Origin of the sequence: Exiguobacterium sp. s101, from assembly GCF_018617835.1 — a bacterium.
Lineage (GTDB): Bacteria > Bacillota > Bacilli > Exiguobacteriales > Exiguobacteriaceae > Exiguobacterium > Exiguobacterium marinum.
Genome location: NZ_JACSKX010000001.1, coordinates 1 through 230686, shown reverse-complemented (window position 1 = coordinate 230686; position 230686 = coordinate 1). Strand labels below are relative to the sequence as shown.

The following is a 230686-nucleotide window of genomic DNA, read 5'->3' as shown; positions in this document are numbered from 1 at the left end:
GCTCGTCAAAGAAGGGAAAGCGGATGCCCTCGTGTCTGCCGGAAATACTGGGGCATTGATGGCGGCATCTCTTTTCATCATCGGACGAATCCCGGGAATCGAGCGTCCGGCATTATCTCCGACGTTCCCTACATATACAGGTAGTGGTGTCGTCGTACTGGATGTCGGAGCGAATCCGGATGCGAAGGCCGAACACCTTGTAGATTATGCGATCATGGGTTCACTCTATGCGGAACACGTTCGTGGCATTAAAACGCCACGTGTCGCCCTTCTCAATATTGGGACAGAAGCCGGGAAAGGAAATGCGCTCACAAAAGATGCGTTCCCCCTCCTTGAAGAGGCCCCTGTCCACTTCGTTGGAAATGTCGAGGCACGTGAAGCGATGTCTGGTGACGTGGACGTCATCGTGACAGAAGGATTTGCTGGAAACATCTTATTAAAAGGTGTAGAAGGCTCGTCGGCGATGCTCATGAAAATGATGAAAGAACAATTCACGAGCAATCTTGTATCAAAACTCGCCGCTCTCATCTTAAAACCAAAATTAAGACGATTGAAAGAAACGCTTGATTATCGCGAACATGGTGGAGCTGGATTATTTGGGATCAATGCGCCTGTCATCAAAGCTCATGGGTCGAGTGATGCACTCGCGATCATGAGTGCATTGAAACAGGCAAAAATCATGGTAGACCACGATGTCGTCGATAAAATCAAGCGTGCCAAAGCGATAGACTAAGCGAAAGCAGGTGAGGACATGGGGAAAGTAGCATGGGTGTTCCCAGGACAAGGCTCTCAAGCCGTAGGAATGGGACAGACATTTTTAGATCATCCGGAGACACTTCAAGCAATCGGGCGTCGACTCGGGTTTGACCTTCTTGAAGTCATGTCATCGGGATCGAAAGAAGACCTTCAAGCAACTGAAGTCGCACAGCCGGCCATCGTGGCGCATGCCTCGTTGCTCGCAAAAGCCTATGCGGATAAAGGGGCGGCACCAGATGTCGTGATTGGGCATAGCGTAGGTGAATACGCAGCGCTCGTCAGTGCGGGTGTCATCGATTTAGAAGAGGCGACCGTGCTCGTCCGTGAACGTGGTCATTTGATGTCTGAAGTGAAGGACGGAACGATGGCGGCTGTCGTCGGGATGACCGATTTGACAGAAGCGCATCACATCACAGAAAAAATCAGTGCGAGCGGGGATTTGGTTCAAATCGCTAACTTGAATTGTCCTGGTCAATTTGTGATTTCAGGGCATGTCGACGCTGTCGAACAGGCGAGCGTTGAATTGAAAACCGCTGGTGCGAAACGGGTATTGCCATTGAATGTATCTGGAGCGTTTCATAGTTCCTACATGATGCCGGCAGCGACACGATTCCAAGATGTCCTCGCCTCGTCACCGTTTGAAGCGGCTTCAGTCGACTTTATCTCGAACGTGGATGCTGCTGTACATCGTGACCCTGAACAATTGAAGGTGCTATTGACGAAACAACTTTATTCGTCAGTCCGCTTCGAGGATTGTGTTCGAAAAGCGATTGCAGATGGTGTGGACACATTCATTGAATTCGGTCCGTCTTCACCACTTTCTGGATTGATTAAACGAATCGATTCGAGCGTTTCGATTCAAAAGGCGACCACGCTCGAAGAAGTCGCCTCGTTAGGGGGAGAAGTTCGTGCATGATCAAGTAGCGATTGTGACTGGCGCGTCCCGTGGAATCGGTGCGGCCATCGCGAAACGTTTAGGGGAAGACGGTTTTCGAGTCGTCGTGAACTACTCGGGTAGTGAACAGAAGGCAAATGACGTTGTGACAGCGATTGTGGAGGCAGGCGGAGAAGCCATTGCCGTGAAGGCAGACGTCTCAAACGCAGATGATGTTAAAGCGCTCGTCAAGACGACAGTCGATTCATTTGGACGAATCGATTGCCTCGTCAACAATGCGGGGATTACACGTGACGGGTTACTCATGCGAATGAAAGAAGCCGACTTCGAAGACGTGCTATCGACGAACTTGAAAGGGGCCTTTCTGACATCGCAAGCCGTCACGCGACCTTTGCTCAAATCGAATGCAGGTCGAATCATCAATATCGCCTCGGTTGTCGGGATTACTGGAAATGCGGGACAGGCGAATTATGCGGCTGCGAAAGCAGGGTTAATCGGATTGACAAAATCGGTGGCTCGCGAACTCGCGGGACGTCATGTGACAGTCAATGCCGTATGTCCTGGTTTCATTCAAACCGACATGACCGATGCCTTGACAGATGCACAACGAGAGGCTACACTCGAGCAGATTCCGTTCAACCGTTTTGGTCAAGTCGAAGAGGTGGCGAATCTCGTCTCGTTCCTAGCATCAGAACAAGCCGCATATGTGACCGGACAGACAATTGCCGTCGACGGTGGCATGACAATGGCGTAAAAGAGAACTTTACCAATAGACTGACATTTAATATACTTACCTTTGGAGGGATTTTATCATGACAAAAGAACAAATTTTAGTAGACGTACAAGAAGCAGTGGCAGAGAAGCTCGGGAAAGATGTATCTGAGATCACAGCGGACAAATCATTCAAGGATGACCTTGGCGCTGACTCGCTCGAAGTGATGGAAATGGTGATGGACCTCGAAGATAAATTCGACATCACAATCGAAGACGAGGACGCTGAAAAACTTTCGACTGTCGGCGACGTAGTGGCTTATATCGAAACAAAAGTGTAATCAAGCCATCCCACCGCCCGGAACCGAGCGGTGGGCTTGTGCTTATTCATGGAGGGAACTATGACAAAAGACAAAAGACGGTTTGACCGTCAAGGGTCGGCGCAGCGACGTCGGCGACAGGAGATGGAACGAGCACGCATCTTAGAATTATTCAAATCATTAGAAGAACGTTTAGACGTTCAATTTTCAGATCGCGACTTACTCATGCAGGCCTTCACCCATTCTTCTTATGTGAATGAGCAACGAGGGTTACGGAAAGATAATGAACGTTTAGAATTTTTAGGGGATGCTGTTCTAGAGTTAACTGTATCTCGCTTCTTATATGAGACTTATCCGGAGCGCTCCGAGGGGGAATTAACGAAATTACGAGCGGCGATCGTTTGCGAACCGTCACTCGTGAATTTTGCGGAAGCCTATGCTTTTTCTGACTTCACCTTGCTTGGAAAAGGTGAAGAGTTGACCGGTGGGCGAAAACGTCCGGCACTACTTGCCGATGTATTCGAATCCTATATCGGTGCTCTTTATTTGGACCAAGGAATTGAGGCAGTCGAACGATTCCTCGCCGAAGCGGTTTTTCCGAAAGTCTTAGCGGGTGTATTTGAAGAACAGACTGATTTTAAAAGTCAGTTGCAGGAAAGTGTGCAACGTGAAGGGCTCGGTCCTGTATCGTATGAGATTATCGAAGAGCGTGGTCCGGCGCATAGCCGTGAATTCGTGGCGCATGCCCGTCTCAGTGACGATATCGTCGGTGAAGGGATTGGACGCTCTAAAAAAGAAGCCGAGCAATTGGCGGCGAAAGAAGCGCTCATCGCCTTTAACAGGCGTTACGCAGATTTATAAACGAAAGGAGTGGACCCGATTAGGTCCACTCCTTTTTCATGTCAATTGACCGAGCTCTTCGACAATCCCGTCAACTTCCGATATAGAAAGGGAAGAACGTGTCATTACATACTCGTAAATCTCTTTCACCGCTGATGGGTCGGCTGCATTATATTCTTCCGCTTTGATCGCACCGCGGTTAATAATATTCATTTTATCCAAAATAGCTTCAACCATCTGTTCATTCGTCATCTGTATTCCCCTTTCTACAGTTCTTTTAAGAATAGCATGATTCGGGCATTTTGACGAACTGTTAACTGTGGTAAAATATACAGATGAATGCTTACTGCGGATAGGATGGTCACGATGCACTTAAAACGAATCGAACTCGCTGGCTTTAAATCATTTGCCAAGCGAATTGAATTAGATTTCCGTCCCGGCGTCACGGCTGTAGTTGGGCCGAACGGGAGCGGGAAATCAAATATATCGGACGCTGTTCGCTGGGTACTCGGAGAACAGTCGGCCAAATCACTTCGTGGTGCCAAGATGGAAGATGTCATCTTTGCCGGAAGTGAGGGTGAGAATCACCGTAACGTCGCTGAGGTCACGCTCGTCCTTGATAATCGCGACGAACAGTTACGTTTGCCTTATGAAGAAGTGAGTGTGACCCGTCGCGTGACCCGAAGTGGGGACAGCGACTATTTTATGAATAAAAAACCTTGTCGATTAAAAGACGTGATTGATTTGTTTCTCGATACAGGTCTTTCCCGGGATGCGTTTGCCATCATCGGACAAGGTCGGGTCGAACAAGTCATTTCCGGGAAACCAGAAGACCGCCGAGCCGTCATCGAAGAGGCAGCGGGAGTCCTCAAATATCGTCAGCGTAAAAAACAGGCTGAGCGTAAATTACAGGACACCGAGTTAAATTTGTCCCGAGTCGATGATATTTTATTTGAATTGGCTGATCGTGTCGAACCGCTACGTGAACAGGCAGCACTTGCAAGAGAGTATAAAGTCGCGAAAGCAAGACACGATGAACTTGAAACAGGCATTATGGGTGCCGAAATTCAGTTGCTTCAACGTGAGATTGAACAAGTGACGGTCCGTCATGCAGAATCTGTTCAACAGTTATCCGATTGCGACCGTTTGGTACGTGACCTCACGGAGGAACGTAGCGGGCTCGAAGCAACACTTGCTGAGTTGCGCGAAGAATTGACAGAGCTCAACCAAAACGAACGGGAGCACTCGACCTATGTCGAGCGCTTGACGGGTGATATCAAGCTCGCAAAAGCACAAGAAGAACATGGTGCCGAAATGAAAGAACGACTCATCCGTCAACGTGAAGAAGTACGTGCGGAGATGACCGAGCTTGAAGCGCGGTTGAAGGTCGTTCGTGAAGAACTTGACCAAAAAGGAAACACATTGAAACAAACGACTGCGACGAGAGAGACGCTTCAACAACAGTTGACAGCCGCCTCTCGTGATTTCAATTCCGAAATTGAAGCGTTACAAAGTGAGGCGTTTGAACTCGCGACAACGAAAGCGACAATCGGTAATCAACAAAAGCGGGAACAACGAGATATCGATGTCGCCGTCGAGTCGAAAGAACGCCTTCTTCGCGAGAACAAACATCGTCTCGAGAATCGTTCCTCGCAGGAAGCGACGCTTTTGACGACTCGAGAACAGTATGAAGTGGTACAAAGTCGCTTTGAACAACTGAGTAAAAAAGAAACGGAACTTCGGGACGAAGAGACGTCAATTAGTGAAAAACGTACCCGAGCCGAATCGTCTTATTACGATCTCGAACGCCGCCGTCAGAAGACGGAAGACCGAATCGAGATGCTCGAACGGATGAAGCAATCGTATGAGGGCTATTTCCATGCGGTCAAATTCGTCTTGAAAGACCGTTCGCCAGGTGTCCTTGGTGCCGTCGCTGAATTGATTCGTGTCCGTCCTTCTTATGAGGCGGCTATCGAAACGGCACTTGGTCAGACGCAGCAGCATGTGGTCGTACAAGATGAATCAGTGGGTCGCCGTGAAATTGACAAATTACGAAAAGCCAACGCAGGACGGGCGACATTCTTGCCGATGACGACGATCAAACCGAGATTCGTACCGAGTGACGTGTTAGATCGACTCGATTCGATGAACGGATTTGTCGGGGTGGCGTCGGAACTCGTTGAAACAGATGCATCATACGAGACGTTGAAAAAGTCGTTGCTCGGTTCGGTGCTCGTCGCTGAGACACTTGAAGTCGCGAATCGCATCGCCCAATCGACGGGATATCGTTTCCGTGTCGTCACGTTAGAAGGGGACATCGTCAACGTTGGTGGTTCGATGACGGGTGGTAGTCGCAAGCAGGGTGTGGCCCTGTTCACGCAGTCGCGCGAATTGGATGACTTGAAACAAGGTCTCACCCAAGGGCTCGCCATGTTACATGAACAAAAAACACGTCTTCAAGAGTATACAGAACAGTTGACGGACATTACGCGACAATTATCTGAACTTCGGGATGAGAAACGTTCCGTTGAAACGAATCTCCGTGAAGTCGAGTCGTCCTATCGTACTGCGGAACGTGCCTCGCTCGATGCCAAGTCACAACTGGAACTGTTCGATCATGAAATGATGCGCTACGAGCGGACGATTGAGACAGCGACTGCCGAATTAGAGCGACTGACGATTGAATTGGCCGACACAGACCGCGCACAAGCTGACATTCGTTCTCGTCTCGAATCGCTTCGGGCAGAGCAGGCGAAAAGTGCTGAGAGCACGGGCCAACTGGAATCGATGCTTCGTCAAAACGAGCTCGATCTACAGCGTCACACGCTCGAAGAAGAGCGGGTCCGATATGAATTGGACCGTTTGACGACCGAACAAAATCGTCTGCAGGAACGAAGCAATCAAATGGAGCGTGAACTGAAGCGGATCGAGAGTGGAGAAGTCGTGTCGTCTATGGAACTTGAGGCAACGCTTGCCACTGCCAAACTGGATTTCACAGAAATTCAAGAGCGGCTTCAAGAAGTGACGGCAGCACTCAAGACGAACGAAGAGGCGTATCGAATCTTACGTCAACGGGTCGACCAGGCAACGGAGGCAAGACGGCAAGCTGAAGTTGTCGTCCGAAAACTCGAAACGGCAAAACAAGAGTTCGAGCTGAAACGACAATGGAAGCTCGATGCATTAGAAGAGCATGGACTCGTTGCAGAACTATTGCCGGCACTCGAAATCCCACTTGAAGAGGCGAAAGAGGAATTCAAGTTGCTCGTTCGTCAAATTGAGGAGATCGGACCGGTCAATCTAAATGCGATCGAAGAGTTTGATAGTGTCCACGAACGGTTCACGTTCCTGTCTGAGCAACGGGATGACCTCGTCAGTGCAAAAGAGGATTTATATGAGATCATCGCCGAGATGGACCGCGAAGTGACACGCCTCTTCAAAGAGACGTATACGAGCGTCCGGGCGCACTTCAAACAGACGTTCATCGAACTCTTCGGTGGCGGGGAAGCGGATTTGAAATTAATAGATGAGTCGGATCTACTGAATACGGGAATCGATATTGTGGCCAAACCACCTGGCAAAAAGTTACAGACGCTCAGTCTATTGTCCGGGGGGGAACGTGCGTTGACGGCCATCGCTTTGTTGTTTGCGATTTTGAAGACGCGTCCGGTACCGTTTTGTGTCCTCGATGAAGTCGAGGCGGCTCTTGACGAGGCGAACGTACATCGATTTGGAGAATATATTCGTACGCTGTCGATTGACACGCAATTCATCATCATCACGCACCGAAAAGGTACGATGGAAGCTGCAGATACGCTATACGGCGTCACGATGCAACAGAATGGGGTGTCCGAGGTGCTCTCGGTTGAACTGTCTGAAGCAAAACGTGTCGTCGAAATGGATGAAGAGATGGAGGAATCACGTTGAGTTTTTTTAAAAAGTTAAAAGATAAATTAACGACATCTACTCAAGAGGTGTCACAGAAGTTTACAGATGGGTTGACGAAGACACGTGACGGATTTGCGAGTGCGGTCAATGACCTCGTCTATCGTTTCCGTGAGGTGGATGAGGATTTCTTCGATGAACTCGAAGATTTGCTCATCCAAGCGGATGTAGGTGTCACGACGACGATGGACCTCGTCGAAGACTTGAAGGAAGAAGTGAAACGACGCAATTTGAAAGACCCGGTCCTTGTCCGTGACGCACTCGTTGAGGTCGTAGCGAACCGGCTTCAAGAAGGTGAATCGGATCGTGAACTCAATATGCAGGATGGACTCACTGTCATTTTGTTTGTCGGCGTCAACGGCGTCGGAAAGACGACGACGATTGGGAAACTGGCGCACCAATTGAAGTCAGAAGGTCGCTCCGTCATGCTCGCGGCAGGTGATACGTTCCGTGCCGGTGCTATAGAGCAACTTGAAGTGTGGGGAGAACGTGTCGGGGTGCCGGTCATTCGTCAAACGGAAGGATCGGACCCAGCGGCAGTCGTATACGATGCCGTTCAGTCTGCGAAGTCACGTAACATGGATGTACTCATCTGTGATACGGCAGGACGTCTCCAAAATAAGGTCAATTTAATGAAAGAGCTCGAGAAAGTGAAACGTGTCATCGAACGAGAAATTCCGAACGGACCACACGAAGTCTTGCTCGCGCTCGATGCAACGACGGGGCAAAACGCCATGATTCAAGCGAAAGCGTTCAAAGAGGCAACGAACGTAAGTGGGATCGTCTTGACTAAACTCGATGGGACGGCAAAGGGCGGAATTGTCCTTGCAATCCGTAATGAACTCGACATTCCGGTTAAATATGTCGGTCTCGGAGAGAAGATGGATGATTTACAGGTGTTCAATCCGGAACAGTTCGTCCTTGGATTGTTCGGTGATGTTTTTGAAGACAAGATACAGGATGACTCGACTGAAAAAGACGACACAAACAAAGACCTCGCCTAAGTTTTACTGTTAAGAAAAAAACTTGACAAGTACTTGGGACGGCTGTACTATTGGTAGTTGTAAAGGGATTTCACTTAACATGTGGAGGTGAAAGGTTTGACGCTCGAAAAAACGAATCGTATGAACTATCTCATCGATTTTTATCAAGCGCTCCTCACACCGAAACAGCGCAACTATATGTCTCTTTATTACCTAGATGACTACTCGCTCGGAGAGATTGCGGAAGAGTTTGAAGTCAGCCGTCAAGCGGTCTACGATAACATAAAGCGTACAGAAACGATGCTTGAACAGTACGAGGAAAAGCTAGCTCTATTCGAAAAATTCATAGAGCGCCAGCAACTTCTTCAGACCCTCAAACGTCAAGTCGAACTCACAGATGATGTGAGTGCTACGATATCTGCGCTTGAGAATTTAGAGTAGGGGGCTGAAGCATGGCATTTGAAGGATTATCAGAACGATTGCAATCGACACTTTCCAAAATGCGCGGTAAAGGAAAAATCTCGGAGGCCGATGTCAAAGAGATGATGCGTGAGGTTCGCCTCGCCCTTCTAGAAGCCGACGTCAACTTTAAAGTGGTCAAACAATTCGTCAATGATGTGAAAGAACGTGCGATTGGTCAGGATGTCATGAGATCATTGACGCCAGGACAACAAGTCGTCAAGATTGTTCACGAAGAGTTGACAAATTTGATGGGAAGCGACGTCGTCCCGATTTCATTTAGTCAGAAACCACCGACAGTCGTCATGATGGTCGGTCTGCAAGGTGCGGGTAAAACGACGACGACCGGGAAGCTAGCGAACTTGATTCGTAAAAAGCATAACCGCAGTCCACTTCTCGTCGCGGCGGATATTTATCGTCCGGCGGCAATCAAGCAACTTGAGACAATCGGAAAACAACTCGATTTACCGGTCTTTTCACTTGGTGATCAAGTGAAGCCGGAAGAGATTGTGACGAAAGCGCTCGAGTACGCAAAAACAAATCATCACGATTTCGTGTTGATCGATACGGCCGGTCGCCTTCATATCGATGAGACGCTCATGGGCGAGCTCGAAAATGTGAAGATGATTGCCAAACCAAATGAGATCTTCCTCGTCGTCGATTCGATGACGGGTCAAGATGCGGTCAATGTGGCCGACAGTTTCAATGAGAAACTCGGAATCACCGGGGTCGTGCTGACAAAGCTCGACGGAGATACACGAGGCGGGGCAGCCCTTTCGATTAAGGCAGTCACGGGAGCGCCGATTAAGTTCGTCGGTCTCGGAGAAAAGTTGGATGCCCTCGAACCGTTCCATCCAGAGCGCATGGCGTCACGCATTCTTGGAATGGGGGACGTGCTCTCACTCATTGAAAAAGCCGAGACACAGATGGACCAAGACGCAGCGAAAGAGCTAGAAAGCAAAATTCGTGATGCGTCGTTCACGTTCGATGATTTCATTGAACAGTTGGCTCAAGTGAAAAACATGGGACCAATTGATGAATTACTTTCGATGTTACCTGGTGCAGGTAAAATGAAAGGGTTGAAGAACGTCCAAATAGACGAGAAACAACTCGATCACGTCGAAGCGATCATTCGCTCGATGACGAAACATGAACGCTCCAACCCGGAAGTTCTCAATGCGAGTCGTCGTAAGCGAATCGCAAAAGGGAGCGGTCGCTCGATTCAAGAAGTGAACCGTCTCATCAAACAGTTCGATGACATGAAGAAGATGATGAAACAAATGTCAGGACAAATGAAAGGGAAGAAAAAAGGCCTCGGTCTTCCATTCTTCTAACAAAAACTTTTGTCAGTCGAACGAAAAAGCTGTATACTATAAAAGTTGTCAATTCTTAAACACATGATGGAGGTATATTACCATGGCAGTTAAAATTCGTCTTAAGCGCATGGGCGCAAAAAAATCACCTTTCTACCGTATCGTTGTAGCAGACTCACGTTCACCACGTGACGGTCGCTTCATCGAGCAAGTTGGTCACTACAACCCGGTTGCAAAACCAGAAGCAGAAGTTCGCATCAACGAAGAACTCGCGCTCAAATGGTTGGCAGACGGCGCGAAGCCATCTGACACAGTACGTAACTTGTTCTCTAAAGCAGGGATCATGGAGAAATTCCACAACGCGAAAAACGCGAAGTAATGATGTGGCCGACCTTTTCTGAGGTCGGCCTATTTTGTTGAGGAGGGAAATGAGATGGATTGGTTATATGTTGGAAAAATCGCCAATACGCATGGACTTAAAGGCGAAGTGAAGATTTTGGCAGCAACAGACTTTCCGGAAGAACGTTTTAAAAAAGGAAACACGCTGTTTCTTGATGTGAACGGAACGAAACAAGAAATGACAATCACGACATATCGTCCGCATAAGCAGTTTCATCTTGTCACGTTCAAAGGACTTGAGAATATCAACCTCGTAGAAAAATATAAAGGATTGAAGCTATATGTTCATGCCGAACACGTCCACGAGTTAGATGAACATGAATTTTATTATCATGAAATCATTGGTTGTGAGGCCATCGTGGACGGGATTGTCATCGGTGTCGTCGATGACATCTTTGAAACGAACGGTGCGAACGATGTGTGGGTGATTAAGCGCCCAGGTAAGTCGGATGCTCTCATCCCCTATATCGAATCGGTCGTTAAAGAAATCGACTTGGAAACGAAGCGAGTTGTCATCACACCGATTCCTGGAATGATTGACGATGAAGATTGATGTGTTGACGTTGTTCCCGGACATGTTTCAGGCGCTCGATCATTCCATCGTTGGCCGGGCGAAAGCGCTCGGGCAGGTGGACATGACCTTCGTCAACTTTCGGGACTTTTCAACGAACAAGCATCATAAAGTCGATGATTATCCGTATGGCGGCGGGGCGGGCATGTTACTCACGCCACAACCAATCTTTGATGCGTTTGACTCTCTCGAGGCACGAAAGCCTCGAATCATCCTCACGACCCCAACTGGAAAACCGTTCAATCAACAGATGGCAGAGGAATGGGCAAAGGAAGAACATCTGATCTTTTTATGCGGGCATTATGAAGGGTTTGACCAGCGCATCCATGATGAACTGGCGACCGATGAGGTGTCGATTGGGGACTTTGTTCTGACTGGTGGAGAGCTTGCGACGATGGTGATGATCGATGCGACCGTGCGACTACTTCCGGACGTCCTCGGCGATCAGGCGAGCCATGAAGATGATTCTTTCTCGACCGGACTTCTTGAGTATCCGCACTATACACGACCGGCTGAATTTCGTGGGTTGAAAGTACCGGACGTCCTCCTATCGGGGAACCATGCCCGAATCGAGGAATGGCGGCGGGAACAATCGCTTGAGCGGACCTATCGAAAACGGCCGGATTTGCTCGAACATGCCGAGTTGACGGAACATGATAAAAAGTTTCTGCAATCGTTGCGCGATTGAGAAATATATGCTATGTTTGAGCATGTGGGTTAAACCACCGATTACCGATGTTCCGCTGTTGGATGCTTGGGCATATGAAGATATGAACATTGAAGAAAAAGGAGATATGATTCATGAACACACAAAAACTGTTCCGTGAAATCACAGAAGAACAATTCAAATCGGACGTACCTGCTTTCCGTCCTGGTGACACAGTACGTGTCCACGTTAAAGTTGTAGAGGGAACGCGCGAGCGTATCCAGATCTTCGAAGGCGTAGTCATTAAGCGTAAAGGTGGCGGCATCAGCGAAACATTCACAGTCCGTAAGATTTCTTACGGTGTAGGTGTTGAGCGTGCATTCCCGCTTCACTCACCACGCGTTGCGCAAATCGAAGTTGTACGCTACGGTAAAGTTCGCCGTGCGAAACTTTACTACCTCCGTAACCTTCGCGGTAAAGCAGCACGTATTAAAGAAATCCGTCGTTAAGATGGGAATTGAGCTTGTCGCTTGCGACAAGCTTATTTTTTTCTAGTACAATAAGTTCAAATGGATAGAGGAGTGAGTGAAGTTGAAAGAAGTGTTTAGTTGGCTAAAAGCCATCGTCGTCGCTCTTGTCATCGCGTTCGTTATCCGGACGTTCATCTTCGTTCCTGTCATCGTTGAAGGAGAGTCGATGATGCCGACGCTCCACAATGCGGATCGAATGATCGTCAGTAAAATTTCGAACTATGTTGGAGAGCTAGACCGAGGCGATATCGTCGTATTCCATGCGACAGAGTCAAAAGATTATATTAAACGTGTCATCGCTATTCCAGGCGACACGCTCGAATATCGAGATGACGTGCTCTATATTAATGATGAAGCGGTTGAAGAGCCGTATTTAGATGAGTTCCGTGCACAGATGAACGGATTTCCGCTGACGGAGAACTTTACACTTGAACAAGTGACGGGTGAGTCGGTCGTTCCTGAGGATTCGTATTTCGTCATGGGAGACAATCGTCAAAATTCGAAAGACAGCCGTGAGATTGGGTTTGTGTCGAAAGAGGAGATTGTCGGCAAGACAAACTTCATCTTCTGGCCGCTCGATGATGTTGGCACGATAGAAGATTAAGGTGGTGCTTTTTTGGCAATTCAATGGTTTCCTGGCCACATGGCCAAAGCAAGAAGACAAGTTACTGAAAAGTTAAAACTGATTGATGTCGTCATCGAGCTCGTAGATGCGCGTGTGCCGCAATCGAGCCGTAACCCGATGGTCGATGAGATTACGGCGGGCAAACCCCGTCTTATCGTCTTGAACAAGTCAGACATGGCGGATCCCGTCGTCACCGACGCTTGGCTCCGCGCATTGAAGCGCGATGACGTCGAGGTCGTCGCCGTCGATGCAAAGCATAGTAAAGGCTTGAAACAACTCATCACGGGTGCTCAAAAGTTGATGAAAGAAAAACATGACCGCATGCGTGAAAAGGGGCGTAACCCTGGACCGATTCGTGCACTCATTATCGGTATCCCAAACGTCGGGAAGTCAACACTCATCAACCGTCTCGCAGGACGAAACATCGCCATCACGGGCGACCGTCCGGGTGTGACGAAGCGTCAACAGTGGATCAAGATGAAAGGCGGCGAGATGGAACTCTTGGACACGCCAGGTATTCTCTGGCCGAAATTTGAGGACCAACAAGTTGGTTATCGCTTGGCCGCAACAGGCGCCATCAAAGATGAGATTCTCAACTTGGACGACATCGCCCTGTACACCGTCCGAGAATTGCAGGCGCGTTACCCGGAGCAATTAAAGGAACGATTCAAAATCGAGACGTTACCTGATGATGCGGTGGAACTTCTCGAGACGATTGGGAAGAAACGCGGTTTACTCAGTGGTGGATACGTCGATTTTGAAAAAACGAGCGAACTACTTTTGAATGAACTTCGACATGAAAAAATCGGACGGGTCTCTCTCGAGACACCGGCCGACCATGAAATGATTTGAAGCTCTGTGAAAACAGGGCTTTTTTGAGTAGGAGGAGAAAGATTGTGACGATTCAACAGATTAAACAACAGCTTCAAGACATCCGATATGAAGAGTGGATACAAATGAAGTCAACTTTATCACAAGACCCACGGGTGGGTGTGCAGACGTTGATTCGGCAGAAGGAGCTGCAATTTGAACGGGAGCGGATGTTACGGTCCGATTTCGAACGACGCTTGACATATGAGCGCGAGTTAACACGTGCAGGATATGAACGGATTGTCGGCGTGGATGAGGTCGGTCGCGGTCCACTCGCAGGACCAGTCGTGGCGGCTGCCGTCTTATTACCTGAAGGATTTTACGTTGCGGGGTTGAATGATTCTAAAAAAATGACGAAAACGGCACGAGATGCGGCTTACAATCAAATCATGGAAGTTGCAGAAGTTGGTGTCGGAATCGTCGAGTCGGGGACAATTGATGATATCAACATATATGAAGCGACAAAACTTGCAATGATGGTGGCCATCCGTCAAGTCGGAGACGCCGATGCCTTATTGATTGACGCGATGAAGCTTGACCTCGATATTACACAACAATCTCTAATCAAAGGGGACTCGCTCAGTGTCTCGATTGCCGCGGCAAGTGTCGTCGCCAAAGTCGTTCGGGACCGGATGATGGAAGAATACGACCTTACATATCCTGGATACGGATTTGACAAGAACGCAGGATACGGGACCGAGGCACATATAGAAGGGTTGAGGCGCCTCGGGGTGACGCCAATTCATCGTCGTACGTTTGCCCCTATCAAGCATATGTGAAAGGAGTGATCGCGTTGCGTATCGATCACCAAGGAGTATTACCGTTCAAAGTGACCGAACAGACATCGCGACCGCTTTTGCTAGGCAATACAGTGGTCGGAAAGGTGTTGCAATTGTTACCCGGCAACGAGGCGGTTATGCAACTACCGCAAGGCATGTTCCGAGTCGGAGTCAATGCGAACGTCAAGGAGAATGTGACGTATAAGATGGTCGTCACGGACGTCGAACCAAAGCTTGTCTTGAAAGTGGTTACCCAAGCGACAGAGTCACTCATGACTGCTAAGTCCCCGCTACAAGTGCTAGGGGAGCAACTGGCGCGATTCATGCGGGAGCCGATGCAGACGCCGGAATCACTCAAAAACGCGGGAAAAACAATGCTAGAGAGCGGATCCGGCAATGATGTGAAGACACTCGTCGGAGAACTGTTCAAAGCGAAAGGCGAGCCAAAGTTTGAGCAGTTCGTGAGAGCACAGGAGGTGTTCAACGCAGCCCAACATCCACCATTCGTCGCTCAAGCATTTCACATACCGCAATTAGGTCCGTTTGAAAACGTCCAATTTCGGTTAGAGGCACCGAAGCGGGATGTAATTGACTCTGATCATGCAAGGATCGTGTTGTTTCTTGAGACGCCAAAGTTTGGCGAAACGGGAATCGATGTGTTGATTCAAAAGCGATACGTGTCTGTTCGAGTGTTCAATGAGCGACACGATTTAAGTCAATATGTTAGCGCATATGAACCGCTCTTGAAAGAGAGCTTGAATCGCGTTTCGTTCGAACTATCTTCTTTTTCGTATGAAGCGAAACGAGAACATGTTCCTGCTACGTTCGCGCCGCTTGGAAAGGTGGACCTCCAAGTATGAAAGACCAGAAGAAAGCGATGGCGCTCACCTATGAGCAGTCGATGGATGCGCCACATGTCGTCGCCAAAGGAACGGGAATTGTAGCCGAACGCATGCTTGAGATTGCACTCGAAAACGGAATACCTGTTCATGAAGACCCAGCACTGCTATCCTTACTCTCTGCTTTGAATATCGAAGATCAGATTCCGGAGGACGTCTATCAAGTCATTGCCGAACTTTTTGTGTTTCTCTATCAGATGGAACAGGATAAAATTTGATTTGTCTAGGGATATATGTGAAAAAAAGATGAAAACTTAAAGTAAGAACGATAGACAGCGCTTTCAGTTTTTCGTTACAATAGACGTGCCGATATTAAAGGGGACTAAGGGGGAAAACATATGAATATCCATGAGTATCAGGCAAAAGAATTGCTAAAAGAGTTTGGGGTAGCCGTTCCGACGGGTTATCCAGCCTTTACGGTTGAAGAAGCTGTAGCAGCAGCTGCGAAGCTTGATGGTGAAGTGAAAGTTGTAAAAGCACAAATTCACGCAGGTGGCCGCGGTAAAGCTGGCGGCGTCAAACTTGCGAAGACAGATGAGGAAGTGAAGCAATACGCTTCAGAGATTCTCGGGAAAACGCTCGTGACACACCAAACTGGTCCGGAAGGAAAAGTTGTCCAGCGTCTCTATATCGAAGAAGGTTCTGCGATTGACCAAGAATTTTACTTAGGACTCGTGCTTGACCGTTCGATCGGCCGAATTGTCATCATGGGTTCATCTGAAGGTGGTATGGACATCGAAGAAGTCGCTGAACATACACCGGAGAAGATTCATAAAGAGATCGTCGACCCAGTCGTGGGCTTACGTCCATTCCAAGCTCGTCGTCTCGCATTCAAGATGGAAGTCCCGACGAAACTCGTCAACAAGTTCAGTGACATGGTCATGAAGTTGTACAAAGTGTACGTCGAGACAGATTGCACGATTGCAGAAATTAACCCGCTCGTTACGACGAAAGACGGCAACGTCATCGCGCTCGATGCAAAATTGAACTTCGATAGCAACGCACTCTATCGTCACTCGGAGATCCTTTCGCTCCGTGACACGACAGAAGAAGACCCGCGTGAAGTGGAAGCGTCTAAACATGACCTCAGCTATATCGCACTTGACGGGAACATCGGCTGTCTTGTCAACGGTGCTGGCCTTGCGATGGCAACGATGGATATCATCAAACATTACGGCGCCGAACCCGCTAACTTCCTCGATGTAGGCGGCGGCGCGACGAAAGAAAAGGTAACAGAAGCATTCAAATTGATTTTGTCAGACGACCAGGTCAAAGGAATCTTCGTGAACATTTTTGGTGGAATCATGAAGTGTGACATCATCGCAGAGGGGATTGTCGCAGCGACGAAAGAAATCGGACTCGACTTGCCACTCGTCGTTCGCTTAGAAGGAACGAACGTTGATGCCGGGAAACGCATTCTCGATGAATCTGGACTTGCGATCACGACAGCCAACTCGATGGCTGATGGTGCGGAAAAAATCGCAGCACTTGTTCGATAAGGGGGAAACGACATGAGTATTTGGGCGAATAAAGATACGAAAGTAATCATTCAAGGGATTACAGGGAAACAAGGTCTGTTCCACGGCGAACAGATGCTTGCATATAACACGAAATTAGTCGGTGGTGTCACACCTGGTAAAGGTGGCACGACGGTGCTCGACAACGTGCCAGTCTTCAACACGGTGTCTGAAGCGGTAGAAGCGACAGGTGCCAATGCATCCATCATCTATGTTCCACCAGCTTTCGCAGCGGACTCGATTATGGAAGCTGCAGACAGCGGCATCGAATTGATCATCTGTATCACAGAGGGAATCCCTGTTGTAGACATGATTCAAGTGAAACGCTATCTCGAGGACAAACCGGCGCGCTTGATTGGACCGAACTGTCCTGGAATCATCACACCAGGAGAAGCAAAACTTGGCATCATGCCTGGCTATATTCATACGAAAGGGCATGTCGGAATCGTCTCACGTTCTGGGACGCTCACGTATGAGGCGGTACATCAGTTGACGACTGCGGGAATCGGTCAATCAACGGCTGTTGGAATCGGGGGAGACCCAGTCAACGGAACGAACTTCATTGATACGCTCAAAGCGTTCAACGAAGATGAAGACACGAAAGCTGTCATTATGATCGGGGAGATCGGTGGAACAGCTGAAGAAGAGGCTGCTGAATGGGTGAAAGCGAACATGACGAAACCAGTCATCGGGTTCATCGGTGGCCAAACGGCACCTGAAGGCAAGCGCATGGGACATGCCGGCGCGATTATCTCAGGCGGCAAAGGGACGGCTGCAGAGAAAATTAAGACATTGAACGCAAATGGGATCGAAGTAGCTGAAACGCCAGCTGTCATCGGTGAAACATTGATTCGTGTCTTGAAAAATGAAGGTTTATACGAAGCGTGTGTCACGGGTCAACCGACGACATAAGAGTCTTGAGGGATGCTTGCATCCCTCATTTTTTTAAAGGAGAGTTTGTGATGAATCAAACAATAGCTCGGTTTGCCGCTGCACGAATTCCGGTTGAATTTGTGCATCATTATTTGAACGGGACGCTAGAAGCACATCGCACTCAAATCTCTACACACGTTTGGAAGCGGGCTGAACGGGCGTTGCACGCGTCTGAGTCCTATACTCAGTTCGTCACGTGGGAAGATGAGCTGTTTCCAAAACGGTTACTCGACATCCCCAACCCACCATATTGCTTGTTTTACGATGGAGATTTAGAGGTACTACAAGAAAGAACGACTGCGATGGTCGGAAGTCGTGAGTTGAATCGAATCAGTCAATCGCTCGTGAATCATTATCACTCTTTAATAGAAGAAACTGTTTCGGTTTCAGGCGGAGCGCTTGGCATTGATGGCCTTGTCCACGAGCTTGCCTTAAATAAAAATCGTCCGACCGTGGCGGTGCTCGGAGCGGGGTTAAAAAACCTCTATCCAGCAGCGAACCGGAACATGCTTCTACGACTTCCTCTGAATGGAATTTTGTTGAGTGAGTACACGCCCGACACCCCGATTCAAAAATTTCAATTTTTGGAAAGAAATCGATTGGTGAGTGGTCTCGGTGATACACTCGTCGTCTTACAAGCAAGGAGAAAGAGCGGAACCATGAATACGGTCGGACACGCTTTAGAGCAAGGAAAGACGGTATTCGCGGTACCAGGTTCACCACTCGATCCACTTGCTGAAGGACCGAATCGATTGATTGAAGAAGGTGCGATTCCATTGACGAATTCTGATCAAATTATTCAAGATCTCAAGATTGTACGTTGACAAACCGGTGAGAACATGAATATTATGGTAGGGATTTAAATGACCTCTAAAAGGGGAGCAGATGTATGGCAAAATATTTGGTGATCGTCGAATCACCTGCGAAAGCAAAAACGATTAAACGTTATTTAGGTCCGAATTATATGGTCAAAGCTTCGATGGGACACGTCATCGATTTACCGAAAAGTCAACTCGGTGTAGATGTGGAACACGACTTTGAACCGAAGTATATTACCATCCGTGGTAAAGGGCCGGTATTGAAAGAATTGAAGACAGCGGCTAAAAAAGCCACGAAAATCTTTCTCGCGGCCGACCCCGATAGAGAAGGGGAAGCGATTGCCTGGCATTTGGCTCGCGCGCTCGGTGTCGATGAGACGACTGAATGTCGCGTCGTCTTTAACGAGATCACAAAAGATGCGATTAAAGAATCGTTTAAACACCCACGTAAAATTAATCATGACCTCGTCGATGCGCAGCAAGCCCGGCGTATTCTAGACCGTCTCGTCGGTTATGGGATGAGTCCTTTATTATGGAAGAAAGTAAAAAAAGGACTATCTGCTGGACGAGTCCAATCGGTTGCTGTAAAGATGATCATCGACCGTGAACGCGAAATCAATGCGTTCGACCCGGAAGAGTATTGGACAATCAAGCTTGAATTGAATCATGATGGGGAAATGTTCGAGACTTCATTTTACGGAAAAGATGGGAAGAAGATGGAATTGAAGTCGGAAGAGGACGCTCAATCAGTTCTTGATACCATCGATGACACGTTTAAAGTCATTGACGTAACGAAGAAAGAACGAAAGCGAAACGCTTCGCTACCGTTCACGACGAGTTCGTTGCAACAGGATGCGGCGCGTAAATTGAATTTCCGTGCGAAGAAAACGATGATGCTCGCCCAACAATTATATGAAGGAATCGATCTTGGTAAGAAAGAGGGCACGGTCGGTCTGATCACGTACATGCGTACAGATTCGACACGGATCTCTGATTTGGCGAAGACAGAGGCAAAAGAATACATTGAATCGACATTCGGCGAGGAATATGTAGCTCTGCAGAAACAAAAGGAAAAGAAAGCAGCAAACGCACAAGATGCCCACGAAGCCATTCGTCCGACTTCAGCGCTACGTGACCCAGCTTCCTTGAAGCCTTATCTGTCACGCGACCAGTTGAGACTATATAAATTGATTTGGGAGCGTTTAATTGCAAGCCAAATGGCACCAGCAGTATTAGACACAGTTAAAATCGATGTCGAGTCGAACGGCATGATTTTCCGTGCCAATGGATCGACCGTTAAATTCCCAGGTTTCATGAAAGTGTATATTGAGTCGAAAGATGATGATATCGTGGATACGAATCAAGAGAAGGAAGGGCTACTACCTCCTCTTGAAGTGGAGGATACGGTTAGTTTCGAAACGATCGAACCGAAGCAACACTTCACGCAACCGCCACCACGTTATACAGAGGCGCGCCTCGTTCGGGCGATGGAAGAACTCGGTATCGGTCGACCGTCGACTTATGCACCGACACTCGACACGATTCAACGACGAGGTTACGTCGTTTTAGAAGAGAAGAAGTTTGTTCCGACTGAACTTGGAGAACTCGTGATTGAAATGATTGATGAGTATTTCAATGACTTTATTACTGTTCAGTTCACGGCCGATATGGAGACACTCCTTGACTCAATCGAGCATAAGGAAGTCGAGTGGACCGAGGTCGTCGCACCGATTTATCGATCATTCGAGAAGCGCTTGAAGCGCGCCGAAGAAGAAATTGAAAAAATCGAAGTGAAAGATGAGCCTGCGGGAATCGACTGTGAAGTCTGTGGTTCGCCGATGGTCATCAAAATGGGACGATACGGTAAATTTATGGCTTGTTCGAATTTCCCGAACTGCACAAACACGAAACCGGTACAAGTCGAAATCGGGGTTCCTTGTCCAAATTGTAAGGATGGGCAAATCGTGGAACGACGCAGTAAAAAAGGTCGTCTTTTCTATGGATGCTCGAATTATCCGGAATGTGAGTTCGTTTCATGGGACAAACCGGTTGCGAAACCGTGTCCAGTGTGCGACAGCTTGATGGTCGAGAAGAAAATTAAAGACGGTCTGAAATATCAATGTACGAACTGTACCCATACCGAGGTACATCAGCAAGAGGAGGATTAATGTTGCAACAACGTGTAACTGTAATCGGGGCTGGGTTGGCCGGTTCCGAAGCGGTATGGCAACTCGCCAAACGCGGCATTCAAGTCGATTTGTATGAAATGAGACCGGTACGCCAAACACCGGCTCACCACACAGATCAATTCGCAGAGCTCGTTTGTTCGAACTCGCTCCGTGCGAACGGTCTTCAAAACGCGGTCGGTGTCTTGAAAGAAGAGATGCGGACGCTTGATTCGCTCATCTTGAAAGCGGCAGACACGGCAAGCGTGCCGGCTGGTGGCGCCCTCGCTGTCGATCGTCATGAGTTTGCCGGATTCATCACCGAGAAACTAAAAAATCATGAGAACGTCACAGTGCATACTGAAGAGTTAAAAGAAATTCCAGAAGGCATTGTCATTGTAGCGACAGGCCCATTGACGTCTCCTGATCTTTCTGCGTCACTCAAAGCGTTTACAGGTGAAGATTATCTATACTTCTATGATGCGGCTGCCCCAATTTTAGATGGCGATACAATCGATCGCGAAAAAGTATATTTGAAGTCGCGTTACGACAAAGGTGAAGCTGCTTACTTGAACTGTCCGATGACAGAAGAAGAGTTTGATGTGTTTTATGAAGAACTGGTCAAAGCGGAAGTCGTCCCGCTCAAAGAGTTCGAAAAAGAAATTTACTTCGAAGGATGTATGCCGTTTGAAGTCATGGCGGAGCGTGGGAAGAAGACACTTCTATTCGGACCGATGAAGCCGGTCGGATTAGAAGATCCGAAGACGGGCAAACGTCCGTATGCGGTCGTGCAACTTCGCCAAGACAACTCAGCAGGAACGCTTTATAATCTAGTTGGCTTCCAGACGCATTTGAAATGGGGCGAACAAAAGCGAATCATTCGACTGATCCCTGGGCTTGAAAATGCAGATATCGTCCGTTACGGTGTCATGCACCGAAATACATTCATCAATTCACCGAGCCTGCTCAAGCCGACGTATCAGGCACGCACGCGTGATACACTCTTCTTTGCCGGTCAGATGACGGGTGTTGAAGGATACGTAGAATCAGCGGCATCTGGACTTTTAGCTGGAATTAATGCAGCGAAGATGATTGCGGGTGAAGAACTTGTCGTTTTACCAAGAGAGACGATGCTTGGTTCGATGGCGCATTATATCACCACAGCTGACGGGAAACACTTCCAACCGATGAATGCGAATTTCGGATTAGTCCCTTCACTCGAAGACACTACGAAGAAAATGAAAAAGCAAGAACGGTACGAACGTTATGCCAATCGAGCTTTAGATACGATTCAACAATTTAAAAACCTTTGAAAAAGAGAGCCAATTTTTGGCTCTTTTGTTTTGAAGTAAAATTTCAATTGTGTATTTTGTTTCATACTTTGAAAATTTTCAGATTATTGAACGACTATCTATTGTCACCGTACATTCTGTATGCTATGCTAATTTCGATTTGACGAGAACATGCGTTTTTACGTGTCATCGAGGAGGCGATAAAATGGGATTCTTAGAGGATCGACAATCATTTTTACGCTATTGCCAAATTGAACGTCGACTGTCTCCTCATACGAAACGCTCTTACGAGCAAACGCTCGAACAGTACGCCGCATATTGCCAATCAGCGCATCAAGACCCTTATGATGCACAGACGGCGCGGCGTTATTTATATGTCCTTTACGAGAAACAATTGGCCGCGTCCACGGTGTCCCAAAAAGTGTCTTGCCTCAAGCAATTCGGGAAGTATATGGCAAGGGAGTATGGGGGAGAACCGCTGTTTCACGATCTCACTTCACCGAAAAAAAGACAGTCATTACCGACCTTCGCTGTCCCGACTGAAGTCGAGCTACTGCTAGAGGCTGCGTTAAAGCAGGACGATCCGTTTTTAAAAGCGAGAGACGTAGCCATTCTCGAAGTTCTATATGGGACGGGGATTCGTGTTGCTGAGCTTTGTGGGATGAACCTCTCGTCCTTTGATGAAGTATTGTCATTCGTACATGTGTTAGGAAAAGGGAAAAAAGAACGGTATGTCCCGGTCGGACAATATGCTGTAGAAGCGTTACGACATTACATCGAAATACGCGTAGAAGTCGTTCCTCCTTCGGAAAATGCATTATTTTTGAGTCAAAGAGGGAATCGAATGACAACAGACCAAATTCGGTATGTTATGAAGCGTTTGAGAAAAGAGAGTGGGGTACATAAGCCGCTCACCCCGCATTCGTTGCGTCATAGTTTCGCAACGGACTTGTTAGAGCGTGGAGCGGACTTGCGCGCTGTGCAAGAGTTGCTCGGACATGAGTCACTGTCAACGACCGGGCGCTATACCCACGTATCGACTGAACGTCTACGTTCGATTTATCAAGCGACACATCCAAGAAAGTAGGAGGTTACGATATGTTTCATGCAACGACAATTTTTGCAGTTCGACACAATGGGCAATGTGCGATGAGTGGAGATGGCCAAGTTACGTTTGGGAATGCCGTCATCATGAAAACCAAGGCGAAGAAAGTGAGACGCCTGTACGGCGGGAAAGTAGTTGCCGGTTTTGCAGGTAGCGTAGCCGATGCTTTCACATTGTTTGAAAAGTTTGAATCGAAACTTGAAATGTATAACGGTAACTTGCCGCGTGCCGCGGTCGAACTTGCGAAAGAATGGCGCGGAGATAAAATGTTACGTCAGCTTGAAGCGTTATTGATTGTCATGGACGCCGAACATCTATTATTAGTCTCTGGGAATGGAGAAGTCATCGAGCCGGATGATGGGATCCTCGCGATCGGGTCAGGCGGAAATTATGCGCTCGCGGCAGGTCGCGCGCTCGTCCGTCATTCTCCTGACAAATCCGCAGAAGAAATTGCGCGAGCCGCTCTTGAAATTGCTGGTGAGCTTTGTGTGTATACAAATGATCAAGTCATTGTAGAAACGATCGGAGGCGCTGCTGAATGAATCGAGAGTTGACACCTAGACAAATCGTATCGGAATTAGACCGCTTCGTAATCGGTCAAAAGAATGCCAAACGGGCCGTAGCGATTGCATTACGCAATCGTTATCGCCGTCAAAAGTTAAGTTCAGACCTTCGAGATGAAGTCACCCCTAAAAATATCTTGATGATCGGACCGACAGGGGTCGGGAAAACTGAGATTGCCCGCCGTTTAGCTAAACTAGTCGGAGCTCCGTTCGTCAAAGTAGAAGCGACAAAATTTACAGAAGTCGGCTACGTCGGTCGGGATGTCGAATCGATGGTGCGTGACCTTGTGGAGGCATCTGTACGTCTCGTCAAAGAAGAGAAGAAAGAAGATGTTAAAGAACCTGCTGAACGTGCGGCGACTGAACGATTGTTAGATGCCCTTCAAGGGAAAGCGAAAGCTGCACCGAGCGCATCAAACCCGTTTGAAGCATTGTTCGGCGGTCAGACACAACAACCTGAGTCATCGAATGACACGACTAAAACAGACCGGGCCCAACTCCGTCGTCTGCTCGAGCTCGGTGAACTTGAAGATCGAGTCATTGAAGTCGAACTTGAAGAAAAACAGACTGTCGACTTGTTCCAAGGGCAAGGAATGGAAGGCTTGTCTAATCTACAGGATATGCTTGGACAAATCGTTCCGAAGAAACGGAAGCAACGTAAGCTGACAGTTCGCGAGGCACGCCCCCTTGTCGTAGCAGAAGAAGCAGAAAACCTTCTTGATTTGAACGAAGTCCACGATGAAGCGGTACAGCGAAGCGAGCAAATGGGGATCATCTTCGTTGATGAAGTCGATAAAATCGCAACAAAGTCACAAGATCACGCCGGTGTTTCTCGAGAAGGTGTACAGCGAGATATTCTTCCGATCGTCGAAGGATCTACGGTCGTCACGAAGTACGGACCGGTCAAAACGGACCATGTGCTCTTCATCGCAGCCGGTGCTTTCCATATGGCGAAGCCATCTGACTTGATTCCAGAATTACAAGGTCGTTTCCCGATTCGCGTCGAATTGAACAGTTTGACAGAGGAAGACTTCGTCAAAATTTTGACTGAGCCATCACAAGCGCTGATTAAACAATATACAGCACTGTTAGAATCTGAAGAAATCACGGTCGATTTTACACATGAAGCGATTGAAGAAATCGCAAAAATTGCGACACATGTCAACCGCGAGACCGATGATATCGGAGCACGCCGTCTATATACAATCATGGAGCGTGTCTTGGAAGATTTATCATTTGAAGCTGCGGATATGCCACAAACAAGCGTGGAAATCACACCAGCTTACGTACAAGAAAAAGTGGGCTCGATCGCAGATGATCGAGACTTGAGTCAATATATTTTATAAGATTCTGTATGCACATACAGGGAGGAAATAGACATTATGAATTTACTAGACAAAACTCGCCAATTAAACACGATGCTTCAACAAGAAGCAAGTGCGCACGTTGATTTTAAAGAAATGGCGGACAAAATGCGTGAAGTACTTGAATCAAACACGTTTATCGTGAGCCGTCGTGGACGTTTACTCGGCTTTGCAATCAAACAACAAATTGAAAATGAACGCATGAAGGCATTCTTGGTGGACCGACAGTTCCCAGAACCTTATGCCTCAAACTTGTTCAATGTCAAGGAAACGACAGCGAACATCGATATCGACAGCGAATATACGGCATTCCCTGTCGAGAACCACGATCTCTTCCTAAACTCGATGACGACGATTGTTCCGATCATCGGCGGTGGTGAGCGTCTAGGTACACTCGTCTTAGGGCGCTTGGCGAATGAATTCACAGAAGACGACCTCGTCCTCGCTGAATATAGCGCGACCGTTGTTGGGATGGAAATCCTTCGGGAAAAAGCTGCGGAAGCAGAGACATCAGCCCGTAAGAAGGCTGTCGTTCAAATGGCGATCAATTCATTATCGTATTCAGAACTTGAAGCAATCGAGCATATTTTTGAGGAGCTCGGTGGTAACGAAGGACTGCTAGTTGCTTCCAAAATTGCCGACCGAGTGGGAATCACACGCTCAGTAATCGTAAACGCACTTCGAAAATTGGAAAGTGCGGGGGTTATTGAATCACGTTCTTTAGGAATGAAAGGAACGTATATTAAAATATTAAATGACAACTTCTTGTTTGAATTACAAAAACTAAAATCAAACTAGAACGCCACTTTTGATGTATAATTAACATTGAAAACCCTTTAAAAAGGAACTTTATTCCTAAAAAACCGCTTTCTCTTGGCAGAGGGCGGTTTTTTTTAGTGCAAAAGTAATTTTTTTCAGAATTTGTCGGCAATTCGACAAAAATACATTAAGCCATTTACCTATGTTTTAAAAAATATCTTTCAGAACTGTTACAGATTTGTTTCAATGAAATAGTGGAATTTCCAAATCAGGTATATTCAGTAGTTATCACACGAAAGCGAGTGAACGCCGTGAATTGGATTGGTAGTGACTATCAATTACTCAAGCAAGCCGTTAATCATGCAGTTCTCAATCAGAAGGTTATCAGTCATAACCTTTCAAACATTGACACACCAAATTTTAAAGCGAAACAAGCGATATTTGAGCAGACACTTCAAAGTGAGATGCGTCTCAAACTACAAGATGGTCGACCGAGTGACTCGACTCAATCAAAAGTAGTCGATCGAGCAGGTGGAGCGATGAGAAGTGATGGCAACAATGTCGACTTAGATTATGAAATGAGTGAACTGGCACGAAACCAACTCCAGTACGAGGCGACGATGGAACAATTAAATCGCAGGCTCGGAGGATTAAAATCAGTTATTCGGGGAGGGCGTTAATCGATGGGAATGTTTGATAGTTTTCATATTTCAGCATCAGCGTTAACGTCTCAACGTTTACGAATGGATACCGTCTCGGCCAACATTGCCAATGCCCAAACGACACGAGGGAAACTCGTAGATGGCGAGTGGCAACCTTATACGAGAAAGATGACTGTGTTGCAGGAAGCACCTTTCCGAAAACAAATGGATACTGTTAATGGTGGGGTGCAAGTGTCTCAAATCATCGAAGACGATGCACCTTTCAAGTTGGCCTACAATCCGAGCCATCCCGATGCGGACGAGCGTGGGTACGTACAAATGCCAAACGTTGATTTGTTAAAAGAGATGGTCGACCTAATGGGTGCAACTCGCTCTTACGAAGCGAACATTGCTGCAATGAACGCATCGAAGGCGATGCTCGTCAAAGCGATGGAGATTGGAAAAGGATAAGGAGTGATCAGGGATGCAAATTAATCCGATTCAATTGATGAGCCCGGAAGTCATGCCATCAATGAACAAAACGAACCCATCTCAGTTTGGGTCGTATTTGAATGAAGCGATGAACGCGCTGAATGAGACACAACAAGCGACAAGTCAGGCCCGTAAAGATTTGGCCGTCGGAAAAGCTGACCTTCATCAAGTGATGATCCAAAGCGAAGAGTCGTCGATTGCGATGCAACTTGCCATCGAGGTGAGGAACAAGGCTGTTGAAGCCTATCAAGAAATGATGCGAATGCAAGTTTAATTGTAGAGGATGACAAGTTGCGATGAATGAACAATTAAAAGAACGATTCAAATCCATGACCGACTCATTGAAGGCGATTTCAACGAAGCAAAAACTCGTATGGGGCATCTCGATTGCGGTCATTCTAATCGCGGCCTTCGTACTTACATTCTTCCTTTCGAGACCAAACATGTCACCTCTCTATACGAACTTGTCTGCTCAAGAAGCAGGTGAAGTGACGGAGAAGTTGACGGCGGACGGAGTGAAGTCAGAAATCAAGGCGACTTCGAACGGTGTGAGCGTATATGTACCAAATGAAATGGTCGATCAGTTAAAAGTGAGCCTTGCCGCGGCCGGGATTCCAAAATCCGGATCGATTGACTATAGCTTCTTCAGTGAAAACGCAGGTTTTGGAACGACAGACCGTGAAATGGCTGTCATCGAGCGAAGTGCAATGCAGACGGAGTTAGAGCGTCTCATCACTCAAATAGAAGGTATCAATCAAGCGAAAGTCATCATCTCCCTTCCTGAAAAGTCTGTCTTTTTAGCAGAAGATCAAGGAGAACCGACAGCTTCAATTGTATTAAACGTCGGTGCAGGAACGAGCTTGGAACCGAATACAGTGAAAGGCCTCTATCATTTAATCAGTAAGAGTGTTCCTAACTTAAAACCTGAAAATATTTCAATTATGGATCAATACTTTACGTATTATGATCTCGATCAAACGGTAGTTGCAGGGGGCTCTTCATCTGACCCATTGGCATTAAAACGTCAAGTCGAAAAAGACGTCCGTCAACAAATCCAACAGATGTTATCTGTCTTACTAGGTGAACGGAGCGTACTCGTTTCTGTCACAGCTGATATCGATACGACACAGACAGCCGAAGAACAGAATTTAGTGACGCCAGTTGATGAAGAAAATATGGAAGGTATTGTGACTTCAGCTGAACGAATCGCAGAAGCTTACACAGGCGCAACTGGGACGGCGACAGAAGCAACTGGGACTGGTGAAAATGACACAATCAACTTCCCGGCAGCTACAGGGGACGGAACGGATGAAAGTGAAAAGAATCATGAAATCATCAATTATGAAGTGAATCGCATCACCAAACAGATTCAAGATGCACCGTATACGATTCGCGACCTAGGTGTGCAACTCATTGTTGAGCCGCCAGATGGTGCAACGAGTATCGATCCACAACTCGAAGGTGATCTCGAAACGATGATGTATTCCATCATTCGAACTTCATTAGCGAAGACGGATGTGGCCATCACAGATGCCGAACTCGAACAGAAGGTCGTCGTTGTGTCGAGACCGTTCGCCGAAGTAGAAGAAATCGCGGCAACGGAACTACCTACACCATGGTGGATGTATGCGACAGCAGCCGGAGCGGTCATTCTTCTTGCGCTCATCTTCTTCGCGATGCGTAGACGCAAGCAAGAAGTCGTGGAAGAGACGAACGAATGGGAAGTCCCATATGAAGATGAAGTTCCAGACCTGGACCTCGAGGAGCGAGGTGAAGGGGCAGTGAAGAAGAAACAGTTAGAAAAATTAGCTGAAAGTAATCCAGAAGAGTTTGCTAAACTGCTTCGTACTTGGATGTCTGAGGAGTGAGTAACGTGAATTATGCAAAACAATCGAATCGCGAAAAAGCAGCGATGCTCATGATTTCCCTGGGACCGGAAGTGGCGGCGAACGTCTATAAGCATCTTTCTGAAGAAGAGATGGAACAACTGACGCTTCAAATTTCAGCGTTAAAAAAAGTGTCCCCGGAAGAAAAAGATAGCATTCTCGGTGAGTTCCATGAGCTCGCCATGGCACAAAGCTACATCACTCAAGGTGGGATCGGATTTGCGAAAACGGTCCTTGAGAAGGCCGTTGGTGAAGATAAAGCGATGGCATTGATTCATCGTCTAACATCGACCTTACAAGTACGACCGTTCGAGTTTGCACGAAAAGCAGACCCGAAACAGTTACTGAACTTTATACAAAATGAACATCCACAGACGATTGCATTGATATTAGCCCATTTAGAACCGGTCAAGTCAGGCCAGATATTATCGGAGCTACCGCCTGAGATTCAATCGGAAGTAGCAAAACGGATTGCGACGATGGATCGACTCAATCCTGACGTTATTCATGAAGTGGAACAAATTCTTGAAAAGAACCTCTCGCAAACGGATATGCAAGATTATGCCCAGTCGGGTGGTATTGAGGCGGTTGTCGAAGTGTTGAATGGTGTCGACCGGACGACGGAACGCACGATTCTCGATGCGCTCGAAATCGAAGACCCAGAGCTCGCAGAAGAAATCAAGAAACGCATGTTCGTATTCGAAGATATCGTCACACTCGACTCTCGTGCGATTCAACGAATCATCCGTGAAGTGGCGAACGATGATTTGTTGTTAGCACTCAAAGTGTCTTCAGAAGAAGTAAAACAAATCATCTTCAAAAACATGTCACAGCGGATGGTCGAAACGTTCAAAGAAGACATGGAATTTATGGGGCCAGTGCGATTGCGTGACGTGGAAGAGGCGCAGAGCCGCATCGTCGGAATCATTCGCCGCCTAGAGGATGTCGGCGAGATTGTAATCAGCCGAGGTGGAGGAGATGACATCGTTGTCTAATGTAATCAAACGTCAACGTGCAATGTCGAACATTCCGCAACGGATTGAATCCAAACGATTAGAAACACCCGTTATTGAACCGACCGATCACATCGACCATCATCAAGTCATCGAGTCGCGCTACGAGAAGCTGAAACAGGATGAAGAAGCATTTCAACAGTTTCAGTTGACCGAAGTCGAACAGTTGGAGCGGTTGAAACAACAGGTGTTCGAGGAGGCGCGTTCAGAAGGGTATCAGCAAGGTCTCCTTCAAGGTAGGCAGGACGGATTGGCTGAGTTCGAGACCATCACCACACGATTAAATTCCGTTTCGACCGAACTTGAACTCATATTTGAAGAAAAATGGAGACAAGCGGAAGAACAACTCATCGAGCTGGCAATCTCGGTCAGTGCTCATGTGACAACGGATCTTGTTCGAAAAGATGAAGAGTTGTTTGCGACGATGATTCGTGAACAGATGTCACACCTAATTGACGCCGAATCACTCACAATCTTTGTACATCCGACCCGACTCGCATCGATTCAGCAATTCGAATCGATGTGGCGGACAGACGAGACACCGCCTCTTAAGTATCGTGGAGATGGATCGCTTGACGAAACAGCTATTCGAATTGAATCGCCACATCGTGGAAATGAAGTCGATTTATCGTACAGCTTCGAACGCATCCAAGCCAAAATCGAGGAGGTTTTAGCGGATGGCGCTTATTGAACAGGTCATCGAATCAATCAAGCAGTCCGCAGATGGCGAGTATATGCGTAAAATCGGCAGAGTCTGTCGGGTCGTCGGATTGATGATTGAATCAAATGGACCGAGCGCGTTTGTCGGGGAACGATGTTTGATTGTCCTTCCTTCAAATGAAACGGTTGAAGCAGAAGTGGTTGGCTTCAATGAAGAGCGTGTTCTTCTCATGCCATACGGTGAAACTATCCAAATCGCACCAGGTTGTCTTGTAAAAGGGACAGGGAAGATGCTTCAAGTTCCTGTAGGCGCAGAACTGATTGGACAGGTACTCGACGGTTTAGGGCGTCCCTTATCCGGTGAGCAACTCGTGACCGGAAAACGTTACGACGTTCAACGCAAACCGCCGAACCCATTGAATCGACCGAGGATTTTAGAAGCTCTATCGACCGGTGTCCGCATGATTGATGGTCTTTTGACCGTCGGGAAAGGTCAACGTGTCGGATTATTTGCCGGGTCTGGCGTAGGAAAGTCGACGTTGCTCGGGATGATTGCCAAACGTTCTTCTGCTGACATTAATGTCATTGCACTCATTGGAGAACGTGGGCGAGAAGTGAAAGAGTTCATCGAAAAAGAGCTTGGACCGGAAGGAATGGCTCGATCCGTCGTGATTGTAGCGACGAGTGATCAGCCACCGCTTGTCCGCTTGAAGGGTGCATACACGGCTACCGCGATTGCAGAGTATTTCCGCGACCAAGGAAAAGAAGTGGTTCTCATGATGGACTCGGTGACACGTTTTGCGATGGCGCAGCGTGAAATTGGACTCGCAACCGGTGAACCACCGACATCTAAAGGGTATACACCGTCTGTATTCGCCATGTTGCCACAACTGCTAGAACGGAGTGGTACCGCAGCCAGCGGATCAATCACGGCGTTTTATACGGTGCTTGTCGATGGGGATGATATGAATGAACCGATCGCTGATGCGGTGCGAGGGATATTAGATGGACACTTTGTCATGGACCGTTCGCTTGCGAACCGTGGACAGTTTCCTGCGATCCATGTCTTAAAGTCGATTAGCCGGGTCATGAATCAAATCGCGTCTCCTGTACATCGGGAAGCGGCTCAAACATTCCGTAGCTGGTTAGCAACTTATATCGATGCAGAAGATTTGATTAATATCGGTGCATATAAAAAAGGGACCAATCCAGCAATCGATACGGCAATTGAGAAGTATCCATTCTTATTGACGTTCTTGAAGCAATCGATTGAGGAAGACGCCGCATTTGAACAGACGATGGGCCACTTGTCACATATCGCGCGAGGTGAATCATGAATAGACTCATATTAGAACGAATCATACCTATAGCTGAACATGAGAAAGAAGATGCTGCCTTAGAAGTAAGAGGGTTGAAATCGAAACTCGAAACGGAGATGGAGAAGTTATATGATCTCCTCTTAATGTATGAAGCATTGATTAAACATCAAGATGAACAATCTGGAAGAATCGATCTCCTCATGTCGCAATATCGTGAAAAAACACGAGAACAAGTGAAACGTCAAATCGAGACGCAACAGCTCGTCGTTCAACAAGCGCGCAATCGCTATCATGTATCGCAAGAGCGATTGCTCGGCAAAGTGGTGGAAGAAAAGAAATATGTGACACTACATGAAAAAGCCAGCCTGCATGAGATGACAGTGGCAAAACTTACAGAGCAACAAATGATGGACGAACTTGCTGTGATTCATCATGGGAAAGGGAAGTAGCATGGCAAACGAGAACAATAAACGAGGCAAGCAAATGATTGTGGCGTTGGTCCTCATTCCAGCGATTTTCATTTTAGTTGGCGGAATCGTCGTCATGAACTATGCGATGGACCGTCCACTGTTATCTGTTCCCTTACTAGAAGTAAAGAATGACGAAAAGACGGGGGAAACTAAAACGTCTGAGACTCAAGTCAATGTGACGGGAATCGATTCAGAAACAACGAATCGCTTGAAAGCGGCGAACAGTGAGATTGAAAAATTACGGAATGAGAATATTGAATTGACGAACGAAGTAAAAGCGAGACAAGAAGAAATTACCGATTTGATTCGCGAACGAGATCGTCTCACCTCTGAGCTTGAAGCAGCGACTAAAGAAGATGAAACCTCATCCGATGTTGCCAGTGTCTATGAAGAAATGTCTGCCAAACAGGCTGCAGCAATCATGGGCGAGCTAGAGAGCCCGCAGGTAGCTGATCTGTTAAAGGAATTATCTCCTAAACAGCAGGCGGATATTTTAGGGCGTATGAACGCACAGCAAGCTGCGGTTGTGACGCAGCTTCTCCAATGAACATGAAAAGGGAGGGCCAACATTGAATATCGCTTTATTGACACAAGCCATTCAAGGATCAACGGCTCGAGCCGGAGTTGCGGAAGGTGAGTCGCAGAGTGCAGGCGGCTTTCTAGACCTCCTGTCGGCGATGCTCGGTTCGGCGCAAGGCTCTGGAGAGCAAACAGCACTTCCTCATCTTGAAGAAGGTGCGCTTCCTGAAGCAGCGGTCGACCTTGAAAAGATGGCTAAGGAACTCGAGTCATGGTTTCAAAAACCTGACACGTTGGATTGGCTTAAATCATTACCGCAAGATGCGTATCGTACGTTTATGGATGCGTATGTAGGATTACTCGGGCAATTGTCCAATTCTTCACAAGAAGCTGAGACGCTCTCGTCTTCGGTTTTACCGGTGATTATGCAGGCTAGCTCATCAATCAATGTAATGAACCAAAAAGAAGCAGCTGGTCAAACGCCACATGTTCCAGTCACTCAACCTGTTCCGAATCAAGAACTTGCAAAGCATGTTCAAACGATTCAGCGGATTATCACGCAACATAAAGGTCCAGGCGAGGGCACAATGAAAGAAGTTCCCGTAATGACGAATGTTGAAACCGTAAAAATAGCAAAACCTGCACTTCAATCAAGTAATGTCGACTGGATGCCGAAAGGAATGAACTGGTCGAGACCACAAATTGATGTGGATACCGTCATGTATGCTTCAAAAGGGTCACTTCCTGAAAACTTACAAGCTCGGATTGAAGCGGCTCTTCAAAAGGCACCGTTCAAAAGTGGGGCAGATGGTTCAAAAGTGTTCACCGTGAGGCTATATCCGGAGCAACTTGGAGAACTTGTCGTCAAGATGGAACGGAAGAACGGGGAGCTTGTCGTCAAAATGTTTGCCAGTAGCCAAGAGGCGAAGCAACTGATTCAGTCGCAAGTCCAACAGTTGCAGCAAACATTGGCACCTCATTCTCAAAACGTTCGGGTTGAGGTCAACTTGACACAACAAGCTCTTGATTCGAAGTCGGGCACGTCAGAAGGTTCTGAGCAACCGGACCAGGAACAACCTAACGAACAGCCGAAAGGAGGATCTGAAGATGACGAGCATCCAGCCGAAGACGAATGATTATACATTGCCAGACCAGTCGCTTCCAAAAGCGACGAATCAATACGACAAAGACATGTTCATGAAATTGTTACTCGCTCAAATCGCGAACCAGGACCCGATGTCGCCGATGGAAGACCGTGAATTCATCGCACAGATGGCGCAATTCTCTTCACTCGAACAGATGCAAACGATTTCGAAACAACTTGACTCTGTCCTCGTTGACCGCCATATGTCATCGATTTCTGAATACAGTAGCATGATTGGTAAAACAATTGACTTCACATCAGAAACGAGCGAAGAGACGACAAAAGGGTCAGGTCGCGTTGTCTCAATCTCTCGAAATGATTTAACAGGGTATATGGCCGATCTTGAAGACGGCACGTCAGTCAGCGTATACGATATCACTTCCATCAAATAAGCGTAGGGGGAAATATAATGTTAAGAGCAATGTACTCAGGAATCAGTGGATTGAAGAACTTTCAATCAAAGCTAGACGTCGTCGGGAACAACATCGCCAACGTCAACACGTTCGGATATAAAAAAGGTCGCGTCACATTCAAAGACCTCGTCAGTCAACAAGTCGGTAGTGCATCGGGTGGTAACGGAACGACTGCAGGGGGGATTAACCCGAAAGAAATCGGACTAGGTGGTACGATGGCAACGGTCGATAACGTGTACAACCAAGGGGCCATGCAAAATACAGGGCGTGCCCTTGATGTTGGAATTTCAGGTGAAGGTTTTTATGTAACACGAACTGAAAATGGATTCCAATATACTCGTGCAGGTAACTTTTATACTGACAATGATGGAAATCTTGTCACTGGGGACGGGACGTTCTTACTAGCTTCTCGTACAGCGACACCACCAGCTGGAACTCCACCACTTAATTCTGTTGAAACCGCAATTGCACCATACGATCCAACGGTAACTCCTGGTCCAGCAGATGGATATGGCCGTATTCAGATTCCTCCAACTGCCAAAGCGATTTCGGTTGCAAAAGACGGTAAAGTCAGCTTTGTAGATGATGCAGGTAAATTACAAGTTGCGGGTTATATTGTCACAGCAAACTTTGCGAACAATGCAGGTCTTTCAAAGACTGGGGCAAACAACTTTTCTGAATCACAAAACTCAGGTGTACCGCAGATTGGAGTCCCGGGGGCAGAAGGTAGAGGAACACTCGTCTCCGGTGCGCTTGAAATGTCAAACGTTGACCTCTCTGAAGAGTTCACGGAAATGATTGTGGCACAACGTGGTTTCCAGGCGAATACACGTATTATTACCACTTCAGACGAGATTCTTCAAGAGCTCGTTAACTTGAAACGCTGATGATTCGCGTCACGGCATTTCGAGGTGAGGAATTCGTGCTCAACGCCCTGCTCATCGAAACGGTGAAAGCAGAGCCCGACACGATTATCCAATTGTTTAATGGCAAAACGTATCTCGTGAAAGAAACGAAAGACCAAATCATTGAACGAACCGAAGTCTTTTACCGCTCAATTGGTTTAGTCGGAACGATGTTCACAAGAGGTGAAGAAGATGAGTGAAGAAGAAAAGAAAAAAGGTGGCGGACTGAAGGTCGTGATTATCTTGCTAGTCGTCCTGATCGTCATGGGCGGAGCCGGGTTCATGACCTACAAATACGTCTTCGGTGATAACGTCACTGCTAAAACGAAACCGGTCACGGCTGAAGAGTTGGCGGAACGTAGTTTCATGACAGATGATATGACGACAAACATTCAAGACGAGCGTTTCATCAACGTTCAATTTACGATTGTCACTGATGCAGCTGAAACAAAAGAGAATTTAGAACTGCGCAAGTTCCAAGTTCATAACGTTATTCTTGGCGATTTGGCTGGCATGACCAAAGCACAGTTGACGACGAAAGAAGATATGCAAAAGTTCGAACAAACATTACGAGAACAACTTAACGGACTGCTTGAAGAAGGTGAAGTCCAACGCGTCTATATGACGAAGAAAATTATTCAGTGAGGTGGCATCATGGGAGAAGTACTGTCTCAACAAGAAATTGATGCCTTACTATCTGCTCTAAGCAGTGGGGATGTCGAAGCGGATTCCTTTCTCGCACAAGAGGAAGAGAAAAAAGTTCGACAATACGACTTCAAGCGAGCCGTTCGATTTTCTAAAGATCAAATTCGTAGTTTAACTCGGATTCACGAGCATTTCACTCGCATGTTAACGACATTTTTCTCGGCCCAGCTTCGCACATATGTTCAATTTTCGGTCAACTCGGTCGAACAATTACCGTACGATGAATTCATTCATTCTATTCCGAGTATGACGATGATCAACTTGATTGAAGCGCCACCGCTCAACGGTCGGTTCATCATCGAGGTCAACCCGAACATTTCGTATGCGATGTTAGACCGCTTACTTGGTGGCCCGGGTGTCGAGGTGGATAAAATCGAATCGTTCACTGAAATCGAGATGCGGATTTTGACGCAATTGTACAAGCGTGCCTTTTCAAGTTATGGGGATGCATGGGAATCGATTGCAGAGATTAAAGCAGAAATGTCTGCTGTTGAAGTGAATCCGCAGTTCTTACAACTCGTTTCACCAAACGAGACGGTCGTGTTGATCTCGATTGGAGTGACGATTGGGGAAGTGAGTGGGACAATCAACGTCTGTCTCCCATTCGTGACAATCGAACCTGTTTTATCCAAACTCTCGAGTCATTATTGGATGCAGGAAGCGAATCGTCGGAATGCGAGCGAATCGAGTAAAGAACCGCTCAAAGCCCAGTTGATGAACTCGGCGGTCGAGGTTGTCTCTTTACTCGGTGAGACGACAATTACGTTTGGAGATTTACTGCATCTAGAAGTTGGAGATTGTTTGGCACTTGATCAATTAGCGAAAGAACCTCTATCCGTCATGGTGGGAGAAAATAAAGTATTTAAAGGGCAAGTCGGTGTGAGCGGGAAGCGAATGGCTGTGCAAGTGCTTCACCGTGTGAAGGAGGAAGAGCAATGAGTGAGATGCTGTCACAAGATGAAATTGACGCGTTATTACGTGGAACAAGCGACAATACGCCGACGTCGGAAGTCAAAGTGGAAGAAGAACATTTAGATTCGATGGAGAGCGACGCACTTGGGGAAATTGGTAACATTTCGTTCGGCAACTCGGCAACGGCCTTGTCGACACTACTACAACAAAAAGTTGAAATCACGACACCGATTGTTAGTGAAGTGACAATTGATGCCTTGCGTGAGCGTTACCCGACTCCTCACGTGGCCTTACGTGTTGGTTACACAGAAGGAATTAAAGGGGAGAACGTCCTCGTGTTGACTCGCGAAGATGCGGCCATCATTTCTGATCTTATGCTAGGTGGAACGGGTGAGAATGTAGATCCTGATAGTCTCGATGAGATTCGTTTATCGGCTGTTCAAGAAGCGATGAACCAGATGATGGGTGCGGCAGCAACGTCACTGTCGACGGTGTTTTCAAAAAAAATCGACATTTCCCCACCACTTGTTGAAGTATTTGATACAACGAAGAATCAGACAATTATCGATCGGCTTGAACTTTGGGAAACAATGGTACTCATTGAATTCAATCTCAAAGTGGGCACATTGATTGACTCTAAAATCGTCCAGATTGCACCAATTCAGTTTGGAAAGCAATTGGTCGATGAGTTGATGAAAGCAACCGGGAAAGTAAAACAATCGGTAAAAGAGCAACCGAAAGTGGAAGCACCAAAACCGCAACCGCAAGCACAATCACAATCTGTTGCCCCGCAACTGGATAAGCAAAAGTCCATGCCTGAAGTGGCAGTGAGTCAGGCAGAATTTATGCCGCTCCAATCATCGGCCTCACAAGATGCAGCCCCTGCAAACCTTGGTCTATTGTATGACGTTCCGTTGAACGTGACAGTAGAGTTAGGAAGAACGAAAAAATCGGTTCGGGAAGTGCTTGAGTTATCGCAAGGCTCCATCATCGAACTCGACAAGCTAGCAGGTGAACCGGTCGATATTTATGTCAATCAACAACGAATGGCTAGAGGAGAAGTTGTGGTCATTGAAGAAAACTTTGGGGTACGTGTAACAGAAATTATTCAACCGCATGAGCGGATCGGAATCGTCTAAGGAGGAAATTAGAATGAGTGCAAAAGTATTAGTAGTGGATGACGCAGCGTTCATGCGCATGATGATCAAAGATATTTTGACAAAGAACGGATATGACGTAGTAGGTGAGGCGGAGAACGGAGCGGACGCAATTGCAAAATACCGTGAACTCACACCGGATCTCGTCACACTCGATATTACGATGCCTGAGATGGACGGTTTGGCAGCTTTGAAAGAAATTCGCAGTTTTGACTCAAACGCTAAAATTATTATGTGTTCGGCGATGGGGCAACAAGCGCTGGTCATTGATGCGATTCAAGCCGGTGCGAAAGATTTCATCGTCAAGCCGTTCAACGCAGAACGCGTCATCGAAGCAGTTTCTAAAACGGTCGCACAATGAAGCAATGGTGGTTGATTATTCTTCTCGTGGTCGGGCTCTTTGTTCCGGCCACGGTTGAGGCCGCCACCGTAGACCAACAATTCGAGCAACAACAGACAGATGAAGTGGAAAGTAAAGTTCCAACGACAGCGTCAACGATTGGCAATGGCGTGAAAGTCGTGTTAAGTCTCGTTATCGTGGTCGGCGGTTTCATCGTCTTGATGCGTTGGCTCAGTTCAAAAACACAAGGCGTGAAAGCGACTCAACATATGAAACATCTCGGAGGTGTCCCTCTCGGAAAAGATCGCTCTGTCCAGCTCGTGAAGCTCGGGGACCAAGTGTACGTCCTTGGTGTAGGTGACTCGATTCAACTGATTGATCGACTCGATGCGGAAGCGGTGGATGACGAGCAAACAGAATCCTTGTCACTCCGAACGTCAAATTCGAATGCATTTTTAGACACCTTTAAGAAACAACTTGCTCAGCTAGAAGAAGTGAGGAAGAAATCATGACAACGTTTGAGCAATTAATCAATTTAGAAACACCGGACAGTACCTCGACATCCATCAAGTTATTGATTTTGTTGACGTTACTGACGCTTGCACCATCCTTTTTAATCTTGATGACCTGTTTCACCCGGGTCGTGGTCGTCCTGTCATTCATTCGACCAGCGCTCGGTACACAGCAAACCCCGCCAAACCAATTGATTGTCGGATTGGCATTGTTTATCACACTGTTCGTCATGTCGCCGGTTCTCTCTGACTTAAACGAGAACGCTTTGAAGCCTTACCTCGATGACAAGATCTCACAAGATGAGGCGTTCGATGAGGCGAGTGGGACGATGAAGGCATTCATGTCGAAATATACGAGACAAGAGGATTTGCAATTGTTTTTGAAGTATGGGAATTACGACCAGCCTGAAACACTTGATGATGTACCGCTTCTCGCTTTGGTACCTGCTTACGCGATCAGTGAGTTGAAGACCGCATTCCAAATCGGCTTCATGATCTTCTTACCGTTTTTAATCATTGATATGGTCGTCGCAAGTGTCCTCATGTCGATGGGGATGATGATGCTTCCACCGGTTATGATCGCACTACCGTTTAAATTATTACTGTTTGTATTGGTCGATGGTTGGCACTTGATTGTGGAATCATTGCTTAGAAGTATGTAGGGGGAACGGACATGACACAAGAAATGGTCATCTATTTGGCAACAGAGAGTGTGTGGACATTATTAAAAATTGCAATGCCACTTTTACTCATCTCACTGATTGTCGGTCTCGTGATCTCGATTTTACAGGCCACGACTCAAATTCAAGAACAGACATTATCGTTCGTCCCAAAAATTATCTCGGTCTTTATTGGTCTGGTCATCTTCGGACCGTGGATGCTTCAACAGATTGAAGGGTTCACCCGATTGATCTTCGAGCTAATGGTTGAGGTTGCGTCGAAATGAATGCAGTCGATTTCATCAGTATGTATGGGTTAACGTTCGCGCGACTGTCTGGCTTTTTTGTCAGTGTCCCGTTGTTCTCGACGAAGCAGTTACCGGTCATGCATCGCGTGGGGTTCAGTGCGTTTTTAGCGTATTACGCGATGTTCACATTGACCGAGCCGATACAAATGACCAATGGGTTTGTGTTGCAAGTGGTATATGAGGTCGTAATCGGACTATTGCTCGGATTATTAATCAATATTCTCTTCTTTGCTCCGCAAATTGCCGGTGGGGTGATCGATTTACAACTCGGTTTGGCAATGGCTTCCGCGTATGATCCGATGTTTGGAGGGCAATCGCCATTGATCGGACGATTTTATTATATTTTTACGCTATTCATTTTATTGACGAGTAACTTGCATCTTCTGCTGATTGATGGTATTTACTATAGTTTTCAAATCTACCCACCCGGTCAACCAATGATCAACTTTACCGAAGCCTCACTCATGATGGCCGTAAAAGTCGTCACGATGACGATGATGGTCGCATTACAGTTAGCGTTACCGATGATGGCGTCTTTATTACTTGTTGATTTAGCACTTGGTTTTTTGGCGAAGTCGGCACCGCAGTTCAATATCTTTGCTATCGGTTTTTCATTCAAACTCATTGCCGGGTTCTCCGTCATGGTCTTGTTGTTAGGGCTGACACTGACATCAATTAGCCAGTTCATTCCGTTGCTTCAAGAAGTGATGCACGATTTTATGCTTATACTAGGAGACGCGTCATGAAGAAGCCTCTATACCCTTTATCGGTCAATCTACAGTTTTTTGCAGGTGAAAAAACAGAAAAAGCGACACCGCGTAAACGAGAGGATTCTCGTAAGAAAGGGCAAGTCGCTAAGTCTGCGGATTTGACTGGAGCGTTTGCGCTCTTTGTAATGTTCCTCATGTTATCATTTTTTGGGCCATTTATCGGTCAACAATTAATTTCGTTGATTGGAGATTTACTCAGTCCGGAATATTTATTGTTCAATGTGACTGGAGGAATGTCGGATATGGTGGTCGATTTGATGCTGCGCGTTGGATTGATTTTAGCACCATTCTTTATCGTTGCCGTCGTGTTTGGGATTTTGATCAACTACCTCCAAATTGGAGCGCTATTTTCGTTAGAGGCCATTCAGCCGAAGCTCGAGCGGATTGACCCGATTAAAGGGGTGAAACGCATCGTCAGTATGAAAGCGGTCGTCGAATTTTTAAAGTCCTTATTCAAATTTTTAATCATCCTGACAACCGCAGTTGCTGTCCTTTGGCAAAATCAAAAAGAATTGTCTCGCATGGCCGTCGAACAGATTCGAGAATCGATTATCGCACTCGCGAGTATTACGATTCAGCTTGGACTTTGGGTGAGTGTCGCTTTACTCGCACTTGCGTTACTTGACTTTTTCTATCAACGTTTTGATTTCGAAAAATCGATTCGAATGTCAAAGCAAGATATTAAAGATGAGTACAAAAATTCCGAAGGTGATCCACTCATTAAATCAAAGATCAAACAGCAGCAACGAGAAATGGCGATGCGACGTATGATGCAAGAAATTCCAAATGCAGACGTCGTCATCACGAACCCGACCCATTACGCGGTCGTTATTCGATATGACGATACGAAAGACTTTGCACCACTCGTTGTCGCAAAAGGTGTCGACCGAGTCGCCTTTCATATTCGAGATGTAGCAAAAGAACATGACGTGGCGATTGTAGAGAATAAGCTGCTCGCACGAGCACTCTATGCGCAAATCGATATCGGTGAGGTGGTAGATGAGTCGTTTTATCAAGCGATTGCGGAAGTTCTCGCATTCGTCTATCAAATGAAGCAACCGTCTTGAGGAGGAGTATGTGTTGGCAGTAAAAGCGAAAGACTTTGCAATTTTGATTGGCGTCTTGATGATTGTCATTATGCTAATCATCCCGTTACCGGGCTTTTTATTAGATTTTTTAATCATCGTAAATATATTAATCGCGATCATGATTTTACTTGTAGCGATGAATGCCAGAGAAGCACTCGACTTCTCCGTATTCCCTTCTCTCTTATTGATTGTGACGTTGTTTCGTCTCGGGTTGAACGTATCGACGACTCGTTCGATTCTTTCGAACGGGTACGGTGGGGAAGTCATCGCGACATTCGGTGACTTTGTAATCGGCGGGAACGTCCTTGTCGGGTTCGTCGTCTTCCTGATTCTCGTCATCATTCAATTCGTCGTCATCACGAAGGGTGCGGAACGTGTGTCTGAAGTATCTGCACGTTTTACGCTCGATGCGATGCCAGGGAAACAGATGGCCATTGATGCCGACTTGAACTCTGGGTTGATTGATGACAAAGAGGCTCAGATTCGTCGCCGTAAAATTCAAAGTGAAGCCGACTTTTATGGGTCGATGGATGGTGCCTCGAAGTTCGTTAAAGGGGATGCCATCGCTGGGATTATTATTGTAACGATCAACTTGATTTTTGGAATTATCATTGGTGTCGCTCAAATGGGTTTACCGGTTGGACAAGCGTTTCAAACGTTCTCACTCATGACGATTGGGGACGGGCTAGTCAGTCAAATCCCGGCTCTCTTAATTTCAACAGCGACTGGGATTATCGTGACCCGTGCCGTCTCGGACGGGAACTTAGGAGAAGATGTGATTGACCAGCTCGGGCAAAACCCGGCGCTGCTCTATATCGCAGGCTCGATCGTCTTCATGCTTGGATTCGTGTCACCACCACTTCTTCCGGTAACGATGATTATCGCTGGTACCGCGTTCTTCGGTGCCTATACGATGCGACGTAACATCCGTCAGGCAACGGAAGAACCGATGATCGAGGAAGAACCTTCAACAGCACCGACTGAGTCGGTTGTCTCGTTGTTGCAAATTGACTCGATTGAATTTGAATTCGGATATGGCTTGATTCCGCTTGCGGACGAGTCGCAAGGTGGTGACCTGTTAGATCGGGTCGTCATGATTCGTCGTCAACTCGCACTCGAACTCGGGTTTATCTTACCGACTGTCCGGATTCGTGACCACTTGCAACTTTCACCGAACGCCTACCGAATTAAAGTGAAAGGGAATGTCGTCGCGGAAGGTGAGTTGCTGCTTGACCATTACTTGGCGATGAGTCCGGGGATTGAAGACCCTGAAGTATATGGGATTGAAACGACAGAACCGGCATTCGGGCTTCCTGCTCTTTGGATTGATGAGGAGACTCGGACGAGGGCAGAGATGAGCGGGTATACCGTTGTCGACCCCCCATCCGTTGTCGCGACACATTTAACAGAGACGCTGAAGAAACATGCCGCTGACTTACTCGGACGAGAAGAAACGAAGCAACTCGTCGAACATTTGAAGGAAACTCATCCGGTTCTAGTAGAAGATGTCACGCCATCGGTTCTCTCAATCGGCGAGATTCAAAAGGTGTTACGCCACTTGTTACAGGAAAATGTATCGATTCGAAACTTGCCTCTTTTGTTCGAGACGATGGCAGACTACGGAAAAGTGACGAAAGATGCAGAGATTCTTGGAGAGTATTGCCGTCAAGGCTTGTCACGTCAGTTGACCGATCAAGTGAAGCCTCCTGAGGGGCCGCTTTACGTGGTCACGCTCGGCGGTCAGACAGAACAAACCGTTCAAGAAGCGGTTCAGAAAACGGAGTTTGGGAACTATTTAGCCCTCGACCCGGAGCAAGCTCGGGAAATTATCGAACGTACGGGCGAGCAACTGTCCATGTTTGAACGGTATGGGGCATCGGCTGTGATTTTATGTTCACCGACAATTCGTCTATTCGTTCGACAATTGCTCGAACGGTATTATCCCGATGTTCCAGTGTTGGCATATAATGAATTACTCAGTTCCGTCGAAGTGAAAAGTATTGGGGTGATTTAAGATGCAGATTAAAAAGTTTACGGCTAAGACGATGGCAGAAGCGATGGCGAAAGTAAAACAAGAGCTCGGTGATGAAGCGGTCATCCTCAATTCACGACAAGTGAAGACCGGATGGTTCGGGCTCTTCGCCTCAAAGCAAGTGGAAGTCATTGCAGCGCTTGAAAAAGAACAAACGACCATACAGCCGCGGCAATCTGTCCCGGTACGGACGGAATCAACGAAACCTGTAACACCTCAAACGCCACCCACTCGCGTAGTTGGTGCACCGGCACCGAGGCTTCACTCTTCACTGCGACACGTTGAATCGTTACTCTCGACAGGGTCATTTGAAGATGAATCATGGGAAGAGACACTGAACGAGTTGTACTATACGACAAAATCCATAGAAGAGGTCGAACGATATGTGTACGAACAAGTCAAATCGTCCTTCATTGAACCACCGGATGCCAAACGATATGTAATGGTCGTTGGACCAACAGGGGTTGGGAAGACAACAACGCTTGCTAAACTTGCAGCGCACTTCAAGTTGAAGGAAGGCAAGACGGTCGGCTTGATCACGACCGATACGTATCGAATTGCAGCGATTGAACAGTTGAAAACGTATGCTGAAATCATGAGTATTCCGGTCGAGGTGGCGTATGACTTTCATGATTTTAAACGGGCGAAGCAATTATTTGCCCGTAAAGATATCGTATTGATTGACACGGCGGGACGAAATTTCCGTGATCCTGCATATGTGGAACAATTTCATGAGCATCATGACTTTACAGAAACGAGTCTTTCACTCGTGTTGAGTTTGACTTCAAAAATGAAAGACATGGACATGATCTATTCCCAGTTTGAATCGTTGCCCCTCAGCTCGCTCATCTTTACGAAAGCGGACGAAACGAGTGATATCCATGCGATGTACCGCATGGTGAAAAAGAGTGGTCTGCCGGTCGCATGGATGACGGATGGTCAAGAAGTGCCAGATGACTTGATTCGAGGACATGCGGACGCATTGACGAAACGACTGTTCGAGAAAGAAGGGTGGGCAAGATGGACCAAGCAAGGCGTTTAAGAGCAATTAATGGTGCCCATCCGACTACGATTGCCTTTGCGAGTGGAAAAGGCGGAGTCGGAAAAACGAACGTATGCGTCAACACAGCGATCGCCTTAGCCGAGCTCGGGAAACGGGTGTTGATTGTCGACTTTGACATTGGTATGGCCAACGTTCATATTCTTATGAATGCAATGAAGTCCAGAACGATGATTGAGTCTGTCAAAGCTCGTATTCCGTTGGCTTCAGCTGTTCAGAAAAATGTGTATGGTGTCGATATATTACATGGAGGGAGTGGGCAGGACCAACTCGTCCATCTCTCAGATGAGGACATGCAATTTCTCATGCGAGAACTCGAAGTACTGACCGAATATGATTACGTCCTTTTCGATATGGGGGCTGGAGCGACGGACACTTCGCTCCAATTTATTGCCGGGTGTGATGAGATGTTTTTAATCTTGACTCCTGAACCTACCTCGTTAATGGATGGTTATGCATATACGAAACTGGTGCATCATCAATATCCTGACTTACCGCTAGGCGTCATCGTCAACCGAGCTCAGTCTGGTGAGGAAGCACTTCAATGTTTCGAACGGATGGAAGTCGCATGCAAACAGTTTTTAAATAAAACGATTCGATTCCTCGGCTTTCTACCAGATGACGCATCTGTCAGAAAGGCAGTCATCGCACAAGTCCCGTTTTATCAATACAATCGAAAAAGTGATATTAGCTGGCGGCTCGAACGAATTTTGACAACGCTTACGGGGACGCCGCCGAAACCACGTCACTTGATGAATCGTTTGATGGGGAATTTAAGGAAACAGTGGAACCGAGTATAACGACAGGGAGGTAATAGAGATGGACGTGAACGAATACTTAGGGTTGTTTTTAGATGAGTCCCAAGAACATATCCAATCAATCAACACGCAATTACTTAAATTGGAGCAAACAGGCGGTGCAGATGTCGTACAAGAGATTTTCCGGTCTGCACATACCTTAAAAGGTATGTCTTCGACGATGGGATATGAACGAGTCGCAAATTTGACACACGAGATGGAAAGTGCGCTCGACCTCGTGCGGGGCGGTAAAAAAGAAAGTAACCAATTATTGTTGGATACGATGTTCATCGCTATGGAACAGATGGAGGACATGATTGCAGACATCGAAAGCGGAGGAAAGGGAGCGAATGTGGATGTTTCTGAAACGGTCGCCGGATTCCAATCATTCATCGGTGGTAAAGAGGCTGTAGTCGAACAAACGTCAGAGACAAATACGTTCGAAGTCGATCTGTATACGAATTCGGTCATCGATCAAGCGAAACAATCTGGATTTGAAGCATATCAAATCACTGTCAAATTATCAGAAGCTGTTGTGTTGAAAGCGGCACGGGCGTATATGGTATTTGATCGCCTCCAAGAGTTGGGTGAAGTCGTACGTACGTACCCTGAGACAGAAGAGATTGAACAAGAACAATTCGATTTGTCGTTTGACGTCTTATTCCTATCGCAGGAGACGACAGAAGTGATTGAACACGCCATCGCCCAAGTATCAGAAGTAGAACGCGTTGAAGTTAGTACGTTCACAGAAAAGTCCGACAGTGAACCAGAAGTCGCTGTGACGACTGAGACGATTGCCCTCGAACCAATCGTACAAAGTGTTCCGGATAAGGAAGAATCGAAAGACGCGAAGGACGGAAAAGAGCAAGCGGCAGCACAGGCTCAAGCAAAAACGATTCGCGTCAACTTAGAACGCATCGACCGACTCATGAACTTGTTCGAAGAATTCATCATCGATCGCGGACGATTAGAACGCTTAGCTGATGAAGTTGGTCAACCTGAATTAAATGAAACGGTCGAAAAAATCAAACGTGGAACGAACGAATTGCAATCACTCGTCTTGACTCTCCGTATGATGCCGATTGAGCAAGTGTTCAATCGCTTTCCACGTATGGTTCGCTCGGTCGCAAAAGAAATCCACAAGAAAGTACAGCTGGATATCTCTGGTGCAGAAACAGAACTTGATCGCACGGTCATTGATGAGATTGGCGACCCACTCGTTCACTTGATTCGGAATGCGATTGACCATGGAATCGAACGTCCAGAAGCGCGTCTTCAAGCCGGTAAACCAGAGCAAGGTATGCTATCTTTACGCGCTTATCATGGCGGAAACCGCGTCTTTATAGAGATTGAGGATGACGGCGCAGGTATTAACGTCGACAAGGTTCGTTCGAAAGCGTTGGAACGTGGTGTCATCACGGATGATGAAGCGACGGCGATGTCTGAGAACGAATTGGCGATGCTCATCTTTGCTCCAGGCTTCTCGACGGCAGACGTGGTGACTGACCTGTCAGGACGTGGGGTTGGACTCGATGTTGTCAAAAATAAAATTGAGTCACTCGGTGGTGTCGTTTCCTTAGAGACGGTCACAGGGCAAGGTACGAAATTCCAAGTTAGTTTACCGCTCACTCTCTCGATCATCTCGGCGATGCTCGTACAAGTTGGCGAGGAATCTTACGCAATTCCGTTGACATCAATTCTTGAGACGACATTACTCGATGAAGCAGATATTTTAACGGCACATCGTGAGCGGGTCTTTGACTTCCGAGGTCAATTGGTCCCACTCGTTTACTTGAAAGAAATGTTTGAGATTGAATCGGAAACGAAATCGCAATTCCCGGTTGTCGTTGTTCGTAAAGGCAATAAACTCGTCGGAGTCGTCGTCAATGATTTGATTGGTCAACAAGAAATTGTCATGAAACCGCTCGGTACGTATCTTGAAGGGATTCCGGCTATCTCTGGGGCGACCATTCTCGGTGACGGTCGCGTCGCCCTTATCGTAGATAGTAACGATCTCTTTTAAGGAGGAATATTGATGGAACAGAAATGGGTAGTCTTTTCACTTGAAGAAAATACGTATGGGATCGACGTGCAATCGGTACGTTCAATTGAGCGTCTTCAGCCAATCACACGGGTCCCGAACGCACCATCACATGTCAAAGGGGTCATCAACCTTCGAGGTGTCGTCACACCGGTCATCGACCTTCGTTTACGCTTAGGTTATGAAGAAATTGAGCCAACAGACGAAACACGAATCTTAATCGCCTCTTTGAATCAGGGAGACGCAGGGTTCATCGTCGACCGTGCGAACGAAGTTGTCGAAAGCGATGAAGTACGGATTGAGCCGATTCCAGAATCGAGCCGCGATATGATTTCAGCACATTTGACAGCGATTGCCAAAGGAGAAGACAAACTCTTCTCTCTGATCGATGCGAATGCATTGTTCGAGGAACAGTATGCTGAGTGAGTTTGAACAAGACCTGTTAAAGGAACTGGGAAATATAGGGTCTGGACATGCAGCCACTGCCTTGTCCGCCATGTTAGCGAAGCCGGTGAACATTACCGTGTCCTCTGCCGAGATGGAACCGATTATGTATTTACCTGATCGAGTGGGTGGTCCGGAGCGGCATGTCGCCTCCGTATTATTGGAATTAGATGGTGAGATTCGCGGAATGATCCTCATCTTGTTCGCAGTTGAAGACGCTGAACAGATGGTATCCACGTTAATCGGAATGCCCTATTCATTTGATTATGGTGATGTACTCGGTCAATCGGCATGGGAAGAAGTTGGGAATATCATGAGCGGTGCATACGCCCGGGCACTTGGCGATTGGTTACAGACACCGATTATGATTCAAGTACCGGCAACGGCAATCGATATGGCAGGGTCCATCGTCGAATTTGTCGTCACATCGGTCCAACCCGAAGAGGATGCAGCGCTCTATATTGATACGACATTTATGATCGATCAAAAAGTAAGTGCAGGACATGTGTTGTTCCTACCGACACATGGGTCGCTCAAACGGATTCAAGAACGGTTGCTTAGAAATGGCTGATGTATTAAAAATTGGCATTGCCGAATGGAAACAGACAACTGCGCCGAATCGGTTACGTACAGCCGGTCTCGGATCGTGTGTGGGTATCATCTTGTATGATACCCGCCTCCAATTGGCGGCAATGGCCCATGTGATGTTACCGGACTCGGCGATTGCTCGAAAGAATCAAACGATTGAAGTAGGAAAATATGCAGACACCGCCATTGATACGCTCGTACAGTCTTTAAAACGAGAAGGTGCGACAAGACTTCAAGCCAAAATGGCAGGCGGCGCACAGATGTTTCAATTTAAATATGAGAACGAAGCGATGCGAATCGGTGAGCGAAACGCCGAAGCGATTCGCCAAGCATTAAAAGTTCATCGCATCCCGCTCGTGGCGGAAGATTGTGGTGGACATAACGGACGAACGATTGAATTTGACGTTGCCACATCAATTTTATCGATTCGGACGGTGAGCGTGGGTACGAAAGAACTATAAGGGGGGATCGACATGACGACTCATCTTACACAGTTGTGGGATCGCTGGAATACGGACCGTGATATGGATACAGCAAACGAACTACTAGCACATTACGAGTTTCTAATCCACTACCACGTACAACGGATGATCGTGACGCTTCCAAAGAGCGTCGAACGCGACGAATTGAAAAGTTTGGGTTACATGGGATTGTACGATGCCCTTATGAAATATGATCCAGAGCATAATAATAAATTTGATACGTATGCCGCTTTTCGGATTCGGGGAGCCATTATCGACGGGTTACGAAAAATTGATTGGTTGCCTCGTTCAGTCCGGGAAAAAGTAAAAAAAATCGACCACGTGGCAGAACAGCTTGAACAATCGTTGCATCGTGCTCCTACAAAAAGTGAATTAGCGAGTGCTTGTGGCCTTTCGGTTTCAGAGATTGAACGGACGATGGCAGAAGGGTATTTTGCGAATATGTTATCAATTGACGAAGCTGTGACATTGCAGGAAGAAGGGAAAGTCATGTCTGTCACATACTTTGACCCTGATTCCGAAAAACCGGAAGATACGCTGTTGCAGCGAGAGTTGATTGACGTGCTTGCGACAGAAATCGATCTTTTGTCTGAAAAAGAACGGCTTGTTGTTTCATTGTTTTATTTTGATGAATTGACATTGACCGAGATTGGTGAGGTGCTAGAACTTTCGACATCCCGTATCTCGCAAATTCACTCGAAAGCTCTGAAGACGTTAAAAAATGCGCTTGGGCGGTCCTATCTTGAAGAAAAAACATCGTGAGGAGATGAACAAGTGTATATTGTATATGTGATGACTGCTTGTTTGGTTGCTTACGGTTTTTTGTTCGGTTACCGCCAAGTTCAAATATTACAAGAGCGGGTAGAACGGCTCGAAAGAGAGAAGCAGGAGACAGAAACATTGCTTCTTTCTTTCATGGAGTCGATGAACGATCTCGTCGCTTCGGAGCCACCTGAACGCGAACTAAAGGTTCAAGAAGAAAGTTTACCTTTAACATCTGTTGAAGAGTCCAATGAGTCATTGAAAACAACGACAGATGAAACAAAATCGTCTACGTCGGTTGACGTAGACGATGTCTTGTTACGGCATTCGGTCAGAGATGCTGCTCGAATCCTTGGAAAGGGCGAAGGAGAACTGGCTCTATATGCGAAACTTCGTAAAAAGTGAGAGTTGCCGGAATTCAAGACATATGCTATAGTAGTTCTCGGTGTTAAACACATCACACACGTCTCGGGATCATATTCCTCGGTGCCGAAAGGTCGGAATATAACAATGAACGAGGCGGAGGACTTTTTTAAACCACAAGGAGGAAATTTATCATGGCAGTAATTTCAATGAAACAATTGCTTGAAGCTGGTGTACACTTCGGTCACCAAACACGCCGTTGGAACCCAAAAATGGCGAAATACATCTTTACAGAGCGTAACGGGATCTACATCATCGACCTTCAAAAAACGGTCAAAAAAGTAGACGAAGCTTACAACTTTGTTCGTGAACTCGCGGCAGAAGGCGGAAACGTCCTCTTCGTTGGTACGAAGAAACAAGCTCAAGATACAATCAAAGAAGAAGCAATCCGTTCAGGAATGTTCTTCATTAACGAGCGTTGGTTGGGTGGAACACTCACTAACTTCTCAACAATCAAAAAGCGTATCAACCGCTTGAAGCAACTCGAAAAAATGGAAGAAGACGGCACGTTCGAAGTACTTCCTAAGAAAGAAGTCATCATCTTGAAAAAAGAAATGACTCGTCTTGAGAAGTTCCTCGGCGGAATCAAGGACATGCCTGGTGTGCCTGACGCTCTCTTCATCGTTGACCCACGTAAAGAGCGTATCGCAATCGCGGAAGCTCACAAATTGAACATCCCAATCGTTGCGATTGTCGACACAAACTGTGACCCAGATGAAATCGACTACGTAATCCCAGCGAACGACGATGCAATTCGTGCTGTTAAATTGCTCACTTCGAAGATGGCTGATGCAATCATCGAAGCGAAGCAAGGTGAAGAAGAAGTTGCTGAAGAAGCTGTAGCGACAGAAGCTGAAGCTACAGAAGCTGAGTAATCAGTGAGACAATAGGTGATAAAGGGAAAGCCTTTTATCACCTTTTTTTAGGAAATGTATACAAGAAGCCCCGTGCTTTTTCTTAAAATTTGTAGTTTTACAAGGAGGAATTTCCGATGGCAGTTACAGCAGCAATGGTAAAAGAACTTCGTGAAAAAACAGGAGCAGGAATGCTCGATTGCAAAAAAGCACTCGTCGAAACAGACGGTGACATGCAAGCAGCAATCGACTTCCTTCGTGAAAAAGGGATTGCAAAAGCAGCAGCAAAAGGTGATCGTATCGCCGCTGAAGGTTTGACAGCAGTAGCAGTTGAAGGCAACAAAGCTGTGCTCGTCGAAATCAACTCAGAAACAGACTTCGTTGCGAAAAACGAGAAGTTCCAAACACTCGTTAACAACGTAGCGAAAGCAGTTCTCGCATCGGGCGCAACAACTGCAGAAGCTGCACTTGCAGCTGAGTACGAAGCAGATAAAACGCTTGAAACGTATATCCAAGAAGAGGCGTCTACAATCGGAGAGAAAATTTCACTCCGCCGTGTAGCAGTTCTTGAAAAAGCTGACGATGCAGTATTTGGCACGTACCTCCACATGGGTGGTCGCATCGGTTCAGTCGTTGTGATCGACGGAACATCTGACGAAACAGTTGCAAAAGACGTAGCGATGCACGTTGCTGCAGCACGTCCACTTTACGCTACACGCGATGAAGTATCAGCTGAAGAAATCGACCGTGAGAAGAAGGTCTTGACTGAGCAAGCGCTTAACGAAGGGAAGCCTGCTAACATTGTTGAGAAAATGATTGCTGGTCGTATGAACAAGTACTTCGAGGAGATTTGCCTCGTAGACCAAACGTTCGTAAAAGACAGCGACTTCAAAGTTGGTAAATACGTAGAATCAAAAGGCGGAAAAATCAACTCGTTCGTACGCTTCGAAGTAGGGGAAGGTATGGAGAAACGTGAAGAGAACTTTGCTGAAGAAGTTATGAACCAAATTAAAAAATAATCTGCGTCATGACATGTGATGCAACTAAAATTGGGAACACGTCTTTATAACCTTGAGTTAGTTCGTTAAGGGAGCGTGTTCCCTTTTTTCAAGCAAGAGGAGGCAAAGTTATGGAACCGAAATATAAACGAATTGTGTTAAAATTGAGTGGAGAAGCGCTCGCTGGAGATCAAGGTTATGGAATCAATCCTAACATTGTAAACTCAATCTCAAGTCAAATTAAAGAATTGATTGAGATGGGTGTAGAAGTCGCCGTTGTTGTAGGTGCCGGAAACATTTGGCGTGGAAAGACAGGCAGTGAACTGGGGATGGACCGGGCAAATGCAGACTATATGGGTATGCTCGCGACTGTCTTGAACTCGCTCGCTCTTCAAGATAGCCTTGAAACGTACGGTGTCCAAACGCGCGTCCAAACATCAATTGAAATGCGACAAGTTGCTGAACCATACATTCGTCGACGTGCTATGCGTCATCTTGAAAAAGGACGCGTCGTCATCTTTGCAGCCGGCACAGGGAACCCATATTTCTCAACGGACACGACAGCCGCTCTACGTGCTGCTGAAATCGAAGCTGACGTCATTTTAATGGGTAAAAATAACGTGGATGGCGTCTATTCTGCCGACCCGAAATTGGATACGACTGCAGTGAAGTATGACACGTTGTCTTATCTTGATGTCTTAAAAGACGGACTTCAAGTCATGGATTCGACAGCAACATCGCTTTGTATGGACAACCACATTCCATTGATTGTATTCTCATTGCTTGAAGAAGGTAATATTAAACGTGTCGTACTCGGAGAACATATCGGGACGGTAGTAGGAGGAGTCAATTCATGAGTGTCAAAGAAGTATTGAAAATAGCTGAAGAAAAGATGGAAAAAGCACATTCTTCACTAAAACGTGATTTCGGAACGCTTCGCACTGGCCGTGCCAGCGCATCGATTTTGGACCCTGTCCAAGTTGATTATTATGGTGTCCCGACACCACTCAATCAAGTGGCGAACATCAATACACCGGAAGCGCGCTTGCTTTTGATTCAACCATGGGATAAATCAATGGTTTCGGATGTTGAGAAAGCGATTCAAAAGGCAGACCTCGGCTTGTCTCCATCTTCTGACGGAACAGTCATCCGTTTGGCAATCCCTGCCTTGACAGAAGAGCGTCGTAAAGAATTAGTTAAAATCACGAAAAAATATGCGGAAGAAGCGAAAGTCGCTGTCCGTAACGTTCGTCGTGACGCAAACGAAAACTTAAAGAAACTCGAAAAAGATGGCGAATTAACTGAAGACGATCTCCGCGGATATGCAGATGACGTTCAAACGTTGACGGATTCGTATATTAAAAAGATTGATGAATCTGCAGCAACGAAAGAAAAAGAAATCATGGAAGTGTAATCACGGAAGTGGTATACCAAAAAGCTGTGTGGGGACCCTTTTTCTGAGAGGGTCCTTCTTTCATACAATCAGGAGGATAACAGAATGTTTAAATGGGTGAATCCTAAAACGAAAATCGAGGCAGAGTTGAGTGTTCCTGAGCACGTGGCCATCATCATGGATGGAAATGGACGCTGGGCCAAAAAACGTGGTCTCCCTCGCATCATGGGTCACCGAGAAGGGATGAAGTCAATCCGTGAGGCGGTTCGAACAGCGCAGGAACTCGGGATTCAATCTCTGACACTTTATGCCTTCTCTACGGAGAACTGGACTCGTCCGGAAGAGGAAGTCTCGTTTTTAATGAAACTGCCAAAACAGTTCTTAGAGACGGATTTAAAAGAACTCCATGAACAGAATGTGCGGGTGCTCGTCGCAGGAGATACAACCAAACTTCCTCGAGAGACGCGTGAGGCCGTCGACGAGGCGAGAGAGCGGACCGTTATGAATACCGGATTGAAGCTTGTGTTTGCGCTTAACTATGGCGGACGCGATGAGCTCGTTCAAGCGATGCGCAGTATCGCCGAAGATGTACAGTCGGGATTAATTCAATCGAATGCCATCGACGATCACTTAATCGGTGAACGACTCATGACGCACGTTCAAGATGTGGATCTCGTTATTCGAACGAGCGGTGAACAACGACTATCTAACTTTTTATTATGGCAAAGCGCATATGCGGAACTTCATTTCACAGAAGTATTGTGGCCGGAATTTAAGCGTGAGCATTTTGTAGAAGCGATTGAATCTTATAACGCGCGCACGCGTCGTTTTGGTGGGGTGTAATATGAAGACAAGAATCATTACAGGGCTTTGGGCCGGAGCCATCTTTATTACGGTGATTGCGCTTGGAGGCAACGCATTTGTTTCATTGATGGGCATTCTTGCGCTCATTGGATTAAGTGAATTCACATTGATGCGACAGCATAAACTATTGGCATTCCCATTTTTAGTGACGTCACTCCTCGTGGCGTTCCCGTTCATTTTGTTGTTACTTGAAACGCAAATCGTTACGGACGAGATGCCGTTCACGATCGAACAATGGCTCGTGTTAGGACTTGTGTTATTACTATTTTGGACGGTCGTCACTAAAAATCGATTCACCTATGAAGATGTCGGATTCTATTTCGTCTCGGCTGTCTACTTGGTTGTCGGGTTCTCTAGTTTCGCTCTAGTACGTCTGTCTGACGATGGTTTGTCGAAAGTGTTGCTCATCTTGTTCATGATTTGGGCGACGGATTCTGGAGCCTATTTCAGTGGGAAGGCGTTCGGAAAAGCAAAACTATGGCCATCAATCAGTCCGAACAAGACGATTGAAGGAGCAATCGGCGGTATTGTATCTTCCGTTGTACTCGGCGTCATCTTCGTCTGGATCGATTCGATCTTACCAGTATTCGAAGTGATCATTTTAGCTATCGTCGTAGCCGTCGTCGGACAGCTCGGTGATTTGGTACAATCCGCTTATAAACGTCAGTTCGGAGTAAAAGACTCGGGTCATCTCTTACCTGGTCATGGAGGAATCTTAGACCGATTCGATAGTATGATTGCGGTCTTCACAGTCATTTGGGTGTTTAATCTGCTATAAAAGGAGTGTCGAGATGAAGCGAATTAGCTTAATTGGAGCGACTGGTTCGATTGGTGTGCAAACGTGTGACGTCATTGAACAGCACCCCGACCTGTTTGAACTTGAGGCGTATGCATTCGGAACGAACGTCGATGTCGCCACAGAATGGATCAATCGACTTAGACCAAAATATGTGTCAGCGACAAGTATCGAGGTACTCGAACAATTAAAACCGCGCCTTACATATGAACCACTGTATTTTATTGGTCCAGAAGGCCTGAAAGAATGCGCGACGGCAGAAAGAGCCGATATCGTCGTGACAGCGGTGGTAGGAGCGGTTGGTCTTGAACCGACACTTGCAGCGATTCAAGCAGGAAAAGATATCGCGCTCGCCAACAAAGAAACACTCGTCACCGCTGGACATCTCGTCAAAGCTGCCGTGAAAGAATATGGGGTCAATTTGTTACCTGTCGATAGTGAACACTCTGCAATCTTTCAATGTTTAAACGGGGAACGTAGAGAAGATGTCTCGAAAATCATTTTAACGGCATCGGGTGGAAGTTTCCGTGACCGTTCACGGGAAGAATTAGTCGATGTGACGGTTGAAGATGCATTGAATCATCCGAACTGGTCGATGGGAGCGAAAATAACCATCGACTCGGCGACAATGTTCAACAAAGGACTAGAAGTCATCGAGGCACACTGGTTGTTCGATATCGACTATAATGATATTGAAGTCATCTTGCATCGAGAATCAATCATTCATTCGATGGTCGAATTTAAAGATGCAGCCGTAATGGCTCAGCTCGGAAACCCGGATATGCGGGGACCGATTCTCTATGCGCTTTCGGAACCGAAGCGGCTTGAAATTGAGGGGAATAAGCGGTTAAACTTGAATGAAATCGGAAAGCTTCATTTTGAAGAGGCTGATTTCGAGCGTTATCCGGCACTCCGGTTAGCGTTCGAAGCAGGAATAATCGGAGGATCAATGCCGACTGTTCTGAATGCAGCCAATGAAATGGCAGTGGACCTATTCTTGAACGGTCACATCACTTTCTTAGAAATTGAACGACTCGTTGAAGAGGCGATGGCTCAACATGAGGTGATCGCCGAACCGACGCTCGCGCAAATTCTAGAAGTTGACCGAGTAGTACGTCAACAGATTCAGCAAGGAATTGAAGGTGGGGAATAAATCATGACGACTTTTATCGCCATCGTTTTGATGTTTGGCGTTCTCATTTCGGTACACGAATGGGGACACCTCGTCATGGCGAAACGGGCAGGCATTCTCTGTCACGAGTTTGCAATCGGATTCGGTCCAAAAATTGTTTCGTTTCGTAAAAATGAAACGCTCTATACCATTCGTCTTTTACCAATCGGTGGCTATGTCAAAATGGCCGGAGAAGACTTTGAACCGGTTGAAGTACGTGCGGGTCAGCATGTCGGACTCCGTTTAACCGAGCAAGGGACGGTAGATCGCGTCTACTTCCAACCGGACACGGCAACAGATGTTCAAGTCGTTGGAACTGTCGATAAGTTTGACTCGACACATGAATTGAAAGTACAACTCCTCATCGATGAGGAAGTACGCATCTATTCACTAGAACGAGACACACTCCTTGTCGATCAAGGGATGGAAATTCAAATCGCACCGTACGATCGAACGTTTGGAGCTCAGTCGGTTTGGAAACGTGTTTTGGCAATCGCAGCCGGTCCGGCGATGAATTTCGTGTTGGCGTTCATCTTGCTCATTATTGTCGGCCTTGTTCAAGGGACTCCGACGAACGATGGGCAAATCGGTACGGTTCAACCCGATTCAGCCGCTGATGAGGCAGGTTTGATGAGCGGGGATGAGATCGTATCGATTGAAGGCGAATCGATTTCAGATTGGCTCGATTTACGTTCGGCTCTGTCTGACCGGGCTGACACCCCTACGGAAGTCACGTATGTTCGTGATGGTGAGGAAGCGACAGTCACACTCACCCCTCAAGCGGTCGAACAAAATGGAGAAACTGTCGGCATTCTCGGTGTCACGAACGCGCTTGAACGTTCACCAGTTAAAGCCGTGACGACAGGTGCTGAGACGACGTGGACGATGTCTACCCTTATCTTTTCTGCGGTCGGAGATTTAGTGACGGGTCAAGTTGGGGTTGATCAACTCGCAGGTCCGGTTGGAATCGTACGCATGACAGATGAAGTAGCGGCGAGCGGTTTGATTATGTTGCTGAACTGGACTGCGCTTCTTTCGGTCAACCTCGCCATCTTCAACTTGCTTCCCCTTCCTGCGTTAGACGGGGGACGATTGATTTTCCTCCTGTTCGAAGCGGTAAGAGGACGTCCGATTGATCCGAAAAAAGAAGGGTTCGTCCACTTTATCGGGTTCGCACTATTGATGCTCCTAATGTTAATTGTCACTTGGAACGACATTCAATCATTCTTTAAATAATTTTTTTGTAGAGAAGGGAAACGTTGAACTGTATGAAACAATCTAGATTGCTCATGCCTACATTAAGAGAAGTACCGGCTGACGCGGAAGCGGTCAGCCATCAACTTCTCGTCCGTGGAGGCTTCATTCGCCAAAATGCGGCTGGAATCTATTCTTATCTTCCACTCGGACATCGCGTGTTACACAACATTCAAACGATTATTCGTGAAGAGATGAACCGGGCAGGTGCACAAGAACTATTGATGCCTGCCATTCAACCATCAGAACTTTGGGAGGAGACGGGACGCTGGGACATTTATGGCCCTGAATTGATGCGATTGACAGACCGTCATGACCGTCGCTTCGCACTCGGAGCGACACATGAAGAATTGATTACGTCCATCGTTCGCGATGAACTCAATTCTTATAAGAAACTTCCGATGAACCTATACCAAATTCAAACAAAATATCGTGATGAGCGTCGGCCACGCTTCGGTTTGCTTCGCGGACGCGAGTTCTTGATGAAAGACGCGTATTCATTCCACGCGACACAAGAAGGTTTAAATGAAGAATATACAAATATGTATAACGCGTATTCACGAATCTTCGACCGCACTGGCCTCAAATACCGTCCAGTCGTTGCGGACTCTGGGGCAATCGGTGGGAAAGACACGCATGAATTTCAAGCACTTGCAGCTATCGGTGAAGATACAATCGTCTATACAGACACATCGAACTATGCGGCGAACATTGAGATGGCAGAAACGTTAGACCGCTATGAGATGCAACAGGCGGAAGTTCGTCCGCTTGAGAAGGTGGATACTGAAGAAAATCGTACGATTGAAGACGTGGCAAAATTCTTGAATATCGATTCGAAGACGACAATCAAGTCCGTCTTGTTCAATGTCGACGGAGAGACAGTCATGGCGATTGTTCGTGGAGACCACGAAGCGAACGAAGTCAAAGTGAAGAACGCACTCGGTGGACTAGACATTCAACTTGAAGAAGAAGCAAAAATCGTTGCGTTGTTCAACTGTGCGCCAGGTACACTCGGACCGATTAACGCTCCGGTCAAAGTGGTCGCTGATTATGCGGTTAAATATTTAGTAAATGCTGTATGTGGAGCGAACGAAGCGAATACGCACTTCACAGGCGTGAATGCAGAGCGTGATCTCTCAGAGTTGACGTATCACGATTTACGTTTTGTGGTTGAGGGCGACTTAGCGCCTGACGAGTCAGGTCCGGTTCGTTTTGCACGCGGAATTGAAGTGGGCCAAGTATTTAAACTCGGAACACGATATTCAGAAGCGATGGGTGCGACATTCCTCAATGAAGAGGGTCGTGCCGAACCACTCATCATGGGTTGTTACGGCATCGGGGTGTCACGCACACTTTCAGCTATCGTGGAACAACATCATGATGACCGTGGAATCGTTTGGCCACGTAACGTTGCACCGTTTGATCTTCATTTAATTGCGATCAACGCGAAAGACGAGACGCAACTTGAACTTGCAAACCGTCTACATGATGAACTTAGTCAAACGTATGATGTTTTGTTTGATGATCGCAAAGAGCGAGCTGGCGTCAAGTTTGCGGATGCGGACTTGATTGGACTTCCAATTCGTGTAAACGTCGGTAAAAAGGCGGCCGAAGGCATCGTCGAAGTGAAAGTACGTGCGACTGGTGAAGTGGTTGAAACATCAATCGATGAGTTGGAACAAGTCATCGCTACAAAGTTTAGCGAGGCTCATTAATGGATGAAGGTGACAGCGGAAGCGGTCACCTTCATTTGTCGAATTGGCATGAAGGGGGAAAGATGAACCCGTGGAAGCGAATCAAAAAATGCAATTATTGTTAGGTGACCTTGGGATTACAACAGAGTCAAACGACTTGTTCGACGAGGCAGAACTCTCACGACTCGTCGTCAATAAAAAACGACGTACGTGGACTTTTTATTTTTCATTTCCAGCAGTTTTACCGTACGAGGTGCACCAGTTGTTTATGAGTCGATTAGAAAACCGGTATGCGACGTTCGCGGACGAAGTGTACGCCCGATTCTCAACGACAAAAGGTGGGAGCGAGCAAGACTATATCGATTATTGGCCTAGAATCGTCAGTGAATTGAGTCAAGTGTCTGGTGCGATGCGCGGTTATTTCGGTTCTGTATCTCCTCGTTTTGAGCAGAATAAACTATTGATTCCCGTGCGTTCCGCACCTGAAGCCAGTTACGTGGACAAAGAACTCTGCCAAGAAATCCAAGCGCTTTATAGTGCCTATGGGTTCACGAAAAAACCGTGTCAGGCCCATTTCTCAGAAGATGCCGAGGCAAGTCAGGCCCTTCGCGAACAGGTCGTTCAAGAAGATATCGAACAAGCGAAAATGGCGCTTGCTGCCCAATTCGCCAAAGCGACGGAAACAAACGACGAACCGATTACGGAAATTCGGATGGGTGCGCTCATCAAAGATGAGATTGTACCAATCAAGACGATTATCGAAGAAGAACGACGTGTCGCGATTCGTGGTCTCGTCTTCTCTGCGGAGCGGAAAGAGCTGAAGAGTGGCAAGAAATTGTTCACTTTCAAAATGACCGACTACACCGATTCGTTGATTGTGAAAGTATTTGCGCGCGATGACGATGATGACCGGATGCTCAGTGCTGTCAAAAAAGGGATGTGGATTCAAACGGCTGGTCGGGTCGAAGATGACTCCTTCATGCGTGAATTGTGTATGATGGCATCGCAACTCCAGGAAGTGAAAGTCGAACCGCCGCGTGATGAGTGGGAAGGCGAGAAACGTGTAGAACTTCATGCGCATACACAAATGAGTCAAATGGATGCTGTCACAAATGTGTCTGCTCTTATCGCGCGTGCAGCGCAATGGGGTCATCGAGCAATCGCGATCACGGATCATGCTGGTGTCCAGGCGTTCCCAGAAGCGTATTATGCTGGAAAAAAGAATGATATCAAAGTGTTATACGGGGTCGAGGCGAATGTCGTCAACGATGGTGTCCCTGTCGCTTATCATGCGACCGATGTAGCGTTAGACGATGCGACTTACGTCGTATTCGACGTCGAGACGACAGGTCTTTCTGCTGTCTATAACAAAATCATCGAACTCGCTGGTGTCAAAATCAAAGATGGAGAGATTATCGACCGGTTTGAGGCGTTCGCTGACCCGAAACATCCCTTATCAGCGACAACAATTGAGTTGACTGGAATCACCGATGATATGGTTCAAGGACAGCCTGACCCGGAAGTCATCACAAAGCAGTTCGTCAACTGGTCTAGAGATAGTATTCTCGTTGCCCACAATGCTTCATTCGATATGGGTTTCCTTGAAGCGACACTTCGAAGTGGTGGTCATGAGCCGGACGACTATCCGGTCATCGATACACTTGAACTAGCCCGTATGTTGATGCCGACATTAAAGAACCATCGGCTGAACACTCTTGCGAAACGATTCGATATCGAATTGACTCAGCATCACCGTGCCATCTATGACGCGGAGGCGACGGCATATTTATTGCTGAAGTTACTAGACCTTGCCAAACAGATGTTCGAAATGACGACGCATCGTTCATTAAATGCGAAAGTCGGGAGTGACGTGTCGAAAATCCGTCCATTCCATGCGACCATCTATGCGAAGAACAAAAAACCTGGACTCCGTCATCTATATGAACTCATTTCGTTATCCCATATTGATTATTTACATCGGATGGCACGGATGCCGCGGTCAGAACTTGTGAAACGCCGAGAAGGGTTACTGATTGGCTCAGCTTGTGACAACGGTGAGATCTTTGATGCCGCCTTGAACAAATCAGACGATGAACTCGAGAAGATGATGTCGTTTTATGACTTTATCGAAATTCATCCGCCGGCGCTCTATCATCACTTGATTGATAAAGAAATCGTTGCAAACGAATTGGAGCTCCGTGAGATTATCAAACGAATCATCCGTGTCGCTGATAAGGCTGGATTACCGGTTTGTGCGACAGGGAATGTGCATTATTTAGATCGCCAGGACCGATCATATCGGGAAATTTTAATTCGTACCCAAGGTGGGGCAAACTTCATTAACACACGAAAAGAATTACCGCACGCCCACTTCCGGACGACAAAAGAAATGATGGAAGAGTTCAAATTTTTGGGAGATGAGTTGGCGCGTGAGATTATCATCACAAACCCGAACGTGATTGCCGACCAAATCGAATCAATTCAGATTATTCCGGATGATCTGTACACGCCAAAAATTGAAGGGGCGGACGATGAGGTTCGAAACATGAGTTATGACATGGCTCGATCGATTTATGGTGACGAGCTACCGGAAATCGTTGAGGCACGTCTCGAGAAAGAATTGAAGTCGATTATCGGACACGGATTTGCAGTCATTTATTTGATTTCACATAAACTCGTTAAAAAATCGTTGGATGATGGATATTTGGTCGGTTCACGTGGGTCGGTCGGATCAAGTCTCGTCGCCACGATGACGGAAATCACCGAAGTCAACCCGTTACCGCCACACTACGTCTGTCCTAACTGTCAACATTCTCACTTCTTCAATGACGGTTCTGTCGGTTCAGGATACGATTTACCGGACAAAGAATGTCCGGAATGTGGGACATGGTATAAAAAAGATGGGCACGACATCCCGTTCGAGACGTTCCTTGGTTTCAAAGGGGACAAAGTACCGGATATTGACTTGAATTTCTCAGGTGAGTATCAGCCGCATGCCCACGCCTATACGAAAGTATTGTTCGGAGAAGAATATGTATATCGTGCAGGAACGATTGGAACGATTGCGGATAAGACGGCTTATGGGTATGTAAAAGGATATGCGACTGAGAACGATAAAATCTACCGTAACGCCGAAGTCGATCGTCTTGTGTCTGGTGTCACCGGTGTGAAACGGACGACGGGTCAGCACCCGGGGGGGATTATCGTCGTACCTGATTATATGGACATCGCCGAAATTTCACCAATTCAATATCCGGCCGATGATAAGTCGTCCGAATGGAAGACAACCCACTTCGACTTCCACTCGATTCACGACAACTTGCTCAAATTAGATATTCTCGGGCACGATGACCCGACCGCCATCCGGATGTTGCAAGATTTGTCCGGCATCGATCCGAAGACAATCCCGACAGATGACCCAACCGTCATGAAAATTTTCTCGTCCCCGGACGTGCTCGGTGTTACACCGGAGCAAATCGAATCGAAAACGGGAACACTCGGGATTCCAGAGTTCGGGACGAAGTTCGTGCGCCAAATGCTCGAAGAGACGAAACCGTCAACGTTCTCAGAACTCGTTCAAATCTCGGGACTGTCCCACGGAACCGACGTTTGGATAGGTAATGCAAACGAGCTAATCTACAACGGCACGTGCGAACTGAAAGACGTGATTGGATGTCGTGACGACATCATGGTTTACTTGATTTATGCGGGTCTTGAACCATCATTCGCATTTAAAATCATGGAGTCTGTCCGTAAAGGGAAAGGACTCACGGACGAGATGGAGTCCGAGATGCGGGCGAATAATGTGCCGGAATGGTATATCTCGTCTTGTAAGAAAATCAAGTACATGTTCCCTAAAGCGCACGCGACGGCGTACGTGTTGATGGCGGTCCGAATCGCCTACTTCAAAGTGCATCACCCGATCCTTTACTATGCGACATATTTTACCGTTCGAGCAGGGGACTTTGACTTGTCCGCCATGATCAAAGGTCCCCAAGCTGTAAAGAAAGCGATGTCGGATATTCGTGAAAAAGGGTTTGATGCGACCGCGAAAGATAAAGGACTTCATACCGTCCTCGAACTCGCGTTAGAGATGCTAGAGCGAGGAATGAAATTTCAAAACATCGACTTGTACCGATCGAGTGCAACCGAGTTTTTGATTGAAGACAATACGCTGATCCCACCGTTTAATGCAGTCGACGGACTTGGCACGAATGCTGCGAAAGCGATTGTCGAGGTGAGGGAAGAAGGGCAGTTCCTGTCAAAAGAAGATTTACGGAAACGAGCGAAACTGTCAAAAACGGTCATTGAGACACTCGATACGATGAAATGTCTCGAAGGCTTGCCTGATGAGAACCAACTCTCATTCTTTGATTTTGGGGTGTAAGTTGCGAATTATCGGGAAAATATGATATATTAGTATCGAACAAAGTTGGATACTACGACGGAAAGGAGTAGGGAACCCTACTCCTTTCTTGTATGTAAAAGCCAGAAGGAGGGATGAGAGTGTCCAAAATAACAGAAGTCGTTGAATCGATTGCGTCGCCAATCGTCGAACGAGAAAACATGGAATTGGTCGATGTGGAATTCGTAAAAGAGGGTCCTGACTGGTTCTTGCGTGTCTATATCGATAAACCAGGGGGCGTCGATTTAGACGATTGCATCAATATCAATGAACAACTCTCGGAAAAACTGAACGAATCCGATCCGATTGAACAGGCTTATTATCTTGATGTCTCGAGTCCTGGTGCGGAGCGTCCGCTGAAAAAGCCGAGCGATTTTGAACGTGCGGTAGGCAAAAACGTCTACATGAAAACGTTCGCTCCGATCGATGGTGCCAAAGAGTTTGAAGGAATTTTGACGGCATATGATGGGGAAACGGTCGTGATCGAGACGCGCATCAAGACAAGAAAAAAAGCGGTATCGCTACCGGTAGACAAAATTGCACAAGCCCGCCTAGCGGTCACGTTTAGTTAAGGAGAGGGAAGAAGATGGGTCCACAATTACTCACTACAATCGATCAGATAGCCAAAGAAAAAGGAATCGACAAAAATATTATTATCGAAGCACTCGAACAAGCGCTCATTTCTGCATATCGTCGCAACGTGGCGAATCCGAATGAGCACGTGAAAGTCGAGTTCGACCAGGTTACGGGAGATATCCGTGTCTACGCACTACTAGAAGTCGTAGAGCGACTCACACAACCAGATCAACAGCTCTCACTCGAAGAGGCACACGAAATCGATCCGAACTATGAGCTTGGTGATTTTCATAAAGAAGAAGTCACACCAAGTGATTTCGGACGTGTCGCAGCGATGACAGCAAAACAAGTGGTTACACAAAAAATGCGTGAAGCCGAACGCGAACGCATCTACAACCACTTCGCGGACAAAGAAGACGAAATCATGACTGGAATCGTGGAACGTTTTGACCCGCGCAACTTGTATATCGGTTTAGAAAACAACATTGAAGCGGTCCTTACACCGAATGAACAGATGCCAAATGAGTCATACCAGATTCATGACCGAATTAAAGTATACGTTACAAAAGTTGATTCGACGACAAAAGGATCTGGTGCAGCGATTCAAGTATCACGTACGCATCCTGGACTTTTGCGCCGTCTATTTGAACTTGAAGTGCCTGAGATTTCAAACGGGACAGTCGACGTCATGTCTGTATCGCGTGAAGCAGGTGACCGTTCGAAAATCGCTGTTCATTCGGAAATCGTCGATCCGGTCGGGGCGTGTGTTGGACCGAAAGGACAGCGTGTCCAAACGATTGTCGATGAGTTGAACGGTGAGAAAATTGATATCGTTCGCTGGTCTGAAGACCCAAAAGAGTTTGTCCGTAATGCACTTAGCCCGGCTCAAGTCGTTGCCGTATATGTCAATGAACCGGCGAAATCAACAACGGTCGTCGTACCAGATTATCAATTGTCTCTCGCAATCGGGAAACGTGGGCAGAACGCACGCCTTGCTGCGAAATTGACAGGATGGAAAATCGACATTAAGAGTGAAACGGATGCGGAAGCACTCGACTTGTTCGATACGTTCGCTGAAAAAGTTGAATCCGAATCAGAAATTGTTCAAAATGAAGTTGAACAAGACTTATCAAATGCTACAGTTGAAACGACTGCGGTGAAAGAAGAGGAATGACCATGAAGCAAAAGAAACTTCCTTTGCGTAAGTGTGTGGTCACACAAGAAATGCTCCCGAAAAAAGAATTGATTCGTGTCGTTCGAACGCCTGAAGGTGACGTAGTCATCGATCAGACGGGCAAAGTGAACGGTCGTGGGGCTTACTTATCAAAAGATATCGATGTTGTTCGTCAAGCAGAGAAAAAACGGACGCTCGACCATCACTTGAAAGTAAAGACGAACGATGACTTGTATGAACAGTTGAAAACTGTCGCAGGTGACGAATCATGAGTCAGTGGGAATCATTGTTAGGCCTTGCTGCTCGAGCGAGGAAAGTAACGATGGGAGAAGAGTTTGTATTGAAGGATGTCCGAGCGGGCCGTGCCAAGCTCGTCATTCTAGCCGGAGATGCAGGGGACTCGACGAAAAAACGAGTCTCTGACAAGTGTGCGTCTTATCAAGTGCCATTGATTGAAGTGAGCGATCGCTACACAATCGGCGCTGCACTTGGTAAAGATATGCGTGTCGTCGTATCGGTCACGGAATCCGGATTTGCGAACAAGCTTAAGCAACTTCTCTCTTAACTATTAATGGAGGTGGATGCTTTGGGAAAACGCGTCTATGAATTTGCAAAAGAACAGAATGTAACGAGTAAACAAGTCATTACTCAATTAGAAAAATTGAACAAATCGGTGAAAAATCACATGGCCGTCCTCGATGAGGAAACGGTAAAACAGTTAGACCGAGTGTTCAATCCTGAGAAATATCGTGCCGAGAAACAAGCTGAATCAAAACCGGCTTCAACTTCGAACGAACCGAAGCAAGAGAAAAAAGAAGCTCCAAAAGCACGTCCTCAAGCGGGGCAACAAAACCGTGGCGGTCAAAACAATCGTGGTGGTCAAAACCGTTACAACGACCCACGCAATAAAAAACGTGGAAAAGGGAAAGGCAAAGGCAAGCCAGTAAAAGCTGCCATCCCACAAGAAGCCGATCCAAACTCGAAGACGAGCCAACGGAAAGCGGCTCGACTCGCGCAAGAGGCCGAGATGGGTAACGTCATCAAATATGAAGATGTACTCAGCGTTTCAGATCTTGCAGAAAAAATGAACAAAAAGCCGAACGAAATCATCATGAAATTGATGGGGCTTGGTGTGATGGCTACGATTAACCAAACGCTCGATGACGAGACAATTGAGTTACTCGCAACGGAGTTCGGTTATGAAGTCGAAAAAGAAGTTGTCGTAGATGAGACAGACTTTGAAACAGTTGAGGTTGACTTCTCGCAATATGCTCTTGAAGAGCGCCCGGCTGTCGTTACAATCATGGGTCACGTTGACCACGGGAAAACAACGCTTCTTGACTCGATTCGCAACACGAAAGTCGTAGCAGGAGAAGCTGGTGGAATCACGCAACATATCGGGGCGTATCAGGTTTCTGTTAACGATAAGAAAATCACATTCCTTGATACACCAGGTCACGCGGCGTTCACAACGATGCGTGCCCGCGGTGCGGAAGTGACAGATATCGCCATCATCGTCGTAGCTGCTGACGATGGCGTCATGCCACAGACAGAAGAAGCAATCTCACACGCGAAAGCGGCGAACGTTCCAATCATCGTTGCGGTGAACAAAATGGATAAAGAAGGCGCAAACCCTGACCGTGTCAAACAAGAATTGACAGAGTTCGGTCTCATTCCCGAAGAGTGGGGTGGCGAAACGATCTTCGTTCCAATTTCTGCGATTAAAGGCGAAGGAATTGACGAGTTGCTCGAGATGATTCTCCTCGTATCTGAAGTTGAAGAGTACAAGTCAACACCTGAAATGCCAGCTCGTGGTTCAGTCATCGAAGCAAAACTCGATAAAGGACGCGGACCGGTCGCTACACTGCTCGTTCAACACGGTACGCTTCGCATCGGAGATCCAATCGTCGTCGGTAGCACGTTCGGTCGAGTACGGGCAATGGTCAACGATATTGGCCGACGTGTGAAACAAGTCGGTCCATCAACGCCGATTGAAATCACAGGTTTGAACGATGTTCCACAAGCCGGTGACCAGTTCATCGTCTTTGAAGATGAGAAAAAAGCACGTGCAATCGGAGAGAAACGTTACCAACGTTACCTCGAGTCACAGCGCCGTGAATCAGCGAAAGTAAGTCTTGATGACTTGTTCAACCGCATTCAAGAAGGTGAAGTGAAAGATTTGAACGTGATCATCAAAGCGGACGTTCAAGGTTCAGCAGAAGCATTGGCTGGGTCACTCCGCAAAATTGATGTAGAAGGTGTCAAAGTCAATATCGTCCACCAAGGTGTCGGTGCAATCACAGAAGGTGACGTGATCCTCGCATCAGCGGCAAACGCCGTGATTATCGGATTCAACGTCCGTCCTGACGGAAACGCCCGTTCAATGGCTGAACAGGAAAATGTTGAAATGCGTCTTCACCGCATCATTTACAACGCGATTGAAGAAATTGAGAGCGCGATGAAAGGTATGCTTGATCCAGAATTCATCGAAGAAATCACTGGTCAAGTTGAAGTCCGTGATGTCTTCAAAGTATCGAAAGTCGGTACGATTGCAGGTTGTTATGTGACAGAAGGTAAAATCACACGTGACGCAGGTGTCCGTGTCATTCGTAACGGAATCGTCGTGTACGAAGGTAAACTCGATACACTTCGCCGCTACAAAGATGACGTGAAAGAAGTTGCGACAGGGTATGAGTGTGGGATTAAAGTAGAGAAGTTTGATGACATCAAAGTAGAGGATGTCATCGAAGCGTTCGTCATGAAAGAAATCGAACGTAAATAATGTGAGGAGGGATCACGTATGAATATTCGTGCCCAACGTGTCGCCGAGCAAATGCGTAAAGAAATTACAGACGTCTTGTTACGGGAAGTCAGTGACCCGCGCACTAAAAACGCTACAATCACGAGCGTTGACGTGACGGGGGACTTACAGCAAGCAACGGTCTATTATACGGTGCTCGGTGATGAGGAAGATGTGAAAGCAGAAACGCAAGCAGGTCTCGACAAAGCGAAAGGATTTATCCGTCGCGAAATCGGGAACCGCATCCGTCTTCGGAAAACACCAGAAATCTCGTTTGAATACGACTCATCAGTCGCATATGGTACGCATATCGATTCATTGATTCGTGATTTGAACAAAGATCAATAAGTAGAAGGGGAGACGTCGTTCTCCCTTTTTTTATATGGAGGGATGAAATTGGAACCGAACGGAGTGCTCGTACTCGATAAGGATCGTGGCATGACAAGTCATGACTGCGTATTTAAATTACGAAAATTGTTTCATACGAAAAAAGTGGGTCATACGGGTACGCTTGACCCGGAAGTGACGGGCGTATTACCCATCTGTTTAGGACGAGCGACAAAACTCTCCCGTTTTTTGACGGATGAAGGAAAACGTTATGTGGCCGAAGTGACGATTGGGGCCGCGACGATGACTGAGGACGCTCATGGTGAGGTCGTTGAACAGAAGTTGATTGCAGAAAACGAATTGGATGAAGACCAAATCGATGAAGTGATGAGTCGACTGATCGGGACCATTGAACAGGTTCCACCGTACTACTCGGCGGTCAAAGTGAATGGGAAGAAACTGTATGAGTACGCGCGAAAAGGACAAACGGTCGAACGTCCCCGTCGCATGGTCGAGATACATCGTTTGGAGCGCACAAGTGCGCTGACGTTTGAAGACGGTGTGTGCCGATTCCGAATGGAAATCGATTGTGGGAAAGGGACGTATATTCGAACGCTCGCTGTACAAATCGGGGAGAAGCTCGGTTACCCTGCCCACATGAGTGAACTTCGTCGCACGAGCTCTGGGTCGTTCGAGGAAAGCGGTGCGGTATCGCTCGATGCCTTACAAGCATTCGACACAGTCGAGGAGCGAATGACACATGTCGTGCCGCTTGAGGACGTGATCAAGCGTTGGCCGGCCATTACAATTCCAAAGAATAGAGAACATTATATTCGGAACGGTGGGAAACTGAACGGCATTTCGCTCGAATTTGATTTATTTACTGTCTATAATGAAGAAGGAATCCCTCTTGCTTTATATCGAAGACAAGATGGAACGACAGACGCTACAGTCGAGGTCATGCTGGCCATCGACTAAGGGGGAATTTTGACAGTATGGAAACAAGACATCTCACTTATCCAGATACACCAGACGCGTATCCATCCGTCATGGTACTCGGCTTTTTTGATGGTGTCCATAAAGGGCATCAAGCTGTGATTTCACATGCCAAACGTGTGGCAGCTGAACATAACCTTCCGGTGACGGTCGTCACGTTCGACCCACATCCGAAGCAAGTGCTCTCAAATAAACCGGATGCAGTGCGCTATATCACGCCGTTATCCCGAAAATTGAAACGCATTGAAGCGCTCGGGGTGGAACGTTGTCTCGTCTTAACGTTTACTAAAGAATTGGCTGGACTTTCTCCACAACAGTTTGTTGATGACTATTTAATCGGCGCGGGGGCTGTACATGTGACGGCAGGATTTGACTATTCGTATGGCAAATTCGGAGAAGGGACGATGGAGACACTGCCTTATCATGCGCGTGATCAATTCACAACGTCTGTCGTCACAGAACAGACGAGGCATGGAGAAAAAGTGTCTTCAACCCGAATCCGTAAGTTATTGGCAGAGGGGCAAGTCGAAGCGGCCCACGAACTACTTGGTGCTCCCTATGTCATCTGTGGTGAAGTTATACATGGAGATGCTAGAGGACGTACAATTGGATTTCCAACAGCGAACGTCTTGATGGATGCTTCTTATGTCATGCCACGTCTAGGTGTTTATGCGACACGAGTCAAGCTTCAAGATGGTCGGACGTTCTATGCTATGACAAATGTTGGACGTCGCCCGACGTTTTACGAGACGGGAGCGGTCTCCGTCGAAAGTCATCTGTTTGATTTTTCAGAGGATTTATATGGGCAAGTCATTGAAATCGAATGGATTCAATTTATTCGTAACGAACGCGCGTTTGATGGCTTGGATGCATTGGTCGCACAGCTCAAACAAGATGAGGTGTCGGCCCGTTCAATCCTATCTTGACTTTATATGGCGGGTACGCTATCCTTGTCAAGTACGCAAAGTACACCGTTTCGCTTGGCTGGACGATTCACCAACGCCGGCTCGGCAACGCGGCAATTTTTTATTAAATGGAGGTGGAGAGGCAATGGCACTCTCAAAAGAACGTAAAAACGAAATTATCGCGGATTTCGCGACAAAACAAGGTGACACTGGTTCACCGGAAGTACAAGTGGCAGTGTTGACTGAACAAATCAACACATTGAACGACCACCTTCGTACACACAAGAAAGACCACCACTCACGTCGCGGTCTCTTGAAAATGGTTGGACGTCGTCGTAACTTGCTTACGTACCTTCGTAACAAGGACGTTACGCGCTACCGTGAATTGATTCAACGCCTCGGTCTCCGTCGTTAATCGATCGAGACTGTTCAACGGGCTGGGACAACGTCCTAGTCCGTTTCTTCTTTTTAAAGAAAATGATTAGACATTCGTAGGAATGAGTTACATAATAAACTAGATAAGGTTTGAGAGGAGAATGTACATGTTAGGTACGAAACAAGTATTCTCTACAGAATGGGGCGGACGCCCATTGTCTGTAGAGGTCGGTCAACTTGCGAAGCAAGCAAACGGCTCAGCGCTCGTTCGCTATGGTGACACGGTCGTCCTTGCGACAGTAACAGCTTCAAAAGCACCAAAAGATTTAGACTTTTTCCCATTGACGGTCAACTATGAGGAGAAACTTTACTCGGTCGGTAAAATTCCAGGTGGATTCCTCCGCCGTGAAGGTCGTCCAGGTGAAAACGCGATTTTGACATCGCGTCTCATCGATCGTCCAATTCGTCCACTCTTCCCAGATGGATTCCGTCATGATATTCAAGTCATGATTTATGTCATGTCGAACGACCCGGATTGTTCAGCTGAAATGGCGGGAATGCTCGGTACGTCGATCGCACTCTCGATTTCAGACATCCCGTTCGATGGCCCGATTGCTGGAGCGACGGTCGGACGTGTTGACGGTGAGTTCGTCGTTAACCCGACGACAGCTCAGCTCGAACAGACGGACCTCGAACTCCAAGTCGCCGGAACGGCAGATGCGATCAACATGGTTGAAGCAGGCGCGAACGAAGTACCGGAAGACGTCATGCTCGAGTCAATTCTGTTCGGTCATGAAGAAATCAAGAAACTAGTTGCGTTCCAATCAGAGATCGTAGAGGCTGTTGGGAAACCGAAGTTCGAATACACGGTATCGAAATTTGATGACGCCTTAACAGAAGAACTCGAGGCGGCTCGTCCAGAAATCAACGCCGCGGTCCAAGTCGAAGAAAAACATGCACGTGACGAAGCAATCAATGAAGTGATCGCTAAATACGTAGCTGCCTATGGAGAGACGCTCGCCGATGAACCAGCCAAGTTGAAAGAAGTGTCTGGCATTTTGAACAAATTCGTTAAAGACGAAGTCCGCCGTTTGATTACGGTCGACAAAGTTCGTCCGGACGGTCGTCGCCCGGAAGTCATCCGCCCGCTCGCATCAGAAACTGGCTTATTGCCACGTGCACATGGTGTGGGTCTCTTCACACGCGGTCAAACGCAAGTCATGTCGGTGGCAACGCTTGGCGTGATTGGTGACGCACAAATCATCGACGGAATCGGTTTGGAAGAGAATAAGCGCTTTATGCACCACTATAACTTCCCGCCGTTCTCAGTCGGAGAAGCACGTCCGGTCCGCGCACCAGGTCGTCGTGAAATTGGTCACGGGGCACTCGGTGAACGAGCACTTCTGCCGATTATTCCGAAAGAAGCAGACTTCCCGTACACGATTCGTCTCGTTTCGGAAGTACTCGAATCAAATGGCTCGAGTTCACAGGCGTCAATCTGTGGATCGACGCTCGCTTTGATGGATGCAGGTGTGCCGATCAAAGCGCCGGTCGCTGGAATCGCCATGGGTCTCATCATGGAAGGTGAACACTACACGGTCTTGACAGATATTCAAGGACTTGAAGATCACCTCGGCGATATGGACTTCAAAGTTGCTGGAACGAAAGACGGAATCACGGCTCTTCAAATGGACATTAAGATTGCGGGAATCACGCGCGAAATCTTAGAGGAAGCCCTTGAGCAGGCACGTGCTGGTCGTCTACACATTCTTGATCATATGCTTGAAACGTTAGATGCACCACGTACGCAACTATCGAAATATGCACCGAAGATTGTGACGATGACAATCAATCCGGATAAAATCCGCGATGTCATTGGACCGGGTGGTAAAATGATCAACAGCATCATCGATCAAACTGGTGTCAAAATTGACATTGAACAAGATGGTACAGTATTCATCGCCTCGACCGACCAGGAAGGGATCGATCTTGCCATGTCATTGATTGGGGATATCGTTCGCGAAGTCGTCGTTGGGGAAGTATTCGACGCAACGGTTCGCCGCATCGAGAAGTTTGGCGCATTCGTCGAGCTCTTCAAAGGAAAAGATGCACTCGTACACGTTTCAGAGTTCAGCCTTGAGCGTGTTGCGAACGTCGAGGATGTGGTGAAACTCGGTGATACGATTCAAGTCAAAGTCACAGAAATCGATGATAAAGGTCGTGTCAACGCATCACATAAAGCGCTCATCTTAGAAGGATTGTCTCCTGAAGAGCGTGAGGCTTACGAAGCGAAACGGAAGGCTGCACGTGAAAGCCGTCCGCCTCGCGAAGGCCGTCCGCCACGTCGTGACGGGGACCGTCGTCCACCGCGCTCGACAAATTAATTATTCTGGCCATCGTCTTGGTGCGATGGCCTTTTTCATAGGAGTGAGAACATGGAATGGATGACACTAGAGAACGGTGTACGCATCATCATCGAACCAATCGAGGGTTCGCACAGCACTTCAACCGGTGTGTTTATTAAAGCCGGGACACGCACGGAATCGTTTGAAAATATCGGCATCAGCCATTTGATTGAGCATATGTTGTTCAAAGGAACGAAAACGAAAAACGCAAAAGAGATTGCTTCTTTTTTCGATGAACTTGGTGGAAGTGTCAACGCCTTCACCTCGAAAGACCATACGTGTTTCTATGTGAAGACGCTCGATGAACATGCGGTCATGGCACTTGATGTGTTGACGGATATGTTGTTCGAGTCGGTGCTTGACGAAAACGAACTCGAAAAAGAAAAACGTGTCGTCGTGGAAGAAATTAAAATGTACGAAGACACGCCAGAAGATCTCGTGCACGAATTACTGGCTATCGCGGCATATCGGGATGACCTACTCGCCCAACCAATTCTTGGAACGGAGGAGAGTGTCAATCGATTGACACGAGACCAACTCGTTGACTATTTGCAAGAACGCTATACAGCAGAAGAAATTGTCGTCTCGATTGCAGGGAATATATCCAATGAGTTGATTGATGCCGTGAAGGGTAGGTTTGCCAACATCCCTTCTAGGGAATCTTCGAAACAACTCAATCAACCGGAGCTATTCCATGATACCGTGACAAAACAGAAGGAAACAGAACAGGCGCACCTATGTTGGAACTATGGAGCAATTTCAGCGACGGATGAACGGTTACCACACTTGGCACTGATGAATAACGCAATCGGCGCGACGATGTCCTCGAGACTGTTTCAGTCGATTCGTGAAGAGGAAGGCTTGGCCTATTCAATCTACTCTTACTACACGACATTCGCTGATCATGGCACCTTTACCATCTATGTCGGAACATCATCCGATACGTTAAAGCAAGTCGAAGTCATTCTCGAAAGAGAGTTAACCCGACTCGTCGAAGAAGGATTGACGGATGAAGAGGTGGATAAAGGTAAGCGGCAATTGAAAGGTTCTCTCGTGCTTGGAAACGAAAGCTCGAGCGCACGTATGAATCGCAATGGACGAAACTTGCTCTTACTTGACGAAGTTGAACCGATTGAACACGTGATTCAAAAAGTGGAACGCATCGAAGGCGAAGAGGTCAATGCATTGATTCGTGAAGTGCTTCAACAGCAACCAGCGAAATCATATGTCCTCCCAAACGAAGGGTGACTTGAAACCGAATTGTAAGTTCTCTACACTGATTAAGAGGTATTCTTTAGTGTGGATAGGATACAGGTGAAAGAAGGGAAAGACTTGAACTTAACGGATTTAGTGAAGACGATACAACTAATTAATCAACCAAATCTTGAAGGCATCATAGTGACGCATGTGACGACCGATTCGCGAGAAGTGGTTCCGGGAACGTTGTTTGTCGCCATCAAAGGTTATACGGTCGATGGCCATGAATACGCGGCGCAAGCGGTGAAACGAGGAGCGGTAGCGGTTGTCAGTGAACGCCCACTCGAGCTAACGGTTCCAAACTTAATTGTACGTGATAGCTCACGTTCAGTCGGACTACTGGCTTCAGCTTTTTATCAGTATCCCTCTGAACAGATGCGACTGTTCGGGATTACGGGAACTAATGGGAAAACAACGACGACGACGATCTTACGTGATGTTCTTGACGTCCTTGGGCACTCGACCGGATTGATTGGAACTGTCGAAGTACGTATTAATGACAACATTGTTCCAAGTAAAAATACAACGCCTCAAAGTTCAGAGCTTCAACAGTTGCTTGCACAAATGCGTGACGAAGGCGTGACTGATGTCATGATGGAAGTATCATCACACGGCCTTGAGCTCGGTCGTGTCATCGGAACGGATTTTGACATCGTAGGATTCACAAATTTGACGCATGACCACTTGGATTTTCATGGTACGTTCGAAAACTATGCGCGTGCGAAAGGATTGCTTTTCGCACAACTCGGTCAAATGGCTTCACGGGGAAAAGTAGCCGTCTTGAACGCAGACGATGCCCAAAGTGCGCTCTACGAAACGATGACCGGTGCTAAAGTATTGACATATGGAATCGATACGCTAGCGGACTTGATGGCATCGGACATTGAACAGACGCTCTCTCAGACGAGTTTTGTGTTGAACTACCAAGGCATACGTCTCCCGGTGACCGTACAGTTTATCGGTCGGTTCAACGTATACAATCTGTTGCTTGCGACAGGTTGTCTTCTCGCTGCCGGATATTCGCTTGAGAGAATCGCTGAAGCACTTGAAACGATTCATCCTGCCAAAGGACGAATGCAACGCCTAGACGTCCCGGGTTATAATGTATACGCAGACTATGCGCATACACCAGATGGAATCGAACAGTGTTTGAAGTCCCTTGTTGGCGTACCAAAAGAGAAGATTGTCTTTTTAATTGGGACCGGTGGAAATCGTGATGTCACGAAACGCCCGGCGATGGGTGAGATGGCATCGACCTACGCTGGAACCGTCATCATCACGACAGATGATCCACGCTTCGAAGCTTACGAATCCATCACGAACGGCATCGCGGCTGGAATGACTCATGACAGTTATGTCGAGATTGGTGATCGTGAAGAGGCAGTTCGTTATGCGGCAAGTTTAGCCAAAGCGGATAATATCATCGTATTAGCAGGAAAAGGGCATGAAAAGTATCAGATTATCGGAAATGAAAAGTTGCCGCTCGATGAAGAGGCGATTGTCCGAGCAACCATTTTGAATACGGAGGAATCGTGATTTATGGCAGTACAATCAATTACGTTGACAGAAAAAGAACATGACGACTTCGTCAAAACGCATGACCGTGGTGATTTATTGCAACTGTCGAGTTGGGGAGATGTGAAGCGCCAAAATGGATGGACATCAGAGCGCATCGCTGTAGCGCGTGATGGAGCGACGACCGGTGCCGCACTTCTTTTATTTAAACGTGTTCCAAAATTACCATTTACTTTATGTTATGCACCTCGTGGTTTTGTCGTGGACTATGACGACTTGGCATCTCTTCAAGCACTTGTGAATGAAGCAAAACGTGTTGCGACGGCACATAAAGCCATCGTGATTAAAATTGACCCAAATATTGATCGTGACGAGATGCCTGGTCTATTGACGGAAATGGATGCGATTGGATTTAAACATAAAGGCTATGGTGGCGGATTTGACTACGCACAGCCCCGTTTCACGATGGAAACAGATTTACGTCCAAGCGAGAAAGATATTTTTGCGAAATTCCACCACAAGTTCAGATATAATGTTCGGTTAGCTGAAAAGAAAGGCATTGTCTGTACAGAAGTCGATCGTGATGGACTCAAGACGTTCGCTAATCTGATGAAAGTGACAGGAGAGCGTGATGGTTTCGCCACTCGAGGTCTCGATTATTTTGAAAACCTATATGATTGTCTCCAACCGAATGATGCCCGTCTATTTTTAACCAAACTTGAGCCGAAAATTGCGCTTGAACAGCAACAAGCAACACTCGAAAAAGCGAAAAAAGAGTTGAGTAAAATCGAACGGGGGTTAGAGAAGGAGACGCTCGAAAAGAAACGAACGAGCCTTCTTAATCGCAAAGAGCAGACAGAAGCGCAAATTCAAAAAGCCGAACAAGCGTTACCTGAGCTCGTTGAACTAGACCAGACATATCCGAATGGAATCGTCTTGTCGGGTGGGTTATTGACACTTGCAGGACGTCGCTCGTATTACTTATACGGTGCCTCATCCAATGAATTCCGTGAATTCATGCCAAACCACTTGATGCAGTGGACAATGATGAAGGCAGCTAAGGAGAGCGGTGCAGAGCGATATGACTTCGGTGGGGTATCGGGAAGTACTGACCCAAATGATGAATATGCAGGTCTATATGCCTTCAAGTCTGGATGGGGAAGTGACATGATTGAGAAGGTCGGGGAATTTGATCTCGTCTTAAATCGTCCTTTCTATATGGCACTCGAAAAAGGTTTGCCAATCCTTAAAGGATTACGTAAACGGTTAAGAAGATGAGATGGACAGGTGTGTTATCACTTGCGATGGTCGCCTTCTTGATTGGAATTACGCTAGCTTATTTTTATATGCAACCTGAACCGGTACCATGGGTGGACGAACCTACGTTTGAGGCGGATATGTGTGTGCGGAACAAAGAGGCGGAGGACGCCGTGTTAGCGAGGACAAAGATTGAATTTGATCGTTTACATCCACAAGTCGTGAATCGAGGAGTCTCGTTCATACGATTAGCACAATCTTGTCTAGACCTTGAAGTACGACTCACATCAGGATATCGCTCGGCGAAGGAACAAAATACTTTGTATGCACAAGGTCGGTCTGAACCAGGACAAGTTGTGACGAATGCCAAAGCGGGTCAAAGTTATCATAACTATGGACTTGCGATTGATTTCGTCATTATCCATAACAACAAGGCGGACTATGATTTGAACACTGACCGCAATCGAAATGATGTACCGGATTGGCAAGAACTCGGGGAATTAGGGAAGGCGCTTGGCTTCGAATGGGGCGGTGACTGGAACTCATTTCCGGACTATCCTCACCTCCAAATGGACTTTGGCTTGTCAATCCGACAACTTATCGCAGGGAAACGACCTGACAAAGAAGCGGTTGTACCGATTGCCGATGCACTAAAGCCTCTATTAGATTGAACGGAAATGTTGGCAATGAAGCCGTTTTCCGCTACAATATTCAGTAGCGATAAGGGGACGAAACAGAATATGAATCAATTAGGAGGTTTTTGTTAGTGTCTAAAAAGAAGACAGAGAATATTAGCGTCTTTGCGCTTGGAGGCGTAGGCGAAATCGGGAAGAACATGTACGTCGTGGAGCTAGACGACGACATCTTCGTCATCGATGCCGGACTCATGTTTCCAGGCGATGAGATGCTTGGGATTGACATTGTCATCCCAGACATCACCTATTTAAAAGAAAACAAAGATCGCGTACGAGCAATTTTCATCACACACGGTCACGAAGACCATATCGGTGGACTCAGCTACGTGCTACGCGATTTGAAGCACGTTCCGGTATACGGAACGAAATTAACTCTTGGGTTGATTGAATTGAAATTAAAAGAGGCTGGTTTGTTAAAAGAAGTCGACCTTCGCATGATTGACGCCAAAACGAAATTGACTATCGCTGATCATTTCATCACATTCTTCCGCGTCAATCACTCGATTCCCGACTGTGTCGGTGTTTGTATTCAAACATCTCAAGGTGCAATCGTCCATACCGGAGATTTTAAGTTTGATTATACACCGGTCGACGGTAAGCAATCCGACTTTAACAAGTTAGCGGCGATTGGACAACGTGGGGTTCTCGCTCTACTTTCAGATTCGACAAATGCAGAGCGACCGGGACAAACTGGTTCTGAATCGCTCGTCGGTGCTGAATTGAACGACGTCATCTATCAAGCCGAAGGCCGTGTCATCGTGGCATCGTTCGCATCGAACGTCCATCGCTTGCAACAAGTATTCGCGGCAGCGGAAGCAAATGACCGTAAAGTGGCGGTTGTAGGTCGTAGTATGGTCAATATCGTCGAAGTTGCTCAAAAATTAAACTACCTTCGTTTCAAGGCGAAGACACTCGTCGAATTGTCGCAAGTGAATCGACTGCCGGATAATAAAGTCGTCATTTTAACAACGGGATCTCAAGGAGAGCCAATGGCAGCATTGACTCGTATGGCACGTAATGCGCACAAACAAGTCAACATTCGTTTGAACGATACGGTTGTCATTGCCGCTACTCCGATTCCCGGGAATGAGAAGTCAGTTTCGAAGACGATTGATTTATTATTCCGCTCTGGTGCGAACGTCATTTACAACCAACGTAAAGTTCACGTATCAGGGCACGGTTCGGCAGAAGAGTTGAAGTTGATGCTCAACCTCGTCAAACCGAAATACTTCTTACCGATTCACGGTGAATATCGTATGCAAATGGCGCACTCAAAACTTGCTGAACAAGTAGGCGTAAAATCAAACAATATCTTCATCGTTGAAAAAGGTGATGTCGTTGAGTTTACAGGTCGAAAAGCCCGGATGAGCCGAAAAGTTCCTGCTGGTAATGTCTTGATTGACGGAATCGGCGTCGGCGATGTCGGAAACATCGTTCTTCGTGATCGTCGATTATTGTCACAAGATGGAGTTGTCCTTTGTGTCGTCACATTGAATCGAAAACAGAAGAAATTGATTTCAGGACCTGAACTCATCTCACGTGGATTCGTGTATATGCGAGAGTCGGAAGAGATGATTTCAGAGGCAAACCGTATTGTCACGAAACAGATTGAAAAGAGTCTGCAAGCTGGCAGTGACTGGACCGAATTGAAATCAAATATCCGCGAGCGACTAAGCGTCTTCTTGTTTGAACAGACGAAACGTCGTCCGATGATCTTGCCGATCATCATGGAGATTTAATGGAATGTGAGTGAGGCAAAAGTCATCCGACTTTTGCCTTCTTTTTTTAGGAGGGACTATAGTGGCACAAAAAACAAGAAAGACTCCCGTGAAGCGTAAACGACCTGCGCCACGAAATACGAGAAAACGAAAAAAACATCCGATTGCGCCACGTACATACGGATGGGGAATTATTGTTCTTTCCATCGTTGCATTCGTATTTGCCTTCTTTAATTTAGGCTGGATTGGACAACAGTTGTCCGAGCTGTCCGAATATATTTTTGGTGGTTGGGGTGCGCTTACTTATTTGATGGTAGCCGTCATCTTATGGGTCGTGCTCAATTCAATGAGACTGATGGAACGAGCAGGTTTACTCAATATGACCGTCTCACTCTTGTTGTTCGGTGACTTATTGTGGGGAGAAGAGCGTGGTAGAGTCAATGGTGCTTTATATGATTTAAATCAATATTTGTTTTCTGATTTTGGTCTCGTCTTTTTAGGCGTCGTGTTCTTCGTTGTCGGAGTATCTCTGTATGTGCCGACAGTTTGGGGCAAGCTGTACCATCGAATGAGTGAATCCGTTGTAGCTGTGAAGAAAGAATGGCAAGCACGACCAAAAACTGAGAAGAAGCAAGCTTCGAATCGAACACGTACTGCACAACAAAATCAAAAGGTGTTACATACGGAAAGAGAGTTAGCATCTGAATCAGAGTCAGACACGGTCACGATGAATGACATCCCGATTGTTGGGTTTAGCGAGAAAGTTGTGGCAGAAAAGAAAGATGCTGAAATGGAAACACCCCAATCTACGGAAACTGATGCATCCAGCACGACAGAAGAGATGATGATGACTGCAGCTCAAGATGTCTCAGATACTTATGAACTCCCTCCTTTTTCAAACTTAAAGGAGCCGGTAATCACTGATTTATCGGGAGAAAATGCGCGCTTGAAAGAGAATGCGGCAAAACTCGTGAAAACACTAAAGTCATTTGGTGTCGGAGTCAAAGTGTTAAAGATTCATCTCGGACCAACCGTTACGAAATATGAGTTACAACCAGATATTGGTGTGAAAGTAAGTCGAATCACCTCGTTAAGTGATGATTTAGCACTTGCACTTGCTGCTAAAGATATCCGAATTGAGGCACCGATCCCAGGGAAGGCGGCCATCGGTATTGAAGTACCGAACCAGGAAGTCGCTCCGGTGTGCTTACGAGAAGTGCTTGAAGCAGATCCAATCAAACAAGACGATTCAAAATTGCTCGTCGCTCTTGGTCGTAGTATCAGTGGGGAGACCGTCGGAATCTCACTTAACAAAATGCCGCATTTGCTCGTCGCGGGATCAACAGGTTCAGGAAAATCAGTTTGTATCAACGGCATGATCGTATCCTTGTTGATGCGTTCTCGACCTGATGAGGTCCGACTCATGATGATTGACCCGAAAATGGTCGAATTGAATGTATATAACGGTGTTCCTCACTTATTGACTCCGGTTGTCACAGACCCGAAGAAAGCCGCTCAGGCACTAAAACAGGTAGTTGCCGAGATGGAACGACGTTATGAACTATTCAGTCGATACGGGGTACGCAACATTGAAGGGTATAATGAACTCGTCAATCAATCAGACGATGAAGATGCGAAACGTCTACCGTTCATCGTCGTTATCGTCGATGAACTAGCAGACCTGATGATGGTCGCATCAAATGATGTCGAAGATGCGATTATGCGACTTGCGCAAATGGCTAGGGCTGCAGGTATTCATATGGTTCTCGCTACTCAGCGCCCATCGGTTGACGTAATCACTGGGGTCATCAAGGCGAATATCCCATCACGGATTGCATTTGCGGTCTCTTCTCAAACCGATTCGCGAACTATTCTTGACGGAGGGGGAGCAGAGAAATTGCTCGGACGTGGGGATATGCTGATGCTTGCGAACGGTATGAACAAACCTGTCCGTATTCAGGGAGCGTTCGTCTCCGACCAAGAAGTCGAGATGGTCGTCAATCATGTCATCGCACAGCAACGAGCGCAGTATGTGGAAGCGATGATGCCGAAAGAGGAAGAAGTGACGACAATCGACTCGGATGATTCATTGTTCGGAGAAGTCGTTCAATTCATTGTCACTCAGGAAACGGCATCGACATCGATGATTCAGCGAAGATTTCGAATCGGGTATAATCGGGCTGCCCGATTGATCGATTCGCTTGAAGAAGCCGGTTACGTGGGGCCGTCAGAAGGTTCGAAACCTCGAAAAGTGTTCATTCAAGAACGAGAAGAATAATAAAAACGAACGATTATATATACTAATATATAATCGTTCGTTTTTTAATGGTATACATAGAATACGGAAATATTAGCGATAATTAAAGAAGTTCGTTATAATAGAAATGTAATATAGCACATATGACCTATATTATTTAATAATGCATACTTTAAAAAAACCTTGAAGCGCTTACATATTTTAATAACGTTTTCATTTTACAAAGTTTTTTCAAACATGAAAGAAAAGAGTAAAATGGACTCAGTGGTACGGTTCAACACGATTAAAAAAAATATTTCCCTGATTCCGAACAAAAACTATTGCGTTCTAATTCTCGAATCCCTATACTTAATATTGGCAAGGACATTCATACGTCAGATGTCTGAGCACTGGTAAGTAAATTAAAGGTGGTGAGGCCAATGTCGATTAAGCTCGATCATCGATTGCTCTATCTTCGAGTAATTGAAAAAATTAAGCAAGATATCGACGCTGGTGTCTATCGGGAAGGCGAAAAGTTACCTTCGGAATTCGAACTTTCGAAACAACTTGGAGTCAGTCGAGCAACACTTCGTGAGGCGCTCCGAATTCTCGAAGATGAGAAATTCGTGGTGCGAAAGCATGGGGTAGGGACATTTATCAGTTCCAAGCCGCCGTTTACATCAGGAATTGAAGAGTTATTCAGTGTCACTGATATGATTACGCGTGCGAAGATGACACCAGGAACGAAAGTATTGGTGGCCGAGAAGGTGTTGGCAACAGAGAGAGAAGCCGATCGTCTCAAGATTGAGCCGAACTCACCGATTTATCGAATTGTTCGAATTCGATATGCGGATGACACACCGGTCGTATATTGTGTCGATAAAGTGCCGGCCCATCTCGTCTCAAATCCTGAAACATTGACTGAAGGGAAGTCATTGTTTGATGCTCTTGAAAAAGAGGTAGGACGTCGAGTCGCGTATGCGATTACGCATATTGAGCCGAGCGTCAGCTCTGACATATCGTCACAACTTCAGACGGACCAACCGTTACTCGCTTTAAAGCAATTGCATTACGATGAGAGTGATTTACCATTGCTCGATTCGGCCAACTTTTTCCGAGCAGATCGATTCGATTTCCATGTCGTACGTAAACGAGTGTAAAACGACCAATTTTTTTGACGGAAAGGGTTATTTTTGGGGAATAGCGTGAAAGCGCTTTCTTATACCGGTGTAAAGACTACTGATGACATGACAACAAAATTTGTTATGAACCGAAAGGGGAAACACGACGATGATGAACAAAAAGAAAACGATTCTCTCAGCTTTAGCAGCAGGACTCACACTCTCTACAGTACTCGCGGCTTGCGGTGGCGATGACAACAAAGGTGGCTCATCTACAAACGGTGAAGGCGGAGAAGGTAGCGACTTCAAAGTAGCGATGGTTACTGATACCGGCGGTGTAGATGACAAATCGTTCAACCAATCTGCATGGGAAGGGTTGAAAAAATTCGGTGAAGAAAACGACTTGACTGAAAACGAAGGATATAAATATCTTCAGTCAGCAAAACAAGCAGACTATCAGCCGAACTTACAGCAATTGGCACGTGATAACTTTAACTTGATCTATGGAATCGGCTTCTTGATGGCAGAAGATATTGGTAAAGTTGCAGAACAATTCCCTGACAACAACTTTGCAATCGTCGATATGGTTGTTGATGCTCCGAACGTTGCTTCAATCACTTTTAAAGAACAAGAAGGTTCGTTCCTCGTAGGTGTTGTTGCTGGTCTTACGACTACAACTGACAAAGTTGGATTTATCGGTGGGGTAGAGTCAGATTTGATCAAGAAGTTTGAAAATGGATTTAAAGCTGGTGTAATGGCTGTAAACCCTGATGCGACAATCGATGTGAAATATGCTGAAGACTTCAACTCAGCTGAAAAAGGAACAGCAATCGCTTCAGGTATGTACGGTTCTGGTTCTGACATCATTTATCACGCAGCTGGTGGTACGGGTGTAGGGGTATTCACAGAAGCGAAAAACCGTAAGAAGAACGGCGAAGATGTTTGGGTTATCGGGGTTGACCGTGACCAGTATGAAGAAGGACTTCCAGAAAACGTCACACTTACATCAATGGTTAAACGTGTAGATACAGCTACACTTAAAGTTTCGAAAATGGCAATGGACGGGGAGTTCCCAGCTGGTGAAATCGTTGAGTTCTCTCTTAAAGACGAAGGTGTAGGAATCGCGCCAACTTCTGAAGAAAACGTTGCTGCTGACGTTCTTACGAAAGTTGACGAGTATCGTCAACAAATCATCGACGGCGAGGTAGTTGCACCAGCAACTGACGCTGAGTTCGAAGAGTTCATGAAAACAGTAAAATAATTCATTTGAGTATAGGGGGGACCCATGTGGTCTCCCTTTACTTAAAGTTAGGGGTGAACTTCCTTGGAATATGTAATTGAAATGCTAAATATTCGCAAAGAGTTCGGTACGTTCGTTGCGAACGATAATATCACGCTCCAATTGCGTAAAGGAGAAATCCATGCGCTTCTAGGAGAAAACGGGGCCGGGAAGTCGACGCTCATGAACGTGTTATTTGGTCTATATCAGCCTGAAGGTGGAGAGATTCGCGTACACGGGAAGAAAGTTGATATTGAGAATCCGAACATCGCCAATGATCTTGGGATCGGGATGGTCCACCAACACTTTATGTTGGTTGAAAAGTTTACCGTCACGGAGAACATCATCCTTGGACTTGAGCCGAAGAGCGGTGTGACAATCGATCGCGCGTCAGCTCGTCAAAAGGTAATGGATATTTCAGAACAGTACGGACTTAAAATTGATCCAGATGCGAAGATTGAAGATATTTCGGTCGGTATGCAGCAACGAGTAGAAATCTTGAAAACGCTCTATCGTGGAGCGGATATTTTGATTTTCGACGAACCGACGGCAGTGTTGACGCCGCAAGAGATTCAAGAACTTATCCAAATTATGAAACGTTTGATTGCTGAAGGTAAGTCGATCATCTTGATTACGCACAAGCTGAAGGAAATCATGCAAGTGGCGGACCGTTGTACGGTCATTCGTCGTGGTCGCTACATTGGAACGGTTGAAGTGGATGAAACGGTTAATGAAGATAGTCTGGCTGAAATGATGGTCGGGCGTGAAGTCAACTTCGCTGCTGAGTATTCAAAAGCAGAACCGCAACAAGTTGTTCTCGATGTTCAAGGGCTCGTCGTTAAAGACAGCCGTGGATTGAAGGTCGTTGAAGGATTAGACTTACAAATTCGGGCTGGGGAAGTGCTCGGAATTGCTGGAATCGATGGTAACGGTCAAACCGAGTTAATTGAAGCGATTACGGGTCTTAAAAAACCGGAATCAGGAAAAGTTCAGCTCAATGGGAAAGATGTGACTGGTCAAACACCGCGTAAGATGACAGAATCCGGCATCGGACATATTCCGCAAGACCGTCATAAACACGGACTCGTCCTCGACTACTCGATTCGGGACAACATGGTTTTACAAACGTATTACAAAGAACCTTTCTCTAAGCGAGGGCTAATGAATTACAAAGCTGTTGCAGAGAAGGCGAAGACGTTAATTGAGAAGTTTGACGTCCGAACTCCATCTATCGATGTGCCGGCGCGTGCGCTCTCGGGAGGGAACCAGCAGAAGGCAATCATCGCCCGGGAAGTCGACCGTTCACCAGATTTACTCATCGCTGCACAACCGACACGTGGTCTTGACGTCGGTGCGATTGAATTTATTCATGAACAGCTCATTAAAGAGCGTGAAAAAGGACGCGCCGTCTTGCTCATCTCATTCGAACTTGATGAAATTTTACACGTATCCGACCGTATTGCAGTTCTTTACGAAGGGAAAATCGTGGGGATTCGTGATCCGAAAGAGACGACTGAACAAGAACTTGGCTTCTTGATGGCCGGCGGTCAGAGAGGGGACGAAACAGAATGAAAAAATTAAGTTTAAACCAGCTCCTCATTCCATTCCTATCGATTATTTTAGGTCTTCTCGTCGGTGCCATCGTCATGTTGATCGGTGGTTACGACCCGGTTCAAGGGTTCATCTCATTATTCGAAGGAATGTTTGGTAGTCCGTATGCCATCGGCGAAACGCTGCGAGCGGCTGCACCGCTCATCTTCTCGGGTCTTGCCGTTGCGTTCGCCTTCCGTACAGGGCTTTTCAATATCGGGGTAGAAGGTCAAGTATTGATTGGGTGGGTCGCGGCCGTATATGTAGGAATCAACTTCGATGGTTTGCCGATGTTCATCCACTTGCCGCTCGCGCTTCTCGCAGCAATGATCGCAGCAGCAATTTGGGCTTTCGTACCAGGATTCTTGAAAGCGAAGTTTTACGTCCATGAAGTCATCACGTCCATTATGATGAACTATATCGCACTTTATACGACAAATGCGATTTTGCGTAATGTCATCGGTGTGACGAACGAACGGACAGAATCAATAAATGAGTCTGCATCTCTCGCATCACCTTGGCTACAAGAGTTGACGACATATTCTCGACTTCACTGGGGTGTTCTCGTCGCTGTCCTTGCAGCAATTGTGTACTACTATATTCTTCAGCGTACGACGCTTGGTTATGAGTTACGTGCAGTTGGGTTCAACAAAAATGCATCTCAATATGCAGGAATGAGCGTAAACAGAAATATCGTCCTGTCGTTCGTCATTTCAGGTATGTTCGCTGGACTTGCTGGAGCTATGGAAGGTCTTGGAACATTCGGAAGTATGACTTTATCGGCATCGTTCACAGGTGTCGGATTTGATGGGATTGCCGTGGCCCTTTTAGGAGCTAATACAGCGATCGGTGTCGTTCTCGCCGCGATTCTCTTTGCAGGATTGAATATTGGTGGTTTGGCGATGCAACTTGGTGCGAACGTACCGTCAGAACTCGTCAAAGTCATCATTGCAGCAATCGTCATCTTTGTGGCATCTGGTTACGCCATCAACTATGTCGTAGAAAAACTAAAAGGAAATCGTAAGAAAGGAGTGGAGAAAAAATGAGCTTCTTAGAAGTCCTCTATATCGTCGTACCGGTTGCACTTGCCTATGCGACTCCACTCATTATCGCAGCACTCGGTGGGATTTTCAGCGAACGTTCTGGTGTCGTCAACATTGCTCTCGAAGGAATTATGATCATCGGTGCCGCGACTGGGATTATCACAACGCTTACTTTAACTGATTTAGGTGCTGGCGTCTTCAGTCCATGGATTGCCTTGCTTGTAGCAATGGTAGTCGGTGCATTATTCTCTCTCTTTTTGGCCGTACCTGCGATTCTGTGGCGCGCGGACCAAACTGTTCTTGGGGTAGCAATCAATATGCTCGCGATTGGTCTTGCCATCTTTGTTGTACGTGTGCTCTACAATAAAGGTCAAACTGACTTTATTGAATATCGGATTGCGAAAGAGAACGTACCGTTTTTATCAGATATTCCTGTACTCAAAATGTTCTTCATTAACGTTCAATATACATCATTTGTGGCGATTGCCTTGGCGTTTGTCGTATGGTTCGTCATCTTTAAGACGCCGTTTGGACTTCGCCTTCGCTCAGTCGGTGAGCATCCGATGGCAGCTGATACGATGGGGATCAACGTAACGAAAATGCGCTTCATGGGTGTCATGCTCTCTGGTGCGTTTGGTGGTCTTGCCGGTGCAGTATATGCTGTAACCGTTACGACGAACTTCAGTGGAACGACAATTGTTGGTCAAGGCTTCTTGGCGATTGCCGCAATGATCTTCGGGAAGTGGAATCCACTCGGTGCGCTAGGCGCCGGACTGTTCTTTGGATTTGCGCAGGCGCTCTCGATTATCGGAAGTAATTTGCCGATTATCAATAATGTGCCACAACTTCTCCTGTTGATTGCGCCATATGCGCTCACGATTCTTGCACTCGCTGGTCTTGTCGGGCGTGCGGATGCACCGAAGTCGGTCGGTATCCCATATATTAAAGGGAAACGCTGATTAGAAATAGGACATATGTCCACTATGATAAGGTTGTTTGGTACTTAAGCCAAACAACCTTTTTTGTTATACTTGGCTAGAGCTGTCATGATTAGAAGAGAGTGAATCGAAAAGACATGAAAAAAGACATATCAGTCAAATGACCGATACGTCCTTCGTAAATTATTCGAATTTTAGAGCATCGCCGTCGAATGATTCGTCCGCCACTTTGATTGAATCAGTTGGACAACCTTCGAATGCATCCATCATGTCTTCGTGTAATTCATCAGGGATTTCAACAGTACCTGTGTTGTCATCCATCAAGTTGAACGCGAGACCTTCATCATCATAATCGTAAATATCTGGTGCCGCTGCGCCGCAAGCTCCGCATGCGATACATGTATCTTTATCGACGATAGTAAATTTTGCCATGATAATAACCCTCCAAACGGTTTGTTTCTCTTAGAAATCATTCTACTGACTATGAGTAATTGTAGTCTACATACCCAATTATTTCAATGAGGAAACGAGTGTCTTTTTGGTACGATAATGTTTTTTTAAGGAAGTGACGATTTGGTTCATTTAGCGGATGGGATTTTACTGCTGGCCATTAAACGATTAAATGGAGAACGGAGTGAACGTAGTCTATTTCATGTTCTGAACGGGAAACGTTCGGCCACAACGTTACAAGATGCGTTCTTCTATGAGTTAGAGTCTATTTTTGGACAGTTTCCGCAAGCGACATACTCATATGAGTCCATGTTGAAAGGATTTGAAAAACGGGGGTGGTTGGACCGAAAACAATTCAAATTGACGAAAGCAGGCGAAATGATCTCATCACCTGAGGCTGTTGAGCGTTTATTCAATCGGTTAGGTGGAGAACGACGCGACTATAATGCGACAACGTGGAAAAGGTTGAGTTTATTCGTGCAAACCTTCATGTCTAAAGAGCATGCGCGAACATTTTATCCGGTTCAAGCTGACCGTCCTGCAGAGCAATGGGTAAAACAGTTATTGCAACTCGATCGTGATTGGAAAGCGCTCATGCGGACGTTCCATCTAGAGATTGAAAAAGCGCTTGATCACGTTGGGGATCCGTATGCGACTGCGGTCGTCTACCGGTTTACTGGAGCGTTCGAAACAGGATTGACGTATGAACAAATTGCTAGTTTGCTTGATGTCGATGCCGAAACGGCCCGCCTCTATTTTTTGGCAGGATGGAACGAGTTGCTGAAAGTGTTACCGGAAGATGCGAAAATCCGAGGGTTCACGTATGGGTTATCGACAGACCGGATGACGTATTCTGCGCATGAATCGTATGACCTCTTTCTGAAGGGATACACATTCGATCAAGTTCAGGCAAGGCGTCGATTGCGGACGAGTACGATTGAAGACCATGTGGTGGAGATGGCGATGTATTTAGCTGTCTTCCCGCTCGAACAATTTGTGCCGATGCAGGACATTGTCGCCATCGAAAAATTACGAGATCCGGTCAGTTGGGCTTTGAAGCCTCTCTTTGAAGAAATGGGTAACGTCAGCTATTTTCAAATACGTCTTGTGTTCGCAAGGCTGAAACGAGGTGAGACATTTGTATGAATCGACATTGAAACGAGTCTTTGGATATGATTCGTTCCGACCTGGTCAACACGACATCATTCAAGCAGTGGTGAAAGGACAGGATGTCTTGGCCGTCATGCCGACCGGTGCGGGAAAATCGTTGACGTTTCAACTCCCCTCCTACATAAAGAATGGAGGTTTGACGGTCATCGTCTCGCCGCTACTCTCTCTGATTGAGGATCAAATGCTTCATATCCGGGAACGTGGTGAGCGTGGCGTAGCCCGATTGACATCTATGGAGTCGATTGAAGAAAAGCAGGACATCATCAATCATTTGAAGCGTTATCGTTTTTTATATCTCTCACCCGAACAATTGGCTGTTCCTTATGTCACGCGTGCGTTGGCGAATGTGAAAATTCAAATGCTTGTAATTGATGAAGCGCATTGTATCTCCCAATGGGGCCATGAATTTAGACCAGAATATGCCCGGTTAGGCGAGTTGCGAAAGCAAATCGGCAGCCCGCAATGTATGGCGGTCACGGCGACGGCTCCTGAGAGCGTAAAGCAGGATATCGTTGAGAAGTTAGCACTCTTCTCACCCGAACAATTCGTTCATTCAGCCAATCGACCCGAGATTCGATTAATGGTCGAGCGACTGGAGAAAGAGAAGAAACTCGAGAGACTGAAGGAATTAGTTCGAGAGATTCCGAAACCGATCGTCGTTTACACGGCAACACGTCGGGAGGCAGAGGCGCTAGCGTTTGAGCTAGAAGACGCATTGTTTTATCACGGTGGAATGTCTACAGAAGACCGACGACTCGTGCAATCTCAATTCTTACGAAACGAGGTGTCGGTCATGGTCTGTACAAGCGCGTTCGGAATGGGGGTCAATAAAGATAACGTTCGTTCGGTCATCCACTTCCAATTACCTGCGACGGTCGAAGCGTATATGCAGGAAATCGGCCGGGCCGGACGCGATGGACAGCCTGCGTTTGCTGTGCTCCTATATGCAGATGGGGACGAGCGAATCCAACAGTTTTTGATTGACGGTCAATATCCAAAAGACGAGGATGTTCGTTTGGCGTATTTTGAGCGTGAGAACGGCACATCTCTAGCGCAGTTACCGCGTTTACTAAAAATGAATGAAGAAGATTCAAAATTCTTGTTGTTAAAGCAGTTGTTGTCCGAACGTTCTCTTCAAGAAGCACTGGATTGGGTAAAAGAAAGAAGGCGCGACCGATACCGTCAGCTTGGACAGATGATGGATTATGCACTCATTCGCACGTGTCGGCGCGATTATTTACTACGCTACTTTTCGGAACCAACGATTGAACAAAACGAATGTTGCGATATATGTGGCCCCATCGTGTTCCCAGACACACCTAAAATCGTTCGGGAAAATGTGACGGAATGGAAAATACGGTTGACGCAAATCTTTTCCTTTGAATAATATCATAGTAAAATGATAAAAAAGGTAAAGGAGGGCATATGTTGCGACATCGGAATCAAGCGGATTCTTTACGCGAGCAGTTGGCGGACACATTGCCGTCTCGATCTGAGAGACAAGAGCACGAACGAAAGAGAAAGTTAAATGATAACTGGATGAAGCGCCCGTTGGCGATGACATTAACTTTCGCCATGTTAGCGATTATTCTCATTTTCATATATATCGGGCGACATGCCATATTTTGAAGTAGGGTGCGAGCAAGGTTCGCACCCTTTTTTAATTGACGAATTATAAAAACACACGATTGCACAATAAAAGGGGTAAACCTTTTAGAATGAGGATATACTAAAATCATAGAACGAGTATGAGAGGAGGGCGGAGATGCCGAAATACTCTATAAAAACGGTCGCGACGTTAACGGGCGTTAATCCTACGACGATTCGCGCTTGGGAGCGTCGCTATCAATTTATTGTACCGAGCAGAACGGAATCTGGTCACCGCCTATATTCAGATCAAGATGTGGAAAAAATTAAATGGGTGGTCGATAAACAAAAAGAAGGTCTGAGTGTCTCGCAAGCGATTCAACAGCTACATCAAGCGCCGGAAATAGAGCCAGAGCCATCATCTACCAAGTTATATGACGAAGAATTGAAGGATGGACTGCTTCATGCGTTGCTCTCTTTTGATGAGCGGTCAGCGCACGACTTAATCAATCGCGCATTTAATACATTTAGTTTTGAAAAAGTGACAAAGGACATCATTGGACCGCTCCTGATGGATATAGGTTCACGTTGGGAAGAAGGATCGATTACCATCGCTCATGAGCATTTTGCGACGGCATTTTTACGAGCAAGGCTCTCCACTTTGTCTCTTCAAATGCCGATGAATCCATTCCTTCCACGCATTACATGTGTATGTGCGCCCGGTGAAATGCATGAGATTGGTTTGTTGTTCGTTACACTTTACTTACGTCAACATGGATACGATGTCGTCTTTTTGGGAGCAGGGTTCCCGAAAGAAGACTTGAGTAAGGCATTGCATGATATTGATACGACTTGCCTCATTTTTGCATGCACACTGACAGAACATATCCCCGACCTATTAGATGCCATCGATTATATTCAAGAAGAGCATTCTGATTTGAAAATCGGGGCAGGTGGATATGCGGTCAGTCTCGAGCGGGATCGATTCAATGGAGCATTTCTTGGGGACTCACCGGAAGAATGGACCAAATGGTTATCAACTATTTGACACGGGATTAAAACGGGAGTAGCTTATTAGTAGGATTGATTATTCACTGGAGGTTTTCGATTGAGATTTGAAAAACAAACAAAAGAACATCTTCGTGTATATGTGACTGCAAATGAACTCTCGTTACGTGGAATCGCCATCGATACGATTGTAGGAGAAAATGGTCAACAGCTGTGGAAAGAGTTGCTTGAAACAGCAGAGAGTGAGTATGGCTTTTCTCCACAAGGCGCGGTTGATTTAAACGTGACGATGTTTCCTCGTGATGGACTCGTCATCGATGTTCAAAAAGGTGAAGCAATTGCCGAGCTTGATATCGAGCAGGTCGAGATTCGACTGACAATTGACGTGATTCACCACTTGATTTATCAGTTCGAGGAGCTTGAAGATGTAATCAACGCTTCGATTCGTCTCTTTCCACATATACATGAAACCGAACAGGGTGGGGCGCTTTATCACTATGAAGGTCGTTATTATCTCCACTTTGTGGAGGTGCTTCCTGCACAAGTGGAAGAAAGGCTTGCTGCCATCTTGTCCGAGTATGGAAAAACGACTACGGTAAGTCCATACGTCATGATGGAGTACGGAAACACAATTCAAACGAAACAAGCCGTGAAAGAGCTGTACGATGCGTTCGCATGAGTACGGCTTTTTTTACTTTTCTGTTCCTATTGTTTTTAAGGTGTCCGTGTTATGATTAGACTTGAATTTTTAGTAGTTAGTTGAAGGAGAGATTGGAATGAAAGTCGCTGTTTTATATGGTGGAGTGTCAGGAGAACGAGAGGTTTCCCTCACAAGCGGACGAGGGATGATTGAAGCACTGAAGGAACGTGGTCACGAGGTCACGGCCATCGACTTTCATCCTGAACGAGCGAACGAGTTGTTGACATTAGATGTCGATGTTGTCGTCAGTGCGTTGCACGGAAAGTATGGAGAGGATGGTCGAGTCCAGTCTTTACTAGAGATGGCGGGTATCCCGTACACAGGATCAGGTGTGTTGGCGTCGGCCCTCGCGATGGACAAGGCGAGAGCGAAGATTATTTTTGCTGCATTTGGCATTCGTGTTGCACGGGATGTTTTGATTGAATCCCCAAAGTCTATTGATGCGAAAGTAAGGGAGTGGGGAAATGGGTTCCCATGTGTTGTCAAACCTGCCCAAGAAGGGTCTTCGAACGGCTTGACGATCGCGTTTGATGAGGGGATGTTGCGCACTGGGATTGAGAAGGCGTTCGCATGTGATTCAGCGGTTCTCGTAGAACAGTATATCAAAGGAAAAGAATTGACTGTGCCGGTGATTGGGAGCTTTGGGCAAGAAGAAGCGTTACCCGTAATCGAAATCATTCCAAAAAATGAGTTTTACGATTATGAATCGAAGTATACAGAAGGTGGTTCGATTCATGTTTGTCCGGCTGAAATTCCAGTAGAACTAACGGAAGAAGTTCAGCAGGCTGCTATACTCGCACACCGCGCGCTAGGTTGTTCAGGGTACTCGCGTTCAGATTTTTTGGTCTCTGACATAGGAGAAGCCTATATTTTAGAAACGAACACATTACCTGGTATGACACCGCTTAGCCTGTTCCCGGATAGCGCAAGAACAGTTGGTATCTCTTATGGGGAACTCTTAGATCGTTTCATCGATTTAGCATTAAATCGTGAAACGAAGTAAGGGAACGATTATTCTAGCCTTAAAGAAAACGCTTTCATTATTTTTGTAAAACCCTTTCAAATTGAACGCGTATCGGCTATACTTTTAAACGAATACGAGGTTAATTCTTGGGGGAGAATTGACAATTTAGGGGAGGAAACCTTCATGATAACGGATCAAGAAAAAGGTCATCAAAAACGAAAAAACATCTTGGAATCGACACAAGAGGTGATTCACGAAGCTTTAGATAAACTAGGCTATCCAGATGAGATGTACGAGTTGTTGAAAGAACCGCTTCGCATGCTGACCGTTCGGATCCCAGTTCGCATGGACGATGGCTCGACGAAAATATTTACAGGATATCGTGCCCAACATAACGATGCGGTCGGACCTACAAAAGGAGGCATTCGGTTCCATCCGAACGTAACTGAAGTAGAGGTCAAAGCATTGTCTGTTTGGATGAGCTTGAAAGCAGGAATTGTCGACTTGCCGTACGGTGGAGGAAAAGGCGGAATTGTCTGCGACCCACGTGAAATGAGCTTCCGTGAGATTGAGCGTTTAAGTCGCGGTTATGTTCGCGCAATCAGCCAATTTGTTGGACCGACGAAAGATATCCCAGCACCAGATGTGTTTACGAACTCACAAATCATGGCTTGGATGATGGATGAGTATAGCCGAATCGATGAGTTCAACTCACCTGGATTTATCACTGGTAAACCACTCGTCCTTGGTGGTTCGCATGGACGTGAGACAGCAACTGCGAAGGGTGTGGCCATCATGATTCGGGAAGCGGCACTCCGTCGTGGCATCGAACTCAAAGGAGCACGCGTCGTCGTTCAAGGGTTTGGGAACGCTGGTAGCTTCCTCTCGAAGTTCATGTACGATGCTGGAGCGAAAGTAATCGCGGTCAGCGACGCTTACGGTGCCATCCATGACGAGAACGGTCTCGATATCCCATATTTGTTAGATCGTCGCGATTCATTCGGTACAATCACGACATTGTTCAAAAATACAATCTCGAATCAAGACATGTTAGAACTTGATTGTGACATTCTCGTACCGGCAGCAATCGAGAACCAAATCACAGAAGAGAATGCGGACGCCATCAAAGCTTCAATCGTTGTCGAAGCAGCGAATGGTCCAACGACAAACGAAGCGACGAAAATTTTGACAGAGCGTGGCATTCTTCTTGTGCCGGATGTCTTGGCATCAAGTGGTGGTGTCACGGTTTCTTACTTCGAATGGGTACAAAACAATCAAGGTTATTATTGGACGGAAGAAGAAGTTGAAGAAAAACTTGAAAAAGTGCTCGTCCATTCGTTTAATACAGTCTACAATACATCTTCAGCCCGTAAAGTCGATATGCGTCTGGCTGCCTATATGGTCGGTGTACGGAAGATGGCGGAAGCGTCACGTTTTCGCGGTTGGGTCTAATCAAAAAAAGTTCGGTCAACTCAAGTTGACCGAACTTTTTTATCTATACTTTGCGGTTTATCGATGTAGGCGCGGGAGCTAAACTTGGATTCGATTCGCAATTGTAGCTGCGATCGCCTTGCCGTGGAATCGACCATTTTCGATAAAAATCTTGTTCGCATCGTTCCCAGCTGCCACAACACCAGCGATGAACAAGTGTTCGACGTTTGTTTCAAACGTCTCTTCGTCGTATGTCGGGACCCCACTCTCTTCATCGATGATAATCCCTGAGCTTTCGAATAAATGATGGTCTGGTTGATAACCGGTCATTGCGAGAACGTAATCCGCATCAACATGTTTTTCTTCGCCAGATTGATGATAATAGACACCGTCCTCAGTGATTCGATCAATTGTCGCGCCAAATTCCATTCGGACTTTCTCATGACGGACGAGCGAATCAAAGTTTGGGAGGACCCATGGCTTGACGGAAGGACTATACGAGTCGCCTCGATAGAGTACTATGACATATGCCCCGGCTTTTTCGAGCTCAATCGCAGCATCGACAGCGGAGTTCTTCCCGCCGATAATCGTAACGTGTTGACGGTAATAGGGATGTGCCTCGTTGAAATAATGATGGACGTGTGGCAACGATTCACCTGGTACATCGAGCATACGTGGACGTCCGTAATACCCTGTGGCTAAAATCACATAGTCCGCTTCACGAACTGTGACGCCGCGTCGGTCATGTCTTGAAGTCACGACGAAGCGGTCATTGGTTTTTTCGACAGATTCAACCGTTTCAAACGGGTGAACGTTTAGTCCGGTGCGCGTGACGACTTCCCGATAATAGACGAGTGCGTCTTGTCTTCGTGGTTTTAAGTCTTTACATATAAACGGGATGTCTCCGATTTCTAACAGGGTTGCAGATGAGAAGAACGTCTGATGTGTCGGATATCGATAGATTGCATCGACGATATTTCCCCGTTCTATCACACTACAAGAAACCCCGATCTTCTCTAACTCGATGGCCGCCGAAAGACCGCATGGTCCAGCGCCGACAATAATCGCTTGTTTATTCACTGAAAATCACCTCTTTGCTCATTGTAGGGAAGGAGACGCTTGTGCGCAAGGTTATTGTTGGAAACTGAAACTGTGTTCCATGACTGACTGTGAGGAACCGGACTCGAGTTCCACGAGCAGCCGGAGTCGGGCTTTTTGTGAATTTAATCCGTTTGAGAATATGAGGCCCATTTCTTTCAATTGTTTGCCACCACCATCATATCCATATACATCTTGCACGATGCCATTGAAGCAACGACTAACAATCACGACTGGAATTTCCTCGACCAAATGTTCGAGTGCTGACAGAAGAGACGGTGGGACGTTCCCTTGGCCTAACACTTCGAGGACGAGTCCGTCGTATCCGAGAGTGATCACAGATTCGAGTAAATCAGGTTCCATCCCGGCAACAACTTTCAAGACCGCGACGCGTTTTGTGATGGATGGAATCATTTTCGGCTGTCTAGTCATCGGTTGACTATAGATGAGTACGTGGTCCTTTGTGACCATACCCACATTTCCGAAGTGGACGGATTTGAACGTATCGACCGAAGAAGTGTGGGTTTTTGTGACGTTGAAAGCCGAGTGGATTTCGCCGTTAAATACGACGAGTACCCCTTTTCCACGGGAGGCTTCACTTTTTGCGACACGAAGGGCAGTAATTAAATTGAATTCTCCATCCGAACCGACTTCATTCGAGGAACGCATTGCACCCGTCAAGACGATTGGGACTGGTGCGCTGAGCGTGATCTGCAGAAAGTAAGCAGTCTCTTCAAGCGTATCGGTACCGTGTGTGATCACAACCCCATCATACGTATCTTGCGTCAATTCTCGTTGAATAAAATGCGCCAACTCAAGCATTTTTTCTGGTGTCATGTGTGGTGACGGGATATTCGAAAAATGTTTCGTTGTAATATGAGCGATATCTGTCGCTTTCGGAAGTGTGGCATCAATCGGATTGACGTCGCTTGGTTCTACGTGACCAGTGCCAGATTGAGACATGGCGATCGTACCGCCGGTGTGGATGAGTAATAAATGATTCATAGATGTCCTCCTAATTATTTTTACGAAGATTTCCATTTTCTAGGCGTTCTATACTTTTTCTTTCAAGCAATTCAGTGTATGCTAAAGAAAGAAAGGGGAGATGTATGATGATCGCAATCGCTTTGTCTGCGGTTGCACCTGGGCTCGCCCTTCTATCCTACTTCTATCTTCGCCATGAACTAGAAGCAGAACCGCTCGGATATGTGATTCGTTCTTTCGTGGCCGGGGCCGTTCTCGTGTTTCCGATCATGTTTATCCAATATGCGTTCGTTGAAGAAGGAGTGCTTACTGGACCGTTTTGGCAGGCGTATATCACTACTGCCTTACTTGAAGAGTTTTTTAAATGGTTTATGATTTATTATACAATATATATACATAAAGTCTTTGATGATTACTACGACGGGATTCTCTATGCGGTCGCCTGCTCATTAGGCTTTGCGACATTGGAGAATTTTTTATACTTATGGGTGTATGATTCATTAGAAATCGCGATTTGGCGAGCCGTTCTGCCGGTAAGTGGACATGCTCTGTTCGCAGTCGTGATGGGTTATTGTTTAGGACGGGCAAAGCACTCGACACGTGAACGTCTGTGGCTATTCATGGCGGTCCTTTCCGCAACGGTCATTCACGGAACGTTCGATTTGATTTTGATTCTTGAACCGAACCACAAACTGCCTGCCGTGCTCTATATCGTCATTTTATGGATGGTGGCACTTTTGCTCGTACGAGCTGCCAATCTGTCTAATCGTCGTCAATTTAAATAAAGGGGAAGAATAAGTATGTTAAAAGAAGGTCAAGAGTTGAGAATTGAATTGGAAGGGCGCGCTGAGGGGAAAACGAAGATTGCCGCCATTACTGATCAAGTCGTATGGATTGAATCCCCGAGCGACATGACGACGTTAAAAACGTTTTTTTTACATGAAGAGGAACAGCTGCGAGTCTATTTCTTTCAAGGAGAAAATCAATTGTATGCATTCGATACAAAAGTCGTGAAACGAATCAGCGATGCACAGATGACGCTTCGCTACGCCTTCAATATGCCGGACGAGAAAAAAATCAAACGGATCCAGCGTCGTGAATACTTACGAGTCCCTGAAATGATTGACGTGAAAGTGCTCGCGACCGACGGAGATAGTTTTGAATCATTCGAGACGATGTCGCTCGACGTTTCCGCTGGTGGGATGAAAATCATCGCCAACCGTGCGCCGGTCGATGTCGATGATTCGCTCATCGTCGTCTTTCGAATTGAAGACGAACATGGTACACCTCAGCTCTTCCGTGTAAAGAGCCGCCTTGTGCGGATACATAAGCAAGAAGTGAAACAGGAACTTTCCTTAGCCTTTGAAGATTTGACATCACGTGACCAGGAAACGATTTTACGATACTGTTTCCGCATTCAGCTTGAAGCACGAAAACGGACAGGGTCTGTATTTTCTTCACGATAAAAAACTGTTATGATGTTCTCGGGATTATTGACCGAGAGGAGGAGGGTATCGGGATCACTCGATACCCGTTTTGTATGAAAAAATCATTACAAATTGCTTTAGACGGACCGGCGGGTGCCGGAAAAAGTACAATCGCCAAGTCATTGGCGAAACAATTGGGATATGTCTATATCGATACAGGTGCCATCTATCGGGCAGTCACGTTTCGTGCGCTGAGCGAAGGGATTGCGCTCGAAGATGGACCTGCACTTGCTCGGATGATTGAGAAGATGACGCTTCGACTCGTTCCTTCTGAAGAAGGACAGCGTGTATTTGATGGAGAGGAGGAAGTGACGAAAGTCATTCGCTCGAGTGAAGTGACGAATAACGTCAGTTTTGTAGCACGCCAACCGGAAGTGCGAGATGCCTTGATGGATTTACAACGCGATTTGGCGAAACATGGTGGGGTCGTTATGGACGGTCGCGATATCGGGACGCATGTTCTCCCGAATGCCGATTTGAAAGTGTTCATGACGGCATCGGTCGAAGAGCGAGCTCGTCGCCGTCACGAAGAAAACCTGTCAAAAGGGATTGCGAGTGATTACGAACTATTGAAACAAGAAATAGCGCTTCGTGATAAACGGGATTCAGAACGTGAAGTCGCTCCTCTCCGCCAAGCTGACGATGCACACTTCCTTGACACGACGACGTTGGCGATTGATGGCGTTGTTCAAGCAATCGAACGATTAATTGAAGAGGTGAAAGCATGAGTAAACCATTAAACAATGGACCGTTCGGTATGTATCGGCTGGCAACAGCCGTCGTGAACGTCATTCAACGGGCATTATTCCGAGTCGAATTTATCGGACGAGAGAATGTCCCTATGGACGGGTCGATTCTCGTCTGCTCGAATCACCAATCGAATTGGGATCCCGTGCTTCTCGCGTGCGCCATTCCAAAGCAGCGTCCGCTCCGATTTTTTGCCAAGAAAGAACTTTTTAGTGTCCCGGTACTGAAGCACATCTTAAATCGGGCGGGTCAAATTCCGGTGTCACGTGGGGAAGGTGACCGTCAAGCGCTTCGTGTCGTGCTTCAAAAGTTGAAAGAGGATGAAGTCATCTCTATCTTTCCGGAAGGAACGCGATCAAAAGACGGTACGCTCGGGAAGGCACAAGCGGGTGTCGGATTCTTTGCGATGCGTTCGGAAGCGCACATCTTACCGATTGCCATCATTGGGAAATACAAGTTTCGTGCGAAACTCCGCGTCATCATCGGAAAGCCGATTGACTTGTCAGAACTGAAAGCACGTAAGGCAAGTGCGCAAGAAGCGTCCGATTTGATCATGGATACAATTGCTGACCTCTATTTAAAGCATTCACTCACGAATTAAAGCATTCACTCACGAAGTGAGGGAAGGATTACGGAATTGAGGTTTAAACTTCTTTCAATAGAGGTACAATCTTCATAACGCCTTGACAAATTCTCGGAATTATAAGAGATTTATACTAGGTGTAAGCGCCTTATGGCGCTCCTTTTTGTACTCATCGTGAGGGGGTAGTGTTGGAATGGTCGAAGAAATGAAAGATATGCCTGATTTTGAAATTAATCGTGGTCAGATTGTGACCGGGACAGTCGTCAAAATCGAGGATAAGCAAGCGCTGATCGATATCGGTTATAAAACCGAAGCGATTTTGCCAATTAGCGAAGTATCAAGCATGCATCTAGACGATTTAAACGAATCACTCCAAGTGAACGACGAGATTCGTGTCAAAGTAAAAAAAGTCACGGACGAAGAAGTGGTCGTTTCGAAAAAGGACGTCGATGCCGAAACAGCTTGGGATCGAATCGTCGAAAAATTCGAATCGGGTGAAGTGTTTGAAGTGATGGTAAAAGATAAGGTCAAAGGTGGCCTTGTCGTCGATATCGGAATTCGTGGGTTTATCCCTGCATCCCTTGTCGAAAGTCACTTCGTTGAAGACTTCTCGTCATACTTGAACAACCCAATTACCGTAAAAGTCGTCGAGATTGACCGCGAAAAAAATCGCGTCATCTTGTCACATAAAGCAGTTGTCGAAGCAGAAATGAGCGCGAAGAAATCGGAAACGCTCGAATCGCTTGAAGTTGGTCAAGTAATCGAAGGAACGGTTCAACGATTGACAGATTTCGGTGCGTTCGTCGATATCGGTGGCGTGGATGGTCTCGTTCACATCTCTGAAATGGCTCATAGCCGTGTCGAGAAGCCGAGCGATGTCGTAACAGAAGGCGATCGTGTCAAAGTGAAAGTTCTCGGACTCGATTTAGATAATGAAAAAGTGAAACTTTCGATTAAAGAAACGCAACCAGGCCCGTGGGAAACCATCGAAGGGAAAATCCAACCAGGGGACGTGATTGAAGGAACGGTCAAACGTCTCGTAACGTTCGGTGCGTTCGTCGAAGTCGCGCCGCAAGTGGAAGGACTCCTTCATATCTCACAAATTGCGAATCGTCACATCGCAACGCCATCTGAAGTATTGTCAGAAGGCCAGGAAGTGAAAGTGAAAGTGTTGGACGTTCATCTTGATGATAAGAAAATCTCATTGTCGATGCGTGCACTCGAATCATCTGAACCGACTCGTCAAGATGATGACCAAGCGTTGCTCGATGAATATAGCGACCAAGGAGGATTCTCTGTTTCTGAATTGACAGGGGATGACTCTTCGGACGACTCAAAATAAGATGATCGTTCAAGCGGGAGTCATACTCCCGCTTCTTTTTGTATGGTCACTTAATTTTGCCTGTGATATGATAGGTAAGTTGCGTTTCGAAATGATGAAATGATGAAATTTTGATAGAAAGTTAGTGAGGTGTTGTTATGGGAATTCCAGCAGTGGCCATCGTTGGCCGACCGAATATCGGGAAATCCACAATTTTTAACCGCATCATCGGAGATCGTGTCTCGATCGTTGATGATAAGCCGGGCGTCACACGTGACCGTATTTACGGTACAGGAGAGTGGCTAAATCGTAAGTTCCATTTAATCGATACAGGTGGTATCGAAATAGGGGATGAGCCGTTGCTCGTTCAAATGCGTCATCAAGCAGAACTTGCAATCGATGAAGCAGATGTTATCATCTTTATGGTGAATGGTCGTGAAGGAATCACAGCAGCCGATGAAGAAGTGGCGAACTTGTTGTTCCGCTCGAACAAACCGATTGTTCTTGCCGTGAACAAAGTGGACAACTTTGAAATGCGAGATCTTATGTATGAGTTCTATTCACTTGGATTCGGGGACCCGTTCCCGATTTCTGGGACACACGGTCTCGGTCTTGGAGATTTACTCGACCAAGTATTTGAACTCGCTCCAGAAAAAGACGACTATGAATATAACGATGATGTCATTCAGTTTTCGTTGATTGGTCGTCCGAACGTCGGGAAGTCTAGTTTGACAAACTCGATTCTTGGTGAAGATCGTGTCATCGTCTCAAATATTGCCGGTACGACACGCGACGCAATCGACACGCCATTCACACGTGATGGACAAGAGTATGTCATCATCGATACGGCGGGTATGCGTAAACGCGGGAAAGTATACGAATCGACAGAGCGTTACAGTGTTATGCGTGCGCAGAAAGCAATTGAGCGCTCGAACGTTGTCCTCGTCGTCCTCGACGGTGAAGAAGGCATCATTGAACAGGACAAACGCGTTGCAGGTCTCGCGCATGAAGCTGGGAAAGCGATTGTCATCGTCGTCAACAAATGGGATGCCGTCGAAAAAGATGACAAGACGATGAAGAAGATGGAAGAAAAGATTCGTCAAGAATTCTTGTTCCTTGATTATGCACCGATCGTATTCTTATCAGCGCTCACGTCAAAACGCTTACAGACATTGTTGCCTGTCATCAAACAAGTGGCAGAAACACATCGTCGTCGTATCTCGACGAGCGTGTTGAACGATGTCATCGTCGACGCGGTCGCGATGAATCCGACACCGACGGATAAAGGACAGCGATTGAAGATTAACTATGCGACTCAAGTTGCTATCGAACCACCGACATTCGTCTTGTTCGTCAACGACCCTGAATTGTTACATTTCTCTTATAAACGTTATTTAGATAATCAAATTCGTAAAGCATTTGACTTCACCGGGACACCGATTCATATCGTGGCTCGTCAGAAAAACTAATAACGGGGGTGCCACTTATGGCAAACGTAGCTGTCATAGGAGCGGGAAGCTGGGGAACGGCCATCTCGCTCGTCTTAGCTGATAATGGACACGATGTCCTGCTCTATGGACGTGAACAGGAACATGTCGATGAAATCAACTCGTCGCACACCAACTCGTTCTATTTGAAAGATGCGCCATTACCGGAATCGATTCGTGCGACGACGGATATGAAAGAAGCTCTCGACGGTCGTAGCATCGTCTTTCTTGTCGTCCCGAGTTCGGCAATTCGTCCGGTCTCAAAAGAGCTGAACTCGCTGTTGACGAAGCCTGTCACGATTGTCCATGCCGCGAAGGGGATTGAACCGAAGACGCATAAGCGTCTCTCAGAAATCATCGCAGAAGAAATCGAACCATCGAAACGCCGGGCAATCGGCGTATTGACAGGTCCGACACATGCGGAGGAGGTCGCGGTTCGAAAACCGACGACCATCACGATCGCCTGTGAGGACCTCGATGTCGCGGACGAAGTGCAGGAGTTGCTCACAAACGATCAGTTCCGTGTGTACTTGAACTCAGACGTCGTTGGTGCTGAATATGGCGGAGCGCTCAAAAATATCATCGCCCTCGCTGCCGGAATGACAGACGGACTTGGCTATGGGGATAATGCGAAAGCAGCCCTCATGACCCGTGGGATTGTTGAAATTGCAAGGCTAGGCGTGAAACTCGGTGCGAACCCTGCTTCCTTCTCGGGCCTCACTGGAATCGGAGACTTGATTGTGACAGCAACGTCACAACATAGCCGAAACTGGCGAGCGGGAAATGCGATTGGACGCGGTGAGCAGCTTGAAGACGTTCTAGGCAATATGGGAATGGTCGTCGAAGGTGTTCGGGCTTGTGAGGCGGCTCACTTTCTTGCGAAAGATGCAGGTGTCGAGATACCGATCACGGAAGCACTTTATAATGTGTTGTTCGGAGGCAAGAGCCCTCATGATGAAGTGAAAAAACTAATGAGACGACCACAAAAGCACGAGATGGAACAAGTCTTTCATTTCGAAGAATAAGAATGGTTTGAAGAGGGGCTGACGTTTTCGTTCAGTTCCTCGCTTTTTTTTGCTAAACTTGAAGTCTGGAGAACATAGAGAAAGTAGGGGGATATACGTGACACCGTCACTCATCAAAATGTGGATTTCATTTGCAGGGATCGGTGCTTTTGCCGTTGCTGCATTAATGGTCGCCATCAGTCATACGAAACTGACCGGTTGGTTTGCGACTCTTGTAAGAATAATCGCGTTCATCATTTTCTTGTTTGGGACTGTTATTATGATTTTTGTCGTCGTCTCAGGACCGACGGGAGGATAAACGTTATGAAAAAGATGATCATCGCTGTCAGTTTGGTACTGACGACTCTGTTGGCAGGTTGTATGTTTCCTGAATCGGAACGGACGAATAATGTTCCGTATGAAAATCAATTAACTACCGTACAAAGTGCGGTCGATGCGTATCGTGAACAATCCGGCGTGTTGCCGATTAAGACGAAACCGGCGGAAACGCCTCTTATGGAGCGTTACCCAATCGAATTTTCACGTCTCGTCCCTGGGTACGTGTCTGACCCGCCGGCGAACAGTTTCGAGGGTGGTGGATTATTCCAATATATTCTCGTTGACGTCGAGACTGAACCCACTGTGAAATTAATTGATTTACGTGTCTCGGAGCGGTTACAGCAACTTCAAACAAACATCAATGCTTTCCGAGCAAAAGAGGGGAAATTTCCGTTCGATGGATCACTCGGCAAGAATCAGTTCACACTAGACTACGATAAAATCTTTATCACGGAGGAACCGGTCATTCCAAGCCCTTATTCTGATCGGGAGCTTCCAATCTATGTAGATGGCACGGGACAACTTTTTGTAGACTATCGAAAAGACGTGGAAGAAGCGCTTCAAAAGACGGATGAGTCGCCAAAAATCGGTGATGATATTCGTTATTTGCTCTATAAAGATGCTCCATTTGCCCCAGCTTATTCTCAAGGTTATACAATAGATGAACAAGGAGAAGTCGTTTTTTTAAACAATTGAGCTTGTTTTGATAGTGAATGTCATGAAATCATGCAAAAAATGTTGTCATATCAACGTTTGTACGATATGATTAATCCCGTAAACTCCCTGTGAGAGGAGGTGAATCGTGATGAACAAAACTGAATTGATCCAAGCTGTTACTGAGAAAGCCGATGTTTCTAAAAAAGAAGCAACGAAAATCGTAGAAGCTACGTTTGAATCAATCACTGAAGCACTCCAAAACGGTGAGAAAATTCAATTGATCGGTTTTGGTACTTTTGAAGTTCGTGAGCGTGCTGCCCGTAAAGGTCGTAACCCACGTACAAAAGAAGATATCGAAATCCCAGCGAGTAAAGTTCCTGCATTTAAAGCAGGTAAAGCGCTCAAAGATGCGGTCAAGTAATCTGCAATACATAAGTCGCCGATAGGCGGCTTTTTTGTTGTGTTTGCGAGTTCGAATGACGTGAATGTGACAAAAATGTGCTATACTATGTCAGAATGACAATGAAATGGGCGAGGGGGGATAGCATGGAAAAGTTGACAAATGAATTTGTTGTCACAGACCTTGCTCGTCAAATCGAAACACGTATGAATCATCCCTATTTGACGAAACACGAGGTGGTACCAGCCATCGACATGCTGTTGCTTCGTTGGATGGTCGAGATGATTGATTTGGAATCGATTGAGCATCGACAACTCGTGATGGCAACCTATTTTGCACATCAAGCGCTCGAATTACACGATCAAGTGAACAGTAGTCCGAGAGGGTCTCTAGCCCGCCAATTAAAAGTGCTCGCTGGCGACTTTGCTTCGGCTCAGTTTTATAAAATCTTGACAGACTTTCCATCGTCATATGGTGACCAGTTTGGGCAGTCCGTACAGCGCGTCAATGCGGCGAAGTGTACCTTGTTGCTCGAGAAGAACGCCTCGATGACTGTTTGGCTTGAAGCAAACATCGGATTGATTCAAACACTTTCCGAATTGATTAAACAACCTTATTTAACAACGAGTGGGAAACAAATGATTGAAAAGAAAGCGACAACCCTCAGGCAAGACCAAAAAGAGCAACTGACGACGTTGCTCGCATATGCGGTCGCTTAGAACGGAAAGGATGTTACACGTTGCAACCGATAGAAAAAGAGCAAAAAGTATACGAAGTATTTCAGTCCATTTCTCCTAGCTACGATGCGATGAACTCGATTATCAGCTTCCGACTTCATAAATGGTGGCGACGGACAACGATGAAAAAAATGAACGTCTTTCCAGGGGCTAAATGTCTAGATGTTTGTTGCGGGACAGCCGACTGGACAATTCAATTGTCGAACGCTGCCGGAAATACGGGTGTCGTCAAAGGTCTCGATTTTTCAGAAAACATGCTAAAAGTTGGAGAAGAAAAGGTGAAATCATGGTCGAACATCGAGTTACTTCACGGCAATGCGATGGCGCTGCCATTTGGAGATCACTCATTTGATTACGTCACGATCGGATTTGGACTGCGGAACGTTCCGGATTACATGACGGTATTGCATGAAATGCATCGGGTCCTGAAACCGGGAGGGACGGTCGTCTGTCTCGAGACAAGTCAACCGACAGCACCGGTCTTTAAAGAATTGTATCGATTTTATTTTGGGACGGTCATGCCGCTATTCGGTAAAATGTTTGCCGGGTCATATGATCAGTATAAGTGGCTCCAAGAATCGACCGACCAATTTCCGGATCGTTTGAAGCTCAAACGCATGTTCGAAGAGGCCGGGTTTGAACAAGTCGAAGTGAAGACATTCTCCGGAGGTGCATGTGCCATGCATCTAGGAAAGAAGTGGTGAAACATGTCTTTGAAGCGACTTTATCGTCATATGAACCGAGAGATTGATCAAATCGATCAATTTTTATCTACTCGAGTCAGGACGGACCACCCCGTCATTGAATCAGCATCGCGCCAACTCCTCGATGCGGGTGGCAAACGCATCCGACCAGCCTTCGTCCTATTGAGCGCAGGGTTCGGTGAGACGAAAGATATCCGTTTGACGAAAGTTGCCTCAAGTCTTGAATTGATTCATATGGCATCACTCGTCCATGACGACGTTATCGATGATGCGATGCTCCGTCGCGGAAAACCGACCGTAATGGAGCGATATGATGAAACAGTGGCGATGTATACGGGAAATACGTTATTTGGAGAGGCGATTCGTCTCGTATCCGAAATTGAGTCACCGCAAGTGATGCGAATTATGGCAGATACGATGGAACGTATTTGTGTAGGTGAAATCAATCAAATCCAAGATCAATACGAATGGGCACAATCACCAAAGCGATATTTAGATCGAATTGCACGAAAGACTGCTCTTTTGATTGAAACGAGTTGTGCGGCTGGCGCCGTCATTTCAGGAGCATCTCCTCAAGTGGTGAAACAGTTGAGCCTGTTCGGATATGATATCGGCATGGCGTTTCAAATGACGGACGACTTGTTGGATTTTACGGCGAAAAGCTTTCAACTCGGCAAACCAGTCGGTGAAGATTTAAAACACGGTCATAAGACTTTGCCACTCCTTTATTCTTGTGAAGACCCAGGTTTTTATGATCGTCTTTGCCGGGTGAACGCGTCAACGGATTCGGAAGTGACGAAGTCTCTCGTTCGGGAAGTGCAACAAAATGGAACGCTAGAACGAAGTCAACACACGATTGACCGATATGTAAATCGTGCCATCAGCCGGTTAGAAGGGTTGCCAGATGTCCCTGATAAGCGATCGTTGATTGAAATTGCACAATATATTGGAAAGCGTAAATGGTAAACTCCCATGGAACCCCTTTCAAAAATGTGAAAGACCATGTACACTAAAAACGTACATCGTACACACTTATTGACTTAGGGGGATTTGGGGAATGGAAAAGACATTTTTAATGGTTAAACCGGATGGGGTAAAACGTGGATTGATTGGGGAAATCGTCTCACGCTTTGAAAACAAAGGATATACATTGAACCGTCTCAAAATGGTGACACCGTCAGTTGAGGTCGCGGAGGCACACTACGCAGAGCATAAAGAAAAACCATTCTTCGGTGAATTGGTAGAGTTTTTGACTTCTGGTCCGGTCGTTGCGATGGAATGGGAAGGTGAAGACATCGTAGCGGTCTCTCGTCTTATGATTGGAAAGACGAAGCCACTTGATGCGCAACCAGGAACAATTCGCGGCGATTTTGCATCAACGATGTCACAAAACGTGATTCATGGTTCTGATAGTGTGGCAAGCGCAGAGCGCGAACTTGCACTTTGGTTCGCTGAAATCGCCTCACACGTTTCATGACTTTTCGAGGGACGGGGAAACCTGTCCCTTTTTGATTCCCTTGAAATGCCTATGTTCAGAAGAATGAGGAAATGAGAAAGAATTGAGGTTGAAATTGGTGATGAATGATTATGCCATCTTCGTAAAAAAGTTTTATATCAAGTCTGGTATTGACTTGAATTTATATAAAGAGGCGCAGATGAAGCGTCGAATGGTCGCCTTGCGTGAAAAGAAAGGGTATGCATCGTTCCTTGAATATTTGAAGGCGATGGATAGGGATCGTCAGTTATACGAGGAATTTCTTGACCGGATGACGATCAATGTGAGTGAATTTTACCGTAACCCGATTCGGTGGCAACAGCTAGAAGAGGATATTCTGCCTTATTTGATCCGTTCGAGTAAAGGGAAGCTTCGCGTGTGGAGTGCTGCCTGTTCGACAGGAGAAGAGCCCTACTCGCTCGCCATGTTACTGTCAAAACATTTGGCTCCATCTCAATTTTCAATCATGGCTACAGATTTAGATGATGTCGTCATCGAAAAGGCGAAACAAGGAAAGTATCATGAACGGGCACTGATTGACTTACCCGTTGAGTTTCAAAAGCGTTACTTTACGCGTCGTGGGGAGGACTATTTCATCTCAGACGAAATTAAGCAACTGGTTACGTTCAAAAAACATAACCTATTAGCGGATGTATATGAACGAAACTTCGACTTGATCGTCTGTCGAAATGTATTGATTTACTTCACAGAAGATGCGAAAGGAAAAGTATATTCGTCGTTTCAACGGGCGTTACGTCCTGGTGGGATGTTATTTGTCGGTGGAACCGAACAAATTTTCCAGCCAAAGCGTTATGGCTATGCGATGAAACAAAGTTTCTTTTACGAAAAAATAGATGGATGAGGTGAACGGATGCGTTATTTGACAGCTGGTGAATCACATGGTCCGGGACTGACGGTCATCGTAGAAGGTGCACCTGCAGGACTTGTCGTAGACATTGATCAGATGAATCTTGAATTGAAAAAGCGGCAGTCCGGATATGGGCGAGGACGTCGCATGCAAATCGAGTCTGATCAAGTGGAGGTTCGTTCTGGTATTCGACATGGGAAGACAACCGGTGCCCCAATCACTTTTTGGATTGAAAATAAAGATCATACGCACTGGAAACATGTGATGCAAGCAGAATCGATTGAAGGCGACATCGAGGTGAAGCGTCGCGTCTCACGACCGAGACCTGGACATGCGGACCTAGTCGGTGGATTAAAGTATGACCATCGAGACTTGAGAGATGTTTTAGAACGCTCGAGTGCGCGAGAAACGGCAGCCCGTGTCGCAGTCGGGGCTTTTTGTAAGCAACTGCTTCAACAAGTTGGGATGTCACTCTTTAGCTATGTAAAAGTGATTGGTGGGGAGAAGGCAGATATGCAGACGTTCGATTCGTTAGAAGAAACTTTGGAGATTATCGACGCATCACCTGTACGTACATTTGATACGAAAGCTGCAGAAAGAATGATGCAACGAATCGATGAGGCGAAAGCGAATGGGGACTCGATTGGCGGAATCGTCTGTACCGAAGTGCATGGTGTCGTTCCTGGTCTAGGCTCTTACGTACAATACGATCGAAAACTGGATGCGAAAATCGCGCAAGCTGTCATGAGTGTCAATGCTTTCAAAGGTGTCGAATTTGGGGACGGATTCGAGATGGCGTATCGGCCTGGTTCGGAAGTAATGGACCCGGTTGCTTATGGAGATGAGGGGTATACCCGACTCAGTAATCACCTCGGCGGATTCGAAGGCGGGATGACAACGGGTATGCCGATTGTCTGTTCAGCGGTCATGAAACCGATTCCGACGCTCTACAAACCGCTTCAATCCGTCGATATTGATACAAAAGAGGCATTCCTTGCTCAAATTGAACGGAGTGACTCGTGTGCTGTACCTGCAGCATCCCTCGTCGTCGAGGCGGTCATCGCGTTTGAAATCGCGAAGGAAGTGTGTGAGACGTTCGGACATGATACGATGGAACGAATCAGTCGCCGTGTCGAGGATTACCGGGAGGAGATACGCATATGGTGACGATTCCAATTGCGGCATCGACCCCGTATGATGTCGTCGTCGATGATCAAGACCGGTGGATTAAAACGATTGAGTTATCAGGTTATCCGATACTTTGGGTCGTCACGGACGAACATGTCGATTCTCTATACGGGAACTCATTTCGTACACAGTTGGAACAAGTGCATTCACACGTCGTCTGGTCCGTCGTTGAGGCGGGTGATGCGTCAAAGTCGTTAACCCATCTAGAACATCTTGTCGCGGAAGGGTTAAGTCACGGATGCGATCGTCACTCACTGATTGTCGCCTTCGGCGGTGGGATGATTGGTGACTTGGCTGGCTTTTTAGCAAGCGTCTACATGCGTGGTGTTCCTTACATACAAGTTCCGACGACGATTTTAGCCCATGATTCCGCTGTTGGTGGCAAAGTTGCGGTCAACCATCCACTTGCGAAAAATGCGATTGGGGCGTTTTATCAACCGATTGGAGTCAATTATAATGTGTCTCGACTCAAATCCTTACCGGTTCAAGAAGTGCGGAGTGGTCTCGGTGAACTGTTGAAACATGCGTATTTGTCACGTTACGTCCTCGAAACCTCTTTCGAGGACGACTTGTTTTTAGCTTTGACGGATGTTGAACAAATCGATTGGGTTTGTTGGCTTGCCCGTGGAATTGAAGTGAAACGAGTGATAGTCGAAACAGATGAGCGAGAACAAGGGATTCGAGCTTGGCTTAATTTCGGACACACATTCGGACATGCCCTTGAATCAGTCGAAACTTATCGCATCCCACATGGTGAAGCAGTATTGCATGGTATGGTGTTCGCCTTTTTACTGTCCGGAAATGAAGTCCGGGCCAAGCGTTTGTTCGATTGGATGCGTTTGAATGATGTCACGCCGATCGACTGGAAACCGTTCTCTTATTATGTGGACAAAATGGTTCGGGATAAAAAGAATCGTAATGGGTCGATTCGTTTTGTATTACTTCGTGAATCAATTACTGTTGAACCGGTGGCGCTAGAGCTCCTTCAACGTACGTTTGAGCAGATGAAAGGATGGTGGGAACGATGAGTTTAAACGGTTCAATCCGTGTCCCGAGTGATAAATCAATCACGCACCGGGCGCTGTTATTTGGAATGATGGCGAGCGGGACGACGCGTGTGCAACATCCTCTTCTCGGTGCCGATTGTCGTTCGACGCTCGAGATGATTCGGTTACTCGGAGCCGACGTGGAGGAACAGCGAGAAGAGCTGATCATCACAGGAATCGAGTCACCGCAATCGGCACGTCTTGACTGTGGAAACTCGGGAACGACCATGCGCTTATTGATCGGTCTCTTGTCCGGCTATAACGGGTCATTTGAACTTGTGGGTGATGACTCGCTATCGAAACGTCCGATGCGACGGGTTACCGCGCCGTTACGTGAGATGGGAGCACACGTCAAAGGAGATCAGGCACCGCTCTTCATCGAAGGGGCGATGCTTCAATCCATTGACTATACGTTACCTGTGGCGAGCGCCCAGGTAAAGTCAGCCATTCTACTCGCCGGATTACGCGCCTCGGGAACGACGATTGTTCGCGAACCGATGTTGTCACGAGACCATACAGAGCGTATGTTACCACTATTCGGAGCGAAACTATCTGTCGAAGTGGAAAAAGGGGAGCGCGTCATTCGCGTCGACCCATCTCGGTTGATTGGAGCGACGGTGAACGTGCCGGCGGATCCGTCTTCGGCCGCCTTTTTCTGGGCCGGGGCATCCATCGTATCTGGAAGCTCGGTGACGACAACAGATGTTTGTTTGAATGAGACACGAATCGGCTTTTTACGGACGCTTGAGCGGATGGGGGCGAACGTCGTCATTTCCAATGAACGACTGGTCGGAGAAGAGATTGTCGGTGACGTCACGGTCAAGACGAGCGCACTATCCGGTACAGTTGTTGAAAAGGACATGATTCCCTCACAGATTGATGAATTGCCATTATTTGCACTCGTCGCCTCACAGGCGAACTCACCGTCAGTCGTGAAAGACGCTGCGGAACTTCGGGTGAAAGAGACAGACCGTATTGATTCGGTCGTCTCACAACTCAGAAAACTTGGTGTGGACATCGTCGGTACCGAGGACGGATTCATCGTTAATCCGAGTCGACTTCACGGAGGAAGTGTCACGACGTATGGAGATCACCGCTTATCCATGATGTTACAAATCGCCGCACTCATGACAGATGAATTCGTTCACATTGAAGAAATAGAAGCATCCGATGTCAGCTATCCGCGATTCCGTCAAGATTTACAACGGGTTCAACGTAAGATAGAATAACGACAAACCGAAGGCCAGGAGGACGAAACATGCTAGATGAATCAGCATTAACACATATAATCGAGATGCTTGAGTCTGGTGAGACTGAACATGCGCTCATGCATATTGAACAACTTGAGAAAGAAGGGTCAGATGATGATCGCTTAGCGGTTGCTGACCTGTATTTAGAACTAGGTCTTGCCGACCGTGCTACCGAAGTACTTTCTAAACTGTACGTCGATTACGAAGGGGACCCAAACGTTGCCCTATCACTCGCGGAAGCATATTTAGATAGCGACCGGGAAGAAGAAGCGATTGCTGTTCTTGAGAAAATCAAGTCGAATGACGCGGAAACACAAGTGAGAAGCCTCGTCTTGTTAGCTGACTTATATCAATCTCAAGGGTTGGATGAAGTGGCTGTGAAAAAACTGGTGGAAGCACTTGAAAAGAACCCAGACGAACCGTTATTGATTTATGGCTTGGCCGAACTTTACGCATCGACCGGTTCATTTGAACAAGCGATCCCGCTCTATGCGCGACTTCCAAAAATGAAACTACCTTCAGAAATTGATTATCAGGCGGATTACGCAGAGGCCCTCACGATGGTCGGCTCGTTCGAAGAGGCGCTTGAAGAGTACGAATCAGCAACCCATCGTGATTTGAATACCGTCTTCGGTCATGCGATGACGGCACATCGAATTGGACGAGAGGAAATTGCGATTAAGCAGTTTAAAGAACTTCAGGCGATGGACCCGGACTTTACTTCGCTTTACCTTCCTTATACCGAGTCGCTCGATGCAATCGGACAAACGGAAGAAGCATTAGAAATCATCGGCCAGGGTATCACACGTGATGATTACAATGATGAGCTTCGTCATGTCAAAGCAAAACTGCTTCTCAAACTTGGAAATCGAGAAGGTGCCATTAAGGAACTCCGTGAAGCGCTCGTGCTAAATCCGGAATCGATTCAAGCGACAGAACTCCTCTTATCAATTTTGTTCGAGACAGGAGAATTCGATGATGTTCTCGAAACAATAGACGCACTCGAAGACCACACGACGTCACCGCTCATGACATGGTATAAGGCGAAATCGAAATATGAGCTCGAAGAGTACGAAGAAGCGGTCAGTCTGTATGCATCAATCGAACCGATTTTGAAAGAGGACGTGTCATTTGTGACGGAATGGGCTACACTGTTGATAGAGGAAGGTCGTAGACAAGAAGCGCGACGTGTGGTCGAGCAATCGCTTGCATTGATGGTCGATCTCGAAGATCGTCAAGTACTCGAAGATCAGCTCGAACAATTGTCTGATGACGTAGAATGATAAAGGGAAGGGAATGAGGTCAAATGGTCGAGCGGAAACGGAAATTTTTGAAGCGATTCGTCGCTCATCATACACTTCGCAAGCGCGAAGCAAAGTGGATTCTTGACTATTGGTTGAGACATCCTGATAAGCTGGGAAACGTTCATTTCGTGACAAACGCCTCAGTCTCGCCACGAAGTCTTGTGATGACGGCTTACGGCTTTGACGGCGAACCGTTTCGATACCGACGGGGAGACCTTGTGACCATGAATCCTGAGAAAGCCTATCATGATATTCGTCTACACGATGGGCCAATCTATGTGGAGTTAAATTTTCAAGGCATGATGATTGATGAGAATTGGGTGGACATCGTGGAACAGAATCCCTTTGAGCCTGTGGCGGAAGTGAAAGATGAAGTATCCTCCTCAGCCCAAACGGTCATACAAGCCTCTGTTGCTCAATTTGAAGAAGAGCGATTATTGATTGAAATCGATAAGGCGCTTGATCGCAGAGACGAGAATTTATTCCGTAACTTGACGAGTCAACTCCATCAAGTGCGGGCATCGAAATTATTTTGAAAAAAACAAGCGATTCCGTTCCGGTAGTCGCTTGTTTTTTGGTATATTAATAACGTAGGAATACACAATTATTTCACAGTTCGTTCATAAGTTTGGAATGTGAGCGATGTCATGTACGCTACAATAGACATGATGAGATAAGTTGGAGAGGAGGGAAAAGATGAGGTTCGATAGTCAAGGGGCACTGCGCTCGATTGCCGAACGACAATATGTCGATACGCTCATCGTTCCGCTCGCAGAATTGGCGTTTGGTGAAGACATGGTTCGTAAAGCCGAAAGCTATGAAGTGATTCATGCCGTCACGGTTGAAACAGAACGTCAGTTATCTGGTCGAACGATGCTCAGCCCGCCAATTAGTTACACCGATGTCGAAGCCGGAGTGGAATTGGCAAAAGATGTGGTGACAAAAGCGGATTCATCCGGATTTTCTCACGTATTGTTTATTGCGTCAGACATCCGTTTCAAATCGTATGATTTGCCGATTATGTTTGTACCGCCGCTTGCGTTAGGAGCGATGTCGAGCGATCAAGCGCACACGATGGTTCAAAATTTTGCGACACAAGTTATCACAGAGCTTTCGAGCCGTTGGATGGCGACATGAAGCGGTTGACGTAGAGGTTTTATTGATATACTATTTTGTTGAGTGAGAAATTTTTGTGAAGAATGCATAAAGAATTATGGGGTTATGCACACGAATGAGGGGGGAACGAAATGGCTCAAAATGGGTCAAAAGTCACACGCCGTCAGTTCTTAACGTACACACTGACTGGAGTAGGTGGCTTTATGGCGGCAACATTGATCAGTCCGATGGTCAACTTTGCGATCGATCCGGTCTTGAAAAAAACTGGAGCAGGCGACAAAGTAAAAGTTATGAGTCTTGATGACATCACGACTGAGCCGCAACGTGTCGACTTTAAGAAACAAACACAAGATGCTTGGTACGAATTTGAAGAAACACTTTCAGCATGGGTTTACAAAACAGAAAGTGGCGAGATAGTCGCACTTTCTCCGATTTGTACACACCTCGGCTGTCAAGTAGCTTACGCGGGTGATCCAACTCGTCCAACTGAATTCTTCTGCCCATGTCACTTAGGACGGTATGAAAAAGATGGGACGAACATCCCAGGTACACCACCAACAGCACCACTTGCTCGTTATGAAAAAGAAGAAAAAGATGGGTTCCTATATCTAGGTAGCCCAATTTCACAGAAGTGAGAGGGGGACTAGTCGATGTTACAAAAAATTTATGATTGGGTCGATGAACGCGTAGACATCACACCACTTTGGCGCGATATCGCAGACCACGAAGTACCGGAACACGTCAACCCTGCTCATCACTTCTCTGCATTTGTCTATTGTTTTGGTGGTTTGACGTTCTTTACAATCGTCATTCAAATCCTTTCGGGGATGTTCTTGACGATGTATTACGTACCAGACATCATTAACGCTCACGCGTCAGTGTACTACTTACAAAATGAAATCGCACACGGACAAATTGTACGTGGGATGCACCACTGGGGCGCATCAGTCGCCATCGTCATGTTATTCTTACATACGCTCCGCGTGTTCTTCACGGGATCGTATAAGAAGCCACGTGAACTTAACTGGGTTGTTGGTGTTCTCTTGTTCTTCGTCGTCTTGGCGCTTGGACTTACAGGATACTTGCTTCCTTGGGACATGAAAGCATTGTTCGCAACGAAAGTTACGCTTCAAATCGCTGAAAGTGTACCGATCATCGGTGGTATTGCGAAGACACTTCTCGCCGGTGGTGAGATTGTCGGGGCGAGCACACTCGCACGATTCTTCGCGATCCACGTCTTCTTCTTGCCGGCGGCATTGTTTGGATTGTTGGGAGCCCACTTCTTGATGATTCGTAAACAAGGTATTTCTGGACCGCTATAAACCGATTCGAGGAGAAAAAGGAGGAGAAACGATATGCATCGCGGTAAAGGGATGAAATTTGTAACCGACTCTCGAGTAGGAATCTCGAATCGGAAACAAAACATTGCAAAAGACTATTCAGAATATCCAGGACGCACAGAAGCGTTTTGGCCAAACTTCTTGCTTAAAGAGTGGATGGTAGGGTCGGTCTTCTTGATCGGCTTCATCGCTTTGACAATCGTCGAGGCAGCACCGCTTCAAAATATCGCCGATCCAACGAACACGTCATACATTCCGTTACCGGACTGGTATTTCTTGTTCTTGTATCAGTTGTTAAAATATCAATTCGCTGCTGGAGACTGGATTTTGCTCGGTACGGTCATTATTCCAGGTTTGGCGTTTACGGCACTTCTCATCGCACCTTGGCTTGACCAAGGTCTAGAGCGTCGACCTGCTAAGCGACCAGTCGCCATCAGTTTCATGTTGCTCGGTATTCTCTCGGTCTTTTACTTGACTTGGGAATCTGTTCAAACGACACACTGGGATCAAGTCCACGCTCAAGGTGAACTTCAAGTTCCAGGTGAAGGTCCAGAAATTGATACAGCGGCACCGGGATATGAGATTTATTCGGCTCAATCATGTGTGAACTGTCACGGTCAAAACCTAGAAGGTGGAGCAGCGGCTCCTGGCTTGGTCGGTACGACGTACACGGCTGACGAGATTGCGGATATCGCTGTAAATGGAATTGGGACGATGCCTGCTGGACAGTGGGACGGCTCACCTGAAGATTTACAAGTATTATCTGAATTCATCGCTTCATATGGTGAAGGCGGCGAAAATAACGAGTAAGCCATAAAGTGTAGCCTGAATACCGGGCTACACTTTTTTACTTTAATTACGATAAACTGAAAGAAAAAAGGATTGAGACAATGAACCCGATGTTTTTAAAACCTTTCTTGACGCATCGAATCGTACTAACCATTCTTTTCATGATTAACTTAGGGGGTACGATTTACGGCTATATCTGGTATGAACCGCAACTACGAGACACTCCATATATTTATTGGCCATTCGTCCCGGACAGTCCGACGGCATCTCTCTTCTTTACGATTGTGCTCGGATTATGGATGATGAAAAAAAGCTCCCCGTTATTCGAGACACTTGCGTTTATTACGTTGATTAAATATGGAGTCTGGGCAGTCATAATGAATATTATGTATTTAGGAAAGCTACCGGCGGATGCACCGACCATTACCATCTTGATGGCAGTCATGTTGATGGTTTCGCACGGTGCGATGGCTTTGCAAGCACTCATCTATGCTCCGTTTATGAAATGGACGGTTGCATCGTTTGTCTGTTCTCTAATTTGGGTGATTCATAACGACGTAGTAGATTATGTGCTCGGTCAATGGCCACGTTATCCGTCACTCGCAGAAGAGATTATGTGGATCGGCTACGGCTCGTTCTGGTTGACGGGATTATGTTTTTTTATGGGATATGCGTTCGTCCTGCGTCCATCGCTTGAAAATAAGTTCATAAGAATGTAAAATCAAATTATCAAATACATTCAGAGGTGAAATAGAAAATGTCATTAGGTGGCTATATTTTCTATCTTGCACTGATTATGCTCATTCCATTATGGGCCCAGATGCGAGTGAAAAGTACGTATAAACAGTTTCTACAAAAACCGCTCCAAAGCGGTGTCACAGGTGCACAAGTAGCTGATTTCATCATGAAACAAAACGGTGTTCATAATGTTCGAATCGAGATGGTCGATGGATTGATGAGCGACCACTACGACCCGGTCAATAAAGTTGTACGGTTGTCGCGTGAAGTGTATCAAGGATCGACAATTTCATCGGCTGCAATTGCGGCGCACGAAATCGGTCACGTGATTCAAGATGCAACGGACTATAAGATGATGCGTGTTCGTCATAGTCTTGTTCCTGTCGTCAACATCACATCAAACTTGTCATTCCCATTATTACTTGGTGGTTTCTTGTTCGGCGCACTCGGACTTGCACAACTCGGTGTCATCATGATGCTCGGGGCGGTCATATTCCAACTCATCACGTTACCGGTCGAGTTCGATGCTTCGAAGCGTGCGATGACTCAGTTGACGTCGCACGGAATCGTGACGGCGACGGAAGAGACAGGTGCACGAAAAGTGTTGAATGCTGCCGCATGGACATACGTGGCTGCAACACTCGTTGCGGTTGCCGAACTCATTCGCTTGGCACTCATCGTCTTTATGCCACATGATGAATAGAAGTGAATCCCGTCGAATGACGGGATTTTTATTATTGTCTGAAAGGAATGTTTGATGATGAAACCAAAACTGACGGTAGACGGTCACAATCAACTGCAGACTAGACTTTCGAAGTTGAGAGACGAAAAGACGGATGCACGTGAACGCCTTCGCACTGCCCGTAAGTTTTGCGATTTCCGAGAGGATGTCACATACGCCGAGGCAGTCGATCATTATGAACAGATTGAGACCGATATTTTAGAAATTGAACGGGTACTTGATGATGCGGTCATCATCGAGTCGGAACAATCGAAAATTGTCACGTTCGGTAACAAGGTCGTCATTCGAGAAGTGGGAGAGGATGAGACCGAAAATTATCGGATTGTCGGTGAAGCCGAGGCAAACATAGAAAATGGGACCATTTCAATCACATCGCCACTCGGTCGTGAGTTGATTGGTGCAGAGGCCGGCCAAATTGTTCAAATTAAATCACCAGGTGGTGCACTTCAATTTGAAGTTCTCCAAATCGAGGCATAAAACATCGCTCCGTTCATTAAGTGAACGGAGCGATGTTTGTATGACCTTATTTCAGCGGCATACGGTTCTCGTCGAACGTGAATCCTTCTCCACCGACTTCATAAACATGGTGGAACGTGACGAACGCGTGCGGATCGATTTGTTTAACGATTGTTTTCAATCGATTCACTTCGTTTCGACCGACGACGACGTAGAGGACCTCGAGTTCTCGGTTCGAGTAGCCACCTTTTGCGAGCAATCTTGTCGTTCCACGATTCATCGTCGCATGGATCCCGTCCGCAATGGCGGTCCGATGGTCGCTGATGATCATCGCCGCCTTACCAGCATATGTCCCTTCCTGCATCGAGTCGATGACACGAGCCCCGATATAGACGGCGAGAAGTGTATACATCGCTTCGCGGATATCGAGATAAGTCAAACTGAGGACGATGACAAAGAAGTCAAAGATGAGAAACGTCTTGCCAATTGACCAACCAAAATATCGTTGTACGAGACGAGCGATAATATCCACTCCTCCAGTCGTGCCACCGTTATTGAAGATGATACCAAGCCCGACCCCGATAAAGAGACCAGCGAAGAGACTCGCAAGCACCATGTCGTCTGTCAAGTCGATGACGAGCGTCGAGTATTTAGCGATAAGCGCATACCAAAGTGAAAATGAGAACGTCCCGATGAGCGTATAGATGAAGGTCGTTCGACCTAACAGTTTATAACTCATGAAAAAGAGTGGGATGTTTAGAGCCAAGTTGGTGACAGATGGCGAAATATCGAATAGACCACGAAGGATCAATGTGATTCCGGTGAATCCACCTTCAGCCAAATTATTTTGGACGTTGAAGTGATAAACGCCGAATGCAAAAATAAACGAACCTATTAGTATAAAAATAATATTCCGAACGCGAATCGGTAATTGTACCGTCATCAGGTTCACCTCCCCTTAGATAGAGTACTCGAAAAACAGTTCAGTTGACTAGCCTGAACATATGACATTCAGAAACGAGTCGGCTATACTTTTCAAAGAAGAGGTGATGTAAATGAAAGTAGTAGCCATCGGGGCACATCCAGACGATATTGAAATCGGGATCGCCGGCATGACCGCCCAATGGACGAAAGAGAAGATTGAAGTCGTTTATGTCGATTTGACGAGAGCGGAGTTGTCTTCTAATGGAGATGTCGAAATGAGACAACAAGAAGCGAGGGAAGCAAATTCGGTGTTAGGTGTACGCCGTGTAAATTTAGGGTTCAAAGACCGAGGAATCGACGGAAGTGAGGAACAACTAAAAGCCATCGTTTCTTTGATTCGCAATGAGCGCCCGACTCATTTGCTGTATCCCTATGAGGTTGATCGTCATCCGGATCATGCGGCCTGCGCACACCTCGTGACCGAGGCGCTGTTTAATGCAGGCATCCGCAAATACTTACCTGATCTCGACGCATACCGTCCGGAAAGTGTATATCAGTACATGATTAATGCATACGCAGAGCCGGATGTGTGTGTGGATATTAGTGACATGATTGAAGTGAAAAAACAGGCGTTACAGTGTTATGCGAGTCAATTCACACCCGTGGATGGGGTACAGACACCTTTGACTGACGCGTACGTAGAACGAGTCGTCGCCCGCGAACGACATTTTGGTAGTTTGATCGGTGTGGCATACGCGGAAGGATTAAAACGTGTTCGACCATATGTCGTGAAACAAGCAGGTGATCTTGCATGAAGTATTCAATCGGGATTCTTTGTTATCCGTCAGTCGGTGGTTCGGGGATTTTGGCGACAGAACTCGGGATGAAGCTCGCAGATCGGGGACATGACGTCCATTTCATCACGAGTAGCATGCCGTTTCGTCTGAACGCCTACCATCCGAATATTACGTTCCATCAAGTCGAGATCAACCAATATTCGGTCTTCCGTTATCCACCGTACGACATGACGCTTTCAGCGAAAATCGCAAGTGTCATCCAAACGTTCGGGCTCGATGTCATACATGCCCATTATGCGGTACCGCACGCCGTATGTGCAGCGCTCGGTCGTGAGATGGCAGGGGTGAAGACTCCAATCGTCTCGACGTTACATGGAACGGACATCACGGTGCTTGGTGAGGATGAGGAATTGAAACCTGCCATTTTATACGGATTGCGTCAATCGAACGCGATTACGGCCGTGTCACACAGTTTGAAGCGAGAGACTGAAGAGCGGATTGCGAGTGATTTACCGATTCGAGTCATTCACAACTTTATCGACGAATCGGTCTATACGCCTCAACTCGACCCGACGCTAAGGGAACGATACGGCTTGTCGAAAGAGGACCGGGTCGTCATCCACATCTCGAACTTCCGTCCTGTCAAACGAGTCGACCTGGTTTTGGAAGCATTCGACCAAATAGATGTGCCGAACAAAAAGCTATTGCTTGTAGGTGACGGTCCGCTGATGGGGGCGATGCGTCGATTCGTGGCAGAGATGGGGCTTGAAAACCAGGTCATTTTTGCAGGAAAGCAAGAACAAGTCGCCGCTCTTCTCGCAATAAGTGACGTCCATGTTTTGTTATCAGATAAAGAAGCGTTTGGTCTCGTCGCCCTCGAAGCAATGGCGACAGGCGTGCCGTCAGTCGTAAGTGACGCAGGAGGTCTCCCAGAAGTGATCACAGATGGCGAGGACGGCTTTGTCGTACCGAGAGGAGATGTGACACAGGCCGCAGAGGCGATACAACGTATGTTGACAGATGATTCGCTACGAGAACGCTTCAGCCAGAACGGATTAGAGAAATCCCGACGCTTTGCCTCGCAAGACATCGTGACCGAATATGAGCGTTTGTATGAACAGGTGGTGACATCATGACAGAATGGGAATATGCAAAAAAAATCATCGAAACAATTGAATACCATGGCGGTGAAGCCTATATTGTCGGTGGCGCCGTACGCGATTATGTGCTCGGGAGTTTGCCAGACGATATTGATTTGGCGACCTCACTTTTTCCTGAAGAGGTAATGACGCTGTTCCCGAAAGCAGTCCCGACCGGTATTGAACATGGAACGGTCACCGTCATTCTCAATCATCACCCGTTCGAGGTGACGACATTCCGTTCGGAAGGCTCGTATTCGGATTCGAGACGGCCCGACCATGTCGCGCTAGGGGTGTCGCTAGAAGAAGATTTGTTGCGTCGTGATTTCACGATGAACGCGATGGCATTAAATGATGGGCAAGTCGTTGATTTGTTTGGTGGTCAACATGACCTTGAGGAACGAATCATCCGGACGGTCGGAAGCCCATACGAGCGGTTCGGAGAGGACGCCCTACGCATTATGCGTGCACTCCGGTTTATGTCGCAGCTCGACTTCACGTTACATGAGGAGTTGCGCCACGCAGCGAATAGGCTTGGTCACAGGCTCGAACACATTGCGATGGAGCGCATCGCAATCGAATTTGAAAAACTGTTGACCGGTCCTGCCTACAGACGGGCGTTAGGTGAAATGATTGAGCTCGGTATTCATCACTACTTACCGAACGTTTCGACAGAACTGATGCGATGTGTACAGGAAGACGTGCGAACACCGGTGAATGCGGTCAGTGGATGGGCGCTCTTTATCTATCATGCGAAAGACGAGGATTGGCTTCTGCCGTGGAAACGATCTAACACTATTAAACGAGAGGCACGTACGCTTGCACGATTATGTGAGGTGGGACTTGATACGATGACCGTTTATCTGACGGACGAACACACGCTCTCGACCTATTTCCGAATGAACGGAGAAAGTGACCGTAGCCACGAACTGAAACAGTCGCTTCCGATGAAATCACGCAAAGAGATGATGTTTAACGGACGAGATGCCCTTGAACTCGGGGCGAGAGGGGAAACGATCAAGCATCTGTTGGCCGACCTTGAACAGCGTGTCGTCTTACAAGAGGTGCCGAACCACGAGACTGTATTGAAAGAGGAGGCGAAACGATGGCTTCAACGCGCGGGCGTGTCCTGACATTATTACAAGACGGTGAAGTATGGAGCGGTCAAGAGCTGGCACGTCAGTTAAATATTTCACGTACCGCTATTTGGAAACATATCGAAACCCTTAAACAAGACGGATATGCGATTCATACCATTCCAAGGAAAGGATATCAATTGCTTGAACAGAGTGATCGGTTTGATGAGCCAGCCTTTGTCTCGTTTCGTAAAGGACGTTTCGGTCAAGTCGTCCATGCGTTCGATCAGGTCGATACGACACAACGAATTGCGCATGAACTCGCACAACAACACGTGACGGAAGGAACGCTCGTCATCAGCGAAGAACAGACGTCGGGTCGTGGGCAACTTGGTCGTAACTGGCATAATCCGAAGCATGTTAATATTGCGGCGAGCGTTATCCTGAGACCGGAGTTGCCGATTCGAGATGCGTCGAAATTGACCTTGATGGCAGCAAGTGCGTTCGCAAGGGCGCTCAACAACCGAAATATCGATGTGACAATCAAATGGCCGAATGATTTACTGATGAATGGAAAGAAAATTGGCGGCATTTTGACAGAGATGCAGACGGAAGGCGATCGTATCCAGGCGGTCATCTTAGGTTTTGGGATAAATGTAAACGGTGAAGAAATACCGACAGAGCTAGCGCACCGGGCCAGCTCACTCTATCTAGAGACCGAGACAAAATATCATCGAAGCGAGATACTAGCCGACCTATTAACAGAACTCGAAATCGAGTACGATCAATTCCTCGAGTCAGGATTTGCGCCGATTCGCACAAATTGGATGCGACATGCTGCTTATTTGAATGAAACGGTTACTATACATGCTTCCCGAACAACTCGCACGGGCGTAATGCGAGGTATTTCCGATGAAGGAGCTTTACTTCTTGAAGAAGAAGGAAAGATTGAATCGATTTACTCTGCAGAAATTGCAGTGTGGAATGATTGATGAAAGCGAGACCATCGTCTATACTTAATGTGTCGGACGCTATCGATTCTTGAAGTGTACCGCGCTTGCAGACTGTCACATTCAGTTGTCTGCCTTGATCATTTTGACAGGGACAGAAGGACACTAACTCATGAAAACCATGAATTTGTTTTTCGTGCGCCTTCTTGCCAATCGTGTAAGAAGGCGTTTATTCTTTCCTGTCTCCACGTTTAGGAGGAGAAACACATGCACACGATGACTTCGTTATTAAAAAAGATGAATGAGCAGGAAAAGCTCGTCATGTTGACGGCGTATGACTATCCATCAGCCAAACTTGCCGAGGCGGCTGGGGTAGATTTGATTTTAGTCGGCGACTCACTCGGTATGGTCGTCCTCGGTTACGACTCGACAATCCCCGTGACAACGGAAGATATGCTCCATCATTCGAAAGCAGTGCGCCGTGGAGCACGAAATACGTTCGTCGTTGTGGATATGCCTTTTGCGACATATCATGGAGATTTTGATCGGACGCTTCAAGCAGCTTCTCGCATGTTCCAAGAAGGCCATGCGGATGCCATCAAACTAGAAGGTGCCGGTGAAGTACTTCAAACGATTGAACGTCTCACTCAAGTAGGAATGCCTTGTGTTGCCCATCTAGGATTGACGCCTCAATCGGTTGGGGTGCTAGAAGGATATAAAGTACAAGGAAAGTCTCTCGAGGCTGCTGAAATGCTCCTTCGTGATAGCTTAGATGCTGAACGGGCTGGTGCGAAGATGCTCGTTCTCGAATGTGTCCCTCATCAATTGGCAAAACGAATCGCGGAAGAATTGACGATTCCTGTCATCGGAATCGGTGCGGGAGCGGATGTCGACGGCCAAGTCCTCGTCTACCATGACGTCTTGAAATATGGAGTCGATCGTCTCCCTAAATTCGTTCAAGCGTATGCGGATGTGAGTGAAGTGGCGACTGATGCCATCCGTTCTTATGTCGAAGAGACGAAGAATGGTCACTTCCCGCTTGAACGCCATACGTTCACGATGGATGAGTCACTACTCGACTCGTTGTATGGAGGAAAATGATGAAGATTGTATCGACTGTCGAAGAATTACGTCACGCTTTACCGTTTAATAAAACCATCGGCTTTGTTCCGACGATGGGTTATTTACATGAAGGTCATATGAGTCTCGTCGAAAATGCGCGTCGCGAAAATGACTTTGTTGTCATGAGTATCTTTGTTAACCCGACTCAGTTCGGTCCGAACGAAGACCTCGATCGTTATCCACGAGATTTTAAACGAGATGAAAAGTTGGCTCGAGAAGCAGGTGTCGACCTTCTGTTCTATCCGGTGACGGAAACGATGTATCCAATCGATATGGCACGCGTTTCCATTCGAAAGGGAGCTGACGTAATGTGCGGAGCGAGTCGTCCTGGTCACTTTGATGGTGTATTGACAATCGTTTCTAAATTATTTAATCTTGTTCAACCGACACGTGCGTACTTCGGTCTAAAAGATGCCCAGCAAGTAGCTCTCATTGAAGGCTATGTCCGAGATTACTTTGTGCCGGTCGAGATTCGACGTTGCCCGATTATTCGTGAGGAGACAGGACTTGCCAAGTCTTCTCGAAACGTGTATTTGTCTGACATCGAAAAAGAAGAGGCGAGTCTAATCTTTAAAGCGCTGAGGGCAGCAAGAGAAACGCTTGAGGCAGGTCTTGAGATTGAAGAAGTGAAACGACAACTGACCGTACGATTAAACGAGATTCCGAACAGTCAAATCGATTATGTAGAACTCGTCGATTATCCGACACTCGGTATTGCCTCAAACGACTCAGATGAACTACTACTTGCGGTGGCCGTTCAGTTTGAACGGGCCCGATTGATTGATAATGTGATTTGGAAGAAGGGGTGAATCCAATGATTCGAACATTTATGCACGCTAAGCTTCATAAGGCAACGGTGACAGAAGCAAACTTACACTACGTCGGTTCGATTACAATCGATGAGGATTTGATGGATGCTGTAGGCATCATGGAAAATGAACATGTGCACATCACAAATAACCATAACGGGGCACGCATTGAGACGTATGTCATCAAAGGAGAACGTGGATCTGGTGTGATTTGTTTGAATGGAGCGGCAGCACGCCATTTCCAAGTCGGTGATGTCGTCATTATCATGGCGTACGGTCAAATGACTGCGGAAGAGGCAAATACGCACCGTCCAAAAGTTGCTGTATTGAACAAGCAAAACGAGGTAGATCAACTTCTTTACGAAGAGATTGCCCATACAATTTTGTGAATTATTCGGGGGTGTCGACAGAGGCACCCCCGTTTTTTCGTCGTTCATTCTATGGTAAGATGAGACAGATAGAAAGCACGAGCGTGCCTAAGATGGGATGGATGTTATGGACACGTATGTGATTGTGGATATAGAGACGACGGGACATTCCGTTAAGTCCGGTGATGAATTGATTGAGTTTGCAGCGGTCGTCGTACGAGATGGTGAAGTGATTGAGCGCTACAGCACCTTGATTCGACCGAGTCGACCAATCCCACCTTTTATTACGCAATTAACAACGATTAGTGATGATGACGTAAGTGATGCACCGACATTCGAAGATGTGATTCCCGACATTTGGAAGATGTTAGATGGTCGGGTATTTGTCGCGCATAACGTCGCTTTTGATTTAACTTTTTTAAACGAGAGTCTTGAACAAGCTGGGTATCTTCCATTTCAAGGACGAGCGATTGATACGGTAGAATTGGCTCGTATTCTTTATCCGACATTGGAGAGCCATGCGCTAGAAGCATTATCCGATACATTTAACCTCATACATACAGACGCGCATCGGGCACTTAGTGATGCCGACGCGACAGCCGAGCTTTTCATCCGGATGCTCGACCGATTACGCGATTTACCTATGGTGACATTGAAGAAACTTCGCGTCTTGTCTGAATCGTGGACAAGCCACATCGAACCGTTATTTGATGAATTGATTTTAGAGGTTGGGATTCGACCGGACGACGAGTCACGCTTTGATATTCATCGAAAAATTGCGCTACATCGACCGACAGACGAATTTGTTCCGGCTGAAGATCGCGAACCGTTTGAACCGTTCCTTCTTCGCACGATTGAAGAGACGCTCCCGTCACTTTTTGAGCAGTTCGAGCCGAGACAAAGTCAATTTGAAATGATGCGACACGTCTATAAAGCGTTAGATGACGAGGAGACGTTATTGGTTGAAGCCGGAACCGGGACCGGGAAGACGTTGGCGTATTTGATTCCGAGTGCCCATCATGCACTCGAGACGAAAAGACCAGTTGTTATTAGTACGCATACGATACAATTGCAAGAACAATTACTAAATCGAGATTTACCGGTACTTCGCCAAATTTTTCCTGAGATTGAATTTACACTTTTAAAAGGAAGACGAAACTATATCGATTTACGTAAGTTTGAGATGATACTAGATGAATCAAATGACGGACTCTTGGTAGCGATGTGTAAAGCGATGGTCCTCGTATGGCTGACGGAAACGGAGACTGGAGATTTAGAAGAGCTCTCCTTTCCAGGATCTGCGACGCAAGGTCCCGCCTCGTTCAAACGTTTGATTCAAGCCGATGCTTCGAGTGAATTCGGTCGATTTGACCCATGGTATAGTCGTGACTTTTTCACAAAAGCTGTGCTTCGCTCAAAAGAAGCAGACTTGATTGTAACGAATCATGCTTTGTTGTTCTCCGACTTACAACATCAGGCAGGTATTTTGCCAACCGATACACCACTCGTCCTAGACGAGGCGCATCAAGTCGAAGAAGTAGCTTCGCATCACTTTGGTGTAACGTTTGACGCTATCCAATTTGATCGGTTATTCAAGTGGTTCGGATATGGCGCGGATGGGAAATTCCATTCTCGCATCATTCAGCTGGCGGACTTGACATCCGTCACCGAAGAGGCGGAAGCGTTTAGCCAACAGATTGATTCATCACTCGCCAAGGTCGAAGAAGAACTTGAAGACATCCTGACGGCGCTTCAATCGTTAGGGAAGAAAAAAGAACCACGACAAACGGTTCGTTTTGAACGGGAAAGCTCATCGTTCAGCCCGATTCGTGAGGTGGCGAATCGATTAGAGGACAAGCTTCGGACGCTCAGAACGTCACTTAGGCATTTGCATCGACTCCTTGATGAACGTAAAGAGCACATGACGTTTAAACAACGCGCGCTCTTAGGTGATTTAAAAACACTAATCGGGGATGTTCGAGAACTTGAGAGTGTCATCTTTGAAACAATGTTGACACGAGACGATGATGCAGTCAGTTGGGTCGAGTTGAATTTAGGTAACCGAAAGTTGACCTCGGTATATACGCAACCGGTTGAAATTGGACCGTTGTTACATGAACGGCTGTTTAAGAAGAGACCGACGATTTTAACATCGGCGACGATGACGGTCTCTGGTAAGTTTAGTTTTATGGAGCGACGGCTCGGGTTAGAAGGTGAGCCAATCCGCAGAGTCGTATTACCTTCACCGTTTAACTTTAAAGAACAAGCCAAGTTGTTTATCCCATCAGACTTCCCGTTGATTAACGATGTACCGCTTGCACAGTTTGTCGACCAGACGGCGCAATCGATTGTTCAAATTGCGAACGTGACAAAAGGACGAATGCTTGTCCTCTTCACATCGAATGAGTTGTTACGTTTGACTTACGAACAAGTAAAAGATCACCTCGATCCGTCTTATACGCTCCTCGCACAGGGTGTCAGCGGAGGCTCTCGTAGCCGATTGACGAAACAGTTCAAGCGGATGGAACAATCCATTCTCTTTGGGACAGCAAGTTTTTGGGAAGGTGTCGACATTCCGGGAGAGGCGTTGACGTGCCTGGTCATTGTTCGACTACCATTCGCCCCACCGGATCAGCCTATCATGCAAGCCCGTTCAGAAAAAATTGAGTCGATAGGGAAATCGCCATTCTTTGAACTATCACTCCCTCAAGCCGTCATTCGATTTAAACAAGGTATCGGTCGATTGATTCGATCAAAAGGGGACTACGGGGCGATTTTTGTATTTGATCGTCGTGTGGAGACGACCCGTTATGGCAAACAGTTTATCAATAGTTTGCCAAAAGTTGATCGAATCGAAGGAACGTTAGATACCTCTCTGTCTGAGTTGGAATTGTTCTTAGATGAGAAAGAAAAGTCTGTAACACGAAATGATAGATAACGCTAGGCATCATGATATTATCGCTTTATAATGATACGTATAGTGTTTTGGAGGAGGAATCAATATGAATTCGAATATCGAGACGCTTGCGAGCGTACGCATCGAACCGACGGCGGACGTCTATAAGATTGTCGATTTATTGAATCGTACTTTAAAAAGTCAAGATTTGATGTTCGGACTTTCACTTGAGAAGAAAGTGAATGATCCAAAGAAAGAAGAGATGGTCTTCACCATCTATCGTACAGAATGACAAGAAAAACAAAATGGATCGTCTCGTTACTGACGGCACTGATTGGTGTCGTCCTTGTCTTTAGTTTGATGTATCGCTTCACGATTGGATATACAGAAAACCAAAAGGAACAACTTGTCGAGGAAGCGACGAATCGTCTCACTGAAGAGGCACCTAACCTGAAAGTGGAACAGGGAGAACTGTTCAATGGAACGGATGCGTATGTTGTTTTTTCAGAAGAAAACGGGAATTCTATTTGGTTTGTTCCACTTGATGACAAACTAGAGATTGAGCAACGTGAATTCGGTGAAGTGAAGGCGAAAGACGTCTGCGCACGTTCTATCGAGGAAACTGGCGGACAACTTGTCAGCTGTAAATATGGGTTCGACGAGCGAGCACTCATCGAAGTGGTTACAAAAGCAGATGCATCTTATACGTACTCATACTATACGCTACAGTCCGGAGAGTTTATTCGACGTGTTCAACTGAATGATCAAATGTGACGAATTAGAGGGGGATTATGATGGATCATCTATTAGCAAAACGAGTGAAACAACTTACGCCATCGACAACGTTAGCAATCACAGCTAAAGCAAAGGCGCTCAAGGCTTCGGGCAAAGATGTCATTGGTCTTGGGGCGGGTGAGCCGGATTTCAATACTCCGGAACGAATCATTGATGCTGCTTGTCAAGCGGCTCGAGATGGGGATACAAAATACACGCCATCTGGCGGGACGGTCGCGTTGAAAGATGCCATCATCGAAAAGACGAAACGCGATAGTGGATTGTCGTTCGAACGCAACGAGGTGATGGTCGCTTCTGGTGCGAAACATGCCCTTTATGCTTTGTTCCAAGCCATTCTAGATGAAGGGGACGAAGTGATTGTCCCGACACCGTATTGGGTCAGTTACCCAGAACAAATCAAATTGGCGGACGGAAAGCCTGTCCTAGTCGATACGAATGAAGAGACGTCATTTAAATTGACGCCAAATCAACTCGAGAATGCGATTACAGCTCGCACGAAGGCCGTTATCTTAAACAGTCCTTCGAATCCAACGGGAATGATTTATACGAAAGAAGAGCTACAGGCACTCGCCGATGTCGTTCTTCGACACAACCTTCTCGTTGTGAGCGATGAGATTTATGAAAAATTGATTTACGGTGATGCGGAATTTGTATCGATTGCCACACTCCCAAATATGCGCGAACGTACCATCATCATCAATGGTGTATCGAAGTCTCATGCGATGACGGGATGGCGGATTGGTTACGCTGTTGGTGATGCTAAAATTATTGGTGCGATGACGAATTTGGCTTCACATTCGACGTCGAACCCGACGTCTCTCGCCCAAGCGGCTGCAGTGGAAGCTTATAACGGCCCACAGGATGATGTGGAAATGATGCGTCAATCGTTTGAAGAACGACTTGAAATCGTCTATGATCGTCTCGTCAAAATCCCTGGAATCACATGTTTGAAACCGCAAGGCGCATTTTACTTATATGCCAATGCAAAAGTTGCCGCGACAGAGAGCGGATACGATACAGTAGATGATTGGTGTGAGGCTGTTCTCGAAGAGGCGAACGTGGCACTCGTGCCAGGTTCTGGTTTTGGACAAGACGATTACGTACGATTATCATATGCTACTGAATTAAAACGCGTTTTAGAAGCGCTCGATCGAGTAGAAGACTTCGTTACGAAGCGCGCTCGATAAGCGAAAGGATGGAAATGAACATGACAACAATTTCGATTAACCAATTTAAAGACTATGAAGGCCAAACGGTCCGTGTAGGGGCCTGGATTGCTAACAAACGATCAAGCGGGAAGATTGCGTTCCTCCAACTACGTGATGGGAGCGGATTTGCTCAAGCAGTCGTCGTGAAAGCTGATGTTGCTGAAGAATTGTTCACCCTCGCTAAAGGCGTGACACAAGAGACTTCTGTATGGGTAACAGGTAACGTCAAATCGGATGGTGGACGTACACCACTCGGATTTGAGTTAGAAGTGTCAGATTTAGAAGTGATTGCGGAGTCAGTGGATTACCCAATCACACCAAAAGAGCACGGAACGGAATTCTTGATGGACAATCGTCATTTATGGCTCCGTTCACGTCGCCAACACGCGATCATGAAAGTTCGTAACGAAATCATTCGTGCGACATATGAATTCTTCAACAAAGAAGGATTCGTCAAAATCGATCCGCCAATCCTTACGAGCAGTGCACCGGAAGGCACGACAGAGTTGTTCGAGACAGACTACTTCGGTCAATCAGCCTACCTCTCGCAGACGGGTCAATTGTATATGGAAGCCGCTGCAATGGCGCTCGGTAAAGTATTCTCATTCGGTCCGACGTTCCGTGCGGAAAAATCAAAAACACGTCGTCACTTGATCGAGTTCTGGATGATTGAGCCAGAGATGGCATTCTTCGATCACGACATGAGCCTCGAGATTCAAGAACAATACGTCTCATACATTGCGCAATCAGCGCTTACGAACTGTAAGAACGAGCTTGAACTTCTCGGACGTGACCTTGAAAAATTGGCGCAAGTGAAGGCACCATTCCCACGTGTCCGTTATGAGGATGCAATAACATTCTTAAAATCAGAAGGGTTCGATGATATCGAATTCGGCGACGATTTTGGTGCACCACATGAGACGGCGATTGCCAACGCACACGATCAACCAGTATTCATCACGCACTGGCCAAAAGAAATCAAACCGTTTTACATGAAAGTGGACCCGGAAAACCCAGAACTCGTTCTGTGTGCAGATTTGATTGCACCAGAAGGATATGGAGAAATCATCGGGGGATCTCAACGTGAGGACGACTACGATCGTCTAAAAGAAGAGATCATCAAAGAAGGTCTTGACGAAACAGATGCTTACGATTGGTACCTCGAACTCCGTCAATACGGTTCGGTCCCTCATTCTGGTTTCGGACTCGGACTCGAGCGTACGGTCGCTTGGATTAGTGGAATCGAGCACATCCGTGAAGCGATCCCGTTCCCACGTCTATTAAACCGAATCCACCCTTAACGATTAATCGGGGAAGACGTCATGTCCTCCCCGATTGATGTGTCTTAGAAAGGAAGTGCGACATGGATGCACATCAATTGATTCAATTATTCGAGCAAAGTCCGGTCGTCATTCCGCGAAAACTGTTTACCGATGCAAGACGACTCGATTTGTCACCGATTGAGTTCAGTCTTATCGTTCATCTACTCGAAATGACTGGTGAAGGCATCGTCATGCCTCTTCCGAGCGAGTTAGGGAAACGGTTGAATGTGTCGGAAAATGAGGCCCGGTCAGTGCTACTTGGGCTGTTGCAAAAAGAATTGATTGCAATCGATGCATCAAGTAATAGCGAGCGATATAGTTTGCTACCACTTTTCGAGGCATTGCAAGCTGAAGAGAAGATTACGCCGCAACAGACATTGAATGAAAACATCATTCATACATTCGAACGGGAATTCGGGACGATCACCCCGTTTGAGATTGAACAAATCGTCGGATGGATGACGGAGGATGGTTTCAGTGAAGAACTCATCATGGCGGCACTCCGTGAAGCGAAATTACGGAATGTGCGAAATTTCAAATACATGGACAAAATCTTACGTGTTTGGCAGGATCACCAAGTCGAATCGCTCGAGGATGTCGTGGAATATCAACGGAGGAATAAGTGATGTTGACGAGAGTTCAGCTGCAAGAAATAGCGGACACGATGAAGCAAATGTTCCCGGATGCACATTGCGAATTGACGCATCAAAATCCATTCGAATTAGTAGTCGCTGTCGCGCTATCTGCGCAAGCGACAGATGCCCTAGTCAACAAGGTGACACCAGGTTTGTTTGAAGCGTTTCCGACTGTTGAAGCGATGGCTACAGCAGAAGTTTCGGAGATTGAGACGTTGATTAAACGCATTGGACTGTATCGGAATAAAGCGAAGAATGTGAAGGCGCTCTCTGAGAAAATCGTGAACGAGCATGACGGGATTGTGCCGTCAGCCCGGACGTCACTCGAGGCACTTCCAGGTGTCGGCCGCAAAACGGCTAACGTCGTCTTGTCAGTCGCCTTCCATGAACCGGCATTTGCGGTAGATACACATGTAGAGCGTGTCTCGAAACGTCTCGGTATCTGTCGTTGGAAAGATAACGTCCGTCAAGTTGAAGAGACATTGATGAAAAAGTTCCCGCGCGATGAGTGGTCGCAACTTCATCATCAATTTATTTTCTTTGGACGCTACCATTGTAAAGCGCAGCGACCGGCTTGTGAGACATGTCCGCTGCTTCATATGTGCCGGGAAGGTAAGAAACGGATGAAATCGACGAAAGTCACCACATAAAAATGCATCGACACGTTCTGTGTCGATGCATTTTCGATTTAATGATTCCAAGGGTGGTCGCTCCATTCACGACGCTTTTTCGTGATGGGTACTTTCTTGAAGCCCCAGTTGCGGAAGTCTTGGTCCGGACTTTCTTTACGAATGTAAATTTTGTCCTTAATCGCTTTGAAAATTCGGTTCTCGTCCCCATAATGGACGAACCGTGGTTTTACCTCAATCACACCTCGACGAACACGTGACAACGGGAGACAGACGAGGTCTGCAATCTCTAGACCGGATTGATACATTGTGTTCTGCTTCTCAGAGAAGATGAATCCTTTAATCTTTTGACGACTTTTTTCGACATCGAGATGGACCGTACCCGAGTTGAAAATATCGAAAAATGCTTTTTGAATCAATAAGTTCTGGTAATCATCTCTAGATTCGAGGACGACACGAGCACTGACTGCTTCTGTTTCTTCTAAAAAAGCATAAAATGATTTCATGAGATGAGCAAAGGCGACTACATATGGATCTTTTGGCGTCGAGTAAAAATCATGTAATTTCTGCTTATCGACCTCGACGCTAACGATTGTACAATCGATGCCACGTAAAAAATCAGGTAGTTTATCCCAAAAATCACGCAACATGTCGATTGTGATGCCGTCTTCTTTTCCATAAGGATGTTCAGCCTTTAAAATTTCTTTTAGATGTAGCGGGATCTGTTCGGTTTTAAAAACATCTCGCTTAAACGCTTGAAGGCGTCGCTTTAATACACAAGGTAATCCAGTCTCATCCGCATCGATTGAATATTTGTACTCCATCAGAACACCAGTCAAATTGAACTGTGTGTTGCCTTTCGGTGTACCTGTCTCATCGACGAACATGACATACTTCTTTCCACTTTCCATCCAATCCCTCCAAAACGGCTTAACGTCTACGTTTTTTAAGCTACCTATTTTATTTCCAAATGGTGATACGGTCAATCAATTGCACAGAAATTGCACACTTTTTTTCAGAATGACATCAATTAGGTTTATCGATGTACAATCTTGGCTAAACAGAAGAGGTGCTATTATCATAGAGAAACAATCGGGTCTTACGTGACGAGAGCTTTTCAATTTGGATACACAATCGCTTACATACTAGTTTAACATACGGGAGTTTGGTACGATATGTGTTGCGGTAAATCCACACAAGTGTCGACCGACAGAAGTCGACAATCAGACCTGAGACGGAAGGAACGAGTGGACCGACCTGTTAATATGTATGTATGGGGTGACGACATTGTTCCATTATCCAAACGGTAAGAAAGCAAAAGTGACAAAGGAACCAAAGGGGGAAGGAATTTCGAGAGAAGTATCGAATTCTCCAACCTATGCGAATCGCGGAATGAATTTAGAGACGTTGTTAAATGAAACGAATGAATTCTATCGGATTCATCAACGAGCTGTCATTCATAAGAAACCGACACCGTTACAAATTGTCAAAGTCGACTATCCGAAGCGCAGTGCCGCTAAAGTGACGGAAGCCTATTTCAAGCAGGCATCCACGACCGACTATAACGGAGTGTATCGCGGTAAGTACATTGACTTTGAAGCGAAAGAAACGAATAATAAGACGTCGTTTCCGCTCGGAAATTTTCATGAACATCAGATTGAACATATGCGCGAGTGTGAACGTCACGGAGGGATTTGTTTTGTCATCATCCGCTTTAGTCGCTATAATACGCAATATGTATTGACCACGGAACAACTTGTTCAGTGGTGGGAACAACGACTGACGGGACGAAAATCGATTCCGCTCAGTTTTATTGAACAGGACGCGATTGAAGTTCCGACGAGAGCCTTACCGTCGATTGATTATTTGACGGTGCTCGATCAATGGCTCGATTGAATAGAAGGAGTGAACCATGAATGGAGCGAAGTAGGGTCGCACGTCGACAAGATTCGACGACGAATAAACGTAAAAAAACTGGTAAACAACCAAAGACTAAAGGTAAGAAACCGATGTGGAAACGCATCTTTTTATTAGGTTTCATGCTATTTATTGCAGCAGTCATTGCATTTGGAGCATATACCGTATATGCGATTGCGACGGCACCAGAGCTTGACGAAGAAAAACTCGTTGATACGTATCCAATTCAGCTGATTTCGGCTGAAGGTGAACCGCTCGAAGGTGCCGGTCAAATTCGGGAGTACGTCTCCATCGACGACATTTCACAAGTGATGCAACAAGCGGTCGTCTCAATTGAAGATCGTCGCTTTTATGAACATAACGGAATCGATTTGCGTCGAATCGGTGGTGCAGTTGTGGCCAACTTGACTGACGGTTTCGGTGCAGAGGGTGGATCTACCATCACGCAGCAGTTGGTGAAACAGTCGTTTCTTTCAACAGACAAGAAGTTGAAGCGTAAGCTTCAAGAGCAGTGGCTTGCGCTCAAACTTGAACGTGAGTATACGAAAGAACAGATTTTAGAAATGTATTTGAACAAAAACTACTATGGTAGTGGTGGATACGGTGTTCAAACCGCATCGAAACGCTACTTCAACAAGCCAGTCTCTGAGGTCAATTATCAGGAGGCTGCCATCCTCGCAGGTCTTCCACAACGTCCGAGCGCCTATGACCCAATCAATGGTGACCAGGAGTTGACACGTTATCGGCAGGAACAGGTCTTGTCTGCGATGAAACGAGACGGTCATATTTCTGAAGAACAGTATAACGAAGCACTTGATGTCGCGATTGCTGACGTCATCTCACCGGGTGAAGAGACGGAAGAGGAAGCGTTCACGCGTGCGATATACTCACGTGTGCTTCAAGAGTTAGAAGATGATTATGGGCTTGACCAGTCAGATATTTATGGCACAGGTCTGAAAGTGTATACGTCAATCAATAAAGAGTTGCATACAAAAATCAATAGCGACATTAAATCGAACAACGTCAATTTACAAACAAATGGTTTCCCTGAGGACTTGAGAATGGGTGCGACCGTACTCAATACGAAAACAGGTGAGATTGTCGCCATCGTCGATAGCCAGCAAGCGAAACAAGGTGATACGACGTATCGTGACTACTCAAATGAAAAATATCAAATTGGATCGACGGCGAAACCGTTCTTCGACTATGGTCCAGGAATTGAAAACGGACAATGGTCGACGGGGAAAATATTGCTTGACGCCGAGTTAGAAGGTACGTACAGTCCAAACAACTATTACACTGGTTTCCGTGGTCCAAATACGATGCGTCAATATTTGAAAATTTCTGCGAATACGCCAGCTGTTCGTGCATTCCAAGAAGTACGTGATGAATACGGACAAGATGCAATCGAATCGTTCGTGAAAAACGTTGGTATTGAGCCTTCTTATTCCGGAGATCAACTAAATGAGTCTAACGCACTTGGTACTGCCGAAGCGAGCACGACACAGATGGCTGCTGCTTACGCAACACTTGGCGCAAACGGTATGTATACGAAACCTCATTTGATTCAAAAGATTGAATTCAATGACGGTTCAAGTATCAACTCTCCAATCAAAGCGAAGCAAGCGATGGAAGACTATACAGCATACATGTTGACGGATATGCTCCGTGACGTCGTCAGTGCTGAAGGTGGAACATATGTCCCAGGTGCATTTCCTTGGGACGTAGCCGGTAAAACTGGAACAACGAACGAGCCTAACTCGACAAACCCGAAAGATAAATGGTTTACTGGTTACTCCACAGATTACTCGATTTCTGTGTGGACAGGAAAAACGAAAGAGTCGACAGTCGCTTCTTTTGATCCAGACTACGCTCAATACTATTTCGAGTATATGATGCAACAAGTGACGAATGCGACGGGACAACCAGACCGTTTCCAGCGTCCGGACTCCGTTTTATCACTTGGCAATGAGCTCTATGTAAAAGGGACGAAACCGAAAGACCTTCAACCAGAGAAATTGGATGCTCCTACGGGCGCAATCGTCAACTATGATATAGATTCACAATCTGGTTCAGTCTCATGGTCATATGATTTCGACGCTGTGAAAGCGGACGGATATAATGACATCACGTTCACAGTGACGCAGAAATCTGCTGACGGCACTGAAAAAGTCGTGGGTACGACAGGTGAGACGAGTGTGGATATTACAAACTTGCCTGAAGGTGAGACGACGTTCACGATTGTGGCGAACGCCGCGAACCCGTTGACGGGTGAACAGCAATCCGGACCAGCGCAAGCGACCTACTCGATTGAACCGAAAGAAGAACCAAAAGAGGAGGAAGAAAATCCTTCTGAAGACGAGAGCAATGAAGATAACCCGTCAGACGAGAACAACGGCAACGGGAATGAAGATAACAACGGCAATGGTAACGGAAACAACGAAGACACCACTGACGGACAAAATCCTGACGAACCAGCGACGGATGATGACACTGATGAAGGAACCGACGAGCCGACTGATGGAGAGGATTCAGGAGCTCCGTTAGAAGGTCAATCGAATGAAGAATCGCCTGACACGAATCGTGAGGACGGCAATTCTGACAACACTGATAACTAAGGAGGACAGGGCGACATTGTGCGCCCTGTTTTTCGTGCGACTTTGTTATAATGAAAAGAAAGGGAACAGGATGGTGACACATGGTTCAACTCTCTTTAAAACGCAAGATGAAAGTGTTATTTGTCATTGATCGACTGCAAGACGACGATTTTGGAGTGCCTCTTGGTGGACATCTCGGACTGAAGCTTTCACATTTGCTGTTAAAAGAGTCGATTCCATTCGGACGTCTCATCCAAGACCGATCGGTTGCTAAGGCGACTGGACATTCTTATGTAAAAAGAATCGGTGTCGAAACGATGTTTACGGGCGAGGAATCATATTATCCTGACTTACTTCGTGGCAATCGCCAAACGTTGTCGACAGACGAAGATTACTATAAAACGGTGCAACGCTATGCGAAACATCTTTTAGCGGTTCATTCGAAATGTACGAAACTACATACCATTGTCTTATTTGGGCGGTCAACGCAACGTCTGTTTCAAGACGCGCTGACCCGTCTTGAAGAAGAAAATGAGCATGTTGCCGCTACGTTTCAAAGCATGACTTTGTTTCACATGCCCGCTGTATCGAGAATGATACGAGATGAACGGATTAATCATATCCGAGAAGTCGTAGTAGAACTTGCACCTTCAAACTCTTAACTAAAGAAGGTGAATTGATGCGGAAATCACGCTCCGTTGAAGAGATGATTCAAGAATTAAAAGAAGACCCGAGCTTTGCGAAAAACGTACGACATTGGCATACGGTCGATGCGCGCCCAGCACAATATGCGCCCATCCCGGAGCAAGTACCAGAACAATTGACAAACGTATTGAAAAGTCGGGGAATTGAGCAACTGTACACGCACCAAGCTGAAGCTGTGAAACAAACGGCTGCCGGTCATTCGACTGTGATTGTAACGCCTACTGCCTCTGGTAAGACGCTCTGTTATAACTTGCCTGTCTTGTCAAAGATGATTGAAAAACCGACTGCACGCGCACTATATCTGTATCCGACAAAAGCCCTTGCCCAAGATCAGAATAGTGATTTAATGGAGATGGTCGAGGCACTCGAGGGCAACTTACGATGCTTCACGTATGATGGAGATACATCTCCGGCCGCCCGCACGAAAGTTAGAGATGCAGGGAATATTGTTATTACCAATCCTGACATGTTACATTCGGGAATTTTACCACACCATACGAAGTGGATTCGTCTATTCGAAAACTTAGAATACATCGTTGTCGATGAGTTGCATACGTATCGTGGTGTATTCGGCAGTCATGTGGCGAACGTGTTTCGCCGCTTAAAACGAATTTGTGCCTACTATGGAAGTCATCCGAAATGGATTATGACATCAGCGACTATCGCGAACCCGCGTGAACTTGCTGAATTGTTAACGGAAGAAGAAGTTGTATTGGTTGACCGGAACGGCGCACCACAAGGTAAGAAACATCTTGTCTTCTATAATCCACCTGTCGTCAATGAAGCGCTTGGGATTCGTCGGAGTGCGACGCTCGAGACGAAACGCATCGCCTCAAAATTCGTGGAAGCGAACATTCAAACGATTGTGTTCACCCGATCACGTGTACGTGTCGAGGTATTATTGACTTATTTACAGGAACTGACGCGACGAGAACTTGGTCCAAAATCGATTGTCGGCTATCGAGGGGGGTATCTTCCGTCTGAACGCCGTGAGATTGAACGGCGCTTAAGGAATGGTGAAATAAAAGCTGTTGTTTCAACAAATGCTCTAGAACTTGGTGTTGATATCGGTCAATTGCAAGCGTGTGTCCTGAATGGTTATCCAGGCACTGTCGCTTCGCTATGGCAACAGGCAGGTCGGGCCGGACGACGTCATTCGGAGTCGCTTGTGGTGTTTGTGGCATCATCTTCTTCCCTTGACCAGCTTGTCGTCGAACAACCAGATATGATTTTAGACCGTTCACCGGAAGCTGCCCGTTTAGACCCGAACAACCTCATTATTTTAGTCGACCATATGAAATGTGCCGCATTCGAATTGCCGTTTCATAAAAGTGAACGGTTCGGGACGGTCGACCCGGAAGATATTTTAGAGTTTTTAGCGGATGCACAAGTGTTACATGAGCGGGCCGATAAATATTATTGGATGACGGATTCCTTCCCAGCGCATGACATCTCGCTTCGGACGAGCGATCAAGAAAATGTTGTCATTGTCGATCAAACCGCAAAACATCAAGTGATCGGCGAAATGGACACGTTCAGTGCGATGACACTATTGCACGATGAGGCGATTTATTTGCATGGTGCCGAGCAGTATCAAGTCGAGAAGTTAGATTTTGAAGAAAAAAAGGCATTTGTACGCCGAGTCGATGTTGATTACTATACGGATGCGAATTTGGCCGTGGAATTAAAAGTGCTAGAAGAGAACAAGACAGATGGTGTGAAAACGTTCGGAGAAGTTTCTGTCATCGCGATGGCCACGCTCTTTAAAAAAATCAAGTTCGGGACGCATGAGAATATCGGGTCTGGCCCGATTCATCTTCCGGAGCGAGAACTGCATACGACGGCGACATGGTTCACATTGGATGAACGCTTTGCCTATTCGGAGGCTGATCTCGAAGATCAACTTGAAGCGGTCAGTGATTTACTCAGACGGCTTGCGCCGCTCTATCTCATGTGTGATACGCTCGATTTATTTACAACCATTCAAATGAAGTCGACTCACACGACTAAACCGACCGTTTATTTATACGACCGCTATCCGGGTGGCATCGGTCTTAGTGAGGCACTCTATAAAGATGCAGACGAGGTACTTGAAGCAGCGGAACGAACGGTATTCGACTGTCCGTGTGAGAGCGGATGCCCTCGCTGTGTCGGTATGATTGGATACGGGGACTTCAAACAGCAAGTCATCCGTCAGTTACAAGCATTGAAAGGATCGTTATGAAAGCAAAGTTATCTAGATTAATTAAAACGAAAGAACCTGTTGAACCATCACGCGTCTCCTCACCTGATGAAGTGGAGCAGCAAAAATGGATTGAACAGGGTGGGGAAATTTTAACGTTCGAAGGAGAATGGTGTGTTCGTCTCCGAACTACGTATCCGCTTGATAAGATGTACCACGACTTTGCGTTCGGAGATGCAAGAATTATGATGCATCGAACCGAGCATCCTTTCTTTACGGTCGACCTAGAGCCTGAACAAGTCCTGTTTATGGATACGGAGACGACCGGGTTGCGTGGGTCTGGGACGTCGATTTTTTTAATCGGATTCGCGAGAATTCAAGCGGATCAACTTGAAATGATTCAATATGTCTTGCCTCATCCTGCCTTTGAAACTGCTTTTTACTATCATTTTTTACAGGATATCGGAGATGAGGTGCGGTTCGTCACTTATAACGGGAAGTCCTTTGACTGGCCACAAATCAAAACGAGACATACGTTTGTCAAATCACGGGTAAAAGCATTGCCTTCCGTCGGGCATGTTGATCTACTACATGCTGCAAGACGGTTGTTGAAACCGAGATTAGAATCGGTGTCGCTCAAAGCAGTTGAAACGTATTTCGGTCACGGACGGACAGACGATTTACCTGGTTTTTTAGCCCCGATGCATTATTTTCAGTACGTCAAAGAACGGAACCCAGAGATACTATCGCCGGTCCTTGAGCACCATCATGCGGACTGTTTGAGCCTTGTTTCTCTTTACACACGACTCAGTCAACTCGTCACGACTCCCGAGACAGATTTCGGAGAAGAACGTGCGCATTGGTTACATGACCTTGGGGAACAGGAAAGTGCACTCAAAGAGTTTGAACAACTTTCGAGTCCTTCGAAGCGAGCCGTCATGCGACAAGCGATGTTATTGAAGCGAACGGGTCGCATGGAGCAAGCAATCCCGTTATTTGAGTCGCTGCAGACGGTCGAAGGCTATGTCGAACTTGCCAAGTATGCAGAGCACAAGCAAAAGGACGTGGAACTCGCGATTGATTATACGGAGCGGGCCATGGAACTGCTCGAAAAAAAACGTACGGTTTTGCGTCAAACGATTGTACGAGAGAAAGACGAGCTAGAACATCGCCGTGCCCGTCTAGAAAGGAAGCGATTATGAAAGTAGTAGCCGTTACAGGATATCGTCCTCATGAACTGGGCATCTTTAAAGCGGACCATCCAGGAATTGAAATCATTCAGGAAGCTTATCGTAAAAAGATACTCGAAGTCATCGAACTGGGCGCCGAGTGGTTTATTTTTAGTGGAACGAATGGTTGTGAATTATGGGCTGGACAAGTATTGTTAGAGTTAAGAGAAACGTACCCGATTAAAATTGCAGTATTTCCTCCGTTCTTAAATATGGTTGAACGGTATAAGCCGTTCGAACAGGAATTGTTTGCACAGCTGCAACTTGAAGCGGACTTTTTTGAACCGTTGACACAGCGGCCGTACGAAGATCCGAGTCAACTACGCGCTAAAACTGCATTCTTTTTAGACAAAGCAGAAGGATTGATTACCTTATACGACGAAGAAACGGAGGGAAGTCCCCGCTTTTTAGTCGATGGGGCTCGGCGAAAGTCCACTACGGAGGTCTTTCTCATCACACAGGAAGATTTACGTGTCATCGAGGAAGAAAAACAATGGGAACAACAATGGGAGTGATATGATGCAAACCGAATTAACGGCAGAAGCAATTTATAAACAAGAATTTAAAACGGCACTACGAGGTTATTCGCAAGAAGAAGTTGATCAATTTTTAGACGTGGTCATCCGGGATTATGAAAAAATGATGAAAGAAATCCAACGTCTTCAAAAAGAAAATGACTCATTGCGTTGCGAGCCTGCACCTGTTGCGGAACCTGCTAAACCGGCACAGCCGGTTGCGTCTAACTATGACATGCTGCGCCGTATCTCAAATTTAGAAAAAGCGGTCTTTGGTAAGCAAGTAGGGCCGAGTGAATAATCAATAATGAATAGGGGGTGGAGTCAATGTTGCAAGTGTTAACGGCCACGGAGAAACAACCTGTCAAACAACAGACAAAAAAGCTGTTTCGTACGAAAGAAGAAGTGATGAAGGCACCGACAAGCTATACAGATCGTCTCGTCGAGAACATCAGACAAACATGTCGATTTGACTGGATGATGATTGAACAAGTCGAATTTGGCGAGGATCTCGTTCATTACGTGCTCGTCGGGCCGAAAGGTGTATTCTTGATTCAATTAAATCGAACTCCAGCCCCTGTCCATTTGACGAACCGTGAGTGTCGGACGGAGACGTCTATGGGATGGAAGCACATCTATCCACATCCTGTCACGGAGCTAGAGCGAATGACTAAACAAGTGCGGTCACGGTTGAAGAAAGAGTGTGGACAAGCGATTCCGGTCTATTCCTTCTTGATCTTCCCGGAGACGGAACAGTTGAAGCTCAAGCGGGTCAAGGCCAATTGTGGCGATTCTTTCACACTCGTCGATCAGGTCATCAGCAAAACGACTCTTGAAACGTTGACGGAGCCGCTCGTCAAACAAATCGCTTACTACTGCTCAGAAAGACAGATACATAAATAAGAAGATGGCCGAGTGAGATGCATTCGGCCATCTTCTTATTTTAAAAGTTCTCTTGCTTTTGCGGCATCATCTCGATGTACGAATAGCGCGACACGATCGTCTAAATTTTTAGCGAGCGGTTTTAACAATTTACCGGTCGGAAGTCCTTGTTCGATACGACATGTGATTTCCTGTTCTGTCAGGTAATGATAATCAGCTAATAACTCTTCGCCCTGTTTCCCGAACGCTTCACCGAAGCGAACCCATTTTAAGTTGCGAATCGTACGAATCGTGACTAAAATGATGAACAAGATGGCGAGCACAATAATGAGTAATGTTTCCAACGCATTCAACCCCTTCTTTACACAAGTTTAATAGGGTGACGAGTTGAAAGCAATACGAACGGAACGTTATACTAAAATGGAAAAGAGAGGATTATATGAAAAAACCGATTCAATCGAGACGAGAGGCGATCTCGCTCTTAGAAAACCAGCAAGTACTCTACGTTCGGATTCATAATGGACAAACGGGCATGATCAAGTTGACGGAGGAAGGCATTATCGTCGCCATCCCGAATGAAGAGACTGACAAGGTTGACTTTCGCAAGCTAGAAGACATCGAGGCATTCGAAGCATTCTACGATTTGACGCTCTCGAAACCTGGTATTCTGTATGTGAATGTTGAAGAGTAAATGACATGGAGAGCTTCACCAATTTGGTGAAGCTCTCCATTTATACACCCTTAAGATGGTGGAAGCCAGACAGCCAACTTGTCCTGTAACGGTTTTAGACGGACGTGGTGTTGCTTGTGCAACAAATAGCCGTCCGGACGGATGACTAGAATACCACGTTTCATGAAGAGTGACTTGGCAAGCTCATTCCCTTGGTCGAAAAATGGACGGCTTGTCTTGGACAATGAGATAGTCTGAAGGAACGGGTAATACTCATTTAAGTATTCATAGATTGGCGTCAAATCACGTTTGCCATCGTCAAATACGAGCACTTGAAAGCGCCCATCGGCGATTTCTGAAATCTTCGTCCGAAATCCATCGTCGGTTCGTAAAATTTCAGTCTCTGGGAATATTTTTCCTTCGGCGACGCGACGAAACGGCATACGCAACGCTTTTGGGTACGATAGATGAAGTTGCGAGATTCGTTCCGTGATCTTTTGATTGACGAGATTGACTCGTGTGAAGACATCAGCCCCGATCGCTTGAAACGGTAATAGCATCGGGAGTGTCGTCTGGAGCATCTCAGTTGCGAAATTCGTCGTCTGTAGAACATTCCTTGCCACATACTCACGCTCATTCCGATACGTCGAGACGACTTGATGCGGTGCGCCTGTCTTCAAATGGAGCCATAGCTTCCAACCTAAGTTGAATGCATCCGCAATCCCGGTGTTCATCCCTTGTCCCCCGACCGGTGAATTGATATGAGCGGCATCGCCCATTAGGATGATGCGATTATGGATGAACGTATCGACCATTCGATTATGAACCCGAAAGAGCGAGAACCATTCGACATCGTGTATGCGAACTGGCATATGGCTACGTTGTTCCACAAATTGTTGAAGGTCCGATTCGACGAACGACTCATCGGTCCGTAAGTTTCCCGTGATTCGAATCGTTTCATCCGTGAGTGGAAAGACCTCGAGTACTCCTCGATCCGAGAAGAAAATATGCACCTCTTCACGAGAAATGGGCCAATCTGCTTTCAAATCTGCTAATACCCACGCCTCTTTAAACGACTTCCCACTGAATGGGAGAGCGAGCATTCGACGGATGGAACTATTGGCGCCATCTGCAGCAATGACATATTTAGCTTCGACAGAACGATGAGCTCCGTCTTCAGCAGTCAAATGTGCGATCGTCCGCGATGGATATTGTGTGATGGAAGACAGTGACTCTCCGCGTCTCACTGCGTGGCCATGTTTTAGCAAGGCACACTCTAAAATTTCTTCTGTTTCATTTTGACGCAGCAGTGTCACGAACGGATACGGAGTGACAAGCTTTGAAAATTCGAGCTTTGCCGTCCATTGACCTGAGAAATAGAGATTTCCCCGCTCAATCGTACGGGCCCGTTCGAGTACTTCTTGGGCGACGTCTAATCGAGAAAACACCTCAATTGTCCGTGGTTGAATCCCGATGGCTCGAGAATTATCCGACGGGATCGTCTTTCGGTCGATGATTTGAAATGAGACGCCATATCTTGCCAAGGTCAGTCCGAGGGTAAGGCCGGTAGGTCCGGCTCCGACGATTAGTACATCCACTTGTTCATTCAAAGTGATCAACTCCTATCATTAATAATGATATTTCCGACATTAGCAGCGATTAAACGAAAAGTAGGGTATAGAACGGTATAGGATATTCGATGATGGAAGGTGAGTGAACAGTGTGCAGCCATTGATTAATGAAGACCAAATTCGAAATAGCTTTACAATGGAAGAAGATTACGAACAGACAGCAGCGGTTTTGATTCCGCTCGTAGAAATAGAGAAGGAATGGCATGTCGTCTTTGAAGTACGTGCCCATACGATGCGGCAGCAGCCCGGCGAAATTTCTTTTCCGGGAGGACGACTTGAAAAAGGAGAAACACCTGTTGAAGCCGCCGTTCGAGAAACGTGTGAGGAATTAGAGATTACTTCTGGTCAAGTTGAAGTCATCGGTAAATTAAGGCCACTTGCCACACCCCATCGACAATTGATTTATCCGTTTGTCGGGATGTTGTCACGGCTTCCAACTGCACAGGGAACGGATGAAGTTGATCATTTATTTACCGTTCCTTTATCTACATTACTTATGATAGACCCGTTCCATGGTGAGATGGAGTGGACGATGAACCCAGATCAAAATATCCCACTTGATCGCTTGGCAAATGCTAAAGCGTACGAAAAACGGGTAATTAAAATGAAAGAACCCTTTTATGAACACGATGACTACATCATTTGGGGGCTTACTGGAAAATTTTTGACACAATTTATTCAACGCATAAAAGAAAACGTATTCAAACCGACATAATTTCGTTATAATGATAGAAACAAATTTAGATTGGAAGTGAATGGGTGTGTCTGAAGAATTCCTCGTAGGTGATATCGTGAAGTCGACTCGTGAAGGATGGGTTGCTGAAGTGACCGCCGTACTGACCAATACCGTGATCGCAGACGTATCGATTATGGAAGAATTTCAACAACTCGGGCTCGAGTTTGAAAAACAAGTTTTATTAAAATCAGAATTAGAATTGATTGAACGCGCCAGCTGACCTTTTTTTTGAAAGGGATGATTGAGGTGTCCATTGACAAAAAAGTTCGTGAATGGCAAGAAGCGGGATTGTTAGATGAATCGACCGGTAAAAGACTAGTCGACTATGAACATAAACAACGGGCGGCTAGTGAGCGAAACAATCACAAGCCGCCCGTTTTAGTTATTGTCGGGTCGATTTTATTAGCGCTCAGTCTATTTAGCTTCGTCGCAGCCAATTGGCAGGCGATCCCCGACCTTTTAAAGATTGGACTATTTCTTCTTTTTATGGTTGGATTTTATGTGTTTGCCGAACGAGTTCGCTTGAAAACCCCGAGGTATGTCATATTATTACGCGTGTTAGGATTCGTTTTTTTTGTGGCGACCATGGCGGTCATCTTTACGACGTATAATCTGTCGGGGCAGTTGACCTTGCTGTTTTGGATACTCTTCACGATGGCAGTCCTTCACCGAATCATGTATAAGCACGTCATCTTTTCCATCATCTCCGCTATCACTGCGTTCATGGCTGTCACAAACAGTTTCGAAGGCATCGGGTTGACGTTAATTGGATTTGCACTCATCGTGACATGGGTATGGTTCCATTTTGTGGAAGAATCGTTAGATCGGACGTTTGCTTGGCTTACCTTTTACGGATTATTTAACATCTTTGGTCAATATGTGGACTATGAAGGTAGACTATGGCCACTTTGGTCTCTTGTTATCCTCCATGTGCTTCTCTTGTTTTATCGAAAACAAGCCGGGTGGCAATCTATATATCTGTTTGTCGCAGCTGTTTTGTCGATTGGATATTTAGTAAATGTAACGGGAAGCTGGCTTTCTCAAAGACCACCATCCATTCTTGAGGCAACACTCCTTTCTATTTCATTCGTTGCGATCTATTTAATCCATCGTCGAAACGACCTTTTGTGGGTATGCTTTCTTGCTGTAATCCCATTTGCGCTATTCGAAGATTCAGGTGTGTTATTGGCAGTGATGATCGAAGTCATTGCACTCACGTACCTCGTTCGCCAAGATATGACGAGACAACCCACCATCTTCGCCTTTATCTATTTTTTAGTCGTCCAAATGACGATTTATTTCATTTATGTTTGGGACCGTTTGGATGTATCCCTCTTCTTCTTAATTGGTGCACTGATCGTCTTTGCGTTGTCACTCGGATTATGGTGGCGTAATCGTACAAGAAAGGGTGTGACGACATGAAACGGTTGTCTATGTGGGTCATTCCGGCCGTACAAGTTATGATTGCCATTTTGTTTGTCATCCTCGTCTATGCCATCTCATGGGTAGGGGAAACGTACACGTTTAAGGGAACTTCGTTTGAACCGTTCGATCCATATTTTGGAGACTCGATCTATCTTGAATTTGACGAGTTTGAAGGACGACAAAATGTGGAGGCGGGTACGGTTTACGTCTCGTTCGAGCAAGGGGAAGACGGATTTGCTGTGATTGACCGAGTTGAGTCAAAACCGTTTCTCGGAGGAGTACGGGCGAACTATTATGACCGTATTCTTTATATAGAAGAAATGGGGTCGTATCGTGTCCCTCAAGATGAAATGGATGCGGTCGAAGGTGAAAATTCTTTTACGGTTCAAGTCGATGTTGCGCCGTGGGGGATGCTCAGATTGCATGATTTGAAGCCAATTGAATAAGTGAAGAGCATGACAGGGAGATTACAGATTTGTTACAAGTGTTATTGTAACGAATCTGTAATTTTTATGTGAAACCTTGCAATAGCAACGTTTTTCGCAATTGTTACAATTTGTAACCACTTTTTATGTCATATGTCAGGATTATTTCACTTCGATAAAATAGCTACTCCAAGATGACGTGTCGTGGTAAATTAACATCTGTTCGTTACATAACGAGAAAGGTGATGACCTTACTACGATGAAATTGATTAAATATATGATAGTAATTGGAACCGCGATGATGGGAATGTTCACATTCATGAATCAAGCAGATGCTGCTCAGATCGGAATCGGGACAGAACAGAAAATCGTTCAAAATCCACTTGAATTAGAACGACAAGCGATTGAAGAAGAGAGGCAAAAGGAAATCGCTCGCCAAAAGAAAATTGCCGAAGAGAAACGCTTAGCTGAAGAGAAACGTTTAGAAGCAGAACGTCTCGCTGCAGAGAAAGCGAAGGAAGAAGCAGAGAAGGCGAGACTAGCTAAACTTGAAGCAGAGCGTAAGGCAGAAGAAGAACGTAAAGAAGCGGAAAGAGTGGCGGCACAAAAGGCAGCGGCTTCTTCAAACAAGAACGCTACGGCATCACCAGTGTCTACGACAACGAGAAAAAAAGTCATTACTGTCGAATCGACAGCTTACTCAAACGATGTTGCTGACAATAAGGCGTATGGGGGTCGTGTTTTGACTGCGACTGGTCATGACGTGACTGATTCGATTTATTATAACGGCATGCGAATTATCGCCGTCGACCCTTCTATCATTCCATTAGGTTCAAAAGTGCATATTCAAGGTGTTGGTGATGCAATCGCCCTTGATACCGGTGGCAGAATCAAAGGACATATTGTTGATTTATTGGTCGATTCAAAACAGGATGCGATCCAATGGGGTCGTCGACATATCCAAGTCACTCTTTATTAATTTTAAAGGTTCTCTATTCAGGAGAGCTTTTTTTTGTTTAACAAAGCATGGAAAAGGGCAAAATACTATTTGAATTTCCATTTTGGAAATAGTCGAGGAGGGATTACGTTGATTGAGTTTCGGGATGTATCAAAACGTTATGAAGACGGGACATTGGCCGTCAAAGAGTTAAGCTTAACAGTTCAAAAGGGAGAAATCTTTATATTGATTGGTCCTTCAGGTTGTGGCAAGACTACAACAATGAAAATGGTGAATCGGTTAATCGATCACACAGATGGAAAAATATTGATCGATGGAAAAGAAATCTATCAATTTGATATTTACGAGTTACGTCGTAATATCGGATATGTGTTACAACAAATCGCACTATTCCCACACTTGACAGTAGAAGAAAATATTTCTGTCGTTCCTGAACTATTAAAATGGAAGAAGGATCGAACAAAAGACCGCGTGACAGAGTTGATGAAAATTGCCGGTCTCGATCCGAAATTACGTGCCAAAAAACCTTCAGAGCTATCAGGAGGTCAACAGCAACGAGTTGGTGTATTGCGTGCCCTAGCGGCAGACCCAGAAGTCATTTTGATGGACGAACCTTTCTCAGCACTTGACCCGATTAGCCGCGGACAATTGCAAGACGACATCAAACGATTGAATGATGAACTAGGAAAGACGATTCTCTTTGTCACACATGATATGCAGGAAGCGATGAAGCTCGGTGATCGTATCGCATTGATGCGTGATGGCGAATTGATGCTTGTCGGTACGCCAGAAGAGATATTGGCAAGCGATGACCCATTCGTCTTGGAATTTACACAACGTGGAAGAGGTGAGCTGGATGTTTGAGACGTTCCAAAATAGACAAGGACAGCTTGTCGAGGCACTGATTGAGCACTTACAGCTCTCTGTCGTATCACTTTTAATCGCCGTTTTGATTGCCGTACCGTTAGGAATCTGGCTGACGCGTCGTAAAAAAATTGCTGAAACCGCTATTGGTGTTACTGCCATCATTCAAACGATTCCTTCTCTTGCTTTGCTCGGGTTGATGATTCCGCTCGTAGGAATCGGTGCATTACCTGCAATCATTGCGCTCGTCTTATACGCGCTTCTTCCGATTTTACGGAATACGTTTACAGGTTTGAACGAAGTAGATAAATCATTACTTGAAGCAGCAAGAGCTTGTGGAATGAAGCCGAATCAGAGTTTGATGAAAGTCGAACTTCCGCTTGCTCTCCCTGTCATAATGGCTGGTATTCGAACTGCCATGGTCCTTATCGTAGGAACAGCGACACTCGCTGCCCTCGTTGGAGCGGGTGGGCTTGGTACATTAATTTTGCTTGGGATTAACCGAAATGACAATTACTTAATTTTACTTGGGGCCATACCGGCTGCTATTTTAGCACTATTGTTTGATTTCTTGTTGCGTCAGATGGAAGGTGCAACAGCATCTCGCAATAAAACGAAATTGATTGCCGTCTCAACCGTACTCGCCTTGATTATCATCACTCCGCTCGCATTCGGTCGCTCACAGGAGACGGATTTAGTCGTCGCCGGAAAACTTGGACCTGAGCCTGAAATTTTGATGAATATGTATAAGTTGTTAATTGAAGAAGAAACGGATCTGTCCGTATCAGTGAAACCGAACTTTGGTGAAACGACATTCGTATGGGGTGCTCTGAAATCTGGTGATGTCGATATCTATCCGGAATTTACTGGTACGGCACTCGCTAGTCTCGTAAAAGAGTCACCTGGGTCAAATGATGCACGCGAGGTGTACGAACAAGCGAGAGATGCACTTGCAGAAGACGGGTATGTGATGCTTGAGCCGATGCAGTTTAATAATACGTATGCACTTGCTATTCCACGTGAATATGCAGAAGCAGAGGACATTACTGCGATTTCAGATTTACGAAACGTGGAATCAGATATTAAGGCAGGGTTCACCCTTGAATTTACAGATCGTGAAGATGGATATCCTGGTCTTCAAGATGAATATGGATTTGATTTCCCATCCGTTGTGTCGATGGAGCAAAAGTTGCGTTATCGTGCCATTTCTCGAGGAGACGTCAATCTAGTTGATGCCTACGCAACTGACCCTGATATTGCCGAAAATGACTTGGTCGTTTTAAAAGACGATCGACAGTTCTTCCCACCTTATCAAGGGGCACCCCTCTTGAAAGAAGAGACACTTGAAGAATATCCAGAAATCGAAGATGCCCTTAATCAACTCGCTGGAAAAATCACGGACGAACAGATGTCTGAATTGAACCGACGTGTCGCTTATGGAAATGAACGTGCATATGACGTAGCGAAAGACTTCTTAGAGCAGGAAGGGTTATTATGAGAGCTTTGATTATTTCGAATCCGAAGTCTGGTACGAGCAAGACGATGCTCGGGGAGGTCATTGGAACGATTGAATCGCTCTATGAAGAAATCACCATCAAGAAGACGCAAGAAATTGGGGATGCACTCCGATTTTCCTCAGAGAGTGGACCTTTCGACCATCTCATCGTGATTGGTGGGGACGGTACGCTGAATGAAGTAGTGAACGGATTGATGACGTTAGAGCGCGAGGAGCGACCTACCGTAGGCATCATTCCGGCCGGGACATGTAATGATTTTGCGCGAGCGCTCGAACTCCCAATTCAACCGACACAAGCTGCAAATGTCATTAAGTCGAAACATACGCAACAAGTAGACGTCATTCAAGTGGATGAGATGTATGCTCTCAATTTTGTCGGGATTGGATTGATTGCCGATACATCACGACAAATCGACCCAGATGAAAAGGAATCCCTAGGGTCAATCGGCTACTTTTTAGCGACGATTCGACAATTTCGTGAAGCGGATCCGTTTGAAATCCGGTTATATCGAAAAGATGAGCTGCTCTATGAAGGCGATGTAAGTTTTCTCTATATTGGAAACGGTAGCTACCTCGGGACAGTCCCGACGAAGCTTGAGACACAGTCCTTTTCTGATGGACTGTTAGAGGTTGTTCACAGTTCATCAATCGGGTTTCCGATGATTCGACAACTTTTGGCGCAGCAACTCGGTCTCGATCAAAAATCCCCCGAGTGGAATCACTTTCAGGCTTCTCATGTGAAAGTAGAATTGAGTCAACCTCAAATTATCGATATCGATGGTGAACATTTCGAATCCGAACAATTGTCCGTCCAGATTCAAGAGAATGCAGTAACATTTTTAACGCCATAAAGCATCAACAGAGAAAAGTATTCAGACTTTTCTCTGTTTTTTGTTGTCCTGATTGTTGAACCGTGTTAGTATTTCACTATTATTATGAAAATGAAATGAAAAACAGGAAGTAGGGGTAACCATGGCGCAAAATTCATTCGCCTCAAAAATTGGATTCATTTTAGCTGCCGCAGGTTCGGCGATTGGTCTAGGTGCAATATGGAAATTTCCGTATGTCACTGGAACTAGTGGGGGCGGTGCCTTTTTACTCATGTTTTTGGCGTTCACGTTATTACTTGGTCTACCATTATTGATTGGGGAGTTCATCGTTGGACGTTCGACTCAAAAGACAGCACTTCTTGCCTTTAAACAATTGGGACATGGACGATGGAGCATCATCGGCTATCTTGGTGTCATTGCCTGTTTCTTGTTGCTTTCCTTCTATAGTGTTATTGGAGGATGGGTCCTCATTTACATCGGACTCGGTTTGAGCGGAACATTAAATGGACAAAGTGCTGACGAATTTGGTGATGTCTTTGGAAGTGTCGTGTCAACACCTGAAATCGCCGTCATCGGACAGTTTTTATTTCTCACGATTACGCTTTTGATTGTCTTACGTGGGGTAGAAGCGGGAATTGAACGGATGAGCAAGATTTTAATGCCGTTATTGTTCATCAGTTTTATAGTCCTCGTTGTCCGCTCATTGACACTTGACGGGGCGATGGAAGGGGTCCGCTTCTTCTTACAACCTGACTTCTCTGCTCTCACAGGGGAATCGGTCTTATTTGCCCTTGGACAAGCCTTCTTCTCCTTATCTCTAGGGGTGGCTGCGATGCTGACATATGCATCTTACATTAAGACGAAAGGGACGCTGAATCGTTCCGCGAACATGATTGTTCTATTGAATATTACCGTTTCGCTCCTAGCAGGTCTTGCCATCTTCCCGGCAGTCTTTGCTTCAGGATTAGACCCAGCTGAAGGACCGGCATTGCTCTTCGTCGTCCTACCGGCGGTCTTCAATCAAGTTCCGCTCGGTGGATTTTTCATGGTATTGTTCTTCTTATTATTCGCATTCGCTTCAATCACGTCTTCGATTGCGATGTTAGAGGTCGTCGTCGCGGGTGTGACCGATCGTCTGAATGAAAAGAAACCGACATGGTCGAAGAAACAAGTAACGGTTACAGTCGCCTTGCTCGTCTTCCTCGTCGGTGTGCCTTCTGCGCTGTCATTTGGGTTATTGAGCGATCTACACATCTGGAACGGGCGAACGTTCTTCGACACGATGGATTACCTCGTCAGTTATATTTTAATGCCGGTCGGAGCATTCTTAACGTCAATCTTTGTTGGTTATGTAGTAGACCAACGTATTTTAAAAGAAGAGATTCAAACATCTCAGCCAGGTATGAAGCTTTATCCAATCTGGCATGCACTCATACGCTATGTTATACCGGTGACAGTAGGAATCGTCATGGTATCCACGTGGCTTAACACATAATTGAGGAACCGTAGGCTCTCGAGTCTACGGTTTTTTTCGTCTCGCAACGGGAATGAAGTCGATATAGGTAGTTGTTTCTACACCTGTGGACGGAGGAAACAAAGACTTTTATTATGCTAAAATGATAGAGGTGACGAAACTTTTTTTGATCGGTTTCGTAATGTACAATAGAAGTAACATGAGATGAGGTGATAAGAATGAAAACATGGATGAAATGGGCCCTGACTGGGGCAGTCATATACTTTGCCATCAACGTATTCGATTTCTCCTGGTTATTCATTATAGTAGGGGCGCTCGTCTTGAACGAAGTCTGGTCAACGAATAAGCGCAAAAACCGTCAGCGAACACCGACAACGGTCGCAAAACGGGCGAAGAAAAAACTGCTGCTTGATGAGGAAGAATCGTTCTCAGGCTCAAGAATCCTAAAACCGATTGAAGATCCTATCCCGGCACGTCAATTCGAGGCGACGGATGATTTAGAACTTCAATTCTTGCAACGGACGATTGAGCAAGGGTATGAGAAACTACAACAGATTGACCGTGTCTTGCCTGAAATCAAAGATGTAGAAGTAAGGCGAGAAATGAAAGCAGTGTCAAAAGAAGCGCATGAATTGTTCGAGGAACTTTTCGAAAATCCGCAAGACGCGAAGCATGTTCGAGACTTGTTCACATTCTACTTAGATTCCCTCGTCTCGGTCGTCTTGAAATTTAAAGAACTGGAAGGAAAACGGGTCATCATTCAAGAAGAAACTCGAGAACAATTAATAACGAATATGCGGCTAATTGTCGATAAATTTAAAGAACAGCGCGGACGTCTTCTTGAAGATGATGCAGTAGACTTTGAACGTGAACTGATTATGATGGAGCGAGTCTTATCTGATCAGCCGGAAGGGAGAAAAAAGCATGACTTCATCGAATGAAACGAACTGGCAGTCATGGCCGGAAGAAGAGCTGACATCTGATACAAAAACAAAAACTGAGGCAGAGGGGTTTAGCGATCCGTCTGTAGAGTGGTCATCTGTTTCGCAGGCAGAGGAAGTGCCTGCTATCCAAGCGAAGCCAGACGTCCCTCAAGAGCACCGTGAGCGCATCACGCGATTGGCTGAATCAATCGATATTAAAAAGACGGATTCGGTTATGTTGTTTGGGTCGAATGTCCAACGTGAACTGTCCCAATTCTCCGACCAAATTTTGACGGAAGTCCGAATGAAAGATGGCGGGGACGCCGGGAAACTTTTGTCAGATTTGATGCAAAACGTCCGAAAGATGGACCCGGACATGCTTCAACCGGAGAAGAAGAGCTTTATGGATAACATCCCGCTCATTGGCCGCGCAAAAAAGAAGGCTGAGAACTATAAACTTCAATTCGAAAAAATGAACGTCTATTTGGAAGAAGTCATCCACAATTTAGATCGTGCCAAGTTCGGTCTAATGAAAGATATCACGATGCTCGATCAAATGTATGACAAAAACAAGCGTTATTTCGAAGAATTAAACGTCTATATCGCAGCGGGTGAAACAAAGTTAGATCATGTACGTGAGCATGAGATTGCGCCACTGCGACATGAAGTGGAAGTTTCTAAAGACCAGTCGAAATTGCAACAATTGAACGACATGATTCAATTAGCGGACCGTTTTGAGAAGAAATTGCATGACTTAAAACTCAGTCGTACCATTAGCCTTCAAATGGCACCGCAAATTCGGGTCATTCAGCAGAATAACCAAATCCTTGCCGAGAAGATTGAATCGGCGGTCGTCAACACGATTCCGCTTTGGAAAAACCAGGTCGTTCTTGCGCTCAGCCTAACGCGTCAGAAGACGGCACTTCGTATGCAGCAGGACGTGACGAAGACGACAAACCAGTTGCTTGAGCAGAACTCGAAGATGTTGAAAGATTCTTCGATTGAAATCGCACAAGAAAATGAAAAAGGGATTGTTTCTGTTGAATCACTGAAAGTTGCTCACGAGAACTTACTCTCGACGTTGGATGAAACATTACGTATTCAACAAGAAGGGAAGCAAAAACGTCGTGACGCCGAGCGTGAACTCGACCGAATGGAGCACGAGCTTAAAGAGAAAGTCATCGAGATCGCCTCGAAAAATAAAGAACTGCCAAAAGACACTGGATACTAAGGGGGAAAGTCTGAGCAATCAGACTTTCCTTTTCTACGAGGAGGGACTTGTGTGGAGAAACAACGATTGTGGGACGAGACGTGGTTGCTGTTTGCCGATATGATGGCCGAGCGACACTCGAAGTGTGCATCCAAGAGCGTGGCATGTGTCATTGTGAAGGATGAAAAACCGATTTCGATTGGCTTGAACGGAACACCTTCCGGTCATACGAATTGTAATGAGATTTATATTAAAAAAGAAGAAGGATTTTATAAGCATGCGAACTATGTGACGTCGACGGACGTTGATATGATCAACGAACCAGCACGACTCATCCGTGACGGTGTGACATATATCAAATGTACGGACCCGTATGATCATCATCACTGGTCGAAACAACATGAAATCCATGCCGAAATCAATGCGATTGGAAAACTGGCTGCTGATTCGACGAACGCCTTCGGTGCGACCGCTTATGTCACCCATTCGCCATGTCACGCCTGTTCACTTGCCCTAATCGCCGCACGAGTCGCACGAGTCGTCTATGCGGTCGGTTACGAGCATGGCGACGGATTAGAATTGATGCGTGACAGTGGGATTGAAGTGCTACATATGCCACTAGAGAAAATGTACAAAAATACATTGTAAACGTTTTCATAAGGTGATATATTATTAATGTACTGCCAATGGTGTTTTACTCTTCCATTATTCGCCCCTCCACGGAGGGGCCTTTTTTTGTTCGAAATCAAGTGAGACAAACTTTACACATAATGTTCAATATTTCACAATATATACTCTGAAATCTCTTATATAATGAAAATAGATTCAGGAGAGGGGAAATTGTTTATGGAAAAACTTGTTCGCTTTACAGATGGTGCATATGAAGTAGAAGCCTTGATCACGCTCGAAGAAGTGTGGGAAGATAAATTTGCGATTGGCATGCGTAAAGAGTTGGCTGTCAAATCGTTGACGATTAACGGAAATGAAGTATCTGAGATTAAACATGTTCGAGCTTTACTTCGATATTATCCGACGCTTGGTGTATCAGGAATCTTGTTGGCGCTTGATAAGGCAGCCGCCGAAATTGTCGCTTTGTCGAAAGATCAGGACCCAGCACTACAATATGTTGAGCTCGTAGCCCTCCAAATGGATGAGGCATCTACGAACGATATAAAAACATTGTACGCAGCGATGTGATCTCAATTGGGTGAACAATTTCACCCAATTTTTTGCATCTATTTTTCTTTATGGTATGATGTTTACAGATGAAGAAATGGAATGCCATATCGTTGTCAACCATAAGCATGGGGATCTAGATAGCTAGATCGCTGTCAAAAGCTACGTTCATAGGAACGTGGCTTTTTTTTGTGCGATGATGTCGAATCCAGCCGCCACATCTTGAGCGAGATGTGCATCCGAACCTAATGTGAATGGGATATGTAACTCGCTGGCAGCTTTTGCGAGTCCTGCGACGTAAGGATCCCCGCAATCCGGTTTTCTGAGTCCGGCCGTGTTGAAGTCGAGTCCAAATCCTCGGTCAGCAATCACCTGTAAGAGTCGTTCTTCTTCCTTTTTTACTTCGGAACGCTTCCAGTCATAATTTTTTTGGTATTTGATTGGTAAATCAATGTGTCCAATCCGAGCGACGTTGATGTTTTCCCATGGGAATCCGAGACCACGTTCGATTGACTTATAATAAGCTTTCATCACATTTTCGAATGAGCCGAGTTTTGTGACGAGCTCATCAAACGTTTCAGCTGAAAAATCAATCGGCATGTATGTGCCATCTACATATAAGAAATGCTGTGACAAAATGACTTCATCAAACAATGGGGCATATGGTTCGAGTAACGCAATCGACTCTTCCTCAAGGTATGGCAACAAGTCGACCTCTAAACCAATTTTTAAGTCAATGACATCTTTATATTGTTCTTTCATCTGTCGAAGCGTATCAAGATAGTCAGGCAATCGATCGAGTGCCATCGCCGAGTCTTGATTTGGGACAGGGTCGACGAATGTACTCGGAAATGGTGCATGTTCCGTAAATGTCATCGTTTGCAGGCCTTTTTCGATTCCTACTTGAATATATTGTTCAAGTGGGTCTTTTGTACCGTGTGGACAAAATGGAGTATGCACATGTCCATCGTGGGTAAAATCAAACATTTTGTTACACGTCCTTTATAAGTTGATTGGTTGACAGGTATGATTGTATTTGATAAATTTAACACAATACTTTAGTTTGGTAAATTGATAATAAGATAAAGGGTGGTTGTCATGATTTGGTCAAATTCGAAAGGTTCAATTCCAGAAGGATGGTATGAACTTCAATCAGGAGATGTCATTCGACCAAAACGGTGGATGCTTTCATTTTTAGAAAAAGCAGAGGCGAGCGGTTATGCCGTGATTGACCCGCCTCTACTCGAATACTATTCACATTATCAAAATTTGGCACTCTTTGACGAGTCGGCCTATTATCGATTGTTTGGGAATGGCGGGGAACTCCTCGTCATGCGCCCTGACTATACACTGCAAATCGCAAGAAAGCTAGCAGACGGTCATGAACCGATGCGTGTCGCTTACGCTGGTGCCGTCTATCGTCGGACGGTCAAACATTCTGGACAACCGCATGAACGGCAACAGCTTGGACTCGAGTGGGTCGACGGCGAAGAGAAGGATCATCATCTCATCGAATCATTTCTCGATATGACGGAAGGAGTCCTCCCTACGGATCGATTAACGATCAAAATCGGTTCTGCGGCCGTCATCTCACTTATTGCAAAAGAAACAGGCGTTCAAGAGCGGACATTCCGTAAAATCTTGGCGATTCGCCATTTAGAATCGTTACGTGAATTAGCGGAGACATATCGTTATCCATTGATTGCGAAATTACCGTTTCTAATTGGAAATTCAGCGCTCGAGGAGTTGCGCACTCAAGCACCTGCTTCTTTAAAAGAGGCAATCGATGATGTCGATGAGGCGGTTCAACACTTACGCGCAATCGGTTTAGAGGTATCATACGATTTTGGTCAAACTGGTGATTTTGACTATTACTCTGGTTTGACCGTGACAGGAAGCGTCGAAGGGAAGCGTGTCCTGTCAGGAGGCCGATACGATTCACTCTATGGCCATTTCGGACAATCGAGACGAGCTTTCGGCATGTCGCTTGATTTAGAACAGTTAGATAAGGTGATCAAATGAAAGTAGCGGTCGCGAAAGGTCGGATTGAAAAAGCAGCCCGTCTATTTTTTGTTGAACGTGACTTACCCGTATGGCCAGAGAAACGGGGACGTGAGTTGACGGTACAAGCAGGAGATCATGAATTTATTTTCGTCAAAGGTGATGACGTCTATAAATATGTGATGCACGGAGCGGCAGATGTGGGGATTGTCGGTGGAGATATTTTACGGGAAAAAACGCCGGGTGTGCTCGAAGTCGTCGACTTGCCGTTCGGACGTTGTCGAATGGCCGTCTGTGGTCCAAAAGTTCGACGTAACGGAACGAAAAAATTAAAGGTAGCCAGTAAGTATCCGAACATCGCCATCTCACACTTTGCGTCGAAACGACAGAACGTAGAAGTGATCGCGTTGAATGGGTCGGTTGAACTCGCGCCTTTAACCGGACTCGCTGATTGCATCGTTGACATCGTTGAGACAGGGGCGACACTTGCCGCGAACGACTTAGAAGAATATGAGACTATTTTTTCAATCAATGCAAAATTCATTACGAGCGAAACGGCTTTGGCGGAACAGCCCGACGAATTGAAGGCATGGATTCGAAAGCTGAGTCAGGAGGAGAACGCATGAGTACTGAAACGAATCGATCACGGCGCGAAGCATGGGCCGAGGCCGTGAAACCAATCGTCGAATCGATCGAAGCCCGTGGAGACGAAGCGCTCCTTGAGTGGACGAAACAATTCGACGGTGTCGACAAAATTGAATCGGTTGATTTAGCCCGCTTTACCCCGCCAGCAGCGTATGCTGAACTGACGGAAGCTTTGACGTTAGCGGCGGAACGGATTCGTACGTTTCACGCGCATCAAGTACGGAATGAAGACGTGTTTGAAGATACGATGTTTCGACTTGGAAGACGCTATATGCCACTTGATTCGGTCGGTGTCTATGTACCGGGTGGGACAGCCGTATACCCATCGAGCGTGCTCATGAACATCATTCCGGCAAAAGTCGCCGGCGTCAAACGAGTCGTCATGGTCACGCCGCCGAAAGCAGATGGGATTGACATCTCGCTCTTGATTGCAGCCAAAATCGCGGGTGCTGATGAGTGTTTTCTTGTCGGAGGCGCGCAAGCCGTTGCTGCACTCGCATACGGAACGGAAACGATTCGTCCCGTCGATAAGATTGTCGGACCAGGAAATGCGTATGTCGCGACAGCGAAAGCGCTCGTGTCCCACATTGTCGGCATCGACTCCGTTGCGGGACCGTCCGAAGTGTTAATCATTGCCGATGAAACGGCGAACCCGAAGTGGGTCTCGGCTGACCTGCTCGCACAAGCGGAACATGACGTCGAGGCGACAGCGATTGCGCTCGTCACGACAGAGACGCTTCGTGATGAAGTGGAGCAAGAACTTGAACGACAGCTCGCGCTCTTACCACGACAAGACATCGCAAGAGAAGCGTGGAAACGTGGCGGCGTCTTTTATCGGAAAATCGAGGATGCGATCGAGTATGCGAATACGATGGCCGCGGAGCACGTCCAGTTGGCCGTCAAAGATCCGGAACAATTGATGAAGTCGATTCGTCACGGTGGATCGTTCTTCCTCGGTCACGAGGCAGCGGAAGCGTTCGGAGACTATATCGCTGGACCGAATCATGTCCTACCGACTAGCGGAACGGCTCGATTCTCAAGTGGACTATCGGTCGACGACTTTTATCGCCGCCAGACATTCCTTGAGATGACAGAACTCGATGAGACGATCACCAAAGCCGCTATTCGAATCGCCAAACAAGAACAATTAGAAGGACATGCCCGTGCGATGGCTGTTCGCATGGAGGGCATATGAGACGAAACTATCAAAATATCCCTCGCTATGTACCACATGCCGTGTCAGGATTCGCACTCAATCAAAACGAAAGCCAATATCCGTTACCAGAACGACTAGAGCGATCGATTCGAGACGTGTCACTTGGGGCGCTCAGTCGTTATCCGGTCGAAGAGTTGATTGCCTTAAAAGCGAGTTATGCCAACTATGCAGTAGTTGAGGCGTCACAACTCATGGTCGGAAGCGGAAGCGACGAACTGTTGGCGATTTTAAGTCAGGCAATCTTAGATACGGAGGACCACGTCCTAGCTCCGGCTCCAGACTTTTCGATGTATGGCATCTACACACAAATTGCGAGGGGGCAGTTCACACAACCTAATACGAACGGATTGAACTATGAGACATTCGTCGAGCTCATTCAAACGATCAAACCGAAGCTCGTCCTGATTTCAAATCCGAATAACCCGACCGGCAAGATGTGGACACTTGACGAATTGTCAGATATTGCGTCACGTGTTCCGTATCTCGTCGTAGATGAAGCTTATATCGATTTCACAATGCAGGACTCATTTGTATCTCGCTTGAACGAACATCCGAACGTCATCATCTTACGGACGTTATCGAAGGCGTTCGGTTTAGCGAACCTCCGGATTGGTTTCATGATTGCGTCAGAAGAAATCATTGAGCAGATTGATCGCTTCCGATCGCCGTTCAATGTCAGTGGACTCAGTGCCGCTGTCGCGAACGTCGTCTTACGAGATGAATCATATATTCAAGAATCGATCGAGTTCCATACGACACAACGTGAAAAATTGACGGACTTATTACGTCCAATCGGCGAGATTTTACCGAGTCGTGCCAACTTTATTTATGTCAAAACGGATGATAGTGAAGGATGGGCATCGCGCTTCCTTGAAAAAGGAGTTCATGTACGTGCGTTTCCGGATGGATTACGTGTCAGTGCAGGGATAGACGAGGCGTATGCCTATATCCGACAAACGATTGAAGAGGTGAATTCTGTTGAGAACAGCTGAACTAAAACGTGAAACGAAAGAGACGAAAATTGATATTCAATTAAATCTGGACGGAACGGGTGAAAGCTCTATTCAAACGGGGGTCGGTTTTTTTGATCACATGTTGACGTTGCTTGCCTTTCACAGTCAGATGGACTTACAAGTGAAAGTGGAAGGCGACACATGGGTCGATGCCCATCATACGGTGGAGGATGTCGGCATCGCACTCGGTCAGCTCATCGCTAAGTCACTCGGGGATAAGGTCGGGATTCGCCGCTACGGGTCGAGTTACATGCCGATGGATGAGACGCTAGCGCGAGCGGTCGTCGATGTATCGGGACGACCTTATCTCGTCTATCAGGCGGAGATTCGTAATCCAAAGCTTGGTGATTTTGATACCGAACTCGCTGAAGAGTTCTTTCGGGCCGTTGCCATGAACGGCAGGCTTACCCTTCATCTCGCCGTCCTTTACGGGTCAAATTCACATCACATGATTGAAGGGTTGTTTAAGGCGTTTGGTCGAGCGCTTGCCGAGGCGGTATCAAGCGATGGGACGAACCGACTCCCTTCTACGAAAGGATGGATCGAAGGATGAAAGTAGCGGTCATCGATTATGGCATGGGAAACGTGTTCAACGTCGAACGTGCCTTACAAGCCATCGGTTGCTATGTTGTGATCACGAACGATGCTAGCCAAATTGAAGAAGCGAATGCCATTTTACTTCCTGGGGTCGGTGCCTTCCCGCAAGCGATGCAATCGCTCGAACAGACGGGTCTGATCCCCTTATTGCAAAAGATGGCGACGGAAAAACCGTTTTTAGGGATCTGTCTTGGGATGCAGCTCTTGTTTGATACGAGCACGGAAGGCATGCCGACAAAAGGTCTCGGTTTAATCCCGGGGACGGTTGAGCGGATGCGTGCGAAGCGCCTTCCACACGTCGGATGGAATTCGATCCTACGCGATGAGGACGTCTATTTTGTCCACTCTTACCATGCCGTGACGGACGACGAATACATCGTGGCGGCGGCTGAATATATGGGTGAGAAAGTTCCGGCAATCGTTCAAAAAGGGCTCGTCACGGGCATGCAGTTCCACCCAGAAAAAAGTGGGACGTTCGGTCTCAGTTTACTTCAAGAATGGAAGGAGGCGGTTGAGCGTGAGATTACTACCCGCCATTGATTTAATCGGAGGGAAGATCGTCCGTTTGACGGAAGGTGATTTTTCGACAGAAGAACAATACGGTGACCCGTATGAGCTACTGAAAGAATGGCAAGGAAAAGTCCCGATGATTCACTTGATCGATTTAGAAGGGGCCAAAGCAGGCGAGCCGCGTCACTTAGACGTTGTCCGCTATGCGAAGTCTCTTGGCTTCCTCGTACAGACAGGAGGCGGGATTCGTTCAAAGGCCTCACTTGATGTGGTCATGGAAACAGGTGCGGACCGTGTCCTCTTAGGGACCAAGGCATTCACGGATTCTGACTTTTTGGATTGGGCCATTGAAAAGTTTGGCAAACGAGTCGCTGTGGCACTCGATGCCTATGACGGGAAAGTCGCCATCAACGGATGGCAGGAAGCGACAAAGCTCGATGACATCTCGGTCGCCCAAGACCTCGTCAAACGGGGCATCGAGACGATTCTTTATACGGACATCGGATCTGACGGAAAATTGAACGGACCGAACGTTTCTCGGATGAAGGCGTTACGTCAAATCGTCAACGTCACACTGATCGCCTCAGGCGGTGTGACGACAGAAGAGGACGTGAAGGAACTGAAGATGGCCAAGATTGATGAGGCGGTCGTCGGGAAAGCGCTCCTATCCGGTAAAGTGAGTATCGAAGAACTGATTGAATGGGAGGCGCGTTATGCTTAAACGCAGAATTATTCCATGTCTCGATGTGAAGGAAGGTCGTGTCGTCAAAGGGATTGAATTCGTGCAATTACGAGATATCGGGGACCCGGTCGAAATCGCGAAATATTACGATGAGTCCGGAGCCGATGAAATCGTCTTTCTCGACATCACGGCAAGTACGGAACGCCGCCAGACGATGCTCGATGTCGTCAGTGCGGTCGCACGAAAAGTATTCATTCCGTTGACGGTCGGTGGAGGGATTCGTTCGCTAGAGGATATCTCTTCACTGTTAAAAGCAGGAGCGGACAAAGTATCATTGAACACGCTCGCTGTCGAATCACCGAGTCTCATTCGTGAAGCTGCGGACTGTTTCGGATCACAATGTATTGTTGTTGCAATTGACGTAAAGTTTGAAGACGGCGAATACTACGTGTATACATATGGCGGCAAACAGAAAACCAAGCTGTTGGCAGTCGAATGGGTGAAACAAGTGGCAGCGCTCGGCGCGGGGGAACTTCTTGTCACGTCCATGAACCAGGACGGGAAGCAGAGCGGATATGACCTGGCAATTTTAGAACAACTGCGTGAAGTCGTCGACATTCCGATTATCGCGTCTGGTGGGGCGGGGAATGCGGAGCACGTAGTCGAGGCACTTAAGAAAGTCGACGCTGCTTTACTTGCCTCCATCTTACATGACCGAAAAACGACAGTAGAAGAGGTGAAGCACGTATGCACGAGTCACAACTTGCCGATGCGGTTCGTTTCGACGAAAATGGACTGATTCCCGCCATCATCGTCTCAAACGAAGACGGGGCAGTCCTCATGTTAGGATATATGAACGAGGAGGCGATTCAACAGACGCTTCGTGAACGGGTCGTCACGTTCTGGTCTCGTTCAAAAGGTCGGCTTTGGATGAAAGGAGAGACGAGCGGGAACACGCTTGATGTCGTCAGCATCCACGTCGACTGTGACCAGGATGCACTTCTCGTTCGTGTTCATGCGAACGGTCCGACGTGTCATACCGGAAATCGAAGCTGTTTCTTTACGGAGGTGAACGTATGATTAATGAATTGGAGCAATTGATTGAGTCCAGAAAAAATGAACCGAAAGAAGGTTCTTATACGACGTATTTGTTTGAACAAGGCGTCGAAAAAATAGCAAAGAAGTTCGGAGAAGAATCGTTCGAGGTCGTCATTGCTGCCATGACGGACGAAGACTTGGTCGAAGAGTCAGCAGACCTTCTATATCACCTGCTCGTCTTGTTGGCGGCTAAAGGGGTCCGCTTAGAGGATGTGGAAGCGCTACTCGCCAAACGTCACGGTACGACAACACCGGCGAAGACTCGTCGCGACGTCACAGAATGGTAAATGAAAGAGGAAGGAGACGTGCTCCTTCCTCTTTTGAGTTATCGATTGACCGAAGCGGCCATGCGAATGTATGTATGGCGTCTTCCACGAATGGCAATCGAAAGTGCCTGAATGTTCTCTGGTACGGCGATTCCAGACAATCCGGCGTCACCGATATGAACGATGTCCGCACCGCCGCGCTTCGAAGAGAGTGCGATGTCCCGAACGGTCGCGACATCAGCCCCTTCTTGAGACGTTCCGATGGCTGCTAGAGTGAGTGCCCCGAGCGCTTGCAATTCTTGTACGAGTTCGTGGAACGCCTCTTCACGGACGCCAGGTACCGTGCCTGGCGCCGGTAGTAGGATGATGTCTGCGCCAGCTTCGACGAAGCGGATATATGCGTCGCGGTCCAACACATTGCCGGCACCGGCCTGATGCATCTTTCCGGCAATGATGACCCCAGCGAATTCACGACGCGCCTGAATGATCGCTTGTTCGATTGCTTCATTTGTGACCCCGGTATTCGGGTTACCTGTCAGACAGACGAAATCGATACTGAGCTCAGATGCTTTTTGGAACGCTTCGATTGAGGCGAGTCTGCCTCGTTTCACTTCATTCATCTCAGACGACTTCTCTGAAAAATCGACAGGTTCCAAGTTGACTCCAATTGGCAATCCGATCAGTCGTTTTAATTCCAAGATCGGATGGTCGCTCATCTCATCACCTGGCATCTCGCCGAACAGCGCATGACTTTCAAGTCCTTTAATATAAGGATGGAACACATCCAACATGTTCAATAAAATCAAATCGGCACCGAACGCTCGCGCCAGTTCTGCGTTCGTTACTTCCGGGTAAAGCGGCTGCACCGTCGGAATGACCTCGGCCATGACCGTCCGTCCCTCCGCTTTTCGAATTGATTCGACTAGATCTTGACGATTAAACGTGATAAAATCACTTGCCCGACAGTCTAATATTCGTTTCATCACATCTGCCTCCTTCTGCTCATCACTCTCTCTATTCCCTAAATGATTTGAAAATCCTCTATACTATTCATTGAGGAGGGATGAAAATGACGGAAAAAGAAAAGATGATTCGTGGCGAATTATATTTAGCTGGTGATGACACGCTCGTCGCCGACCGTAAGCGTGCTCGGCGATTAAGCGAGCGATTCAATCGTTCAGGAATCGATGACTTGGAAGAGCGAAAAGAAATTCTTAGCGCATTACTTGGTTCAACGAAAGAGTCGTATTACATCGAACCGAGCTTCAAATGTGATTACGGGTACAATATTCACTTGGGAGAGCGGTTCTATGCGAACTTTGATTGTGTCTTTCTAGACATCTGTCCCATCACGTTTGGGGATGACTGCATGCTTGCGCCGGGCGTACATATTTATACGGCGACACACCCGATCGACCCGACTGAGCGCATCTCTGGGTATGAGTTCGGAAAACCTGTGACCATCGGGGACCGGGTATGGATCGGTGGTGGGGCCATCATCAATCCGGGAGTGACGATTGGGGATGAGGTCGTCATCGCATCTGGTGCGGTCGTCACAAAAGATGTACCGCCACGGACGGTCGTCGGAGGTAATCCGGCGCGCGTGATCAAGACGATCGACTGACAAAAACTCCTGAACACGAGGTTCAGGAGTTTTTGACGTTCATGGATTCAACGTACTGATGAATCGCTTCTTGTGTAAGCTGGAGTGCCGTCTCATCACCGATCGTCACCCGAATCCCCGTCGGTTGTTTCGACGTGTGTACGTTCAAGGCAGTCAAATGGGACCATACTGCTTCAGGCTGCTCTAACTCGACATACAAAAAGTTCGTCGTGGCAGGGAGGACATGGCCGATGGATTCAAAGGCAAATGCCCACTTTTGCCGCATCTCGTCGTGCCATTCGATTGTTTCTTGAAGATAAGTCGCATCTTTTAAGGAAGGCGAAATCGAGTTTTTCCTCACAGAATGCACCCATGTCAGGTCGTGTCGTACCACGGTAACGGATTACTCGTTTAAGGACACGGTATATACAGACGATGCGTGGAAGATCGATTAAAATGACAGTGTCCGCTGCCTGCAGTCGTAAATCAAGCGTATTCCCGAAGTTTCCATCGATGATCCATTCACCTTTCTTCACGAGTTGCTGTTGAATACTGATTCGCTCTTCTCTTGTTGCCATCACCCATCCCGGTTTCCACATGAGGGCATCTAAATGATAGACATCAAGTTGTAATCGTTCACCGAGCTGGCGGGCGAGTGTGAATTTTCCCGCACCGCCTGAACCGATAATCATGATTCGTTTCATGTTTATATTGCTATTAATCGGTAAGTTGCTCATCTATTCTTGCTCATCCTCCAATACAATCCATTTTTTCAGTTGTCCATCTTTTTCATAAATCACCCGAAAGTCCATCTGTCCGATGACGAAACGTTGATCCGAACTGAACACGACGATCGGATAGTTCGTGGACACCGGCTTGTCGGTCTCAAAAATAGGGCTATGCGCCTGCATCGCGTAATATCCGTCCGATCTCGTGTTGGCAGCACCTGCGTCGATTTGTGTCACGTGTTCAAATCCTCTCAGTCTGAGCACATAACTGTACGATGTTCTCGCCCCACGTTCGAGACGCCATTCTTCGATGATGGCTGACTTATCGTCTATCGTTCGTTCTTCTAGCACTTTTTGCGCCGTATACTCTTTTTCATAAGGAATCATTTCCTGAATGCTGACGACCGTCATCGTCGCGAGCTTGAGCGACTCCTCAGAAGGCGGGGTAATCAGTATACCAATAAAGATGAGGATGGGAATCAATAAATAAACCATGACACGACTGCGCATTTTCATCACCTTACCTTTTCAGATGTGAACTATTTCTGCATAAGAGAATCAGTTCCCTTCAAAAGAACGCTGGAATCTTAAAAACCGATTCATTTCTTCAATTTTTTGAAAGAGCGGGTATGATACAGAGAGGAGGGATGTACATGAAAATCGGAGTCATTGGTGGAGGTGTCGCAGGGTTGACAGCAGCTGCGCTCGCGCAGCAGAAAGGGCATGATGTAGTCGTCTTAGAGGCATCACGTGAATGGGGCGGGTGTGCCGGGAAGTTTCAACGGGGTGACTACTTGTTCCCGGCAGGCGCGACGCTCGGAATGGGATTTGAGCAGGGAGGGGTCCATCAGCGGGTTCTCGAGAAGATTGGAGAAGCGGTCGAGGTCACTTTATTGGATGAAGTAATGAATATTCATCTCTCGGACCTTACCATCACATATTATCGCGACCGAGAACGTCTCCTCGATGAGCTCAGTCGTACCTTCCCTGAGAACAGTCAGGCAATCCATGCGTTTTACCGAGAAGTGTGGGGAGATTTTGAGAGGATTCGTCCGTTGTTTCAGCAGTTGCCTGCTCTTCCACTTCGGACGACATCAGACATGGTTTACGCGCTGAAAGGTTTTCGACCGAATCAAATCACAACGCTCCTCAAACTCCAGCGGCCACTCGGTGACACGTTAGCTCGTCATGGACTAAACGGTACGATGTTCGAGCGATTCATCGATGGCGTTCTGCTCGACAGTTTGCAAACCGGTGCGAAAGACGCGAGTCATTTACTCGGTGCAGTGGCGCTGTCGGTCTATCACGAAGGGGCGTACTATGTAGAAGGTGGACTGTATCAATTGGCTCATGCGTTAAAGCGCGCCGTTCGGACGTTTGGTGGGGAGACGAAATTAGGGAGAGACGTCCAGTCCATCGAACGAGTGACGGATGGATGGCTCATCACCGATCGAAGAGGACGACTTGAACTGGTCGATGTCATTGTTTCCGCCATCCCGATTGAACGGACGAGCGAGCTTCTGAGAGGACAAGAACAACGACGTTTCAAACGACAATACCGCAGACAATTGAAGCAGTCGCAATGGGGCACGTTCAGTCTCTATCTCGTCTTGCCTGAGGATGTGTGTCGACAGAAACCGCTGTTTCAACAAATTTATCATGAGCGATTACCGAGTGGGCATGCGTTCATCTCCATGTCTGCGCCAGACGACGTGTTACGGACAGAGCGTCCTGAACGAACCATCACGGTCTCTACACATATCGATTTATCAGAATGGCAATATTGGAAAGACCGGGCAGCCTATGAGAAACTAGAACAAGATTGGACCGATCGTCTCGTCGACGTCGTCGCCACTGCGTTCCCTGCATGGGACCGTGAATCGTCACTTCTCCTTCCTGGTGGACCAGGTGCATGGGTGAAGTATACGAAGCGACCGCATGGGGCAGTCGGGGGGTATGCGCAGACCCCAAGACAGGCGCTCTTTCGCGCGGCGAGTTATCGGACGGACTTACAGGATTTTTACGTATGTGGAGATACCGTGTTTCCGGGAGCGGGAACAATTGGCGCGATGACGAGCGGATTACACGTCGCCCGAGCACTCGGTGCCACGATTGATTAGGGGGAATAGGGATGAAGAGAAAAGCATTTCATGAACTGACAACGATTGAACTGTACCGTTTACTGGCGCTACGGACTGAGATCTTTGTGGTCGAACAAAACTGTCCGTATCAAGAAATCGATGGGAAAGATGAACAGGCCATTCATTATTGGATTGAAGAAGATGGAGAAATCGTCTCAGCCCTTCGCGTGTTGACGGAAGCATCTCCGGTCGCCATCGGGCGTGTCGTCACGAAAGCGGCGCATCGAGGGAAAGGGTATTCCCGTAAGTTGATGGAAGCAACAATCGAGGACTTCGGACATGAGACGCTGTATCTTCAAGCCCAGACGTACGTTGAACTGTTTTATGCATCGTTTGGCTTCAAACGGACGAGTGACGTATACGAAGAAGACGGGATTCCACATGTCGATATGTTACGTGAATCCTAAAATCCCGCTAGTACCGTTTCCGAATCGTTCATGTTAGAATGAGAAAGAACATTCACGTGCCATTGAGCACGATTACATCATAGACATAAAGGGGTTTACAATGGTGACCGATCAACAAGTAATTGCAAAAGCAAGAGAATTGGCAGACGTATTAGCACAAACACCAGAAGTGGCACGTTTCAAGGAAGCAGAAGCGAAAGTAAACGGAAGTGACCGCGTACAGACGTTGATTAAACGAATCAAGTTCTTACAAAAAGAAGCGGTCAACTGTAAGCACTACGGCAAGACGGAAGCACTTGCGAAAGTCGAGCAAAAGATTGATAAAGCGATGGAAGAACTCGACTCGATTCCGGTCGTTCAAGCATTCCAAGAAACACAAGTCGAAGTGAACGATTTGCTTCAATACGTGACGGTCACGCTCGCGAACTCCGTGACGGATCGCATCATCGAATCGACGGACGGAGACGTCCTTGCAGGGAAGACAGGTAGCGGCATGGCGGCTGAACAAGCACGCGGCGGTTGCGGATACTAAAACGACACAGCTGGCCGATGGTCAGCTGTTGTACTTTCTAGAGGTGAATCAGCATGCAAGAAGTCCATCAAACACCAATGATGAAACAATATTTCTCCATCAAGGCAGACTATCCGGACGCCTTTTTATTCTATCGACTCGGCGACTTTTACGAGTTGTTTTTTGAAGATGCGCAAATTGTCGCAAAGGAGTTAGAGCTCACGCTCACTTCTAAAAATGGGAAGCAGGCCGAACACCCAATTCCAATGTGTGGCGTCCCACACCATTCGGCGGCAATCTACATTGAACAACTGATTGAAAAAGGATTCAACGTCGCCATCTGTGAACAGACGGAAGACCCGAAAGCGACGAAGGGGCTCGTGAATCGGGAAGTCATTCAAGTGATTACGCCAGGTACATATATGGCGTCACTTAGCGAGAAAGAGAACCGTTATCTTGTCGCCATTTCAAATATCGCGGGACTTTTTGGGATTGCTCGCGGTGACGTGACGACCGGTGAATCATGGTTGACGACACTTTCGTCAGAAGAGGCCGTCTTGCGAGAAATCGAAGGATTGCTCCCGAATGAGGTCATCGTCGAGGACGAGCGACTGTCTGATTTGTTACGACAGACCGGGATCCCTCTTTCGATTCAAGTGGACAAGCGGGATAGTCCGCTCGCACAAGGTGCGAAAGACGATGCGCAACGCTCGGCATTTGAATTGTTATTTGCCTATTTGACGAAAACACAGAAGCGGTCGCTCGACCACCTGCAACCGGCTGTCGCCTATGAAGTTGAACAACACATGCAACTCGATGCCAATACGGCCCGAAATCTTGAGTTGTTCCGTTCGGCTCGTTCAGGGGAACGGAAAGGGTCACTCCTTTCACTCCTTGATGAGACGACGACGGCGATGGGCGGTCGATTGTTGAAACGTTGGCTCGAACAGCCCCTTTATACGGAGCAAGGCATCAAAGAGCGACAGGACGCCGTCGAGAACTTAGTGGACGACTTCATGTTGCGTGATCAACTTCAAGAAGAGCTGAAGCGAGTCTATGATATCGAACGCCTTGTCGCAAAAGTCGGGTACGGGACGGCGAATGCTCGGGATCTCGTCCAACTACGTGACACGCTCGAGCGGATGCCAGCCGTCCTGTCACTCTTACAGACGGTAAAAGCCGATCGCTTACAGCAAATCGAACAGAATCTTGACTCGTTCGAGACGTTGAGTGATCAGCTTCGGGCTGCCCTTGTCGACTCACCACCGATCTCGACGAAAGAAGGTGGGATGATTCGTCACGGTTATTCTGAAGAGCTCAATGAACTGTTAGAGGCAAAAGCGAACGGGAAATCGTGGATTGCCAACCTCGAACAACAGGAACGCATCGCGACCGGCATCAAGTCGTTGAAGGTCGGGTATAACCGCGTATTCGGTTACTACTTGGAAGTGACGAAAGCGAATGCGAAGTTGCTTGAAGAAGGACGTTATGAGCGGAAACAGACGTTGACGAATGCGGAACGTTACATCACGCCAGAACTGAAAGAGAAGGAAGCCCTCATCTTAGGTGCGGAAGAGAAGAGCTGTACGCTTGAATATGACTTGTTTGTCGCACTTCGCGAAGAAGTGAAGAAGTACACGAAGGACCTTCAGCAATTGGCCCGTTCACTCAGCGAGTTGGATGTGCTCCTCGCTCTTGCCGTTGTGGCCGAAAGACGAGAGTATGTCCGCCCAGTTACAGCGAAGCATGTACAAATCGAACGCGGACGTCACCCTGTCATTGAGACGGTCCTGCCGAGAGGCGAGTATGTCGCCAATGACTTGACGCTTGACGACTCGCGTCAAATGTTGCTTATCACGGGTCCGAACATGTCCGGTAAATCGACGTACATGCGTCAATTTGCCTTGATTGCAATCCTTCATCAAATCGGTTCATTCGTCCCGGCAGAAGCAGCGGAACTCCCGCTTTTTGACCGTATCTTTACACGAATCGGTGCGGCGGACGATTTAGTGAGCGGACAGTCGACGTTCATGGTCGAGATGACCGAGACGCGACAAGCGGTCACCGAAGCGACGAAGCATAGTCTGATTCTATTAGATGAGATTGGTCGCGGGACGTCGACGTATGACGGAATGGCGCTCGCACAGGCAATCGTTGAATATATCGCCTCGTCTATTGGCGCGAAGACGCTCTTCTCGACGCACTATCATGAATTAACGGTGCTCGAAGATACGATTCCGACACTTGAGAATGTTCATGTCCGGGCGATTGAGCGGGATGGGCGTGTCGTGTTCTTGCATGAAGTACATCCGGGACGTGCCGACAAGTCATATGGGATTCACGTGGCAGAATTGGCCGAACTCCCAGGTTCGTTGATTGACCGGGCCCGGACGATCCTCTCAGAGCTCGAGTCGGAAGCAACGAAACCGAGTTTGAACGAGCAACCCGCTCCACCTCCAGTGGAAGAAGTCAGCCAGTTGTCGCTGTTCGAGTCGAATGACGCCGTACGGGAACAACTGCTTAAACTCGATTTGTTGGCAATGAATCCAATCGAAGCGATGCAGGCACTTTATGAACTGCAACAGACCGCAAAGAAAGGGTGAGTCGATGGGAATCATTCGAGAGTTACCGGAACAACTCGCGAACCGAATCGCAGCCGGGGAGGTCGTCGAACGACCGGCTTCCGTCGTGAAAGAATTAGTCGAAAATGCGATTGATGCGGGAGCGACGAAAGTAGACGTCGACTTACAAGAAGCGGGGATCCGTCTCATCAAAGTCCGTGACAACGGGCATGGATTCCATGAAGAAGATGCGGCGCGAGCCTTCTTGCGACATGCGACGAGTAAGATCCGGGACGAGCACGACTTGTTCCGTATTCGGACGCTTGGTTTCCGCGGGGAAGCGCTCGCCTCTATCGCTTCGGTCAGTCAAGTCTCATTGAAGTCAAAACGTGCGGACGAGGACGGTTTTGAAATGACGCTTGAAGGTGGTGTCGTCAAGGCGACGAATCCGGCAGCGACGAACGTCGGAACCGAAATTACGGTCAGCCAGCTCTTCTTCAACACACCAGCCCGTCTGAAATATTTGAAGACGTCAGCAACAGAGCTTGCGAGCATTACCGATACGTTGAACCGTTTGGCACTGTCTCATCCAGAGATTCGCTTCACGGTCTTCCATGAAGAGAAAGAATTGTTGCGAACGAACGGGAATGGCGACTTGAAACAAGTCATGCTCGCCATCTATGGTCGTCAAGTCGCCGCACAAATTGTGACGGCATCGAGTAAGACGAACGACTATACGCTGAGCGCACATCTTGTGCGCCCGGAAGTGACCCGTTCGAACAAACAATACGTGACCCTCATCTTAAACGGTCGAAGCATCAAGAACTTTGCGCTGACCCAAAGTGTGCTCGAAGGCTACCATACGCTCTTACCGATCGGTCGCTATCCGATTGCCGTGCTCGAGGTGAAGATGGACCCGATGTTGATTGACGTGAACGTCCATCCGACGAAACGTGAAGTGCGGTTGTCAAAAGAAAAAGAACTATGCCAACTCATCAGAGAGACCGTTCAATTGACGCTCCGTGAGCAACGTCTCATTCCGTCTGTGAAACAAGAATTAAAGCCAAAACGAGAGACACCGTCTGAACAGTCGAAACTCGACTTTTCGATGGAGCCGCAACCTAAACAAGCAGACACCGTCGAATGGAACTATCCGATTCCTCGGGAACGCAAAGAGTCGCTCACATCTCCTTCCCAGTGGAATCCGGCTCCGCTCGTTCATGAGCCGGAGCCAGAGATGCTTCAGCCAGAACAGGTCGAGGAACCCGTTCGTCAGTCCGAACGTCTTCCGGCGTTAGACGTCATCGGGCAACTCCATTCGAGTTATATCATCTGTGGAGCGGAAGACGGAATGTACGTGATGGACCAACATGCTGCCCAGGAACGCATCAAGTATGAGTTGTTTTATGAGCAGTTAGGACGTCCGGAAAAAGAGTATCAGCTTCTATTGATTCCGTTGACATTAGAATTCACACAAGAAGAAACGCTTGCCATCGAAGAAGTACTCCCGCTCCTAGCGGATGCCGGCATTACGTTAGAGCCGTTTGGGGGTAACACGTTCCTTGTCCGTGAGATTCCGACATGGTATCCGCAACATGACTTAGAAGGTACGATTCGTGATTTAGTAGAGATGGCGATTCAACAGCGGTCGATTGACATCGCGAAATACCGCGAGGAAGCATCAATCCTCATGGCGTGTAAACGATCGATCAAAGCGAATCATCCACTTAATATGGAGATGATGCGACAATTGATTGATGATTTAAGCCGAACAACGTCTCCTTTCACATGTCCTCACGGTCGACCGATTCTCGTGAAGTGGAGCACGTACGAGCTTGAGAAGTTGTTTAAACGCGTCATGTAATCGTCTTGTTACTTCTTTTTAATACGATGTAACGTTTATTCAACAGTCCATATGGGAAAACTATACACATGTCACGCAACGCATCGAGGTTGAGAGGTGGCTTTTTCACTGCCTCACCCTCAAGATGTCGACATGAAATGTATATCCATGTAGGAGGAAAAGAAAATGACGAGCAAACTTCAAGTATCAAAACGAGAATTACGCCCACGCTCACTACGCACGAAGTTGCGTAACGAAGGAAAAGCGTTAGGTGTCGTCTACGGCTATAAAGTAGACAGTACGCCAATCGTGTTTGATGAGATGGACCTTCGTAAAATTCTTCGAGACCATGGTGACAATGCCTTGATTGAACTCCATTACGATGGAAACAAAATCAACACGCTCGTGCACGGATCGGAAACGAACCCGTTCACAAACTTCTATCAACACGTTGAGTTCATGGCTGTGAAGATGGATGAAGAGACAGAAGTCGAAGCGGATATCATCCTTGTTGGTGACGCGAAAGGCGTCAAAGAAGGCGGATACCTCGCCCAGTCGCTCTACAAAGTGACGGTCGCAGCGACACCTGCCAACATTCCTGAACGGATCGAACTCGATGTAACTGATCTCGAAATCGGTGACTCGGTGACGGTAGCAGACCTTCCGAAAGACAAATCGTACACGATTGTCTCAGAGTCAGACATGCATATCGCATCAGTGAATGAGCCGGTTGCTTCTGAGGAAGAAGAGACGGAAGAAGCTTCAACTGAAGGGGAAGCTTCAGAAGGATCTTCTGAAGAAACAGAAGAATCGACTGAGGATAAAGAATAAAAGTTACGTCTGTGTCTGTAATAATGACACGACTCAATTGAGAGGAGCATCGTCCCGAGATGGGGCGATGCTCCTCTGTTTATGAAGCAGCTCTGTTTACTGAACATTTTTTGAGCAACCGATTTTCAGATTCCAAATTACACTAACATTTTTGTTTGTCACAAATCCGCCATATGTAAACGATTACGATGTGAACACTCTGTCAATTCCTTCTAGAAGTGATTGCCAACAGAGACTGTACAGTTTATATTGTTAATGATTTCACATATTAGAACTGATACTTTCCTATTTAATTATTCAGAAAGAAGGGTTTGTGACATGGCATCAATGGAAATCCATGCACTCGAATCATTACGGAAAAAAGCACAGGCTTCCTCGCAAATGATTCATTATCGTCCAATGGAATACTTTTTACGGGCAATGTTAGCCGGGATCTTCATCGGCTTTGCTTCAATCTTTACGTTGAAAGTCGTTAACGGTATGTATTTAGCGGAATCTCCGTTCACGACACTCATCGGGGGCTTCTCGTTCGGGATCGCGCTCGTCATGATCATCTATGGGGGAGCCGAGTTGTTCACAGGGAATACGATGTATTTCACGACGTCGACACTTCGCGGTTATACGACGCTCAGTGATACGATGCTCGTCTGGTTGCTCTGCTTCGTCGGAAACGCACTCGGGGGCATCCTTTTCGCATTATTACTAGCACCGACTGGCGTCATCCAAGAACTTGGCATGAACAATTGGTTGTTCTCCGTTGTTGAGGGGAAAATGCATCATACGACGGTCGAAATTTTCTTCCGCGCCATCTTCTGTAACTGGATGGTCTGTCTCGCTATTTTCTTACCGAAACAAATGAAAAATGAGTTCGCTCAAATCTTCTCGATGATCTTCCTTGTCGCGGTCTTCTTCGCTTCAGGATTCGACCACGTCATTGCCAACTTCGTCTTGTTCGCCTTGACGCTCGTCGTTCCACATCCTGAGACGATCAGCATGGCAGGTGCGATTCACAACTTGATTCCTGCGACGTTCGGTAACATTATCGGCGGTGCCCTCTTTATGGGAGCCATCTATACATGGCTTAACTCGAAAGGTCTCCGTGAGGCACAAGAACTCGAGGAAGAAGTCGAATTAAAAGTCGTAAAAGCTGCTAAATAAATGACGTTTATCACATATAACGTTGAGCCTTGTCTTATCGAAGACGAGGCTCTTTTTTGTCGTAAAGGCACAGATAAACTGTCACAATATCGACTCGTGACCATCGAGAAAAATACGTGTCATAATCTATATATAGGATTTTAAAAACAATTTTAAATGTTTAAAATCCATATATAGTGAGGTGATAGGTTTTGAAATTATTGCAGTTGTATGAGGACGTCTGCGTCTTACCAGACCAAGACTTAGTGCAGGAAAATGCGAACGTGGACGGAAAGTCCCCGCTCGGAAAATTAGCACGACTCTCTTCAGAAGTGTCTAAAGAACTGTCGCAGACGTATTTAATGTCGGAGCAATCAAAACAGGCCGTAAGTGAGAACTATCTATACGTGCACGACGCCGACTATTACATCACAGGCTCAACGACATGTTGTCAAATTCCACTCGGTCAATTATTAAAAGATGGATTCCATACGGGGCATGGAACGATTCGGTCACCAAAAGACATTCGTTCCGCCATGGCACTCGCGTCCATCATCCTTCAAGCGAATCAAAATATGCAGCATGGGGGACAGGCGTTCCCGATGTTTGACGTCGATTTGGCACCGTATGTCGAGAAGACATATGAGCGCCAACTGAGCCGACTCCAATCATTGCCTGTTGACTGGGACGATGTGCAATTGGAGCAACTCGCGGAAGAAGAAACTATCTCTGCGACGTATCAGGCGTGTGAAGCGTTCATCCACAATGCGAACTCGATGCATTCACGAGGTGGCGGGCAAGTGCCCTTCGTCTCAATCAATTACGGGACGGACACCTCAAAGTGGGGACGCATCCTCATTCGGGAGTTGCTACGTGCCACGGAACGTGGGTTAGGGAATGGAGAGACCCCGATTTTTCCCATTCAAATCTTTAAAGTAAAAGAAGGCATCAACTTCCACGAGGACGATCCGAACGTCGATCTTTTCCGTGAAGCGTGTCGCGTCACGGGCAAACGGCTTTTCCCGAACTTTTCTTTCATCGATGCCCCGTTCAACGCGTCATACTACGATGGGACGCATGAATCAGAGGTGGCGTATATGGGCTGCCGCACTCGGGTCATGGGAAACCGGCACGGGGAGGAGACGTCAATCGGACGTGGCAATCTTTCCTTCTCCACACTCAACTTAGTGAAAATGGCGCTTGTCTCGGAGTCGCTCACTGACTTTTACCGCATTCTCAACCGATATATCGACATCGGCATCGAACAGTTGGTCGAACGTTTCGACTATCAATGCACGCGTCGCGCTGAAGAATTCCGATTCCTCTACACACAAGGTGTCTGGCGTGGAAGTGAGCAGTTACATATGCAAGATGAAGTCCGAGACGTATTGAAACAAGGAACGCTCTCACTCGGCTTCATCGGGCTCGCCGAAACGCTGAAGGTGTTGACAGGTAGTACACATGCCGAGTCGCGTGAGGCGGAACGAATCGGTCTCGACATCGTCACCCATCTAGCCAATCGAATGCGTGTGGCAGCCGAAGCGTACGATTTAAATTTTTCGTTGCTTGCGACACCGGCAGAAGGACTGTCAGGTAAATTTGTGACGCGAGACCAGGAAGAGTTCGGGATGATTGAAGGTGTCACCAATCGTGCCTTCTATACGAATTCGTTCCATGTGCCGGTCTATCAGTCTGTATCCATCCGTGAGAAAATTCGGATTGAGGCACCGTATCACGCGTTATGTGACGCTGGGCATATTTCATATGTCGAGGTCGACGGTTCTCTCGCCCACAATGCGGAAGCGGTAGAATCGATTGTCCGCTTGATGCGTCAGCATGACATCGGCTATGGTTCCATCAATCATCCGGTCGACCGTTGCGGGAATTGCGGGTTAGAGGGATTGATTGATGCGGCCTGTCCGACTTGTGGCGAGGATGAAGACATCGAACGAATCCGTCGGATCACCGGTTATTTAGTCGGGACGATGGATCGCTGGAATACGGCAAAGCGAGAAGAAGAACGAGCGAGGGTGAAACATGATGCGCATTCTATCCGTCGTTGAAGAGTCTGTGGTCGATGGACCGGGGATTCGGACGGTCATCTTTACTGCAGGCTGTCCCCATCGCTGTAAAGGTTGTCACAATCCGTCTTCCTGGAATCCAGCCGGTGGTGAGGAAGTCGAAGTGGAGGAACTCGTTCAACGCATCAAGGTGAGCGGCTGGGACGGTGTGACTGTCTCAGGGGGTGAACCGTTTCTTCAATTGTCAGCGTTAGCGGAACTCGTCATGGCATGTAAGTCGCTCGGTAAAAATGTGTGGGTGTATACCGGTTATACGCTTGAACAGTTGGAAGCGATGCACGACGAAACGGTTCAAACCGTGTTAGACTACGCCGATGTGCTCGTTGACGGTCGCTTTGAGCAGTCGCTACGAGACATGGGACTCCGCTTTCGGGGATCGAGTAATCAACGGATCATCTTTTTGAATAAAGTGTAATCGAGGCAGAGATGTCTCGATTTTTTGTATAATGATAAAAAAGGGGGAGTATTGATGAAATGGTGTAGTTTTGAGATGCAGGAAGAACAAGGAGTGGGAATTGTCGAGGGTGATTTCGTCTACGATGTCAGCAATCAAGTACATACGACAAACTTACTCGAAGTCATCGCGCGTGAATTCGAGCCGGATATCGATTTGGACGTGGCGCCCTCATACCGAGTGACGGAAGTGAAGCTTCTCGCCCCATACCGTCCGCTAAAAAACGTGATTTGTATCGGCAAGAACTACGAAGAACACGTGAAAGAGATGGATACAGCGGGAGCGGGGAAACTCGTCATCTTCACGAAAGCGCCGACCTCGGTCGTCGGTCCGGAGGCTGTCATTGAGCGTCATCCGGAATTGACGGATAAACTAGACTATGAGGGTGAGCTCGCCGTCATTATCGGCAAGTCTGGACGAGACATCGAAGCGGTCGAGGAGCACATTTTCGGTTACACTATTCTAAACGATGTGACGGCTCGAGACGTACAAAAAGAACATGTCCAATTCTTCCGTGGTAAGTCGTTCGATACGTTTTGTCCGATGGGACCGTTCATCTTGACACCTGACGAGCTCCAGTTCCCTCTCCAAATCAAAACAAGTGTTAACGGGGAGACGCGTCAAAACGGGACGACAGCCGATATGATTCGTCCGATTGACGAGCTCATTCGTACATTGTCGAAAGGCATGACGCTCGAAGCGGGTGACATCATCGCGACGGGTACGCCTGCCGGGGTCGGGCATGGGATGACGCCACCGACGTATCTTCAAACGGGAGACACCGTCGAAGTGGCGATTGAAGGTCTCGGTACGTTAAGAAATGTGATTGTCTGAATGAAATGACGCAAAATGTGAAGAATCTTGTAATTCATTTATCATTTTATAAATGAGTGTTCCTCTTCGTTATAGTAAGGGTAGAAGATAACACAGAGGAGATGAATCATTATGGATCGTCACGATCAATCAAATGAACGCGATCAATTACATGAATCAGAGCAACAAAAAGATTGGTTAGATACAGAACTCGGTTCATCCAACCGAGAAGAGACAATGGTACGAACACAAACAAAACCGTCATTCGTCAGCCGCATGTTCCCAGGACTTGTGGGCGGGGTCATCGGGGCATTGCTGACGGGCGCAATTGCTTACCCGTTTATCGACCAACCTGCAACGAGTGTCAGTGACACGAACGTGACCTCGCAAGGGACTCCGGTCCAAACGTCATCGAACGTATCCGATTCTTCGGTCACGAATGCCGTCGCGACCGCCCAACCTGCCGTCGTGACCGTGAACAATTTCGCCCAAACCGGATTCTCAAGTGAAGCCGTCGAGGCTGGAGTCGGGTCGGGCGTCATCTATAAAAAAGAAGGCGACTCGGCATATATCGCAACGAACCACCACGTCGTCAATGGAGCGGACAAGCTGACGGTCACCTTTAATGACGGAACGACAGCGGAAGCGACACTCATGGGAAGTGACGCGACGTATGACTTGGCCGTCTTAAAAGTTGACGCTGATAAGGTACCGGCCGTTATCTCAATCGGTAAATCGAGTGAGTTGAAACCGGGACAAACCGTTATTGCCATCGGGAATCCGCTCGGACAATTCGAAAACTCCGTGACACGCGGTGTCGTCTCCTCGACGTCACGTCTCGTACCGGTCGATACGGATGAGAACGGACAGGCCGATTTCAACGCCGAGGTCATTCAAACGGATGCGGCCATCAACCCAGGTAACTCAGGTGGTGCGTTAATCAACGAAGAAGGACAACTCGTCGGGATCAACTCGATGAAGATTGCGACGGCAGAAGTCGAAGGAGTCGGATTCTCAATCCCGGTCGACATCGCGCTTCCGCTCATCAATCAAATCGAACAGACGGGAGAAGTGAATCATCCTTCGCTCGGCGTATCGCTTCGTGACGTGTCAGAGTTCCCTCCAGGTTACTTGACGGAACAAATCAATTTACCTGAATCGGTGACGGCGGGGACGATTATCGTAGAAGTTCAGCAAAACAGTTCAGCTGCGAAAGCGGGTCTTGAGGCACGTGACGTCATCGTAAAAATCAATGACAAAGACGTCAGCTCGTTCATTGATCTCCGTAGTGAATTGATTCGAGATACAGACGGAACGGTCGACATCGAATATGTCCGTGACGGAAAAACGGAGACGGTTCAAGTCGAGATTCAAAATGCGAACGGTTCTGCATTGTAAAAGGTGGGCAATAAGCCCGCCTTTTTTGCTATGCTAATACAAAAGGAGGATGAGATATGGTACGAAACTTATATGGGGTGCTACTCTTCGGGGCAGGGATGTTACATTTTGTCAGAGAGAAGGCGTTCATGTCGATTATTCCGAAGTCTTGGCCGTTCCGTCGACTGATGGTGCAACTGAGCGGAGTCGTGGAAGTCACATTCGGAGCGATGCTCTTACTGAACAAGGGGACGTCGTTCGTAAAACGGATGTTGCCGGCATTTTTTATCGCCGTCTTCCCGGCAAATATCAACATGGCTGTAAAACCTTCTAAAATCGGTGGGAATGTCATTCCGAAATGGATCACGTTGGGGCGACTCCCGCTTCAATGGGTACTTATCAAAGGCGTGAAAAAAATATAAAGGGTGGGGAGATACATATGACAATCGTATTCAAGTGGTTTGAACATTTTCATGAACATCCAGAAGTCAGTTGGAAAGAAATTGAGACGACGCGTACGATTGCTTCAATTTTATCGGACTGGTCGATTCCCCATCGGACGTTTGAGGATGTGACCGGGGTGATTGCGGAGATTGGATCGGGTGAAGACGTGATTGCGGTTCGAGCCGATATCGATGCGTTATGGCAACAAGTGGACGGTACGTTTCGAGCGAATCATTCATGTGGGCACGACGCGAACATCAGCATGGTGCTCGGTGCCCTCGAGCAGTTGAAGGACGAGGTGTTACAGAAGCGAATCCGCTTCATCTTCCAACCAGCTGAAGAACAAGGAAACGGTTCACTCGCCATGATTGAACGGGGCGCGCTTGAAGATGTGACGCAACTGTTCGGGATCCATTTGCGTCCACAAGAAGAGTTGAAAAAGGGACAATACGCGGCAGCGCTTCAACATGGGGCTGCCTTCTTCCTGAAGGGAGAAGTGCTTGGAGATGATGCACATGGTGCGAGACCGCATCAAGGACAGAACGCACTCGACGTCATCTTTACGATTCAACACATGTTAAAGAGCATTTACTTGTCGCCGTTTGAGCCGTATTCTGTCAAGTTGACGAAAGTCCATGCCGGGAGTGACAACATGAACATCATTCCAGGAAATGCGACGTTCTCGATTGATGTACGCGCTCAACAAAATGAAGAATTGCACGAACTGCGCAATCGTGTCGAAGACATGCTACATCACGTCAGTCAACTCCATCACGTGAAACTGGAATGGGAGTGGCAAGACTTCACACCGGGAGCTGTTGTCGGGGAAGAATCTAGCCAAATCGTCAAGCGAGCGATTAAGAAACGCTTCGGTGAGTCGGCTCTCGTCGAACGGATTGTCACGTCAGGTAGTGATGATTTTCATTTTTATACCGTTGAGAAACCGTCACTTGATGCAACGATGATTGGCATCGGGGCTGATTTAGGTCCAGGTCTTCATCATCCTCATATGACGTTTGACCGTGACGCCTTGGAAGACGGGGCACTCCTGCTCGCGGATGCACTCCGGATTGCAGCGACATAAATCAGGATGAGTGGGATAGACAGATGTCTGTCCACTCATTTTTTTATTGCATCAACCCACTGTAAGCGCTATCATAACGTTATTAGCGACAATATAACGACAATTCTGAATTTTCGCTATAAGGGGAGGAAGCTAGATGGAAACAATGGGGAACAAAAAAGACATGAAACTAGGATGGGCACTGTTGCCACTCAGTGTGATGATTGTCGTCATGCTCATCTCGATCGTTAAGCTCGGTCAAGGACCACATATCCCGCTCATCGTTGGGACGGCAGTCGCCTCGATCGTCGCCTGGCGTCACGGGTTCAAGTGGAAAGAAATTGAAGAGATGATGTATAAAGGAATTCGTCTCGCCTTGCCGGCAGTCGTCATCATCATTCTCGTCGGGTTGACGATTGGAGCATGGATTGGTGGAGGGATTGTCGCAACGATGATTTATTTCGGACTGAAAATCATCTCACCGGCATACTTTTTGTTAACGATTTGCCTCATCTGTGCGGTCGTCGCACTTTCGATCGGGAGCTCATGGTCGACGATGGGGACGATTGGAGTAGCGGGGATGGGCATCGGGCTGAGTATGGGGATACCAGCGCCGATGGTAGCGGGGGCTGTCATCTCGGGTGCATATTTTGGCGACAAGATGTCACCATTGTCAGACACGACAAACTTGGCGGCCGGCTTGACTCATACTAATTTATTCGTACATATCCGACACATGTTATATACGACGATTCCAGGACTCATCATTGCGCTCGGGGTCTACGCATGGCTCGGTAGACGATTTGCGGATTCGACGACAGACTCGTCCGAAATCACGCAGACACTAACGATTTTAGAGGACAGTTTTGTCATCTCACCATGGTTACTCATCGTCCCACTCGCCGTCATTTTGCTCGTTGCAAAGAAGGTGCCGGCGATTCCGGCACTCGTCGTCGGGATTGCACTCGGTTTCTTGGCTCAAGTGTTCATCCAAGGCGGAACGCTTGCTGACAGCGTAGGCGCTCTACAAAGTGGCTATGTCATTGATACTGGAAATGAGCTGGTCGATAACCTCTTCAGCCGAGGTGGTCTTGATGCGATGATGTACACGGTCTCGATGACCATCGTCGCGATGACGTTCGGTGGGATTTTAGAATATTCGGGAATGTTACAATCCATTATGAACCAAATCTTGAAGTTGGCGAAAACGGCAGGTTCATTGATCGCTTCAACGATTTTAGCGGGAATTGCGACGAATGCGACGTGTTCCGAGCAGTACATCTCCATTGTCGTCCCGTCACGCATGTTTGCCGGTGCTTATGAGAAAATGGGACTTCAATCGAAGAATTTATCTCGTGCCCTCGAGGACGGTGGAACATTGACGTCGGTATTTATTCCGTGGAACACGTGCGGGGTATTCATACTTGGGACGCTCGGTGTCGGAGCGTTCGAATATGCGCCATACGCCGTCTTAAACTTCATCGTACCGGTCATTTCGATTTTGTATGCCTTCACAGGATATACGATTGAACGAATGGCGGTCATTCAACAAGAAGAACCTGTCGCTGAACAAGCGGCTCAATAAAACGATTCCCGGTCGTCAATCGACCGGGAATTGAAATTTATAGACGGTGCGCGGACGACCTTGGCTGTAGCTCATCTCTTCGCCAATCGGATGAACGAGTTTTGCATCTACCAATTTTTTGATGAGTCGCTCTGTCGTGCGACGTGTCACATTTAAATGGTCGGTCAGCTCTTTCGCTGTAAACTCGAGATGGTCCATTGAAAAATGAATGAGCTTTTCGATATTGGTCGGACTCATACCCGTCTGTTTCATCATGTCATAGACACGCGTTTGCGTGACGCGGAAATGAATCGGTGCCGGTTGGTCGGTGAACGTCATTCGTTTTGAATCGTCGACGATGCGTATAGCGGCATTGTTTGTCGTATGAAGGGCAAGTTCGGCATGCTCAACGGCGCGTTGATAATCGGAACCATACCCGATCCCTACATGACCAGAAATGTTCTCTGACAAGATGGAACCGTTTGACATGGCGGAGTCAATCTTTCCTTTACTCGATAATAGGACGATACCGTCTTGAGTGGTCTCCATCAATTTACCACCGAAATAATGATGTGTTGTCACATGGTTGAGCGTATCTTCATTGGCATCCGAGTAGAAGAGCACGGCGAGTTGGGACTGGTCTGATTTGTTCAATCGAATCTGTTGAATAAAATCATGGAAGTGGTGGAGAATTCTCTCTTCTGGCTCAATCATGAGTTGACTAACAAAACCATTTTCCACTAAGTGTCGATGAACTCGCTCGACACTCGTCAAAGCGAATCGAGTCGTCCCATTTCGTTGAAGTTGCTCATGAAACGAAATCAACTCTTCGAAATTCATATACGGACTAAGTTCTTTCACTTGCGGTGGCGACATGTGGCTTGGAAACGATGCTAAAATTGATTCAAGTCGTGACGCATCAACGAGATCGATGGAGAGCTCTTCGATTCGGAGCTGCTCAGTCAATGTCACGTATAAAAGTGACGTCAATAACACGACATCATCTTGAACGACGTGATGGGCAAATGGAAGGTTCGCTTCCTCCATCGCATACGTATAAGGGAATGAACCGGAGAAGAACACTCCATCAAAAAATAGGAGTTGTGTAGCGATGTCTTTCGCTTCACGTGGGTCATCATAAGGAAATTCTTCGATCCGGACATCGGGTAAGGAAGAGGAACCTTTCCGTACCTGTTGAATAAACGCTGGTGAGCCGACGACGGCGATATGGATGGACATATAAAAATCCCCCTTGCAATTTAGCGACTATATAACGACAATATAGAGGAAAGAGCAGTTGAAGTAAAGGAGTGATGAAAATGAATATTCAAAAAATAGAAATTTTCTCGGTTCGCTTTCCGTTAAAAGTACCATTCATCGTCAGTTATCATCGTTATGATGATATGCCGTCTGTCATTGTCAAAATGACCACGTCTTGTGGACTGATTGGTTATGGAGAAGCCGTGGCGGATGAGCATGTGACAGGGGAGTCGGCAGAGAGCACTGTCAGTGTCATCCGTCATCTGTTGGCGCCGCTCTTAATCGGAAAAAATCCGATGCATCTAGAGCATATTCATGACGAGATGGACCGTGCGATTCGTGGTGTTCCGGCTGCCAAAGCAGCGCTCGATATCGCGTGTCATGATGTGATTGGGAAAAAAATCAATCAACCGATCTACGAATGGATTGGCGGTCGGTACCATGAGTCATTCCCAGTCACTCACGTCTTGAGTATCGGAGAGCCGAGCCATATGGCACAAGAGGCACTCGAACAAATGAAACGAGGCTATACGGCCGTGAAGATGAAGGTCGGAGTCGATGTGCAAACGGACGTGGCGCGTGTCAAGGCGGTACGGGAAGCAGTAGGAAATGACGTGCCGATTCGAGTCGATGTCAATCAAGGATGGGTCAATGCGGCCAATACGGTTCAAGCCATGCGTCTACTCGAACCGTATGGAATCGACTGGGTCGAACAACCGGTCAAGGCGGATGATTTTGAAGGCATGTTCGAAGTGAAACAAAAAATCTCCGTCCCACTCATGATCGATGAAGGGCTGAAAGACGTTCACGATATGAGACGCTTGACGATGATGCAGGCAGCCCATAAAGCGAACATCAAGCTGATGAAGTGTGGTGGCATCTATCCGGCGAAGAAGTTAGTCCATATGGCGGAAATGTCGGGGATTGAATGTCAAATCGGTTCAATGGTCGAATCATCCATTGCATCGAGTGCAGGATTCCACGTCGCTTTCTCAAGTAAAATCGTGAAGACGGTCGAGTTGACGGGACCTCTCCGGTTCGGGAAAGATGTCGGAAACTTATCATATGATTTACCAATCATCTCGCTGCACAATCGTCCGGGACTCGGTATTGATGTCGATGAAGACGTGTTGCGTGAATTGACGACGGATTCTTACGTGATTGGAGAAGATTCGCATGTGGCAAGGTGAAATCAAAGACCTTTCACTTCAAGTAGACGTTCTAAGCTTGTCAGATTTACCTGAACTATTGTCCGTTCAAGATGCGGTCATTCAGGTGTTGGCTGAACCAGAACATTATCAATCTCTATCAATCGAAGAGTTCACGAAACTATTGAAGGATCAGACGTTGATTGGGGCAAAATCAGATGGTCGGATCATCGCATTCCGAGCGATGCTCATCCCGCCGATTGACAACGAACATTTAGGGCGAGATATCGGTTGGCCAGAGGATTTGCTTGAACGTGTCATTTATCAAGAAGTGACGAACGTCCATCCAGAATTCCGTGGATATGGACTACAGACACATTTAGGCAAACTGTTGATGTCACAAGTTGAATCGGATAACCGATTCGATGTCGTCTGTGCAACCGTCGCCCCATTCAATATTCCAAGTATGAAAGACAAATTCTCTCTTGGACTCCGAATCGGTGCGTTTAAAGAGAAGTATGGTGGGAAACTTCGATATATTTTTTACAAAGAGATGCATCGTATGTGGCAACCTACTTCAGAAGTGACGGAGGTGCCGATGGAAGATCGGGCGCGACAAGTTGAGTTGCTTCAAGCAGGTTGGGTCGGGACGGACATGATGAAACAAGGGGAACAGTGGGTCGTTCGATATGAGAAGTAAAAAATCCTCGTCAAGCTTAGCCTGACGAGGATTTTTGTTACTCAAGGACGAAGAGTACATCATTCGCAATTTTTTCATACGTGCGGTCACTCGGATGGAATTGGTCGGTCGCGAGATCTCGTGATAAATCAGAGATGTAGGAGAACGGGTCAATCACATTGATGTTTTGAGCATTCGCCAATTGTTTCGCAGATGCATTCCAATCGAGGATGAGTTGATTGAACGCCTGTCCGTTCTCATCATTTTGAAACGGATTGTATAGACCGATATAGACGATGGTCGCCGAGTCGTTCAATGATCGAATTTCAGAAAAAATGGTTTCAAGATTTGTCTTCGCATCCGTGATGACTTGTTGAATATCGACCTCTTCGAAATTATCGACATTTTCTCCACGGTTAAACAAATCGTTTCCTCCGATGGTCAACGTGATATATCGGGCGTTCTCGATTGTCCGACGCACTTCGGGCTGCTCGAGTTGTCTGAGTAAATCTTCTGTGCGTGCTCCAGAGATGGCCAGGTTTTGGTTACGGACACCGTCTTCTTCAAGTACCGTACTTACGGGTTGAACATATCCAGCACCAGACGTTGACCCTACTCCGCGCGTCAACGAATCGCCAAGTGCGACGTAGACGTCTCCTTCTGGTTCAGGGCGTTCGTCTTCGGAAACGGAAAGTGTTCGTTCCGGGGGGTTGACGATATCCTGATAACCAATCCATAGACCGTATAAGGCGATTACCGTTAATAAAACGGCACCACTTAAAAATGCATACCATTTCGACTGTTTCATGGGCTGACCTCGCTTTCTATACACATATCATATCAAAAATGTATGGATGTGCCCTATGTGAATGTTCGAATAAGACAGATTCGCTTTTGTCCGATAGAATAAGAGAAGAGGTGAGACAATGGAACCGACGTTAAAGTTACATCAACTAACAAAAGTGATTGGTAAAAAGACGATTATCGATAATATTTCGTTAGACGTCTATCCAGGCGAGGTATTCGGATTTTTAGGACCAAACGGCGCCGGGAAGACGACGACGATTCGAATGATTGTTGGCTTGATCAAACCGACGAAAGGAAATGTATCGATTTGTGGGTATCGTGTCGACAAACAATTTGTTCAAGCGATGAACCAAATCGGAGCCATCGTCGAGAATCCAGAACTGTATAAATTTTTATCCGGACGTGAGAACTTAGAAGCATTTGCACGGATGTTACCTAATGTGGATGACAAACGGATTCAGGAAGTCATCGATCTCGTCGACTTGACTGCTCGAATCGATGATAAAGTGAAAACGTACTCCCTTGGGATGCGTCAACGGCTCGGAATTGCTCAGGCGTTGTTGAATAACCCACGAGTTCTCATTTTAGATGAGCCGACGAACGGACTCGACCCAATGGGGATTCGAGATTTGCGATTATTCATTCGTCGTCTCGTAGAAGAGACGGGACTGAGTGTTCTCGTATCGAGTCACATCTTGGCGGAGATTGAACTACTTGCGGATCGAGTCGCTATCATGTCCCGAGGTAAGATCGTCAAAGTAGGTACAGTTGAATCATTAATTGAAGAACTTGCATCGACAGTTGACTTGCATGTCACTAATAGTTTTGAAGTGTTACCCATCGTTCAAGGATACGTTGGAATCGATCAAGCGGACGTGGTTGATGAGCGAACGATTCGTATTTCGATGAACGTTGAAGAGACGGCAAAGTTGAATCGCTATTTAATAGAAAGAGACGTCGAAGTGTTCGGACTCGAACGACGGGTGCAGACACTAGAAGACCTCTTCATCACATTGACAGGCGGTGATCATATTGCCTAATCCATCGATGCTTGGCCTTATTCGTAATGAAGTATTAAAGATTCATCGGAAACGCAGATTGATGGTTGTCTCTATTATCTTGATCGTACTCGTCTCCATGTTTACGTACGCAAACTATCGTCAAATCGAGAAGCAACGTGAAGAACAAGGCACGATTGATTGGCGTGTCGATCTCCAGCAAGAGATCATCGATACGCAAAACCGACTCGCCTCTGCGAACGTCCAAGACGAGTTCAGGCAGATTCTCGAATTTCAAGTCCAACAGAATCAATATTATCTTGATAATGATATCAATCCGAATTATCCGGGGGCCCCGACGTTCATGCGTGTCTTCTTCTCCCAAGGGACGACGCTCGTCTTGCCGCTCTTTATCATCGTATTGATGGCGGATATCGTCAGCGGGGAACATAACGATGGGACAATCAAGACACTGTTATCCCGTCCGGTCCGGCGATTTAAGATTCTGCTCGCCAAATGGCTGACAACGCTACTCTATACATCGATCTTAATTTTTGTGACCGCCATCGTCAGTTACGCCATATCCGGAATCGTTCTCGGTTGGGACGGTTGGACCGCTCCGATTCTGACTGGTTTCCAAGCTTCACCGACCGGAACGTTCTCGACCGATTTTGTGCATACTTTGCCGATGTGGGAATACTTGCTCATGTCGATGGGACTGTCGTGGCTTGTCGTCGCTGCAGTCGGAACGATTTCACTTATGATCTCTGTATTGGTGAAAAACACGGCGACTGGAATCGGGATTATGATGGCCGTCCTCATTTCTGGGCCGCTTTTGACATCACTGGGCTCAAATTGGGATAGCTCGAAATACCTGGTGAACGTCAACTTCGGCCTTCATACCTATTTGGAGGGACAAGCCCCACCCATTGATGGGATGACATTACCGTTTTCTCTACTTGTCATTCTCATTTGGTCGATGGCCGCCCTGGCGTATGCGTTTTATCACTTTACGCAAAAAGATGTCTATTAATTTGTTAGTGCTACCTTCCTAGGTAGTACTATTTTTTATTGGCTGAAATGAGGATAAGAGAATAGGTTTTGGTCCGGATGACTCAATATTTAGAATTGTCAAAATAATTAAAAAGATGGATACAACCCTTTTGGTAAAGTGTGTAAAGTAAGAGTTATCACAAAGGAGGGAAACACATGAAAAAATTTGTATCTACATCATTAATCGCAGGCATCTTGCTCGTACCACAACTGGTCGGTGCGGCAGAATTGAAGTCAGGCACATTGACGAAACCATCAGCAAGTGCACCAACGACGATTGTCAAAGAGTACGTCAAATCAAAAGGTGAATTCAAGACGATCGAGTCGAAGTCGGACAAAGTCGGGAAAGTGGTTAAGCTTCAACAAACAGTTGATGGCGTGCCCGTATTCGGTGGTGTGGTAGTCGGTGTCGTAGATGAAGCGGGTCAATTGAAGACGGTTGTAGACGATGCCAAATCGGTGAAAAACCTACATAAATCAATCAAGTTAAGCGAGAAGAAAGCCATCGCGAGTTATAAAAAGCTCGTTGAACATAAAGGGGCTTACGAGCTCGAACCTGAAGCGGAATTAATTGTTTATCCAAAAGGTGACAAGTCGGTCTATGCGTATCAAGTGACCGGAACAATCCTTGAAGCGGAAGAACCGTCGCGTTGGACATATTTCATCGATGCGGGTACTGGAGAAGTTCTCAACAAATTCGATCAATTGGCACACGCTAAACCGACGAACGGTGTGACGGGCACAACATATACAGGAACGGGAATCGATGTTCTCGGCTATAGCCAGACATTCAAGACAACGAAAAGTGGTTCATATTACTATTTACAGGATTCAACACGAGGAAAAGGAATTTATACGTACGATGCTGGAAACCGTACACGCCTTCCGGGTTCACTTTGGGCTGATGTCGATAACGTCTTGAACACCACGTATGACCGTGCAGCGGTTTCAGCACACGTCAACGCAACGAAAACGTATGACTTCTATAAGAATACGTATGGACGTAACAGTTATAATAACGCTGGTGCTGCCCTCAACTCGACGGTTCACTATAGCCGTAGTTACAACAACGCGTTCTGGGATGGTAGCAAGATGGTATATGGTGACGGAGATGGTCAGACGTTCACATACCTTTCAGGTGCACTTGACGTAGTCGCTCATGAATTGACACACGCGGTCACGGAGTATACGGCAGGGTTGATCTATCAAAACGAATCTGGTGCAATCAATGAGGCAATATCAGATATTTTAGGAACGGTTGCCGAATATAGTGTCGGTACAAACTTCGATTGGTTGGTAGGGGAAGACATCTACACACCGGGAGTTGCAGGCGACGGACTTCGTTCGATGGCAAACCCTGCCGCATATGGAGACCCAGATCACTACTCGAAACGTTACACAGGGACACAAGACAATGGTGGGGTTCACATCAACTCGGGTATCGTCAACAAAGCGGCATACCTCTTAGGTAACGGTGGATCACATTACGGCGTATCTGTACAAGGTGTAGGAGTCATGGAGATGGGGGATATCTATTACCGCGCTCTAAACGTTTACTTGACGCCAACATCAAACTTCTCAAGCCTTCGTCAAGCGGTTGTGCAATCCGCAAAAGACCTTTACGGTTCAACGAGCCCGCAAGCGGTATCGGCTGCGAAATCATTTGACGCTGTCGGAATCTATTAATACCTCGAAATCCTTTCCGGATGTTCCGGAAAGGATTTTTTTTACATAGGAAAGGGTCATTGATGGAATGATTCAAATGCTTGAAAACGAGTAATGGATGACGTTCTCGTGAACAATAAAAATTCCCCTTGCACTGTAAGCGAATTCAAGCTAAAGTGATACAGTAGAATAGAGGTCAGACATCTGTACAAAAGGGGTAATGAATGTGGGTAACGTAAGTTTATTATTTGGTGGCGTCGCGCTATTTTTAAATAGTCTTGTCCTTCTCGGGAAGGTAGATACAAAAAGTGCTGGGGTATTTAGTCTGTTTACAGGAATCTTACAAACGTTTATCGCCACGTGGTTATTGATCGGGGCAAGTCCTGAAGAGCAGTTCGGTCTCGCAAGCATTTATCTGTTTTCATTCACTTATTTATACGTTGGTGTGACATTTATTTTGAATTTAGACGGTCGTGGAGTCGGCTGGTTCTCGTTATTCGTATCGATTGCAGCTTCATTTTATGGGGTGATGGCGATTGCTGGCGGCGATTCAATGGGTGCGTTGACGTGGTTCTTCTGGTCATTCTTATGGTCGCTCTTCTTTTTCGGGATGGGACTTGGTCGACCAAACGAGGCATTTACAGCTCGTGTTGCCCTTGTATTGTCATGGTTAACTCTTATTGTTCCAGCGATGATCGGGATGGCAGGACTTTTGAACGGGTTATACGAGATGATTTGGTGGGCTGCGAGTGGTACAGCAATTCTTTACTTCATCGTATCCGTTAAGCGTACGAAACAATCCGTTGAGGTTGCGTAAATAACGTTTATAAAATCATACGAGGTCATCTAGTGTGATTCAATCGCACCGGGTGACTTTTTTAGTTCCAGTAGTTCGATATATAGTGATGGTTTTCTTGTTCTTCTTAGCGCACTCTTTATGAGTGTGTTTTATTTTGTGTCTAAATTGTGAAAAATGGGAATGAGGAAGCTAAAGGAGGCGAAAGCAGATGAGTGATGGTCTCGTGTTATTACTCGGATTACTTTTATGTGGTTGGATGCTGTTTGCCGTCGTATTTGATGATAGAATAAAAAGAAGAATTTGATGACCCGTCTCGCGAGGAGACGGGTTTTTAATTGAGGAGTGAAGAGTATGAAAAAAACACCTGTCGTCGTCATCGTCGGACCAACCGCCGTTGGAAAAACAAAGACGGGTATCGAACTGGCGAAATCGTTCGACGGCGAAATCGTCTCGGGTGATTCGGTTCAAGTGTACCGGGGCATGGACATCGGTTCAGCGAAAGTGACGAAAGAAGAGGCCGAAGGGATCCCACATCATTTGATTGATATATGTGACCCGGATGACGCCATGAGCGTCGCGATGTTTCAGCAGTTAGCACGTGCCGCCATCGATGATATTTATGCCCGTGGCAAATTACCGATTATCGTCGGCGGGACGGGGCTATACATTCGCTCCATCTTATATGACTATGAATTTGTGGAGCGACCTGTGGATGAAGCGTTGCGGGCTGACCTCGAACGATTGGCAGAAGTCGAAGGGCGTGAGGCGCTACACCAAAGATTGGTTCAACTTGACCCAGAGCGTGCTGCTACGATTCACCCGAATAACGTGCGTCGCGTCGTGCGTGCGCTCGAGGTGGCGATGCAAGGTGATACACAGACGACGGACAGTGCTCCATCCGAACATTATGATTATCGATTGTTCGTCCTTCATGCGGATCGTGAGATGCTATACGCCCGAATCAATCAACGCGTCGATGCGATGATGAAGGCAGGGCTTGTCGAAGAAGTCGAACGACTTTTGGCACAAGGATATCGTGATACGCAGGCGATGCGAGCCATCGGCTATAAGGAAATTATTCCATACGTAGAAGGAGAAATCTCAAAAGATCGGGCTACAGATTTGTTAAAACAACATACAAGACAATTTGCCAAACGGCAGTTGACGTGGTTCCGACATCAATTTGATGGAATTTGGGTAGATATGGGACGAAAATCATTTGAACTATCATATAAAAGTATTTATGATGATGTAGAGGAGTTTTTTCGAAAATTCCGATTATTTTAAAGAGATAAAGACTAGGGGGAATCCAGCATGAAAGCGAGCTACAACATCCAAGACCATTTTTTGAATCAACTTCGAAAAGAAATGGTGCCAACGACTGTATTTTTAGTAAGTGGGTTTCAAATTCGAGGTATCATCAAATCATTTGATAACTTTACTGTCATCGTCGAATCGGAAGGGCGTCAACAGTTGATCTATAAACATGCGATTTCGACATTTTCACCGGCACGTAACGTGACGCTTTATGAGCCGGATGCAGTAGAAGTAACAGAAGGATGAGCATAAGAAAAGGAGCGGGCCGGGGACCGCTCCTTTTCTTATGCCGTTTTTGATGTTCCTGGCTGTTTGATTGCCTCAAGTACACGCTGTATGGCGCATCCACCGAGTAGAGAATCTACTTGACCACAAATCTGAGTTGGTGTTGACCGATGTAACAATGTGTATGTCCGTTTCCATGCCCGTTCAGCCGATTGAATTCGGACGAGCAGGTCAGCATGGCTTAATTCTTTTAACTTGTCGATGTTGAGGCGGTTCGTACGTGCGAAGGCCGACAGAATCACTGCTTTCGCTAGAGGGGTCTGAAGTGGGTACCCGGATAGCTCGAGAGTAGCCATCGCCCCTTTCATCTCATGTTCGACGATTTTGTCGAGTGACTCATCTTTTGCATATGGATTACCGGAATGGTGCGTAAGAGACTGCTCTAAATCTTGCATTCCCACCGGACAAGCAGACGCTTGTAAAATATGTTCAATCGATTGCTGTTCTTGTGCATAACGTGTCGCTTCCCCCGAGGCGATGAAACGTTCATACGTATCGATTAATGAAATCATTCTCGTTTCCCCCTTTATAGAACTACCTTTATCGTACCAATAATCGTAAGCGCTTTCAATATGGTGGAGACGAAATTGAAACCCTACTAGAAAGTATGTTCGCCTAATGCGTGGAAACACGATACAATGTCAGAAGATGCGAGGAGGGAATGTATATGAACTATTACCAACAGATTGATCCGATCATAGGTACTTCTACGAACCAAGAAAGATTTCGAATACCTCAAATTGAAAAATCGAAAGAACGTTTAGACCGGTTACAGGACGGCGCACCTGTCCAGACGAAAGCGCTTGTCAGTACGGTTGAAGTGAAGGAAGGGAAGAGCGGTGCGAAGTGGCTACAACTAAGTGTCACGACGGCGACCGGGATGATGCGCGCGAAACATTGGCTCCGTGGGAACGAGAGCGAACTACTTCCAATCTATGAGTCTGGCGTGATTGAATTGTCAGGAAAAATCGATATCTATCCAAAACCAGATGGTGCAAAATCAATCATTATCGACCGGGTTCATCCCATCTCAAAAGATGAAGCCATCTCTTTACTCCCTGGCTTACCGGGTGACGAAACGATGGAACAATTTGCTGATGAGTTATTCAGCTTAATCGATACGTTGTCGCCGACTTATCAACAGATCGCCTATGGTCTCCTTGATTTCGTTTGGGATGATTTCGTACTGTCGCCAGCAGCGCTTTACCATCATCATAATTACGCTGGAGGATTGCTGAAGCATACCGTTTGCATGTTACGTCTCGGATATCGGATTCAAGAACAGGATGACTATTTGGCCATGGTGTTCCGTGTAATCAAAGAAGCCGAGCAGTTGCATAAAGTCGACCTTTGGAATACGATGAACGGGGTTAAAATTGAACAGGCCTATAAAGGAACGTTCGAATCATTGTATGCCGCATGCGAAGCGATGGCAGAACGGAAAGAGCCATTGAACTGGGACGAACTCGCACTTGGAATCCTTTTTCACGACATCGGAAAAATATATGAATACAGTCATCTGCTATCTAGTCCGAATCGTTTTGAAAAACTATCTCCTGTTGAGGGTACAATTGAAACGACCGGCATCTCGATCAATCCGATTGGGACATTAATTGGGCATATGCCATACGGTGGCCTGTTGTTCGAAGAGACGTTACGCCAATCAAAGATTCGACTGCCGATCGACGTTCATCATCGTATTTGGCATATGATTTTATCGCATCACGGGAAGCGTGAGTGGGGATCAAGTGTCTTGCCGATGACGACGGAAGCTTGGATGCTTCATTTGATTGATTTATTGGATGCGCGCTATGAGAAATGGGCTCGCGCACACGAAGAACTGTAAGAAAAGGGTGATAACATGATTCCCGTACAATTAGTGACCGGGTTTTTAGGAGCAGGCAAGACAACATATATGAATCGTTTACTCGCTGCGACCGATGAGAAGATTTGTTTGATTGTTAACGAACTTGGGTCAGTCAATATCGATGAACAGTTGATTGTGAAGATGGACCAGGAGCAAATCGAGCTCTCGAACGGCTGTATTTGTTGTTCGATTCAAAATGACTTGAGCAAGACGTTTTATCAACTCGTGGCGAAGAAGGGGACATTTGACCGAATCATCATCGAGACGACTGGTGTTGCCGACCCGGCCCCAATCATCCAGACAATTTATTATGATGAATATTTACGACAACACTTCAAGATGAATGCTATCTTAACTGTCGTGGATGCAAGCCAAATGGATCGCGAACTGTTTAAAGAAGGCATTCATCAAATCGCCTATGCGGATTTGATTTTGTTAAATAAAACGGATTTAGTCTCAGTGGAAGAGCTAGACCAGGCACGTCAGCGAATTGAACAACTCAACCCGACGGTACGGATTGTGGAGACTGTCCAAACAGTAGGCGATTACGAACTACTCGAAAATACGTTCCAACTGTCACGAGTCGACGAACAGAAGTTGAGTCAACTGACGGAGATGAGTGAATCGGTGTCTTCCCTTCGTGCGATCACACTGAATGCTGAGCGCCCTTTGTCTCGGGAGCGGGTGACCCGTTATGTCCGTGAGGTACTGATGCATTATGAGGATTCGATATATCGGATGAAAGCGATTGTCCGACTAAAAGACGAGAATCGAAAGTTCGTCATTCAAGCAACGAATCAACTGATGGGTGCGACGTTTGCAAACGAGGTACATGAAGGGGACCGTTCGGTATTCGTTTGGATCGGGAAGGAATTAGATGCCGAAGCATTGGCACGAGGATTAAAATCATGTGAGGTGGAGCAGAATGAAGCTCATTCTAGTTGATGGATTTAACTTATTGTCCCGCTATTATTTTGCAACGGAGCGTAGACGGGCACAAGATCCGGACGTAACGGTGAAAGGCTTGCTTCGAAAAGTAGATTCATGGACGACAGACTTTTCGCATATTGCTTTCTTTTGGGACGGAACGCGAGAGTCCACACATCGTTATGCTATGTACCCTGAATATAAAGCGACGCGTAATGGACTGCCTGAACCATTGTTTGATGACTACTTGAAATTGAGGGTCGCTTTGGATGAACGAGGCATCTTACAATCCGAGTTGACCGGATACGAGGCCGATGATTTGATGGGTGCGGTCGCGACAGCTTTTCCCGGGGAATCATACCTTTATTCCTCTGACCGTGACTTACTTCAGTTGTTATCACCGAACGTGTTTCAAATCATGCCGAAAAAGGGAGAAGAACAGCTCGTCAACGAAGGTTCGTTTGAATCGATGTACGGAGTAAAGCCGAAACAGTTTGTTGATGTGAAGGCACTCCAAGGAGATGCTTCAGATAATATTCCAGGTGTGCGCGGAATCGGTCCGAAAACGGCAACTATCCTGATTCAACATTACGATACGATTGAGACGCTTTACATGCACGTGCAGAATGAAACGCTTGAAGCGACCCACCAAAAGTTTGCAAAAAAACTAGACGGTCATGAAGAGATTGCGCTCTTGTCAAAACGTCTGTCGCAGATTGACATTTATGCTCCAATCAATACGGATTGGGAGGCGTACCGCTTTGGTTCACATCTATTTTGACGCGGCAACCAATCAAACGACTGGAGAAAACGGCATCGGTGTTTGGATCAAGTCATCAGACGGTACAGTATCAACATTCAAGCAACGGGTGCTAGGGCTGTCGAGCGTCCATGCTGAACTAGCAGCTTGTGCCTATGCACTTGAAAAGGCGCATTTGATGCAAGAGGAGACGTCATTCATGCTCTACTCTGATGCTGACGTGGTTGTTCGTGCATTAGAGCAACGCTTCATGAAAGATGATTCGGCGAAGCCGCTCTTTCTTAAAGCGTTGATTGCGTATGATGAACTACCTACTATCTTTTTGAAATGGATTCCGCGTGTGGAAAATCGAGCGGATTTGATTGCCCGTGAGGCATTGAATGGAACGAGTTAAGTGACTAAGATCATTCTTGGTCGCTTTTTTGACGGAGTCATTTCTTTTTAGATGGTTTTTCGCTAAAATGAAAGCGTACTCAACTATAGAGGGGGAATTTATAATGGATTATCGGATCGAACGGGACACAATGGGGGAAATTAAAGTCCCAGCTAATGCGAAATGGGGAGCGCAAACGCAGCGAAGTCTTGAAAACTTTAAAATCGGTGCTGAGAAGATGCCGCTTGAGATTGTATACGCTTTTGCCATTTTGAAAAAAGGAGCGGCTTTAGCGAACGCCGAACTTGGTGTACTTGAGGAAGACAAAGCGATCATCATCTCGGAAGTTGCGGATGAGATTTTAGCAGGGCAACACGACGCCGAATTTCCGCTTGTCGTCTGGCAGACGGGTTCAGGAACGCAGTCCAACATGAACGTCAACGAAGTCATCGCGCATCTTGCCAATGAAAAGTTACAGGCACGAGGACAATCGATCACGATTCATCCAAATGATGATGTCAACAAATCGCAGAGCTCGAACGATACGTATCCGACAGCGATGCACATCGCAGCCATCCTTTCCGTACAAGATGATGTCCTACCGGCAATCGACTCGCTTTACAAAACCCTTTCGCAAAAAGCGAAAGCGTATATGGATATCGTCAAAATCGGACGGACGCATCTTCAAGATGCGACACCGGTCACGCTCGGACAGGAAATCAGCGGCTGGGTGCGGATGCTAGAACTGTCAAAACAGATGATTGAACGGACGATAGAACCACTCACTGAGCTTGCTCTCGGAGGAACGGCCGTCGGGACAGGTATCAACGCGCACCCTGAGTTCGGTGAAGTCGTAGCCAAGAAAATCTCAGAAGAGACAGGCAAGCCGTTCATTACAGCCGTGAACAAATTCCACGCTCTAACGAGTCACGATCAACTCGTCTTCACGCACGGTGCTTTAAAAGCACTAGCGATGGACGCCATGAAGATTGCGAACGATGTGCGTTGGTTGGCTTCTGGTCCGCGTGCGGGAATCGGAGAAATTACGATTCCAGAAAATGAACCGGGAAGCTCGATTATGCCTGGTAAAGTAAATCCAACGCAAAGCGAGGCTCTCACGATGGTTGCCGCGCAAGTACTTGGTAATGATGCGACGATTGGCTTTGGGGCGAGTCAGGGGAATTTTGAACTGAATGTCTTCAAGCCGGTCATCATGTACAATTTCCTACAAACATGTCGTCTATTGACGGACAGCTTACATTCATTTAATGATCATTGTGCTGTCGGGATTGAACCGAATCAGGAAGTGATTTCACGAAACGTAGAGCAATCACTCATGCTCGTCACAGCACTCAATCCGCATATCGGATATGAGAACGCTGCAAAAATTGCAAAATCGGCACACAAAAACGGCACCTCTTTAAAAGAAGCGGCATTGAAAACAGGTTTATTGACAGAAGAACAATTCAATCAATGGATTCGTCCCGAAGAGATGACTACTCCAAATCTAAAAGTGAAAAAATAACGAAAAGCGGTCGCAAGACCGCTTTTTGTATGTCTATTTTAGGACATATGACCTATGTATATGTAAAACAATAGAAAATAAATAAGGAAATAGTTGTATTTTAACCGCCGAAGTCGCATAATCGAAGCATAAGATAATTCGGGGAGTACGAACATAGGGGGACGAAAATGGAGCAAGGTCAACTCACTGAACGTATACATATGATTTTGAAGAAGATATCAGAGTCTAGACAAATTCCAAAAAGCGATATCGAATTTCTACTCGATTGGATGAAGAAGGAAGTTAAACAACGACGTTTGATGCATTTGTTAGAAATCTTTAGTCGTGTCGAGTCTGAAGCGAAGGAGTTACCTAGTGTCCTCACCCAAGCGGAAGCGTTGACCCTGATTTCACCTGTGAAGCGATATATCCATACAGTCCTAGGAATTGAACAAGAAGATGAAGACCTTGTCCTGATTTTATCAGCAAGTTTTTCTACATTTAGTCGCTATAAATCGCGTGTCGAAAAACTAGGAGCTCGTCCGGTATTTTTACAAACCCTCGAAGAAGCGGTTGAATACGATTATGAGGATGTGCCAAAAGCCATCATCATGGACGTCGAACTATGGCCGCAGTTCAAAGAACGAGACATCCAATCATTCGTCAGCAAAATGAGAAAACTCTATGTGCCGCTCATCGTCATCGGTACGAATGAACACTATCGTCTTGCTGCATACTCTTACGGATTCGATGATTATTGGGAATCGTGGGTTCCGATGGAGGAACGGTTGGTACGTCTCGGATTACATATTGAAAAATCCCGTCTCGTATCAAAGGCGTTACTCGTGGATGAATTGACAGGAGCCTTTAACCGCAAGTATTTGAAACCGACATTCTCTCGATTCATCTCGAGATTGGAGCGCTCTGGAGAGAGTTTTGCTGTCGCCTTACTTGATATCGATCATTTCAAACAATTGAACGATACGTTCGGTCATTCATACGGAGATGATGTCCTTCATCGTGTATCAGAGGAAATTCGCCATGCGATTCGCTCGAGCGATGAGCTCATTCGTTATGGTGGAGAAGAATTTTTAATTCTCTTAAATATTTCAGATCGGGCGATTGTCGAAACGGTGTTGGAGCGTGTCCGTTCAAAAATCGAAACGTTGGAGTTTCCTTATGACCATCAAGTGACGGTATCGATTGGCTACACGCGCGTCTGCCAGACGGGCTATACACTTGGTGAATGGTGCGCCTATGCAGATGAGGCGTTATACAAAGCGAAACGAGATGGACGAAATCGTGTTGTCCGTTATTCATCTGCAGTCCGTGAAGAGAAGCGGATTGCATATGTGACGATGTCAACGAATACATATATTTCGCTCGCGGACCGACTGCCTAAAGAACACCGCCGATATGAAGTAGTGTATCGTCCTTATGAAGCGTATTCTTGTAACGATAACATTGAAATGTTCGTCTTGGATGATGCCCGGGTAGATGAAGCGAGAGGTACATTGTCTGCCGTGAAGGAGCAGCGGGGGAAATATAGCCACATTCTCGCAGTATCGAAACGTACCGCATCTGAGCTTGAAGCGATTTATGATGACTATGCGGATGAAGAACATGACGAAATCATTACGAAAAAAATTGAACAGTGGCTAGAAAAACTACCAGACTAAAAAGCAGACATCAATGATTACTCGATGTCTGCTTTGTCGTATTGTTTGAACGTGAAGGAATATGCATGTCTTTCGTCTTGTGGATGATTGATTTGATTTGTGACTGTCCATTCCCCTGTGCGTTCAGGATAATACGTGTCGGCCTCGAACCTAGATTCGACTTCCGTGGCATAGATTCGACTCGTCATCGGCATCGTCTGCTCATATAAGGTGGCACCACCAATGACAAACCATTCTTCCTGCTCACTCAATTCAACAAGACGGTCCAAGTCATGCCATACTTCGACTTGATCTGCTTCAAATGAAGAATCGGACGTGACGACGATATTGCGTCGGTTTGGCAAAGCCTTTCCGATTGATTCGAACGTCTTTCTTCCCATTACGACGGTCCCGCCAGACGTGACGGTCTTGAAGTGTTTCAAGTCATCTGGCAAGCGCCATAACAAATCATTGTCTTTTCCGATTTCTCGGCTCTGCCCATACGCAACGACATGCGAAATCATACGCTCACTTCCCCTTTAATATGTGGATGCGGGTCATATCCGAGAATCTCAAAGTCTTCAAAACGGAATGATTCGATTGAGGGGACGTCTCGGACAATCTTGAGTTGTGGTAACGGGCGTGGCTCACGTGACAGTTGAAGCTCCACTTGCTCGAGATGGTTGTGGTAAATATGTGCATCTCCGATTGTGTGGACAAAATCACCAACCTCAAGGCCATTCACATGCGCAACCATGTGCGTCAGAAGCGCATAGGAAGCGATATTGAACGGAACTCCTAAAAAGGTGTCGGCACTCCGCTGATACAATTGGCAAGATAGCTTCCCGTCGGCGACATAGAATTGGAACAACAGATGACAAGGTGGGAGGGCCATCTCCTCTAGTTGTCCAGGGTTCCATGCGGAGACGATCAACCGTCTCGAATCAGGATTTGTCTTGATTTGTTCAATCACTTGAGCCAACTGATCGACGGTCGAGCCGTCCGGGCGCGGGAACGAACGCCATTGTGAGCCGTATACGGGTCCTAGATTACCTTCTTCATCTGCCCATTCGTTCCAAATACGGACTCCATTCTCTTGTAGATAACGAATGTTTGTTTCTCCCGAAATGAACCAAAGTAGTTCATGAATGATCGAACGAGTATGTAATTTTTTCGTCGTGATAAGGGGAAAACCTTCCTGCAGATTAAAGCGCATTTGATAGCCAAAAATGCTCGTCGTCCCTGTACCAGTCCGGTCTTCTTTCGCTATTCCATTGTCGAGAATATGTCGACATAAGTCATGATATTGCTTCATACGTGATGTGCCTCCTTCTCAATCTCCTACCACTAAAGGTATCATATAATATCAATATTGTAGAGTGGAAACACAAGATATAGTGGTGAGAATCATCCCTAATCAATATCATGGAACAACAATCACGATTCTTCGTTTTCGCCACTCCCGGTTTCGGGTATAATGGTGAATGAATATAAGGAGGGGTTTGATGAAACTTCAAGGAAAGAAAGTTCTTCAACTTGTCAGTAATGACTTCGAGGATTTAGAACTTTGGTATCCGGTGCACCGTCTTCGTGAAGAAGGAGCGCACGTGATCCTCGCGGGAGAGAAAGCCGATCATGCGTATATCGGTAAATATGGTGTCCCTGCCAAATCAGACGTATCGTTTGATGATGTAGACATCACTTCGTTCGATGCGATTCTCGTTCCGGGTGGTTGGTCACCTGACTTGTTACGTCGTTCTGATTCGGTGAAGGGGTTCGTCCGCTATATGGATGAACAAAAGCGACCGATCGGTCAAATTTGTCATGCTGGTTGGGTGCTGATTTCAGCGAACATTTTAGACGGGGTGAACGTGACGAGCACGCCGGGAATCAAAGATGACATGGAAAATGCGGGTGCGATTTGGCATGATGAGCCGGTCGTCGTTGACGGACATATCGTCTCGAGTCGCCGACCACCAGATTTACCAGATTATATGCGCGCGTTCATCGACGTATTCGCAAAACAGTAACTGAATCATAAAGGAGCTATACAACGTTGAACTTAAAATCGAATCCATTACTTCGTAAATCTATGCACTCTACAGCTTATAGTGCCGAGCCGATGACAAAAGCAGGGACATGGTCCAAAGTGTTTACATTGCTTCTTCTCGTGACGGCGGCAGCCGGTACGACATGGCTTGTCGTTCCTACAATTGGGGAAGAACTCTTGTTCCCGATTATGATTGGATCGCTCATCCTCGGGTTTATCTTTGCCTTGCTCATCACGTTTAAACCGAATACAGCGCCGGTCGTTGCACCACTTTACGGTATTGTTGAAGGTGTGTTTGTCGGTTCGATTTCGTATTTCTTTGAAGCGATGGTCCCTGGTATTGTGGGACGTGCCGTATTGACGACGTTTGTCGTTGCTTTTGCGATGTGGTTTGTCTATACGACAGGGCTCGTCAAAGTGACACAAAAATTCAGAGCCGGTGTCATGGCTGCCATGTTCACAGTCATGTTGCTATATCTCGTGCAACTCGTCATGAGTCTATTCGGTTCAGGGTTGGCGTTTATGACCGGTTCGAGCCCGCTTGCAATCGGCGTACAGTTTGTCATTGTCATCGTCGCTTCGCTCGCGCTCGTCTTAGACTTTGACTTTATTGCAAGTCAGGTCGAAGCTCGTGCGCCGAAACAATTAGAATGGGTGGCGGCGTTCGGATTAATCGTCACACTCGTCTGGTTGTATATTGAATTGTTAGACTTATTGTATCGTCTAGCGATGAGAGAATAACATTTAATCATCGATCCATTGGGTCGATGATTTTTTCACGAAAGGATGTGTCCATCTGTCTGAAAGGACAGATTTATGATGAAGAAAATTGTGATTATCGGGTCGGGAATCGTTGGTGTATCGACAGCCTATCATTTAGCAGGTAAAGCTGACGTGACGGTCATCGACCGTAAAGAAGAAGGACGTGCGACAGATGCGGCAGCAGGAATCGTCTGTCCGTGGATTGCGCAACGACGCAATAAAGCATGGTACGCACTCGCAAAAGGAGGTGCGCACTATTATCCGCAGATCGTGAAAGAGTTGGAAGCTGAAGGGGAAACGGAGACCGGATACAAACGGGTCGGGACTCTTGCGCTACATGAAGAAGCAAAACTTGACCAGATGATGGAGCGGACGATGAAACGACGTGAAGAGGCCCCGGAAATCGGCGACCTCGAACGATTGACCGCACAAGAGGCACAACTCCGCTTTCCTCCGTTATCTGATGAATATGATGCGCTTCTAGTAACAGGTGGAGCACGTGTGGACGGTGGGAAATTCCGAGGAGCACTCGAGCGTGTCGCCCAAAAACGCGGTGCAAAGTTCGTCTATGGTTCGGCACGATTGACTGGTGGGGATGAGATTGGCGTAGAGTGTGACGGAGTTCTCCATGAAGCGGATGAAATCATCCTTGCGGCGGGGGCGTGGCTACCGGAACTGTTACAGCCTATTGGATATACAGCTCGTGTCGACGGAGAGAAGGCGCAACTCGTTCACGTTCAATTAAAGGACACCGATGCATCGAATTGGCCGGTTGTCATGCCACCACGGAGACGGTATTTACTTGGATTTGACGATGGTAAGGTTGTCATCGGCTCAACGCATGAGAAAGGAAAAGCATTCGATGCACGACCGACGGCGATTGGTGTTCATGAAGTACTGACAAAAGCTTTGGAGTCTTCACCCGGTCTTGCTGAAGCAGAACTCATTGAAACGAAAGTTGGCTTCCGTCCAGTCACACCGAATTCGATCCCTGTGCTTGGAAGGGTGCCCGGGGCAGAAAACCTGCTAGTCGCGAACGGTCTAGGCTCATCCGGATTGACGGTAGGCCCATTCATCGGGAAAGTGTTAAGTGATCTCGTTCTTAAAGGCGACGCCGAAGTGGATCTATCGCTTTATCCGATCGAAGACTTTATCTATAAAACATGAAGAAAGGTGGCTGTCTGAAAATCTTAGACAGTCACCTTTTAACGTTTAATAACCCCGTTTAAAAAGAAATGAAAATAATCTTCCATCGTTTCTTTCATATCACCGATTGAAAAATGAGGGTCGGACAGGATGGCCTGCTGCATTAACTGAACATAGCGAAGATAAGAGGCGGTCGATAAGGTCACATCGATTGATCCTTGTTGCTTACCGTACTCAATCAGTCGGGCGAAGGCGGTGTATCCCCGGGTCGCAAGTTGTTCCCAGTTCGGGTCCTGTTGCATTGTCTTCGTAATGGTCTCATCAAAGAGAACCGCTGTCTTAATTTTTCGCTTCAAGATGTCTACGAGTAACGCGTCGAAGGGAGCATTCGATTCGATTTTTTGATCAATCCAACTCATTTGTTCCTCCGTCATTTGTTTTAATACTTCAATGATGACCTGCTCTTTTGAACCAAAATAATTATAAATGGATACGGGGGAAACGTGTGCTTTTTTAGCGAGCTCGCTTACGGTAAATCGAGATTGCTTCTCTGTCATTAAGTCAAAAGCCGCGCTTAAAATGGCCTGTCGTTTTTCTTCAGTGCGTTTTGCAAATCCATCCATTTGAATAATCGCTCCTTTCTATAGTTTTGTAATAAATATACCATTACCATTTCAAAAAAGAACGTGATATACTAATTTTGTAATTATATTAAATGAATATTTCAAAAAAAGGGGGATTCGAGATGATTCGGATTCAGCAATTGACGAAACGGTTCGATTCGACACACGGTATTTTTGACGTCTCGCTTAACGTATCACCGGGAATGATCTTTGGATTCATCGGACCGAATGGTGCAGGTAAATCAACAACGATTCGGCATTTGATGGGACTTTTGAAACCAAATGAAGGGAAAGCCTCAATCAATGGATTCGATTGTTGGCAAGAAACAGAGAAGGTGAAAGAGAGCGTTGGCTATTTGCCGGGAGAAATCAATTACCCACAAAACATGACCGGAGAAGAAATCATTCGGTTGACCCGTCATTTGCACAAAACAGATACTGACCGCGAACGGCGGCTTCGTGAACGATTTTCATTTGATGAAGCGACGAAAGTACGGAAGATGTCAAAAGGAATGAAGCAAAAGTTGGCTATTATCACGTGCTTCATGAAAGATGTGCCTGTCTATATTTTAGATGAGCCGACGAGTGGACTTGACCCGTTCATGCAGGAACGGTTAATCGATTGGTTGATTGAAGAAAAACGAGCAGGAAAAGCGATTCTCATGAGTTCACACCATTTTCCAGAGATGGAACGGACGTGTGATCGTGCCGCATTGATTAAAGACGGCCGCATTATTATCGAGGAAAACATGGGAGAACTTCGACAGCATAGTGTGAAACGATATCGAATCGAATTCTCATCAGAGACAGAGGCGATTCGATTCATCGAAGATTCCGGATCGCGAGATGGAGTACACGTCGAGGTCGCGATCACGTCGCCACGAGAATTAAACAACTTAATCCGAACGCTTGCCGACTATGAGATTCGTTCACTTGAGAGTGGCGCAGACGAACTCGAACACTTGTTTATGCAGTATTACGGGGAGGGGACATAAATGTTAATAAGATCTATGTTTAGACAAAATCGCAGTTGGATTCTCGGTTATTCAATCGGAACAAGTATCTACCTCTTCTTTTTGGCGGCTATTTTCCCGTCCATTCAGGAAACGGGATTGATTGAGGCAAAGTTAGAGTCGTTACCACCGGAACTGCTCGACGTGTTCCAAATCGATGCGACGATGGCGATGGATAATTTGCTCAATTTGTTGTCGAGTAATTATTATGGATTGATCTTTTATGTACTCGCTGTGTTGTTTGCGTTGACGTTTGCCTCAAAACTCCTCGCCAAACCGGTCGATTCTGGAGAAATCATGCTTTACATGGCGGCACCGATTTCTCGAGTCACGTATGTATTGTCCACATTTGTCATCCTCATCATTGCAGTAAGTTTTTTTGTCGGATTAAATGGGCTCAGTCTCATGGCAGCAGATGTATTGTTTGATTTACAAATCGACTATTCTGTTCTATGGATGCTTCAATTGAACGGAGCACTCATGCTGCTCGTATTAGGTGTCGTTGCTTATATGTTGGCAAGTCTGTTCGATGATAGTAGCAAATCCTATATAGTGACGGGTGGAATCTTTACGTTTTTCTTAATGGTGAATATCATTAACGGAGTGAGTGAGCAGTTCGAATGGCTAGGGAACATCTCCTTCTTCTCTCTCTTCGATGCTCCGGCCATCATGCGTGAAGAATTTGGTGGCATTCATTTTATATGGTTAATCGGCTTATTAATATTCTTTTCAGTAATCTCGTTCATCCGTTTTATCCGAAAAGATTTGACGATTTAGTTTTTCAAAATAAATTCTCGGGTATGATAGAATCAGTTCGATAGAATAAAAAGGGGATGAACTAGATGTTATATGCTACGTTAAGAAACAAGGTAGAAATTCCGATGATCGGCTTTGGAGTGTGGCAAGTCGACAATGATACTGAAGCACCAGCAGCTGTCGTTGAGGCCATTAAAACGGGCTATCGTCATATCGATACGGCTGCAATTTATAAAAACGAAGATGGCGTCGCAAAAGGAATCAAAATTTCAGGAGTCGACCGTTCAGAATTGTTCATCACATCGAAGATTTGGAATGATGATATTCGTGAGGGGAAAACAAAAGTAGCTTTTGAAAACTCATTGAAGCGCCTTCAGACAGATTATTTGGACCTTTGCCTGCTTCATTGGCCGGTAGATGGCTTTGTCGAGGCATGGAAGGACCTCATCGATTTGTATGAGGCTGGGAAGATTAAAGCAATCGGTGTATCAAACTTCAAAGAGCATCATCTTGAAGCGTTGAAAGAAGCGGGACTTATGACACCACTCATTAACCAGGTGGAACTACACCCACAACTACCACAACCGGATTTGCTAGACTATTGCCAAGATGAAGGCATTCAAATTGAAGCATGGAGTCCACTTATGCAAGGAAAGTTCTTAGACATTCCTGTCTTTTCGGAAATAGCTGAAAAGCATGACCGGACGCCTGCACAAGTTGTGCTTCGATGGCACCTCGAGTCGGGTCACGTCGCCTTACCAAAGTCGGTTACACCACACCGAATCCGTGAGAATTTTGACGTGTTTGACTTTTCACTCGATGCAGACGATTTAGCAAAAATCGACCAAGTGGCGACGGGTGAACGTCTAGGACCAGACCCAGATGAAATCGATTTTTAATCAAAAGGGACTCGCTTAGGCAAGTCCCTTTTGACGTGTAGAGTCACACGGATCGGGGTATTGATTATTATGTTGCTAAAAGGAGGTGTTTGATCTTCGTTTAGAAGATCGAGGATATGGACTTATCTAAATGGCCGATAGTGAACTGGGTCGCTTTCTTGGCGACGGTTGTCATCAATTATTTTGCGAGTGGTGACAATGCCGCGGTTTCAGATCGAATCGATATTTACTTTAAGCCAGCGGGATACGCCTTCTCGATTTGGGGAGTCATCTATGTGGCGTTACTTGTATGGTTAGTCTTGCAAGTGAAAAAAGGGACGGCGGCAAATCGACAAGCTAATCGAATGAAGGCAGGATTTCTAATCTCATGTGTATTGAACGGGTTATGGCTACTTGCATTCACGAATGAGTGGTTCATCATCTCTCTCGTCGTCATGGTATCATTCTTAGCTTCGCTTTGTTGGCTGTACTATATCGCGTTCCGAACGTCTACAAGTTGGCTCGACCGCTTCCCATTCTCCATTTATATCGGTTGGGTATCGGTTGCAACAATCGTCAATACGTTTGTCGTCATGAAGACGGAGCAAATTACTTCACTGTTAGGACTCGATGAACTTGCTTGGACGTCACTCATACTCATGGTTGGGGTCGTACTAGCCCTTCTTTTCATGTGGTGGCACCACGACTTCATCTATCCTCTCGTATTCGTTTGGGCATACATCGGTATTTTTGCAAGAATCGAAGAGGGGACGCTATATGTCGTCATCATTAGTGCGCTCGCGTTGCTTGCAATTGGGTATATCGGATTGATTTTGTGGAAGCGACCGAAATCGTTTTTACACCATACGCGTAAAACAGTTGAATAATAAAAAAGGATATCTTAAGTGATATCCTTTTTTTACGTTCTTAAGAACCTATAAATAAATAATATTGATGGATATTTATTCTTTATCTAATATAACTAAAACTGAGTAACTCATTGATATCAATGATGTATGCGCTTTCATATATATTCTTTGATATTCTTATTATGCAAAAATACATACAGTGTACTTGATTTATCAGAATATTTAGAACAAAATGTTAATTACGAAACTGTGAGTGAAAGGGGTCGATGATATGAGTCGAGTTGGACTGTATGACTCAAGATTTGAGAAAGATGCGTGCGGAATTGGACTATATGTCAATTTACACGGACTTAAAAAACATGAGATTGTCCGTAAATCACTTTCGATGTTGTGTAATTTAGAGCACCGAGGTGGACAAGGCGTCATCGATGCCGGAGATGGTGCTGGCATTATGACAGAGATTCCACATGAGTTGTTCATGCAAACGATGAACCTTCCGTCACTCGGTCGTTACGCTGTCGGAATGGTTTTTTTTCAGCCGTCAGAAGATCGACTGAATGAAAAAGTTAAATTAATGGAACGTATGGCGGATGAATTGGATTGCTCGACGATCGAGTGGCGCGAAGTACCCGTGGACTCCACACAAATCGGTGAACATGCCCGTGTGACGCAACCGGTCATCTATCAGTGGTTCATCTCATGCCCATTCCTAGATGAAGATGCAAATGAACGGGTTTTTTATGAACTCAGACGAAAAATCGAAAAAGTCGAAATGTTAAACTTATATATCGCTAGTTTGTCGACGAAGACAATTGTCTATAAAGGAATGTTGACGCCTAGCCAAATCTCCGCATTTTACTTGGATTTACAATCGCCTCACTATAAGAGTACATTCGGCATTGTCCATTCTCGATTCTCAACGAATACATTCCCGTCCTGGGAACGAGCGCATCCAAACCGGATGATTGTCCATAATGGTGAAATCAATACGTTACGAGGAAACATCGATGCGATGCGTTCACGTGAAGGAGTCACCTCAACAGACCTGTTTGAAGACGTGAATCACTTGTTCCCTGTTCTCCAAGAGGATGGCAGTGACTCCTCAATGCTCGATAATGCCTTTGAATTTTTCACGCGGACCGGTCGTTCGATAGCGCACACAGCCATGATGTTAATTCCAGAACCATTCGTGGAAGCGAAAATGGGACCTTTCAAACGTGACTTCTATCAATATCATTCTTCAATCATGGAACCGTGGGATGGTCCGACTGGTGTCGTCTTTACAGATGGTCGGCAAATCGGGGCAATTTTAGATCGGAATGGCTTGCGTCCGATGCGTTACATCGAAACATTGGACGGGGAATTGATCCTGTCGTCTGAGACGGGGGTCATTCCGGTCGATGCTGAGAACGTCAAATCAAAGCAACGTCTCAGACCGGGGCAGTTGTTGTTGATTGACCTGATTGAGAAGCGATTGATTCCAGACAGTGAAATCAAGGAGACGATTGCGAAGTCAGAGCCATATCATAAATGGCTAAAGCAAATGATGATTATTGAGGACAGAGGTGTTCAGGAGCAAACGGTTTCAGAGCTAGACCGTGTGCAGCGTGCATTCGGTTATACAAAAGAGGACATCGAACAATACATGGTTCCTTTAATTAATGACGAGAAAGATCCAATCGGGTCGATGGGACACGATCAACCAATCGCTGTGCTTTCGACACGCCCACGATCGCTGTTCCATTACTTCAAACAACATTTTGCACAAGTGACGAACCCGCCTATTGACGCATTGCGAGAGAAGATTGTCACGGCGACATTCACCTGGATTGGTCCGCAAGGAGATCCGGTCCATACAGGACGCGGGCATGCGAAGCGTGTCTGGTTAGACCATCCGATTATTGATGGCACCACCCTTGATCAGATTGATGAGCGACTTACACTCAAACGAATCGATGCAACATTTGCGAGTGATTTAGAATCGGCACTTGACGCACTCTTGAAGAGCGTCAGTCAAGCTGTTCAAGAAGGTGCGAACGTCATCGTCCTATCTGATCGCCTCATGAATGAGTTGCGAATTGCAATGCCTTCACTTCTCGTACTTAGTGCGGTACACCAGCATTTAATTCGGGAGAACTTACGCTCGAGCTGTAGCATCATTTGTGAGAGTGGAGAAGTTCGAGAAGTGCATCAGGCAGCGACGTTGATTGGTTACGGAGCAGATGCGGTCTATCCATACGTCGCGTATGCAACGATTCAAAACTTAGTTGAACATGGTCAAATCGCTCATACGTTTGAAGAGGCTGTTCGATCTTATCAGAAAGCGGTCGTAGAAGGGATCGTCAAAATCATGTCGAAGATGGGTATCTCGACGATTCAAAGCTATCGTGGGGCTCAAATTTTCGAAGCGATCGGATTAGACAGTCGATTGATTGAAAGGCATTTCCGAGGAACGACATCTCAACTATCTGGGATTGGATTCGTTGAACTAGAGGGCGAGGCGAGAGTGTTGCACGAATCCGCTTACCAGACGAATCGTCCGCTAGAAGCGGGGAGCGATTTCCAGTGGCGGGCAGACGGAGAAGAGCATGCATTCAATCCAAAGACAATTCATTTGTTGCAACGAGCTTGCCGCGAGAATGATCGAAAGTACTACGACGCCTACGTCAAATTGCATGAGTCTTCAGGACAGTTTATCCGCCAGTTGTTTACGTTCAAAGCACAACGTCCTGTGGCGCTTGACGAAGTTGAACCTATCACTTCGATTGTGGGACGATTCAAGACCGGCGCGATGTCGTTCGGGTCGTTGTCGAAAGAAGCGCACGAAACACTCGCCATCGCCATGAACCAGATTGGTGCGAAAAGTAACTCTGGTGAAGGGGGAGAGGACCGCGCTCGTTATGTGGCAGATGAATTTGGAAACGAGCGAATCAGTCGCATCAAACAAGTCGCGAGCGGACGTTTCGGTGTGACAGCCGAATATCTTTATCATGCCGATGAAATTCAAATTAAAATGGCTCAAGGAGCAAAACCTGGAGAAGGTGGACAACTTCCGGGGAACAAAGTGTATCCATGGGTAGCGGAAGTTCGAGGTTCGGTTCCTGGGGTTGGACTGATCTCGCCGCCTCCGCACCACGATATATATTCCATCGAGGATTTGGCACAACTGATTTTTGATTTAAAGCATGTGAATCCGAACGCAAAAATCAGTGTCAAGCTCGTATCGAAATCAGGGGTCGGGACGATTGCGGCAGGTGTGGCAAAAGCGAACGCGGATACGATTGTCATCAGTGGATATGATGGCGGGACCGGTGCTTCTCCGAAGACATCAATCAAGCATACGGGACTCCCTTGGGAACTCGGTCTCTTAGAGACACATCAAACGCTTGCATTGAATGGATTGCGGGGGAGAGTCACGCTTGAGACGGACGGAAAGCTTATGACAGGGCGGGATATCGTCATGGCCGCAATCTTCGGAGCGGAAGAGTTCGCTTTTGCGACAGCACCGCTTGTCGTTCTCGGCTGTATCATGATGCGCGCATGTCACTTAGATACTTGCCCGGTCGGTGTGGCGACGCAAGACCCGGTACTTCGCCAAAAATTCATGGGGAAACCAGAACATGTCGTCAACTTGATAACATTCTTAGCTGAAGAAGTACGGGAGATCTTAGCATCACTTGGTGTGACGTCACTCGACGAAGTGATTGGTCGAACGGATTTACTCGAAGAAAGTGAGTGGAAGACGACTCATCCGAAAGCAAAACGGTTGGATTTAGCACCGATGCTCTCAATGCCGACACCACTCCCAGATTCTGAAGAGCTACCTCATCCGGCATATTATTCCTATGATCATCGGAAATTGATTCCAGCAGTTTCCCGGTCGATTAGCTCGTTGCAGCCGACATTCTTCGTTGGTCGGATTCGCAACACGGATCGAGCGGTCGGGACACAGTTAGGATTTGAAGTAACGAAAGTTCATGGTCAGTTTGGTCTTCCGGACGATACGATTTCACTTCGACTTAGTGGGTCGGCCGGACAAAGTTTAGGTGCATTCATACCACGTGGAATCACCATTTCTGTAATTGGAGATGCAAACGATTATATCGGTAAAGGCTTGAGTGGAGGGAAACTGGCGTTGATTGCTGAAAAACATGCCCCGTTTGACGAGAGTGAACAAATGATTGCTGGTAACGTTTGCTTATACGGAGCGACGAGCGGTCAAGCTTTCTTTAACGGGCACGTCGGCGAGCGTTTTGCCGTCCGTAACTCAGGTGCAGCGACAGTCGTCGAAGGAGTCGGAGATCATGGCTGCGAATATATGACGGGTGGTACTGTTCTCGTACTCGGGCAGATTGGGCGAAACTTTGCGGCCGGTATGTCTGGTGGAACAGCTTATATTTACGGAGCACAAGCGTATGAACAACTCGTCAATGAGGAACTCGTTTCCGTCGAACGAGAACTGGACGATGAGGACATGGAACAAATTTATACACTTCTTGAAGCGCATCAATTCCATACAGACAGCGTCAAAGCACGGATGATTTTAGAGTCATTTGAACAAGTGCGTTCACACTTTGTGAAAATCGTTCCGAGAGACTATGCGAACGTCTTAGACGTGATGCGTCAGATTGAGGCGAATCGTCCAGAATTGAGTGAGGCCGACCGAGCACTTGAATTGTTCCGCGTCGTGACTGAAGGAGGTATCGCATGAAACATAACTTTTTGAATATCGCGCGAACGACCTTACCAGAGCGTCAGGTTGATGAACGGGTGAGAGATTATGATGAATATGCGTCTCGTATGGATGACGAATCTGTCCAGCAACAAGCCGCACGTTGTATGAATTGCGGCACACCGTTCTGTCATGTCGGGGAGTTGATTGGTCAGGAGACGATTGGATGCCCGATTCACAACTATATTCCAGAATGGAACAAGCTTGTCACGAAAGCAGACTGGATGGGTGCGTATCATCGATTGATGGAGACGAACAACTTCCCGGAGTTCACGGGAAGGGTTTGTCCGGCGCCGTGTGAAGGGTCATGTACGCTCGCCATTAGTGAAGATCCTGTCGCCATCAAATCGATTGAACGGACAATCATCGACCGTGCCTTTGAAGAAGGATGGGTGAAACCGAGATCGATTCAGCATAGAACCGGGATGACGGTCGCGATTGTCGGAAGCGGTCCAGCCGGATTGGCTGCAGCCGATCAATTGAACCAGCTTGGACATTCGGTCACGATTATCGAAAAGGCGGACGAAGCGGGTGGGCTCCTCATGTACGGAATCCCGAACATGAAACTGGATAAAGGTGTCGTAAGACGTCGTGTTCGCCTGCTCGAGCAAGAGGGAATCGTCATCCGGACGAATGTAGAGGTCGGTACCAACGTGACGGTCGAATCGCTTCGTAACGAGTACGATGCTGTCATTTTGGCGACTGGCGCACAAAAACAGCGTACGCTTGGGATTGATGGAGATGATGCCATTGGCGTGGAAATGGCAATGGACTATTTGACAGCCTCGATGCATGAACGAAAAGGAGTGTATCTCGAATCGAAATTTGACGCCAAAGATAAAGATGTCATCGTCATCGGAGGTGGGGACACAGGCGCCGATTGCGTGGCGACTGCGATTCGTCAAGGCGCAAAATCAGTCGTTCAATTTGGTAAGCACCCATCAAAAGGGTTGCTTCGTGCACCTGAGAAACCTTGGCCGTTGCAGCCTGACACGCTAACGACAGATTATGCGTACGCTGAATCGCTCGAGGTGTATGAGAAAGACCCGAGAACGTATTTGATTCGTTCCAACCAAATCGTCACGAAAGAAGGACGTGTCACTGGGATTGAAACGGAACGGATGACGAAAGTTGTCAACCCGGATGGTCAGGCGACTTTCTTCGTGGAAGAAGATTCGATCGAGACGTATCCTGCGGATCTCGTCCTCGTTGCGATTGGGTTTGAGAGACCGGAGCATGAATTGCGGAAAATCGGCGTCGAAAAGACGAAGGATTTCCATACAGTAACGGATAATGTCTTTGTCGCCGGGGATGCGAAGCGAGGTCAAAGCTTAATCGTTTGGGCAATTCGAGAAGGGCGAGAAGTGGCAGAAGTGGTCGACTCCTATCTCGATACTTGCAAGTCTGTCTTAAAAACCTCATCATAAAAAAGGAGCGACAACCGTCGCTCCTTATCTTTAGTTTAGGAGGAGTTTTATGTTTACCGAAATCCTCATGTACACCGGAATCTGGTTTATCCTCATATTAATTTTACTAGGAACGATTTATTCACGACGGAAGAAATGATTAAAGGACCATTGCCGCAATCACCCCGAAGATGATGAGAGGGATGTTGTAGTGTAGGAACGTTGGCCAAACCGTCTCACGTAGGTGATCGTGTTGGCCGTCAGCGTTCAATCCACTCGTAGGTCCGAGCGTCGAGTCACTTGCAGGACTCCCCGCATCACCAAGAGCACCCGCAGTCCCGATGATGGCAATCGTCGCCTCCACAGAGAAACCGTACTGTACACAAAGAGGTACAAAGATGGCTGCGATGATTGGAATGGTCGAGAAACTTGACCCGATTCCGAGCGTGATCACTAGTCCGACGAGTAGCATAACGAGAGCGGCAATCATTTTCGAGTCACCCATCAGATTGCTCGCACCGTTGACGAGCGGATCAATCGCGCCTGTTTCACGAATGACGGCTGCGAATCCGCTTGCGGCAATCATGACGAAACCGATGAACGCCATCATGCGCATGCCGCTCGTGAAGATGTCATCTGCCTCCGACCAAGGGATGAGGCGGAAAATCGAGAGTAACATCAGTCCTGTCACTGCCGAGGCGATCATCGACTCGGTCTGTAATTGAACGATGAGAACGATGAGAACAACGACAAGCGTCATAATCATCTTGAAACCGCCCATTTGACGAACTTCATAGTCAGACGGTCCGAGCGCGATTGTTTCATATGTTCGCGGTTTCCGGTAATGGATGAACGCTGCGATCAATCCGACGACCATACCTAATGCCGGGATTCCCATGATTGAGATGATATTGACGTCGCCGACTGTCAAGCCGTTCGCTTCGACATTCGCAATGAGAATTTCATTCAAATAAATACCGCCAAATCCGACTGGTAACAACATGTATGGTGTCACAAGACCGAAAGTTAAGATTGTCGCTACGAGACGGCGATCTAGTTTCAATTCATTGAATAAGACGAGTAACGGTGGAATCACAATCGGGATAAAGGCGATGTGAATCGGGAGTACGTTCTGTGAGTTGATCGACAATAATAGGAGTAGCGCCAATAAGAACGCTTTGACATAACTCACGCGTTTACCCGACACGTCACGACCCGACATGGCAATCAGTTTTTCGGCCAAGACGTCTGGTAGACCCGTCTTCGACAACCCGACGGCGAATGCGCCGAGGAGTGCGTAACTGAGCGCGATGCTCGCTCCGCCCCCGAGGCCATTGCTAAAGGCGGTCAACGTATCGTTAAATCCAAGTCCTCCAACAAGCCCTCCGACTAGCGCCGCTAATATTAAGGATAATACAATGTGCACTCGATTGATGGCGAGCGCGAATAAGACGATGACTGCAAGTAACACTGCGTTCATATACATCCAACACCTTTCATGTTTCCTTTCTCTTGGTATCACTTTAATATGATAAAGACTTTTTGAAATTTAACATATGATGTGACCCTTGTCAAATCGCTCATGAAAAAAGCGATAACTCGTAAAAGTTATCGCTTGCGTGTTACATATCGACGTTGTGATACACTTGGCGCACATCTTCCAAGTCTTCGAGAACGTCAATTAATTTTTCGAATTGTTCTTTCGATGCGTCATCGAGCGACACTTCGTTCTGTGGAAGCATCGTCAACTCTGCGACGGCAAACTCCTCAACCCCGGCAGCCTTGAATGCGGTCTGAACGGCGTGGAACGCTTCAGGCTCGGCATAGACGATTACCGTCTCGTCTTCTTCGATGACATCACGAACGTCAAGGTCGTGTTCCATCATAAGTTCAAGAACATCATCTGCAGACATTTGGTTGACACCGATGACGGCTGTCGCATCGAACATATAAGCGACCGAACCACTGACGCCCATGTTGCCTCCGTTTTTACCGAAAGCAGCACGAACTTCTGATGCTGTACGGTTCACGTTGTTCGTCAGCGTGTCGACGATGACCATCGCACCATTCGGTCCGAATCCTTCATAACGAAGTTCGTCGAAGTTCTCTTCGTCGCCGCCTTTTGCTTTATCGATTGCACGATCGATGATTGCGCGAGGCACGTTATATGTTTTAGCGCGCTCCACCACAAATTTTAATGACTGGTTCAATTCAGGATCTGGTTCCCCTTGTCGGGCGACCACATAGATTTCGCGACCGAACTTCGCATAAACGCGACTCGTGTTGGCATCTTTAGACGCCTTCTTCTCTTTAATGTTGTTCCATTTACGACCCATTACATGTCATCTCTCTTTCCATTTGTACGTAGATTCATTACAGATTATATAAGAAGTTGGCTGAATTGACGAGTAAAGATTTACTCGTCGCCTTTGTCCATTTTCTCTACAATCTCAGTGAGGGTCTTCAAACTTTCAATCAGCCGGTCTGTCTCATCTTCATTTAAAAATGCGAGGCGCTCTTCGAATAGCGTTCGGAACGAGTCTCTTCGTTCAAGTAAGATTCGCGCACCTTTCTCCGTCAGCTGGTTCCATATCACTCGGCGATCCCGTTCATCGGGTACGCGGGTAATGTAGCCCTCGTTCAACAGTTTCGTGATGAGAGGGGTGACGTTCGGTGGTGCGATGGAGAGTGTCTCGCTAATTCGTCCATTCGTGACTGCCCCCTCGTCTTCAATCAACATTAATAGATGGAAATGAGAAAAGTTCAAGTTTGGAATTTGAGGAAAATCAGATCGACGTAGCAATTTACGACGAATTAAAGGGATTAGTTTGACAAACTGGTCCGCTGCATCTTGTTTCGGCATAATAGATTCACTTCCTAGTTAGGTTCTATGTTCATTATACACGAGTTAGGTGCAGTTGAACCTAAAAACGGGTTGATGTGATGTTTGATACATCTTATAAGAGATAGAACTGACACAATTAATGTAAGCGTTTACATGAATCACTACTCATGTTTTCATGAAAACGCATTCGATTTTACTGAGGGTGTATGTAAAAATCAAGAGCTATCAACAAATGATAAAAAAATATTGTGAAAGAGTTCACATTGTTGTCACCCACAAAACCGGAAAAACATTGTATTCTATGAATGTGAAGGAAAGCACAATCTCTTGAAAACAAGCACCTTATCGTGCTTCCATCAAGTCAATATGTTCATTAAAAGCTCTCACTTATGAGGAGGAACCTAACATGGCAGTTAAAGAAAAAGCAAAAGTGGAAACAACGGCAGAACAAATGGTGGATACGCTCGTAGCGGGCGCACACGCCGCACTCGATACGTTAATGACGTTCGACCAAGAGAAAATTGATCACATCGTACAAGCGATGGCGCTTGCAGGTCTAGAGAAGCACGTCGAACTTGCGAAACTAGCATATACAGAAACAGGTCGCGGTGTCTTTGAAGATAAGATGATCAAAAACATCTTTGCGACAGAATATATTTATAACTCACTTCGTGGAGAGAAAACGGTTGGCGTCCTTGAAGATGACGTTCAAAACGGAATCACATACATCGCAGAGCCGGTCGGCGTCGTTGCAGGTGTCACACCGGTCACGAACCCTACTTCTACTACGATGTTCAAAGCGATCATCGCCATTAAAACACGTAACCCGATTATCTTTGCCTTCCACCCGTCAGCTCAACAATGTTCAAGTGAAGCGGCACGAGTCCTACGTGACGCAGCGGTAGCCGCAGGTGCTCCTGAAAACTTGATTCAATGGGTAGAAGTCCCGTCACTTGATGCGACGAAAGCACTCATGAATCATCCTGGTGTCGCGATGGTCCTTGCTACTGGTGGAGCAGCGATGGTCAAGTCCGCCTACTCGACTGGTAAACCGGCTCTCGGTGTCGGACCTGGTAACGTACCAGCCTATATCGACAAAACAGCAAAAGTGAAACGTGCCATCTCAGACGTTATCCTTTCAAAAACGTTCGACAACGGAATGATCTGTGCGTCTGAACAAGCAATCATCGTCGACCAAGAAGTATACGAAGAAGTGAAAGCGGAAATGACAGCACTCGGTTGCTATTTCTGCTCACCTGAAGAAAAAGCGAAACTTGAAACCCTCGTCATCCGTACGGACACATGCGCAGTCAACCCAGAGATCGTCGGGAAGCCGGCAGCGTGGATTGCAGAAAAAGCAGGTCTCAAAGTCCCAGCTGACACAAAAATCTTGATTGCTGAACTTGAAACAGTTGGCGCGACAGAACTTCTCTCACATGAAAAATTGAGCCCGGTCCTCGGTGCTTATAAAGTTCAATCACGTGAAGAAGGATTTGCGGTTGCTGAAAAAATGCTTGAAATCGGTGGTCTCGGCCATACAGCGGTCATCCACTCAACGGACGACGATGCCATCCTTGATTTCGGTCTTCGTATGAAAGCTTGTCGCATCATCGTCAACTCACCTTCAGCACACGGTGGAATCGGTGACCTTTACAACGAAATGACACCATCCCTCACGCTCGGTTGTGGGTCTTACGGTAAAAACTCCGTCTCTGAAAACGTGACGGCGAAACATCTACTCAACGTGAAAAAGGTGGCGAGACGTCGCGTGAATATGCAATGGTTTAAAGTACCTGAAAAAATCTACTTTGAGAAAAACTCTGTCCAATACCTTCAATCACTCACAACGAAAAAGCGGGCGATGATTGTAACGGATGAAATGATGGTCAAACTCGGATTCGCTGATAAAGTCATCAAAAACTTACCAGCAGGTGTTGAGTACCGTATTTTCGACCAAGTCGAACCAGACCCATCTGTTGAGACGGTCATGAACGGTGCTGAAGCGATGCGTCACTTCCAGCCAGACATGATCATCGCACTCGGTGGTGGATCACCAATGGATGCTGCGAAAGGGATGTGGCTCTTCTATGAACGTCCAGAAGAAAAGTTCTCAAACCTTCGTCAGAAATTCATGGATATTCGCAAACGGACATACAAGTTCCCGACACTCGGTAACAAATCAATGTTCGTCGCTATCCCAACAACTTCTGGTACAGGTTCAGAAGTAACACCGTTTACCGTCATTACAGACAAAAAACGTAATGTGAAATATCCGATTGCTGACTACGCGATCACACCAGACGTCGCCATTGTCGACCCTGAGTTCGTCATGACCGTACCAGCATCAATCACGGCAGATACAGGAATGGACGTGTTGACACACGCCATCGAAGCTTACGTATCAGTCATGGCAAACGACTATACGGACGGACTTGCGCTCCGTTCGATGAAGATGATCTTCGACTACCTACCAAAAGCGTATGAAAACGGTAGCGACGCGGAAGCTCGTCAGAAAGTGCACAACGCGTCAACAATGGCAGGTATGGCGTTCGCGAACGCGTTCCTCGGCATCAACCACTCGATCGCTCACAAAATCGGTGGAGAGTTCCACGTACCGCACGGTCGCACAAACGCGATCCTCATGCCACACGTCATCCGTTACAATGCGACACGCCCATCAAAACTTGCGGCGTTCCCGAAATATGAGTCATTCATCGCTGACGAACGTTACGCAGAAATCGCACGTTACCTCGGTCTTCCGGCTAGCACGACAGCTGAAGGTGTCGAGTCACTCGTCCAAGCGATCATCGAGCTCGGTCAACGCTTGAACATCAAACTTTCGTTCAAGGCGCAAGGTATCAAGAAAGCAGAACTCGATGCGAAGATTGACAAAATGGCGGTCGACGCATTCGAAGACCAATGTACGACGGCGAACCCGAAAATGCCGCTCGTTGAAGAATTGAAAGAAATCATGTACGCAGCATACGAAGGCGTATAAGAATCAATAGTTACGCGTGAGCCCGTTCAACTCGAACGGGCTCTTTATGTGGTCTGAACAGGATATTCAGTTTCTAAAATTATATTTAAATAGATAAAATATTAAATAGTCAGACAATAAATAGCTGTATATAATAATTATTGGCATACTTAGCCAATATCATTGAATGGGAATGGGGACTCTAGAGAAGCGAGTGACGATTTCCTCGAACGATTAATGGTTCAAAGGGAGAAAGTCGATGCAGTCGTCATGCTCGATATTCTTGGGACCGGCGACGGCCCACTATACGTTCGGACGAAAGGGATGAAATCATATCGTATCCTTGAACAGACTCCGTTCGATCAATTAACAGTTCGTTCGATGGGGAGTTCTCCGGGTGATGCTTATGATGAAGAAGGATTACCTTATCTAATGTTGAGTGATTCATTAGAAGGAAGTTGGCAAGTGTTTACGGAGAAGGATACGTTCGAACGCCTGACGGAAGATGGGTTAGCTGATGCGGTCAATTGGTTGCACGTTTGGCTAACGGACTGACCGTATAGATGTCGCTGTCTCATTTGACGGCGACATGTTTTTTTTGGATGTCAGTTTCGGGTATGATAGTAATGGAGGCGATACGATGAAACAAGAGATGACGATTACGACAGCATATGGAACGATTGCAGGAACTTTTCTTTCGCATGAGGAGCCTCGGGCGACCATCGTCATGTTGAGCGGGAGTGGACCGAGTGACCGTGATGGTAACATGGGGGGTGTCGGTTTTAATACGTATGCCAAATTGGGAGAAGCATTGTACGACCACGGTTACAATGTGTTCCGATACGATAAACAAGGAATCGGGAAGTCCGATGGGGATTTTAATAAAGTCGGCTTACATGATTTGATTAACGATGCGATTCTTGTCGTGCGCACCATTCGACAACTAGCCGATGTGAATCGATTGTATCTACTCGGTCATAGTGAAGGGGCCGTTCTTGCTCCTGCCGTTCAGCTTGAGACGAAAGCCGATGGATTGATTTTACTGTCTGGGTTCCATGAATCGTCAAAGCAGATGTTTTTGTACCAAGCAGACGCGCTGGCTAAAGACATCGAGCGGATGAAGGGCATAAAAGGTCTCTTCTATCGGTTGACGGGCGTTGCCAAAAAAGTCAGACAGCGACAGGACGACTTGCTCGAGCGGTCTTTACGGACGAACGTCTCGTCTTTCAAATATCGTGGGCAAGTCGTTAATGCGAAATGGATTCGAGAACATGCATCTTATGACGTCCGTGAGCGGTTAGAGCATGTGACCGTCCCGGTGCTTGCGATTACAGGGGGACGTGATGTTCAAGTCCCACCAGAACACGTCCATATGATTCAAACGAAAGGGGAGGTCACCCCATCGATTATCGATGATATGAATCATCTCCTCGTGACACGTGAGTCACTCCATTCGCTTCTCACGCTGCATAAAGAATATCGAGAAGCAATCGATGCGCCGATTCATCCAAAACTTGTTCAAGAGTTGGATGAATGGTTAAAAAAACAGTCATGAACACAAAAAACGGTCATTTATTGACCGTTTTTTGTGTTATAATTGTGACAAGTTGAATGAATGTGGATGTTTTTGAATGATTTTAGTTGTTTTCATAATGGAAACGCTTTATATTAGACGTATGGAGGGAACAAGATGTTAACGAAACAACGACATCAGTTGATTTTGCAACGCTTATCTGAACAAAAGGTCGTCAAATTGAAAGAACTGGTTGATTTGACCGATTCGTCCGAGTCGACAATCCGTCGAGATTTGACGGACCTCGAAGAGGAAGGATATTTGGCAAGGGTTCACGGCGGAGCAACACTCATTGCGACTCCAGATGAAGAACCGACGTTTGAAGAGAAGCGAGATCGGTTCGTCGATGAAAAAGTTGCGATTGCACGGAAGGCCGCGACATTCATCGAAGACGGGATGTCGATCTATTTAGATGCCGGTACAACCACTCAGGCGATGGTTCCATTTTTAGAAGGGAAGAAAATCGTCGTCGTCACAAACAGTCTACCGATTGCGAATGAATTATTTGATCTTGATATTAAGACGTTTGTGATTGGCGGAGAATTAAAACGTTCCACCCAAGCGCTTGTCGGGTATAACGCACGCGAGAGCATGATGAATTATCGAGTCGACCTCGCCTTTCTCGGAATGAATGGGATCGACCTTGAGGCAGGTTACACGACCCCAGACCCAGAAGAAGCGCTTGTCAAAAAAACGGCAATCGAATTGGCACAAACGTCCTTCGTACTCGCTGACGCATCGAAAATCGGGAAACGGACGTTCAGCCGAGTTGCGACGTTAGATGCCGCACAATTGATCACATCAAGCGATGAGTCAATGAGTTCCATCCAAACAATCACAAAGGTGGTGAATGCGAAATGATTTATACGTTAACACTCAACCCTTCTATTGATTACTACGTAACATTACCTGAAGTACATCTAGGAGAAGTGAACCGAATCGAAGAGACGACAGAGCGAGCAGGCGGGAAAGGCATTAACGTCTCAATCGTTCTCCGGGAATATGCGCAAGAAACGAAGGCACTTGGTTTCATCGGGGGGACGACAGGTGACTTCATTAAAAAGTCACTCGTCGATCACGGTGTACACACCGATTTCGTAGAGGTGAATGGAAGCACCCGGATCAATGTCAAGATTCGGGCGAAAGAAGAAACGGAACTGAATGCGAGCGGACCGAACATCACAGAGCGCGAGCTCGAACTGTTGACGGAAAAGTTCGATCAAGTTCAAGAAGGCGATATCGTCGTCCTTGCGGGTAGTATTCCAAGTAACCTACCAGACTCGCTATATCGGACGATTGCCAAATCGATTCGCGAAAAAGGGGCTGACTTTGTCGTTGATACGACGAAAGAAGCCATGCTCGAAGTGCTCGCCCTCGAACCACTCATGATCAAACCGAACCACCATGAATTAGGTGAATTGTTTGATACCGAAATTGAAACATTCGAGGAAGCTCTTCCTTATGCGGAACAACTCGTCAAACGTGGGGCGAAAAATGTCATCATCTCCTTTGCGGGAGACGGGGCGCTACTCGTTAACAAGGACGGAGCTGTCACAGCAAACACACCGACAGGGAAGCTCGTAAACTCGGTCGGTGCAGGAGACTCGCTCGTCGCCGGATTTGTCGCGAATGTGAAAGAAAAAGGCGAACAAGAAGCATTTCGATATGCGGTCACGACAGGAAGCGCATCTGCCTATACGTTCGGTCTATGTTCGAAACAAGAGATCGATCGCTTGATCGATCAAGTACAACTCACACCACTTAAACGAATGGAGGAAACAACATGAAAATCACGGACTTGCTCCAACGCGACACGATTCAATTGAATCTAAGCGCGAGTTCTAAGCGTGAGGTCATCGAAGAACTTGTCGATGTCCTCGACCGCGCCGGTAAACTATCGGACCGCAACGGTTATCGCGATGCGATCCTAAAACGTGAAAGCGAGAGCACGACTGGGCTCGGTGAAGGCATTGCCATCCCGCACGCGAAAACGAGTGCCGTCAAAACGCCAGCGATCGCGTTCGGTCGCTCGGAAGGTGTCGACTACGAAGCGTTAGACGGACAACCGAGCCGCCTCTTCTTCATGATTGCGGCAGGCGAAAACGCCAATAATGAACACCTTGAAACACTCTCTAAACTTTCAGTTTACTTGATGGACCCTGCATTCCAGGAACGGCTCTATGCGGCTACTTCTGAAAACGATGTCATTCGTGCAATCGAAGAAAAAGAAGCAGCAGAAGAGAAGCCAGAGGTCGTAAAAACGACAAACACGGATGCACCGTTCATTTTGGCGGTCACGGCTTGTCCGACCGGTATCGCCCATACGTATATGGCAGCAGATAGCTTGAAGCAAAAAGCGGAAGCGATGGGCGTCGACATCAAAGTCGAAACGAACGGGTCAACTGGCGTGAAGAACGAGCTCACACGAGCAGATATCGACCGGGCGACAGCGATCATCGTTGCAGCGGACAAGGCTGTTGAAATGGATCGCTTCGCTGGTAAACGAGTCATTGAAGTTCCTGTTGCACAAGGGATTCGAAAGCCTGAAGAACTCATCAATCGCGCGGTGAAACAAGATGCACCGGTATATGAAGCTTCGAAATCGTCAGGTGGAGCTTCGAAAGAGCAACGTACAGGCGTCTATAAGCACTTGATGAGCGGGGTATCTGCGATGCTTCCACTCGTTGTCGCAGGCGGACTCTTGATTGCCATCAGCTTCTTCTGGGGCATCAACTCCGCTAACCCGGATGACCCGTCTTACAATGAATTTGCAGCACAGTTGATGACGATCGGTGGAGCTGCATTCGGCTTCCTCGTTCCGATTCTCGCCGGTTTCATCGCGATGTCGATTGCCGATCGCCCAGGTCTCGCACCAGGTCTCGTGGCAGGGGTACTCGCAAGTCAAGGGAACGCAGGATTCCTCGGTGGTCTCATCGCTGGTTTCTTGGCAGGTTATGTCGTCCTCTTCTTGAAAAAAGCACTCGCAAAATTGCCTGCTTCACTTGAAGGAATCAAACCAGTCCTCTTGTATCCGTTACTCGGTTCTTTTATCTCAGGTATGGTCATGTTGCTCGTCGTCAATGAACCGATTGCAGCACTCATGACATGGTTGATGGATACGTTGAACAGCATGAGTGGCGCGAACGCCATCCTTTTAGGAGTCATCGTCGGTGGGATGATGGCAGTCGATATGGGTGGTCCGATCAACAAGACAGCGTAAGTCTTCGGTACGGCAGCACTTACAGCGGGTAACCAAGAAGTCATGGCAGCGGTCATGGCTGGAGGGATGGTACCACCACTCCTCGTCGCACTCGCATCAACAGTCTTCGCTCGTCAAAAGTTCTCGAAACAAGAGCGCGAAGCAGGAAAGACCGCTTATATCATGGGAGCTTCGTTTATCACGGAAGCGGCGATCCCATTCGCAGCTGCGGACCCGATTCGCGTTCTTCCATCAGCGATTCTCGGTTCTGCCATCGCAGGCGGATTGTCCGCATTCTTTACAATTCAATTGCCGGCGCCACACGGTGGAATCTTCGTCTTCCCACTTCTTGAAGGAGCTGGAAACGTCGCGGTGAGTATGGGTCTTTATGCTCTTGCCATCTTGGTAGGTGCAGTGGTCGGAGCATTGCTCCTCTCGTTCTTGAAAAAACCGTTAACAACGGCTACACCGGTTCAGTCAAAAGAAGTTGCATAATTAGTGAATAGACACTGCCTCAATAGAGGTAGCGTCTATTTTTTTACGGTAGGTGATCGAATAGAATTCACATAATTCGAGATTGTATGTTGGGGATTTGTGGTAAACTATTTGTAAAGATTCGGGTAGGAGGGGGTCACATTGGACATTCGGGTCGCCAAACCAGACGATGTATATGGGATTGCGAGAGTGCGTGTGAACGGATGGCGCACGACCTATCGGGGGATCGTACCGACCGAGTACTTATTGAAACTTTCGTCCGGTTCCATCGAATGGGCAGAACGGTTGCGGACAGCACTTCGTCGTCAAGAGGTAGCCGGCTTTGTGGCGATTGTCGATGACGAGATTGTGGGCTTCGTCCTATACGGAGAAGAACGTACGGGTGAGTATCCAGACCATACGAACGAAGTGTATGCCATTTATATTTTAGAGAACCATCAAGGGAACGGAATCGGGTCCGCGCTCCTTGAACATGCCGTGCAATCGATGTGTGAAGCGGGTCTCTTGATCTGGGCACTTGAGATGAATCCGTTCCGAACGTTTTATGAGCGAAAACAGGGGCAGGTCATCGACCAAAAAGATCGAGAGTTTGGCGAATTGATGCTCCGAGAAGTGGCGTATGGATGGGAAAAGACTCGTCACGGTTCAATATTGGGGGCTTAAGCTTACTGACTGTAGTGTATTCTACGGTCTTTTTTTGTACCCGATGTAGGAAAGAAAATAAAGAAATGTCATTATAAATCAATTGGAAATACTATTGTTCAATCAAACAATCTCTTCTATACTGAATTGAACAAAAATTTCCAAATGAAGGGTTGGGAGACATTGAAGCACTGAAAAATTTGTATCAAGTTATGTGGAGCCGCTCTAGCTGGTGATAGAACGGATAATTTTGACGAAATGAGTCTCAGCCTGATTGCAGAGGAGATATTGTCACTCGCCAAAAGCGGGATTGAAGTATGTGTCATGGTCGGTGGGGGATCAATCGAGTGGAGGCTGACAGTATCGGGACGCTCGGGACGGTCATGAATTCATTGATGCTACGTGGTATCTTGAAACGAGATACCACTCGAGAAGTGCGCGTTATGACGTCGATTCCAATGCCGAGTGTAGCCGAGCCATACATTCAACTTCGAGCCATCAGTCATTTGAAAAAAGGATATATCGTCATTTTCGCAGGCGATAACGGTCAACCGTTCGTCTCTTTAGACTATCCGGCTGTTCAGCGTGCCATCGAAGTGGGATGCGATGCCTTGTTCGTGGCAAAGAACGGTGTCTCCGGCGTATATGACCGAGATCCTCGTTTGGATTCGGACGTTCGTCAATATGAAACCCTACATTATAACGATGTCATTTCGAATGATTTGAAAGTGATGGATCAATCGGCATTGCTTCTCGCAAGAGATCACGGTTTGCCAATCCACTTGTTCGACTTCAATGAGCGAAACGCCATTCATCGGATTCTCCAAGGAGAGACCATTGGGACGATGATTCATCACCTTGAAACGCAACTTTTGAAGAATTGAGGAGACAGCATTTATGAAGTAACAGATGGTCACATCATTGGGACAAACGGAATACCCGTCGCATATTCGTACCTGCAGCCTGATTCGTCATCCGACACACTAGTGATTTTGTTGCCCGTATACGGATATATAAATGATTCTCCAATGTTTCTCTATAAGACTGGATTGTGCTTAGAGAATGGGTTGAACGTTCTCGAAGTCAACTATAACTATCGGGACGAGCGGTATGATTCAGTCGATGTATTTAAGGCGATTGTTGATCTACTTCGTCCTTCGTTTAATCTTACGTCCGTTGCGTGTATTGACTGAGGAAGCAGAACGGATCAAGGCAGGTGATTTGACAGAGCCGATTACCGTCTCATCGAACGATGAGATCGGTCGTGTCTCAGAAAGTTTTAACGAAATGAGCGATTCACTCCGTATGGTGTTACTTCATCTCGATGATTCAATCAGTCAAGTGGCCGCGACCGCGTCACAAATCGCTGACATCGCCGACGAAAACTCCAATGTCTCAAAACAAGTCGCAGCGACGACTGATGACCAATTGAAGTCGATTGAAGAAGTGTCACAATCAGCAAAATCACTCGCAACGATGGCGGAGGAACTTCAAGAACTCGTTTCACGCTTTAAACTTTGAAACAACAATGAGGCAGAGCGCTTTGCTCTGCCTCAGCTTGTTGACGAACCAGGTCGCATCTTGCGACCTGGTTCGTCCTTTTTTGTAGTTCCCGGTTTCTGGTCACGATACATATAGCCCGCTTCCGGGTCGGTCCGGCTCACCTTGACGAGCCGACGCTCTTTTCCAGCCCCTTTGGGCTTCAGTGCTTTTTTCCGCGCTCGGCACGCTCCTCGTTCACCCTTGGAAGGAGTTCCTCCTCGATCTCGCCGACGACCCGTTCGACCTCGACCTTGTCAAACTTCCTCTTGTTCGCGTTCGCACGGATGTGCGTCGAGTCCGTGACCAGGATCCGACCGGAGATGAAGCCGTGCGCCTCAGCCTGCCGCACGATGTCCTCGAAGATTTTCTGGAACACGTGGATGGTCTACACTGAGTTGGACATAAATGTGGAGGTCGATTAGACTGATACAAATTATCCATATGATGAGAGTACCAGACATGACCAAAAGAGCAGCCCGCACTTTCACAGACGAGTTCAAGGAACAAGTCGTCCAACTCTATCTGAACGGAAAAC

234 protein-coding genes and 4 pseudogenes (1 of these 238 cut by a window edge) are annotated in these 230686 nt (G+C 46.7%); 215 read left to right on the top strand and 23 right to left on the bottom strand.

Going from position 1 to position 230686, the window contains the following annotated elements:
* The 5 genes in view from plsX to rnc are tightly spaced (at most 60 nt apart) and all read left to right on the top strand, a layout consistent with a single transcriptional unit that may run on beyond the window.
* On the top strand, positions 1–733 hold the 3' portion of the coding sequence (plsX, locus tag KNO76_RS01195; protein WP_214881612.1) for a phosphate acyltransferase PlsX. Its footprint begins 257 nt before the window's first position; 733 of the gene's 990 nt are visible here — the last part of the coding sequence; its start codon lies beyond the left edge, outside the window; it ends in the stop codon at positions 731–733.
* An 18-nt stretch (positions 734–751) separates the two neighbouring features.
* Positions 752–1672: an ACP S-malonyltransferase gene (fabD, locus tag KNO76_RS01190; protein WP_214881610.1), complete on the top strand. Its 921-nt coding sequence runs from the start codon at positions 752–754 to the stop codon at positions 1670–1672.
* Positions 1665–2405: a 3-oxoacyl-[acyl-carrier-protein] reductase gene (gene fabG, locus KNO76_RS01185; protein WP_026826278.1), complete on the top strand. Its 741-nt coding sequence runs from the start codon at positions 1665–1667 to the stop codon at positions 2403–2405. Before fabD ends, fabG begins: the two co-directional genes overlap by 8 nt.
* Before the next feature lie 58 nt (positions 2406–2463).
* Complete coding sequence (gene acpP, locus KNO76_RS01180; protein WP_214881607.1) at positions 2464–2703, top strand: acyl carrier protein; 240 nt, start codon at positions 2464–2466, stop codon at positions 2701–2703.
* 60 nt (positions 2704–2763) lie between these two features.
* Positions 2764–3543, top strand: coding sequence for a ribonuclease III (gene rnc / locus KNO76_RS01175; protein ID WP_285800405.1), 780 nt, complete (start codon positions 2764–2766; stop codon positions 3541–3543).
* Positions 3544–3579: 36 nt separating this feature from the next.
* Here rnc and KNO76_RS01170 read toward each other — a convergent pair whose 3' ends face one another.
* The gene (locus KNO76_RS01170; protein WP_214881604.1) at positions 3580–3774 is read right to left on the bottom strand and encodes a DUF1128 family protein; all 195 of its coding nucleotides are present in this window, start codon (positions 3772–3774) and stop codon (positions 3580–3582) included.
* 114 nt (positions 3775–3888) lie between these two features.
* Here KNO76_RS01170 and smc point away from each other — a divergent pair, with 114 nt between their 5' ends.
* The 84 genes from smc to KNO76_RS00750 all read left to right on the top strand — a co-directional run bounded on the left by smc (position 3889) and on the right by KNO76_RS00750 (position 88253).
* Positions 3889–7446 (top strand): chromosome segregation protein SMC, encoded by a 3558-nt coding sequence (smc, locus tag KNO76_RS01165; RefSeq protein WP_214881602.1) that lies wholly within the window; start codon positions 3889–3891, stop codon positions 7444–7446.
* Positions 7443–8468, top strand: coding sequence for a signal recognition particle-docking protein FtsY (gene ftsY / locus KNO76_RS01160; RefSeq protein ID WP_214881600.1), 1026 nt, complete (start codon positions 7443–7445; stop codon positions 8466–8468). Before smc ends, ftsY begins: the two co-directional genes overlap by 4 nt.
* Positions 8469–8564: 96 nt before the next feature.
* The gene (locus tag KNO76_RS01155; protein WP_026826272.1) at positions 8565–8888 is read left to right on the top strand and encodes a putative DNA-binding protein; all 324 of its coding nucleotides are present in this window, start codon (positions 8565–8567) and stop codon (positions 8886–8888) included.
* Between the two features lie 11 nt (positions 8889–8899).
* Positions 8900–10240, top strand: coding sequence for a signal recognition particle protein (gene ffh / locus KNO76_RS01150; RefSeq protein ID WP_214881597.1), 1341 nt, complete (start codon positions 8900–8902; stop codon positions 10238–10240).
* 82 nt (positions 10241–10322) lie between these two features.
* Positions 10323–10598 carry a 30S ribosomal protein S16 gene (gene rpsP / locus KNO76_RS01145; RefSeq protein ID WP_015881366.1) on the top strand — a complete coding sequence of 92 codons (276 nt, stop codon included), beginning with the start codon at positions 10323–10325 and terminating at the stop codon, positions 10596–10598.
* Positions 10599–10652: 54 nt separating this feature from the next.
* On the top strand, positions 10653–11171 hold the full coding sequence (rimM, locus tag KNO76_RS01140; protein WP_214881595.1) for a ribosome maturation factor RimM: 519 nt from the start codon (positions 10653–10655) through the stop codon (positions 11169–11171).
* On the top strand, positions 11161–11877 hold the full coding sequence (gene trmD, locus KNO76_RS01135; RefSeq protein ID WP_026826269.1) for a tRNA (guanosine(37)-N1)-methyltransferase TrmD: 717 nt from the start codon (positions 11161–11163) through the stop codon (positions 11875–11877). Before rimM ends, trmD begins: the two co-directional genes overlap by 11 nt.
* Before the next feature lie 113 nt (positions 11878–11990).
* Complete coding sequence (gene rplS / locus KNO76_RS01130) at positions 11991–12344, top strand: 50S ribosomal protein L19 (RefSeq protein WP_015881369.1); 354 nt, start codon at positions 11991–11993, stop codon at positions 12342–12344.
* An 82-nt stretch (positions 12345–12426) separates the two neighbouring features.
* Positions 12427–12969 carry a signal peptidase I gene (gene lepB, locus KNO76_RS01125; RefSeq protein WP_026826268.1) on the top strand — a complete coding sequence of 181 codons (543 nt, stop codon included), beginning with the start codon at positions 12427–12429 and terminating at the stop codon, positions 12967–12969.
* Positions 12970–12981: 12 nt separating this feature from the next.
* A complete protein-coding gene (gene ylqF / locus KNO76_RS01120) occupies positions 12982–13842 on the top strand; it encodes a ribosome biogenesis GTPase YlqF (RefSeq protein ID WP_026826267.1) in 861 nt (286 codons plus the stop codon).
* Between the two features lie 44 nt (positions 13843–13886).
* Positions 13887–14639 carry a ribonuclease HII gene (locus KNO76_RS01115; RefSeq protein ID WP_214881592.1) on the top strand — a complete coding sequence of 251 codons (753 nt, stop codon included), beginning with the start codon at positions 13887–13889 and terminating at the stop codon, positions 14637–14639.
* 14 nt (positions 14640–14653) lie between these two features.
* Entirely contained in the window at positions 14654–15499 is an 846-nt protein-coding gene (locus KNO76_RS01110) for a hypothetical protein (RefSeq protein WP_214881589.1), read from the top strand.
* On the top strand, positions 15496–15756 hold the full coding sequence (locus tag KNO76_RS01105; protein WP_214881585.1) for an EscU/YscU/HrcU family type III secretion system export apparatus switch protein: 261 nt from the start codon (positions 15496–15498) through the stop codon (positions 15754–15756). Before KNO76_RS01110 ends, KNO76_RS01105 begins: the two co-directional genes overlap by 4 nt.
* A gap of 120 nt (positions 15757–15876) precedes the next feature.
* On the top strand, positions 15877–17037 hold the full coding sequence (gene sucC, locus KNO76_RS01100; protein ID WP_026826263.1) for an ADP-forming succinate--CoA ligase subunit beta: 1161 nt from the start codon (positions 15877–15879) through the stop codon (positions 17035–17037).
* 12 nt (positions 17038–17049) lie between these two features.
* Positions 17050–17967 (top strand): succinate--CoA ligase subunit alpha, encoded by a 918-nt coding sequence (sucD, locus tag KNO76_RS01095; RefSeq protein WP_026826262.1) that lies wholly within the window; start codon positions 17050–17052, stop codon positions 17965–17967.
* Positions 17968–18017: 50 nt separating this feature from the next.
* Positions 18018–18812 carry a DNA-processing protein DprA gene (gene dprA / locus KNO76_RS01090; RefSeq protein WP_026826261.1) on the top strand — a complete coding sequence of 265 codons (795 nt, stop codon included), beginning with the start codon at positions 18018–18020 and terminating at the stop codon, positions 18810–18812.
* 65 nt (positions 18813–18877) lie between these two features.
* Positions 18878–20974, top strand: coding sequence for a type I DNA topoisomerase (topA, locus tag KNO76_RS01085; RefSeq protein WP_214881582.1), 2097 nt, complete (start codon positions 18878–18880; stop codon positions 20972–20974).
* Entirely contained in the window at positions 20974–22284 is a 1311-nt protein-coding gene (gene trmFO, locus KNO76_RS01080; protein ID WP_214881579.1) for an FADH(2)-oxidizing methylenetetrahydrofolate--tRNA-(uracil(54)-C(5))-methyltransferase TrmFO, read from the top strand. Before topA ends, trmFO begins: the two co-directional genes overlap by 1 nt.
* Before the next feature lie 184 nt (positions 22285–22468).
* A complete protein-coding gene (locus KNO76_RS01075) occupies positions 22469–23350 on the top strand; it encodes a tyrosine recombinase XerC (RefSeq protein ID WP_026826258.1) in 882 nt (293 codons plus the stop codon).
* A gap of 11 nt (positions 23351–23361) precedes the next feature.
* Positions 23362–23910, top strand: a complete 549-nt coding sequence (gene hslV, locus KNO76_RS01070) for an ATP-dependent protease subunit HslV (protein ID WP_026826257.1) — start codon at positions 23362–23364, stop codon at positions 23908–23910.
* On the top strand, positions 23907–25277 hold the full coding sequence (hslU, locus tag KNO76_RS01065) for an ATP-dependent protease ATPase subunit HslU (RefSeq protein WP_214881576.1): 1371 nt from the start codon (positions 23907–23909) through the stop codon (positions 25275–25277). The genes hslV and hslU overlap by 4 nt, the downstream gene beginning before the upstream one ends.
* 36 nt (positions 25278–25313) lie before the next feature.
* Positions 25314–26093: a GTP-sensing pleiotropic transcriptional regulator CodY gene (gene codY / locus KNO76_RS01060; protein ID WP_026826255.1), complete on the top strand. Its 780-nt coding sequence runs from the start codon at positions 25314–25316 to the stop codon at positions 26091–26093.
* 272 nt (positions 26094–26365) lie between these two features.
* On the top strand, positions 26366–26734 hold the full coding sequence (gene flgB, locus KNO76_RS01055; protein ID WP_026826254.1) for a flagellar basal body rod protein FlgB: 369 nt from the start codon (positions 26366–26368) through the stop codon (positions 26732–26734).
* Positions 26735–26737: 3 nt separating this feature from the next.
* Positions 26738–27166 carry a flagellar basal body rod protein FlgC gene (flgC, locus tag KNO76_RS01050; protein ID WP_214881573.1) on the top strand — a complete coding sequence of 143 codons (429 nt, stop codon included), beginning with the start codon at positions 26738–26740 and terminating at the stop codon, positions 27164–27166.
* A 13-nt stretch (positions 27167–27179) separates the two neighbouring features.
* Entirely contained in the window at positions 27180–27461 is a 282-nt protein-coding gene (gene fliE, locus KNO76_RS01045; protein WP_214881569.1) for a flagellar hook-basal body complex protein FliE, read from the top strand.
* A gap of 22 nt (positions 27462–27483) precedes the next feature.
* Positions 27484–29055 (top strand): flagellar basal-body MS-ring/collar protein FliF, encoded by a 1572-nt coding sequence (gene fliF, locus KNO76_RS01040; protein ID WP_214881567.1) that lies wholly within the window; start codon positions 27484–27486, stop codon positions 29053–29055.
* Between the two features lie 5 nt (positions 29056–29060).
* Positions 29061–30068 (top strand): flagellar motor switch protein FliG, encoded by a 1008-nt coding sequence (fliG, locus tag KNO76_RS01035; RefSeq protein ID WP_026826250.1) that lies wholly within the window; start codon positions 29061–29063, stop codon positions 30066–30068.
* Positions 30052–30777 carry a FliH/SctL family protein gene (locus KNO76_RS01030; RefSeq protein ID WP_214881565.1) on the top strand — a complete coding sequence of 242 codons (726 nt, stop codon included), beginning with the start codon at positions 30052–30054 and terminating at the stop codon, positions 30775–30777. Before fliG ends, KNO76_RS01030 begins: the two co-directional genes overlap by 17 nt.
* Entirely contained in the window at positions 30764–32083 is a 1320-nt protein-coding gene (gene fliI, locus KNO76_RS01025) for a flagellar protein export ATPase FliI (protein WP_214881563.1), read from the top strand. The genes KNO76_RS01030 and fliI overlap by 14 nt, the downstream gene beginning before the upstream one ends.
* Positions 32080–32514, top strand: coding sequence for a flagellar FliJ family protein (locus tag KNO76_RS01020; protein WP_214881561.1), 435 nt, complete (start codon positions 32080–32082; stop codon positions 32512–32514). The genes fliI and KNO76_RS01020 overlap by 4 nt, the downstream gene beginning before the upstream one ends.
* Position 32515: 1 nt before the next feature.
* Complete coding sequence (locus tag KNO76_RS01015) at positions 32516–33082, top strand: MotE family protein (protein WP_214881559.1); 567 nt, start codon at positions 32516–32518, stop codon at positions 33080–33082.
* A 22-nt stretch (positions 33083–33104) separates the two neighbouring features.
* Positions 33105–34190, top strand: a complete 1086-nt coding sequence (locus KNO76_RS01010) for a flagellar hook-length control protein FliK (RefSeq protein ID WP_214881557.1) — start codon at positions 33105–33107, stop codon at positions 34188–34190.
* Positions 34162–34590: a flagellar hook capping FlgD N-terminal domain-containing protein gene (locus KNO76_RS01005; RefSeq protein ID WP_026826244.1), complete on the top strand. Its 429-nt coding sequence runs from the start codon at positions 34162–34164 to the stop codon at positions 34588–34590. Before KNO76_RS01010 ends, KNO76_RS01005 begins: the two co-directional genes overlap by 29 nt.
* A gap of 17 nt (positions 34591–34607) precedes the next feature.
* Positions 34608–35498 (top strand): flagellar basal body rod protein FlgG, encoded by an 891-nt coding sequence (flgG, locus tag KNO76_RS01000; protein WP_026826243.1) that lies wholly within the window; start codon positions 34608–34610, stop codon positions 35496–35498.
* Positions 35498–35716: a flagellar FlbD family protein gene (locus KNO76_RS00995; RefSeq protein WP_026826242.1), complete on the top strand. Its 219-nt coding sequence runs from the start codon at positions 35498–35500 to the stop codon at positions 35714–35716. The genes flgG and KNO76_RS00995 overlap by 1 nt, the downstream gene beginning before the upstream one ends.
* Entirely contained in the window at positions 35709–36161 is a 453-nt protein-coding gene (locus KNO76_RS00990; RefSeq protein ID WP_214881555.1) for a flagellar basal body-associated FliL family protein, read from the top strand. The genes KNO76_RS00995 and KNO76_RS00990 overlap by 8 nt, the downstream gene beginning before the upstream one ends.
* 9 nt (positions 36162–36170) lie before the next feature.
* The gene (fliM, locus tag KNO76_RS00985; protein ID WP_026826240.1) at positions 36171–37160 is read left to right on the top strand and encodes a flagellar motor switch protein FliM; all 990 of its coding nucleotides are present in this window, start codon (positions 36171–36173) and stop codon (positions 37158–37160) included.
* Entirely contained in the window at positions 37157–38272 is a 1116-nt protein-coding gene (gene fliY / locus KNO76_RS00980) for a flagellar motor switch phosphatase FliY (protein ID WP_214881553.1), read from the top strand. Before fliM ends, fliY begins: the two co-directional genes overlap by 4 nt.
* 13 nt (positions 38273–38285) lie before the next feature.
* Positions 38286–38651 (top strand): response regulator, encoded by a 366-nt coding sequence (locus KNO76_RS00975; protein ID WP_214881551.1) that lies wholly within the window; start codon positions 38286–38288, stop codon positions 38649–38651.
* The gene (locus KNO76_RS00970; RefSeq protein ID WP_214881548.1) at positions 38648–39142 is read left to right on the top strand and encodes a flagellar biosynthetic protein FliO; all 495 of its coding nucleotides are present in this window, start codon (positions 38648–38650) and stop codon (positions 39140–39142) included. The genes KNO76_RS00975 and KNO76_RS00970 overlap by 4 nt, the downstream gene beginning before the upstream one ends.
* The gene (gene fliP / locus KNO76_RS00965; protein ID WP_026826236.1) at positions 39139–39804 is read left to right on the top strand and encodes a flagellar type III secretion system pore protein FliP; all 666 of its coding nucleotides are present in this window, start codon (positions 39139–39141) and stop codon (positions 39802–39804) included. The genes KNO76_RS00970 and fliP overlap by 4 nt, the downstream gene beginning before the upstream one ends.
* Before the next feature lie 11 nt (positions 39805–39815).
* Positions 39816–40088, top strand: a complete 273-nt coding sequence (gene fliQ, locus KNO76_RS00960) for a flagellar biosynthesis protein FliQ (RefSeq protein WP_026826235.1) — start codon at positions 39816–39818, stop codon at positions 40086–40088.
* A complete protein-coding gene (gene fliR, locus KNO76_RS00955; RefSeq protein ID WP_026826234.1) occupies positions 40085–40855 on the top strand; it encodes a flagellar biosynthetic protein FliR in 771 nt (256 codons plus the stop codon). The genes fliQ and fliR overlap by 4 nt, the downstream gene beginning before the upstream one ends.
* On the top strand, positions 40852–41946 hold the full coding sequence (gene flhB / locus KNO76_RS00950; protein WP_214881545.1) for a flagellar biosynthesis protein FlhB: 1095 nt from the start codon (positions 40852–40854) through the stop codon (positions 41944–41946). The genes fliR and flhB overlap by 4 nt, the downstream gene beginning before the upstream one ends.
* A 13-nt stretch (positions 41947–41959) precedes the next feature.
* Positions 41960–43981 (top strand): flagellar biosynthesis protein FlhA, encoded by a 2022-nt coding sequence (gene flhA / locus KNO76_RS00945; RefSeq protein ID WP_026826232.1) that lies wholly within the window; start codon positions 41960–41962, stop codon positions 43979–43981.
* 1 nt (position 43982) lies between these two features.
* Entirely contained in the window at positions 43983–45041 is a 1059-nt protein-coding gene (locus tag KNO76_RS00940) for a flagellar biosynthesis protein FlhF (RefSeq protein WP_214881542.1), read from the top strand.
* A complete protein-coding gene (locus KNO76_RS00935) occupies positions 45020–45859 on the top strand; it encodes a MinD/ParA family protein (RefSeq protein ID WP_214881541.1) in 840 nt (279 codons plus the stop codon). Before KNO76_RS00940 ends, KNO76_RS00935 begins: the two co-directional genes overlap by 22 nt.
* 19 nt (positions 45860–45878) lie before the next feature.
* Positions 45879–47879 (top strand): chemotaxis protein CheA, encoded by a 2001-nt coding sequence (locus KNO76_RS00930; protein ID WP_214881539.1) that lies wholly within the window; start codon positions 45879–45881, stop codon positions 47877–47879.
* A gap of 12 nt (positions 47880–47891) precedes the next feature.
* The gene (locus tag KNO76_RS00925) at positions 47892–48323 is read left to right on the top strand and encodes a chemotaxis protein CheW (protein ID WP_026826228.1); all 432 of its coding nucleotides are present in this window, start codon (positions 47892–47894) and stop codon (positions 48321–48323) included.
* Positions 48313–48912, top strand: a complete 600-nt coding sequence (locus tag KNO76_RS00920; RefSeq protein ID WP_214881537.1) for a chemotaxis protein CheC — start codon at positions 48313–48315, stop codon at positions 48910–48912. The genes KNO76_RS00925 and KNO76_RS00920 overlap by 11 nt, the downstream gene beginning before the upstream one ends.
* Positions 48905–49390: a chemotaxis protein CheD gene (locus tag KNO76_RS00915; protein ID WP_026826226.1), complete on the top strand. Its 486-nt coding sequence runs from the start codon at positions 48905–48907 to the stop codon at positions 49388–49390. Before KNO76_RS00920 ends, KNO76_RS00915 begins: the two co-directional genes overlap by 8 nt.
* Before the next feature lie 12 nt (positions 49391–49402).
* The gene (locus KNO76_RS00910) at positions 49403–50173 is read left to right on the top strand and encodes a FliA/WhiG family RNA polymerase sigma factor (RefSeq protein ID WP_214881535.1); all 771 of its coding nucleotides are present in this window, start codon (positions 49403–49405) and stop codon (positions 50171–50173) included.
* Between the two features lie 12 nt (positions 50174–50185).
* Positions 50186–50578, top strand: coding sequence for a hypothetical protein (locus KNO76_RS00905; RefSeq protein ID WP_214881533.1), 393 nt, complete (start codon positions 50186–50188; stop codon positions 50576–50578).
* A 152-nt stretch (positions 50579–50730) separates the two neighbouring features.
* On the top strand, positions 50731–51471 hold the full coding sequence (gene rpsB / locus KNO76_RS00900) for a 30S ribosomal protein S2 (protein WP_015881415.1): 741 nt from the start codon (positions 50731–50733) through the stop codon (positions 51469–51471).
* Positions 51472–51587: 116 nt separating this feature from the next.
* A complete protein-coding gene (gene tsf, locus KNO76_RS00895) occupies positions 51588–52469 on the top strand; it encodes a translation elongation factor Ts (RefSeq protein ID WP_026826223.1) in 882 nt (293 codons plus the stop codon).
* 110 nt (positions 52470–52579) lie between these two features.
* Positions 52580–53305 carry a UMP kinase gene (gene pyrH / locus KNO76_RS00890; RefSeq protein WP_026826222.1) on the top strand — a complete coding sequence of 242 codons (726 nt, stop codon included), beginning with the start codon at positions 52580–52582 and terminating at the stop codon, positions 53303–53305.
* Entirely contained in the window at positions 53302–53862 is a 561-nt protein-coding gene (gene frr / locus KNO76_RS00885) for a ribosome recycling factor (RefSeq protein ID WP_214881531.1), read from the top strand. Before pyrH ends, frr begins: the two co-directional genes overlap by 4 nt.
* An 84-nt stretch (positions 53863–53946) precedes the next feature.
* On the top strand, positions 53947–54684 hold the full coding sequence (locus KNO76_RS00880; protein ID WP_026826220.1) for an undecaprenyl pyrophosphate synthase: 738 nt from the start codon (positions 53947–53949) through the stop codon (positions 54682–54684).
* Position 54685: 1 nt separating this feature from the next.
* Positions 54686–55483, top strand: coding sequence for a phosphatidate cytidylyltransferase (locus tag KNO76_RS00875; protein ID WP_214881528.1), 798 nt, complete (start codon positions 54686–54688; stop codon positions 55481–55483).
* A gap of 13 nt (positions 55484–55496) precedes the next feature.
* Positions 55497–56654 (top strand): 1-deoxy-D-xylulose-5-phosphate reductoisomerase, encoded by a 1158-nt coding sequence (gene dxr / locus KNO76_RS00870; RefSeq protein WP_026826218.1) that lies wholly within the window; start codon positions 55497–55499, stop codon positions 56652–56654.
* Between the two features lie 3 nt (positions 56655–56657).
* Positions 56658–57908 (top strand): RIP metalloprotease RseP, encoded by a 1251-nt coding sequence (gene rseP, locus KNO76_RS00865; RefSeq protein ID WP_214881525.1) that lies wholly within the window; start codon positions 56658–56660, stop codon positions 57906–57908.
* 32 nt (positions 57909–57940) lie between these two features.
* Positions 57941–59641, top strand: a complete 1701-nt coding sequence (locus KNO76_RS00860) for a proline--tRNA ligase (RefSeq protein WP_214882004.1) — start codon at positions 57941–57943, stop codon at positions 59639–59641.
* 88 nt (positions 59642–59729) lie between these two features.
* Positions 59730–64007, top strand: coding sequence for a PolC-type DNA polymerase III (locus KNO76_RS00855; RefSeq protein ID WP_214881522.1), 4278 nt, complete (start codon positions 59730–59732; stop codon positions 64005–64007).
* Between the two features lie 119 nt (positions 64008–64126).
* Complete coding sequence (gene rimP / locus KNO76_RS00850; protein ID WP_214881519.1) at positions 64127–64597, top strand: ribosome maturation factor RimP; 471 nt, start codon at positions 64127–64129, stop codon at positions 64595–64597.
* Between the two features lie 14 nt (positions 64598–64611).
* Positions 64612–65775, top strand: a complete 1164-nt coding sequence (gene nusA, locus KNO76_RS00845; RefSeq protein ID WP_214881516.1) for a transcription termination factor NusA — start codon at positions 64612–64614, stop codon at positions 65773–65775.
* Positions 65772–66047 carry an RNase P modulator RnpM gene (gene rnpM, locus KNO76_RS00840; protein WP_200868282.1) on the top strand — a complete coding sequence of 92 codons (276 nt, stop codon included), beginning with the start codon at positions 65772–65774 and terminating at the stop codon, positions 66045–66047. The genes nusA and rnpM overlap by 4 nt, the downstream gene beginning before the upstream one ends.
* Entirely contained in the window at positions 66044–66340 is a 297-nt protein-coding gene (locus tag KNO76_RS00835; protein ID WP_214881512.1) for a YlxQ family RNA-binding protein, read from the top strand. Before rnpM ends, KNO76_RS00835 begins: the two co-directional genes overlap by 4 nt.
* A gap of 21 nt (positions 66341–66361) precedes the next feature.
* A complete protein-coding gene (gene infB / locus KNO76_RS00830; protein ID WP_214881510.1) occupies positions 66362–68557 on the top strand; it encodes a translation initiation factor IF-2 in 2196 nt (731 codons plus the stop codon).
* 18 nt (positions 68558–68575) lie between these two features.
* Positions 68576–68923: a 30S ribosome-binding factor RbfA gene (gene rbfA, locus KNO76_RS00825; RefSeq protein WP_026826209.1), complete on the top strand. Its 348-nt coding sequence runs from the start codon at positions 68576–68578 to the stop codon at positions 68921–68923.
* Between the two features lie 42 nt (positions 68924–68965).
* Positions 68966–69880, top strand: a complete 915-nt coding sequence (gene truB / locus KNO76_RS00820) for a tRNA pseudouridine(55) synthase TruB (RefSeq protein ID WP_251127828.1) — start codon at positions 68966–68968, stop codon at positions 69878–69880.
* Positions 69881–69897: 17 nt separating this feature from the next.
* On the top strand, positions 69898–70824 hold the full coding sequence (locus KNO76_RS00815) for a bifunctional riboflavin kinase/FAD synthetase (protein WP_026826207.1): 927 nt from the start codon (positions 69898–69900) through the stop codon (positions 70822–70824).
* A 124-nt stretch (positions 70825–70948) separates the two neighbouring features.
* Positions 70949–71218, top strand: a complete 270-nt coding sequence (gene rpsO / locus KNO76_RS00810) for a 30S ribosomal protein S15 (RefSeq protein ID WP_026826206.1) — start codon at positions 70949–70951, stop codon at positions 71216–71218.
* A gap of 127 nt (positions 71219–71345) precedes the next feature.
* Complete coding sequence (gene pnp / locus KNO76_RS00805; protein ID WP_214881503.1) at positions 71346–73562, top strand: polyribonucleotide nucleotidyltransferase; 2217 nt, start codon at positions 71346–71348, stop codon at positions 73560–73562.
* Between the two features lie 51 nt (positions 73563–73613).
* On the top strand, positions 73614–74831 hold the full coding sequence (locus KNO76_RS00800) for a M16 family metallopeptidase (protein WP_214797886.1): 1218 nt from the start codon (positions 73614–73616) through the stop codon (positions 74829–74831).
* 51 nt (positions 74832–74882) lie between these two features.
* Complete coding sequence (locus KNO76_RS00795) at positions 74883–76376, top strand: UDP-N-acetylmuramoyl-L-alanyl-D-glutamate--2,6-diaminopimelate ligase (protein ID WP_235181849.1); 1494 nt, start codon at positions 74883–74885, stop codon at positions 76374–76376.
* A 3-nt stretch (positions 76377–76379) separates the two neighbouring features.
* The gene (locus tag KNO76_RS00790) at positions 76380–77633 is read left to right on the top strand and encodes a lipid II:glycine glycyltransferase FemX (protein ID WP_026826202.1); all 1254 of its coding nucleotides are present in this window, start codon (positions 76380–76382) and stop codon (positions 77631–77633) included.
* Positions 77630–78283, top strand: coding sequence for a M15 family metallopeptidase (locus tag KNO76_RS00785; protein WP_214702227.1), 654 nt, complete (start codon positions 77630–77632; stop codon positions 78281–78283). Before KNO76_RS00790 ends, KNO76_RS00785 begins: the two co-directional genes overlap by 4 nt.
* Positions 78284–78378: 95 nt before the next feature.
* Complete coding sequence (locus KNO76_RS00780; protein WP_026826200.1) at positions 78379–80046, top strand: ribonuclease J; 1668 nt, start codon at positions 78379–78381, stop codon at positions 80044–80046.
* A 61-nt stretch (positions 80047–80107) separates the two neighbouring features.
* On the top strand, positions 80108–82303 hold the full coding sequence (locus KNO76_RS14125; protein WP_214881499.1) for a DNA translocase FtsK: 2196 nt from the start codon (positions 80108–80110) through the stop codon (positions 82301–82303).
* A gap of 398 nt (positions 82304–82701) precedes the next feature.
* Positions 82702–83421, top strand: coding sequence for a GntR family transcriptional regulator (locus KNO76_RS00770; protein ID WP_026826198.1), 720 nt, complete (start codon positions 82702–82704; stop codon positions 83419–83421).
* Between the two features lie 133 nt (positions 83422–83554).
* The gene (locus KNO76_RS00765) at positions 83555–84643 is read left to right on the top strand and encodes a BMP family lipoprotein (RefSeq protein WP_214882002.1); all 1089 of its coding nucleotides are present in this window, start codon (positions 83555–83557) and stop codon (positions 84641–84643) included.
* A 63-nt stretch (positions 84644–84706) separates the two neighbouring features.
* A complete protein-coding gene (locus KNO76_RS00760) occupies positions 84707–86233 on the top strand; it encodes an ABC transporter ATP-binding protein (RefSeq protein WP_214881496.1) in 1527 nt (508 codons plus the stop codon).
* Positions 86230–87297 (top strand): ABC transporter permease, encoded by a 1068-nt coding sequence (locus tag KNO76_RS00755; protein ID WP_026826195.1) that lies wholly within the window; start codon positions 86230–86232, stop codon positions 87295–87297. Before KNO76_RS00760 ends, KNO76_RS00755 begins: the two co-directional genes overlap by 4 nt.
* Positions 87294–88253 (top strand): ABC transporter permease, encoded by a 960-nt coding sequence (locus tag KNO76_RS00750; protein WP_026826194.1) that lies wholly within the window; start codon positions 87294–87296, stop codon positions 88251–88253. Before KNO76_RS00755 ends, KNO76_RS00750 begins: the two co-directional genes overlap by 4 nt.
* Positions 88254–88415: 162 nt before the next feature.
* On the opposite strand, the gene KNO76_RS00745 is transcribed toward KNO76_RS00750, so the two are convergent.
* Positions 88416–88664, bottom strand: coding sequence for a ferredoxin (locus KNO76_RS00745; protein ID WP_026826193.1), 249 nt, complete (start codon positions 88662–88664; stop codon positions 88416–88418).
* A 141-nt stretch (positions 88665–88805) separates the two neighbouring features.
* Here KNO76_RS00745 and KNO76_RS00740 point away from each other — a divergent pair, with 141 nt between their 5' ends.
* The 7 genes from KNO76_RS00740 (at position 88806) to KNO76_RS00710 (ending at position 95563) form a co-directional block, all read left to right on the top strand.
* Positions 88806–89828 (top strand): YpbB family protein, encoded by a 1023-nt coding sequence (locus KNO76_RS00740; RefSeq protein ID WP_214881493.1) that lies wholly within the window; start codon positions 88806–88808, stop codon positions 89826–89828.
* On the top strand, positions 89812–91239 hold the full coding sequence (locus tag KNO76_RS00735; protein WP_353047849.1) for a RecQ family ATP-dependent DNA helicase: 1428 nt from the start codon (positions 89812–89814) through the stop codon (positions 91237–91239). Before KNO76_RS00740 ends, KNO76_RS00735 begins: the two co-directional genes overlap by 17 nt.
* 41 nt (positions 91240–91280) lie before the next feature.
* The gene (locus KNO76_RS00730; protein ID WP_026826190.1) at positions 91281–91481 is read left to right on the top strand and encodes a hypothetical protein; all 201 of its coding nucleotides are present in this window, start codon (positions 91281–91283) and stop codon (positions 91479–91481) included.
* A 136-nt stretch (positions 91482–91617) separates the two neighbouring features.
* Positions 91618–92487, top strand: a complete 870-nt coding sequence (locus KNO76_RS00725; RefSeq protein ID WP_026826189.1) for a MerR family transcriptional regulator — start codon at positions 91618–91620, stop codon at positions 92485–92487.
* A 60-nt stretch (positions 92488–92547) separates the two neighbouring features.
* Entirely contained in the window at positions 92548–93126 is a 579-nt protein-coding gene (locus KNO76_RS00720; protein ID WP_214881487.1) for an adaptor protein MecA, read from the top strand.
* Positions 93127–93223: 97 nt separating this feature from the next.
* A complete protein-coding gene (locus tag KNO76_RS00715) occupies positions 93224–94150 on the top strand; it encodes a D-alanine--D-alanine ligase (RefSeq protein ID WP_214881484.1) in 927 nt (308 codons plus the stop codon).
* Between the two features lie 144 nt (positions 94151–94294).
* Positions 94295–95563 (top strand): Glu/Leu/Phe/Val family dehydrogenase, encoded by a 1269-nt coding sequence (locus KNO76_RS00710; RefSeq protein ID WP_214881480.1) that lies wholly within the window; start codon positions 94295–94297, stop codon positions 95561–95563.
* 78 nt (positions 95564–95641) lie between these two features.
* Here the strand turns inward: KNO76_RS00710 and KNO76_RS00705 are convergent, their stop codons facing one another.
* Together KNO76_RS00705 and KNO76_RS00700 are read right to left on the bottom strand one after the other, a co-directional pair.
* Positions 95642–96622, bottom strand: coding sequence for a YpdA family putative bacillithiol disulfide reductase (locus KNO76_RS00705; protein ID WP_214881477.1), 981 nt, complete (start codon positions 96620–96622; stop codon positions 95642–95644).
* A 51-nt stretch (positions 96623–96673) separates the two neighbouring features.
* Complete coding sequence (locus tag KNO76_RS00700) at positions 96674–97645, bottom strand: asparaginase (protein WP_214881474.1); 972 nt, start codon at positions 97643–97645, stop codon at positions 96674–96676.
* A 107-nt stretch (positions 97646–97752) separates the two neighbouring features.
* On the opposite strand from KNO76_RS00700, the gene prsW reads away from it, so the two are divergent.
* From prsW to KNO76_RS00565, 27 genes are all read left to right on the top strand, one after another.
* Positions 97753–98409 carry a glutamic-type intramembrane protease PrsW gene (prsW, locus tag KNO76_RS00695; RefSeq protein ID WP_026826183.1) on the top strand — a complete coding sequence of 219 codons (657 nt, stop codon included), beginning with the start codon at positions 97753–97755 and terminating at the stop codon, positions 98407–98409.
* Positions 98410–98424: 15 nt separating this feature from the next.
* Positions 98425–99090 carry a flagellar brake protein gene (locus tag KNO76_RS00690; protein WP_214881471.1) on the top strand — a complete coding sequence of 222 codons (666 nt, stop codon included), beginning with the start codon at positions 98425–98427 and terminating at the stop codon, positions 99088–99090.
* A 74-nt stretch (positions 99091–99164) separates the two neighbouring features.
* On the top strand, positions 99165–99839 hold the full coding sequence (cmk, locus tag KNO76_RS00685) for a (d)CMP kinase (RefSeq protein WP_214881467.1): 675 nt from the start codon (positions 99165–99167) through the stop codon (positions 99837–99839).
* Positions 99836–100459 carry a lysophospholipid acyltransferase family protein gene (locus KNO76_RS00680; protein WP_251127827.1) on the top strand — a complete coding sequence of 208 codons (624 nt, stop codon included), beginning with the start codon at positions 99836–99838 and terminating at the stop codon, positions 100457–100459. Before cmk ends, KNO76_RS00680 begins: the two co-directional genes overlap by 4 nt.
* Before the next feature lie 175 nt (positions 100460–100634).
* The gene (rpsA, locus tag KNO76_RS00675; RefSeq protein WP_214702218.1) at positions 100635–101783 is read left to right on the top strand and encodes a 30S ribosomal protein S1; all 1149 of its coding nucleotides are present in this window, start codon (positions 100635–100637) and stop codon (positions 101781–101783) included.
* 137 nt (positions 101784–101920) lie between these two features.
* Positions 101921–103231 (top strand): ribosome biogenesis GTPase Der, encoded by a 1311-nt coding sequence (der, locus tag KNO76_RS00670; RefSeq protein WP_214698268.1) that lies wholly within the window; start codon positions 101921–101923, stop codon positions 103229–103231.
* Positions 103232–103248: 17 nt separating this feature from the next.
* Positions 103249–104274 (top strand): NAD(P)H-dependent glycerol-3-phosphate dehydrogenase, encoded by a 1026-nt coding sequence (locus KNO76_RS00665; RefSeq protein WP_214881464.1) that lies wholly within the window; start codon positions 103249–103251, stop codon positions 104272–104274.
* A 97-nt stretch (positions 104275–104371) separates the two neighbouring features.
* Positions 104372–104572 (top strand): DUF2768 domain-containing protein, encoded by a 201-nt coding sequence (locus KNO76_RS00660; protein WP_026826176.1) that lies wholly within the window; start codon positions 104372–104374, stop codon positions 104570–104572.
* A gap of 5 nt (positions 104573–104577) precedes the next feature.
* Positions 104578–105288 (top strand): hypothetical protein, encoded by a 711-nt coding sequence (locus tag KNO76_RS00655; protein ID WP_214881462.1) that lies wholly within the window; start codon positions 104578–104580, stop codon positions 105286–105288.
* Between the two features lie 109 nt (positions 105289–105397).
* Positions 105398–105670 (top strand): HU family DNA-binding protein, encoded by a 273-nt coding sequence (locus KNO76_RS00650; RefSeq protein ID WP_015881465.1) that lies wholly within the window; start codon positions 105398–105400, stop codon positions 105668–105670.
* A gap of 125 nt (positions 105671–105795) precedes the next feature.
* Positions 105796–106368, top strand: a complete 573-nt coding sequence (locus KNO76_RS00645; RefSeq protein WP_214881459.1) for a heptaprenyl diphosphate synthase component 1 — start codon at positions 105796–105798, stop codon at positions 106366–106368.
* 20 nt (positions 106369–106388) lie between these two features.
* Positions 106389–107090, top strand: a complete 702-nt coding sequence (locus KNO76_RS00640) for a demethylmenaquinone methyltransferase (RefSeq protein WP_214881456.1) — start codon at positions 106389–106391, stop codon at positions 107088–107090.
* A 3-nt stretch (positions 107091–107093) separates the two neighbouring features.
* Positions 107094–108056 (top strand): polyprenyl synthetase family protein, encoded by a 963-nt coding sequence (locus KNO76_RS00635; protein ID WP_214881447.1) that lies wholly within the window; start codon positions 107094–107096, stop codon positions 108054–108056.
* A gap of 91 nt (positions 108057–108147) precedes the next feature.
* Complete coding sequence (gene ndk / locus KNO76_RS00630; protein ID WP_026826171.1) at positions 108148–108567, top strand: nucleoside-diphosphate kinase; 420 nt, start codon at positions 108148–108150, stop codon at positions 108565–108567.
* A 100-nt stretch (positions 108568–108667) separates the two neighbouring features.
* Positions 108668–109447 carry a CheR family methyltransferase gene (locus tag KNO76_RS00625; RefSeq protein ID WP_214881996.1) on the top strand — a complete coding sequence of 260 codons (780 nt, stop codon included), beginning with the start codon at positions 108668–108670 and terminating at the stop codon, positions 109445–109447.
* Positions 109448–109456: 9 nt separating this feature from the next.
* Positions 109457–110620, top strand: coding sequence for a chorismate synthase (gene aroC, locus KNO76_RS00620; RefSeq protein ID WP_214881444.1), 1164 nt, complete (start codon positions 109457–109459; stop codon positions 110618–110620).
* The gene (locus KNO76_RS00615; protein WP_214881442.1) at positions 110614–111669 is read left to right on the top strand and encodes a 3-dehydroquinate synthase; all 1056 of its coding nucleotides are present in this window, start codon (positions 110614–110616) and stop codon (positions 111667–111669) included. Before aroC ends, KNO76_RS00615 begins: the two co-directional genes overlap by 7 nt.
* Positions 111666–112916 carry a 3-phosphoshikimate 1-carboxyvinyltransferase gene (gene aroA, locus KNO76_RS00610; protein WP_214881440.1) on the top strand — a complete coding sequence of 417 codons (1251 nt, stop codon included), beginning with the start codon at positions 111666–111668 and terminating at the stop codon, positions 112914–112916. Before KNO76_RS00615 ends, aroA begins: the two co-directional genes overlap by 4 nt.
* Positions 112917–112945: 29 nt before the next feature.
* Complete coding sequence (locus KNO76_RS00605) at positions 112946–114220, top strand: tetratricopeptide repeat protein (protein WP_214881438.1); 1275 nt, start codon at positions 112946–112948, stop codon at positions 114218–114220.
* A gap of 23 nt (positions 114221–114243) precedes the next feature.
* Entirely contained in the window at positions 114244–114777 is a 534-nt protein-coding gene (locus KNO76_RS00600) for a ReoY family proteolytic degradation factor (RefSeq protein ID WP_026826165.1), read from the top strand.
* Between the two features lie 160 nt (positions 114778–114937).
* Complete coding sequence (locus KNO76_RS00595; protein WP_214702206.1) at positions 114938–115378, top strand: DUF2487 family protein; 441 nt, start codon at positions 114938–114940, stop codon at positions 115376–115378.
* Positions 115379–115488: 110 nt separating this feature from the next.
* Positions 115489–115992: a QcrA and Rieske domain-containing protein gene (locus KNO76_RS00590; protein WP_026826163.1), complete on the top strand. Its 504-nt coding sequence runs from the start codon at positions 115489–115491 to the stop codon at positions 115990–115992.
* Between the two features lie 15 nt (positions 115993–116007).
* Positions 116008–116679 carry a menaquinol-cytochrome c reductase cytochrome b subunit gene (gene qcrB / locus KNO76_RS00585; protein ID WP_214881436.1) on the top strand — a complete coding sequence of 224 codons (672 nt, stop codon included), beginning with the start codon at positions 116008–116010 and terminating at the stop codon, positions 116677–116679.
* 33 nt (positions 116680–116712) lie between these two features.
* Complete coding sequence (locus KNO76_RS00580) at positions 116713–117507, top strand: menaquinol-cytochrome c reductase cytochrome b/c subunit (RefSeq protein ID WP_214698286.1); 795 nt, start codon at positions 116713–116715, stop codon at positions 117505–117507.
* 80 nt (positions 117508–117587) lie between these two features.
* Entirely contained in the window at positions 117588–118205 is a 618-nt protein-coding gene (locus KNO76_RS00575; protein WP_026826160.1) for a DUF1405 domain-containing protein, read from the top strand.
* Between the two features lie 38 nt (positions 118206–118243).
* On the top strand, positions 118244–118927 hold the full coding sequence (locus KNO76_RS00570; RefSeq protein WP_214881433.1) for a zinc metallopeptidase: 684 nt from the start codon (positions 118244–118246) through the stop codon (positions 118925–118927).
* A gap of 57 nt (positions 118928–118984) precedes the next feature.
* Positions 118985–119443 (top strand): GreA/GreB family elongation factor, encoded by a 459-nt coding sequence (locus tag KNO76_RS00565; RefSeq protein ID WP_214881430.1) that lies wholly within the window; start codon positions 118985–118987, stop codon positions 119441–119443.
* A gap of 46 nt (positions 119444–119489) precedes the next feature.
* On the opposite strand, the gene KNO76_RS00560 is transcribed toward KNO76_RS00565, so the two are convergent.
* Positions 119490–120365, bottom strand: coding sequence for a YitT family protein (locus KNO76_RS00560; RefSeq protein ID WP_026826157.1), 876 nt, complete (start codon positions 120363–120365; stop codon positions 119490–119492).
* Between the two features lie 112 nt (positions 120366–120477).
* On the opposite strand from KNO76_RS00560, the gene bshB1 reads away from it, so the two are divergent.
* The 14 genes from bshB1 to nth all read left to right on the top strand — a co-directional run bounded on the left by bshB1 (position 120478) and on the right by nth (position 134113).
* Positions 120478–121161, top strand: a complete 684-nt coding sequence (gene bshB1, locus KNO76_RS00555; protein ID WP_214881427.1) for a bacillithiol biosynthesis deacetylase BshB1 — start codon at positions 120478–120480, stop codon at positions 121159–121161.
* Positions 121158–122279, top strand: a complete 1122-nt coding sequence (gene bshA, locus KNO76_RS00550; RefSeq protein WP_214881424.1) for an N-acetyl-alpha-D-glucosaminyl L-malate synthase BshA — start codon at positions 121158–121160, stop codon at positions 122277–122279. The genes bshB1 and bshA overlap by 4 nt, the downstream gene beginning before the upstream one ends.
* Positions 122276–123415, top strand: coding sequence for a CCA tRNA nucleotidyltransferase (locus KNO76_RS00545; protein WP_214881421.1), 1140 nt, complete (start codon positions 122276–122278; stop codon positions 123413–123415). Before bshA ends, KNO76_RS00545 begins: the two co-directional genes overlap by 4 nt.
* Complete coding sequence (locus KNO76_RS00540; RefSeq protein ID WP_026826153.1) at positions 123388–124350, top strand: biotin--[acetyl-CoA-carboxylase] ligase; 963 nt, start codon at positions 123388–123390, stop codon at positions 124348–124350. The genes KNO76_RS00545 and KNO76_RS00540 overlap by 28 nt, the downstream gene beginning before the upstream one ends.
* 225 nt (positions 124351–124575) lie before the next feature.
* The gene (panB, locus tag KNO76_RS00535; RefSeq protein WP_026826152.1) at positions 124576–125409 is read left to right on the top strand and encodes a 3-methyl-2-oxobutanoate hydroxymethyltransferase; all 834 of its coding nucleotides are present in this window, start codon (positions 124576–124578) and stop codon (positions 125407–125409) included.
* Complete coding sequence (gene panC, locus KNO76_RS00530) at positions 125409–126239, top strand: pantoate--beta-alanine ligase (RefSeq protein WP_214881418.1); 831 nt, start codon at positions 125409–125411, stop codon at positions 126237–126239. Before panB ends, panC begins: the two co-directional genes overlap by 1 nt.
* A gap of 5 nt (positions 126240–126244) precedes the next feature.
* Positions 126245–126628: an aspartate 1-decarboxylase gene (gene panD / locus KNO76_RS00525; protein WP_214881414.1), complete on the top strand. Its 384-nt coding sequence runs from the start codon at positions 126245–126247 to the stop codon at positions 126626–126628.
* Between the two features lie 106 nt (positions 126629–126734).
* Positions 126735–129545, top strand: a complete 2811-nt coding sequence (dinG, locus tag KNO76_RS00520; protein ID WP_214881411.1) for an ATP-dependent DNA helicase DinG — start codon at positions 126735–126737, stop codon at positions 129543–129545.
* A 64-nt stretch (positions 129546–129609) separates the two neighbouring features.
* The gene (locus tag KNO76_RS00515; RefSeq protein ID WP_015881492.1) at positions 129610–129795 is read left to right on the top strand and encodes a YpmA family protein; all 186 of its coding nucleotides are present in this window, start codon (positions 129610–129612) and stop codon (positions 129793–129795) included.
* Positions 129792–130277 carry a hypothetical protein gene (locus KNO76_RS00510; RefSeq protein ID WP_214881408.1) on the top strand — a complete coding sequence of 162 codons (486 nt, stop codon included), beginning with the start codon at positions 129792–129794 and terminating at the stop codon, positions 130275–130277. The genes KNO76_RS00515 and KNO76_RS00510 overlap by 4 nt, the downstream gene beginning before the upstream one ends.
* Before the next feature lie 20 nt (positions 130278–130297).
* On the top strand, positions 130298–131485 hold the full coding sequence (locus tag KNO76_RS00505; RefSeq protein WP_214881405.1) for a pyridoxal phosphate-dependent aminotransferase: 1188 nt from the start codon (positions 130298–130300) through the stop codon (positions 131483–131485).
* A 20-nt stretch (positions 131486–131505) separates the two neighbouring features.
* Complete coding sequence (gene asnS, locus KNO76_RS00500; protein ID WP_026826146.1) at positions 131506–132807, top strand: asparagine--tRNA ligase; 1302 nt, start codon at positions 131506–131508, stop codon at positions 132805–132807.
* A gap of 62 nt (positions 132808–132869) precedes the next feature.
* Positions 132870–133454 carry a DnaD domain-containing protein gene (locus KNO76_RS00495; RefSeq protein WP_026826145.1) on the top strand — a complete coding sequence of 195 codons (585 nt, stop codon included), beginning with the start codon at positions 132870–132872 and terminating at the stop codon, positions 133452–133454.
* On the top strand, positions 133454–134113 hold the full coding sequence (gene nth / locus KNO76_RS00490; protein ID WP_214881401.1) for an endonuclease III: 660 nt from the start codon (positions 133454–133456) through the stop codon (positions 134111–134113). Before KNO76_RS00495 ends, nth begins: the two co-directional genes overlap by 1 nt.
* Before the next feature lie 38 nt (positions 134114–134151).
* Here the strand turns inward: nth and KNO76_RS00485 are convergent, their stop codons facing one another.
* Positions 134152–135003, bottom strand: coding sequence for a DUF3800 domain-containing protein (locus KNO76_RS00485; RefSeq protein ID WP_034771101.1), 852 nt, complete (start codon positions 135001–135003; stop codon positions 134152–134154).
* A gap of 358 nt (positions 135004–135361) precedes the next feature.
* Here KNO76_RS00485 and recU point away from each other — a divergent pair, with 358 nt between their 5' ends.
* From recU to KNO76_RS00445, 8 genes are all read left to right on the top strand, one after another.
* On the top strand, positions 135362–135988 hold the full coding sequence (gene recU / locus KNO76_RS00480) for a Holliday junction resolvase RecU (protein WP_026826142.1): 627 nt from the start codon (positions 135362–135364) through the stop codon (positions 135986–135988).
* A 20-nt stretch (positions 135989–136008) separates the two neighbouring features.
* The gene (locus KNO76_RS00475; protein WP_214881398.1) at positions 136009–138627 is read left to right on the top strand and encodes a transglycosylase domain-containing protein; all 2619 of its coding nucleotides are present in this window, start codon (positions 136009–136011) and stop codon (positions 138625–138627) included.
* A gap of 80 nt (positions 138628–138707) precedes the next feature.
* Complete coding sequence (locus KNO76_RS00470) at positions 138708–139268, top strand: hypothetical protein (protein ID WP_214702195.1); 561 nt, start codon at positions 138708–138710, stop codon at positions 139266–139268.
* Between the two features lie 17 nt (positions 139269–139285).
* Positions 139286–141535 carry a DEAD/DEAH box helicase gene (locus tag KNO76_RS00465; RefSeq protein WP_214881395.1) on the top strand — a complete coding sequence of 750 codons (2250 nt, stop codon included), beginning with the start codon at positions 139286–139288 and terminating at the stop codon, positions 141533–141535.
* Positions 141532–142695, top strand: coding sequence for a ribonuclease H-like domain-containing protein (locus tag KNO76_RS00460; RefSeq protein ID WP_214881392.1), 1164 nt, complete (start codon positions 141532–141534; stop codon positions 142693–142695). Before KNO76_RS00465 ends, KNO76_RS00460 begins: the two co-directional genes overlap by 4 nt.
* Positions 142692–143237, top strand: a complete 546-nt coding sequence (locus KNO76_RS00455) for an SLOG family protein (RefSeq protein ID WP_214881389.1) — start codon at positions 142692–142694, stop codon at positions 143235–143237. The genes KNO76_RS00460 and KNO76_RS00455 overlap by 4 nt, the downstream gene beginning before the upstream one ends.
* Before the next feature lie 4 nt (positions 143238–143241).
* A complete protein-coding gene (gene gpsB / locus KNO76_RS00450; protein WP_483297381.1) occupies positions 143242–143538 on the top strand; it encodes a cell division regulator GpsB in 297 nt (98 codons plus the stop codon).
* Between the two features lie 26 nt (positions 143539–143564).
* Positions 143565–144140 (top strand): NERD domain-containing protein, encoded by a 576-nt coding sequence (locus tag KNO76_RS00445; protein WP_214881383.1) that lies wholly within the window; start codon positions 143565–143567, stop codon positions 144138–144140.
* 35 nt (positions 144141–144175) lie between these two features.
* On the opposite strand, the gene KNO76_RS00440 is transcribed toward KNO76_RS00445, so the two are convergent.
* Positions 144176–144463: a hypothetical protein gene (locus tag KNO76_RS00440; RefSeq protein ID WP_026826134.1), complete on the bottom strand. Its 288-nt coding sequence runs from the start codon at positions 144461–144463 to the stop codon at positions 144176–144178.
* A 95-nt stretch (positions 144464–144558) separates the two neighbouring features.
* Between KNO76_RS00440 and KNO76_RS00435 the strand changes: the two genes are divergently transcribed.
* Positions 144559–144810: a hypothetical protein gene (locus KNO76_RS00435; RefSeq protein WP_026826133.1), complete on the top strand. Its 252-nt coding sequence runs from the start codon at positions 144559–144561 to the stop codon at positions 144808–144810.
* Between the two features lie 50 nt (positions 144811–144860).
* Here KNO76_RS00435 and KNO76_RS00430 read toward each other — a convergent pair whose 3' ends face one another.
* Positions 144861–146399 (bottom strand): FAD-dependent monooxygenase, encoded by a 1539-nt coding sequence (locus tag KNO76_RS00430; RefSeq protein ID WP_214881380.1) that lies wholly within the window; start codon positions 146397–146399, stop codon positions 144861–144863.
* A gap of 112 nt (positions 146400–146511) precedes the next feature.
* Between KNO76_RS00430 and KNO76_RS00425 the strand changes: the two genes are divergently transcribed.
* From KNO76_RS00425 to KNO76_RS00365, 13 genes and pseudogenes are all read left to right on the top strand, one after another.
* Positions 146512–147135, top strand: a complete 624-nt coding sequence (locus tag KNO76_RS00425) for an NUDIX hydrolase (RefSeq protein WP_235181848.1) — start codon at positions 146512–146514, stop codon at positions 147133–147135.
* A 40-nt stretch (positions 147136–147175) separates the two neighbouring features.
* Positions 147176–147376 carry a DUF2187 family protein gene (locus KNO76_RS00420; RefSeq protein WP_026826130.1) on the top strand — a complete coding sequence of 67 codons (201 nt, stop codon included), beginning with the start codon at positions 147176–147178 and terminating at the stop codon, positions 147374–147376.
* 17 nt (positions 147377–147393) lie between these two features.
* Complete coding sequence (locus tag KNO76_RS00415; protein ID WP_214881993.1) at positions 147394–148578, top strand: DUF2157 domain-containing protein; 1185 nt, start codon at positions 147394–147396, stop codon at positions 148576–148578.
* Positions 148575–149027, top strand: a complete 453-nt coding sequence (locus KNO76_RS00410; protein WP_214881375.1) for a GDYXXLXY domain-containing protein — start codon at positions 148575–148577, stop codon at positions 149025–149027. Before KNO76_RS00415 ends, KNO76_RS00410 begins: the two co-directional genes overlap by 4 nt.
* Positions 149028–149265: 238 nt before the next feature.
* Positions 149266–149985, top strand: a complete 720-nt coding sequence (locus tag KNO76_RS00405; RefSeq protein ID WP_251127826.1) for a 3D domain-containing protein — start codon at positions 149266–149268, stop codon at positions 149983–149985.
* A 108-nt stretch (positions 149986–150093) separates the two neighbouring features.
* A pseudogene (locus KNO76_RS00400) lies at positions 150094–150810 on the top strand (ABC transporter ATP-binding protein); the annotation flags it as partial.
* Between the two features lie 10 nt (positions 150811–150820).
* Positions 150821–152326, top strand: a complete 1506-nt coding sequence (locus KNO76_RS00395) for an ABC transporter permease/substrate-binding protein (RefSeq protein ID WP_214881369.1) — start codon at positions 150821–150823, stop codon at positions 152324–152326.
* A complete protein-coding gene (locus KNO76_RS00390) occupies positions 152323–153195 on the top strand; it encodes a diacylglycerol/lipid kinase family protein (protein ID WP_214881367.1) in 873 nt (290 codons plus the stop codon). Before KNO76_RS00395 ends, KNO76_RS00390 begins: the two co-directional genes overlap by 4 nt.
* A 121-nt stretch (positions 153196–153316) precedes the next feature.
* Complete coding sequence (locus tag KNO76_RS00385; RefSeq protein ID WP_214881365.1) at positions 153317–154669, top strand: sodium-dependent transporter; 1353 nt, start codon at positions 153317–153319, stop codon at positions 154667–154669.
* Positions 154670–154866: 197 nt separating this feature from the next.
* Positions 154867–155589: a 5-bromo-4-chloroindolyl phosphate hydrolysis family protein gene (locus tag KNO76_RS00380; RefSeq protein ID WP_214698322.1), complete on the top strand. Its 723-nt coding sequence runs from the start codon at positions 154867–154869 to the stop codon at positions 155587–155589.
* Positions 155573–156802, top strand: a complete 1230-nt coding sequence (locus tag KNO76_RS00375) for a toxic anion resistance protein (protein ID WP_026826121.1) — start codon at positions 155573–155575, stop codon at positions 156800–156802. The genes KNO76_RS00380 and KNO76_RS00375 overlap by 17 nt, the downstream gene beginning before the upstream one ends.
* A 51-nt stretch (positions 156803–156853) precedes the next feature.
* Positions 156854–157429, top strand: a complete 576-nt coding sequence (locus tag KNO76_RS00370; protein ID WP_026826120.1) for a deoxycytidylate deaminase — start codon at positions 156854–156856, stop codon at positions 157427–157429.
* A 198-nt stretch (positions 157430–157627) separates the two neighbouring features.
* The gene (locus KNO76_RS00365; protein WP_026826119.1) at positions 157628–157978 is read left to right on the top strand and encodes a hypothetical protein; all 351 of its coding nucleotides are present in this window, start codon (positions 157628–157630) and stop codon (positions 157976–157978) included.
* A 147-nt stretch (positions 157979–158125) separates the two neighbouring features.
* Here the strand turns inward: KNO76_RS00365 and hisJ are convergent, their stop codons facing one another.
* Positions 158126–158944: a histidinol-phosphatase HisJ gene (hisJ, locus tag KNO76_RS00360; protein WP_214881363.1), complete on the bottom strand. Its 819-nt coding sequence runs from the start codon at positions 158942–158944 to the stop codon at positions 158126–158128.
* A 111-nt stretch (positions 158945–159055) separates the two neighbouring features.
* Here hisJ and KNO76_RS00355 point away from each other — a divergent pair, with 111 nt between their 5' ends.
* The 9 genes and pseudogenes from KNO76_RS00355 (at position 159056) to hisIE (ending at position 166006) form a co-directional block, all read left to right on the top strand.
* Complete coding sequence (locus KNO76_RS00355) at positions 159056–159979, top strand: ATP phosphoribosyltransferase regulatory subunit (RefSeq protein ID WP_214881361.1); 924 nt, start codon at positions 159056–159058, stop codon at positions 159977–159979.
* A complete protein-coding gene (hisG, locus tag KNO76_RS00350) occupies positions 159976–160584 on the top strand; it encodes an ATP phosphoribosyltransferase (RefSeq protein ID WP_214881358.1) in 609 nt (202 codons plus the stop codon). The genes KNO76_RS00355 and hisG overlap by 4 nt, the downstream gene beginning before the upstream one ends.
* Positions 160581–161798 carry a histidinol dehydrogenase gene (gene hisD / locus KNO76_RS00345; protein ID WP_214881352.1) on the top strand — a complete coding sequence of 406 codons (1218 nt, stop codon included), beginning with the start codon at positions 160581–160583 and terminating at the stop codon, positions 161796–161798. The genes hisG and hisD overlap by 4 nt, the downstream gene beginning before the upstream one ends.
* Complete coding sequence (locus KNO76_RS00340; protein ID WP_214881349.1) at positions 161795–162811, top strand: pyridoxal phosphate-dependent aminotransferase; 1017 nt, start codon at positions 161795–161797, stop codon at positions 162809–162811. The genes hisD and KNO76_RS00340 overlap by 4 nt, the downstream gene beginning before the upstream one ends.
* Complete coding sequence (hisB, locus tag KNO76_RS00335) at positions 162798–163385, top strand: imidazoleglycerol-phosphate dehydratase HisB (protein WP_214881347.1); 588 nt, start codon at positions 162798–162800, stop codon at positions 163383–163385. Before KNO76_RS00340 ends, hisB begins: the two co-directional genes overlap by 14 nt.
* On the top strand, positions 163382–163969 hold the full coding sequence (hisH, locus tag KNO76_RS00330) for an imidazole glycerol phosphate synthase subunit HisH (protein WP_214881344.1): 588 nt from the start codon (positions 163382–163384) through the stop codon (positions 163967–163969). The genes hisB and hisH overlap by 4 nt, the downstream gene beginning before the upstream one ends.
* Complete coding sequence (locus tag KNO76_RS00325) at positions 163947–164660, top strand: 1-(5-phosphoribosyl)-5-[(5-phosphoribosylamino)methylideneamino]imidazole-4-carboxamide isomerase (RefSeq protein ID WP_214881340.1); 714 nt, start codon at positions 163947–163949, stop codon at positions 164658–164660. Before hisH ends, KNO76_RS00325 begins: the two co-directional genes overlap by 23 nt.
* Positions 164653–165420 (top strand): imidazole glycerol phosphate synthase subunit HisF, encoded by a 768-nt coding sequence (gene hisF, locus KNO76_RS00320; protein ID WP_214881337.1) that lies wholly within the window; start codon positions 164653–164655, stop codon positions 165418–165420. The genes KNO76_RS00325 and hisF overlap by 8 nt, the downstream gene beginning before the upstream one ends.
* Positions 165369–166006, top strand: a pseudogene (gene hisIE, locus KNO76_RS14220) (bifunctional phosphoribosyl-AMP cyclohydrolase/phosphoribosyl-ATP diphosphatase HisIE). The gene hisF and the pseudogene hisIE overlap by 52 nt, the downstream one beginning before the upstream one ends.
* Before the next feature lie 38 nt (positions 166007–166044).
* Here the strand turns inward: hisIE and KNO76_RS00305 are convergent.
* Positions 166045–166968: a DUF7916 family protein gene (locus KNO76_RS00305; RefSeq protein WP_214881323.1), complete on the bottom strand. Its 924-nt coding sequence runs from the start codon at positions 166966–166968 to the stop codon at positions 166045–166047.
* A gap of 86 nt (positions 166969–167054) precedes the next feature.
* Here KNO76_RS00305 and KNO76_RS00300 point away from each other — a divergent pair, with 86 nt between their 5' ends.
* Positions 167055–167609 (top strand): maltose acetyltransferase domain-containing protein, encoded by a 555-nt coding sequence (locus KNO76_RS00300; RefSeq protein WP_285800416.1) that lies wholly within the window; start codon positions 167055–167057, stop codon positions 167607–167609.
* A 22-nt stretch (positions 167610–167631) separates the two neighbouring features.
* Here KNO76_RS00300 and KNO76_RS00295 read toward each other — a convergent pair whose 3' ends face one another.
* From KNO76_RS00295 to KNO76_RS00285, 3 genes are read right to left on the bottom strand one after another with little or no spacing between them, the layout of a single operon-like run.
* Positions 167632–167874 carry a hypothetical protein gene (locus tag KNO76_RS00295; protein ID WP_214881318.1) on the bottom strand — a complete coding sequence of 81 codons (243 nt, stop codon included), beginning with the start codon at positions 167872–167874 and terminating at the stop codon, positions 167632–167634.
* Entirely contained in the window at positions 167846–168325 is a 480-nt protein-coding gene (locus KNO76_RS00290) for a P-loop NTPase family protein (protein WP_214881316.1), read from the bottom strand. The genes KNO76_RS00295 and KNO76_RS00290 overlap by 29 nt, the downstream gene beginning before the upstream one ends.
* Positions 168326–168832: a hypothetical protein gene (locus KNO76_RS00285; protein WP_214881313.1), complete on the bottom strand. Its 507-nt coding sequence runs from the start codon at positions 168830–168832 to the stop codon at positions 168326–168328.
* A 137-nt stretch (positions 168833–168969) separates the two neighbouring features.
* On the opposite strand from KNO76_RS00285, the gene KNO76_RS00280 reads away from it, so the two are divergent.
* The 14 genes from KNO76_RS00280 (at position 168970) to nhaC (ending at position 185564) form a co-directional block, all read left to right on the top strand.
* On the top strand, positions 168970–170436 hold the full coding sequence (locus tag KNO76_RS00280) for a phytoene desaturase family protein (RefSeq protein ID WP_214881311.1): 1467 nt from the start codon (positions 168970–168972) through the stop codon (positions 170434–170436).
* 11 nt (positions 170437–170447) lie between these two features.
* On the top strand, positions 170448–170864 hold the full coding sequence (locus KNO76_RS00275) for a GNAT family N-acetyltransferase (RefSeq protein ID WP_214881309.1): 417 nt from the start codon (positions 170448–170450) through the stop codon (positions 170862–170864).
* 100 nt (positions 170865–170964) lie between these two features.
* Positions 170965–171396: a YlbF/YmcA family competence regulator gene (locus KNO76_RS00270; protein ID WP_012726155.1), complete on the top strand. Its 432-nt coding sequence runs from the start codon at positions 170965–170967 to the stop codon at positions 171394–171396.
* 53 nt (positions 171397–171449) lie between these two features.
* Complete coding sequence (mutS, locus tag KNO76_RS00265; RefSeq protein WP_214881308.1) at positions 171450–173978, top strand: DNA mismatch repair protein MutS; 2529 nt, start codon at positions 171450–171452, stop codon at positions 173976–173978.
* Positions 173979–173982: 4 nt separating this feature from the next.
* Positions 173983–175800 (top strand): DNA mismatch repair endonuclease MutL, encoded by a 1818-nt coding sequence (gene mutL, locus KNO76_RS00260; protein WP_214881307.1) that lies wholly within the window; start codon positions 173983–173985, stop codon positions 175798–175800.
* A 165-nt stretch (positions 175801–175965) separates the two neighbouring features.
* Positions 175966–176610 carry a 50S ribosomal protein L25/general stress protein Ctc gene (locus tag KNO76_RS00255; RefSeq protein WP_214881306.1) on the top strand — a complete coding sequence of 215 codons (645 nt, stop codon included), beginning with the start codon at positions 175966–175968 and terminating at the stop codon, positions 176608–176610.
* Positions 176611–176937: 327 nt separating this feature from the next.
* Positions 176938–177768, top strand: a complete 831-nt coding sequence (locus KNO76_RS00250) for a formate/nitrite transporter family protein (RefSeq protein WP_074035310.1) — start codon at positions 176938–176940, stop codon at positions 177766–177768.
* Positions 177769–177959: 191 nt separating this feature from the next.
* Positions 177960–179810, top strand: coding sequence for an anaerobic ribonucleoside triphosphate reductase (locus tag KNO76_RS00245; RefSeq protein ID WP_214881305.1), 1851 nt, complete (start codon positions 177960–177962; stop codon positions 179808–179810).
* Positions 179788–180243 carry an anaerobic ribonucleoside-triphosphate reductase activating protein gene (nrdG, locus tag KNO76_RS00240; RefSeq protein WP_214881303.1) on the top strand — a complete coding sequence of 152 codons (456 nt, stop codon included), beginning with the start codon at positions 179788–179790 and terminating at the stop codon, positions 180241–180243. The genes KNO76_RS00245 and nrdG overlap by 23 nt, the downstream gene beginning before the upstream one ends.
* A gap of 54 nt (positions 180244–180297) precedes the next feature.
* Entirely contained in the window at positions 180298–181116 is an 819-nt protein-coding gene (locus KNO76_RS00235) for a fumarylacetoacetate hydrolase family protein (protein WP_214702152.1), read from the top strand.
* Between the two features lie 111 nt (positions 181117–181227).
* Entirely contained in the window at positions 181228–182493 is a 1266-nt protein-coding gene (locus tag KNO76_RS00230) for a S1C family serine protease (RefSeq protein WP_026826093.1), read from the top strand.
* 56 nt (positions 182494–182549) lie between these two features.
* Positions 182550–182894 carry a DoxX family protein gene (locus KNO76_RS00225; protein WP_214881291.1) on the top strand — a complete coding sequence of 115 codons (345 nt, stop codon included), beginning with the start codon at positions 182550–182552 and terminating at the stop codon, positions 182892–182894.
* Positions 182895–182911: 17 nt separating this feature from the next.
* The gene (locus KNO76_RS00220; protein ID WP_214881289.1) at positions 182912–184000 is read left to right on the top strand and encodes an amidohydrolase; all 1089 of its coding nucleotides are present in this window, start codon (positions 182912–182914) and stop codon (positions 183998–184000) included.
* 136 nt (positions 184001–184136) lie between these two features.
* Positions 184137–185564 carry a Na+/H+ antiporter NhaC gene (nhaC, locus tag KNO76_RS00215; RefSeq protein ID WP_214881287.1) on the top strand — a complete coding sequence of 476 codons (1428 nt, stop codon included), beginning with the start codon at positions 184137–184139 and terminating at the stop codon, positions 185562–185564.
* A gap of 15 nt (positions 185565–185579) precedes the next feature.
* Here nhaC and KNO76_RS00210 read toward each other — a convergent pair whose 3' ends face one another.
* Positions 185580–186782 (bottom strand): hypothetical protein, encoded by a 1203-nt coding sequence (locus tag KNO76_RS00210; protein ID WP_214881285.1) that lies wholly within the window; start codon positions 186780–186782, stop codon positions 185580–185582.
* Between the two features lie 80 nt (positions 186783–186862).
* On the opposite strand from KNO76_RS00210, the gene KNO76_RS00205 reads away from it, so the two are divergent.
* Both KNO76_RS00205 and KNO76_RS00200 read left to right on the top strand, forming a co-directional pair.
* Positions 186863–187993: a mandelate racemase/muconate lactonizing enzyme family protein gene (locus KNO76_RS00205; protein WP_214881283.1), complete on the top strand. Its 1131-nt coding sequence runs from the start codon at positions 186863–186865 to the stop codon at positions 187991–187993.
* Positions 187980–188651 (top strand): hypothetical protein, encoded by a 672-nt coding sequence (locus KNO76_RS00200; protein WP_026826087.1) that lies wholly within the window; start codon positions 187980–187982, stop codon positions 188649–188651. Before KNO76_RS00205 ends, KNO76_RS00200 begins: the two co-directional genes overlap by 14 nt.
* A gap of 37 nt (positions 188652–188688) precedes the next feature.
* On the opposite strand, the gene KNO76_RS00195 is transcribed toward KNO76_RS00200, so the two are convergent.
* Complete coding sequence (locus KNO76_RS00195; protein WP_214881281.1) at positions 188689–189438, bottom strand: GDSL-type esterase/lipase family protein; 750 nt, start codon at positions 189436–189438, stop codon at positions 188689–188691.
* Between the two features lie 118 nt (positions 189439–189556).
* On the opposite strand from KNO76_RS00195, the gene KNO76_RS00190 reads away from it, so the two are divergent.
* The 6 genes from KNO76_RS00190 (at position 189557) to hfq (ending at position 195515) form a co-directional block, all read left to right on the top strand.
* Entirely contained in the window at positions 189557–190477 is a 921-nt protein-coding gene (locus KNO76_RS00190) for an ABC transporter ATP-binding protein (RefSeq protein WP_214698369.1), read from the top strand.
* Positions 190470–191468: an ABC transporter permease gene (locus tag KNO76_RS00185; protein WP_084483598.1), complete on the top strand. Its 999-nt coding sequence runs from the start codon at positions 190470–190472 to the stop codon at positions 191466–191468. Before KNO76_RS00190 ends, KNO76_RS00185 begins: the two co-directional genes overlap by 8 nt.
* A gap of 176 nt (positions 191469–191644) precedes the next feature.
* A complete protein-coding gene (locus KNO76_RS00180; protein ID WP_214881280.1) occupies positions 191645–193174 on the top strand; it encodes a M4 family metallopeptidase in 1530 nt (509 codons plus the stop codon).
* A gap of 205 nt (positions 193175–193379) precedes the next feature.
* Positions 193380–193970: an AmiS/UreI family transporter gene (locus KNO76_RS00175; RefSeq protein WP_214698372.1), complete on the top strand. Its 591-nt coding sequence runs from the start codon at positions 193380–193382 to the stop codon at positions 193968–193970.
* A gap of 333 nt (positions 193971–194303) precedes the next feature.
* Positions 194304–195239, top strand: coding sequence for a tRNA (adenosine(37)-N6)-dimethylallyltransferase MiaA (gene miaA / locus KNO76_RS00170; RefSeq protein WP_214881278.1), 936 nt, complete (start codon positions 194304–194306; stop codon positions 195237–195239).
* Positions 195240–195266: 27 nt separating this feature from the next.
* Positions 195267–195515 carry an RNA chaperone Hfq gene (gene hfq / locus KNO76_RS00165; protein WP_214878286.1) on the top strand — a complete coding sequence of 83 codons (249 nt, stop codon included), beginning with the start codon at positions 195267–195269 and terminating at the stop codon, positions 195513–195515.
* 38 nt (positions 195516–195553) lie between these two features.
* Here the strand turns inward: hfq and KNO76_RS00160 are convergent, their stop codons facing one another.
* Positions 195554–196066, bottom strand: a complete 513-nt coding sequence (locus tag KNO76_RS00160; protein ID WP_214702137.1) for a hypothetical protein — start codon at positions 196064–196066, stop codon at positions 195554–195556.
* 155 nt (positions 196067–196221) lie between these two features.
* On the opposite strand from KNO76_RS00160, the gene KNO76_RS00155 reads away from it, so the two are divergent.
* From KNO76_RS00155 to KNO76_RS00130, 6 genes are all read left to right on the top strand, one after another.
* Positions 196222–197400: an HD domain-containing protein gene (locus KNO76_RS00155; RefSeq protein ID WP_214881276.1), complete on the top strand. Its 1179-nt coding sequence runs from the start codon at positions 196222–196224 to the stop codon at positions 197398–197400.
* Positions 197401–197415: 15 nt separating this feature from the next.
* Positions 197416–198366 (top strand): CobW family GTP-binding protein, encoded by a 951-nt coding sequence (locus KNO76_RS00150; protein WP_214881273.1) that lies wholly within the window; start codon positions 197416–197418, stop codon positions 198364–198366.
* Positions 198347–199129, top strand: a complete 783-nt coding sequence (locus KNO76_RS00145) for a 5'-3' exonuclease (RefSeq protein ID WP_214881270.1) — start codon at positions 198347–198349, stop codon at positions 199127–199129. Before KNO76_RS00150 ends, KNO76_RS00145 begins: the two co-directional genes overlap by 20 nt.
* The gene (locus KNO76_RS00140) at positions 199110–199502 is read left to right on the top strand and encodes a reverse transcriptase-like protein (protein WP_026826076.1); all 393 of its coding nucleotides are present in this window, start codon (positions 199110–199112) and stop codon (positions 199500–199502) included. Before KNO76_RS00145 ends, KNO76_RS00140 begins: the two co-directional genes overlap by 20 nt.
* 103 nt (positions 199503–199605) lie before the next feature.
* On the top strand, positions 199606–201006 hold the full coding sequence (fumC, locus tag KNO76_RS00135; RefSeq protein ID WP_026826075.1) for a class II fumarate hydratase: 1401 nt from the start codon (positions 199606–199608) through the stop codon (positions 201004–201006).
* Positions 201007–201173: 167 nt separating this feature from the next.
* A complete protein-coding gene (locus tag KNO76_RS00130) occupies positions 201174–202664 on the top strand; it encodes a GGDEF domain-containing protein (RefSeq protein ID WP_214881268.1) in 1491 nt (496 codons plus the stop codon).
* Between the two features lie 17 nt (positions 202665–202681).
* Here the strand turns inward: KNO76_RS00130 and KNO76_RS00125 are convergent, their stop codons facing one another.
* Positions 202682–203167, bottom strand: coding sequence for a dihydrofolate reductase (locus KNO76_RS00125; RefSeq protein ID WP_214702134.1), 486 nt, complete (start codon positions 203165–203167; stop codon positions 202682–202684).
* Entirely contained in the window at positions 203164–203958 is a 795-nt protein-coding gene (locus KNO76_RS00120; protein ID WP_214881266.1) for a thymidylate synthase, read from the bottom strand. The genes KNO76_RS00125 and KNO76_RS00120 overlap by 4 nt, the downstream gene beginning before the upstream one ends.
* Positions 203959–204148: 190 nt before the next feature.
* Between KNO76_RS00120 and KNO76_RS00115 the strand changes: the two genes are divergently transcribed.
* The 3 genes from KNO76_RS00115 to KNO76_RS00105 all read left to right on the top strand — a co-directional run bounded on the left by KNO76_RS00115 (position 204149) and on the right by KNO76_RS00105 (position 206622).
* Complete coding sequence (locus tag KNO76_RS00115) at positions 204149–204673, top strand: type 1 glutamine amidotransferase domain-containing protein (protein ID WP_214881264.1); 525 nt, start codon at positions 204149–204151, stop codon at positions 204671–204673.
* Between the two features lie 26 nt (positions 204674–204699).
* Positions 204700–205434 carry a Bax inhibitor-1/YccA family protein gene (locus KNO76_RS00110; RefSeq protein WP_214881262.1) on the top strand — a complete coding sequence of 245 codons (735 nt, stop codon included), beginning with the start codon at positions 204700–204702 and terminating at the stop codon, positions 205432–205434.
* Positions 205435–205512: 78 nt separating this feature from the next.
* The gene (locus KNO76_RS00105) at positions 205513–206622 is read left to right on the top strand and encodes an NAD(P)/FAD-dependent oxidoreductase (protein ID WP_214881260.1); all 1110 of its coding nucleotides are present in this window, start codon (positions 205513–205515) and stop codon (positions 206620–206622) included.
* Between the two features lie 38 nt (positions 206623–206660).
* Here the strand turns inward: KNO76_RS00105 and KNO76_RS00100 are convergent, their stop codons facing one another.
* A complete protein-coding gene (locus tag KNO76_RS00100) occupies positions 206661–207224 on the bottom strand; it encodes a TetR/AcrR family transcriptional regulator (RefSeq protein WP_214702127.1) in 564 nt (187 codons plus the stop codon).
* Between the two features lie 122 nt (positions 207225–207346).
* On the opposite strand from KNO76_RS00100, the gene KNO76_RS00095 reads away from it, so the two are divergent.
* The 6 genes from KNO76_RS00095 (at position 207347) to KNO76_RS00070 (ending at position 216899) form a co-directional block, all read left to right on the top strand.
* On the top strand, positions 207347–208219 hold the full coding sequence (locus KNO76_RS00095; protein ID WP_214881258.1) for an ABC transporter ATP-binding protein: 873 nt from the start codon (positions 207347–207349) through the stop codon (positions 208217–208219).
* Positions 208220–209014 (top strand): ABC transporter permease subunit, encoded by a 795-nt coding sequence (locus KNO76_RS00090; RefSeq protein ID WP_214881256.1) that lies wholly within the window; start codon positions 208220–208222, stop codon positions 209012–209014.
* 65 nt (positions 209015–209079) lie between these two features.
* A complete protein-coding gene (locus KNO76_RS00085; RefSeq protein ID WP_214881254.1) occupies positions 209080–209892 on the top strand; it encodes an aldo/keto reductase in 813 nt (270 codons plus the stop codon).
* A gap of 116 nt (positions 209893–210008) precedes the next feature.
* Positions 210009–210758: a tryptophan-rich sensory protein gene (locus KNO76_RS00080; protein ID WP_214881251.1), complete on the top strand. Its 750-nt coding sequence runs from the start codon at positions 210009–210011 to the stop codon at positions 210756–210758.
* Positions 210759–211011: 253 nt separating this feature from the next.
* Entirely contained in the window at positions 211012–215451 is a 4440-nt protein-coding gene (gltB, locus tag KNO76_RS00075) for a glutamate synthase large subunit (RefSeq protein WP_214881248.1), read from the top strand.
* Positions 215448–216899 carry a glutamate synthase subunit beta gene (locus KNO76_RS00070; RefSeq protein WP_214881245.1) on the top strand — a complete coding sequence of 484 codons (1452 nt, stop codon included), beginning with the start codon at positions 215448–215450 and terminating at the stop codon, positions 216897–216899. Before gltB ends, KNO76_RS00070 begins: the two co-directional genes overlap by 4 nt.
* Positions 216900–217038: 139 nt before the next feature.
* On the opposite strand, the gene KNO76_RS00065 is transcribed toward KNO76_RS00070, so the two are convergent.
* The 3 genes from KNO76_RS00065 to KNO76_RS00055 all read right to left on the bottom strand — a co-directional run bounded on the left by KNO76_RS00065 (position 217039) and on the right by KNO76_RS00055 (position 219741).
* A complete protein-coding gene (locus tag KNO76_RS00065; protein ID WP_214881242.1) occupies positions 217039–218358 on the bottom strand; it encodes a Na+/H+ antiporter family protein in 1320 nt (439 codons plus the stop codon).
* Between the two features lie 142 nt (positions 218359–218500).
* Positions 218501–219214: a YebC/PmpR family DNA-binding transcriptional regulator gene (locus tag KNO76_RS00060; RefSeq protein WP_026826059.1), complete on the bottom strand. Its 714-nt coding sequence runs from the start codon at positions 219212–219214 to the stop codon at positions 218501–218503.
* A gap of 80 nt (positions 219215–219294) precedes the next feature.
* Positions 219295–219741, bottom strand: a complete 447-nt coding sequence (locus KNO76_RS00055) for a MarR family winged helix-turn-helix transcriptional regulator (protein WP_214881238.1) — start codon at positions 219739–219741, stop codon at positions 219295–219297.
* A gap of 388 nt (positions 219742–220129) precedes the next feature.
* Here KNO76_RS00055 and adhE point away from each other — a divergent pair, with 388 nt between their 5' ends.
* The 9 genes and pseudogenes from adhE (at position 220130) to KNO76_RS13955 (ending at position 230130) form a co-directional block, all read left to right on the top strand.
* Complete coding sequence (gene adhE, locus KNO76_RS00050) at positions 220130–222721, top strand: bifunctional acetaldehyde-CoA/alcohol dehydrogenase (protein WP_214881235.1); 2592 nt, start codon at positions 220130–220132, stop codon at positions 222719–222721.
* 162 nt (positions 222722–222883) lie between these two features.
* Positions 222884–223255: a hypothetical protein gene (locus KNO76_RS00045; protein WP_214881232.1), complete on the top strand. Its 372-nt coding sequence runs from the start codon at positions 222884–222886 to the stop codon at positions 223253–223255.
* Positions 223256–223340: 85 nt separating this feature from the next.
* The gene (locus tag KNO76_RS00040) at positions 223341–224255 is read left to right on the top strand and encodes an alpha/beta hydrolase (protein ID WP_214881230.1); all 915 of its coding nucleotides are present in this window, start codon (positions 223341–223343) and stop codon (positions 224253–224255) included.
* Positions 224256–224390: 135 nt separating this feature from the next.
* Positions 224391–225134, top strand: coding sequence for a DeoR/GlpR family DNA-binding transcription regulator (locus KNO76_RS00035; RefSeq protein ID WP_214881227.1), 744 nt, complete (start codon positions 224391–224393; stop codon positions 225132–225134).
* Entirely contained in the window at positions 225131–226060 is a 930-nt protein-coding gene (pfkB, locus tag KNO76_RS00030; protein ID WP_214881224.1) for a 1-phosphofructokinase, read from the top strand. The genes KNO76_RS00035 and pfkB overlap by 4 nt, the downstream gene beginning before the upstream one ends.
* Positions 226057–227967: pseudogene (locus KNO76_RS00025) on the top strand (PTS fructose transporter subunit IIABC). The gene pfkB and the pseudogene KNO76_RS00025 overlap by 4 nt, the downstream one beginning before the upstream one ends.
* A gap of 141 nt (positions 227968–228108) precedes the next feature.
* Positions 228109–228630 carry a GNAT family N-acetyltransferase gene (locus tag KNO76_RS00020; RefSeq protein ID WP_026826051.1) on the top strand — a complete coding sequence of 174 codons (522 nt, stop codon included), beginning with the start codon at positions 228109–228111 and terminating at the stop codon, positions 228628–228630.
* A 177-nt stretch (positions 228631–228807) separates the two neighbouring features.
* A pseudogene (locus tag KNO76_RS00015) lies at positions 228808–229493 on the top strand (amino acid kinase family protein).
* Positions 229494–229719: 226 nt separating this feature from the next.
* Complete coding sequence (locus KNO76_RS13955; protein ID WP_251127823.1) at positions 229720–230130, top strand: HAMP domain-containing protein; 411 nt, start codon at positions 229720–229722, stop codon at positions 230128–230130.
* Between the two features lie 181 nt (positions 230131–230311).
* Here KNO76_RS13955 and KNO76_RS00005 read toward each other — a convergent pair whose 3' ends face one another.
* Positions 230312–230527: a hypothetical protein gene (locus KNO76_RS00005; protein ID WP_214881221.1), complete on the bottom strand. Its 216-nt coding sequence runs from the start codon at positions 230525–230527 to the stop codon at positions 230312–230314.
* Positions 230528–230686: the final 159 nt, after the last annotated feature.

Excerpts from the sequence above, each read along its gene's own strand:
- KNO76_RS00415 (WP_214881993.1), top strand. The coding sequence starts at position 147,394 with ATGATTGAGGTGTCCATTGACAAAAAAGTTCGTGAATGGCAAGAAGCG.
- pyrH (WP_026826222.1), top strand. The coding sequence starts at position 52,580 with ATGGAACCGAAATATAAACGAATTGTGTTAAAATTGAGTGGAGAAGCG.
- KNO76_RS00990 (WP_214881555.1), top strand. The coding sequence starts at position 35,709 with ATGAGTGAAGAAGAAAAGAAAAAAGGTGGCGGACTGAAGGTCGTGATT.
- KNO76_RS00505 (WP_214881405.1), top strand. The coding sequence starts at position 130,298 with ATGGATCATCTATTAGCAAAACGAGTGAAACAACTTACGCCATCGACA.
- KNO76_RS00935 (WP_214881541.1), top strand. The coding sequence starts at position 45,020 with ATGGACCAAGCAAGGCGTTTAAGAGCAATTAATGGTGCCCATCCGACT.
- nusA (WP_214881516.1), top strand. The coding sequence starts at position 64,612 with ATGGGTCCACAATTACTCACTACAATCGATCAGATAGCCAAAGAAAAA.
- KNO76_RS00385 (WP_214881365.1), top strand. The coding sequence starts at position 153,317 with ATGGCGCAAAATTCATTCGCCTCAAAAATTGGATTCATTTTAGCTGCC.
- KNO76_RS00860 (WP_214882004.1), top strand. The coding sequence starts at position 57,941 with ATGAAACAATCTAGATTGCTCATGCCTACATTAAGAGAAGTACCGGCT.
- KNO76_RS00605 (WP_214881438.1), top strand. The coding sequence starts at position 112,946 with ATGCTAGATGAATCAGCATTAACACATATAATCGAGATGCTTGAGTCT.
- KNO76_RS00055 (WP_214881238.1), bottom strand. The coding sequence starts at position 219,741 with ATGCCGAAACAAGATGCAGCGGACCAGTTTGTCAAACTAATCCCTTTA.
- hisF (WP_214881337.1), top strand. The coding sequence starts at position 164,653 with ATGCTTAAACGCAGAATTATTCCATGTCTCGATGTGAAGGAAGGTCGT.
- KNO76_RS00220 (WP_214881289.1), top strand. The coding sequence starts at position 182,912 with ATGACAATCGTATTCAAGTGGTTTGAACATTTTCATGAACATCCAGAA.
- KNO76_RS00655 (WP_214881462.1), top strand. The coding sequence starts at position 104,578 with ATGAAAAAGATGATCATCGCTGTCAGTTTGGTACTGACGACTCTGTTG.
- KNO76_RS00285 (WP_214881313.1), bottom strand. The coding sequence starts at position 168,832 with ATGAAAATGCGCAGTCGTGTCATGGTTTATTTATTGATTCCCATCCTC.
- KNO76_RS00100 (WP_214702127.1), bottom strand. The coding sequence starts at position 207,224 with ATGGATGGATTTGCAAAACGCACTGAAGAAAAACGACAGGCCATTTTA.
- KNO76_RS13955 (WP_251127823.1), top strand. The coding sequence starts at position 229,720 with ATGATTCAGTCGATGTATTTAAGGCGATTGTTGATCTACTTCGTCCTT.
- KNO76_RS00475 (WP_214881398.1), top strand. The coding sequence starts at position 136,009 with ATGGAGCGAAGTAGGGTCGCACGTCGACAAGATTCGACGACGAATAAA.
- KNO76_RS00650 (WP_015881465.1), top strand. The coding sequence starts at position 105,398 with ATGAACAAAACTGAATTGATCCAAGCTGTTACTGAGAAAGCCGATGTT.
- KNO76_RS00035 (WP_214881227.1), top strand. The coding sequence starts at position 224,391 with ATGTTAACGAAACAACGACATCAGTTGATTTTGCAACGCTTATCTGAA.
- ffh (WP_214881597.1), top strand. The coding sequence starts at position 8,900 with ATGGCATTTGAAGGATTATCAGAACGATTGCAATCGACACTTTCCAAA.
- dprA (WP_026826261.1), top strand. The coding sequence starts at position 18,018 with ATGAATCAAACAATAGCTCGGTTTGCCGCTGCACGAATTCCGGTTGAA.
- KNO76_RS00130 (WP_214881268.1), top strand. The coding sequence starts at position 201,174 with ATGGAGCAAGGTCAACTCACTGAACGTATACATATGATTTTGAAGAAG.
- rnpM (WP_200868282.1), top strand. The coding sequence starts at position 65,772 with ATGACCATGAAGCAAAAGAAACTTCCTTTGCGTAAGTGTGTGGTCACA.
- gpsB (WP_483297381.1), top strand. The coding sequence starts at position 143,242 with ATGCAAACCGAATTAACGGCAGAAGCAATTTATAAACAAGAATTTAAA.
- fliM (WP_026826240.1), top strand. The coding sequence starts at position 36,171 with ATGGGAGAAGTACTGTCTCAACAAGAAATTGATGCCTTACTATCTGCT.
- KNO76_RS00160 (WP_214702137.1), bottom strand. The coding sequence starts at position 196,066 with ATGATTTCATTAATCGATACGTATGAACGTTTCATCGCCTCGGGGGAA.
- fliQ (WP_026826235.1), top strand. The coding sequence starts at position 39,816 with ATGACACAAGAAATGGTCATCTATTTGGCAACAGAGAGTGTGTGGACA.
- panC (WP_214881418.1), top strand. The coding sequence starts at position 125,409 with ATGAAGATTGTATCGACTGTCGAAGAATTACGTCACGCTTTACCGTTT.
- truB (WP_251127828.1), top strand. The coding sequence starts at position 68,966 with ATGAAATTGGAACCGAACGGAGTGCTCGTACTCGATAAGGATCGTGGC.
- KNO76_RS00250 (WP_074035310.1), top strand. The coding sequence starts at position 176,938 with ATGGAAATCCATGCACTCGAATCATTACGGAAAAAAGCACAGGCTTCC.
- KNO76_RS00855 (WP_214881522.1), top strand. The coding sequence starts at position 59,730 with ATGCAATTATTGTTAGGTGACCTTGGGATTACAACAGAGTCAAACGAC.
- KNO76_RS00645 (WP_214881459.1), top strand. The coding sequence starts at position 105,796 with ATGGAAAAGTTGACAAATGAATTTGTTGTCACAGACCTTGCTCGTCAA.
- adhE (WP_214881235.1), top strand. The coding sequence starts at position 220,130 with ATGGCAGTTAAAGAAAAAGCAAAAGTGGAAACAACGGCAGAACAAATG.
- KNO76_RS00750 (WP_026826194.1), top strand. The coding sequence starts at position 87,294 with ATGAGCTTCTTAGAAGTCCTCTATATCGTCGTACCGGTTGCACTTGCC.
- aroC (WP_214881444.1), top strand. The coding sequence starts at position 109,457 with ATGCGTTATTTGACAGCTGGTGAATCACATGGTCCGGGACTGACGGTC.
- KNO76_RS00920 (WP_214881537.1), top strand. The coding sequence starts at position 48,313 with ATGCTGAGTGAGTTTGAACAAGACCTGTTAAAGGAACTGGGAAATATA.
- KNO76_RS00725 (WP_026826189.1), top strand. The coding sequence starts at position 91,618 with ATGCCGAAATACTCTATAAAAACGGTCGCGACGTTAACGGGCGTTAAT.
- hisD (WP_214881352.1), top strand. The coding sequence starts at position 160,581 with ATGAGTACTGAAACGAATCGATCACGGCGCGAAGCATGGGCCGAGGCC.
- KNO76_RS01170 (WP_214881604.1), bottom strand. The coding sequence starts at position 3,774 with ATGACGAATGAACAGATGGTTGAAGCTATTTTGGATAAAATGAATATT.
- KNO76_RS00115 (WP_214881264.1), top strand. The coding sequence starts at position 204,149 with ATGAAACTTCAAGGAAAGAAAGTTCTTCAACTTGTCAGTAATGACTTC.
- KNO76_RS00515 (WP_015881492.1), top strand. The coding sequence starts at position 129,610 with ATGAATTCGAATATCGAGACGCTTGCGAGCGTACGCATCGAACCGACG.
- KNO76_RS00195 (WP_214881281.1), bottom strand. The coding sequence starts at position 189,438 with ATGAAACAGTCGAAATGGTATGCATTTTTAAGTGGTGCCGTTTTATTA.
- fliE (WP_214881569.1), top strand. The coding sequence starts at position 27,180 with ATGCAAATTAATCCGATTCAATTGATGAGCCCGGAAGTCATGCCATCA.
- flgC (WP_214881573.1), top strand. The coding sequence starts at position 26,738 with ATGGGAATGTTTGATAGTTTTCATATTTCAGCATCAGCGTTAACGTCT.
- ndk (WP_026826171.1), top strand. The coding sequence starts at position 108,148 with ATGGAAAAGACATTTTTAATGGTTAAACCGGATGGGGTAAAACGTGGA.
- KNO76_RS00155 (WP_214881276.1), top strand. The coding sequence starts at position 196,222 with ATGAACTATTACCAACAGATTGATCCGATCATAGGTACTTCTACGAAC.
- KNO76_RS00570 (WP_214881433.1), top strand. The coding sequence starts at position 118,244 with ATGTCATTAGGTGGCTATATTTTCTATCTTGCACTGATTATGCTCATT.
- KNO76_RS00460 (WP_214881392.1), top strand. The coding sequence starts at position 141,532 with ATGAAAGCAAAGTTATCTAGATTAATTAAAACGAAAGAACCTGTTGAA.
- KNO76_RS00365 (WP_026826119.1), top strand. The coding sequence starts at position 157,628 with ATGGAAAAACTTGTTCGCTTTACAGATGGTGCATATGAAGTAGAAGCC.
- KNO76_RS00300 (WP_285800416.1), top strand. The coding sequence starts at position 167,055 with ATGACGGAAAAAGAAAAGATGATTCGTGGCGAATTATATTTAGCTGGT.
- smc (WP_214881602.1), top strand. The coding sequence starts at position 3,889 with ATGCACTTAAAACGAATCGAACTCGCTGGCTTTAAATCATTTGCCAAG.
- hisJ (WP_214881363.1), bottom strand. The coding sequence starts at position 158,944 with ATGTTTGATTTTACCCACGATGGACATGTGCATACTCCATTTTGTCCA.
- codY (WP_026826255.1), top strand. The coding sequence starts at position 25,314 with ATGAATTTACTAGACAAAACTCGCCAATTAAACACGATGCTTCAACAA.
- KNO76_RS00745 (WP_026826193.1), bottom strand. The coding sequence starts at position 88,664 with ATGGCAAAATTTACTATCGTCGATAAAGATACATGTATCGCATGCGGA.
- KNO76_RS00455 (WP_214881389.1), top strand. The coding sequence starts at position 142,692 with ATGAAAGTAGTAGCCGTTACAGGATATCGTCCTCATGAACTGGGCATC.
- KNO76_RS00755 (WP_026826195.1), top strand. The coding sequence starts at position 86,230 with ATGAAAAAATTAAGTTTAAACCAGCTCCTCATTCCATTCCTATCGATT.
- nrdG (WP_214881303.1), top strand. The coding sequence starts at position 179,788 with ATGCGCATTCTATCCGTCGTTGAAGAGTCTGTGGTCGATGGACCGGGG.
- KNO76_RS00290 (WP_214881316.1), bottom strand. The coding sequence starts at position 168,325 with ATGAGCAACTTACCGATTAATAGCAATATAAACATGAAACGAATCATG.
- mutS (WP_214881308.1), top strand. The coding sequence starts at position 171,450 with ATGCAAGAAGTCCATCAAACACCAATGATGAAACAATATTTCTCCATC.
- rplS (WP_015881369.1), top strand. The coding sequence starts at position 11,991 with ATGAACACACAAAAACTGTTCCGTGAAATCACAGAAGAACAATTCAAA.
- KNO76_RS00280 (WP_214881311.1), top strand. The coding sequence starts at position 168,970 with ATGAAAATCGGAGTCATTGGTGGAGGTGTCGCAGGGTTGACAGCAGCT.
- KNO76_RS00190 (WP_214698369.1), top strand. The coding sequence starts at position 189,557 with ATGGAACCGACGTTAAAGTTACATCAACTAACAAAAGTGATTGGTAAA.
- KNO76_RS00510 (WP_214881408.1), top strand. The coding sequence starts at position 129,792 with ATGACAAGAAAAACAAAATGGATCGTCTCGTTACTGACGGCACTGATT.
- KNO76_RS00435 (WP_026826133.1), top strand. The coding sequence starts at position 144,559 with ATGAAAAAACCGATTCAATCGAGACGAGAGGCGATCTCGCTCTTAGAA.
- KNO76_RS00690 (WP_214881471.1), top strand. The coding sequence starts at position 98,425 with ATGTTAAAAGAAGGTCAAGAGTTGAGAATTGAATTGGAAGGGCGCGCT.
- rpsB (WP_015881415.1), top strand. The coding sequence starts at position 50,731 with ATGGCAGTAATTTCAATGAAACAATTGCTTGAAGCTGGTGTACACTTC.
- der (WP_214698268.1), top strand. The coding sequence starts at position 101,921 with ATGGGAATTCCAGCAGTGGCCATCGTTGGCCGACCGAATATCGGGAAA.
- asnS (WP_026826146.1), top strand. The coding sequence starts at position 131,506 with ATGACAACAATTTCGATTAACCAATTTAAAGACTATGAAGGCCAAACG.
- rimM (WP_214881595.1), top strand. The coding sequence starts at position 10,653 with ATGGATTGGTTATATGTTGGAAAAATCGCCAATACGCATGGACTTAAA.
- KNO76_RS00975 (WP_214881551.1), top strand. The coding sequence starts at position 38,286 with ATGAGTGCAAAAGTATTAGTAGTGGATGACGCAGCGTTCATGCGCATG.
- KNO76_RS00835 (WP_214881512.1), top strand. The coding sequence starts at position 66,044 with ATGAGTCAGTGGGAATCATTGTTAGGCCTTGCTGCTCGAGCGAGGAAA.
- KNO76_RS00295 (WP_214881318.1), bottom strand. The coding sequence starts at position 167,874 with ATGCGGCAAAAGTGGGCATTTGCCTTTGAATCCATCGGCCATGTCCTC.
- rpsO (WP_026826206.1), top strand. The coding sequence starts at position 70,949 with ATGGCACTCTCAAAAGAACGTAAAAACGAAATTATCGCGGATTTCGCG.
- KNO76_RS00785 (WP_214702227.1), top strand. The coding sequence starts at position 77,630 with ATGAGATGGACAGGTGTGTTATCACTTGCGATGGTCGCCTTCTTGATT.
- hslV (WP_026826257.1), top strand. The coding sequence starts at position 23,362 with ATGTTTCATGCAACGACAATTTTTGCAGTTCGACACAATGGGCAATGT.
- KNO76_RS00665 (WP_214881464.1), top strand. The coding sequence starts at position 103,249 with ATGGCAAACGTAGCTGTCATAGGAGCGGGAAGCTGGGGAACGGCCATC.
- sucD (WP_026826262.1), top strand. The coding sequence starts at position 17,050 with ATGAGTATTTGGGCGAATAAAGATACGAAAGTAATCATTCAAGGGATT.
- nhaC (WP_214881287.1), top strand. The coding sequence starts at position 184,137 with ATGGAAACAATGGGGAACAAAAAAGACATGAAACTAGGATGGGCACTG.
- hfq (WP_214878286.1), top strand. The coding sequence starts at position 195,267 with ATGAAAGCGAGCTACAACATCCAAGACCATTTTTTGAATCAACTTCGA.
- KNO76_RS00040 (WP_214881230.1), top strand. The coding sequence starts at position 223,341 with ATGAAACAAGAGATGACGATTACGACAGCATATGGAACGATTGCAGGA.
- KNO76_RS00910 (WP_214881535.1), top strand. The coding sequence starts at position 49,403 with ATGACGACTCATCTTACACAGTTGTGGGATCGCTGGAATACGGACCGT.
- acpP (WP_214881607.1), top strand. The coding sequence starts at position 2,464 with ATGACAAAAGAACAAATTTTAGTAGACGTACAAGAAGCAGTGGCAGAG.
- KNO76_RS00070 (WP_214881245.1), top strand. The coding sequence starts at position 215,448 with ATGAAACATAACTTTTTGAATATCGCGCGAACGACCTTACCAGAGCGT.
- KNO76_RS00970 (WP_214881548.1), top strand. The coding sequence starts at position 38,648 with ATGAAGCAATGGTGGTTGATTATTCTTCTCGTGGTCGGGCTCTTTGTT.
- fliY (WP_214881553.1), top strand. The coding sequence starts at position 37,157 with ATGAGTGAGATGCTGTCACAAGATGAAATTGACGCGTTATTACGTGGA.
- KNO76_RS00615 (WP_214881442.1), top strand. The coding sequence starts at position 110,614 with ATGGTGACGATTCCAATTGCGGCATCGACCCCGTATGATGTCGTCGTC.
- KNO76_RS00445 (WP_214881383.1), top strand. The coding sequence starts at position 143,565 with ATGTTGCAAGTGTTAACGGCCACGGAGAAACAACCTGTCAAACAACAG.
- KNO76_RS00875 (WP_214881528.1), top strand. The coding sequence starts at position 54,686 with ATGAAGACAAGAATCATTACAGGGCTTTGGGCCGGAGCCATCTTTATT.
- KNO76_RS00380 (WP_214698322.1), top strand. The coding sequence starts at position 154,867 with ATGAAAACATGGATGAAATGGGCCCTGACTGGGGCAGTCATATACTTT.
- KNO76_RS01030 (WP_214881565.1), top strand. The coding sequence starts at position 30,052 with ATGACATCGTTGTCTAATGTAATCAAACGTCAACGTGCAATGTCGAAC.
- KNO76_RS00700 (WP_214881474.1), bottom strand. The coding sequence starts at position 97,645 with ATGAATCATTTATTACTCATCCACACCGGCGGTACGATCGCCATGTCT.
- KNO76_RS00120 (WP_214881266.1), bottom strand. The coding sequence starts at position 203,958 with ATGAAGCAATATCATGACTTATGTCGACATATTCTCGACAATGGAATA.
- KNO76_RS00465 (WP_214881395.1), top strand. The coding sequence starts at position 139,286 with ATGCGGAAATCACGCTCCGTTGAAGAGATGATTCAAGAATTAAAAGAA.
- KNO76_RS00625 (WP_214881996.1), top strand. The coding sequence starts at position 108,668 with ATGAATGATTATGCCATCTTCGTAAAAAAGTTTTATATCAAGTCTGGT.
- fabD (WP_214881610.1), top strand. The coding sequence starts at position 752 with ATGGGGAAAGTAGCATGGGTGTTCCCAGGACAAGGCTCTCAAGCCGTA.
- KNO76_RS01075 (WP_026826258.1), top strand. The coding sequence starts at position 22,469 with ATGGGATTCTTAGAGGATCGACAATCATTTTTACGCTATTGCCAAATT.
- KNO76_RS00355 (WP_214881361.1), top strand. The coding sequence starts at position 159,056 with ATGATTTGGTCAAATTCGAAAGGTTCAATTCCAGAAGGATGGTATGAA.
- KNO76_RS00225 (WP_214881291.1), top strand. The coding sequence starts at position 182,550 with ATGGTACGAAACTTATATGGGGTGCTACTCTTCGGGGCAGGGATGTTA.
- dxr (WP_026826218.1), top strand. The coding sequence starts at position 55,497 with ATGAAGCGAATTAGCTTAATTGGAGCGACTGGTTCGATTGGTGTGCAA.
- fumC (WP_026826075.1), top strand. The coding sequence starts at position 199,606 with ATGGATTATCGGATCGAACGGGACACAATGGGGGAAATTAAAGTCCCA.
- KNO76_RS00375 (WP_026826121.1), top strand. The coding sequence starts at position 155,573 with ATGACTTCATCGAATGAAACGAACTGGCAGTCATGGCCGGAAGAAGAG.
- flhB (WP_214881545.1), top strand. The coding sequence starts at position 40,852 with ATGAAGAAGCCTCTATACCCTTTATCGGTCAATCTACAGTTTTTTGCA.
- KNO76_RS00340 (WP_214881349.1), top strand. The coding sequence starts at position 161,795 with ATGAGACGAAACTATCAAAATATCCCTCGCTATGTACCACATGCCGTG.
- rbfA (WP_026826209.1), top strand. The coding sequence starts at position 68,576 with ATGAATATTCGTGCCCAACGTGTCGCCGAGCAAATGCGTAAAGAAATT.
- KNO76_RS00395 (WP_214881369.1), top strand. The coding sequence starts at position 150,821 with ATGTTTGAGACGTTCCAAAATAGACAAGGACAGCTTGTCGAGGCACTG.
- KNO76_RS00065 (WP_214881242.1), bottom strand. The coding sequence starts at position 218,358 with ATGAACGCAGTGTTACTTGCAGTCATCGTCTTATTCGCGCTCGCCATC.
- KNO76_RS00200 (WP_026826087.1), top strand. The coding sequence starts at position 187,980 with ATGTGGCAAGGTGAAATCAAAGACCTTTCACTTCAAGTAGACGTTCTA.
- KNO76_RS00575 (WP_026826160.1), top strand. The coding sequence starts at position 117,588 with ATGAACCCGATGTTTTTAAAACCTTTCTTGACGCATCGAATCGTACTA.
- KNO76_RS00080 (WP_214881251.1), top strand. The coding sequence starts at position 210,009 with ATGGACTTATCTAAATGGCCGATAGTGAACTGGGTCGCTTTCTTGGCG.
- cmk (WP_214881467.1), top strand. The coding sequence starts at position 99,165 with ATGAAAAAATCATTACAAATTGCTTTAGACGGACCGGCGGGTGCCGGA.
- prsW (WP_026826183.1), top strand. The coding sequence starts at position 97,753 with ATGATCGCAATCGCTTTGTCTGCGGTTGCACCTGGGCTCGCCCTTCTA.
- KNO76_RS00815 (WP_026826207.1), top strand. The coding sequence starts at position 69,898 with ATGGAAACAAGACATCTCACTTATCCAGATACACCAGACGCGTATCCA.
- KNO76_RS00560 (WP_026826157.1), bottom strand. The coding sequence starts at position 120,365 with ATGACGGTACAATTACCGATTCGCGTTCGGAATATTATTTTTATACTA.
- KNO76_RS00595 (WP_214702206.1), top strand. The coding sequence starts at position 114,938 with ATGAGGTTCGATAGTCAAGGGGCACTGCGCTCGATTGCCGAACGACAA.
- mutL (WP_214881307.1), top strand. The coding sequence starts at position 173,983 with ATGGGAATCATTCGAGAGTTACCGGAACAACTCGCGAACCGAATCGCA.
- KNO76_RS00095 (WP_214881258.1), top strand. The coding sequence starts at position 207,347 with ATGATTCGGATTCAGCAATTGACGAAACGGTTCGATTCGACACACGGT.
- KNO76_RS00915 (WP_026826226.1), top strand. The coding sequence starts at position 48,905 with ATGGCTGATGTATTAAAAATTGGCATTGCCGAATGGAAACAGACAACT.
- KNO76_RS00485 (WP_034771101.1), bottom strand. The coding sequence starts at position 135,003 with ATGGAAAGTGGAAAGAAGTATGTCATGTTCGTCGATGAGACAGGTACA.
- nth (WP_214881401.1), top strand. The coding sequence starts at position 133,454 with ATGTTGACGAGAGTTCAGCTGCAAGAAATAGCGGACACGATGAAGCAA.
- bshB1 (WP_214881427.1), top strand. The coding sequence starts at position 120,478 with ATGAAAGTAGTAGCCATCGGGGCACATCCAGACGATATTGAAATCGGG.
- hisH (WP_214881344.1), top strand. The coding sequence starts at position 163,382 with ATGAAAGTAGCGGTCATCGATTATGGCATGGGAAACGTGTTCAACGTC.
- KNO76_RS00105 (WP_214881260.1), top strand. The coding sequence starts at position 205,513 with ATGAAGAAAATTGTGATTATCGGGTCGGGAATCGTTGGTGTATCGACA.
- rpsA (WP_214702218.1), top strand. The coding sequence starts at position 100,635 with ATGGTCGAAGAAATGAAAGATATGCCTGATTTTGAAATTAATCGTGGT.
- KNO76_RS00390 (WP_214881367.1), top strand. The coding sequence starts at position 152,323 with ATGAGAGCTTTGATTATTTCGAATCCGAAGTCTGGTACGAGCAAGACG.
- recU (WP_026826142.1), top strand. The coding sequence starts at position 135,362 with ATGTATGGGGTGACGACATTGTTCCATTATCCAAACGGTAAGAAAGCA.
- KNO76_RS00090 (WP_214881256.1), top strand. The coding sequence starts at position 208,220 with ATGTTAATAAGATCTATGTTTAGACAAAATCGCAGTTGGATTCTCGGT.
- fliP (WP_026826236.1), top strand. The coding sequence starts at position 39,139 with ATGACAACGTTTGAGCAATTAATCAATTTAGAAACACCGGACAGTACC.
- flgG (WP_026826243.1), top strand. The coding sequence starts at position 34,608 with ATGTTAAGAGCAATGTACTCAGGAATCAGTGGATTGAAGAACTTTCAA.
- KNO76_RS00145 (WP_214881270.1), top strand. The coding sequence starts at position 198,347 with ATGAAGCTCATTCTAGTTGATGGATTTAACTTATTGTCCCGCTATTAT.
- rnc (WP_285800405.1), top strand. The coding sequence starts at position 2,764 with ATGACAAAAGACAAAAGACGGTTTGACCGTCAAGGGTCGGCGCAGCGA.
- KNO76_RS00470 (WP_214702195.1), top strand. The coding sequence starts at position 138,708 with ATGGTTCAACTCTCTTTAAAACGCAAGATGAAAGTGTTATTTGTCATT.
- KNO76_RS00420 (WP_026826130.1), top strand. The coding sequence starts at position 147,176 with ATGGGTGTGTCTGAAGAATTCCTCGTAGGTGATATCGTGAAGTCGACT.
- KNO76_RS00235 (WP_214702152.1), top strand. The coding sequence starts at position 180,298 with ATGAAATGGTGTAGTTTTGAGATGCAGGAAGAACAAGGAGTGGGAATT.
- KNO76_RS01005 (WP_026826244.1), top strand. The coding sequence starts at position 34,162 with ATGACGAGCATCCAGCCGAAGACGAATGATTATACATTGCCAGACCAG.
- trmD (WP_026826269.1), top strand. The coding sequence starts at position 11,161 with ATGAAGATTGATGTGTTGACGTTGTTCCCGGACATGTTTCAGGCGCTC.
- pfkB (WP_214881224.1), top strand. The coding sequence starts at position 225,131 with ATGATTTATACGTTAACACTCAACCCTTCTATTGATTACTACGTAACA.
- KNO76_RS00565 (WP_214881430.1), top strand. The coding sequence starts at position 118,985 with ATGAAACCAAAACTGACGGTAGACGGTCACAATCAACTGCAGACTAGA.
- KNO76_RS00210 (WP_214881285.1), bottom strand. The coding sequence starts at position 186,782 with ATGTCCATCCATATCGCCGTCGTCGGCTCACCAGCGTTTATTCAACAG.
- KNO76_RS00635 (WP_214881447.1), top strand. The coding sequence starts at position 107,094 with ATGTCTTTGAAGCGACTTTATCGTCATATGAACCGAGAGATTGATCAA.
- fliF (WP_214881567.1), top strand. The coding sequence starts at position 27,484 with ATGAATGAACAATTAAAAGAACGATTCAAATCCATGACCGACTCATTG.
- qcrB (WP_214881436.1), top strand. The coding sequence starts at position 116,008 with ATGTTACAAAAAATTTATGATTGGGTCGATGAACGCGTAGACATCACA.
- KNO76_RS00790 (WP_026826202.1), top strand. The coding sequence starts at position 76,380 with ATGGCAGTACAATCAATTACGTTGACAGAAAAAGAACATGACGACTTC.
- KNO76_RS00580 (WP_214698286.1), top strand. The coding sequence starts at position 116,713 with ATGCATCGCGGTAAAGGGATGAAATTTGTAACCGACTCTCGAGTAGGA.
- KNO76_RS00180 (WP_214881280.1), top strand. The coding sequence starts at position 191,645 with ATGAAAAAATTTGTATCTACATCATTAATCGCAGGCATCTTGCTCGTA.
- bshA (WP_214881424.1), top strand. The coding sequence starts at position 121,158 with ATGAAGTATTCAATCGGGATTCTTTGTTATCCGTCAGTCGGTGGTTCG.
- hslU (WP_214881576.1), top strand. The coding sequence starts at position 23,907 with ATGAATCGAGAGTTGACACCTAGACAAATCGTATCGGAATTAGACCGC.
- KNO76_RS00590 (WP_026826163.1), top strand. The coding sequence starts at position 115,489 with ATGGCTCAAAATGGGTCAAAAGTCACACGCCGTCAGTTCTTAACGTAC.
- KNO76_RS00495 (WP_026826145.1), top strand. The coding sequence starts at position 132,870 with ATGGATGCACATCAATTGATTCAATTATTCGAGCAAAGTCCGGTCGTC.
- panD (WP_214881414.1), top strand. The coding sequence starts at position 126,245 with ATGATTCGAACATTTATGCACGCTAAGCTTCATAAGGCAACGGTGACA.
- KNO76_RS00230 (WP_026826093.1), top strand. The coding sequence starts at position 181,228 with ATGGATCGTCACGATCAATCAAATGAACGCGATCAATTACATGAATCA.
- miaA (WP_214881278.1), top strand. The coding sequence starts at position 194,304 with ATGAAAAAAACACCTGTCGTCGTCATCGTCGGACCAACCGCCGTTGGA.
- panB (WP_026826152.1), top strand. The coding sequence starts at position 124,576 with ATGCACACGATGACTTCGTTATTAAAAAAGATGAATGAGCAGGAAAAG.
- KNO76_RS00800 (WP_214797886.1), top strand. The coding sequence starts at position 73,614 with ATGGAATGGATGACACTAGAGAACGGTGTACGCATCATCATCGAACCA.
- rseP (WP_214881525.1), top strand. The coding sequence starts at position 56,658 with ATGACGACTTTTATCGCCATCGTTTTGATGTTTGGCGTTCTCATTTCG.
- KNO76_RS00680 (WP_251127827.1), top strand. The coding sequence starts at position 99,836 with ATGAGTAAACCATTAAACAATGGACCGTTCGGTATGTATCGGCTGGCA.
- KNO76_RS00940 (WP_214881542.1), top strand. The coding sequence starts at position 43,983 with ATGCAGATTAAAAAGTTTACGGCTAAGACGATGGCAGAAGCGATGGCG.
- tsf (WP_026826223.1), top strand. The coding sequence starts at position 51,588 with ATGGCAGTTACAGCAGCAATGGTAAAAGAACTTCGTGAAAAAACAGGA.
- KNO76_RS00305 (WP_214881323.1), bottom strand. The coding sequence starts at position 166,968 with ATGAAACGAATATTAGACTGTCGGGCAAGTGATTTTATCACGTTTAAT.
- KNO76_RS00710 (WP_214881480.1), top strand. The coding sequence starts at position 94,295 with ATGATAACGGATCAAGAAAAAGGTCATCAAAAACGAAAAAACATCTTG.
- frr (WP_214881531.1), top strand. The coding sequence starts at position 53,302 with ATGAGTGTCAAAGAAGTATTGAAAATAGCTGAAGAAAAGATGGAAAAA.
- sucC (WP_026826263.1), top strand. The coding sequence starts at position 15,877 with ATGAATATCCATGAGTATCAGGCAAAAGAATTGCTAAAAGAGTTTGGG.
- KNO76_RS01015 (WP_214881559.1), top strand. The coding sequence starts at position 32,516 with ATGGCAAACGAGAACAATAAACGAGGCAAGCAAATGATTGTGGCGTTG.
- trmFO (WP_214881579.1), top strand. The coding sequence starts at position 20,974 with ATGTTGCAACAACGTGTAACTGTAATCGGGGCTGGGTTGGCCGGTTCC.
- gltB (WP_214881248.1), top strand. The coding sequence starts at position 211,012 with ATGAGTCGAGTTGGACTGTATGACTCAAGATTTGAGAAAGATGCGTGC.
- KNO76_RS00715 (WP_214881484.1), top strand. The coding sequence starts at position 93,224 with ATGAAAGTCGCTGTTTTATATGGTGGAGTGTCAGGAGAACGAGAGGTT.
- KNO76_RS00925 (WP_026826228.1), top strand. The coding sequence starts at position 47,892 with ATGGAACAGAAATGGGTAGTCTTTTCACTTGAAGAAAATACGTATGGG.
- hisG (WP_214881358.1), top strand. The coding sequence starts at position 159,976 with ATGAAAGTAGCGGTCGCGAAAGGTCGGATTGAAAAAGCAGCCCGTCTA.
- fliR (WP_026826234.1), top strand. The coding sequence starts at position 40,085 with ATGAATGCAGTCGATTTCATCAGTATGTATGGGTTAACGTTCGCGCGA.
- KNO76_RS00205 (WP_214881283.1), top strand. The coding sequence starts at position 186,863 with ATGAATATTCAAAAAATAGAAATTTTCTCGGTTCGCTTTCCGTTAAAA.
- KNO76_RS00150 (WP_214881273.1), top strand. The coding sequence starts at position 197,416 with ATGATTCCCGTACAATTAGTGACCGGGTTTTTAGGAGCAGGCAAGACA.
- KNO76_RS00255 (WP_214881306.1), top strand. The coding sequence starts at position 175,966 with ATGACGAGCAAACTTCAAGTATCAAAACGAGAATTACGCCCACGCTCA.
- KNO76_RS00930 (WP_214881539.1), top strand. The coding sequence starts at position 45,879 with ATGGACGTGAACGAATACTTAGGGTTGTTTTTAGATGAGTCCCAAGAA.
- KNO76_RS00410 (WP_214881375.1), top strand. The coding sequence starts at position 148,575 with ATGAAACGGTTGTCTATGTGGGTCATTCCGGCCGTACAAGTTATGATT.
- KNO76_RS01105 (WP_214881585.1), top strand. The coding sequence starts at position 15,496 with ATGAAAGACCAGAAGAAAGCGATGGCGCTCACCTATGAGCAGTCGATG.
- KNO76_RS00880 (WP_026826220.1), top strand. The coding sequence starts at position 53,947 with ATGTTTAAATGGGTGAATCCTAAAACGAAAATCGAGGCAGAGTTGAGT.
- KNO76_RS00995 (WP_026826242.1), top strand. The coding sequence starts at position 35,498 with ATGATTCGCGTCACGGCATTTCGAGGTGAGGAATTCGTGCTCAACGCC.
- topA (WP_214881582.1), top strand. The coding sequence starts at position 18,878 with ATGGCAAAATATTTGGTGATCGTCGAATCACCTGCGAAAGCAAAAACG.
- fliI (WP_214881563.1), top strand. The coding sequence starts at position 30,764 with ATGGCGCTTATTGAACAGGTCATCGAATCAATCAAGCAGTCCGCAGAT.
- KNO76_RS00540 (WP_026826153.1), top strand. The coding sequence starts at position 123,388 with ATGGCTTCAACGCGCGGGCGTGTCCTGACATTATTACAAGACGGTGAA.
- rpsP (WP_015881366.1), top strand. The coding sequence starts at position 10,323 with ATGGCAGTTAAAATTCGTCTTAAGCGCATGGGCGCAAAAAAATCACCT.
- KNO76_RS00270 (WP_012726155.1), top strand. The coding sequence starts at position 170,965 with ATGGTGACCGATCAACAAGTAATTGCAAAAGCAAGAGAATTGGCAGAC.
- KNO76_RS00545 (WP_214881421.1), top strand. The coding sequence starts at position 122,276 with ATGACAGAATGGGAATATGCAAAAAAAATCATCGAAACAATTGAATAC.
- KNO76_RS00765 (WP_214882002.1), top strand. The coding sequence starts at position 83,555 with ATGAACAAAAAGAAAACGATTCTCTCAGCTTTAGCAGCAGGACTCACA.
- KNO76_RS00600 (WP_026826165.1), top strand. The coding sequence starts at position 114,244 with ATGGTCGAGCGGAAACGGAAATTTTTGAAGCGATTCGTCGCTCATCAT.
- KNO76_RS00085 (WP_214881254.1), top strand. The coding sequence starts at position 209,080 with ATGTTATATGCTACGTTAAGAAACAAGGTAGAAATTCCGATGATCGGC.
- aroA (WP_214881440.1), top strand. The coding sequence starts at position 111,666 with ATGAGTTTAAACGGTTCAATCCGTGTCCCGAGTGATAAATCAATCACG.
- KNO76_RS00060 (WP_026826059.1), bottom strand. The coding sequence starts at position 219,214 with ATGGGTCGTAAATGGAACAACATTAAAGAGAAGAAGGCGTCTAAAGAT.
- dinG (WP_214881411.1), top strand. The coding sequence starts at position 126,735 with ATGGACACGTATGTGATTGTGGATATAGAGACGACGGGACATTCCGTT.
- KNO76_RS00125 (WP_214702134.1), bottom strand. The coding sequence starts at position 203,167 with ATGATTTCGCATGTCGTTGCGTATGGGCAGAGCCGAGAAATCGGAAAA.
- KNO76_RS00275 (WP_214881309.1), top strand. The coding sequence starts at position 170,448 with ATGAAGAGAAAAGCATTTCATGAACTGACAACGATTGAACTGTACCGT.
- pnp (WP_214881503.1), top strand. The coding sequence starts at position 71,346 with ATGTTAGGTACGAAACAAGTATTCTCTACAGAATGGGGCGGACGCCCA.
- KNO76_RS01020 (WP_214881561.1), top strand. The coding sequence starts at position 32,080 with ATGAATAGACTCATATTAGAACGAATCATACCTATAGCTGAACATGAG.
- KNO76_RS00770 (WP_026826198.1), top strand. The coding sequence starts at position 82,702 with ATGTCGATTAAGCTCGATCATCGATTGCTCTATCTTCGAGTAATTGAA.
- KNO76_RS00405 (WP_251127826.1), top strand. The coding sequence starts at position 149,266 with ATGAAATTGATTAAATATATGATAGTAATTGGAACCGCGATGATGGGA.